We start from the raw sequence: 230,686 nt of genomic DNA, 5'->3' as shown, positions 1-230,686 counted from the left end.
CTTCCATGGTCGTTACGAATTCGTAGCGGTTGAAAGTATGGAAAAAGCTACGGATGTCATCGTTGCTATTGCTCAATTGAACGCTGCTAAAGGAGCATAGAACATGCTTTTAGTGTTTTATTTTCTTTTGGTGAATGTATGGTTATTCATTCTAATGGGCATCGATAAAAAAAGAGCCAAGCGGAATCAATGGCGGATCGCCGAAAAAAGTTTGTTGCTGCTGGGTTTAGTTGGCGGCGGTTTAGGCGGTCTAGTCGGTATGGAACTGTATCGACACAAAACTAAGCAAGTAAAATTCAAAATCATTTATGGGATAGGCTTACTGATTATGGTAGGGAGTTTAGCTTACGCTCAATTAAGATAAAATTAGAGAACGAAAAAAGCGGACAAGTGTTCTGTTTTTTTCGTTCTCTTTAGTTATTAGACAGTTGGATATATGGTAAAATAGAGAAAGAATAGTCAAAAAATAGGCGGTGAAATTCGTGGGATTACAATTTAAATTAGGAAGAGCCAATACAGATAAACGAGATGGCATGTTGAATGAAATTTCGGAGCTATTGAATGAAAATAGAGAAACAAAAGTGTTTTATCTTGTGCCGGAACACATCAAATTTGATGCTGAAATGACGGTCTTAAAAGAATTAGGGGAAAGAGAACCTTTTAATCGCCAAGAATTGCTGGGAATGATGGATGTCCAAGTCCTCAGTTTCAGTCGTTTAGCTTGGTTTTTATTGCAAGATTCAGATCTGTATGCTCGACCTCAATTAACGCAAACCGGTTTATCAATGCTGTTGAGAAAATTATTGCTACAATATGAAGAAGATTTAACTATTTATAGAGGCGAAGTACGGAAAAACGGATTTATCCAAAAACTGAGTGATTTGTTTTTCGAATTGCGCAGCGGACGTATCTCAACAGAAGATTTAGCCCAAATGGTGCATTTATTAGGCGAAACACCTCAAGAAGCTGACTTTAAGTTGAAACTGCAAGATATTTCGTTGATTTACCAAGCATATGGAGAAGCAGTCAAAGGCAAATACATCGAGTCAGAAGATGTGATCACTGCACTTATTGACAAAGTCCGTAATATGGACATGTCAGATACCTATGTTTATATCGAAGGATTTTATCAGTTTACGGCCCAAGAACAAGAGCTTATTTTGGCTCTGATGCAGCAAGCCAAGAAAGTGACGATAGCATTGACGTTAGACAAGCCCTATCCGACTGAAAAACCGGATTTATTAAGTCTGTTCCGAGTAACAGGAACGACGTATTACAAAATCTATCAAGCTGCCCGTAATAATGGGATCAAAGTTTACTTAGACAACATCATCTCTTCAAAAAACAATCACTATTGCGGAGAACTTAATCAGTTAGAAGAATATTGGATCGAAAGCAACGAATTGTCTCCCGTTCAATCGAAACAAATAGCAGACCATTCTACGATGGGCGAGTGTATCGAAGTATGGGGAGCTGAAAACAAACAAGCAGAAGTCAATCATGTGGCTACTGAAATCATCAAATTGGTCGCCAGCGGGAAATACCGATACAAAGACATTCTAGTTTTGGCGCGTAACCCAGAGGAATACCGTACGCTTCTGGAACCAACATTTGACAAGCATCATATCGAAACGTTTTTCGATAGTGCAGAAGTCATGTCTCACCATCCATTAAGTGAATTATTAGACGCTTTATTTGCGATTAAGAAGAACAATTGGCGTTATTCAGATGTGATGCGTTTTTTAAGAACGGAATTGTTCTTGCCGGCTTTTACAGCGCCATTGAATACTGATCGTCTGGTACGCACAAAACAATTCATAAAACATGCGCAACAATATAGAGATGCAGTAGATATTACAGAAAATGTCGTTCTGGCTTATGGATACGAAGGTTACCATTGGACGAAAAAAGACCCATGGAAATATACGCGGTTCCATTATGACGAAACGGATTTCCAATCAGATGCAGATGTCATTTTTGAACAGACAGCCAATCAAATCAAAGATTTTCTAAATCACACATTGGTTCCGTTTTTTAAACGTCTGGATAAAGCTGAGACAAGTATGGATGCTGCCCGTATTCTTTATCAATTTTTAGAGTCTAATGGTGTTCCGGAACAACTGTTGTTCTGGCGTGATCAATTGATCGAACAAGAGGATTTGGAAGGGGCACGAAGACACGAACAAGTGTGGCAAGTGTTTACCGAGATGTTAGATGAATATGTGGAAGTATTAGGGGAGCAAGAATTTGACGAAGAAAGCTTCCGTATGATCTTGATTACTGGGTTTGAGAATGCTTCTTACAGTATTGTCCCTCCAACGATTGATCAAGTAATCTTTTCAGGGTTAGCCGGAACTAGGATCGGTACGGCTAAAGTGACATTTATTCTCGGAATGACTAATGTCAATTTGCCGATCAAAGCAGAAAACAAGACGATGCTGACAGAAGAAGACCGTTCGTTGATCGAAGGCTATCTCGCAACGGAAGAGAAATACTTGAAACCTTCTGTTGAATCTCAAATGGCTGCTGAACCTTTTATTGCGTACCAAGCCTTTCTTGATTCTTCAGATAAATTGTATTTGACTTACCCAACCAGCAGCGAAGCAAAAGAAAGTCCAAAACTGTCTCCATATGTTCAGCGAATCGCAGATCATTTTTCATTGAAGATCCAATCTAAACAAGCGGACATTACTTCACTGACAGAATTGACCAAAGAAACGGTGCTGTCTTTTATCGGTTCTCGAGAAGCAACTATGGGACAACTTTTAATGGTATTGAGAAAAGCGCAAGACAGCCAAGATGATTTACATCCGTTTTGGAAAATGCTGTACTTGTATTTTAAAAACAACGACCGCACAGCTAAGCGATTCAAGCGTCTTGTGGAGAGCTTGCGTCAAAAAAATATCCCGATTCCATTGACAGAAGATCTGGCAGAAAAATTATATGGAAAAGACCTGTATTTATCCGTTTCTCAGCTTGAATCGTATTACGCTGATCCGTTTTCTCACTTTTTGACGTACGGATTGAAGCTAAGGGAACGTAATGTCTTCGAATTATCACCGGCTGGAACGGGAGAATACTTCCATGAAGCCTTGGATCTGCTGTTCAAAACGCTGATCGACCGAGATGTGACATTTGATCAACTGGATAATCAAGCTCTGGAGCGATTAACAGAAGAAGTATTGGAATCACTGGTCTCTAAAAACAAGTACCAAATTTTATCAGCGTCCAATCGCATGCATTACATTCGCGAGCAGCTAGCCAATACCATCAAGCGAGTAGCATGGGCGATTCAACATCAAAGCAGACGGACCAATATGGAAAACGCGAAAACAGAAGTGCTGTTTGGACGAATCGCTGCTCAAAAGGGGATCGAAGGACATGTTTTCCCATTGGATAATGGCGGAGAACTGCATTTGAGAGGGAAAATTGACCGAGTGGATGCAATGGAGATCAACAACAAACATTACTTATCTGTAGTCGATTACAAATCCAGTAAACACTCGTTTAGTTTTATTGATGCTTACTACGGGTTAGCTATGCAGATGCTGACGTATTTAGATATTGCCGTAGAACATTCCGATGAATTGATCGGCAAAAAAGCTGTTCCGGCTGGTGCTTTTTACCTGCAAGTACAAAATCCTTTCCTTAAAGAAGGAACGTTCAGCGATGAAGATTCGTACCGAGAATCTTTATTGAAGCTGTACAAAATGGACGGATTTTTACTCGATGATGAAGACATGCTGGATGCGTTGGATCTGACGGTTGAACCGAAGAAAAAATCGCTGATCTATCCATTTGAACAGTTGGCTAAAGGGACAATGAAGTCCAACAAATTTGTGACCCTAGATGATATTGAGACGTTACTGAACTTCAATAAACAAAAAATCATTGAAGCCGGAAACAATATTATCAAAGGAGATACGCGATTGAGTCCAATCAAAGAGAAAAGTTCATTTATCTCTTCTGTCAACGGCCCTTTGAAAGCTGTTTCGTTCTTTGATGCCGCTTTGTATACAGAAAATAAATACCGCCGAATGGAAAAATTAAGTATGGAAGAGATACTGGAACGCATGAAACGAGAAGGAGGACTGCTGTAAAATGAGAGAATTACCCTTAAAACCTGAAAATAGTCGTTTTACAGATGACCAATGGCAAGCCGTCTACGATGCCGGGACTAATTTATTGGTCTCTGCTTCTGCCGGTTCCGGAAAAACGACTGTTTTAGTTGAACGAGTGATCGAAAAAGTCAAAGCAGGAACAAATGTGGACGAACTGCTGATTGTAACTTATACAGATGCAGCAGCTCGAGAAATGAAAGAGCGTATCCAATCTGCTTTACAAAAAGCGATCACTGGCGAAAGTTTGATTAGTCAAAAAAGACATCTCGTCAAACAAATCCCGATGTTGTCTCAAGCTTCGATCAGTACGATTCACTCGTTTTGTTTACAAGTCATCCGCCGGTATTACTACTTGATCGATTTAGATCCTGTGTTTCGTTTGCTGACGGACTCGACCGAGATCGTCTTATTGCAAGAAGATGTATGGAACGATGTCAGAGAAGAACTATACGGCGAAGAAGACAGTTTATTCAAGACATTGACGAGTACGTATTCAAATGACCGTACCGACAGCGGACTACAAGATCTAGTCTTTTCATTGTTTGAATTTTCTCGTGCCAATCCCAATCCGGAATTATGGCTGGAACATTTAGGAGACTTATATGAAGTCGATGAAGCTTCTTTTACAACCAGTACGTTATTTACTGAATTACTCAAACCTCAAATTAGAGAAATCTTAGTTGGGCTTGAAGAACAATACAACTACGCAATCAGTATGGGCGAGAACAGTGATGACCTTAGCGCCAATAAAGAACTGTTGGAAGCAGAAGGCAATCATATTACTGAATTGCTGCACTTGCTGAATGAGGGGAATGTCGAAGCAATCTATCAGTCGATGCGTTCATTTGAATTTGCTCGATGGAAGAGTCCTAAAAAGAATGCCGATGAAGAAATCAAAGAAGTCGCACAAGATATGAAGTCAATTCGCGATCAGAATAAAAAACGGTATCAAACAATGAAAGATGAATATTTCGCAGCACCTCTGGCAGATCAAATCGAGTTGATGCACAAAACCGTGCCTTTGATCAAAGAGATGAGCCGAGTGACGCAACTCTTTTCTACAGCTTATACAGCTAGAAAAAGAGAACGGAATTTGCTTGATTTTAATGACTTGGAACATTTGACGTTAAATATCTTAGCGCAATTTGATGAGGGGACATGGACTCCGACTGAAGCGAGTATGCATTATAGAGATAAGTTTAAAGAAGTGATGGTAGATGAGTACCAAGACGTCAACCAACTGCAAGAGAATATATTGTACTGGCTGACTCAGCAAGAAACAGATTTCGGAAATTTCTTTATGGTGGGGGATGTTAAACAGTCCATTTATTCGTTCCGTCTAGCTGATCCTGGATTGTTTTTGAAAAAATACGAATCTTATGGAAAAAACCAAGACGGTGAGCGAATCATCTTAGCGGATAATTTCCGTTCCCGAGGAGAAGTCCTTCAATTCATCAACTTATTGTTCATACAATTGATGGATAAATCGGTTGGACAAATGGAGTACGATGAAGCGGCCAAATTGGTCCAAGGATTTACTGATTTTCCTGCTTCCCAAACTCATCAGCCAGAGATTCTTATATTTGAAAAAGAAACCGAAGACGAAACGGAACTGGAAGAAGAGATGGACGAGTTCGGAATCGAAACAAAAACAGAAGGCGAATTGATGATGGTCGGACAAAAAATCAAATCGCTGGTGGATGATGGATTCCCGATTTACGATAAAAAGAATAAAACTCACCGTCCAATCCAGTATTCAGATATCGTGCTATTGACACCGACTAAGAAAAATAACGCGACGGTTCAAGCTTTGTTTAAACAATTAGGCATTCCTTTATTGGTAAATGATACACAAAATTATTTCCAGACGACTGAAGTGACGATTATGATGTCGTTGTTGAAAGTCATTGATAATCCGTATCAAGATATACCATTGGCTAGTGTGCTGCGTTCACCTCTAGTAGGACTGAACGAAAGGGAAATGGCATATATTCGGATCACGAAGAAAACAGGCGACTACTATGATGCCGTTTTAACGTTTTACCGTGAATACCCTGGAACGACGAAAGAAACCTCTTTTACAGATCGCTTGTATGAAAAAATTGGTTTATTTTTAGAGCGAATGAATACGTGGAGAGAAATTGCTCGTCGGGGATCTATCGTGACGCTGATCTGGAGTATTTATCAAGAAACTGACTTCTTGGATTATGTCGGCGGAATGGCTTCCGGAAGACAGCGAAAAGCCAATTTGCATGCGTTATACGAACGAGCAGCTAGTTACGAACAGACAAGCTTTAAAGGATTGTTTCAGTTTGTCCGCTTTATCGAAAAAATGCAGCAAAAAGATAAAGACTTAGCTGAACCAACCGCTCTTTCTGAAGATGAGAACGCCGTGCGGATTATGACAATCCATGCGAGTAAAGGATTGGAATTTCCAGTCGTTTTTGTTTTAGATTTGACGAAGAGGTTCAACTTGCAAGACACGATGAACAGTTATGTGTTCAATGAACATTTGGGAGTAGGAACAGAGTACAAAGACTTACAAAAGAGAGTCCGTTTTACTACTCTTCCAGAAACAGTATTAAAAGTAGAGAAAAAGAAAAAATTATTGGCGGAAGAAATGCGTAAATTATATGTAGCCTTGACTCGAGCAGAAGAAAAACTGTATTTAGTCGGTTCCTATAAAAATGAAGAAGCCGCTTGGAAAGATTGGGGCGTCGTCAGCTCTCATCAACAAACCGTATTGCCGAGCGACTTGCGCTTAACAGCCAATAGTCTGATGAAATGGATTGGGTTGGCGATCGTCCGTCATCCAAACACCCAGAATGACTTCTTGCACATTACGGCTAAAAATGGAGAAGTACAAAAACACCCTGCATCATTCAGTGTTCATTTTACGAATGAAAAAGAACTGCTTCAGCAAAATGAAGCATTAGAAGTAGATTTTGATGCTGTAAAATGGTTGGAGCAATTAGAAGCCGCTCCAGTTGTAGAACTGAGTGATCCTTTGCATCAAGAGTTTAAGGAAGTCAAACGACTATTGGAGCATAAGTACGCTCATCAAGCTGCAACTCATACAACGAGTTATCAATCTGTATCTGAAATTAAGCGTATGTTTGAAGAGCCTCATGAAGGACAACTGGCGAAAATTGATATCAGTCAACCCATAAATCAAAATCGATATACAGAAGACAAATTGAGAAGGCCCACATTCTTAACGGAAACGACAGCTCCAACAAGTGTGGAGATTGGGACAGCGACTCATTTGGTACTGCAATCGATCGATTTACACCAAACACCGACGCTTGAATCTGTTCGTACGTTGATTGCTGAACTAATCGAGAGAGGTTTGCTGCAAGAAGAGACCGCTAAACGAATTGAAGCCGAAAAAATCGTCGCCTTTTTCACTACACCAGTCGGGGAATTGATTGTGAAAGATGCCGAATACGTTAAGAGAGAAAAAGTCTTTTCTTTATTGATGAGCGCATCATCTATTTTTTCCGATATGGATGACAGTGTGAAAGATAAGGTTCTGATACATGGGATCATTGATGGATACATCGAATATTCTGACCATGTAATCTTGTTCGATTACAAAACTGACCGTTTAGAGCGGTTTAAAGAACGAGCAGAAGAAGAGATGCTCAACAAATACAAAGGGCAATTGCTTTTGTATAAGTCTGCCTTGGAATCCATCCTAGACAAACCCGTCACAGCCGTTTATTTATGCTTGTTGGACAACGCAAGCGTAGTAGAAGTGAAATGATTTCAAAAGTAACGAGAGGTTAAGGTAAAAGCAGTTTTCTAAAAATCTATAAACTCACATAAGACAACGAACAGCAACTTAATTATCAAGTTGCTGATCGTTGTCTATTTTGTCATATAGGACTCGATTTTAAGATGATTAGATGTTTTGTGTTATTTTTAGGTTAGGTGAAAACAGGAGGAGGATGCATATGAAAAAGTTTTTTAAAGAAAATTGGCGGATTATGATAGGAGGGCTTATCTCTGGATTCATTATTGCAGAATTAATGAGAACTTTTGTCTTTTGATACAGAAGCAGAAAATAACATTATCCATCCTAAACACGTAGTAAAATAGCTATGGAATGCGAAAGAGAAATGAATATAAATAAAAAGAGGCTGAGAAAATTTATTTTCCCAGTCTCTTTTTTTATGGTTATTCTAAATCGTAATTAACGCCTCTAGTGTAAGTGTTGCCTGCGTCCCATAATAAGAACTCATTGACACCGGCTTCTTTCAAGGCTTTGATTTGAGCTTCGATTTCTGCTGGTCCATATTCTCTGTAGTTTCCAGCTCCTAAATAAGAAGCCGTGAAATCTTGCAGCCATGGACGAGATTGAGGTGGAGTATCTAATTTGCCTAATACGTCATTTTCGACTTTCATGTATTCAGAGACTAATTTGTACGGTTCCAAATCGGGTTTAGCTATTCCAAAATATGAACCCCAGTGACTTGGGTAAATCATAGAAGAAATCACATCTACGTTTTCTGAGATCTTAGAGAAGTTTTGCCCAATACCAGGTGCTTCAGGAACAGTAGCAGAGTATCCGAAAATATCTACAGAAACTTCTACACCATAAGGTTCCAATTCTTTTTTAGCATATTTCACAAAGTCCGTTACGGCTTCTACACGTTGTTGAATATCATCCAGCCCTTTTTCTTGATAGTCACCGTAAGTATACTTCAATTCATCAGAACGAGTCTCGAATCCTTCAGGGAAACGGACATAGTCAAATTGAATTTCTTTGAAGCCCATTTTAGCGGCTTGTTTAGCGATCTCTACGTTGTATTCCCAAACTTCTTGAGAGAATGGGTTAACAAAACTTTCTCCACGTCCGTTTTTCCATACTGAACCGTCATCATGCGTGAAACTCAATTCTGGACGAGCTTCTGCTAAACGAGTATCTTTAAACACTACTACACGAGCAATAGGGTAGATTTGGTGTTCTTCCATATGTTTCATCATTTGAGCAGGGTCAGAAACGTAATTTTGAGTATTTTCTTTGATCAATGGGTTATCAGATTTCAAATCGAATGTCATATCGCCGAAATCGTCTTTTACATCAATAACCATTGCGTTCAACTCGGTGTCGTTCAATAGCTGAGTCAAGTTTGCTAAGCGGGCACCGCCTGCCGAATGACCCGTCAAATAAATCCCTTTAACGCCATCTTCGGGATAAGCAATATTAATCCCGCTGTCGTAAGCGAATTGGCTAGGAAACTTCTCAGGAATCGTCAATAAAGATTCATTGTGAATCGTTAATAATTGTGTTTCAGTTTTTTCTTCTGCAGTTGCTTCAGTCGAAAAAGCAGCCATCAATAACGCAGCCGAAACTGGAATAAACCATTTTAAACGGTGTTTTTTCATCTTACTCTTCCTCGCTTTCTGGTGAAGCAATCAATGTAGGGTCTACAAAACTGTAGCCTTGTTCTTCTAAGCCTTCAATGATCGGAAGGATTGCTTCATTTGTCCATTCTCTATCATGCATTAAAATATTGGCTCCGTTGTACAATAATTCGGTATTCAACGTAATATCGATCAATGATTCTGCATCTTGATAACCGGGTTGGAAATCATATCCAAACGTCCAATTCATCAACGTCATGTTTTCTGCTTCAACGATTTCTCTGGAAACATCTGTGTTCGCACCATGAGGGGCACGGAAGAAGCGCGGTTTTTGACCAGTGACTTCTTCGATCAATTGACTGGTCTCTAAGATTTCAGCTTCTTGTTCCTCAGGAGAAATGTTTTGCAAATTTTGATGAGTTTGAGTATGGTTGCCAATCTCAAATCCTAATTCATAAATTTCTTTTAATGCTTCTTTTCCTTCGTCAGATTCTATGTACATCCCATTTACGAAGAATATAGCAGGTGCATCGATTTCTTTCAATTTACGGGCAATCTCCACGCTGTATTTGTCTGGTGCATCATCAAAAGTCAGCAGAGCGACTTTTTCTTCTCCAGCTGATTCAGCAATCGGTTCAATAGCATAATTGGTTTGATTCACTTGGTAACGATATTCTACATCTTCTTCAACAGGCTCTTCTGATTCTGATTCAGCTGTTGACTCCGATGAGCTTTCTTGTTCCGCTATTTCACTTGAAGCAATAGAAGAAGATTCGTCAGTTTCTTCAGCCGTTTCTTGGTTGCACCCTGCCAGTAGGACGGTGCTGAATAATGCAAAAGCTACTAATTTGTGTTTCATCTTTCAGCCTCCTCATCGGTTTATTTTTGTGATTCTTCTAAAGCAGCGGTCGCTTCAGTACGAGAAGTTTGTAATTGGACCAATTGATCATCTAATTGGATCAATAGTTCATTCGTTCCCGCATGATTGTCATTGATTTGCTCAATACCTGATTCTAAAGTTTGATATGTAGCATCTTCAGCAGTGAGCGATTGGAAATATTTTTCTTGATTTTCCAAAGAACCACTGTATTGCTCAATAAACTGATCCAATGTACTTTTAACTGTTTTTAGATTATCTTCCACAGCTGTCAGTTCTTCATCAGGTAACTCTTTGCTATCGATTGCAGTCAATTCGTCTAAATGACTTTTTAAGTTGTCACTGGATTCTTTCAAACTATCCAAATCAGTTTGACGTGTTTCAATATTATCAAAAATGGAAGCTGATCCATCTTTTAATGTGCTAAGTTTCTCATCTTCCGTTAATGTTTTTTCAAATTCGGTTTGTACAGAAGATTCTTTGGAAGTAATAGCATTCAGTTTTTCTACGATCGTACTCTCATCTGTCTCAATTTGAGCAGTAATGTCTTCTGCTTGTGCAAAACCAGTCTCGCAACCAGCTAAAGCAGTGCTTATTCCAAGCAAACCTACAGCGCTAAGTAATTTTTTCATTGTCTAACTCCCTTTATGACTTGACGTATGTTTCATTCGCTAAATACGAACTTGGATTAATTATAGCAAACGCTTTTCTCATCACCAAAGGAAAAGCTGCTTTTTCGAGAAGTTCTCATATTTATGCCATAAATTGAAAGGCTATTCATATGTGCTTTTAAAAATAAACCTGTCTCTTACCTCCAGAATCATGTAAAATAGGAATGTGTTATGATTAGAGAGTGAAGTGAGGGTTTGAAATGTATATATATTATATCTTAGCTGTTTTGATGGTGGGCTTAGATCAATGGACAAAAATACTTACCGTCGACAATATTGCGTTGTATGAAACAATTGAATTCATCCCAGGAGTATTGTCATGGACATATATTCAAAATGATGGGGCTGCTTGGAGTATATTAGAAGGACAAATGTGGTTCTTTTATATCGTAACAACAGTCGTTCTTGTAGTGCTGGTTTATAACATGCAGAAGTATGGAAAAGGAGACCGCTTATTCTCATGGGCGTTAACTTTTATCCTAGCTGGAACGATCGGGAACTTTATAGATCGCTTGAGATTGCAGTATGTCGTTGATATGATCAAATTGGAGTTCATTAATTTTCCAATATTCAATCTTGCAGACAGTTTATTATCCGTGGGAGTCGTGTTATTGGTAGTTTATGTCTTTGCAGATGAAAGAAATGAGAAAAAGAAAAAACAAACGGGTTAACTAAAAAAGGAGTTTACAAGCATGACAAATGAATATGAAATTACAATAAAGCAGCAAAAGGGAAGAATCGACAAAGTATTAGCTGAGATCATCCCCGACAAAACGCGTTCAGCGATCCAATTGTGGATCAAAGACGGATATGTGCTGGTAAATGATGAAGCTGTAAAAACGAATTACAAAGTTCAAGTCGGCGACGAGGTCAAGATTACTGAACCTGAATTGCAAGAATTAGATGTAGCAGCAGAAAACATTCCTTTGGAAATCGTGTACCAAGATGAAGACGTGGTCGTGATCAATAAACCTCAAGGAATGGTTGTTCACCCTTCCGCAGGTCATCCTAATGGAACATTAGTAAATGCATTGCTATACCATATCCATGATTTGTCAGGAATCAATGGGAAAATCCGTCCAGGAATCGTCCATAGAATTGACAAAGACACATCCGGATTGCTGATGGTCGCAAAAAATGACTTGGCTCATGAAAAATTGGCGGCACAATTAAAAGATAAAACCAGTATTCGTGAATATGTAGCTCTAGTACATGGCGTCATTCCTCATGAAAAAGGAACAATTGATGCGCCTTTAGGCCGTTCAAAATTAGACCGTAAAAAACAAGATATTGTTGACGGAGGAAGAGAAGCCGTGACACATTTTAAAGTCCTAGAACGCTTCAAAGATTTTACCTTAGTTTCTCTAACACTGGAAACTGGGCGTACACATCAGATTCGTGTACACATGAAATACATTGGTTACCCAGTTGCAGGAGATCCAGTGTACGGACCTCGTAAAACATTGCCTGGAAAAGGTCAATTTTTACATGCTAAAAAATTAGGCTTCAAACATCCTAAAAACAATGAAATGATGATATTTGAAAAAGACATTCCTGAGATATTTGAAGAAACTCTCAATAAATTGCGCAATATTACAGAGTAACAATTATCATAACAAGCAAAAGAATGGAGGAATACGATGGCTTATCAGTCTGAAGTAGAAGTAGTAGATGCAGCTGCAATGGGTCGAGCTTTAACGCGTATCTCTTATGAGATCATCGAGCGCAACAAAGGGGTAGATAATATCGTTTTGGTCGGTATCAAAACGAGAGGGATTTTTATCGCTCAACGCATCGCAGAAAAGCTACAACAATTAGAAGGCGTAGAAGTACCGATGGGAGAATTGGATATCTCGTTATATCGAGACGATGTCCACACGAGTCGAGACACAGATCCTGAAGTGAAGGGGGCAACTATGCCTGTTTCTATTGAAGGTAAACAAGTTGTCTTAGTGGATGACGTTCTTTACACTGGAAGAACAGTCCGCGCAGCTTTAGATGCTTTGATGGATATCGGGCGTCCTGAAAAAATCTTGTTAGCTGTTTTGATCGATAGAGGACATAGAGAATTGCCTATACGTGCTGATTTTGTTGGTAAAAATATTCCTACATCATTGGATGAACAAGTGAAAGTGGCCGTAGAAGAAGTGGACGGAGAAAACCATGTCCTGATTCAAAAACTAGCCAACTAAAACTTTATTACCAAAAAAGAATACTTTGAAAGTCCCTGATCTCATCAATGTTAGAAATGATGAGATCAGGGACCTTTTATTTGAATACTGATTATAGTTTTTAAACTGAGTTTGAAAGTAGAGCAAGATGGAATTTTGGCAATTCAAGCATACAAAGTCACAAAAAAAGTACTCAATGAACAAAATTCATTGAGTGCTTTTTTGGTATATCCGTTTAAGACGATGCTTTTAAGCGTTCAACCAGTTCTTCGTCTGGAGTAACATAAAGAGTTTGTTGTCCTTCATAAATCACGAAACCGGGTTTAGCTCCATTTGGCTTGCGGATTTTTTTAACGTCCACATAGTCTACTGGAACAGAAGAGGATAATCTAGATTTGGAGAAGTAGGCCGCAATGTTGGCTGCTTCTAAGAGCGTTTCTTCGCTTGGATCACTGTCTTGAATGATGACATGTGAACCAGGAATATCTTTCGTATGCAGCCAAATATCTGTTTTGCGAGCTGTTCTTAGCGTCAATTGGTCATTTTGGAGATTGTTTTTTCCAACTAAAATCGTTGTTCCGTCAGTTGATTTGTACTGATCCGGTTTGCTGGATTTTTGGTTTTTCTGTTTCTTTTTCGTTTTTTTCTTCAAGTAGCCTTCTTGGATCAGTTCTTCACGGATTTCAGCAACATCTTTAGGAGTAGCTAATTCCAATTGAGTTGTAATAGAATCTAAATAGTCGATTTCATCTCTTGTTTGTGCCATTTGTTCTGTTACATAAATAACGGCATTTTTCAATTTTTGGTATTTTGAAAAGTATTTTTGTGCATTTTGTGAAGGGGTTTTTCTTGGATCCAGTGTAATCATTATGGGTTCGTTATCGTCGTAGAAGTTTTGCAATTCTACCGATTCTTGACCCTTCGTCAATTCATGCAAATAAGCAGTCAGGATCTCGCCTCTGATGCGGTAATCATCCGCTTGTTCCGTCTCATCTAATGTACGCTGCAACTTCGCCAATTTTTTCTTGTTTCGTGAAGATTCAGTCTGCAAAATGTGGAATAAGTTAGCTGCTTGTTGTTTTACTCTGTCTTTTTCCGCTTTATTGCGGTAAATATCATCCAACAATTCGCTAAGAGAAGAAAAGTGGGTTTCAGCACCAGCCAAAGAAGCATACGGTACTGGTGTGAACCATTCTTTATTGTCTACATTTGTTTTTGTCGGTTGAAGCTGGTATTCCTTGATCGTACTGAAGAAACGATGAAAAACTTCCGGCAACTGAGTTTGGTCTTTTTGAGCCAAGAAAGCTAATTCCTTAGCTGTATCCGTTCCGATTCCTTGAAAATGACTTTGGATACTTTTTTCAAATGACATCTCATCAGTCATTACTAAGTCAGCTGGAAAATCTTCATCAGCCATAGTAAATGGATTCAATTTATCTTGATGAGGCGGTTCGACATAAGTGGTTCCCGGCATGATCAAGCGGTAAGAATTCTGGCTGCTGGGAATGTGTTTGATCGCATCTAAAATGCGCATCGTATCTTGTTCGATAATGAAAATATTGCTGTGTCTTCCCATCAATTCAACGACCATCATCACATTTTGGATGTCTCCGACCTCGTCGCGACTTTTGAAAAGGAATTTGATGATCCGATCATTTTCAACTTGCTCGATATTTTCTAGTACAGCTCCTTCCAGATGTTTACGCGCCATCATACAAAACTGAGGAGGCGTATCCGGATTCTCGTAAGGAATGTTCGTCAACTGAATACGGGCATAGCTGGGATGCGCAGATAAAAGCACTTTTTGATTCTTTCCATTAGCTCGTATAGCGAGGATCAATTCATTTTGGTAAGGTTGATGAATTTTTGAAACTCTTCCATTCACCAAAGCCTCTTTTAATTCAGCGACCATTGCATGGGTAAAAACGCCATCAAATGACATGTGTATCCCTTCTTTCTAACTATTCATTCTTATCTGCCCTTACTGCGGGAGATAATTTGTCTATTAAAGAGTATATCATTTTTAATGTCTCAAAAATAGCGAAGCCGCTTTGTTTTTTAACCGAAAAGTAAAATCACTTGAAATCAATAAGGCTTATTGGGTACAATATACCTTGTTTTAACAAAAAAGAGGTGTAAAAAATGGAATGGAGTTACCAAGGACAAAACGGTCCAGAGTATTGGAGCCGATTATGTACAGACTTTAAAAGGGCAGAAGAGGAAGCCTCATGGCAATCTCCTATCCCTTTAAACACAGCAGCAACTCGTCAAGAACCTAAAAAAGACGATACGATTTTATTTAAAAAAGAAAAAATCAAAATAAAAACTGATTTTTACAATCATACAGTCCATTTATCGCCAGCAGAGGGTAACGAAGCTTCTGTAGTATTCCAGGATACATTGTATGCATTGCAAGATATCCATGCGCATTTACCGAGTGAACATACGATAGATGACCATTCTTTCGAATTGGAGATCCATTTTGTGTATCGTTCTGCCGATGATCAAATATTGGTGTGCGGTGTCATGGGCGAATCGGATTATGGTGCTGTATCACCTTTATCAGGAGACCTGTACGATCGATTTTTGAAAGAAGACTCACTAAAAAAACACTACACGCTTAATCTGGATTTAAATGTACTGATCCCTGAAGATTCATCTTTTTATCATTACAGCGGATCTTTGACGACACCGCCTACAATGGGACCTGTCACGTGGATTGTTATGAAACAGCCTATTTCTCTACCGACTGACTTTGTTAAAGCATTTGAGAAAGTAATTGGTCAGACTAATCGCCCATTACAACCGGTTAAAGAGAGAACGGTCTATTTCTATCATTGATCAAAAGAAAGTCTGATTTTGGGCTTGACAGTTATTAACTGGAAGCGTACTATTGATTTACTATCATTTTAACGAAGAGGAGATTCAACATGAACCAACACTATCGCACTGTCCAACAATTACATATGGATTGGCAAAGCCAAAATAGATAGGTTGATTTATGAAAAATCATGGATACAACCTTCAGTGAACTGAACTTGTATCTATGTTGGTTTATTTGAGTCTACGATCAAAGCATACCCGCATAGAGTAACTTTTATTCTATGCGGGTTTTTGTTTGTCAAGAAACAGTCCCGCTCCTAGGCGAAGACTGTTTCTTTTTTTATTTATTTGAAGGGGGATAACACATGCTCAGGCTGACTAAACGATGGCGAAGCCAAGTTGATGTACCAGCATATTAAATTCAAGGAGGAAATGACATGAAAAAAATGATTGGCTTCATCGCTATTTTAACGATTTTATTAACTTATGCTTTTATTTCCGGTTTGCGTACGACAACGGAAACAGCTCAAAAAGACTTGCCAGTAGTTGGGCTTTTGCAGCTTACAAGTCATCCCGCTTTAGACTTGATTACCCAAGGAATCATCGATTCATTGAGTGAAGAAGGATTTGTAGACGGAGAAACGATGGTCTTGGATTTCCAAAATGCTCAAGGAGATCAAAGTAACTTAAACTCAATGAGCACTAGATTTGTGAGTCGAAACGCAGATATCATGATCGGAATCGCCACACCGGCTGCTCAGGCTTTGGCAAATGCCTCGTCTGACATACCAATCGTTCTAGGTGCTATTACAGATCCTGAAGCTTCTAATTTAGTGGCCAGCAATGAACAACCTGGTGGAAACATTACTGGTGTCAGTGATGCGACTCCTATAAAAGAGCAATTGAATTTATTGAAAGACTTGCTGCCAGATGCCAAAAACATTGGTATCTTGTATTCCTCCAGTGAAGACAACTCCATCGTACAAGGAAAACAAGCTGAAGAATTGGCAAAAGAATTAGGTTTTGAAACGACGACAATGACGGTATCCTCAACAAATGATGTTGCTCAGATTGGTGCTGCTTTAGCTTCTCAAGTAGATGCTGTATGGGTTCCAACAGACAACACGATCGCAAGCGCAATGAATACACTCGTAGAAGCGACAGATGCTGAGGGAATTCCGATCATTCCAGCTGTAGATACGATGGTAGAACAAGGTGGACTAGCAACTGTAGGGTTGAACCAATACGAACTAGGCAAATTGACTGGTAAAATGACCGCAGCTATTCTAAAAGGCGAAATCGAACCGGCAACGAGTCCAATCCAGTATTTGGAACAAGGAGATATTTTTATCAACCAAGAAAAAGCCGCAGAGCTAGGCATCACTATTCCGCAAAACATTTTAGAACAAGCAGTCAACATAGACTAGAAAAGCGAAACGAGGGAATCATATATGGACTTAATCGTAACGGCAACCTCGCAAGGTCTCTTGTGGGGAACAATGGCATTAGGCATTTTTATTACTTATCGTATTTTGAATTTACCAGACATGACGGCAGAAGGTTCTTTTCCCTTAGGGGCAGCCATCACCACTCAACTGATCATTAATGGAATGAACCCATTTCTAGCCACTTTTATCAGCTTTTTAGTCGGTATGTTGGCAGGTTCCATTACCGGATTTTTGATCACTAAAGGAAATGTCCCAGGTTTACTAGCCGGAATTTTAACGATGACGGGTTTGTATTCGATTAATTTGCGTATTATGAATCGGGCAAATTTAAGTTTATTGGGACAGGAACGTGTAACAGATATTTTTGAATCTTTAAATTTGCCCAACCAATTCGATGCTATATTTTTAGGGTTGGTTATTGTTGTGATTATGATCGTTCTGTTGGCATTGTTTTTTAAAACAGAATTGGGACAAGCAGTCATCGCAACTGGAGATAATGAGAAAATGGCTCGTGCAATGGGGATCCATACCAATCGCACTAAAATCATGGGACTAATGCTTTCTAACGGAATCATAGCTATGGCTGGGGGTTTGATTGCTCAAGACAACGGCTATGCGGATATCAGTATGGGGATCGGGACCATCGTTATTGGTTTAGCCGCTGTTATCATAGGTGAAGTAGTTTTTGGCAACTTGACCTTTATCAACCGTTTGATCTGTGTCATCCTAGGAGCAATCATTTACCGATTGATCATTTTATTGGTTATTTTGATTGGCTTGAACCCGAATGACTTGAAATTAATTTCCGCAATTCTATTAGCGATTTGTTTAGCATTACCAAGTATTCGTACCGCATTAAAATTGAACTTCTTCATTGGAAAGGAGCGTGTGGAATAATGACTGACCGGCCTGTATTAAATTTAAGAGAAATTTCCAAGACGTTTCAAAAAGGAACGGCAAATGAAAATCACGTTTTAAAAGCTTTGTCTTTAGATGTAAATAAAGGAGATTTCATTACGATCATTGGTGGAAACGGATCAGGTAAATCGACTTTATTGAATAGCATTGCCGGAAATGTTTTAGTCGATTCCGGACAAATCAAAATCAACGATGACGATGTAACGAAGCTGAAAGAAGAGCGTCGAGCTGGTAGAGTCGGCAGAGTGTTCCAAGATCCTTTAATGGGAACAGCGCCTCGTATGACAGTAGGAGAAAATCTCGCTATTGCGTTAAGAAGGGGACAGCGGAGAACCCTTAAGTTTGGTTCTTCCGCTAAAGAACAAGACTATTTCAGATCATTATTAGAGCCGCTTGGATTAGGACTGGAAAATCGTTTGACAGCGGAAATGGGGTTGTTGTCTGGAGGACAAAGACAATCTATCACATTATTGATGGCGACGATGAAACGTCCAGAATTGCTGCTGCTTGACGAACACACAGCCGCTTTGGACCCCAAAACAGCCGAGACGATCTTGGCCTTAACCAATAAAGTGGTCAAACAAGAACAATTGCCTACGTTAATGATCACTCACAATATGCAAGACGCATTGCATTACGGAAATCGGATGATCATGATGAACAGAGGCCAAGTAGTGGTGGATGTTTATGGGAAAGAAAAAGCTCAATTGACTGTTCAAGACGTGATGGAATTGTTCCAAAAAGCTACAGATGGCAATCAATTTTCAAATGAACTATTGTTAGGGTAAGGTAATTGTTCCAATTGATTGAAACATGCAACAACTAAATAATGCAGAAACCTCAAGGAATTCGGCTCTATGAAGTCGAGTTCCTTGAGTGCTGTTGTTAATCAAATAAAATAGTTGATGTTGCTCTGGATAAATATTGCTTTTAACTTTTAATTCCTATATAGTTGCTACATACAAATAGCGTATTCATACTTACTATCGAAAGGATGATCAACCAAATGGACTATGAAGTTTCCAGTCATGACTTATTAATTAAAATGGAAGAATTTCACAATCATTACCGTAAATTGATGCAAACAGTTCTATCTAAACATAGTGTTAATCAATCTGCTTTTCTAATTATGAAAACGATTAAAGATGAAAAAAAGACGTTGAAAGAATTGACTGCTATCACCTCATTAGATAAATCTACTTTAAGTCGTCAGGTCAATGCGCTAGGCAAAAAAGGTTGGTTGTTGAAAGAGGTCGGCAACGATAAACGTTTTTCTTACTTATCTCTTACCAAAGAAGCATTGACACTGACAAACACTTTGCTTTTTGAGATTGAACAGCAATTAGGGTATATTTTAAGGGGTTGGCCAACTGATGAGAAGCAATTGTTTCTAGTGTTACTAGGGCGTGCTAATCGCAGTATGAGTCAGTTTGAGGATCAGCTCAAAGAAGAAACAGCAAGGAGATAAGAATATGGACTTTAACACATTAACTCAGTTATCAAAAGAGGATTTAGCCCAATTGGTCATTGATCAATCTGATGAAATCAAAAAATTGGAACAAGATTTGGATGCTGAAGTGGAGGAAAATCGATTCATCAAGAGTTTAGGTTTTGTAGACGGCTACCAGGATTACCGTACTTACTTTATCCGCTACTTTGAAGATGAAAGTGAAGGAACAGCTAAAAAAGGCAGTATTTTTTTAGGATTGTTTAATGACTTTATTCAAGATTATGGAAGAGAACCTGTCATTGAGCTGCTAGACCAATATATGGATGACAACATTTAAGACAGAATCTTTTTTGATGATTTTCTTCGTGCGTTTTAGGAGATGATTGGTTAAAATAGAGAGAAGATAGTTTTAAAAGAAAGGAAAAATCATGAAAACTACAAAAAATAAAGCTTATCGTACAGCGGTACTAGGCATTTTTACGGCCATTATTTTATTGCAAAGTTTTGTGCCGTTTCTGGGTTACATTCCCATTCCACCTTTAAATCCAACTATTATCCATATTACGGTTATTATAGCCGCAATATCTTTGGGGACTAAAGAAGGAATGATTATTGGAGGAGTTTGGGGAGTCGTACGTCTGATTCGTGCTTTTGCAGCGCCTCAAACGCCATTGGATCCATTGATTTTTACCAATCCTTTGATTTCAGTATTGCCTCGTATCTTAGTAGGATTGGTAGCTGGTCTAGTATTCTATTCGTTTAGAAAAAAAGGCAACCAAACTTTTGGGATGGCTTTGTCCGCTGTTTTGGCTTCCTTAACAAATACCATAGTCGTATTGAGTTTTATCTATTTATTCTATAAAGACGATTATGCAGCAGCAATTAATGTAGACAGTTCTAATTTGATGTATGTATTAGGTGGAGTCGTCCTAACAAATGGTGTAGCAGAAGCTGTGGCTGCAGGGATTTTGGGACCGATTATTGCCAAACCACTATTAAGGATCGCTCCTAAGAAAGTTAAGTAAGGTTTCTGCTGTATTAAAGCTCCCTTATTCGTCAGTCATCTAAAAGTAATCTTTTCGAAATGATTTGTCATCGGCAACAATGGTATACTAATCCTTAGGAAAAGTGCAAAAACTTTTCAGTATTGCTAGAATGAATGGAGAGATAGAAATGAAAGATCCTAAGAAACCGACACGAGCAAATAATAACCGCTCATCAAAAACTAAAGAACAGACAATCACAAGAAATATTACGATCGTTTTAGTCGTTATTCTTATTTTGAGTCTGCTTTTCTTAGCTTACACGTTATTTGGCGGTGGAGGAAATGATGATGAAAACTCATTTTTGGATACTTCTACTGAATCGAGTTCAGTAAGTTCACAGAGTAGTGAAGAAGAAAGCAGTTCTGAATCTGAAAGTTCAGATAGTTCAGAATCCAGCTCTTCAGAAGCTAGAGAAGAATCTTCTGAAACAGAATCAGACGAAACAGACGATGAAAGCGAAGAAGAAGCTGTTGAAGGAGAATGGGAACCAGTAGGCACTGAGCAAACTGGAGAACATGTTACCAACTATTCTGAAGGCTCACAAGACCGCATTGAGATCAAACGTGCTACTTCGATGGCAACTGGTTTAAATGAAGGCGACATGATCGAATGGTGGGTCGGAAATGCCGGCGATCAACAAGTCGAAACAACGGTATCCAATAGAGATCAAACCGATACTTATCGTGTATTGTTAAAATGGGTAGATGGTCAAGGGTGGCAACCACTGCAAGTAGAAAAGTTGTCAGATAATCCATACAATTAAAGTTTCAAAAAAAAGAGTTGAGACACAGTGTCTCAACTCTTTTTTTATTTTCACAAATCATCAATGCTTGATTTCTTTGGTTCGACAAGGCGATATGATAAACTGTAAATAAAGAAGATACTGCAAATATGAGTTGGAGGTCAAAGTAATGAAAAAGACGCCAGATTTCAATATCGTAGAAGACATTCTTCATAAAACAAAAGAAGAGGTCTCGAATATGCACCCCATCAACATTTTACTGGTAGGGAAGACTGGTGTTGGTAAGAGCACGTTGATCAATAACGTCTTTAGAGAACGTTTGGCTGCTACCGGTATTGGCAAACCGGTCACTCAGCATTTGAGAAGAATTTCTAAAGAAGGTCTTCCTATTGTGTTGTACGATACAAAAGGACTAGAATTAAATGATGAAACGCAAAAACGAATCAAAAAAGAACTGTTTCAAACTATCAAGAGCAAAAAAGAAGAAGGACCAAAAGAAGCTATTCATGTCGCATATTATTGTATCAATGCAGCATCTTCTCGGATTGAAGACATGGAATTAGAGATGATCAAAGAGTTAAGCAAAGAGATTCCTGTCATCATCGTTTTGACTCAATCCATAGGCGAGTCTGCAAAAGAATTTAAATCGTATATTGAAAGTTTGAATTTGAATGTCGTCAGTGTATTGAATGTGATGTCAGAAGACTTTTTGATTACTGACGACTATTCAATTCCAGCATACGGATTGAGTGAATTGATCTTGACTACTTTCGAAATCATTCCTGAGGAAACAAAAGAAGCTTTTAACAATGCCCAGCAAGTAGATATTGCTCTCAAAGCTAAGTCTGCTCGTACGTGGGCGACAAAATATATTGTGTCTTCTTTTGGGATTGGATTTTTGCCGATACCTTTTTCAGATGCTTCATTGCTTGTTCCTATGCAAGTAGGTCTATTAGCTCATATCACCGCAATATTTGGAATTTCGATGGATAAAGCAACGATCACCAGTTTAGTAGCTGCCATTGGAGGAACAAGCGGAGCCACTTATGCTGGACGTTATATTGTATCTAACGTGGTCAAATTTATTCCTGGAGCTGGAACGATCGCTGGAGGAATCATCAGCGGGACAACGGCATCCATATTAACGACGGCTTTAGCCATGAGCTATATTGAAGTACTCTCTATTATTGCTCAGGGAGAAAAAGACGGAAAGTATCCTGATCTAGCTAATATCGAAACATTGATGAGAGAAAAATTTGAAGAAAGATTGAAAAAATCTAATAAAAAAGAATCAATAGAAACTGCTGAAGCGGATGACCTTTCTTCAACTAAAGTATCAAGTTCTAAAGAGAAGAAAAAATGGTGGAAGCGAAAGAAATCTTAATATTGCTGATATATTTTCGGGGGTGAAATGGATGCGCGTATTTATCGGAATTGAACTGACTAAACCTACAAAAGAAGCTATTTTTGATGTGCAGCAGCAACTAATCCCTGCTTCAAAAAAAGGCCGTTTCACGGATAAAGACAATTTCCATCTAACCCTTCAATTCATTGGAGAAGCCAATCAAAAAGAAATAGAACAGTTAAAAAATGCAATAGCTGAAACGGCGGCTGAATCAACGACTTTCGAAGTCGCAGTAGAGATGTTGGATAAGTTTCAAAAGAAAAAAGGCTTGATTTTATGGGCTGGTCCAAAAGCAACTGAACCTTTGCTTCGTCTATACGATCAGTTGCATACAATATTGAGGAAACAGGCAATTACTATTGAAAAGCAGTCTTATACACCTCACATCACTTTAGGACGAAATATTGTATGGGAAAAAGGTTCAGAGTCCTCTTTGCTCCAACCATTAGTTGATCCAATCCCAGTACAAATCGACAATTTGACTTTATTTGAGAGCGTAAGAGTGAATGGTTGCTTGATCTATCGTCCCTTTATGAGATATTCTTTAAACAATCCAGACAAATCTGCTGAAAGGAAGGAAGGAAGAAGGATTTGATAGAAAATATAGAAACTTTTTTCGCTCAATATCAGCCTAAACCTTTACACGTAACCAAAGAATACGCTGTACTCATCCCTATCATTAAAGTAGACGGCATCCCGCATCTATTGTATGAGGTGCGCAGTCAACATATCTCACAGCCAGGAGATACATCTTTTCCTGGGGGCAGAGTGGAGCCGAATGAAACTTTCGAAGAAGCGGCAGTCCGCGAAACCGTTGAAGAGCTGCAGATTCCGATCGAATCGATCCATGTCCTGGGAGCAATGGATTACATCGTTCAAAACAACCGTGTCATTCATTCAGTGTTAGCCGAAATCAAAGGGATAGACTTACTGGATATTATTTGGAATGAAGAAGTAGAAGAAATCTATACGGTGCCGATCCAATACTTTATAGACAATGAACCGGATCATTATACGGTCTTAGGAATGATGAAGTACCCGCCAGATTTTCCTTATGACCGCATTCCGAATGGGAAAAAATACAATTTTGGAAGACCTAAAAGCACCATCCCATTTTACAATTTAAGTGATCATTATTTGTGGGGCTTTACCGCTTCACTGACCGAACGTCTTATTCGTTTGATAAAGGAAAATGGACTATTAGAAAGCAAAAAAGAGTGAGGTTCAAAGGCCTCACTCTTTTTAAGTTTATAAAACAGGTTAAAACGGTCCATATTGAATGGCGTTGGCGATCAATAAGAAAATCATTCCCATAACCAACCAAATCAACATCAATTTACCGATAAATTTCAACCACACATCATAAGATACTTTAGCGATCGATAATTGGGCCATCAATACACCAGACGTCGGGATAATCGAATCCATAAAACCGTCACCGAATTGGAACGCTAAAACAGCTGTTTGACGTGTGATGCCTAGAGTATCCGCTAAAGGAATCATAACCGGCATCGTAGCAGCAGCTTGTCCGCTTCCAGATGGAATAAAGAAGTTAATCACGATTTGAGTAATGTACATCCCCACTACTGCTAATGAATCTGGTAACGAACTGATTACCTGAGACAAGTAGTTGATCATGGTGTCAATAATCAAGCCCTCTTCCATCACTACTAAGATTGAACGAGCGATCCCTACGACCAATCCAGCAAAAACCATTTCTTTTGCTCCAGCTACAAATGATTCTGCGATGTCGCTTGGAGACATTCTTGAGATCAATCCGGTTAAAATTCCCATTCCAAGGAAGACGGAGCCAATCTCAACAATGAACCAACCGTATTGGAATACGCCGTAACCAATAATCGCAAATCCGCCAATAAATACAATCAGTGTCGCTAAATGTCTTTTAGTAAAGGCAGGAAGATTCTCAAAATCGATTCCTCCAGTAGTCAAATGAGTACCCGATTGGCGGTCGTACAATAAGCTTCTTTCTGGATCTTTCTTTACTTTTTCCGCATAACGCATTAAGAATATTGAAGTTACTACCCATAGTGAAAGTAATATAATGATTCTAAAGCCGACTCCAGAAAACAATGGCAATTCCGCGATCCCTTGAGCCACTCCTACAGAGAAAGGATTCATGAATCCGGCAAAAAATCCGATGGCTGCACCTAGAGAAATAATGGATACACCGACTAAGGCATCATATCCTAAAGCCAATGCTAAGGCCACGCCGATAGGAATAAACACAATCGTTTCTTCTGAAAGACCCATGGTAGAACCAAGAATACCAAAGACCAAAAGTAGTATAGGAATGACCCATTTTTCTTTTCCTTGCAGTCTTTTGACCAACAAGTTGATTCCAGAGCTGATCATGCCTGAATCTGTGATCAATTGGAATGCTCCTCCTACGATAAATAAGAAGAAAATGATATCAGCTGTCTCAGTCATTCCTTTTGGAACTGATTTTAAAACATCAAAAAATCCTTGTGGGTTCGATTCAACGACAGTGTAAGAATCAGGAATAACCACTGTCCGTCCGTCAACTTCAGCACGTTCAAATTGTCCGGCCGGTAAAATATAGGTCATAATCGCCATAACGATCGTAAAAGAAAGAAGTGTCACGAATGTATGTGGAATTCGTGATTTTTTTTGTTGCAACATGATAATAAGTCCTCCTAGTATTTTATCGAAATCAATACTATCCATTAAGATGCTTTTGATGAGGCAGCAGAAAAAAGTGAAAAAATACGCAAAAAAGCTATGAGCAAAAGGGCCCATAGCTTTTTTGTATTAGACTATACCTTCTGCCCGCAACATGAAGAGCGCTCCTAAAACAAATTTGGGCAATTTGTTTAGGCAGTGCTACGCTTATTCAGCGCAGCCCCAGTACATTAGCACTTCGGCGATAATTCCTTTCAGAACTTCTTACTCTTAATTATCGCAACCTCTACATCATATTGAATAATATTCAGTTCATCAACAGTTACAAACTATACATCATCCTTAAAAAGAATGCAATCATTTGGAAAGGTTTCTAATAAAGCAGTTTATTTTCAGCAATTTTAGTAAAATGATGCATAAAAATACCATTATTTTTAAAGAAAATAGTGTAGACTAAGAGTAGAAACACGTCACTTGAGTGAATGCTAGGAGGATGATTTATGCTGTCATTATTTATCTTGCTGCTTGAAAGAAGCGGTTTGATTATTATACTGGCTTATTTATTGATTAATATCTCTTATTTCAAAACTGCTTTAGCCAACCGTAAAGAGTTTTCCGTCAAAATCAACATGATCATGATTTTTGGTCTATTTGCATTGATTTCTAATTACACAGGTGTAGAAATTAATCAAGATCAACTGATCATGAATCAATTTGTTACTCAATTATCTGCTGAATCTGCTCTTGCGAACACTCGAGTATTGACTATCGGAGTATCCGGTTTGATCGGTGGTTCGCTTGTTGGTACAGTTGTAGGTTTGATATCCGCTGTAGTTCGTTACTTCCAAGGTGGAGGGAATGTGCATATTTACGTTGTTTCATCTTTATTGATCGGGTTGCTTTCAGGTCATTTCGGCGGACGTTTTGTCAAAATGGGGAACTATCCGACTGCTGTGGACGGAATAAAGATAGGTTTTTTAATGGAGCTTATTCAAATGCTTTGCATCTTACTGTTAGGAGATTCATTCGCCGAGTCGTGGAATTTAGTCCGCTTTATCGCCTTACCAATGTTATTGACTAATAGTATTGGTACAGCCGTTTTCCTATCTATCATCGATACAACTTTAAAGCAAGAAGAACAAACCAGAGCTGTACAAACCCACGATGTCTTGCAGTTAGCGAATCAGACACTGCCTTATTTTCGTTCCGGTTTAAATGAGCAATCTTGTGAAAAAGCGGCTAAAACGATCAAAGAATGGATGAAAGTAGACGCCGTTAGTATTACGAATCAAGAACGAATTTTAGCTCATGTGGGAGCAGCCAGTGACCATCACATTCCTTCTACGGAAATCATCACTGATTTGTCTAAGCAAGTATTAAAATCAGGAACATTAAAAGAGGCGCATTCTCGTCAGGAAATCGGCTGCAACCATCCAGATTGCCTTTTAGCAGCCGCTATTGTCATTCCTTTACAGTCAAAGAAGAAAACAGTCGGCACATTGAAAATGTATTTTACCGATCCGTCAAGACTGACTTTTGTAGAACGTCAATTAGCAGCAGGGCTGGGAAATATCTTTTCTCAACAAATCGAATTGGGAGAAATAGAAGAACAGAGCAAACTTTTACAAGATGCCGAAATAAAATCCTTGCAGTCTCAAGTCAATCCGCATTTTTTCTTCAATTCAATCAATACGATCTCAGCCTTGATTCGTATAGACAGTGAAAAAGCTCGAACACTCCTAATTCAATTGAGTATTTTTTTCCGATCAAATTTAACCGGGGCAAGAACCAATATGATTCCTTTGACCAAAGAACTGCAACAAGTAGAAGCTTTTCAAACATTAGAAGAAGCTCGCTTCCCAAGGCGGTATGAGTTAACGATCGACTACGACAAAGAACTGGAACAAACTTTATTACCTCCCTTTTTGATCCAAGTATTGGTCGAGAACGCGTTTAAACATGCGTTTAAACATCGTAAAGCGGGCAATCATGTATGGGTAGATGTTCATAGCGAGGAAGAGACGATCCAAATCAGCGTAAAAGATAACGGACTAGGTATTGACCCCATATTCGTTGATAAGCTAGGCAAAGAGGTCGTTCCTTCTGAAAAAGGTTCTGGATCTGCGTTGGAGAATTTAAACAAACGCTTGATCGGTATTTTTGGAGAATCGGCAAAACTGCATTTTCATTCGACAGCAGAAGGAACCACTGTATCCTGCAGAATCCAGCGAAAAGAATTGGAGGAGGAGTAAGATGCATACATTGATCGTAGATGACGAACCATTAGCTAGAGACGAGTTGACCTATCTATTAAGACAGTGTCCTGAAATCACGTCTATCAAAGAAGCTGAGACTATTGAGGAATCTGTAGGTCATTTGATTGAAGGTCCTATAGATTTGATTTTCTTGGATATTCATTTGACGGAAGAAAGCGGGTTAACGCTGGCAGACAAGTTAAGTCGCTTAGAACATTCACCTATTGTTATCTTTGCTACTGCTTATGACGAATATGCTCTACAAGCCTTTGAATTGAATGCCCGCGATTATGTGTTAAAGCCGTTTTCTTTAGAACGTATCCAGCAAGCGGTCAAGAAAGCCGATCAAAGTTATGCTGCGATCCAACGCTTTAAAAAAGAAAGAACATATGAGCATACGGAACTTGGAACGATTCCTGTCCAAGTAGAAGACCGGATCTTTTTATTAAAAGTCGATTCCATCGTGGCTGCCAGCATCCAACACGGGGAGGTCAGCCTCTATACGGATAACAAAGAATACACATTGAACGGTACCTTGAATACTTGGGAAGAACAACTATCGGTTTATGGATTGTTTCTACGCGTACACCGTTCTTTTCTGATCAATACAACGAAGATAAAAGAGATTCAACCTTGGTTCAACCACACTTATCAGCTGACTATGTCTAATCAATTGAAAGTACCTGTAAGCCGGTCTTATATGAAAGAATTTAAGGAAAAAATTGGTTTATCTTAATAGAGTGAATTTTAGAACTGCAAGTGTGCATCTCAGCTTGCAGTTTTGCTATTTCAGCTGCAAAAAGTCATTTTCCTCTTATTATTGAGTACAATTACCTTATGGAATGAAAGGGTGTACAAAAACAAAGGAGGAAAGAATATGGTTACATTATTAGGCGGTATTGCATTATTGATTATAGGGTATTTTACTTATGGAAAATTTATTGAAAAAAACTTTTCGATCGACCCTAATCGAAAAACTCCTGCAGAGGTCCTAAAAGACGGTTACGATTTTGTACCGATGTCTAAAGGGAAAAACGCTATTATTGAATTATTGAACATTGCAGGGACAGGTCCTATTTTTGGACCCATTATGGGAGCTTTATATGGACCGGTAGCTTATATCTGGATCATTGTCGGATGTATTTTTGCAGGAGCTGTTCATGATTATATGTTAGGCATGATCTCATTGAGAAATAACGGAGCACATTTGCCGGAATTGGCCAGTAAATACTTAGGTAAACCTGTCAAACATGTGGTCAATATTTTTACTATGCTGTTATTGATGCTAGTAGGGACGGTGTTTGTTACTTCACCAGCCAACTTGATCAACAGTATTACACCAAATTGGTTAGGTTTAGGCGCTATTGTGGTATTGATCTTTGTGTACTACATTATTTCTACGATTTTGCCGATCGATAAAGCTTTAGGAAAAGTATACCCATGGTTCGGTGCGATTTTGATCATTAGCACTATTGCCATTGGAATCAGCTTATTATTCAGCGGCAGTCCTATTCCAAATCTAACTATCCATAACATTCAAAACTTCCATCCAGGCGGATTAGCGATTTTTCCAGCACTTTTCTTTACGATTTCTTGCGGAGCGTTATCTGGGTTCCATGCTACTCAAGCGCCAATGGTCTCTAGAACCAGTACCAATGAAAGAGAAGGGCGTTTTACTTTTTACGGTATGATGATCGCAGAAGGGGTCATAGCTATGATCTGGGCAGCAGCTTCAATGAGTTTATTTGATGGCCAAACGTTGAGCCAAATGATTGATGCTGGTACAGCTTCACTAGTCGTTAACGAAGTATCGATTATGTTGTTAGGAAATGTCTTTGGTACAATAGCGATCATTGGAGTTATCGTATTGCCTATTTCTTCAGGGTTGTCCGCATTCAGAAGTTTACGAACAATATTAGCCGATTACTTGAACATCAAACAAGATACGATAAAAAGAATTTTAATGGTCACGATTCCTTTATATTTGATTTCGTTTATTTTAACCAATATGGATTTCAATATTCTATGGAGATACTTCAACTGGGCAAATCAAGTAACCGCTGTAATTTCTTTACTAGTTTCCACACGTTACTTGTATTTAAAAGGGAAAAATTATTTAGTGACCTTATTGCCTGGAACGTTTATGCTATACGCAGTAGTGGTTTATATCTTAAGTGAACCGATTGGCTTAAGAATGGGGTTAACTACTACGACTTTTGCAGCAGCTGCTGTACTTTCAATAGGTATTTTATGGGTATTCTGGACTTCCGGTAAGAAACAAAAAGAACAAGTCGATCCAGATGGCGAGCTGCTCAATGACCAATTGCCTATTGGAACTTTCTCAACAGAGAATGCTTAAACAACTATCCTACACAACTAGGTAAAGAGTTAGAGTGCTAGTTTAATGGATAAAAAATTGATTTACATGACCTTTATTCAATTATTCGGATTGAAAAGGAGCGCAAATTTAATTTGCGCTCCTTTTTCTTGCGCTGATTTTACCTGAGAGGAGAGAAAGCAAATCGATTTTGTATTTCTATTATCTGAATAAATGCGTGCACAAGGGAGCATAAAAAAAGGGAGAACGGATATAGTAACTTACTCATTGTCAAAGGGATGAAGAATAAGGAATAGGAGATCGATTTGAAATAAAATTACATTCTAAGATTGACATAATTATATTATGGTAAACTTGGGTAATAATAAATTCAATGATTTTTACAAATAGTTTTAAAAAGGGTTGATAAAGATTCGTATAGATGCTAAAATCAAATTGTGAAACGGTGAACATATAAATTAAAGGAGTGTTCAATATGCAAAAAGAAATGATGGCTTTACAATTATTTTTCCGAAACGGCGATACATTAATCATCAACCGTGAAGTGATTGGGGACTTATGGATCAAACAAGTTACAACATCTTACGGAAGAATCAATGGCAGCGATTTTCAAGAGATACATCCTTGCCAATCGTTCAAAATCGAATTGTTGCCAGAAGCTGATCGCGTAGACTCTGAAAATATCAATTTAGGCAGCCTTGAAGTAGGTATGTTTGAACGTATCAAAAAATACTCTGATATTGAAACAATGGACATCCTATATAAAAATCCAACTGTTACTGAAGCCGATATGATCCAATCAGAACGGATTTACTTCCCTTATGAGGCACAAGACGTTGATGGATTAGATAACAAGTATCAATCAACACACATGGGTGAGAACGGACACTTATACGTACTGATTGATCCATCTAAAACAGTAACAGAAGTATTTGAATCTATCCGCTAAAATTATCCCTTTATCAAAAAGTCCAAGAACTCAATTGTTCTTGGACTTTTTTCTGCTGTAAAGCCTGTTTGAGTCATTAGTCGATTTATGATTCACTTATAAGGGAATCATATGATACAATAAGGGGAAAGGAGTGAAGCCATGAACCATCAAAATGAATCACTGACTTATTATGCAGCTATTATAGGAGATATTAAAGATTCTCGAACACTTAGTAATCGCAAAGAAGTCCAAGAGCAGTTCCATTCGGTTCTCGAGTCTATTAATGAGACTTACACAGACGACATTGCTGCTGAATTTGTCATTACGCTGGGAGACAGCTTTCAAGGTCTAGTCAAAAATAAAAAAGTAATCTTAACGATTTTATTTGAGATTGAATTGGCAATGTCTCCAGTCGAGTTTCGTTTCGGCATCGGGCTGGGGGAGATTAGTACACCTATTCGCCGAAAAAACTCATTAGAAATGGATGGGACAGCATATCATCGAGCACGTCAAATGATCGATATGATCGCAGAAAATGAAACGAAATATACGACCAGTGAGACCGATACTATGATTTGTTCAGGTACGGGTTACCAACCAAATGATAGTTTACTTAATGCAGTTTTCTCTTTAGCCACAGCTTTAAAATCAAAATGGACTCAACGTCAAAAAGAAATCATGTATACGTATTTTTCTCAAGGTGAAAATCAGTATAAAACAGCAGCCGCTTTAAACATCGGGCAGTCTAGTGTCAATAAAGCGTTAAGTGCGGCTAAATATTATACCTATAAAACAGCTTTATCTGAAGCCAGCTTATTTTTAGCCCAACTAGATAAGGAGGAGCTTGTTTGATTTCCAGTGTACTACTTACATTTTTTATTGGACATGTATTAGGCGACTTCTATTTCCAATCTGCTGCATTAGCTGCACAAAAAGACCATTCTATGCCTCGATTGCTGCAGCATAATTTGATTTACCTTATTACAATGGTTGGGGTAACTTTACCCGTATTCGGCAGCTCTCTTATACTTACAGCTTTTTGGATCTCTGTCGGACATTTGATCATTGATGGAGGTAAATTCTCACTAGTGCAAAAGGGGCTCTTGAAACACGTACAAGAAGCTGTCATTTACCTTATCGATCAGTTGTTGCATGTCCTGGTCATTGTAGGGTTTATTGTATACTTAATGAAAGATTTGCTGACTATTGATTATTTACCAGGTATAAGCAGTTTTCTACGGCCTTTAAACGGAGATATTAAAGTAATCTTGTCTTGGGTATTGATCCTGCTATTGGTAGTCCAGCCATGCAGCATTACAATCAAAAAAGTGTTGAATCATTACCGACCGATAAATGAAGCAGTCGTTGAAGAAGATGGCTTACCAAATGCCGGTGCATTGATAGGAGTCTTTGAACGAATTTTTATTTTATTGATGCTTTCTGCCAACCAATTTACTGCGATTGGCTTTGTCTTGACCGCTAAGTCAATTGCTCGATACAATAAAATCTCTGAAAGTCCTCAATTTGCAGAGTATTACTTATTGGGAACACTATTAAGCACCTTATTGATCATTATCAGCTATTTCATTATTTTTTAAAGATTCCCTAAATAACGAATCATTCATTAAGATTCGCATTTTAGCGAATCTTTTTTTGTAAATAAATACCTTAACCCCTTAGTAAAAAAGAGAACAATGGTATACTACTAGTAAGCAAAAAAATGAAAAAGAAAAGAGGCCTTTTATGACATTCAAACAAATTGAAACTCAAGAGTTGCCGGATATTAAATCTATCGGAAAGCTATATGAACACATAGAGACTGGCGCTCAAGTGTTGTACTTAGAAAATGAAGACACAAATAAAGCTTTTACGATTGGTTTTAAAACACCTCCCTATAATGACAATGGAATTGCTCACATTATTGAGCATTCTGTTTTGAACGGTTCTGAGAAATATCCTTCAAAAGAACCTTTTGTAGAATTGATTAAAGGCTCATTGAATACGTTTGTCAATGCGATGACGTTTTCAGACAAAACGATTTATCCAGTGGCTTCAACGAACCAGAAAGATTTTATGCATTTAGTGAGTGTTTACTTAGATGCTGTATTCAAACCTAACTTTTACACTAACCCTCAAATATTGGCTCAAGAAGGGTGGCATTATCATTTAGAATCAGCAGATGAGGAATTGATTTATAAAGGTGTCGTATATAACGAAATGAAGGGGGCTACTGCTTCTCCAGATCGACAAGTTCAACATCAATTGACACGTCAGTTGTATCCGAACAGTATTTATCGTCATGAATCAGGAGGAGAGCCTTATGCGATTCCTAGTTTGACGCAGGAAGAATTTATTCAATTTCATCAAACGTACTACCACCCAAGCAATTCATTAACAGTGTTATATGGAAAAATCGATGAACAAGAAACATTTGCTGCATTGGAAGCTTACTTCGATGGGGCAGGGAAGGCAGAAGAAGCGGTTGATTTATCCTTTGAAGCGGCTAAGCCGGAAGAAGAGCTGGTAGAGAGTACCTATTCAATCACAGCAGGAGATGATCCGACAGGAAAAGATTATTTAGCTTTAGGTTGGCATGTTGCCGAACCGGATGATGTGTTGGATCAGTTTGGTCTGGAAGTAGTAGAAGAACTGTTATTTGGTCATAATCAATCTCCGCTTAAAAAAGCTTTATTGGATGCAGAGATAGGAGGGGATATCTCTGGTGGAGCAGCAGACTTTGGTTATCCAACAGCTTTTATGATGACAGCGAAATATTCCGATGCGTCTAAAATGCCTCAGTTTAAAGAAATTGTAGAAGATACATTGACTCAGTTGGTAACAGAAGGGATTGATCCTGAGCTGATTGATGCAGCATTGAATAAGATCGCATTTCAAACTAAAGAAGCGGCTATATCAGAAGATAGTCCTAGAGGAGTGATCTATGCCATCAATGCGTATCGTTCTTGGTTGTATGAAGAAACTCCTTATGCGAATCTGCAATTTACAGATTATTTAGAAAAGCTGGGAGAATTAGCAGGAGAAGGATACTTTGAACAATTAATCAAACAAAAGCTGCTGGATAACTCTTTGCATACAGCTGTCGTATTAAAAGCCGAACCTGGTAAAAGTGATCGGATAGAAGCTGAATCTCATGCAAAATTACAAGAATATAAAGCCAGTTTATCTGAAGAAGAGATTCAAGAACTAGTTGATCAAACACAATCATTGATTGAACGCCAAGAAACACCAGATAAACCGGAAGATTTGGCGAAAATTCCTACATTGACGAAAGAAGATTTGAGTACGCGTGTAGAGGATTATCCTTTAACTGAAAGCTCGTTTTACGAGGAAACTAGCTTTTATCAAGCGGAACAATTCACAGCTGGTATCGACTACATTAGTTTGTATGTAGATCTAAAAGACGTGGAAACAGAAGATTATGTATGGTTAAGCCTATTGAGTCGGTTAGTTGGTAAGTTGGGGACTAAAACTTATGATTCAGCTGCTTTACAACGTCAATTGGATCTGTATACTGGTGGGATATATGGAAATATCACCATTCACGAAGATACTTCAGGTGAGTTGAAGCCGTACTTTGTATTGAGAGGAAAAGCATTAGAGTCTTCTTTAAATGAATTGGTCTTATTGATGCAAGAAATCTTATGCCATACGCAATTTGAAGAAGAAGCGGAAATCACTACAGTGGTTCAGCAACTGATTTCTCAATTTGAGCGGATGATTCAGTCGCGTTCACACGTACTAGCTGCTAACCGTGGGCTCAGCCAAGTCAAAGCTTCTGCGAAGTTGAATGAAATGGTCAGTGGAATGGATCAGTTCCAATTCTTGAAAGAAGTTCTTAGCGACTTGCAATCAGGAAAAGCAGATAAAGTGAAAACACAACTTGCAGAAATTTTGCAACGATTGTCAAATAAACGCCGTCTGCATGTCTTGTATGTAGGAGAAGCAGAACGAGCAAAAGAAGTAAAAGAAGTGCTTCAAACAGCTTTTAATGACCTTCCAGAAGCTGCATTAGGGCAGCCGGCGATTATTAAACCCGGAACCAAACAAAATGAAGCTTTCGTAACAGCTCAAGACGTCAATTATGTAGCCATTGCTTCAGATGCTATGGACTCATTTGCTTATACAGGTACTGCCAAAGTATTAGCGACGACTATTCGTTACAGTTATCTGTGGAACGAAATCCGAGTCAAAGGCGGTGCTTACGGATCTATGTACAACCACCAACGAAATGGAAGCTTTGCTTTAAGTTCTTACCGCGACCCTAACATTCGCAAAACATTGGCTGCTTATAAGGGTTTACCAGATTATATCGAGCAAATAGAACTTTCTGATAGTGAATTGCTGAAGTATATTATTGGAACCATCAGTCCTATGGAACAACCTAAATCAGCGTTCAGTAAAGGTTTAACAGCTTTTAATCGTTTGAAAACTGGAATCACAAGAGAAGAGCTGATTCATTTGAAAGAAGAGATCTTAGCAGCTAACTCAACAGCATTAGCAGAGCTTCATAAGGACCTGAAAGAGGTATTAGAAGACAGTACAGTTGTCGTTATCGGCAATAAGACTCAAATCGAAAAAGAATCAGATTTATTTGAGGTAGTGAAAGAATTGTATTGATTTCAAAGCAGAATAGATATATAAATAACCTAAATAATCAGTTGAAGGAGGGAAACGTATGCCAAAAGAAGCTTTATTGATCGTAGACATGAGTGAAGACTTTGTAGCCGACAACGGAACATTGACCGTCGGCAAACCAGGACAAGCTATAGTTCCTTATATCAAGCAATTAGCAACAGGTTTTTTATCAAAAGGGAACATCGTCGTCATTTCAATGGATGCTCACCAACCAGATGATCCTCATTTTGAACTTTGGCCGCCTCATAATGTTGTGAATACCAAGGGTCAACAGTTATATGGAGAATTGGATACATGGTTTCAAGAAAATAAAGACCATGAACAGGTGATTTATTCGCCAAAAACAAACTACAATGCATTCTTTCAAACAGGATTGGCAGATGAATTGAGAGAGTCAGGCGTAGAGAAAGTTCATATCGTAGGCGTAACAACAGATATCTGTGTCTTCTTAACCACAGGAGGAGCAGACGCAGAAGGGTTCAAAACGACCGTTCATAAACAAGGTGTAGCTACTTTTACTGACCTAGGAGAAACGATGTTGAATCATATGGAAAGATGCTTCCATACGGAAATCATCGAATAGAATAACTCAAAAGCTGTTCAAAGAATGTTTTTCATTCTTTGAACAGCTTTTTTATAATAATCCAAACAAGCATAAATACACCCCTGAAAACCCCTACATTACGATTTTTTATAAGAGAAGAGGAGGCTGGGGCATAGCGTGAACAGATGATAAATATAGAAAAAAGGGGCGAAATCCCCATAAAACGAACCTGTCAGAACCCTTGATAAACACGTGCTGCTTAACGATTTATAGTTATTAGTCATGATTAAAACTGCATAGCAAAAGGAATACAATAATTTTCAGCAGCAGAAACAACCTCAAATTATGTGTGAATTGCTATAAGTCAGACACTAAACAGCTACTAGGATAAAATAAATTACAATTCCTGTAAAATTCGTACAAATTCTGTTTACTGAGCGATCTATGAAATCCAGTTAGTGGATAGATGATCTTGTCTACAAATTTATACTAACTGATTAATACTTAGTTCAACTAGTTAGATATAATCCTGTTAATCACTTAAAAAATAAACTAATCTGTTCGAAGCTAACGTGTATAACAACATAGCAACAAAACTTTAGATACAAAAATTAAATCCTGCAGGAAATTTCTAAGCAGATAAAATTATTTACAGGAACCAAATGTAAAATCTGAAAGAATGTAAAAATAACTGGATTTTGCTAACTGAACTATATATCACTAAAATAATTTATTTGAGGATCAAAAAAGAGAGAAGGAAGCTAAATTAGGACTTGCAGATCAAATGTCTAAATTCATCTTTTTTCTAGTTTACATAATATATATTATACAAAGTAGTTTCTAGAGTTGATTTGATAAGAAAACTTTAAAATTATGCTCTATTTTAGTCTTTTAGTTCTTTTCAGCGCTTGCTGTTAGAAAATTATTTTTCTTTTACTTATTTTTGGTATCTACACTAAATTAATTTCTGCCTTGTCGTTGATCTTGTTTTTATTCTGACTGGTTAACTAAAATGGTTTCTTTAATCATTTCAGTTTGTTAAATGATCAACTGTCCGTTATAATTTTTAAACTCATACATTTTTACTGTTTAACGTTTGTTTGACTGATTCGATTAATTTTATTCTAATTATTAATTATATTTTGCTGATGATCTGTTTCATTTTAATTCTATGTTCTGAGGACGTTTTTAAGCTCATTTCAACTTCGTTTGCGTAGACTTGTCTATGAAATGATTCTTGAGTACATAAAAACTGATTGCTATAAATAACAATCAGTTTTTATCTTTTGTATTTATTTTGTTAATGCTTCAGTTAATTGTGGAACCACTTGTTTCTTACGTGATACTACACCTTTTAACAAAGCTTTGTTGTTTTCCAATTTCACGCCAAAAGCATCTTCAACCGCAATGATTGGATTTCCTAATGCTAAGACCATTGAATCGCTGTCTAGGATATTTGTTACTACAAGAATAAATAAATCGTAGTTGTTCTCTAAATTCGCTTCTTGGATAGCTTTTTCCAATTCGCTTTGTTTAGCAAATACATCATCGATATCAACTACATTGATTTGTGCGATGCGTACGTTTTTGTCTCCCATTGGGAAACTTTTAGCATCCATATCAATCATTTCTTCAGCTGTCTTGTTGCCCATATTTGTTCCAGCTTTTAACATATCTAGTCCATAGACATTTAAATCAACTTCAGCGATAGCTGCTAGTTCTTTAGCAGCTGCTTCGTCTTCAACTGTACTAGTTGGTGATTTAAATAACAACGTGTCTGAAACGATTGCAGACAACATAATACCAGCGATGTGTTTAGGTATTTTTACATTATTTTCTTTGAATATTTTTAAGATGATCGTCGCTGTACAGCCAACAGGTTCTGCACGGTAATAAAGCGGGTTCGCTGTATCAATATTCGAAATACGGTGATGGTCTACAACATATGCGATATCTACTTCTTTGATATCTGAAACACTTTGTTGTGCTTCATTATGATCAACTAGGTAAACTGTATTTGTTTCGTTTGCTGCTGTTTCAATTACTCTAGGAGCTTCCGCACCAAAGTAATTCAATGCATAGGCAGTTTCTTCTCCTATTTCCCCTAAGGCTACTGCTTCTGTTTCTTTCCCCAGTTCATTTTGTAAATATGAAAATGAAATAGCAGATGCTATTGCGTCTGTATCCGGGTTTTTATGTCCAAAGACTAAAATTTTGCTCATTCTATCGTAACACTCCTTTATTTTGATTCTCACCTTTTATAGTAGAACAAATTAACTTTTTAGTCTAGAGGCAGACTCTTTTTCTTTAGAAAATTTATCAAAATAAAGGAAAAAATTCTTCATTCGATCCATATGAGCTTTATCTTTTTTAAACACAAATGCTAAATTATATGTAATGGGCGGATTAAACGGCAGCATATACAGGTTTTCCGCTAAGGGATTTGAATCGATATAAGATTTAGGTAAAGCAGTATAATAACCTGATTGCTGGCTGAACAGCTGTAATTGTCTAGGAGAAGAAAAATAACCGGAAACAACCGGGAAATCAAGGTTTTGACAGACAAAATTAGCTTTTAGAGTTCCGTTTAAGTAAAATTTATTCGGATAAAATACCCACTTGTTCTGTAATGTCTCTTTTAAATGTATTGATTGTTTATCAATCCATGAATCATTTTGGTGAATAAAAAACAATTCTTCTTCTGCAATCATTTTAGATGCATACCGGTTCCAATTTTCTATAATTTGATCTGGAAGACATAGAATTGCCAGGTCTAGTTGATTATTCTCTAATTGACTCCAGATTTCTTCTCTGGGTATGATACTAAAAGAAACCTTTCCCCGAGAATTTTTGGGTTGATAATAAGCAAGAAACTCTACAAAAAGTTCATCGCCTATAGAAGGCAACACACCAATTTTCAAATGTCCTAATTCTTCGTTTTCGATTGAATTTATTTCATCTAACGCATGTTTAAAAATGGTTTGTACAGATTGTATGGCACGTGCCATACTCTCTCCGGCCTCAGTTAGACGCATTTCTTTGCCTTTAAAATAGAACAATGGAGCACCTATAGCGTGTTCGAACTTTTTGATCCTTTGGGTTAAAGCGGGTTGCGAGATACCTAATTTTTGTGCTGTTTGTGTATAATTCATCGTTTCCGTCAGCTCAGAAAAATAATCTAATGTTTTGCCGGAAAAAATACTTTTATCTCCTAAGTTCATTAAGTTTTCCTTCACTTCCTTTTGCGTCTGTAACCCCTTCATCATAAACACCTATAGAAAAAAGAGCAATCAAAATGATGCTCTTTTCATCAATAATTTAGGGATTATTGAACAAATTGGTACAATTTGTAATCGTCTACATGCAAGAGCCGGTTGGCATTTTCAATCCTCTCAGCTGTAGGCGGTTCAATCCCGTTTAATTTGTATGGTATATTCAATGCAGCATACTTATACGCACCTAATTTATGGTAAGGAAGAATCTCGACTTTCACTACATTTTTTAATGATTTTATAAAATGGTCTAGTCGAATCAAATCTTCATCGAAATCTGAGCGCTCAGGAACCAACACGTGTCTGATCCATACGGGTTTTTCAATATCTGACAAGTAACGAGCCATATTCAAGATATTAACGTTAGAATGCATCGTTAATTTTTTGTGTTTTTCATCATCAATGTGCTTCACATCAAATAATAATAGATCCGTATACATCATCAACTCTTCAAATCTGCTGAAAAAAGGTTCATCATAAGTAAAAGGCTGCCCGCAAGTATCTAATGTGGTGTGCACCCCTTCTGCCTTAGCCAGCTTGAAGTACTCGATTAAAAAATCAATATGCAGTAACGGCTCTCCACCGCTCACCGTAATGCCGCCTTTTTGACCCCAATAGTCTTGGTACTGCAAAGCTTCTTCCAGCAATTCTTCGGGTGTATAAGGCGTTCCGCCGCCGATATTCCATGTATCCGGGTTATGGCAAAACTCACATCTCATCCGACATCCTTGCATAAACGAGACAAAACGAATTCCTGGTCCATCAACTGAACCAAAGCTTTCATTTGAATGCACATATCCTATGACTGGCTTCTTCTCTTCCATAACAATTACTCCTTTATTAAAGAAGAACCGGGAAACCACTTCCCCAGCTCTTCTCTCTTTTTACTGCTGCTTACATATTTTCGTGCATTGTTCGATTGATAACGTCTAATTGTTGCTCGCGAGTCAATTTGATAAAGTTTACAGCATATCCTGATACACGAATCGTCAATTGAGGGTAATTTTCAGGATGTTCCATCGCATCCATCAATGTTTCTCTGTTAAAGACATTTACATTTAGGTGATGTCCACCTTTAGTTACATATCCATCTAACATGCTTGCTAGATTTTCTTGTTGAATCACATCTTCTTTTCCTAAAGCTTTTGGAATAATTGAAAACGTATTTGAAATTCCATCTAAAGAATATTTGTACGGTATCTTAGCAACAGATGTCAAACTAGCTAAAGCTCCATGTGTATCTCTTCCGTGCATTGGGTTGGCACCAGGAGCAAAAGGTTCTCCTGATCGGCGTCCGTCTGGTGTGTTTCCTGTTTTCTTCCCGTAAACAACGTTTGAAGTAATCGTTAAGATAGATGTCGTATGAGTTGCTCCGCGGTATGCAGGATGTTTCTTCACTTCATTCATAAACGTTTTCAATAACCAAATACCGATATCATCTGCTCGATCGTCATTGTTTCCAAATTTAGGGTAATCCCCTTCAATAATGTAATCGACTGCTAATCCGTTTTCGTCACGGATAGTTTTAACTTTAGCATATTTGATTGCTGAAAGAGAATCGATTGCTACGGAGAAACCGGCAATTCCTGTGGCCATCGTTCTTAAGATTTCACTGTCATGCAAAGCCATTTCGATACGTTCATAAGAATATTTGTCATGCATATAATGAATGACATTCAATGTATTCAAATACAAACCAGCGATCCATTCCATCATTGCTTGATATTTTTCCATGACTTCATCATAATCCAAGTATTCTGAGGTGATTGGTTGGTATTTAGGTCCAACTTGCGTTTTAGATTTTTCATCGACCCCGCCGTTGATCGCATACAACAATGTTTTGGCCAAGTTGGCGCGAGCTCCGAAGAATTGCATTTGTTTACCGATTCTCATAGCAGACACACAACAAGCGATTCCGTAATCGTCTCCCCATTCTACACGCATGATGTCATCATTTTCGTATTGGACAGCACTGGAAGCAATCGATACTTTAGCACAATAACGTTTAAAGTTCTCTGGTAATTGTTTAGACCATAGAATCGTCAAGTTTGGTTCAGGAGCTGGTCCCAAGTTAGATAAGGTGTGCAAGAAACGATAACTGTTTTTTGTGACCATGTGACGTCCATCAATCCCTACGCCGGCAATAGCTTCTGTAACCCAGGTTGGATCACCTGAAAACAGATCATTGTATTCAGGTGTACGGGAGAATTTGACCAAACGTAATTTCATGACAAAGTGATCAACGATTTCTTGAGCTTCTTCTTCCGTCAATACACCTTCTTTTAAGTCACGCTCAATATAAATGTCTAAAAATGTAGAAGTACGTCCTAAAGACATAGCTGCACCGTTTTGTTCTTTGACAGCGGCTAAATAACCAAGGTACAACCATTGGAAAGCTTCTTTTGCATTATGAGCCGGTTGAGAAATGTCAAACCCGTAAATATGGCCTAATTCTTTCAATTCTGCTAAAGCACGAATCTGCTCGTTCAATTCTTCTCTGTCGCGAATGATGTTTTCACTCATTGTACCAAAGCCCGTATTATTTAAATCTTCTTTCTTTTTCTCGATCAAGTAATCCACACCATACAAAGCTACGCGTCTGTAGTCCCCAATGATACGTCCACGACCATAAGCGTCCGGCAAACCAGTAATGACTCCACTGCGGCGAGCTGCACGCATTTCTTCTGTATAGGCATCAAATACACCTTGGTTATGTGTTTTACGGTATTCACGGAAGATATGAGAGACTTCGGGATCTATTTTATATCCGTAAGATTCTGCAGAAAGTTCGCTCATGCGAATTCCGCCAAAAGGCTGCAAGCTTCGTTTGAATGGTTTTTCTGTTTGGAAACCAACGATTTTTTCTAGTTCTTTGTCTAAATACCCTGCTTCATGAGAAGTAATGGTAGAAACGACTTTAGTGTCCATGTCTAAGACACCGCCAGCTTGTTGTTCTTGACGGTTCAAATCAGATACTTGGTCCCACAATGTCAATGTCTCTTGTGTCGGACCTGCTAAAAATTCATCTGTTCCGTTATAAGGAGTATAGTTTTGTTGAATAAAATCCCTTACATTTACTTCTTCTTTCCATACTTTCCCTTTAAATTTCTTCCATTGTTCCATATAGTAGCCTCCATTAATAATTTTTTCTATATTAAATTGTATTTTTACAAGCTCATTATATCACATATATTAAAAATAGAAACTATTATCTGTTGAATTTTTTGAACAAGTTGTTCTATTCCATACGTGGAGGTCTCGCACTTTTTGTTGTGATAACAGCATTTTTAATTTGTGAACACCATCATTATCTGTTTTTTTTAAAAAAAAATTACTATCACATGCAATGAGTTTAAATTGCTACTATTAGGTGATATCAAAAAAGAACTAAACCGGATAAGGTTTAGTTCTTTTGGTCTACAAAGTAGGTTCTTCAGTAATATGAACGATATTAGGCTCTTTAATCGCTTTTGGTTCCCCATCAGCTGCTTGGTCTAGAATAAACGAACCATTGCTGTAACGATCGCTAGAAGCATAATTCTTCGGTATGACGTCGATCACTTTGTCTTTTGTAGTGATGATCGCATACGCTTCATCTTTCTCGTTAGTTACTTTTGCAACTAAGGACACACGATGAGGATTTTTCTTCAATTCTCTAAAGACGATCAATCCTCGTTGAGCTCTAGCTAAAGGTGCAAACTCTCTTAAGTCCATTTTCTTAACGGCTCCTCGTTGAGATACTACTATAGCTTCAACTTTTGGAGCTTCATCGTCGATCAAAATACCATTTACTACATAATCTTCTTCTTTTAAATTGATTGAACGGACCCCGCTCGCTTTAGCACCTACTACAGGAACTTCACTTAAAGAGTAGCGTAATCCAAATCCACGATGAGTAACAAGGAAGACATCTTGCATCAATGCATTTTCAGTCATTTCAACATTCACTAAACGATCTGTAGCCGTTTTTAGTTTCATCGCCGAAGTTGTTTTCGACTTGTAGCTTCTCCACGGTTTAAACGCTTCGACTTCTGTTTGTTTGATGTATCCTTCTTTTGAAATCAATGTAAAGGATTTACCTGCCGCAAACTCTTTAAATCCAAAAGCTTTCAATACTTTTTCTTCCGGCTCCAAACTGATGTATTGAGAAATATGATCACCCATATCTTTCCATTTCACATCAGCCAATTCATGGATTGGACGATAAATGACATTGCCTCTGGTGGTGAAAATAAGCAAATGGTCCAAAGTCGTTAACTTATCGACAAATATCGGATAATCGCTGTCTTTCGTTCCTACTTCTTCTGCTGGAGAAGCGGTGTAAGAGCGAAGACTAGAACGTTTGATATAGCCTTCGTTTGTTACAACGACCACGACTTCTTCTTCGGAAATCAATACTTCTTTATTGATTTTCAGTTCTTCGATCTTGTCTTCAAATTTCGTCAGACGAGGAGTTGCATATTTCTTTTTGATCTCTTTCAATTCGGTTTTTATTACATGGTTCATTTCTTTTGGAGTACTCAATATTTTTTGATAGCTCTCAATCGCTTTTTTCAATTCATCGGCTTCTTTTTCCAATGCTGTAACATCTGTATTCGATAAACGATACAGTTGTAAGGATACGATAGATTCTGCTTGAATCTCTGTAAAACCGAATTCTTTCATGATATTTTCTTTTGCATTCTTTTTATCTTTACTCTTACGGATAGCAGCAATCAATTGATCCATAATAGAAACAGCTTTGATTAGTCCGACAACGATATGCTGTCTGTGTTCTGCTTTACGCAGCAAGTAATTGGTCCGTCGAGTGACGATTTCTTCTTTATGTTCCAGATACGCTTCTAACATTCGTGCAATGCCTACTTGCATCGGACGTTTGTTGTCGATAGCGACCATATTGAAGTTGTAATTGACTTGCAGTTCTGTATTTTTCAACAAATACGTCAAAATACCTTCAGCATTGGCTTCTTTTTTCAATTCTATAACGATTCTTAAGCCTTCTCTATCTGTTTCATCACGAACTTCTGAGATACCTTCAATTTTCTTGTTCAAGCGGATCTCGTCGATTTTGCGTACTAAATTAGCTTTATTTACTTCATATGGAATTTCAGAAACAGCGATTTGCTGTTTTCCGCCACGCAATTCTTCAATCTCTGTTTTTGAGCGGACAATGATTTTACCTTTGCCTGTCTCATAGGCTTTTCGAATCCCATCAATACCTTGAATGATCCCGCCTGTTGGAAAATCAGGGGCTTTAAGGTATTGCATCAATTCTTTAGTGGTTGCTTTAGGATGATCAATATAATATACCGCTGCATCGATTACTTCACTTAAATTGTGAGGAGGAATATCGGTCGCATAACCAGCAGAGATCCCAGTAGCTCCATTTACCAGCAGGTTAGGGTAACGAGCAGGCAATACAGTCGGCTCTTCTGTCGTATCATCAAAGTTTAAAATAAAATCAACGGTTTCTTTATCGATATCTCTCAGTAATTCATCTGAAAAAGTAGATAGACGAGCTTCCGTATACCGCATCGCTGCAGGAGGGTCTCCGTCCATACTTCCGTTATTTCCATGCATCTCGATCAATACTTGGCGCTGCTTCCAATCTTGGCTCAATCGAACCATAGCTTCATAAACACTGGAATCCCCATGAGGATGGTAGTTACCAATTACATTTCCGACAGTTTTAGCTGATTTTCTAAATCCTTTTTCAGAGGTGTTTCCTTCCACATTCATAGAAAAAAGAATTCGTCTTTGTACAGGTTTTAACCCGTCACGTATATCAGGCAGTGCCCGCTCTTGAATAATGTATTTGGAGTACCGTCCAAATCGATCTCCCATAACTTCTTCTAATGTAAGTTCTTGAATCTCGTTCTTATTCTCCATCTATGGCACTTCCTTCATTCTCTAATTCATTATCGTTCATGATTTGCGAGTTCTCTAAAATGCTTCCGCCTTCTTCAAGAGAAAACTCTACATGAGATTCGATCCATTTCCGTCTTGGTTCTACTTTGTTCCCCATCAAGACAGACACACGTTTTTCAGCTTGAGCTACATCATCGATTCGAACACGAATCAAGGTTCTGGTTTCAGGATTCATTGTCGTGTCCCACAATTGATCTGCATTCATCTCACCTAGACCTTTATAACGTTGCAAGACATAATTTTTCCCGAATTTTTTTGTAACGTCCACCAACTCATCATCTGTCCAAGCATAAGCGATCTTTTCGCTCTTACCAAAACCTTTAGAAAGCTTGTATAGAGGTGGTAACGCCAAGTATACTTTTCCTGCTTCGATCAATGGTTTCATGTAACGGTAGAAAAACGTCAGCAGCAGTACTTGGATATGAGCTCCATCTGTATCCGCATCCGTCATGATGATGACTTTGTCGTAGTTGCAGTCTTCAATATTAAATTCAGGTCCAACACCTGCACCGATCGTATAGATCATAGTGTTGATTTCTTCATTTTTTAAGATATCTTGGATGTTGGCTTTTTCCGTGTTGACGACTTTTCCACGTAAAGGTAAGATCGCTTGGAATTTACGGTCTCGACCTTGTTTTGCTGAACCGCCGGCTGAATCTCCCTCAACCAAATACAATTCATTCTTTTTGGCATTTTTTCCTTGCGCAGGTGTCAATTTTCCAGACAGCAACGCATCGTTTTTCTTCCGTTTTTTACCTGTTCTGGATTCATCACGAGCTTTACGTGCTGCATCACGAGCTTCTCTTGCTCGAATGGCTTTACGTACCAATTGCTGACTTAATTCGCCGTTCTCAGTTAAATAATAATTCATTTGATCGCTGATGACTGAATCGATCGCTGAACGTGCTTGAGGAGTCCCTAATTTGCTCTTTGTTTGCCCTTCGAATTGCAATAAGTCTTCTGGCACTCGAATGGAGATAACCGCAGCCAAACCTTCACGGACATCCGTGCCTTCTAAATTCTTATCTTTCTCTTTCAATAAGCCCACTTTACGAGCATATTCGTTAAAGGTTTTGGTTAAAGAGGTTTTCATTCCCGCTTCATGAGTACCACCGTCTTTTGTACGCACATTGTTGACGAAAGACAAAATGTTCTCAGAATAGCCGTCATTGTATTGGAACGAAAATTCTACTTCGATCCCATTACTTTCACCAGCAAAATAGGCTACTGGAGTCAAGATGTCTTTGTCTTCATTCAGATAATCAACAAACTCTTTGATTCCTTCTTTGTAATGGAACACTTCCTCTTGGTCGCTTCGTTCATCGATCAATTCTATTCGAACATCTTTCAATAAGAAAGCCGATTCTCTTAACCGTTCAGACAATACATCATAAGAAAAAGTTGTGGTTGAAAAAATCGTTGCATCCGGTTTAAAGTGGACCATTGTACCATTCTTTTCAGTCGTGTTTTTCTTTTTAGTCAACTTTCCTTTTGGTTTCCCGCCATCAACAAACTCTTGAGTGTATTGAACACCATCTCGGTAGACAATGACCGACAGTTTCTCTGAAAGAGCGTTTACTACACTGGCACCTACACCGTGCAGCCCGCCTGAAGTTTTATAGCCGCCTTGTCCAAACTTTCCGCCGGCATGTAAAACAGTGAAAATGACTTGAATGGTCGGTATTCCTGAAGAATGCATTCCGATCGGCATTCCACGCCCATTATCTCTAACAGAAATACTTTCGTCTTTATGCAGTGTCACGACGATTTTGTCCCCAAATCCGGAAAGGACCTCATCCACAGAGTTGTCTACTATTTCATAAACTAAATGGTGTAATCCTCTTGTATCTGTAGAACCGATATACATCCCTGGTCGTTTACGGACAGCTTCCAAACCTTCTAATACTTGGATGGAAGAATCATTGTATTCATAATTATTTTTTGCCATATCTTTCAAAACTCCCTATACCATGCAATTTCTCATCGTATGTTCATACGATTAATGTTGAGCTTCATTCACTCATAGACCAAATCATTTTAACACACTTATTGCGATTACAACGCAAAAAATAACAATCGATGCTTTAAAACAGCGGTATTTTCTACGATTCAGATAACCTTTTGCACAAAATGGTTCACTGTTTCATTTTTTTGATCCATGTATACAATAACGGATCATGCAGCTTTTTGCTCCTTAGATCTCAGCAAAAAAGAACATTCAAATCATACCTATTTTATGAATAGTAGTCAATATCTGTTCGAAACCGAATGAGTGTTCGTATTATTATACCAAAAAAATCCCTAAAATGGCAGCTTCTCTTCAAATATGTATCTTTTTAACGTGTTATTAATGTGAGTTCTTTATCACTTCTTCAGCACCAGCCTTATTTTCTATGATAGTATTTTAAAATAATAAGTGGTAAAATGGTCGTACGCGAAAAATCAAGTTGGTAAGGAGAGAAATGGATCGATGACAACAATACTAATGTTTGTGCTATCGTACCTTCTAGGATCGATTCCCTCAGGTGTCTGGATCGGGGAAAAAATATACAATATTGACATTCGAAAACATGGTAGCGGAAACATGGGAACCACCAATACATTCCGTGTATTAGGAGCAAAAGCTGGGGTAGCTGTTTTAGCTGCTGATTTGCTCAAAGGAACTTTGGGTGCAAGTTTGCCTTACTTTTTTGATTCAAATTTGAGCCCTATGGTCGTTGGACTGGCTGCTATATTAGGACATACTTATCCAATATTTGCGCAATTTAAAGGTGGAAAAGCTGTTGCTACCAGTGCTGGGGTAGTTCTTGCCTACAACCCGCCGTTTTTTATCTATTGTATATTAGTGTTTGGTATTCTATTATACTTTACACGTATGGTAAGTTTGAGCAGTATGACTGCTTTAGTACTGATTACGATCTCTTCGTTATTCATTCAGGACTGGATCTTGACGAGTATCGCTTTTGTATTGACGATTTTCATTACTTATCGTCATCGGGAAAATATCTCTCGAATCAAAAATGGAACAGAAAGCAAAATTCCTTTTGGATTTCGATATAAAAAAGAACAATAATTTCTTCTTTCATGAGAAGTTATTCGTTTTTTGGATAAAGCAGATGTAAAGCAGCACGACACAAATGCACTGATTGTAAGAAAAAAAACCGCCCCTAAATAAGTGGGGCGGTTTTTTTTCAGTTTCCTAGCCTTTCTTTCCTACATCCATATAAACTAAAAAGACATAAGATCCTTTATACACTAAGCTTTTATGTCTTTATAAATGCCGCTTTTTTAAGTTAACTGGATAGTGTAGCTCGTAGTAAATGTTTCTTTAGCAGGCAATGTCCGAATGCCTAGTTTGTCTTCTAATTTACCTGATGTATCCACGGTGTCTGCAATTCCATGCCAAGGTTCGATACACACAAAAGGAGCTTGTTTGCCAGGCACAGACCAAATTCCGACATACGGATAATTTTCAAATGTCACAGATACAGAATGCGCTGTTTTGTCTGATAGGATACTGAACGTATTCTTCTCTTTTACTTCAAACACTAAAGCATCTTTTTCGAACAGCTCTCTATTTAAACTAAGAGTAGTATTGGTTTGAGCCAAAGTCGTCTGTGAAGTATCCGCAAACGGCCCGCTCAAAGGAATTTGTTTGCGTGATTTTCTTGGCAAGAAACTAAAGTAATAATCTTCAAATACCGTATCTTCTGTCAAAGGGACATTAAATCCTGGATGTCCGCCAATAGAAAAATAAAGTTTTTCTGTTTCATTCGTATTTTGAACTGCATACTCTACAGATACTTTATCTTCTATTACAGTGTAGGTAATAGAAAGAGAGAAATCAAACGGATACGCTTTTTTTGTTTCTTCATTAGATTTAAACTGCAATGTGACACGATCTTCTGTTTCTTCGATTACATTGAACTCTGCATCTCTGGCGAATCCATGTTGATTCATAGTATACGATTTACCTTTGTAGGTGTATTGATTGTCTTTCAATCTGCCTACAATAGGAAATAATACGGGAGCTTTTCGATTCCAATAAGCAGGATCTCCTTGCCAAAGGTATTCTGTACCGGTCTCAGTATTCTGGATACTTTGAAGTTCAGCGCCCTTTTGGGAGACGGCTACTGTTAATTGGTTGCTTTTCAGGATGATGGACATGTTTTTTCACCTCATAAGATAATTGGTTTTCGATAGAACAACTTAAGTATAAGAAAATAGCCTCTACTACAGAGGCTTTTTCTATGGGATAAAAATTCAAAAGTCAGATCAGACGATTTCTTTTTCCAACATTTGGAGCAATTTTTCGTTTTTGATCCGAATATACGTTCCTTTCATACCTAAAGAACGAGATTCGATGATGCCCCCAGATTCTAATTTTCTTAAGGCGTTGACGATCACCGAACGGGTAACACCAACTTCATCTGCGATATTTGCAGCTGTCACTCGCCCTTCCAGTCCATCCAATTGCTTAAATATAGCCTTTATAACCTTGTATTCACTATAAGACAGGGTATTTAAAGCTAATTGAACTGTAGCGTCGTCACGAGCTTCTTTTTCGATTCCTTGCTTTTTGATATTTAAGACTTCGATACCTACGATGATTGCTGCATGTTCTCCAAGAATCAAATCGCTGTGTCCGAATTCAGGTGTTTCTCGAGCCAAAATCAATGTGCCTAATCGCTCACCGCCAACAAAAATCGGAATGATCGTCGTCAATCCCGAAGTCACTATTTCCCGCGACTCAATCGGGAATACGGTATAGTCGCTCTCAATCCCTATGTTCGATGTTGTTTGAGTAATTTCCAACATACTATTTGCATAATCCATCGGGAATTGTTTCTCTATCAGCATTTGTTTTACACGATCATTATTGATAGCATGTTTTTCGAAGAAACCCAACAATTTTCCTTTTTCATCAATCAAATAGGTATTGGCTTCTAATATGTTGCCCAAATTTTTAGTCAAATTTGTAAAAGGCAACTGGTCATTATCTGCACTTTCGGAATCCACAATACCTCCGACCGTTTGAAGGATACGATTCATCTTACGCATTTTTTCTAATAATTCTTCCATCTTTCATTCACCACCAAGTTACAGGATATAACGACTCAAATCTTTATCTGCCACGATATGTTGGAGTTTATCATCAATGTATTTTTCAGTAATCGTAATTTCTCCCATTTGCATATCTGGAGCTTCAAATAACAAGTCTTCCAATACTTTTTCCAAAATCGTATGCAATCTTCGTGCTCCGATATTGTCTGTTTCAGCATTTACTTGGTAAGCGATATCTGCCATTCTTTCGATAGATTCATATGTGAATGTGACCGTAATGTTTTCTGTTTTCAACAACTCGCGATATTGCTTGATCAAAGCATTGTTTGGTTCAGTTAAAATCTTAACGAAATCATCTTTTGTTAAATCATCTAATTCCACGCGAATCGGGAAACGTCCTTGTAATTCTGGAATCAAATCACTTGGTCTGGCAACATGGAAAGCGCCTGACGCAATAAAGAGGACATGATCTGTATTCACAGTTCCGTATTTTGTATTGACGGATGAGCCTTCAACAATCGGCAGGATGTCTCTTTGAACACCTTCTCTGGAAACTTGTCCATCATTTTTTCCTTTAGACGTGATTTTGTCGATTTCATCAATAAAAATGATTCCTGAATTTTCTGCCAGTTTAACTGCTTCTGCATTGATGTCTTCAGCGTTGACTAATTTTTCAGATTCTTCTTGGATAAAAATATCAATGGCTTCTTTGACCGTTACTTTTCTCTCCACTTTTTTCTTAGGAGACAAAGCGCCGAAGGTATCTGATAAATCGATTCCCATTTGTTCCAAACCAGCATTCATTGGTGAATTCATCGGTCTCTTTTGCTCGTCCACTTTGATGGTCACTTCTCGGCTGTCTAATAATCCATCACGAATTTGTTGTTGGATCTTCGTACGATTAGTTGAGATCTCAGGTGTGACTTCTTCTGACTCTTCTTCAGGATTCAAATCATTCGGGTTGATGCCCATATTTTGGAACATAGCTCCAAATGGGTTATTGTTCATGTTATCTTGGCGCTGTTCTTTTTTGATTCCCGGCACTAAAACTTTAGAAACGCGTTCAACAGCTTTTTTCTCTGCTTGAAGATAGACGTTTGAGTATTGTTGTTTTTTGACGATCTGGATAGATGCTTCTACTAGATCGCGTACCATGGATTCAACATCTCGACCAATATACCCGACTTCTGTAAATTTAGTCGCTTCTACTTTTACAAAAGGAGCTTTTACGATGGATGCTAAACGTCTGGCAATTTCAGTTTTACCAACACCAGTAGCTCCAATCATCAAAATGTTTTTGGGAGTGATCTCCTGCTGCATATCTTCGTTTAAATGTAAACGGCGGTAACGATTGCGCAAAGCAACGGCTACCGATTTTTTAGCATTGTGCTGACCGACGATGTATTTGTCCAACTCAGCCACGACTTGTCTAGGTGTAATATTGTCTATTTGATTCATTGATCTTCACGTCCTTGTTTCATTATTATCCGACTCATTGATTTTTTATAGTTCTTCAACGATGATGTTGTGGTTCGTAAATACACAAATATCAGCAGCGGTTTCAAGCGCTTCGCGTGCGATCTCAACAGCAGAAAGCTCTGCTCCGTGTTTCTTCAAAGCTCTTCCTGCAGCCAAAGCAAAATTGCCGCCGGATCCAATTGCCAATATGCCGTCATCAGGCTGAATCACTTCGCCGTTACCTGAAACCAGCAACATTTCGTCTTTATTCATAACGATCAGCAACGCTTCTAATTTTTGCAGCGTTCTGTCAGTGCGCCATTCTTGAGCCAACTCTACAGCTGCGCGAGTCAGATTACCTTTATATTCATTTAATTTACTTTCAAATTTCTCTTCCAACGTAAACGCATCTGCTACACTTCCGGCAAACCCGGTAACAACTTCATCGTTGTATAAACGTCTTACTTTACGAGCGGTACCTTTCATGATTACTTGCTCACCCATAGTCACTTGACCGTCACCAGCCATAGCACTTTTCCCATTATGTTGGATTGCGAATATAGTTGTAGAATGAAACTCTGTCATTTTAAATTCCTCCATTTGCTTTAACCAAGAGGATTTTATGCTCTTGGATGAAATTGACGATAATTTTTTTGCAATTTTTCTTTAGTTACATGAGCATAGATTTGAGTTGACGATAAACTCGAATGTCCCAACAGCTCTTGAACCGTACGCATGTCAGCGCCATTGTTCAATAAATGAGTCGCAAACGTGTGTCGAAGCATATGCGGGTGGATATCTGAAGTAAGGCTGCTCTTTTTGATAACTTGGTTCAGCACATATTCGATTCCTGTAGAAGTGATCCCATCTCCATGATGATTCACAAACAAAAGAGGGTGCGCTTTTTGATATTTTTTCATCAATGGATCGCGTGCTTTTTCCTTGTACTGTTGGATGGCAACTGCGGCATAATGACCAAATGGTACATATCGTTCTTTATTTCCTTTTCCGCGAATCAATAAAACATTCAATTCAAAATCAATGTCTTTCAACTCGATTCCGGCACATTCACTAACTCGAATTCCAGTGCCGTACAACACTTCCAAAATGGCTTCATTTCTGTAGTCTAATGGAGTTTCTCCTTTGACCACTTGGAATAAAATGTCCATTTCTTTCTCGTAAAAAAAGCGGGGCAGTCGTAAATTTTTCTTTTTTAAATGCACGTATGAAAATGGATTGTCTTTTGCTAGATCATTCCGCAATAAAAATTGATAAAAGGCACGCAAACTGGATATCTTTCGCGAAACACTATTGCGGCTTAGTTTATTTTCGTTTAATTCGCCTAAGTAAATCCTGACATCTTGAATCGTTACTTTATTAAAGTCCGAGTCTCCTGTCTGTTGTAAGAAAACACTGAATTGCTCAATATCTTCTTGATAGGCTTTCTTAGTGAGGACGGAATAATCACGCTCTGAAATCAAATAATTTAAGAAAAGCTCAATCAATTTTTGATTGTTCAAAAAAATCCCTCCACTGGTATGACAAAGTAACTTTATCATACCAGAAAAGGGATTACAATCGATTGAGGGATTCTTTAAACGAAACTTAATAGCAGAATCCTGTCCTCTTTTATAAGATTATTTTTGAAGTTCTTCTTTATAATCACAGTTGCTGCAAATGACTTGTTTGCCCTTAGCGACTTTCTTTTCTTCTAAATGATGCTCACATTTAGGACAGTTTCGACCAACTGGTTTGTTCCAAGAAATAAACTCGCAATCCGGATAACGGTCACATCCATAGAAAATACGGTTTTTCTTCGATTTTCTTTCAATGACATTCCCTTTATTACAAGTTGGACAAGTCACTCCGATGTCTTTTACGATAGCTTTCGTGTTTCGACATTCTGGGAAATTGCTGCACGCATAAAACTTCCCATACCGACCCATCTTGATCACCATTGGATGACCACAAACTTCGCAGTCAAAACCAGCCGGTTCATCTTTGATTTGAATTTTTTCCATTTGTTCTTCTGCTACTTGAACTGTTTTTTCAAACGGCTTGTAGAACTGGTCGATGACATTTTTCCATTCTTCTTCTCCTACTTCAACTTGGTCTAGATTTTTTTCCATTTCTGCAGTGAAATGGACATCTACGATTTGAGGGAAGAATTCTGCGATCATGCTGTTGACGATGGTCCCTAATTCGGTCGGTTCAAACCTTTTAGCAACTAACTTAACGTAATATCTTCTTTGGATCGTATCCAATGTGGGTGCATAAGTTGAAGGACGTCCTACGCCGTTTTCTTCAAGCGTTTTGATCAATGTAGCTTCTGAGAAACGAGCAGGTGGTTGAGTAAAATGTTGTTTCGGCTCGATATCCACTGTTGTAGCTGTTTCTCCTTCTTCTAAAGGCGGTAAAATATTATCTTTTTCTGTTTTTCCGCTTTCGGTCGATTCGATATAGACTTTTTGATATCCAGGGAACTTCATTTTTTGACCGTTCGCTCTGAATAAGACACCATTGCGTTCTAAGTCGACTGTCATCGTATCAAAAACAGCCGGTTTCATTTGACTAGCTACAAAGCGAGACCAAATCAGGTTGTATAATTTATACTGATCTTTTGATAGATACTTTTGAATCTCTTCCGGAGTTCTCATGACACTAGAAGGTCGAATAGCCTCATGCGCATCTTGAGAACTTTCAGCTTTTTTCCCTACACGTGCTTTTGAATTCGTATATTCGTCGCCGTAAGTCTTTTGGATGAACTCATACACTTCATTCTTAGCCGTATCTGAGATACGAGTAGAATCTGTACGCATGTAAGTGATCAATCCGACAGCTCCACCACGTCCTAGAGAAATACCCTCATATAACTGTTGAGCGATCATCATCGTTTTACGTGTTTTGAAATTGATTTTACGCGCTGCATCTTGTTGCATGCTGCTGGTAGTAAATGGCAGGGATGGATTACGTTTTCGTTCTTTTTTCACTACTCTAGTGATTTCAAATTCATCGCCATCCATTTGCTGAATGATTTTTTGAGCGTCTTTTGAATTAGACAATTTAGTCTTTTTGCCGTTCACTCCATAAAAGGTCGCTTTAAATTTCTTCGTTCCTTTTTTGAAGTTTCCATCGATCGTCCAATACTCTTCTGGTTCAAATTGATTGATTTCCTCTTCACGATCGCAAATCAGTTTCAAAGCAACAGATTGAACTCTTCCTGCGCTTAATCCTTTTTTGATTTTTTTCCATAAGATAGGACTGATCGTATATCCAACTAAACGGTCTAATACACGTCTTGCTTGTTGAGAATCTACCAAATCCATATTGATGGAGCGCGGTTCTTTAAAAGCCTCTTTTACAGCGTCTTTTGTGATCTCGTTAAAGACAACGCGATTTTTATCTTCTATATCTAAGCCTAATAAATGACACAAGTGCCATGCAATAGCTTCTCCTTCTCTATCCGGATCGGCTGCGAGATAAACTTTATCAGCTTTTTTTGCAAATTTTTTCAATTCTTTGATCAAAGGGCCTTTACCTCTGATAGAAATGTATTCGGGTTCATAGTTGTTTTCGGTATCAATAGCCATCCGGCTTTTAGGCAAATCTCTAATATGACCTAAACTCGCCACCACTTTATAATTTTTTCCTAAATACTTTTCAATTGTTTTTGCTTTAGCAGGCGATTCAACGATCACCAAATATTTATAGGCCAAATAAAAACTCCTCTCATTTGAACAGTTTGTTTACGTTTATCTATCGATTAATAATAGCTAACTGAAATCGTAAATCATCTTATGCTATTCAACAGTCGTTTGTCAACTATTCAAATGGAAGACTTCCATATAAAAGAGAAAATTATCCTATTTTAACTGCAATTTCGAAAAAGTCTTAAATTCAAGCTGCAGCAGTGTTTCATCACCGATTTTCACTCTTATGATCCTTACTATTACAAAAAAATAAAAGTTTTTTATTTTAAGTAGTTTTTGACCAGCATTTCTCCGCTTAACACACACATAGCTCCTTGTACAATCAAGTCGTTTGTTCCTCCGCTGAATGGACTGGTGATGTTTCCGGGAACCGCAAAAACTTCCCGACCTTCTTTCAAAGCTATATTGGCAGTAATGAGACTACCGCTGCGGTATTTGGCTTCTACGACCAAGGTTCCTAGACTGAGTCCTGCAATGATACGATTCCGCATCGGAAAATGATGCCTAAGAGGTTTGGTACCTACAGGGTATTCCGACAACAGCAAGTGCTCTTTTTCAATCGCTTCTTGTAAAAATTTATTTTCATATGGATAACATTGATCCAACCCACAACCAATGACAGCAATCGTCTTTCCTAAATGTTTGATAGTCAATTGATGTGTCAATGTATCAACACCTTTGGCTAACCCGCTGACCAGTACAAAATGATTGTCTATAAGCGTTGGAACAAATGCATTCAACACGTCTGCAGCATAACGGCTGTGTGCTCTCGAACCTACAACAGACAATAAATTTTCTTTTAACAAATCAATATTGCCTTTGTAGAACAATAATGACGGAGGATCGTAAATGTGTCTAAGATAATCTGGGAAAGAAGCATCAAAAAAAGACACCCAACGAACACCCAACTTCTTGTAGTCTTCTATCACCTGATCTAAATCTACAGCAGAATAACTTTCATAAAATAATGTTTTCTGTTTTTCTTTCAACCCAGCTTTGTCAGCAAGTTCAGCTAATGTCACGTAAGATTCTTCCATTAAAACGACACCCATCATAATGCGCTGAGTGGCGTCAAGTCCTTTGCACAAAGAAAAGTGCAGCATAACTTTATTTATTTTGTCTATTTCCAACATGTGTATTCACACTCCTTTGATTAAAAGATACGCATAAAAAGAGAGCGCCTGCGAAAAATAAAACCAGAACCAAAAAACATCCATAATAAGGACCCGAAGCCCTAATTATGGATGTTTATCATCTGTTATTATTCATTACAAAATCGGCTTTAATTCAATAAGGCTTCTCTTACAGGCGCAAAGCTTCTGCGGTGTATCGGAGTAACACCTAAATCTTCTAAAGCAGTCAAATGCTCTTTCGTGCCATAACCAGCATTGTTTGGAAAACCATATCCAGGATACATGACATCGTACTGTTCCATCATCCGGTCACGAGTGACTTTTGCAATGATACTTGCAGCGGCAATCGAAACACTTTTTGCGTCTCCTTTGATGATACTCTCTTGAGAGACTGGTAAAGGCAACGTCATAGCATCCACCAGTAAGTGATCTGGTTGAATAGTTAGCTTCTCTATCGCTTCCAGCATAGCTAATTTTGAAGCTTCATAGATGTTGACTTGATCAATGACTTCAGCGTTTTTGATACCAATTCCGACAGCCAATGCTTTTTCTTGTATAACGTCAAACAGCTCATTCCGTTTAGCCAATGACAGTTGTTTTGAATCATTGATACCTATGATATCAAAATCTTCCGGTAAAATAACGGCTGCAGAAACGACAGGACCGGCCAATGGTCCACGACCTACTTCATCTACTCCGGCAATGTATTTTTTTCCTTGAGTCCACGCTCGTTTTTCGTAAGCCAACATTTCTTGCAGTTTTTCTTGAGCTGCTTTTAATTTTTCAGCCTTTTTATCCCAGCTTTTCACAGCTGCTACGACACCTTTGCGTGAATCCAGGCGAAATTTTTTCAGCCTTTCATCTTTCGGATCAGTGATCGTTTGCAAAATGTTTTTTACTTCAGTTATGCTCATTGGTTTAATCGAATCAGTCATGCTGGGTATCTCCTTCAGAAAGACTGGTCGGAACTATATCTAAGGTGAAAGGACTTATTTTCCCGCTTCGAATCTCATGCAAGACCATTTCAGCAGCGCGCTCGTAATCGTCTCTGAAGTTTCTTTTTTCACTGATCAGCATCAATAATTCAGCATCACTCAGGGTTAAGTCTTCTTTATTTAAATTGTATCTTTTAGCTAATGCATCTGGATGGTTTTCTTTCAAAAAGCCCAGTCCATATAAAACAATGTCGTCTATATTCAGCAAGGTATCTTTGATAGCACCAGTCAAGGCTAATTTTTTTCCTACTGCCGGATCTTCGAATTTTGGCCATAGAATACCTGGTGTATCTAATAACTCGATTTCTTTTCCTAATTTCAACCATTGCTGGGCTTTAGTGACTCCTGGTTTATTTCCTGTTTTAGCAATATTTTTTTTCACAAGTCGGTTAATTAAAGTTGATTTCCCAACGTTAGGGATACCAATACTCATTGCTCGAATCGGACGAGGTTTCATTCCTTTTTCAGCCATTCGGTCAAATTTTGGCTGCATTAGTTCTTGAGCTTTTGCAGTGATTTCTTTCATCCCTTTTCCTTCTTGAGCTACGATGGGAATTGCCGGAATGCCTTGTTTTGCATAATAACTCACCCACTGTTGAGTTGCTCGTCTATCTGCCAAATCGCTTTTATTTAAAATTAAAATACGCGGTTTGTGTTGAATGATTTCATCTAATACCGGATTTCGGCTGGATTCGGGAAGTCTTGCATCTACCAATTCAAAAACGACATCTACCAACTTTAACTTCTCTGCTACTTGTCTCTTTGCTTTTGCCATATGACCTGGATACCACTGTATTGTTGCCATAAGTCTCACGTCCTTTATTTCTTATTTATTCCAAAAATAAAAACTAATCATAACTTGACCTCAAAGCGCTAGGTCAAAGTATCTTGATTAGTCTTATCCTATTGTTTATTCAACTCTTTTACTTAATCGTTTGCTTGATTGACATCTCCGAAATCATCCAACGGCCATATTCTCAAATCGGTCGTTCCTGCAATGTGACTGTCTTTTACGAAACCAAAGTAGCGGCTGTCTTTTGAATTGATCCGATTATCTCCCATTAAGAAATAATGCCCTTCAGGAACAACATCCTGACCAGTCAAAATAGCCAAATTAAAATCTTCAGTGAATTGATCTGCTTCGTCTACTGTAAAGAATTCACTATTTAGATACTCTTCAGGAACTTCTTCTCCATTGACAAACAACTGATCATCTCTCATTTCAATCGTGTCACCAGGGACACCGATGACTCGTTTGATGTATTGTTTTCCAGGCTCGTCAGGAGCATCAAAAACAACTATATCAAAGCGATCGATATCGGCTACTTTGTTTAAAATCAGTCTATCGTTATCGTGCAGCGTTGGAACCATTGAATCACCTTCAACGCTTACCGGAGCAAACAAAAAGTGTCTAACCAGTATAAAAATAACTAACGCCACTAAGACATAAAGAACGGTACTGAGAAATTCTCTCATTTTGCTGCCTGGTTCTTTATCTGGTGATTTCGTACCCTTCTTTTTTTGAGATGGATATTTGTTTTTTCTTGGTTCAAACGATGAATTTTCTTGATTGTTGTTTGACTCATGATTACTTTGCATGTCTATCTCCTACCTTCATCATTTAATGGACCATGGAAATTCTTGAAAACGGATAATATACCATAACAGCTTCCCCTACAATCATTTCCGCAGGGATTGGTCCGTAATATCGGCTGTCATGACTGAGCCGCCGATTATCCCCTAAAACAAAATAATGGCCTTCCGGAATAACAGTTTCTCCAGTCAAACTTTCCAACGTGAAATTAGAAGTCCAAACTCCGCCAGCTTTCTCAACATACTCATTGTGCAAAAAAAACTCATCTACTGCTTTGTCATTTACAAACAGCTGGTCATTTTCGTAACGAATACTCTCACCAGGAAGTCCGATCACCCGTTTGACAAATGTTCTGTTCAAATCATCACGAAAAACGATCACATCGAAGCGCTCGATTTGATGTATCGTTTCAACAATGATTTGATCATTTTGTTGAAACGTTGGAAACATAGATGAACCTTCAATAGCAACAGGAAGAAAAAGAAAGCTTTTAATAATGGCGACTGCAACAGAAGCAAATAAAGCTGCTTTCAGCCAACCTTTCAAATTTTCCTTCCAATATTTTTTCATCTTATTCTCGCTCCAAACTTCATTTATCTTTATCATACTAAAAATCTGCTGAAATAACTATGTTTTTGTTGATTTCCAGAAAAAAAAGAAGACACTGAGTCTTCTTTTTTCATTAATTATTGTTGGAGGTAATCGACTGCTTTCTCGTATTGAGTATCATTTGCATCGATTAGTTCGCGCAGTTCAGTGATTAATGCCAGTGCGGTATCTCCTGTAACAATACCGTTTACTTCTAGATCTTGATCAGCTTGAAACTCTTCAATAGCTTTAGTGGTGTCTTCATCAAAATAACCGTCAGCAGAACCGACTTCATATTCTAATGCCTCGACTACTTTTTCCAAGTTCTCCACTTCTGCTGATGTATCTCCTTGTTGGTAAGTTTCCGATGAATTGATCATCAACAAGTACGCATATTCTGGCAGCTCGACAACAACATCCGGTTCCAATCCTTTATCGTGGACCCAGTTACCTTCAGGTGTCAACCATTTTCCGATCGTTAGTTTCAGTTCGCTTTCGTCAGCAAAAGGAATAACAGACTGTACTGTCCCTTTTCCAAATGTTTTAGAACCGATGATTGGCAGCCCAGCTGACTCTTGCAATGCACCCGCTAAAATTTCAGAGGCACTTGCACTTCCTTCGTCCACCAGTAAAACAGACGGCTCTGTGATTTGGAAATCGCCATAAGAAGCATCATCGGCTACTACAGGTACAGGTTCTTGATCTCGTTCTTCTGTCTGCAAGATAACTTCCCCATCTTCTAAGAACATATTTGAAATATTGATAGCTCCATCTAACAAACCACCTGGATTTTGTCTGACGTCAAATACAAAAGATTTGGCTCCTTGAGATCTCAAGTCTTCAACAGCCGCTACTAGTTCATCATAAGTAGGCGTTGAAAAGCTGGTAATACTTACATATCCTACAGTTGGGTCTTCTTCATCAAGATTATAAATAACTGTCTCTACAGGTATCGTATCCCTTGTAATCGTCACTTCAAAAGTATTGTCTCCTCTTTTGATCGTCAGTACGACTTGAGTGCCTTTTTCTCCACGGATATAAGATACCGCTTCATTTAATGAAAGACCATTCAATTCTTGATCATCTACTTTAAGAATAATATCATTTGGCAATAATCCAGCCTTTTCAGCTGGAGAACCAGCGATAGGAGATACGATCATAATGTTATCGCCTTGTTTCTGGACTTCCGCTCCGATTCCTTCAAATGAAGCATCAATACTTTCATTTAAGTTGGCAGAATCTGACAAATCCAAATACTCTGTATAAGGGTCGCCTACTGCTTCTGTCATACCTGAAAGAGCTCCCTCCATCAAGGCTTCACTATCTACTTCTTGGTAATAAGTAGTCATCAATGTGTTGTAGACCGACTCAAATTTGGTGTAGTCTATTCCACTGCTACTAGTTGGATTGGACTCTGGTTGATTAGAAACAGCTGAACTGGAAGATTCCGTAGCTGGAGTATCTGGTCCTGCTGCATGTGTCGCTAACAGCGTCATACCAACAGAGAGCAACGCCACTACGACTAAAGAAGCGCCGTAAGCTGCAGGATGAACGCGTTTTAACTTTTTCTTTTTTTGATCGTCATTATTCATAAAGTGCTCCTTTCTGAACCACTATAAGTTGGAACATTGTTGTATGATAAAAAGTGTATCACTTTTTATCAAGTAACACTATTTTTTAATTTTCAAAGCTGCCTCTAATGCAATAACGATCATGTCGTTAAAAGTAGTTTGGCGTTCTTGGGCAGATGTTTCTTCCCCTGTTATCAAATGATCGCTGATCGTCAAAATAGCTAAAGCTTTACGATTGTATTTAGCCGCCAATGTATAAAGACCTGCAGCTTCCATCTCGACAGCCATCACCCCATAATCAGCCAATTTTTTCTTATCCAACTCTTCATTGTAAAAGCGATCCGCTGACAATACATTCCCGACACGCATGCTCAATCCTTTTTCGATTCCCGAATCATAGGCTGCTTTCAATAAATCAAAGTCCGCTATTGGAGCAAAATGAACTTGTCCGTTGAAGGTATTAGCTACTGCACTAGAATCGGTCGTAGCTGCTTGAGCAATCACGACATCACGTACTTTGATGTCTTCTTTCATTCCACCGGCAGTTCCCACACGAATCAAATTTTGAACATTGTATTGTGTGATCAATTCTTCTGCATAGATCATGATTGAAGGTAATCCCATACCTGTACCTTGCACAGAGATTCGTTCGCCTTTATAGGTTCCAGTGTAACCAAACATATTTCTGACAGAGTTGTATTGTTCCACATCCTCTAAAAACGTCTCTGCGATGTATTTTGCACGCAATGGATCTCCTGGTAATAAAATCGTTTCTGCAATCTGTCCTTGTTTTGCCTCAATATGTACACTCATGTTTAATTCCCCCAATAAATTTTTTTATTTTTTTGTAGATTGGTATCTTTCCCAAGCGTCATCGAAAATAGTCATTGAATCTAAATAGGCACCATACATTTCTAAATAGTGGCTGATCTCATGATAATCTTTGGATTGCTTTGGAAAATCGGTATCTCGAAAAGCAGCGTTGGCAAAAACCGTTATTGGATCTTTCATATTGCCGTCTCTTTCAGTCATTAAATAATGGTAAAACGATCTAGTCATCAAACTTGCCCCATTTTTTGTTTATTTGTGTACTCTTTTCGTTCTTCTTTTTCTTGCTGGTAACGCTCAGGATTTTTACGGTAAAATTCTTGATGTTCTTCTTCGGCTTCATAGAAGGGACAACTATCTTCTATAGTAGTGACGATTGGTTTAGAGTATTTTCCGCTTGCTTGCAGTTTTTCTTTAGATGCTGTTGCAATTGCGCGTTGATTCTCATTCTCCACAAAAATAACCGGACGATAACTGCTGCCTCGGTCCATGAATTGTCCCATCGCATCAGTCGGATCAGTTTGGTTCCAATAGATTTCGACCAATTCAGCGTAAGAAATCACATTCGGATCAAAAGTAATTTTCACGGCTTCTGTATGACCGGTCAATTGCGTTTTTACTTCTTCATAAGTAGGATCGACTGTATGGCCTCCTGTATATCCGGAGACCACAGACTTGATTCCTGGTTGTTGATCAAAAGGAGATACCATACACCAAAAGCATCCTCCTGCGAAAACAGCTGTTTCTAACATCATTATTTTCCTCTTTTCTTCATATTATTCGTTTGTAGAAGCGGGGACGTGTACATTGACTAAAATATCGTTCTCTACCAAATCGATTCGCTCAGCAGAGAAAAACATCCCACTTTCCAGGTGAAATTCATTTAAATTAAAAGTGATTGTTTCATTCTCTCCATCAATCACTACCCAATCCGGAATAGATAATTGACTGCCGATTTGATTCATCGCAAATGAGATCGGCAGGTTCAATCTGCCTAATGATAGTTCATTTGCTTTCAATTGAATATTTCCATTTTCAGTCACATAAGGATCCATGAATAAGTTAAAAGGTACTTCAAACCCAAATAGTTGAAAACTGCCAGCTAACTGGAACGTTTCATCTAACAGGACTTCATAATTTACATTGCTTCCTGAAACTTCTTCTTCAATATATTGATTCATTAACTGAGTAACTTCTTCTTTACGTGCAGAAACGCTAAATGTCATCACATCTGACGCATCAACCGCAGCTTCATCGACGATTTCTTGACTAGCCGGTTGGACTTGTAATTGTTGGACTAACCAAATGCCTGCACCTAACAAAATAGCTACTAAGGTTAAAAAAGCCCACTTCCAATAATTAATTGGAGATTTATTTCGTTTCTTTGTTCGTTTTTCTTCCATAAGCTCTCCTTTTTAGCTGCATTGTATCAATTCTCGTTTTATTAATCCAAAAGATCATCATGTTTTTTCATTTCATTGAACAATATACCTGCCATTTTACTATATCCTGCATCGTTCGGATGGAACAAATCGTCTTTGTATAAATACGGATTATCAATCACTTGGGTGTTTTCAGGTGATGATTGAGCAGCTTTGACATCTGTTGAATTGCTATCAATAACAAAGGCTTCATCGATTGGAACATAGTGTGTATTTTCGTATTGCTGAGCGATAGAACTCGTTTTTTTGTTCCATTCATCAAGAATCACTTGCATCTCTTTAATTTCTGAAAAATAAAGTTCATATGGATTATACACTCCAAATAAATATATCTCTGTATTAGGCTTCCATTGTTGAACAATCTCAATCATTTTTTTGACATTTTGTCCATACCTGTCTAAAGGTTCTTTGAAACTCTCTAATTGGACATTCAGCAATTCGTTTTTAAAAATCTTGATGATATCATTTCCTCCAACCGTAAAAATGACCATATCGGCTTTTTTTACAGCCGCTTCGATCTGAGGATCAGTTTCCATACGAGACAAAATCTGATCACTGCGATCTCCGCTGACACCGAAATTATGAGTGCCCACTTGCGAGACGGATTTTGTTGCCTCCATTAATTCTGCTACTCTGGGAACATACCCTCCGCTGCCTAAGCTGTCTCCAACGCCTTCCGTTAAAGAATCTCCTATAGCGACTAACTCAATTTTTTGGTGAACTTCTTTTGCCCCTTCTTTTTTTTCGGGCTGATCCAGTAAAGTATTTAAAATAAAAACCACTAGCACACTCACGAATGATAGGAACAGCAAAGCAGTCAGTAATGAACGTATCTTTCTCATAACGATGTCACTTGCTTCCTTTCTTTTCTTCCAAAATGAATTTCAAAAACAACTTTTTTGCAGTTGGATGAATCTTGTCTATTTTACCATCTTTTCTCACAAAAAATAAGTTCTAGACCCATATATCCTAAAAATTTATAAAAAAATAAACATGCATGAACTTTACTTGTTTAAAGTAGCAAAGTTCAGCATGATTTTATTAATGATTTTTCCGTTTATATAATTCAAAATGGTGAGGATACTTGTTTTTCTCATCTACTATACCTGATTCAGTTCGAACGAGTGTCCAATCGTCCCAGTTTATAGGGATCATATAAGTATCTCCTTCAAACTTTTGGTCAATAACTGTTCGATGAAGTATAGCTACATCATCTACGAAATGTTTGAATACTCCTGACCCGCCGATGATCATTGTGTCCTTTTCGTATCCTTCTGCAAATTTCAGTACTTCTTCACGGCTGTGCATCACATCGACACCTTCAGCCTGATAGTTTTCATCCGTTGTCAAAATAATATTGATTCGGTTCGGTAGAGCTTTTTTGCCCATTCCTTCGAATGTTTTCCGTCCCATGACAACCGCTTGATCAAGAGTAGCTTTCTTAAAATACTTCAGATCATTTGGTAGATACCACGGTAATGTTCCGTCTTTTCCGATCAATCCATTTTGGTCTTCAGCCCATAAAAAGGCAATCATCTTCATTCCTCCTAGTTCATTTATTTCCCTATCTGCTGTTGCAGCTGTTTCGTTACTTATACAGCTATTGGAGCTTTGATTCTTGGATGAGGGTTGTAGTCGTCGATTTCTATATCTTCCATCTCGAAATCAAAGATACTTTTCTTGTCAGTATTTAGTTTAAGTGTCGGAAGTGCTCGCGGTTCTCTAGCTACTTGTTCTTTCATCTGCTCGATATGATTTACATATAAATGAGCATCTCCAAAAGTATGCACAAACTCTCCTACTTCAAGCCTAGTTTCATGAGCAATCAAATGAGTCAGTAAAGCATAGCTGGCAATATTGAAGGGCACACCTAAAAATACATCCGCGCTGCGTTGGTACAGCTGACAATTCAATTTCCCATTTGCAACGTAAAATTGAAATAACGTATGACATGGAGGCAACGCCATATTAGGCACATCTTCCGGATTCCATGCAGAGACAATCAGCCTTCTGGAATCAGGGTTTTTCTGTATCATTTCAATCACATCTTTTAATTGATCGATCGTTTCTCCTTGAGAAGTCTTCCAGTTTCTCCATTGAGAACCGTATACGTTCCCCAACTCACCATATTGAGCAGCAAACGTTTCATCCTTTAGTATCTGTTCTGTAAACTTAGTCATCTCAGCTTGATACACTTGATTGAATTCTTCATCAACTAAGGCCTTTCTACCAAAGTCTGTCATATCCGGACCTTTGTATCCAGCACTCTTTACATAACGTTCAAAAGCCCATTCATCCCAAATGTGGTTGTTTTGTTCTAACAAATAGCGGATATTAGTATCCCCTTTGATAAACCAAAGCAGTTCGCTTTTAATCAGTCTGAAGGGTATTCTCTTTGTCGTTAATAAAGGAAACCCTTTTTGTAAATCAAAGCGCATTTGGTGGCCAAAGATACTTTTGGTTCCAGTACCCGTGCGATCCCCTTTATCGACACCTTCTTCAAGTATTGTTTTCCCTAACGCTAGATAAGCTTCTTCCACTTAATATCCCTCCACATTTTCAGCTTGAAAAAAATGACCCGCTTTACATTTCTGTAAAAGAAGCCAAATATTCCCATCGCTCCATTTTGTTTTCCAATTCTTTTTCTTTAGCTGTCAACTTCTCCTGTAATTCTTGCAACAGCGCAAAGTCGTTTCCAGTTCGATTCATTTCTTCTTGAATAGATTCTATCACTTCTTCTATTCCGGCAATATCATCTTCAATAGTATCCCATTCTTTTTGTTCCATATAAGTCAATTTTGTTTTTTCTTTTGTTTTTTCTTCTGCAGTTTCTTCTTTTGAGTAAGATCTTGCTTTCGTCGACTTAGCTGATTGATCAGCGACTTGCTCTTTTTCTAAATAAGAGGTCGAGCTGCCATAATGGACGGTGATGTTTCCGTCACCTTCAAAAATCAACATCTTGTCACCAATCTTATCTAGGAAATAGCGATCATGCGAAACAGCGATCACAGCACCTGGAAAAGTTTCAATGTAGTCTTCCAAAACGGTTAATGTTGCAATGTCCAAGTCATTAGTTGGCTCATCCAACAATAAGACATTTGGCTGCTGCATCAACAACTTCAATAGGTACAATCGTTTCTTTTCCCCGCCTGAAAGTTTTCCTATCTGGGTTCCGTGAGTGTACCGCTCAAACAGAAATTGTTCTAATAAATTGGTCACACTGATACGTTCTCCAGCACTGGTTGAAACTTCTTCTCCTACTTCCTGCAAATAAGCGATCACCCGTTTAGTCGGATCCATATCTTCGATTTCTTGAGTGAAGTAAGCCATTCTGACAGTTTCACCGACTGTATAAACTCCAGAATCTATTTCTCTTCTTCCTGCCAATATGTTTAATAAGGAAGATTTTCCGGTTCCATTTTTCCCCATGATTCCAATACGGTCATTACTTTGAACCAGCAAGTTGAAGTCTTTTAAGATCGTTTTTTGCCCAATAGTCAAATTAGCGTCTTTTAATTCATAGACCCGTTTTCCTAAACGAGACCCTTCCAGATTGACTTCTACTTGACCATCCAACTTCACTTGATTTAAATTATCTTCCAAATTTTGGAACCGATCAATACGAGCTTGTTGTTTCGTTGTTCTCGCTTTTGCACCTGTACGCATCCATGCTAATTCTTTTTTGTACAACTGATTTCGTTTGTGTTCAGCTTGTACTGCAGCTTCTTGACGAATTGCTCGTTCTTCTACATATTGCATGTAATTTCCCTTATAGAAATGCAGATCTCCATGAGACAACTCGATAATACGGTTGACCACTCGATCTAAGAAATAACGATCATGAGTAACTAACAGCAAAGCTCCTTTATATTGACTAAGGTAGTTTTCCAGCCAGCTGATCGTCTCAAAGTCCAAATGGTTGGTCGGCTCATCAAGAATTAATAAATCTGGTGCTTGAATCAGCACTTGAGCCAGTCCAACACGTTTGCGCTGACCACCGGACAGAGTAGAAACTAGTTGATCTAATTGGGTAACACCTAATTGATTCAAAATAATCTTTGCATTCGTATCGGCGTTCCAGGCATCTTCTTGCGTCATTAGCTGCTCGGCTTTTGAAAATTGTTGCTGGTAAGCCTCATTCATAGAATCTTTATTTAACTGTTCTAAAGCTTTTTCATATTCACGAACGGCTTTCAAAATCGGTGTTTCTCCTTGGAAAACGGCATCAAAAACAGTTTTTTCTCCATCCAACTCAGGATCTTGCATCAAATAACCGATACGGTAGTCTTTTGGTTTTTGAATAGATCCTTTTTCAGCCTTATCTCTGCCTGTCAGTGTATTCAATAAACTGGTTTTTCCAGAGCCGTTCACACCGATCAAACCAATACGATCGCCTTCCATAATGGAAAAGTCTACTTCATTCAGCAGAACTTTTTCTCCATACGTACGGGTCAATTTTTCTACTTTCAATTCTTTCATAATCCGATCTCAACTCTTTCATCTATATATATTTGAAGGTTATTTCAGTTACCTAGTTAAAATGGTCTTTCTTATTTTAACATTCTTGTACCAAATTGAAACCCTATATAACCATTTTAAACATTTTCGCTGAAATAGAACCCGCCTTGACTATTTTTCAATGCCAAGACGGGTTCTATTTTTTTGTTTATTAAAAAAGACCAGTGATTTCGCCATTCTCTTTAATATCCATATTCAGAGCAGCAGGTTCCTTGGGCAGCCCAGGCATAGTCAATACGTCCCCAGTCAAAGCGACAATAAACCCAGCGCCTAATTTCGGAATAAACTCTCTTACAGTAATTGAAAAATCTTCAGGACGTCCTAATTTTTTCGGATCGTCAGAAAGGGAATATTGTGTTTTTGCCATACATACTGGCAAATGATCCCATCCTCTGCGCTCAAATACTTTCATTTGAGTTAAGGCTTTTTTAGTAAAAGATGCTTCTTTTCCACCATAAATATCTGTTACAACTCGTTGAACCTTCTCAGCCAATGTGCTTGAAGCATCATAAAGAGGAACAAAAGCTTCACGTTTCTGGTTGGAGACTTCAATAACCTTTTCTGCCAATTCGACTCCGCCTTTTGAACCATTCGCCCAAACTGAAGCATTTGCATAGGAAATGTTCTTTTGTTTCAACAATTCACCCAAAGCATTGATTTCAGAAAGAGTGTCTTTACTAAATTCATTGATTGCAACCACTACAGGCAATTGATAGCGTTTAATGTTTTCAATGTGTTTCTCTAAATTGCTGAATCCTTTACGAACAGCTTCTACATTCTCTTCCTCTAATTGGTCCTTCAAGACCCCACCATGCATTTTCAAGGCACGAATAGTCGCTACTATAACGACTACATCAGGAGATTTTTCCAGATTTGGAACTTTGATGTCTAAGAATTTCTCAGCCCCCAAGTCTGCACCGAATCCAGCTTCTGTCACCGTATAATCTGCCAGTTTCATAGCTGTACTTGTGGCTAAGACACTATTGCATCCATGAGCAATATTAGCAAACGGTCCACCATGAACCAAAGCAGGAGTATGTTCTAACGTTTGGACGAGATTGGGCTTGATCGCATCTTTTAGTAGTAAAGCCAATGCGCCTTCGACTTTTAAGTCTTTTACTGTAACAGGTTTCTTATCATACGTTTCGGCTACAACGATCCGTTTTAACCGTTCTTTTAAATCATTCAGCCCTGTTGTTAAACATAAAATGGCCATCAATTCGCTGGCAACAGTTATATCGAATCCATCTTCTCTAGGAACACCATTTATTCTCCCACCTAATCCCACAACGACTTGACGTAGAGAACGATCGTTCAAATCTACTGCTCTTTTCCAAGAAACAGTCGTTGGGTTGATGTTGCATTCGTTTCCTTGGTAAATGTGATTGTCAATAAAGGCCGATAAAGCATTGTTAGCAGATGTTAAAGCATGGAGATCCCCAGTAAAATGAAGGTTGATATCCTCCATAGGAACTACTTGCGCATATCCGCCTCCAGCTGCTCCTCCTTTGATTCCCATCGTTGGACCCAATGATGGTTCTCTAAGAGCTAGGATGGTGGATTCCCCAACTCTGGACAAAGCATCTGCTAAACCAACAGAAATGGTCGATTTCCCTTCACCTGCAGGAGTTGGATTGATAGAAGTCACTAAAACCAACTTCCCATTTGATTTATCCTTCAAACGTTGGATCGTCTCTAATTTTATTTTAGCTTTATCATCTCCGTACAATTCTAAATCTTCTTCTGTTAATTGAATCGTTTGAGCGATTTCTTTGATTTTCTTTTTCTTAGCTTGTTGGGCAATTTGGATATCTGATAACATAAGAGGTTTCATCCTTCCTGTTTTTAAGTCACTTTATTTCTTCTTTTCTAGTATACCGTATTATTCAAACGAACAAAACGTCTCTTAGTTATTTTAATCACAAAACGATTAATAAATCGAATAAGTTTTCGTTGACGGATTATTTGTTTATCCATATAATGATTGAAAGCCTTGTTTTTTGGCTTGTAATAAAGTTGCATTTAAAAATATCCCCTACTTAGGAGGAACCCTATCATGGAAAATGGCGTTGTGAAATGGTTCAATAATGACAAAGGTTATGGCTTCATAGAATATAATGATTCAGAAGACATATTCGTACATTTTACAGGTATTGAAGCAGAGGGGTATAAATCTCTTTCGGACGGACAAAAAGTAACTTTTTTGATTGCTGAAGGAAGTCGTGGTTCCCAAGCCACTAATGTTAAAGTAGTTGAATAAAATCTTCAGTTTGCTGGAAGACAGCAGACATAGTTTATAATAAACGCGATAAAACGATTTTTTGCAAACAAAAAAGAGTGGGTCTAATTCCCACTCTTTTTTACTTATTTCTACTTTTCAACCTGTCTATTATTATATCAGAGATCAATATTCTGAAAAAATTTCTTGCTGCTCGTCCAGATCTATTTCAGGATAATGAGCTTTTACATAGGATAAAAAGTGCTGCTTATTTCTTTGATTTAAATAAAAGCGATATTGTTCGACCTCTTTATGATTGAATAAAATCAAGCCTCTTGTACTTGAAAAAATGATTTTAGTGATCAAATCCGCAGGTATGATTTTTTTCTTTCTGAAACAAGTAAAAACAAACTGCTGATTCTCGATAGTTAATTGAAGAGTTCTGGCAAACCAGATCATTCCAGCTGTAAAAAATCCAAATAATACACTGACCCAATTAAAACTAGTGTATTCCAATACTGCTATAATAGCTATAAAAAAAGTTAACCAACACACAGACCAGTAAATAATCTGATAAGCAGGTTCAAACGAAAGGATCACTTTAAACATTTTATTGCGTTTCACACAATTCCCTCACATTCATCCTATGTAAAACAATACATAAAGATTTCTATCTATGTCATCATTTTTAAAAAAGAAATTAAATTATTCATTAAAAGGAGTTTACATGCCATGTTGAAAATTTATATTGATGCAGCTACAAAAGGAAATCCAGGTCCTAGCGGCATAGGATTCGTTATCGTTGGCGAAAACCAGCACGAACAAGTAGCAATACCCCTTCAAGGTATTTACAGCAATCATGAAGCTGAGTTTATTGCCTTGATCAAAGGATTGTCTTATGTCATTGAACATAACATGGAAAACCAATTATTACAAATATTCTCTGATAGTAAAATAGTGGTGTCGGCAGTTGAAAAAAAATATGTTAGGAACGAGAGCTTCAAGCCTTATTTAAAAGAATTGATTCAACTATTAAACTGTTTTGATGTCTATTTGATTCATTGGATACCGGATGCTCAAAATAAAGGAGCCGATAATTTAGCTCGCCAGGCTTTGAGGAAAATAAACCTTTTCGACTCTTAAAAGATGATGAATCATTTTCTTATTGTACCATTGTCTTGATGAATGGTACATGTAAATTTACCTGTAATTATCGTTTATGCAAATTCTTTAGAATTTCATAAACTTTTGAGATGAACTTTCAGAACCCTAGTTGTATATAGAAACAATCCATCTGAGAACTCTTGAACACCTTTTTATATCTAGTTGTATAAAGAAACTAAACGAACAACTACCGACAAATAGGGGTTCTTCAAAAATTTGATTAAAAAGGTGCTTGATTGTGCAAAAAAATCCGCAGGTCAGAAAAACCCACGGATTTTTATTTTTAACGATTAGTCTTCTCTTTTCATACGAGGTGGGCGTTTGCCCCAATATTGGAATAAATCTGTACGTAAAGCTCCGTTATACAACTTGCGTTTTTTAGTAGCTCTTTCTCCGTACTCTTTTTCAAAAGTTAAATCACTTGTTAAAATGTATTTGCTCCAAGTATCCAGTGGACGGAAAACTCTGCCCATTTCACGATATAATTGGCGTACTTCTTCTTCTTCTCCTAAACGTTGTCCGTATGGAGGGTTGGCAACCATGACTCCATATTCTTTCTCTGTCGTAAAGTCTGCCACTTGCATTTGTTTGAATGTAATACTATCCAACACTCCTGCTTCTGCTGCATTACGTTTAGCGATTTCAATCAGCTTTCCATCAATATCGGTAGCTTGGATGTCCAATTTCACATCATAGTCTGCTTCTTTTTCAGCTTGCTCACGTGCGTTGTCCCAAACTTCTTTGTCAAACCAATCCCATTCTTCACATACGAAAGAACGGTTGAAACCAGGAGCCATATTATGACCAATCAACGCAGCTTCGATTGCGATCGTACCAGAACCGCACATAGGATCTAGAAATGGCTTGTCTTTTCTCCAAGTCGTCAACATCACTAAAGCAGCAGCCATATTTTCTTTTAATGGTGCTCCACCTTTTTCTGTACGGTACCCACGTTTGAATAAACTTGAACCTGTTGTATCCAAAGTAATTGTCACTTTATCTTTTAATAAAGCTACTTCCAAAGGAAATAATGCTCCACTTTCAGGTAAACGAGTAGTTCGATGATACACATCGCTCAAACGATTTACGATTGCTTTTTTTACGATTGCTTGGCAGTCTGATACACTATACAATTTAGATTTGATTGATTTTCCGGCTACAGGGAATTCTCCGTCCATTGGGATAAGATCTTCCCAGGCTACAGCTTTTGTTTTTTCGAATAATTCATCAAATGTGAAAGCCTCAAACTCTGCTACCACGATTTTGATACGATCTGCCGTACGCAACCAAAGATTCGTTCGCGCAATATCTTCTAAGCCGCCTTCAAAATAAACTTTGCCATTTTCAACTTCGCACTCATAACCAAGTTGACGTAATTCTTTTCCTACTAAAGCTTCAATACCGCTGGCTGCAGTAGCAACTAATTTAAATTTCTTTGAATTTATCATAGAATACTCCATTCTTTTTTCTACTATACTAATGCCTATTTATAAAAAAGCAAAAAATATGTACAAAACCCTCCTTAAAAAAGGAGGGTTTCCCTGATTTGTAAATTTCTGTAAGCCATGTTCTGTCTCGGATAATTTTCAGGATCAAATTATCCGGAGGCAATCATCTGTCTGCAAAGAATTGCCTCTCTCATCTGTTCATTTCCATAGAAAGAGTGCCCCTACCAAAGTTTGGGTTGCTCGCTCGAGGGGTTTACCCGTTCCACCAATATTGTTTCCAATATTGCTTCGTCACTGTGGCACTTTCAAGAATACTCAGGCATAGCGTTGCCGCCTTAGCCCTTTTTTCTGCCGTCACTCCAGAATATACTGGAGGCCTTAGCTTATGATTTCGCTAAGCACGAACACTACAAACATCTCAGTTTGTGCGAGCATGGACTTTCCTCAGCCTAGTCAAGCTAGACCGCGATTGCCCGAAATTTACAAATATTAATATAACACATAATTTAAAGATTATTCAAAATCATTTGGGTGATCTGCATCTAATTTAGAGCCGAACACATGTCTTTCCAAATTAGAAAGGCGTTTTAAAATGTCGAAATTAGTAACAGTATTAGCTGATTGACCAGATTGACCTGGTTTTTGCAATGATACTTGTTTTGTTAATTCATCTACCTTGCTATGTAGACGTTCATTTTCAGCTTTCAACTGACTGATTTCTTTATTGTAGGATTCATAATCACGAATGACTTCATCCAAATACTCGTCTACTTCTGCTGGATTGTATCCGCGCATCCCTGTTTTAAATTCTTTTTGAAGGATGTCTTTAGTCGTTAAAGTTCTATCTGCCATAATTACACCTCATTCGTATCAACTTTTATATCTTAAATAAAAAATCTCTTATACATTCCTATTATAACAAAGATAACGCCAAAAAAAAACAGCAAACTGAACTTTTAATATTTTCTCGATTTTTTTCATTTTTATCGATTTATTCCATTCCAAATTCAATTGTATTTTGCAACTGATCGAAATCAATTAAACGGCACTCATATGGTGTTTTTTCTTGTTTTTTTTGAATGGCCTTGTAGACAAATAAGGTCTTTCCTTCATGCTCTGTATCATAAACCAATAGAGCAGCATCTGTATGCTCTAACATAAATTGTTGGTGATTCTTCAACTGGGAAGGATCTTTATACGGTTGATGAGAAGTTGATTCTGTATAATCAGCCATTTGTTGGAGTTCCATCAGTTTTATTTTGCCTTCTTCTTTCCAATTTGAACCGAATTCTAGAAAAGGAAAAACAATGGCTTGTTTGACTTCAGGATAGTCTCCTTTTAATTCATGGACTACTTCGACAGCCCATTGTTCTACCCCTAATTGACCGCTTGTCAAAATCCAGTCTACTCCACTTTCGATAAATTGACGAATTTCATCTTTTAAGGCCTTTTTGATCACATTGATTTTAGGGTCTTTTGCTGAAAATACTCCTAATTCATATGTTCGATAGCCGCTGATGTATAAGTTTGTCATAAAGTCACTGAATCTCCTTTTCTTTCAAGTATTATATTTGGTATAATGCTGATTAGGAAGTGATGAAAATGGTAGTTAATTACCCCAATGGTAAGCAATATACAAAACCTGCTGTTACTAAAGCACCACAAAATAGACAGCGTAAAAAAACTATTTTCAGCAATCGTGGGATGTCTTTAGAGGATGATATCAATGATAGCAATATAACGTATTTAATACAAGAACGGGCTGTGATCCATAAAAAACCTACGCCCATTCAAATTGTTAATGTCGATTACCCTAAACGAAGTGCGGCAGTTATTAAAGAAGCTTATTTTAAGCAAGCTTCTACTACTGACTACAATGGTGTCTATAAAGGATTTTATTTGGACTTTGAAGCTAAAGAAACTAAAAACAAACAATCTTTTCCTTTAAAGAATTTTCATCAGCACCAAATCACACATATGCGTCAATGTCTGCAGCACGAAGGTATTTGTTTTGTCATTTTGAAGTTTTCTTCATTAAATCGTTTATTTTTATTAGAAGCTCGTCACTTGCTGGATTACTGGGACAAACAAGCTCACGGAAGAAAGTCTATTCCGCTATCTGAACTTGAAAAAAAAGCCCATGAGATGTATTATAGTTTTTCGCCACGTATTCCTTACTTAGATGTGGTAGACCAAATCATAGAAAACTTTAGTCTGTAATAAATTTATAGGAAATTCTATTTAAATGTCAAAGCACATAGTTTATATGGAAATTAGTTAAGGAGAATTAAGATATGCCAGAAAATAATGAAATGTCTCGTGTTTCTCAGAAAAAGAATCAAAAGAAAAAAAATGGTACTCGAAAGAAGGTTCCAAAGAAAAAGAAATCCAATAGATCGTTGTTCAAAAAGATATTGCTTGGCTTAGCAGCTCTTATCATTTTAGCTGTATTGAGTGGTGTAGGTTTGTTCGCTTATTACGCTTCTAGTGCTCCTAAAATTTCAATGGATGATCTTATGGATGGTCAATCCACTGTACTGTACGATCAAGACGGAAAAGAATTTTATAGTTTGGGTGGAGAAGAAAGAGATTACGTTGAAGCCGAAGAGATTCCCCAGGTTTTAGTAGATGCGGTACTCTCTATAGAAGACCAACGTTTTTATAAACATTTAGGTGTCGATCCTATCCGTATTGCAGGGGCTGTATTAGCCAATGTAACCGATGGCTTCGGTGCTGAAGGTGGTAGTACGATCACACAGCAATTGATCAAACTATCGGTTTTTTCTACTAAGAAAGAAGACCAAACAATCAAAAGGAAAGCTCAAGAAGCTTGGTTAGCACTAAAATTGGAACAAGAATTTTCTAAAGAACAAATTTTAACTTTATATATCAATAAAGTGTATATGTCAGATAATCAATATGGAATGGGAACAGCCAGTGAATATTATTTTGGCAAACCTATTTCTGAGCTTGAATTGCATGAAGCAGCTTTACTAGCTGGTATGTCACAAGCGCCAAATGCGTATAATCCTCACAATGACCCAGAAAGAGCCAAAAAAAGACGCGATACAGTTCTTTACATGATGTTCGAAAATGAAAAAATTTCTGAAGAAGAAATGAAATCTGCTCGTGAGGTCCCTATTACCGAAGGTTTAGTGGAAAATAGTGATAATTCAGCTGATTCTATGGTGATTGATAGTTACTTAAAAACCGTAATAGACGAAGTTAAAGAAAAAACCGGTTTAGATCCTCATACAGCTGGACTTAAAATTTACACAAACATTGATATGGATGCGCAAAAACAAGTCTATGAGGTTTTAAATTCAGATGAATATTCTATATTCCCTAACGATGAAATGCAGACAGCTGTAACGGTTGTGGATCCTAACACTGGACAGTTGAAAGCTATCGGCGGTTCTCGTAAGGCAGAAGGTCAATTGCTGTTTAATCATGCCAGTGATCCTAAACAGATTGGTTCTACTATCAAACCATTGACTACGTATGGTCCAGCAATAGAGTATCTAAAATACTCAACTTATCATCAAGTAGTCGATGAACCGACAAATTACAGTACTGGTCAAAAAATCAACAACTGGGATAGAGAGTATGAAGGTCAAATCAGTATGCGCAGAGCTTTAGTGGATTCTCGTAATGTTCCAACGTATAAAATTTTTAAAGATGTTGGCAAACAAAATGCGCAACAATTCATGGAAAATATCGGTCTTGGAAACTATCGCGGAAAAGCTAACGGTGAAGGAATCAACGAATCTGATTCGATCAGTGGTGAATTAACTCCAATCGAACTTGCAGGATCTTACGCTGCATTTGCTAATGGTGGAGAGTACACTGAACCATACACTGTTTCTAAAATCGTTACAGCTGATGGAGAAGAAATCGATTTGACACCTTCTACTAATAAAGCTATGAGCGATTATACAGCTTATATGGTCACAGACATGTTAAAAGACGTTGTCAATGTAGAGTTTACATCTCAAACAGTTAATATCCCTGGACTGATCCAAGCTGGTAAAACCGGAACATCCAATTATACTGCTGATGAAATAGCACAAAACAATATTCCAGATGGAGCTGTTCCTGATTCTACTTTCGTTGGTTATACGACGAATTACTCCGTAGCTGTTTGGACTGGTTACGTTAATCGTACTCAAGAAGGTCATTGGTTATCTTTTGATGATGGTACTCGTGAGATTCCTAGATTGGTTTACCGCGAAGTGATGGCTTATCTTGCTGAATCTGTTGAAAATAGAGACTGGTCTAAACCTAATTCTGTAGTAGAAGTAGCTGTAGAAAAAGGGTCAAATCCAGCTGCTTTACCAGGTCCTAGCACCCCAAGCTCTGAAAAAGTAACAGAACTGTTTGTTCGAGGCACCGAACCGAAAAAAGTTTCAAACACTTTTGATAAAGATTTGACTGCTCCAACTGGATTGGCAGCCTCATATGACGCACAATCGAATGAAGTGATTATTAATTGGAACGCCTACACCCTTGAAGGAGACGGCGATGTAACTTACCAATTAAAAATTGGTGATCAAACTGCTACGACAAGCGACCTAGGTTATGTTGTCCAAGATCCGTCTGAAGGAACAATGAACATTACGCTGACAGTTAAAGCACGTGGTAAAACAAGTCCAGGAGCTTCTACCAGCGTAACTGTTCCTCCTTCAGGGGAGGAAGAAGAAAGTAGTGAAGAAGAATCTGAGAGCGAAGAAAGTGAAAGCTCATCAGAAGAATCAAGTTCTTCTGAATCAGAAAGTTCGCAAAGTTCCTCAAGTCAGTCACAAGAAAGCAGCTCGAGCTCTTCTGAATCATCAAAATCAGAAGAACAATCAAGCAGCAGTTCTTCTTCAGATACTGAAGAAGATGAAGAAGAATAAGAGCACAAAAAAAGAATGGGATGGAAAATTCCCATTCTTTTTTTGTGCTCTTTTATTTTTCGACCATATGACTTGCTAATAAAGCCAGACATAGTTCATGATCATGTTTTCTGGCAGAACATTGATATCTGCCGAAAAAAATCAAACGATGATGAGCTTTCCCCCATAATTCAGGAGGTAATTTCTTCATCAATACTTCTTCTACTTCTCTCACACTGGCTTTTTGAGGGACGATCCCTAATCGTTTGGTTACACGTTCTACATGAGTATCTACGGCTATTGCCGGAACTCCAAAAGCTACACTGAGAACGACATTAGCCGATTTTCTTCCGACTCCAGGTAAAGACTGAAGTTCTTTTAACGTTTCGGGAACTTGTCCATTGAATTCCGTTACCAACTTATGACAGCACCCTTTTATATATTTCGCTTTATTCCGGTACAAGCCTATTGATTTGATATGCTCTTGGATTTCTTCTACCGTCGCGTCTTCAAAAGCCTCAGGAGTAGGATATGAAGCAAATAACTGAGGCGTGATTCGATTGACAGATACATCTGTTGTTTGAGCACTTAACATGACTGCGATCAATAATTCAAAAGCGTTTTGATGAATCAATTCGCATTGTGCTTCAGGGAATATCGCTCCCATTGCTTCAATGACTTGAACAGTTTTCTTTTTAGATAACAAGAAACCAATCCTCCAGTCTAATCTTGATTTTCCAACCAATTGTATAAGGGAACTTTTGGTTTAGAGTTTGTTTCATTCTGAATTGGATTAGCTGGTGCAACTGACTGCTGCTGACGTCTTCTTTTTGACTCTTGCACTACCTGTGCTTTAGTCTTGATGTTTTTCTTTTCCCAATTCAACAATATTCGGTCTACATATTTTAGATTATACACTTGGCTCAATACAGCTTCTCTCAAAGCCATCTCGATCAACTCAATAGCATACTTATCATCGTCCAGCCACATCCCGATCGTTTGCATTTCCATCGGAGACAACGGTCGGCCGAATTCAGATTCAAATCGATTAAATAAGTCTTTTTCAGATAATTGCTCTGCCTTTATTTTTAAAGAACGGTCTTCTTGATCTAATAAAGTGGCAAGTCGCTCCCATAACAAGTCTAACTGATAAGTATCTTTTGTTTTTCCATCTTTATCCGTACTTGTTTGGATGCTTAAATATTTTTTCTGGATCAAATCATGCATCTCATTGAACACTTTCGCAGTTGGTAATTGCATTCGTCCGGCAATAATTTCAATATCTGGAAAATCACTTCCACTATCCAATAATGATTTCAATTGAATGATCAATATCAGCTGTTCGTTATTCAAACCCAACTGACGATAATGCGCTAATAACAAATTAGAAATGGTTGTATCACCAAATTTGAGCCATTTTTGCAGCGGCGAAAGATTCATTCATACCATTCCCTTCTTAATCTTCTATACCTATACAAATATTTCAAGTTTACTTTTTCAACAGTAATGGAAAAAGGAGCCAGGATAGATGTCCCAGCTCCCGTTCGGGTTCGTTCTTTTCAAAAATTTCTTATGGGTAAATACGGTTCAACAAGCGTGGGAACGGAATCGTTTCACGTACATGTTCAGTGCCTGAGATCCATGCTACAGTTCTTTCAAGACCTAATCCAAATCCAGAATGAGGAACACTTCCGTATTTACGAACATCTAAATACCAGTGGTAGTCAGATTCTGTTAAATTGAATTCTTTGATGCGTAGGCGTAATAAATCCAAGTCTTCTTCACGTTCACTCCCACCAATGATTTCTCCATATCCTTCAGGAGCAATCATATCTGCACATAAAACAACATCTTCTCTTTCTGGGTGTTGTTTCATGTAGAAAGCTTTAATGGCTTTTGGATAGTTGACAATGAAAACAGGCGTTTCATATTGGCTGGCAATAAACGTTTCTTCTGGTGAACCAAAATCAACGCCCCACTCAACGTCTTCAAACCCATTTTCTTGAAGCAACTTAACTGCATCATCATAGCTGATACGTGGGTAAGGCAATGTTGTATATTTTCTCAGCGTTTCCACGTCACGTCCTAATGTATGCAGAGCTTGTTCACAATTGTCGATGACTTGTTGTACAATATAAGCTACATATTTTTCTTGCACAACTAAACTTTCTTCGTGAGAAGTAAAGGCCATTTCTGGTTCAATCATCCAAAATTCGATTAAATGTCTACGTGTTTTTGATTTTTCTGCTCTAAATGTTGGACCAAATGAGAAAACTTTTCCAAATGCCATCGCAGCAGCTTCTAAATATAATTGCCCTGTTTGAGATAAGTAAGCATCTTGACCAAAGTAATCTGTATGGAATAGTTCCGTTGTATCCTCAGCAGCCGTTCCCGTTAAAATTGGCGGATCGATTTTAATGAATCCTTCTTTATTATAAAACTCGTAAGTAGCACGGATAATTTCGTTACGCACTATCATTACGGCATGTTGTTTAGAAGAACGTAACCATAAATGACGGTGGTCCATTAAGAATTCAACTCCGTGTTCTTTAGGAGTGATCGGATAATCATGACTTTCACCGATTAATTGAATATCTTTTACAAGAATTTCATAACCGAATTTTGAACGGCTGTCTTCTTGAATGATTCCTGTAATCATAACAGATGATTCTTGATTAATACTTTTCGCTAATTGGAAAACTTCTTCTTCTACATCACTTTTCACAATAACGCCTTGGAAGAAAGCTGATCCATCTCTTAATTCTAAGAATGCGATTTTTCCGCTTGAACGTTTGTTAGCGATCCATGCACCAATTTGCACTTCTTCGCCAACGTGATTTTTAGAGTCAATAATTCTAATACGATTCAACTTAGTAATCCCCTTTTGCCTATAAAATTTTCTTTTATCTCTTTCTTTCACTTACTTCATTGTACTACAGGAATCTCTTTTGAAAAAGGACTTTTAAATATTCTCGATTCCCTTGATCCATTCACCGGTCTCTAATGACAAGACATAATAGCCCAATCGTCCATTTTCTTGTTTATAAGCTATCTCCCAAACGGCTATGCCCTCTTCGATTCCGATTCTGGCTTCGAGGATTTCTTTTGCATTAGTTTCTTTTTTAGCTAATTGAACCGCTTGTTTTTCAGTGACCAGATCTTTTTTGTCCAATACAGTCGTTGCACCGCCATCTTGAGCAACAATAGCCACGATTTCTTCATTTTCTTCATTCAATCCGGTAACGGTAAAATAAGTTTGAGTTCCATTATACCAATAAAAGTCTGTCACCTCAGTTAAACCAGCTGCATCTTTAGCAACTGCGAAAGCTTCCTTTTCGGCTCTTCTTAGAGGCGCATTGGCTGTTCGATACACTGAAATAGAAAAAACAATTACTACAATCATTAAAATAATCGAAACGATAAAAACTTTTTTTTTCATTTTTGACAATCCCGTCTGTCTCTTATTAAAATAAATCTTGCTTTAATTAACTCAGTATAGCAGATATAAAAGTCATTTTCTATATCTCATCTGTTAAGAATTTTGTTAATTCTTCTTCCATCTTGCTCACAGCAATTTCTTCGATTTTTACATTATTTGGTAAAGATTTTTGCATTTGTTTTCCAAAGTTGGAATGGATCAACCGTTCATCCAACACGATAAACACGCCTTTGTCTGTTTCAGAGCGAACCAAACGACCTAAGCCTTGTTTCAATCTTAATGTCGCTTTAGGCAACGTATCTACATAAAAAGGATTCATATGATTCTTTTTCATCCAATAATGCTTAGCTTTAACGAAAGGACGCTCAGGTGATTCAAACGGCAGTCTGGTAACAACGATGACGCTAAGTGATTTCCCGGGCAAATCCACACCTTCCCAGAAACTATCCGCTCCCAGCAAGATCCCTCCTTGAGATCTGAAAAATCGTTTTAAGATACGTTCTCGGCTTCCAGAAAGTCCTTGAGCCAAAATTTCTCTTCCGAAAAATTCCGGTTTTTTTTGTAATTCGGCATATACTTCATACAACGGTTCATAAGAAGTAAACAGCACCATCATGTTTTCTTGAGAATTTCTGCAAATACTGCTTAAATAACGGACGATCATTTGAGCATACCGGTTTTTATTCATCGATTTTATCGGTGTAACTTCTTTCGGCACCCAGAACCTGACTTGACTTTCGTAATCATAAGGAGACTCCAGTTTTAATGTTTTTAATGACGTTTCCCCAATCTGTTTTTGAAAATAGTCAAAACTGCCGTCGACCTCTAAAGTAGCTCCGGTGTAGATGATCGTTGGAACTTTAGTGATCAATTGTTCTTTTAAAAACTGATCGTTGGTCACATAAGATTGTTGCGCAGCGAAGCTGTTTTTCGGACTCTTTTCAGTATAAGAAAACCAAGTGACTTCTTGCTCATTCGGGTTTTGGAATACGGTTATAAAAATATCTTTTTGACTTTCCAAGTCAGTTAAACAATCGTAAAAATCAGTAATTAAATGTAATTCAGCTTGAGTGAACCGCTCTCTCTCTTTCAGTAGCACATGAACGACTTCGAATCCTTGGAAACAAACTTCGTTCATCAATTGAACGACTTTTTTCGTCGTTTTTTTAAATAAAACCCCGTCTTTTTCTCTGTCGTAAGGAATGTCATAGCGGTCTTTTCTATATTCATCAACCTGCTCTGTTTCTACACAGAATTGCAGCAGCTCATCGACTAGTTGAGACAATGCATCCATCAAAAAATATACACTCAATTCGATATTTTCTACTTGCTGATTAATCGATTGGGTCGGCTTATCAAGCAAGTTCGTCAATTGCCCGATCAAACTGCCTTTGTCATCTTTCTTTCCCAGTCGTTTGCTCATTTTTTGCAAATAATAATATCGGAAAATATGGCTGGTAGAACTTTGAGCGACTTCACTTAAGTGGTGCGCTTCATCAACTATCAAACAAGTAAAATCAGTCAGTGTCTTGTCTTCTTTTTGAAGATCGTGACACAAATACGCATGATTCGTCACAATAATCCCGGCATGCTTAACTAGATTTTGTGCATGGAGATAGAAGTCTTCTTCATACCAATCATCATCTGTTTCATTACCCAACCAGCCGCGATGACGAATCTTATTCCAAAACGGTTGATCGTAACTCGTCAAGTTTAATTCATCTAAATCACCAGTCTCTGTTTGAGTCAGCCATACCAGTACTTTCATTTGATAAATAGCTTCAAGCTTTTGGGTAACAGGTTTCTTTAATAAACCGTCAAATTTGGACAAATGAATATAATGGCTTTTGCCTTTCAGCATAGCTGCTTGAATAGGAAACGGAATGATTTTTTGTAATTGTACAAGATCTTTATAAAAAAGCTGTTGCTGCAGCAACGTCGTATACGTACTGATAATGATGGGTCTCTCACTGGATGCACTAAAAACAGCTGGAAATAAATAACCAAATGTTTTTCCGATCCCAGTTGGAGCTTCTATTGCGATATGTTCCGGTTTTTCTGCCGTAAGTGTTTCTTGTATCACGTCCATCATTTGAATCTGAGTATCCCGAAGATCGAAATGAGGCTTGAAGAATACAGCTTTTTCATCGTACGAATAAGGATAGTCAAATCTTTCACGATGATTTTTCAGTTCAAAAGACACCTTTTTTTTACGTAAGGCCAGCCCTTTTTTGATTATCAAATCATCTGATAATTCTGCAATATCGTCTTTCATTTCTGCTAAATTCGTTTGAAAGAAGAGTTGTGTGTCCATTGTACAATGAGTAGCAATAGACGTGATTTTTTCTACCGTTACCAAAGGCAAGCTCTGAAGTTTTTGCTTCATCAATAAGAACAGTTCTGCTGTTGCATAAGCATCGCTGTCAGCTTGATGAGGATTGGTATGTATAATACCTTGCGCATTCATTAAGTCATTCAATGTAAAGCTGGGTTCTGTAGGAAATAAAATTTGGGCTAATTCAACAGTATCTATTCCCGTCAAGGTCAAAGAAGGCAATCCGCAACGCACCAGCTCTTCAGATAGAAAAGAGTAGTCGAATTGAATATTGTGCGCCACAAAGACACACCCATCCAGCAAATTATAGATAGTTGCCGCTACATCTTCAAAATAAGGCGCTGTAGCTACTGTTTTATTAGATATTCCGGTCAGATGCTCTATTTCTTTAGGAATATTTCTTAAAGGATTCACATCAGTCGCAAATTGATGCACGATTTGATCATTTTCGATCAGCACACATCCAAATTGAATGATTCGGTCTCCACTTTGAACATTCCCACCTGTTGTCTCTATATCAACAACAGCATATGTGGTTTTTCCATTCATTATTGTCACCTAATTCTTTTATCGATTTCATCTCTCACATCATACCACAATTTCTGATTCGTAGAAGTTTCTTCTCCCAACAAATAGCAAAAAGGACAGCTCATGTCAGCACCTAAAACTAAAAGGTTCACTTGATGACTGTTTTTTGCTGCCTATCTCAATTTGCCTAAAAATTTATCCGTCACAACAATCGCTCGTTTATGAGTTCCAGCAGCGATTACTTGGTCTTGAACTGTAGCATCAAATTCAAAAAACAAAACCGGTTTTTCTTGTTTGACCAATGTTGTTTTACAGACTACTTGATGTCCTACTGCCGTAGCAGCCACATGATTCAACTGCATTTCAATACCGACAGTCGTTTGATGCTCATCCAGCAAATCCAATATACTATCTTTAGCTGTATTTTCGATCATTGCTACTAAAGCTGGAGTGGCTAACACGGTTAGATCACCTGACCCCATCGCATAAGCTGTATCTTTTTCTTCAACATCAAATACTTTGACGGCATAATCTTTTGACATGTATTGGTCTCCTTATTTATGGTTATTTTTTATCCAAGCTAGAATAGTCTCGTTCTTATTTTCCAACTCTCCATCGACGACCAACCGTTCAATCTCATCCAATAATTCGCCAAGCCATTTTCCAGGTTTAGCCGCTAAACCTGTTAAAATATCATTTCCGGTAATTTCTATGTCTTTCTTACTTTTGATTGCTAACTGCTCATAACGAGATTTAACAGATTCTCTGTCAGCAGGCAGCTGCAGCTTAGCCATCATATCTTCTACTTCCAGCGCAATGTCTAGACCGGAACGGTATAGTTCTAAAGCAGTAAAAGAATGGTCTATTCTAGCCCTAAGTGTTTCAACGGCTAGCAGAACCGTCTGCATTTCCTTATTCGAACATTTCCAGCTTTTCAAAAAGGAAGTGACTTCCGTCGTTGGGATGCCCAAGTGATAGATCAGCATCGTCCATGCAGACAAACGAGTCGTTAATTCTCCTTCGAATTGAGCAAATTGCAGCAATTCAGATCGATAAGCAGCTAACCCAGGACAATACTGATACAATCCTGTTTCCATAAATAACAAGAGCCCCTTGCTGTGTCCTTTTCCTTGCAGCAATTTCATGAACTCTATAGCGATTCGTTCTACCGAAATCTTTTCTAATAACGCCTGGTGCTGCGTGATGGCTTTTTGAGTATTGATCTCCATCGTGAATCCTAATTGGCTTACAAAACGAACGGCTCTCATCATGCGTAAAGCATCCTCATGGAATCGTTCTTGAGGAGAACCGACAGCTTTTATCAATCCATTTTTCAAATCCTCTTGTCCATTGAAGTAATCCATGATGCGCCCTGTTTTATCCATAGCTAGAGCATTAACGGTAAAGTCTCTTCTCTTTAAATCTTCTTCTAGAGAGCGTACAAATTCGACCTTATCAGGACGTCTAAAATCCTGATAAGCAGACTCTGTTCTAAAGGTCGTGATTTCGTAGGATTCACCTTCCCATAACACCATGACAGTCCCATGTTCTATTCCCACATCAATCGTTTTAGGGAAAATTTGTTTGATTTCGGCAGGAAAAGCGCTAGTCGCGATATCTACATCATTGATTTCTTTTCCCAGCAAAGCATCCCTGACACTGCCTCCAACAAAATAGGCTTCAAATCCTGCCGCTTCGATCTGCTGAATCAAAGGTAAAGCTTGTAAAAAAGTGTTATTCAATAATTTCATAGCAGGTTTTCCAATCCATAAATTAATTCTTCGTTGTCCATTACTTTATTACACGCTAATGCTACACCTGTCATGAATGAAGAGCGATCATAAGAATCGTGACGGATCGTCAAGCCTTCACCTTTACTTCCGAATTGGACTTGTTGATGTGCCACTAACCCGGGAAGTCGGACACTGTGGATTTTTATTCCTTGATAATCCGCTCCGCGTGCTCCTTCAAGACTTTCCTTTTCTTGGGGGTGGCCTTGTCGACGAGCTCCTCTTTCTTCCACGATCATTTCAGCCGTTTTGATTGCTGTACCACTTGGAGCATCCAATTTGTTATCGTGATGCAACTCAATGATTTCAACATCCGGCAAGTATTTCGCCGCTTGTGCTGCAAATTGCATCATCAAGATAGCGCCAATAGCGAAATTAGGCGCAATCAACCCGCCTGTACGCTGCTCAGCTGCTAGTTCTTGCAGCTTCTTGATCTTATCTTCATCTAAACCAGTAGTACCCACCACAGGTCGTATTTTGTTTTCTAAAGCAAACTGAGTATTTTCAAATGCCACCTCAGGAATCGTAAAATCGATCCACACATCTGCTGAAGTATGTTCTGTCACTTCTTCTTTATGATGGAACACAGGAACATCTGCTGCCCCATACTCGCTTAATTCATTTAAATTGCTTTCTTCAGCATGAGGATCCAATACGCCAACCAATTCAAAATCTGCCGTATCTAAGACCATTTTGGTCGCCGTGCTTCCCATTTTCCCTTTAAAACCAGCAACGATTATTTTTATCATGTTATTCTTTCCTTTCAAAACGATTTGCGTCTCGCTCATTAAATTTTTTCATGATCGTATCAAATGATTTCGTTAAATCGATATCCAAAGAGTTGGCTAACGAGATTAATACAAACAACGTATCACCGATTTCTTCTTTTACTTCTTTAGTTTCTTCAGAAGGTTTCTTTTGCTTTTCACCGTAGTAGTGATTGATTTCTCTAGCCAATTCTCCCACTTCTTCTGTAAGTCTTGCCAACTGGCCTAATGGAGAAAAATACCCTGTCTTAAATTGTTGGATGTAATCATCTACTTCTTTTTGCATAGCTGAGAGACTTTTTTCCATTTCTTTTTCCTCGATTCTGTCAGTATTTAAACTAATTTTTTCACTAATTATACTATGTTTTTTATTAACAGCTTCGCTTTATTTAAAATAACAAACCTCTACATTTTCATACTAGTCTATTTTCTCTTTTATTAACAGAAAAATCAAGAAGTTAACGGATTTCTCTTGTGTCTTTAGTAAAAGTACTCAGTAGCTTCTAAACTCGTTTCATTATATAATAAATAAACATTTTTATTTATTGAGGAGGAACAGTATGGAAGAAGAAGTAGTAGTGTCGGCATTATCAGATAAAGGTTTCCAAGCAGCTATCGGACAAACCGTCATGGGGACCCTGCAACCCAAAGGAAGTTTGTTGTCTCCAATGGCAAGAGCCACTAAAGTGAAAGTCCAATATTTGACTTTTAATAATGAAAAAGAAATAATCGTACTGCCGTTATCATTTTGGGGAAAGTTGGTTCCGGAAGATATTTATGTTATCCCCTCGTCAGATATTGCCAGTATTACATTCAAAAATAGATTTATTTATTATAAGATGGTGATCAAGTATCACGATCATGCTCAAAGAAAAAAAGATGTTTATCAAGTCAACAAATGGATCGCAAAACATCCTTGGCAAAAGACTAATGTAGCTTTACTTATACAAAGGTTGCAAAAACAGCTGGCTACCTATTGATTTCTTACATAAAGCGAACTCAAACTCTCATTTTGAGCTCGCTTTTTTATGTTTTGTTTTTCATCCGCAAAGACACTTTTCAAGACTTATTGCTTCTTGTAAAAAAAGAAGGTATTATTTTAGAAGTGTCAAAAAAATAAACTGAAAATTTGATTTATTTTTAATACAGAATAGATTAGACAGGATTTCAGAAATAAGGAATGATGAAATGCAGACAAGCAAATTACATATAGTAAAAAATATTCTTCTGATCACTTTCGGTTGTGCTTTGTTTGGTTTTAGTTTAGTCAATATCAACATCGCAAATGATTTGGCAGAAGGCGGTTTTACAGGAATCACATTGATTCTGAATAGTTTATTCGGAATCAACCCGGCTTATTCTACCTTGATTTTAAATATTCCTATGATTTTGATAGGATGGAAATTGTTAGGCAACCAATCGTTAGTTTATACTCTTTACGGGACAATTATGTTGTCGTTTTTCTTAGACGTCTGGCAACGGGTTCCAGTAACGATTCCAATTGGTGATGACCTCCTGATCGCAGCTTTACTTGCCGGATTAGGCGGCGGTATCGGCAGCGGATTGATTTACCGTGCAGGTGGAACTACTGGAGGTTCTGATATCATTGCCCGTATTGCAGAAAAAAAATATGGTATTGCAATGGGAAAAACCTTATTGGCTTTTGATGTTTTTGTTTTAGTGTTGTCTTTAACATACATTGATTTGCCGCATATGATGTACACCCTATTGAATTCATTCGTTTTCACTCGAATGGTAGATTTCATCCAAGATGGGTCTTATTCCGGTCGAGGTATATTGGTCATATCCGATAAGAGCGACGCTATTGCAGGTAATCTCTTGGCTGAATTAAATCGCGGCGTAACTTACATCAAAGCAGAAGGCGCATATTCAAAAGAGGAAAAAAATATTTTGTATTGCGTGATGGGAGCCCATGAAATCGTATTGGCCAAAAACATCATCAATCAAACCGACCCAAATGCTTTTATCTCCATTCTGTCAGTTCATGAAGTACTGGGAGAAGGGTTCTCTTATGACCCTAAACCAAAGAATCGATTACTGAAAGCAAAAAAATAATGACCAAAAAGGTGCCGACTCTTTATTCGAGAATCGGCACCTTTTTTGACTTGTTATAAACTGGTTTTCTTTTGATGGTTCAATAATTCTTTATCGATTTCTTTCAGCTTAGTAGAAAATTCAATAAATTCTTGACGGTTTCCAGACTCTAATGCTTCATCGATCAATTTCAACATCACTTGTTTCTTTTCGCTTAAAGTTAGACTGATAATGGCATGTTCAACTTCCGTTTTTACATCTTTGGGAATCGTATCGTTCCATCTGTGATAAGGGTTGTCTTCTAATATAGCTAAATATTCTTCTGTTTTCCAGGGTTCTCTAAACACCAATTCGAGATACATATCTTCATGCCAATTGAGTCTGACTTCATGAAAAGCTTGCTCAGGGTCACTAAAAGACTTTCCGTCTTTGTAAAACAAAAAAGGTTCATTGTCCATTCCGACAGTCGACATCATAATCCCTCTAGGAGTAGTTTCCACATCCTCAACAAAATGAACCTTGTTCAACACAATATCGTGATTCAACAAGTAATTCAAAATCCACATAGATTCTCTTCTTTTTAGTTGATGCCGATCTAAAAACCAGCCAATGAAGGATTTTTTTTCTTCTAAAGAAACTTGGATGTTCATAGGAAAACCCCCTTATACTCCCTTTAGCTTATTATACCCCAGTATATTAATAGTTGCCATTTATTGCTTCATAGAAACTCAACATTTCTTCATCACTTGGTTCAACACGCAAATAATCGCTTAATACTTCTTTAATAAACACGCGATTGCCTTCTTCTCTCAAATAAGAAATATAATTCTTTAAGAAAGAAGCATTGTCTCTGAAGGAAGGGTAAGCTTTAGAAAAAGCATTGCCCGCTGCTTCAAATTCTTCTAAACCTTCATTGGCAATCGCCAAGTTCCAGTAAAATTGCGGATCCACTTCATCGTCAGTTAATGCGTGCTGAATGAGTTCAACAGTCTCAGAAAAACGTTCTTGTTTGTTCAGCAAATTAGTATACGCCAATAAATAAGTTGCGTTGTCCGGGTCTAGTTCAATCGCTTTTTGGTAGTAACCTTCTGCCGCTTCTTCATTTTCTAATTTAAGATAAATATTCGCTCCTTGAACATACAGTTCAGGATTGAATTCATCATATTGCAAACCTTCTTGGATTACTTCTTGAGCTTTATCCAAACGTAACTCTTCTTCCAGTCCTTTAGCCAAATAAGGATACACAGAAGTGTAGCTAGGATCTAATTCTTTTAATTTGAAGAAAGATTCATTTGCTCTTTGGTATTCTTTTTGCTGCATGTACGTAAATCCTAATTGGAATAACGTGTCTACATGTTCGCTTTCTTCCAAACTTTGCTTCAAGTAATTGATAGCTTCTTCAAAATCGCCTAGAGCACTGTAAGCTCCACCGCATCTTGCTGACAAATTGATGCCGGATAATTCATCATACCCTTGGACCATCAAATCTTCATAGCCTTTGATTGCTTGAGCGTATTTACCCATCGAAAAGTGCAATTCCGCCAAAGCGAAAATAACAGCCGGTTCGTCACCGACTACTTCTTTAGCTTGAAGCAATTTTTGTTCGCTGACTTCATACAATCCTTGCACATAATACAGATCAGCCGACACCAGCAACGCTTGAGGATAGGCATCGCTTATCTCTTCAACTTTCGCTAACCAATCCATCGCCGACTCCATATCGCCTGATTCAATAGCAATCTCCGCCAAACCGACTTTCAGTTCATCATTTTCCGGATAGGATTCTAATAACTGCAAATTGATTGCTTTGGTCTCTTCAATAAAACCTAATTCATATAAACTATCGCTCAAGAGATACAATTCTTCATCCGAATCGTTTTTCAAAGCTTGAGCAAATAATTGATTAGATTCTTCTAAATTTCCATTTTTTAAAGCTTGTATCATTTTTTCTCCATATGACATCACAAAAACCTCTTTCACAATACTGCACAATTTTATTAGTTCCCAGTTTAACACAGTTTGAAACGGAAAAACAGCTATCGAACTATATAGATCTATTTAATAAAAGTGATTTTACAGGCACATGTAAAAACGCCCTTTTTGATTGTACTATCTCATGTAAGCAAGTTAAGCTCTATGATTTCTCTTGCTGATTTACTTTTGCACATAATTTTCGTTATTTTTTCGAATAAAAAAACGAAAATCCATTTGTTTGCGTATATACGAACCTCGCAAAATGAAGTATACTCAGAGGGAAATAATATCATTTTGGTATATATCATAGTATTGGAGGTTGAAAAGTATGAAGAAACTTAAAGTTTTCTCTCTTGTTTTGTTGTTTGCTCTATTTTTTATAGGCGTTAGAGATGTTGATGCAGCAAGCTCTGTTAAAGTTCATTTTTTAAACGTTGGTCAAGGAGATGCTGTATTGGTCCAAACACCAAATGAGAACATTTTGATTGATGGCGGAGGGAAAGGTAAGGGTCCGGATGTTATTAACTATTTGAAAAAAAATAAAGTTACTTCTCTGACTGCTGTCGTGTCAACTCATCCCGATGCAGATCATGTTGGCGGTTTAGCTCATGTCATTAAAAATATGAAAGTTGGTAAAGTGTATGCTCCGAATGTCAGCCATACTACCCAAGCGTATAAAGACTTTCTAACAGCTGTCAAAAACAAAAAATTAAAAATAACTACTGTTAAACAAGGTCTGGAGATACCAACAAAAGCAAAAGACATCACTTTGAAGTTCCTAGGTCCGGTTAAGACGTATGCCAAAAGTGATCTAAACAACTGGAGTGCTGTTTTGCATTTGAAACACAATAAAAAATCATTCTTATTTACAGGAGATGCTGAAACAAAATCTGAAAATGATCTGTTAGCTAAAAAATTAATTTCTAAAGTAGATGTTTTAAAGGTTGCTCATCATGGTTCTAAATACTCTACTTCTGCTAAATTTTTAGATAAAGCAAAACCTACATACTCCGTCATATCTGTAGGTAAAAATGGATACAATCACCCTACTTCTGATGTTTTAAATCGTTTAAAAAAAGTGAAATCTACCGTTTATCGTACGGATAAATCTGGTAATGTCATTTTCACTTCTAATGGTTCAAACATAACAGTAAAGACGGTGAAATAAATGGAAAAAGGAATCATTGATCGTTTTGAAGATAACTTGGCTGTTGTAGAGTTCGACGATGAAATGCGCGATATTCCTAGAAATGAGTTGCCGGTAGACGCTGAAGTTGGCGATATGCTGATTTTTGACGGAGAGTCAGTTACCATTGACAAAGCTGGAACCGAGAAGCTACGAGCTGAGATCGAAGCTTTGATGGATGAATTATTTGAAGATGAGTAACGACAAGAGCCTCTAACAATTACGTTAGAGGCTTTTGTTTGTTTTAACTATGATATTTTCTTACAGTTTTTGGTATTCTTTTTTCGTATGCACTTGATTTGCGATAGGTTTGTATTAATCAATCAAAATGTTGATACTACTCATATATATAATTACTTACATTCGCTGTTTTCTAAACTATAACGAAGGTGTATTTCTATATGTGCATGCAAGAACAGAACACCTATGTAGAACAACTCCTTTAATATAGCGCTAAAAAGAGCCGGTGAGCGCGTTGTTCTAGAAGATAAGGATTTCCATACTCATATATCTTAAGACACTCTCACATCTCATTTTTAGCCGAAAAGAACGTACCCTTGAAAGCTATCATGGATAGAGTCGGTCATGAGGCCGGAGAAATCACTAATAGAATTTACACTCGCCTAACCAGTTCGATGAAATCTAACATCATTGAACAGCTAGAATCGAATGGTTTATAAATTCTGCCCTTTTTTGCCCCTTTTCAAAATTAGATCACCTTATACATGACAAAAACCCCTGACGTATCAGGGGTTTTTAAGTACAGATTATTTAACTGCATCTTTATAGTATGACTAAACCTAACTAAACTACACTTGCTTAAAACCCTATTAAATAAAGATTCTAATAGATTTCAATTTTAAAAATTTACTCAGCTGAATTAAGCATACATACAAAAATTGCCCCTTTTTTGCCCCCTTTTTTTTAAAATAAAAAAATGAAATACATTTCTTTGCGTACATTAAAAATAAAAGGAGTGATTAGATGAAGAAAACACATTATAAATTTAGAGATAACACTGTTCAAATTGAACTGGTTGAAAACTTTTTTGGTTACCACGTCATCATCAAAAATAAATATATAAAGAAACCAACTTCATTTCGGTTCGACAATTTAGACGATGCTTTAGGTTTTTATGATTTATCTCTGATTTGGCGACAAAAACTTTCTAATGAATACCCTCCGATAAATATTTAGCTGCACACTTCTCCTTTACTCTCACTTTAGTGGGAGTTTATTTTATATTCTTTTATCTTTACTTTACGAACAAGCGTTCGTATAATGAAATAGAAAAGGAGGAGTTATTATGTCATTCGATTATTCAAAAGAAAAAAGTGAGGACATCTTTTGTATTGACGTCAAATCCTTTTATGCTTCAGTAGAGTGCGTGGAACGTGGACTGCATCCGCTCAAAGCTATGCTGGTCGTTATGAGTAATGCGGATAAACCAGGTGGAATTGTTCTTGCGGCCTCCCCTATGGCTAAACAAGTGCTGGGTATTCGAAACGTAACTCGTAAATGGGAAATACCCTATCATCCTGATTTGATCATCGTTCCTCCTCGGATGAATTACTACATCGAAAAGAATACTGAAATCAATGACATCTTCCGGAAGTATGTTTCTGACGAAGATTTACATATATACAGCATCGATGAATCATTTATTTCTGTGCGTGCGAGCTTGAAACTGTTCAAACGGAAAAGCGCCTACGAAATGGCCAGAATGATTCAATACCATATCTATAAACAAACGGGTCTCTATGTCACCATTGGCATTGGAGACAATATGCTTCTCGCTAAACTTGCTTTAGATAACGAAGCAAAACATAATAAAGACTTTATTGCAGAATGGCGTTATGAAACTGTTCCGGAGAAAGTTTGGAAAATAGAAAATCTAACTGACTTATGGGGTATTGGCAAGCGGACTGAGATTCGATTGAACAATTTAGGTATCAAAACTGTTCAAGATTTGGCGCACGCTAACTTTTACAAGTTGAGAGAATCAATGGGGCTTATCGGAGAACAACTCTATGCGAATGCTTGGGGAATTGACCGCAGCGACATCAGTGACTCCTATCGTCCTTTAGAAAAGAGTTACGGAAATTCACAGATTCTTAAACGTGATTATTATAAACGTCAGGAAATTAAAATTGTCATACGTGAAATGGCAGAGCAAGTAGCGACTCGTATCCGAAAACATCATTGCAAAACAGGCTGTGTTAGTCTTTCTATCTCTTATTCCAAGCATGAAGAAAGCGCGGGCTTTTCTCGTCAGCTGAAGATACCGAGTACTTCAAATACAAAAAAATTAGTAGCCTATTGCTTTGAACTGTTTGATAAATACTATGAGGATGATACAGCTGTAAGGAGCATCGGAATTGGCTATTCTAAACTAACTTACACCAGTGACATCCAATTAGATTTGTTCGAGGATCCAGAGAAACAAGTTACCAATGAAAAGTTAGATCTGTTGGTCGACAAAATAAGAGAAAAATACGGCTTTCAATCGCTAGTACATGCCAGCAGTTTGATGGAAGGTGCTACTGCTTTGGATCGTAGTTCTCTTATCGGTGGACATGCAGGCGGAATGGAGGGAATCAAATGAGTGATTTAAATGATGAATTTCGTGATCGAGGAATCAAGAAATGGGCAGGTTTTTACTTGTCTGAACATACAGCTGTGCAAGAATCGTTGACTGCTAACCGCAAAAAAGTGAATCATCAAAAAACGCAGATGGATATGGATGAGATCACATCGATTATTAATGAAGCGGTGTTAAAGAATAAACAAGTAGCGATTCAGGTTGAAGAAGTCAATGCGAATGGACATTACAATGATGATGTTATAGGTATGGTATCAGGCGGTGATGAAATGGGCATCTATGTTGGACAAACTAAAGTTAATTTTGATGAGGTTAGAAATATTCAATTTGTTAGTTTTAAAAAATGGAATCAATTGGATTGAAATCTATTAAAAATTTATTTTAAAGCACATAAAAAAACTCCTCAGCTAGTAAACTTAGGAGTTTTTTTATTAACAATTGAATTATTTAGACCGTATAATCAATTAATTTGTTGTAAAGACTATAGTACTCTTCTCGAATATTAAACACTTTGTATTCTAAAGCTGATAACATAACTTCACTATTTATGTATCCTCTACGAAGATCCGCATCAGCTTCATTAAGTTTATTGCGATTATCTCGTGCTTTATTTAACAAATTATTAAGTTCAATTGATGTGATACCCGAAACTTCTTTTGGATTTATAGAACGGATACTTCTTAATAGTCTTGAATATTTTCGTTTTAAATTATCTATATCAGAGATTAAATTTATTTTTTTATTTTTTAACATCAAATATTCATTTTCAAAATTGTTTTTGAGACTTTCTGAGCTTCCATAGTCTGCACCATTAACATTGTAGACATCATTATTAAGCTTATAAAAAGTATCATCAGTTTTTGATCTGAAGAAATTAGATTCATTAAGTTGTTTTTTATAAATATCATCCGTCGCTTTTATTCTCGACTCAAAAGGCATCTCCAAGTCTATTATATCTACTGAGTTATCATTTACCAATTTCAGAAAACTATTTGTGTTAAATAAAAACAAGTCAGCATTCGCTTCGTCTAAAAGTTCTTTTTTCAACTCTGCTCTTGGGCCTTTTTTCTCTCCTTCAAAAATGTATTGCCAATCCTCTTTTTCATCATCAGTAACAAAAACTACTTTTTTTATTTTTTCATCCTTGGCTCTGTCAATAATTTGCTTCCAAATTATTAAATCACTATATTTTTCATGGTATGTAACATTTCCGTATTTTCTTAGTTCTTTCTTATTATTGTTTCCATCCTTATAGCCGGGGGGGAAATTGAGAGCGTATCTCTTTTCACCATCTCTCTCAATCTCATCTATTTCATCTTGAGTAAATTGTTTGCCTACTTTGCCACGGAATATATCGCCCATTTTGTCACTTTCATCAACTACATTTCCTATTAGCGCAAACTCTTTACTAAGATCAGCCCTTTTCCATTCAGTCATTAACTCATTTGTTTTTTTATCAAAATTGTCTTTTATAGCTTTACGAATAACTTTTTCATCAATACTTTTTATTCCAATGTTATCTAAGATACGAAATACACTATTTTTTAATACTTCTACTTCTTGATCTATTTCTTGTTGTATATTTTCCTTAGATTTTCTCATTTTATTTACTAAGGCTACTTTATGTAAATTATATTCTAAACCGACATGATACGGAAGCCACAAATTATTTTCCACTTTTTTTACTGACTTCATCAGTTTTCTTCTGCTTTCAATAGAAAATCTAAAAATATGTAAAAGAACATTCGTGTCTAATACAACTAAAATAGAATCATCTAATTTCGTAAAATCAATTTCTTCTTTGTAGTAAAATTCTCTAAATTCCTCTTTCAAATCATCTCTCCTTAAATTAAATTGTGAAAAACACTATGTAAACCCTTCATTAACTATACCATTTTTTATTTTCTTTTTATATAGATTGTTTTGTATCTTTCTAAAAATATAAAAACCCCTATACATAACTGTAGAGGTTTTTACATTTTTATTCGCCGACCATACCATCATTATCACGATCATCCATATATGGATATAACCAATGATCACTATATAGAGGCATCGAAAATCCAGCATCTTTAGCTTCTTGAATGGTTACTTTACCATTTCCATTAGCGTCAACAGAACTAACATCTCCGCCTGATGGAGCAGGAGCTGGAGTTTCTTCTACTACTGATTCTTTAGGAGCCTCTTTTTTAACAGGTTCTTTCTTAACTGGTTCCTCTACGACGGGTTCATCAAACTTACTTTCACCAGTAGCGTAATTAATTTCTACTTCAGGTTGAATATTCGGCACATAGATATGGAATGATAAGCCTTCACCGTTATCTTCTATCGAGAATCCTTCCATATAAATACCTGAAGCTAATAAGTTGTTTCCTTCAAAATGAGGAGTTATACGATAACGAACATGGTTTTCTGTTTCTTCTATGTAATTCGCTACGAAGTTTTCGAATGGTAACATGCCTTCAGTATTGAAATAGCGAGTACCTGTCATAAGGTTTTCTGCATTATCATCTTCACCTGTCAGTTGATGTCCAATCAAGTGACTACGATTGTATAACCAACCACCAGAAACAACACTATATTCTGCTTGGTTCCAACCAGTAGGTTCTACACCTGAAATATCTCCACGTTCTTCAGCTGGCATCAATTCAACACCTAATACTGCATTAGCAGCTGTTACGCGTCCAAGATTATCTAATTGACCATAATCTTCCCATGCTTCCGTAGAACTAATGTCTTCATTGGTAAATAACGGAACGTTACCATTCACTTCAACGTAAGCTTCACCTGCTGGAACCGATGGAACTGATGCTTGTGTCTCTTCGACTTTTTGCTGCATTTCAGCTTTTTCTTCAGCTAACTGTTTCTCTTCTTCCTCTTCTTTTGCTATCGATTCAGATTCGGCTTTAGCTTCTTCCTCAACTTTTTTACTTTCTGCCTGTTCTTTGCTTTCCTGAAGAGAACTTTCTGCAGCTAACGAGGACTCACCTGACCCTGTGCTTTCGTCAGGCGAACAACCTGCAAGTAAAACCAAACTAAATAGGACCAAAGCTAGTTTCTTTTTATCCAATTCTTCCACTCCTTATGTATTATCGTGTTGCATACTTATTGTAACCCCTTTTTACTTATTAAAGGTGTGAACAATTTACAACACAAAACAATACTTTTTTTGTGTTATTGGTTTTTTAACTTAAAAATCACTTTGATAGGTACGATATAAAAAACAATTAACTTGAAAGGATGATTATTTGAATATATCTAAACAAACTTTAAGAAAACGTAAAAATGAAAAGATAATAAACCAAGAGAATCTTGAGAGGCAAAAAAAACAACAAGAAAGTATAAATGACTTGAAATTTTATACTAAATTTCCTATTGTGCTATTTGCTTCTATCAGCGCTATCCTCTTATTAAGTGAAAAAAGTAGTATATTGGAATACTTTGTAATATTTCTGGCTTCTTTTTCTACTTTAGTTAGTTTGGTTTTTAATATATCACTGGATACACCTCAAAAAATTCAGAATGCCAAAGATAATTTTCAAAAAAAAAGTGTTATTTTTTTATTAGTTATTCTTGTACTCGCTATAATAATTCTTATTTTCCCAATTATGAATGACAGCAAAGCAAATTTTTTTGTAGGTTTAATTTTCATTTGCTTTACTTTATTTTTTTTCACAATTGCTATGTTAATTAAGTTTATTCCTAAATAAATGATCGTTAATTAAAAAACCTTCTAAAGTAGCTTACTTTTTTAGCGTCTACTTTAGAAGGATCATACATATGGTAGTGGCTTTCCCTTCATCTATTAATTATTACACGATTCTAAATTGAATAGCTTCAATGCGTTTGTTCTTACCTTTTACTCCACACCAAGTATTGTTCTTAACCCATCCAGACCAGCCTGTTGTTTGTTGATGAACACGGTATTCAACAGCAGGATTAATATTCAGTTTCACTGCTTCCAATTGTTTAGTCAGACCCATAGTACCGAACAAGTTCGTATTCACTGCTACATCACCGATGTCTTGAATGTGCACCGTTCCTTTTGGAAGAACTTCTTTCCCGTTCACTTTGATTACCAGGTTAAAGGCTTCTAGCCTTAATGATTTGCCAGTAGTTCCAAGGGTCAATTTGTCCATTGGCTGCCATCCTAAATCTTCCACGTGTCCATAACCAGTAATAATAATATTTTTTCCGCTTTCTTTTTTGATCATTTCATTCACCGTCTTTCCTAGATTCATATAGTGTTTCACTTTATCAATAAAATATTTTTGAACTGAAGCATTAGAACGTCCATGTAATTCCCAAGATTTGTGTGGGCATGACGTGCTGGAAAATTGTTTGTGTAAGCGGATAGTCGTTGTATTCGGCTTTAATCCATAGAAATGGAAGTCCTCAGCAACTTGCTTAAAGACCATGTTTTCATTCTCAATAAACTCAGCATCCGTAACTGTTTTGCCAAAGCTTTCCACCACTTCGTACCCTAGATACCAAGCGTTACCTTCTGGGTTACTAGCGTGCCAAGCTTTGTTATAAGTGTTTTCTACTCTCGCAATTTGATCTCTATTGATGTAATAATGAGCGAAACCTTTACTCAATTGTCCAGCTGCTTTTCTCCTAGCCAACCAAGCAATATATTCTTCCGGAGTCATGGCGCCATAATCATTATGGATAATAGCTCCCCTAGGTTTTCCGGAGCGTCTTCCAGCAACTCCTCCAGTAACGGTCTTATTGATTACTTTAACCATGATCATTTTCCTCCTTTTGCTAATGTTAAACCGTCATAAATACCCGAGGCAGAGGCACCACCTAAGAACCCAGCAATGGCATAAACTGCAACAGAAAACTCAAATGCAATAGCAAATACAATGCCGATGACTACACCTAATACAATTGACATTAGTGGTAAGTATTTATTGTTGACTGATTCCAATTGTTTGACTGCTTGTAAAATAATCCCGACAAAAACAGCGATACCGACTGCTGCCGATACCGCTTCACTCATGATATTTTCCATTTTAACTTTCCCCTTTTTTTATAGTTAGTTTTAATTCATTCATTTGATTTCTCAAATCTTGAATAATCTCTTTTAACGTATCGTTCTCTTCATCTTTTTTATCGATTTCTTTTTCAAGTTCTTTGATTTTATTGTCCAACCGCTCAATTTCTTCTCTAGCACGATCCAATAAATTCAATTCATGATTCTGGTTATTGCTTTTATGTGTAAAATAAGCAGAAAGTATTGTCCCTGCTCCTCCACCTCCGATTAATAAACCTACTAGCACTTCCCAACTCATGCACTATAATCCCCCTTAAGTGACACCCTAAAACACCCTATTGCGATCATTCCCATAAAAATATAAGACGGATGAGGATATCCTGTGCCAAATGAGTACGTCAAAGAAACAAAAAACAAACCACTCCACATTCCACTCAAAAGCCATATGCCGATTTTTTTTAATGGTTTGTATTGCAAAACCAAACCAATGAGTTTTAGAACTCCTATCAATACAAGTAAGATTCCAATAGTATTTTCGGGCAACTTGCTTAAATAAGGTTCCGCATTAGCAATCAAAAATCCATCTACTCTAAAAATAAACTCTCCATATAAAATACTGACCATAGCGATCAAAGAACCCAAAAAGTCACTTGGTCTTTTATTGGAAGCTTTTTTTAATTCTTGTTTTAATTTCCTATTTACCATTTCTCACTCTCCTTTTTTGTAAATTAAAAGAGCGACCATTTCTGGTCACTCTTTGGTTTGCTAATAGTTGCTATGTTCTTTTTTCGTTTTAATTTCTTTTGCACGCACTAGTAAAGATTTAAAGAAAACACAAGTAACCACTTTATCTCTAGCGCGTACATAAAAATAACACGTAAAATAAAAAATTATTATAGTTATAACTAAAGGTAGAAAATTTGAAAACTCATTATCTCCAAAAATACTTTTTGCTAATTCTTTATAGTAAGTGACTATAGCGGCGATTAAAGTAAAAATAAATGACAGGCTTTTTATCGAAGAGAAAAGACTCTCGATTGCTTCAATTCTTGCTATACCAGTAGTTAGTGTGTCATCATCTAATTTATTTAATACGTCTAAATTATTTCTATAATCTGAAACATTAACTGTCCTTTTGCTTTCAAAATTAACTCTTATATACTCGATGAATTTTTCATCACTTTCACTTATTATTATTCTTTTCATTTCTTTTACTCTCATATCTTATCCCTCCAATTTTATTATCGGTAAAAATGGAGAGATTTTAAGAAGATAATACTTGTTACTGTATATGAAATTTATTCAACACCTTCTGGTTAAACTTCAGCAGCCATCTCATCTTCAATCTCATAAACTGCTGCAGTAAACTCAGCGATGTCCCGTCTAACTTGCGCTTTATTTGCATCATACAAAGCAGCGTTTTGAATGTATTGATTTATGTTGCCAACACCTGTGTCACTCGGGATAGTTGCGTTTAAATTAACTACCGGTTGGTCATTGATCATTGAATACCCGTTTAATGTGATTTGTCTAGTTGTTTGTAACATATTATTTTTCCTCCTCGTTTAATTCATATTGGTCCATCAATTTGTCATAGATAAAGCTATACTCCGGTTCGATCGGTGACTCCCAGTTTTCTAAAGTTTGAAAGAGAGCCTCATATTTGCTGCTGTGCTCCACAAAAGAGATTTCAGCCTCTTCTCGATTCAGTTCTTCACGATCTTTAGCTAGTTTTTCTTTTTGATCAACAGTTGTATCTTCCTTAAACTCAATAGCGCCATTTTCCAGGACAATCAATTCCCCGCCCTCATCTAATCGACAATACGGCTTTAAGATGTCTTGTTCCTGAGCAGCATACTCTCTGTTTTTCTCGATCAAACGCTCAATAAATTTTTGTTTCCCTCGTGTAGCTTTTCCGTTCACTGAAAGTGATTTTAGAAATAAGATAGCTGGTGTTAAATCTTGGTTCTGTAATTTGATTGATTTCATTAGGCTGTTTTCCTCTCCAGTTCTTTGATTTTGTTTTCTTGCTGTTCGATTTTGTGGTATAAATCTTTGATCAATTCGTGATGGTACATAGAGATACGATCATATGCCAACCCTTCTACTTCACCCTTTGAATCGTACATCACTACTTCAGTAGCTCCTTTTTCATGGAACTCATCTGCTACAAACCCATAATGTCTCTTCAATCTAAAGTTAGGATCTAACTCTTGTTCAGTACCATTACTCATAGTTTTAGCAATACTTTCTACTTCAGCTTTATCATGCCAGCTGCTTGGACTGATGGACAAAGTTTTTAATGCCGTTTCTAATAAATTATTAGATTCAATATTGAGTTTGTATTTTCTAGCAGAAACCGAACGACCGATGGTTCCTGTGTCCCAAACAATTACATTAGACGCTGAAGAGTAGGTTCTGTGATAAACCGAATCACTAGAAATTAGTCTTCCACCGTTTAGAGTGCTGCCATCTACACCAAACCTCATAGACCCTAAATCATTACGACCACCATTTATATACAAATTGTTTGCTGTTTCCGGCGCTTGAACGTAATAAGCTTTCAATGCTTTTAAGTTCCCAATCCACAAATCGCCATTAACTTGCATATTTCCTGCAAAGAAGGTATCTCCATTTGCATTCAAATAGATTTTAGTTTCATCGAATGACGTAGATAAACTAATATATTCCGACCTCATATCAATCCGAGTCAGTAATCTTGTCATTGTTGAGTTATTATACTGTCTCAGTTTGAAATAATCTGGGCCGTAAAAGGTTTCTGAATAGTAACCATAATTACCTCGTCCACCACTAGCACTCACTGTATAAACATCCGCTAAAAATTTCATGTACCGATACCCTAAAGTATAATTTCCAACAAACCATCTAGGATCAAAAGAACCTCCTAACTGATCTCCAAAATCATATGTTGCTCTTATACCTTTATTGTCTGTGCTGAAAGTTAACCAATCCGTTACATTCAAAGCTCCTGTATTTGTTGTTAAAGCGGATAAACTGCTTGCTACAATTTTACTTGCGCTCAAGTTGATGATATTAACGTTTGCCGCATTTAAGGTTCCTGTAGTAATTCTGTCTGCAGCTATATCAATTGCTTTCACCGAATTGATAAACGCTGTCTTGGCCGTCAATCTATTGACGTTTGCGTCGGTAGCAAAGATTTTATCAATCAAGGCCGTATCAGATTTAAGCATAGTTGAAGTAATGACATCGGCTGTTAGTACTTTGGTTTTTAACGTAGCGATATCTGCATAGACAGCTTCTAATGATTTAGCTTTTACATCATTTGCAAAAGTAGTTCCCATGATGTAGGTGTTGGCGTCTAGTAAAAGCTTTTTATTCTGGATTAAGGTAGTGCCATTGTCCATGTTGAATTGAGCGACTACTTGACCTTTTTCAACGATTCGAGCGTTTAAACTATCTGATAATTGAGTTAATTGAGTAGACGTCGCCATGTCTTCTGGAGCTGGAGACCAGTCAGTTGCTTTGTTTCCAAACTCTATCTGATACCCTCTTAAATCTAAATAATACCCTCGCATATTTACAGAAATCGAAGGCATAAAACGGATAATATCTGTACTACTTATATCACTACTAAAGTTTTTAAAGGTGAAAGACACTTCTCGCCAATTACCGTTACCCATGACTTCTCTGTACTCGCCATAAATATTAGTTCCATTTACAACTAACCAAGGTCTAAACATAAAGTTTACAGCATGATTTGTTCTAAATCTAAGCGAAAAGACAATATCTTTACCTTTCCAATTTCTATCAGCAATATCAGTACCTCTAATTGATTCATATAAAGAAATGTAGCCATTGCCGATTGTAGGGTGGGCAGTAATTCTTCTGAATTTTATACTTCCCTCAGATAAAGTTTCCTGGTTGACGGGATAAGAAGAATTGTTGTTTGACAAAACCCCGATAATTTCTGAGTTTAATAGTATGTTACGCCCGCCAATTTCCAAATTGTCAAAATCAGTTACAACACTAGTAATTTGTCCAGATAACTGAGTAATTTGTGACTTATCCGCTTTGCTTGCAACAGTTGTTTGAACACCAGTTACTCTCAATTCTAAAGCTGACAGTTGCCCCTCGCTGTTGCCAACTCTGCTACTTAATGAATTTACTGTTTGATTGATTTCAGTGAACTCTGTTTTTGTTGCTTGATCTTCGGGTGCGGGTGTCCAACCTGTATTTTTTTCTCCTTCAGCAACTTTTACATCAAAGTAAAACTCTTTATTTCCAGAGACGATATTTTGATCGGCACTATAAAATAATATCGTGTCAATCACTTGGTTAGTATTAGTAAATTCACTTGTAACGCTACCACCGATAGGAACCGTGTATGCTGAACCCACAGCATCACCTATACTTGTAGTTGTCCCTCCTCTATCATCCCGAGGAGAAACTAAAACAGAATCATGACTAACAGTTTTCGTAACGTACTCTCTGTAACCAATGGATATGGTGTACTTTTGGTTTGGTAATATGGGCTTGCTTAGTCTTTTAGTTATATATCGAGTGGTGGGTGTTATTTCAATTCTTTTAGAATCAAGTAGTAAATTACGTCCGCTAATCTCCAAGTTATCCAAATTAGTCTGCACACCAGTAATCAAACTAGTAAGACTACCGCTGGTTGCTGTCAATTGATTTGTAGTCGCATACCCTTTTTGACTGACCAGATTATCCACTTGTGCAGAGGTCAACCTGAGTTTAACGGCCTCAGCATTTGCAGATATCTCGTTGGTATGGCGATTGACGATTCCACTTACTACTTCTACCGTTGATTTCTCAGCTTTAGCACTGACCGTTTGAGTCAAAGTGTCATAATTCGATGTTAATGTATTGACGTTAGTGTTTACTTGCTGAGCTAACCCAATTGCTTCCAATGCACTTCCTGAAGCGGCAGATGCTGCTTGTCTAGCAGAAGCAGCATCTGCTTTAGCAAACCCTGCGTCTTCAATAGCTTTATTTGCTTGGGTTACCGCAGTATTTGCTGACTGAGTGACGTTTGCTACTTCTTGATTGACTGCGAGTAGTTTAGTATCAAATTCTTGCGCCTTGGTGTTGGTGTAGGTTACTGCGTCAGTAATAGCGTTGTTATAAGATTCAATTGCTTCCTGTTTGGCTTCTTCTGCTTCAGCTAAAGCTCCCTCAACTTCTTCTTTAGTCGCAAAATTAATAGGCTCCCAAAAACCGTCATTAAAAATCCGTAGTTCCACATCGTTCGGTCGATCAGATTCGTAGTAGTACCACATATCTCCGTTAATCGGATTAGGCACCGGGTTAGGACCATAAGCTGTTCTATTTTTACCATTTGCAGACATCAAGACATACGTGACATTCTTTTTCAGTTGATTAAGCTGTTTATTTGTTGAATCAACAATGTTGCTAGTAACAGTATTCAAAAATGAATCTTTCCAGTCACCCAAAGTAACGCTGTAGTAGGTTTTACGAATAGGATCGTAGTCGTAGCCCACGCAACGAATGACTTCATCAACATCATGCACCAGGTATTTCAACACCAAATCATCACCATAATTAATTTCCGTACCATCAATAATATTCGTAGCGACTGTGATGGAGCGACTTGGTTTATCGATGTTTTCCGTGCTGTACTTCAATTTCACCCAAGCAATCAATTCTGCTTCAGTTCGACATTCGTTATTAACAAACGATTTTTCATAAATCTGCGCATATTCATTGATCAATGGACTATCGACCGTAACAGACAAAGTCACTTCATTTTCTTTTCCTTCAGGAGTAAATTTGCTTGTTGCGTGGATCCTTGTGGCCATTCCACTGACTGAAGAAGAATCTTCAAACTCACTGATGTTTTTCTTTTCATAAAGCAATGCATCAGTTTTCTGTCCTAGTCGTTTGATCATTCGGATGTCAAAGCCGTTCAGCATTAATTCGCTATCCCATCGACTAGTGATTCGATTTAAGACTTCTAATGCATTATGACTTGGAGTGTCATCCTCTACTTCATTTGTGGTGAAGTCATGGACCTCGTTCACTGATGAATCCATTGTAAATTGACCTAAAGCTGATTTGAATGAGCTTCTAAATTTAGTAATTACCTGATTACCAGTTGCGTTTTTAACCGAGAATGGATTGACCTCTTTATTATCGAAATCATACATTAGTTGGACAGCGGTAACTTCTACATGAGTGTTTTTCTTTTTGACATCATAAACCCTAAACTGGTTAGGGCCATCTGGAGTATTTGCTCCGATAATCATTTCTTTTTTTACTTTTTTATACCCTTCTTCTTTATCCAAGAGAAGATTGAACGTTAAATAAAACCCGTCATCCCTAATGACATGTTCATCATATGAATGATGGATTGGATCTCCGTTATTTGTAAAATCAGTTGTGTTTTTTGGATATAAAAATAACAACTATAACCACCCCCATCTTTCAGTGATTCGGATGTTTGTTATTCCGCTGCCTTTAGTTATTGAGTGAGTGCCAGGAGGAATTTCAAAAAATGGACCTCTTACTTTGCTGTTGATTTTGTTGCCTGTCTTATCAAACACATTTTGCAGACCGTGTTTGCATTCGATTGTTACTGAAGTATCGATGCCATTTGGAAAAGTCATTCGCTGACTTCCGATTTGCAAGAAGGTACTTGTAGCGATCATTCCATCAATAACGATTCTTGGATACATAGGAGCGGTAGTATGATTCGTGATGGAACTTCCTAAAGTGCTGACTTTTTCCGGTTCGTATTCAAAAGGCTCACAAGTAAAAGTTACTGTGACTTTGTAACCATTGAATTCATCGAGTGGCTCAGAACTAAAGACAGCATTTACAAATACATACCGAATATCAGGATCATCAAAAGGAGTGAACCAGCCGTCATAGCCGATAAATGCTTTCAGCTTTCTCACATCGGATTTAGTCGCATCATGAAGATAGAATTGATATGTCTTAGGAACAGCTGACCAGGCGTCAATTGTTTGAACAGCAACACCATTGACCATATCTAAATCATGATATTTATTTTTCTTTTCGGCTCTAGTTGGTGAACTGTTTTCTTCAACTCCACAAAAAAACGGAAGGTCACCAGTAGACCGTCCGTTTATAATTAATGCATTATGCTCCGGCATAGGCGCCTCCCCTTCCTTTGTTAAATAAATTTTTGAGTTGAGTATTGAGTGTGATTTTTTCAACTACAGCATTAGAAATTTTATTAATATCTTGTTCCTCACGAACAACCGGATCTTTGATTTCAATATTGATACTTACTGCTGGTTGAGCGTTAGCACTTCTAATAGATCGTTCGTCATACCCAATTCCTTTTTCATATTTAGGAATCAATGGTTTAGTCAACGATGCTTTCAATACCTTAGTACCTTTAGGAGCATTTGGAATGAACACATTTCTCCCTTCAGGTACAAATGACTTCCCGTTCGGATAAGTGATCAACTCTTTATACGTTGGACCTTTTTGGTCATTGACAATCATAGGACCACCTAAATGGTAATTCGTCCCTTTTTCTTTGAATATACCTGTACCAGCTGCCTTTGCAGAACCGATAGTTTTGTATTCTAAGGTAAATGTTCTCGTCTTGTTTCGAATGCTATTGAAAAAGTCATTAGCGTATCTAAGCTTTTCTTGCGTACTAGGAGCATTAGTGTTGATGTTAGCTGATTTAGATTTCCACTTAGTACCTAAGAAATAAGCATTAGCATGTCTCAACTTAGTTTGCGTATCTGGAGAGTTAGTATTGACAAGAGCTTTTTTAGGATTCCAAGTGGTAGCATTGTGGTACTTATTCGCGTACCTCAATTTACTTTCTGTTTCCGGAGCATTGGTACTAACGTTTGCTTTTTTAGGCTGCCATTTCGTACCATTCCATCTTTGTTCAGCTTTTAAACCAGCTTCAGCTTTTTGAGGAGCATCACTTTTCACTACGATATCTTTACGAACCCAATTGGTTCCATTCCAAGTGAAACTAGCATTGACAGCTTCAATAGCCTTATCTGTAGCATTTGAAGACATGACCATCTCTTTTTCTTGAGGTTCCAGCAAATTCCACAAACCTTGAGCTTCCAGAGCAATTCTTGCAGCTTGACCAGCGTTGGTTGTCATCAACATTTCTTGTTCAGATAAATTAAGGTTCTCCCACACGCCTGTATCAATAAGAACTTGTCTCAGTTGTTCAGTTGAATTAGTTGCCAATATAGCTGTTTTAGTTTCGTAGGATAAACCTTCCCATTTTCCATTCGCATCTAAAAAGTAATTAGCAACGGTTCCTGCATTTGTTTCGATATCTGCGAACTGAGCAGGGAAGTCCATCTCCCACCACATACCGTTTGCCATCAAAGCATCTTGAATAGCTTCCTTAGAATTGGTATCTAATTCAGCATGTTTCATGATGTACTGAAGATTATTCCAACCTTCCTCAGTCTGACTAGCTTCTTGAATTTTCTCGATTGCATTAGTTACTAACTTACCTTCTTTGTCGAAGAACTCCATACCGTTCCACGTATCGTTTGCCTTACGAGCTTCAGCTGTAGCTTTCTCAGAAGTCACAATCATATTGTTTGTTGAGTTTTCAATAGCATGTTCTTCCATAGAAAGAATGCCTTTGATTTTCTCGTAGTTTAATCCCATAGCTTCCAACTGTCTGCGTTGTTCTGCTTCTGGAATGTCCCCACGTGCTTCCCAGACCTTCATCATTTCCTTGCCTATTTCGACCATGTCATTGTAGTGCTCTTGATCAAGAACCTTCATCATTTCATTATATTCATGAGTGTTATTCGCTTTGTCTTTAATGAGAGCAGCTTGTTCCTCATAACTGGTTTGTAATAAGTCACGCTCGCTGTCTAACATTTTTTGTCTTTCAGAGAGTTGGTTCAGCGAGAATTGTTCTAAGTCTTTTTGCATGGCTTCATGCACAGCCTCTTGTTCATCTGCGCTCAATTCCAGACTTTCTCGTCTAAGCTCGCCCAACCTATTATGATAATTTTCAACTAAAGTCAGTTCAGCTTCTGTCAGCTCTCTATTTTCTGCCATAGCCGTTTCATAGATAGAAGTAATATCAGCTTGAATAGCCCCAATCTCTTCCACTAAAGCTTGTTGTTCCGCAGTATCAGCATTAAAAGCTTCTTTTAACATTTCTTGAACTTTTGGTGGCAATTCCGAGAATACTTCTTGGGATTCTCGAACCGTTTCTTGAATATCCGAAACAAGACTATCTCTCATTGCTCCATAGGATTCAATGGCTTTTTGAGCACCTTCCTCAACGTTATAAGCCATAGAGTCTGTGGCTTGACTTGCTTCGTTCGATAGATTTTGGAAATCATTCAAAGCATTGGTAGCTGTTTCTCCAATGTCTACTCCCCATTGTTTGGTTCTTTCAGAAGCGTTGTATGCATCTTCACCCCAAACCTTCCAAGCAGTCCATCCAAGAAGAGCAGCTCCAGCTACTCCAAGTACAACTGGCAACCCACCGATCATAGTGGTTAATCCACCAACTTGAGCTGCTGTAGTTGTCGCACCTCCGCCAATTGTAGAAAGTGCAGTGGTCATATCCCCAACAGTTTTCGGAGTTGTGACTTTACCGAACCATTGAACGAGAGTCCCCATGCCACTGCTCAACGTACCAACACCGCTTGTAATGTTTCCGAGGATAGAGAGTACTGGACCAGCCGCCATTGCAAAAGCAGCCCATTTGATAATATTCTGTTGAGTCTCAGCATCTAACTCACTAAATCGTCCTACTAATTCAGAAACGTCTCCAGCTAAATCTCTGATAGTTGGTGCTAAAGCTTGAGTGATTTCAATACCTGCAGTTTCCAAAGCTCCCATCATTTCATCAATTGCTCCGGCTGCATTGTCTTGCATCATTCTAGCCATTTCATCAGCTGCACCTGCAGAGTTCTCAAAACTAGTAGACAATGCATCTACTTTGTCAGGACCCGCTTCAACTAACGTCATCATTCCGGACATGGCTTCTTGTCCAAAGATAATAGCTAGTGTAGAAGCTTTCTGTTCACTAGTCATTCCAGCTAATCCATCTTGTAGTTCTGTAACGATACCAGACATAGGAAGAATATTCCCTTGTGCGTCAAACATCTCAATACCTAGTTTAGACATTGATTCAGCTGCAGCTTTTGTAGGTTTAGCCAATCTTGTAAATGCACCACGCAACGTAGTACCAGCTTGACTTCCTTTGATCCCGGCATCACTCATAATACCAACCGCAGCCGCAGTATCTTCAATACTTAAACCTAAAGTATTCGCCATTGGCGCAGCATATTTCATCGCTTCTGCCATGTCAGCAACTTCCGCATTAGTATCAGCTGCCGCTCGTGCAAATACGTCTGCTACGTGGCCAGCGTCTCCTGCTTCCAAACTGAAGGCTCGAACAGCAGTTGCTGCAGCCTCAGAAGCGAGTGCAACGTCCCCACCAGAAACAGCCGCTAAGTCAAGTACTCCTGGCATAGAAGCCAAAATTTCAACTGTAGAAAAACCAGCTGAAGCCATGTTCTCCATCCCAGCTGCAACTTCACTTGCACTAAAAGCAGTTGTTGCGCCTAATTCTTTCGCTTGATCAGTCAGCTGTTTCAGTTCCTCAGCAGTGGCACCAGCAATTGCACCTACTCGACTCATTTGTTGTTCAAATGCAACCCCAGCAGTTAAAGCAGCAGCTGTTAAACCAGCCAATGGAAGAGTTACTCCAGTGGTCAATTTCCCGCCTATATTCTGCATCGATCCACCAACGTTTGTCATGGTGTTCCCAAACTTCTGGTAGTTCTCTGCAGTTTCTGCCATTCGTCCGCCGGCATTACGATATTCATCGTGAAGTTTTTGAGCTTCATTCCGGAGTTGTTGAGTGGCTAGTTCTGCTTTGTTTAGACTGAATGGTAAGTCAGATAACTCTTTCTCATTGCTACTGTAAGCTCGCTCCAGGTTTTTAATTTCTTTGCTGAGACCTTTTGTCTCTTCTTTCGAAGCTTGGTATGCAGCTTTCGCCTTTTGAGTTTCCTCATGATTGCTACCTAAAGCCCTACGCATTTGATCATAATTATTTTTTAAGCGATCTGTTTCTCTTGCGGAATCACGATAAGCATCATTCGTATTCTTGATACTGTTGCTGATTTGGTTTTGAATACCAGGTAATTCTTTTTGGCGATTCTTAAACTTTTGCGTTTTATCAGCTGCAGACTGGATTCTTTTGGAATAGTTGTCCATGTTTGTTGAATAGGTCTGCTGACGACTTGCCTGTGTTCCAAGTTGAGCCACCGCCAATTTAGATTGTTCAGATAGTAAACGCTGCTCACGATTGATTTCTGCTAGTCCAGCTTTATAAGCCGCTTGCCCTTCTAACGTCAAACTGATTCCGGCTTTTCTTAATGCCAAATATGTTCACCTCCTTGCGTACAAAAAAAGAGAATTCTATATAAAGAATTCCCTCGGGTTTGATGTTTCTGATTTTTCATTTTTTTCTTTTTCTGCCATACCATGAAATTCCATATGTCTATTTAACAGATCAACAATAGTAGAATAGTCATGATCATACATAAATTCACTTTGAGTCATATGAAAAAATTCTTTAGATAAAAAATAGAGGAAGTCCCAATCGGGCTCCTCTACTTCCCCTCTTCTTCATTTTCGTCTTGTTCATCTTCATCACTTGCACTAGGCATCATTGCAGTTTGGTATGCAAATGTGAAGTTCATTACGTCCATAGCATCCGTATTGTCTAAAATCTCTTTTTCAGTAACATCCAATCCGTTTGCTTTCAACACGCAATAAATGAATTTGACTCCGTACAATACTTCTTCTTGCTGGTAACCCAGCGCCCACTCGGTCTGAGTAAGTTTGTATTTCGATTTCATCAATAACCAGACAGCGTTGTTGATTTTGTACTCCCTTGTTTCGCCAGTAACGTCTGATTCAAATGTTTTAAGACTTTTAACAAAAACGGACATGTGTCATTCTCCTATCTATTATCCTGCAGGGATAGCATCTTTTTCATTTAGTGCCAATGAAGCATCATCGAACCAACCATTGACCAATAGTAAATCACGATCGTATTTTGTTTTGTTTTCCGGATCAGCTAAATCAACTTTGTGGTATACGAACTCTTTTTCTAAGTCTCCTTTATGATCAGGAGCTACAGCTTTAATGGCGAATTGCGGGATTTGTTCCGTAGTGTCTTCTTTTCGAGATTCACCACTAATGTCTACAGGACTCAATGTGCATTTAGGGAAGTTTAGAATAAGTTCATCCCCATTTTCATCAGTAAATGGAACAGCCAAACGGAATGGTTTTTTCTTTGGAGTCGTCGGCATAGACCAACCGCCACCCACTTTAATCATTCCTTGAGCTTCTTCAGCAAACCCGCGTGGGAAATAACCAGCTGCTACTGTGATAGTCGCTAAACGGACGTTTGATAAGTCACTATGCAGCTTGTTTGATAACCAAATTTGTTTTTCGTTTAATTCTAAGGACATACTCAAGTTGTCTAATGATGGAGTCTCATATACCTCATCCCCATAAATCGGTGGTGTAGAAGGTGTCTCCTCCGTCTCCATCATTTGCAAGTAAAGACTACCTGCACCATTCAGTAAAGCTTGCTTTGTATAAGTTGTTGTTGGCATGTAATATTACACTCCTTTTTCTAATGTGTTTTGTATTGTGTTATAAAACTCTGGTTCTAATTGATCAAATGCTGGACGCATGTGTGGCTTAGGAGCGACATAGGTTGCTTTGACAGAACTATAAAGTCTAGAGCGATTCTTGTTATTCCGTCGCACTCTTATTTTCCCTTTACGATTATCCAGCGCGTGAAACCCTAATTCGTGGAAGTACAAGTGAAAGTTAGGACGTTGACCCCAACCAACAATGATTTCATTTACTTTTTCTTCAATATCGATACCGGAAACTCCGGCACCAGTTTTTGCTAGACCTTTTGACTTTGCAATAGAACGAGCTTGGTCACGCATTTTGATAGCGTACTTCTTTACTTCAGGTTGCGCTTGATCAGCGTTCTGTTCAAATCGATTGAAATCATTTACGATATCATCGAATCCAAAAGAATCCATCAGGTCACCTCGCGTATATTTCGATAAACATCTTCAGGGATAGCGAACCAACGGCCGTCATCTCTTTCAATCAATACATCTCCATCTGATACTCTAACTCCAAAAAGACCGAGCACGGGATCGTATTGCTTCAACGGGGTTATTTTGCGATTTTGCACCATAGGATACGCCTCTGGATCTGTAATCCATTTCTGCATATCGAACGTAATTCGCTTCGCCATCAAATCACCTCAATCAAATAATCGAAATAACCAAGCTCAGTATCAGTGTCTACATCTGTGATTTCCATCCAGTCTGTAGTCGTCAATCCTGCGCTTTCTAAGGCGTTTTCGATACTTAATAAGGATTCATCCGTTTCGACATCTAAAGCCCTATCTGAGTAATACATGAGCTGGTATCTGACGTGTTTTGTGTGTTTCCTATTGCTCAATCGAGTAGATCGATTAGACACAAAAGAAAAAACAACTTTTGGTAAATTGGAGGAAGTGGATTGACTATAGCTGATATCAATACCTAAATTTTTAACGGTATCAAAGATTAGTTTCTTTTTGCTCACCCATCCACCTCCACCAGACTAATTTCTGTTTCATCATTCTTGTAATTGTAAAAACAACGAAACAACTCAAATTGCTTTTTACCAATAAACGCTCGCCAACTAGTATCGATTTCTTGATTGCCAGGGATGCCTATTTTCTTAGTTAATTCTTGGTCAACCGTTTTTGCATCGATCACTTCTTGACTAGTGATTCCCAACGTACGCCACCATGATTTTGTTTTGGTTTGATAAGTGTATTTACCAGGTAATGGAGTCCCGTAGTCATCTTTCATCGGAACCTTGCTTTTCAGCTCAACGATTCCGTCGTTATAGACAATTTCAACCAATTCATTCTTCTTCAGATATTTCATCATCTTTCGGCACCTCCATCAAACCAAACCCGAAACTAATAATTTGTGATTTAAAGTTTTGATAAAAGTACTCACTAACGCCGGCTCTCATATATCTTACATAGTCATAGACCAGCTGCTTACCTTCTTCATTTTCTAAATCAAACGACCCACACCAACGAATTAAAGTGGAGTGAGCCGTCTTCAGTAGTCTTTTAAGATTATTATCATCATCTGCAGTGAGCACATGAATGTACTCTTTTAATTCTTCTAAGATGACGGGATCTAACTCATCGGAAACATTCTCCATATCAGTTCACCCCTATTATTTATCTTCAGATTCTTTGTTGTCTCCTGAATCTTCTTTATCAATACGAGTCATGACTTGATCAATGTCATAATCTTTTTTAATGTTCGCTTGAATTTCGTCAGCTCGTTTAACGGTCATTTCAAATTCTTCACTTTTTTCAAAAGTTTTACCTTCTTTGATTCCTCTGAATTTGATGTCTGCTTTAAATTTAGCCATTAGTGTTTCCTCCTAAAGTTTTTTTATCCTGCTGGAACAACTGGTGTTTCTTCTGGAGCTGTTGGTGTACTTCCTTCAACCGGAATTGCAATATCATAGATCTGAGCAGCATCGTTGTTAGTTGGTTCTCCGTCTCCAAATAAATCAATTGCATAAAGTGTTGCACGTTTCATTGCAAAAGTTTCTTTGTAAACGTAAATGCGATCGCTATTAGAAGCAGAAGCCTCGTAATCTCCATCTAAAAATGCAATCAATTTATTTTCAGGTACATAAATTGATTCCACGATGTCAGTTTCTGGAATAAATGGCAAGTTTGAAACAAACACTCCATTTGCGTTTTGAGTGGTAACTCGCGCAATAATGTCGAAATAATTAGCTGGGTTGATTAGTAACTTAACGTTACCACGTACCCGACGAGTTTTAGCTTCTCCTTCATCATCGTCACCAATTTTGTGAGTGTATTGAGACATTTTCTTCATTACTCCTGCGAACTCTTTTACCATAGTTGCAGCATCTTTGAAAGTTAATGTTCCAACACTTTCTTTGTCAGCATAGACTCCACCAGTAACTGGAGCGTCTAAATCTTTCATCATACCAATTGGTTGGTTATTACCTGTACCTAGAACGATTGCTTCTTCCCAAGCTTCCATAGTTGCTTCTTTTAAACATAGACGAACGTAACGGTCAATCCAACGTGGTCCTAAGTCTAAAGTGTCATTTGAAATTAAGAAGAATGCAGTCAAGTTGTGTAGTTCGTTTGTTGTTGCATCGAATTCTGCATCTAATTGACCTTCTAAGTCTCTGTGAAGCGGTCCCCATACGGCTTTCCCTTTGCGGCGACCACGGATAATTTTTTTACTTCCAATCCCTGGTGTAAATGTAATTAGTTTTAGCAAAGGACGTTCTTCTTGCATGTCTTCAAAAACACGTTCAATGATTGTTGGTGGTGTTAATAGTTCTGTGTCTAATCCACCAGTTTTAATTACTTCATTGTAGTAGGCATTTTCTTCAGCAGTAAGAACATGAATTCCTCGTGCTTGAAGAATTTGATTGTCATTAACATTTTTTAACTCTTCATATTCATCACGCACTTGTTTTCCTGCATCTTCTGCAATGGCAGTGATATATTCCTCCATAGCAGCATTGATTTGTTCCGGAGTAGCATCCTCTTTTGAAGAAACATTGTTGAACTTAACTCTCGCTTCTGCGGTTTTGTCTGTAATTTTTAATGGCATTTTATTATTCCCCTTTTCTCAACTTGTTTAATAGTGATTTTTGTCTTGGTGGTTCAGGTGTTTCATTAATAGGTGGTTGTGCTGTTGCTTGCGCAGCGAATTTTTCTAATGCTTGCGCTACAGTGCTATTGATCAACGCAGCAATATCAACTTGATCATTGATAGAATCAGATTTTTCTTTCACTTTATTGGCGAAACCGTACTTTACAGTTTCTTCCGCAGTGAACCATTTTTCCTCTTCCATCCAGGTAGTTAGTTGCTCACTGGATTGACCTGTCTTTTCTACATAAATAGAAATAATGGATTCATCGATTGTTTCTAAAGCATTCAATACTTTTTTCAAATCTGATTTATTACCCCAAGCAAAAGAACTGGCTTCATGGACCATAAATGACGTTCCTGTATTCATAACTGCTTCGTCAGCCCCAGCTACAATAAATGTTGCTGCACTTGCTGCTGTGCCAGTTACTTCAACTGTAATGTGACTTGGATGGTTTTTTAAATAGTTGTAAATTTCAATCCCTTGAAAGACATCTCCACCATTTGAATTTAAATAAATGACAATATCTTCCGTCACGTCATCCAGTGAATCGCTCACTAACTTTGCATCAATTGACTTGTCATCATCCCAGTAACGTTTCCGGATAACCCCACTTAAGGTGAGAATATGTTTTCCATCTTTTGATTCATTTGTAAATTCAAACGGCACGTTTTTAATTTTCGGCATTTTCGTTCTCACCCCCTTTCGTTGATAGTTCTTCCATATTCTTAGTAATGTAGTGTTTCATCATTTCTGGTTCTTCAGTTCTTTTACGTCCTAACATTTCTAAGACGTCATCAGGAGTGAAGACTGTGCTTCCCACTAATTTCTCAATGTCTTTCGCCATCTCAAATTCATTGTTGTAGGTCAATGGCGTTACATTAGCAATCAGATCAGGTGTATACTCACGACCAAAATATTTTTTATTTATTTCAGTTGTGATAATTTCAAACAAAGGACGAATAGCATATTTAATCGCATTTTTTTCATGCTGAGACACATCCGCTAAATCTCCGGTAAATAAAAGAGGCGACAACTGCAATGCATTTGCCACCTTCGCTATATAAATATTTTCCATTTTTTGTAGTTCATCGACGGATCTACCAAGGTAATTGTCCGTTTTTTCTTCCAGGTCATACGACTCATTTCGAGGAGAAACAACAACTGCATTTTTTCTAAGCGCCGTAGACAGACCTTTTAAATAATCTTTATATTTAGATTGCTCTTCTGCTTGTTTAGCCGGATCAGTTACTGAACCTTTAAATTTAGCGTAAATTCTTAGCTGGCTTTGCCTCAACTGAATTTCAATCAATCTACTAAATAGATTTGCATAAGAGTTATCTAGTTCAGCAATAAGCTTTCGCAACTTCTTGTTGTGGTACTTAAAGTGGTAAACTTCACTGGCTTTAAATGTTTTTCTCAGTTCCATTCCGCTAATATAGATATTGCTGTATGTTTTTTCAGCTAAAACCTTATCATCAGCGGTGAAGCTGTCAGCTATATACCATCGATCGTTAATTTGAACGACAAGACACTCTTCATCTAAGATAAGCGTCTTTAATAACTTAGTTCGAAAGTCTTTCGCATTATCGTTTGAGTTAGGAGCGATATTCAGCAAGTAAGAGAGTTCCTCATCACTTGTTCTAAAATCAACTAAACTTGCACTAGCTGTGATACGCCCTAAAACTGTATCAAGTGCAGCTTGCTTCAGATGAACCTTGTCATATTCTTCTTCAATAAAAGTCCAATCGGAAACCTGGTAACCACCAATGATTCCACGTAAATAATTCCATAATCCCAATTAATCACCGCCCTTCAGGCATAAAAAATAGCCACTAAGTATTTAGCGACTAATTTTATATTTGATATATTTTTTCGTATTACTTTTAACATCCTTTAAGAACCATCCATAATATTTGGTTGATAGAGGAAGTGAAAATCTACAAAACAACCCAATCATAAATAAATGTATTTTAAATATTTGTTTAACAGTTATCGAAACTTCAGCATCTATACTCATACATTAATCTCCCTTCATTCATACCAGGACGAGTCACTCACTCGTTGAGAGATATTGGATCACTTCCTTTCTGGTCGGGTACTTCCGAATCTTCGTTTTCTTTTTTATCTGGAGGTTTCTTCTGTATTTCTTTGCCAATATCATATAAATCCAACATGAATTGCTTCAATACATCATCCATAACCAGCACTCCTTTTAGAAAATCCAAGTATCATCGAAATCAAAAGTTGTCGGTGCAGCATCTAAAAGTTCATCTGATTTCCAAACTGCTAACATGAAGGCCATAAATCCATCAATTTTTCTTCTAACACGTTCCTTTTTGTTGAAGGTTAAGTTCTCAAATTTGTCTCTATCTACCCAAACATTATTTGTATACCAGTTCATCAAAGGATTTTCTCCCCATGAAATTAAGCGACGACTAAACATTGATTGTATTCTCAAACCAATACCTGCAGCAATCGCTTTGGATTTGTAAACAACGATGACGTTGAAACCAACAGCTTCTAAAGCTTTTTGCACAATATCTTTTCGATAGTTGTCAATTACAATCGTGTCGAAATCATAGCTTTCTCGCATCTTTAAATACCAATCTACGATCAATTGGACGTCTATATCAACATCATCAACGATAGTCAATAACGGTCCGCGCTTCGTTTCAAAATTTGGATTTGCCCACTCTTCTATAGGAGCTTCCAACGTGTAATTATCTAAAAATTTCTGGCAAACCCAAGAATGAGTTTTCCAATAGTACTGATCGTTGTCTCTAAAAATTAAGCCTGCAGCAACAAAATCTTTATTGCTGGCAAAGTCTAAACTGCCGATAGCTTTTCTTCCTTTTAAATCTGGCAAAGGTTTGTTTGCTGATTTAATATCTTTTCGACTAGCAACATCATTTTGAGAATCAATGTCACTAAAGTTCATTCGCTTAACGATGAATTTGATTTTGTCCCCACCATAAGCTAGATCTTTGTACGCTGATATAACTTCATCAAATAAAATCTCAGCATATTCACTCATTGGTTTATGGAACATTGGATTTGATTTTTCCCACAACTCAGGATTATCGACTTCTTTGATGTCATCCAACTTACAAATGAAAGGGAAGAAACTTAAATCGTCTATTTTACCAGTCAAAATATCCATTGATCTGCGCATCAAATCATCATAAACACCGTCTCGTACAAATCCAGTGGTACCTATATAAAAGGTCCTACTATATGGACGTTTACCAAAACCTGAAGTAAATACTTCGATGATGTCATTGGTTTTGTATTCATGGATTTCATCAAAAAAGATGCAACCCAAACGGGCTCCATCTTTTGTCTTAGCATTGCTTGTATAATACTTGAACCAATTCCGATTTAATCGAGAAGTGATTTTAGTAAATGTGTGTCTAAAGAATTTCTGTAATGGCTTGTTGTCGTCTATAGCATTGAACACTTCTTCAACTGAAGTAGTTGCTTGCTCTTCTGAAGTAGCTACGATTCCGACGTTATAACCTTTCACATTATGTCTTGGACTAATAAAGTATGCGCTCAAACCAGAAGCCAAACCATTTTTCCCAGCCCCACGCGCAAGAGTCCAAAAGTGTTTGTTGAATACAACCTTCTTCTTCCCTTTATAAAACAAGAAGACAAAGGCGATTAGAAATTTTTGGAACGACTCTAATTTAAAAAACCATTTCTCGATGAATGCAATACAATCATCTATCATTTCATCATTGAACCACATATCATCTCGTGGATAGATTTTCTTTTCGACCCACTCGATGAGTAAAATGCGTTCTTCATTTAAAATGATTTTTCCATCTCGATATTCTTTGATGTAGTCATCCACATATTTTTGATGGATCATCTACACCAGCTCCTGATCATTTAAATCGTCATCCCGAGGCATTGGGTTATCTGGCATAACATAGTGAAATGTCTTCTCAATATTCAGCAATTGAGTATTAATTGCCGTCATTTTTTCAATCGCAGGATGCGTTTTGGTAAACTTTTGAGAAGCATTCTCAGTAGTAACTACTACTCCATCTTTATTGGCTTCAGTTCTTAGCTTGCGCATCATAGAAGTCAGCGCACAATAGCGATTTACCTTATCTACTTCGACCAAATCATTCGTATCAATATTAGCCATCAAATATTCTCTCAGCCTTTTTATTGAGACTTCAGCCACATAACCCCCCCTCTCTGTCAATTTTATTTTGTAATTTTTTCCGGAGAGGCCTGGCAACCCGCTGAAGAAGGAAATAAAAATTCCTGAAACTTTTGACGGGGGCACCCCTCCTAAAAATTATTTTTAATTTATTTTTTACCACCATTCATCATCGAACTTGCTATCATTCAACTCATGTATGATGTTGTGCAGATGATGAGAGACTGTAATCAAGTTGCTATCATCCATTGCTAATTCAGGGAAGTACTCTAGCGGTTTGATGTGATGGACAATCAATCTACCTTTGTATACTCCACCTGTTGACTTGGTTATCTGACACTCATTGTTGTCTCTCTTCAGAATATCTTTACGCTTGTTCCTCCAAGCTTGACGTTGGTAGAATGCATCACGTGCTGCCTTGCTTGCGTACTTAGTATTAGTCGTCTTCAGTCTTGCTTGTCTAATGAGATCATCTAATAGCATTTCATTTAATCACTCCCAAATTATGATAAAAGTATAGCAACTTAGAAAAAAGTATGAGATTATAAAAATAAAAAAGGTGGTTATTTTATGAATTATGACGACGGTTTAAAACATCTATTAACAGAGATTGATAATGACTCATTTGAGGAAAACAATATCTTACCTGAACTTGGTCGAGATAAAGTAATGAGAATGCTATACGATTGTGAGAAACAAGGTTTCATATCACATTCATCAAGTAAACAAAAATTGGTAACAGGTTTCATGGATGGTAATTTTATGTTACACCCTACTACATACGTTACTAGACAAGGCAGACACTTCCTTGAAGGTAAAGAAAATTCTTCAACTCCAACTAATCAATACAATATTCACAGTGTTTCTGGTGCAAACTTTGGAGATCACGGCTCAATAACTATTAATTACGGCGCTTCGATTTCTGATATCCAATCTTTTATAGAATCAAACATTGCTCCCGAAGATAAGGCTGAAGCTACTGAACTAGTTAACACCTTAGAGAAAAATCCTATCACTCCAGGTATACTTAAGAGATTCGACAATGTACTTGTTAAATATCCAGGCTTATCACAAGCTACAGGGCAATTTCTTTTGTCTGTGTTCACTGGTCAGTTCCCCAGTTAAAAATATAAGTTCAAACCAAAAAGAGCAGCCGCTTAATCTCGGTTGCTCTTTCGTCGTTTTCTAATATTATATATAACCTGTTTTTACAACCTTTAACATTCCAAAACCACACATACTAGAGGTCAACTTTTTCAGCGACTCTTTAGTAATTCTATATTTAAATGTTTACACGTCATCAGATCATAGTATTCACCGTTGTGTATATACCCATAAGTAACGAAGTTAAGCTAGCAATATTTCCTGCAGCTTCTCCAGATTCATTAATAACTTTTAAAGCTTCTGCAAAAAGAGTATCTGATTCTTCTTTACTATTGGCTTTGGCAACTTCGTAAATGGCACGCATAACATAAGTTAACTCTTCAGTTTTGAGCTGCGTTTCCCTATTTATTTCAACTAGTTCTTTCAATATAGAAGTGTTTTCAACAATTTTATTTAATAACCCGTTTGCTTCTTCTTGTTTCTCAATTAAATCAAATGTTGGATTACGCGGAATCTCAATATCTTTTAAGAAATTATGTTGGTGAACAATACTTTCAAATAAAGGTGAACTATTTAAGGGCTCATTAGGAGGGAATTCTATCCCTTTAAATGCTCCAGCTATGCTCTTTATAGATTTACTAAATTCTGGACTAAACTCTATATCATCACTCATTACTATCACTCCTTTTATTTTTATAATATCAAAAACCACCCCGACAAGCGAGGTGGAAAGTAAAGGAGGATAAAATTTAGTTAATTGATTATGCTATTAATATAAACCATGTAAAGCAAGAAGAACATACAGTGAATCTACGTTAGATAAATAGTAGATTACAAATCTTCAAAGAATTGAATGACTTTTACAATTTGAGCATGTTTGTTCATGATGTGCTGATAACTGTAATTTAGTTCTTCAGCAATATCCTTCAGCGACATTCCATCGATATACTTCATCTTTAATATCTTGTTGTCCAATCCTTTGAACTTACTGATCATATCCATTAAGGATTTCATAGACTTTTCTTTTTGATTAAGTAACTCTATATCGCGTTCAATATTCTTTTCCAAGTTAGAAGCTAAAGAATCTTTCTCAAGTTTGATATTGGACAAGTCGCCTTCGACCCATCTACTTAATTCTAGCTCTGACTTCTTTATCTTCCATTTCAAAAGATATATTTGTTCGTCCAATTCCTGGTACTCCAGCAACCAATGATACTTGATGTTGACCACCACCTTTGCTTAATCAAATATCAGAATGGCAGATCATTATCCGAGATATCAATCGGCTGTCCTTGAGATTCAAAAGGATCTTGACTTGCATTCTGGCTTTGATTCCTTGCGTAGTTTTGATTTGAATTACTACTTTGAGTATTTGTCTGCGAACTTCCTAAATCGTCTTGAGAACCTGTTTTTTTACTTTCTAGGAACTTCACTTCTCTAGCATTCACTTCAGTAACATATACCTTCTGACCTTCTTTGTTCTCATATGAGCACGTTTGAATTTGACCTTCCACTCCAATGAGTGAACCTTTATGAGTGAAGTTGGCCAAAGCTTCAGCAGTCTTTTTCCAGGCAACGCAATTAATGAAGTCTGCTTTCTGGTCCTCATTCTCTTTCTTGAAGGAACGATTTACTGCAACTGTAAAGGATGCAACTGCAGTTCCATTTGATGTGTATCTTAAATCAGCATCTTTAGTCAGTCTTCCAACTAATACAACGTTATTAATCATTTACCAAACCAACCCTTTCACTTTGATTTTTGCTCGTTCCCACTTGCTTGGATTTCCAAATTTAGGAAACCAGACAAGAGGTTCAGTACTTGGAAGTTCGCGGATATCATCAATCAATTTACGTTGGTAAGAAAAATCAGCAGCAGATTTTATTTTTGTAGCATTTTCAATATATACTTTTCTTACCATGCTTTTATGGTACTTTTTATCGAAGCCAGACAACGATTGACCACTGATCAACTTTCTAATGATTCGCTTGTGTATTTTCTTCTTAGCACGCTTTTTCATTCAGTTGCCTCCTCCACCAAAACTTTATTTAAAAAGGTTTGTATTACTTGACCATATTCGGAATCTTCCAAGTCTGGACCTTCATCTCCTTGCATATATTCAAACAGCCCATAATATATTGGATAAGGTTGATTCTCTTTTAACGATTCGTAATGAGTCGTTAATCTTTTTAAATGCCACAATTGACTATCGTTAAGTTCTGGTTCTTCAAATTGGTCGATTAGTTTTAAAACGGAAACCATACTGATACCAACATATTCCTGCTTACCATCTACGTTTGTTAAGGTGCAAGGTAAATCAGAAATTGCTTCTTTCAATTCGCTTTTATTCATCCCACTTCCTCCAATTCAATGGTAATCCGCCTATTCTTGCCGCTACCTCTCTTTTGATAAGTAGAGGATTTATAGTAATAGATGGTGTCTACCTTTACTCCAAGAGCTGCGGCACATTCTTTTGATGTTCCTAATGCTAAAAGTTGATCACCTTTGTAGACGGCTAGTTGTTTCATCCTGCACTGTCCTCTGAATTTTCAACCACAATGTCTTCTGATGTTAAAACTTCTGCACGTTTTGCCCACCCACTGCCAAAGCCGTGTTTCCAAGGCGTTCTATATATGGATTTTTCTAGTGCCTCTTCCAAAGATTCTGCAATAACTGTTTGGATTGTCCGGTATTTCGGGTAATAGTATCCAGAGGGATCATATTCAATTACTTCGATTTTAAATTTAGTCATGATTTTTTGAGTCATTCCGCACCATCCTCCAATAACTTTTTAACTGATTCTGTCTGCTGGTACTCCGTTCCATATTCTCTATCTAACTTTGAAATCAAACCGCCGATTAAATTAGGTACCCTGGTATCTCCTGTTAAGTTCATCCGGTTCAATTCCTTAAAGCTCATTTCTTGTAACTCATTTCTAAAATCCTGAAGAGTTTTATCTGTGCCAATATCTAGATTAGTTTGAACTGAATCCATTATTTTTCACCCTCCTGATACTTAATCCCTTCATTCCTAGCCTCAATCTGATTCAACTTCCACAAATTGATCTGTAAATCTTCTTGAGCATCAGCAAGCTGCGATTCAAGTAACTGATTCTCAAATCTCAACTTCTGGACCTCGTGAGTTCGTTCTAACAAGGTCTCTTCCAAGTTAATAGATAAATTTGCTGTGTATTCATGTATTTCAACATTCAATGCTAATAGCAACAGATTAAGAGCTAAAAAGATGGAGAGAAATATGGTTGATTGTTTTCTAGTCAATTGTCTTTACCCCCAGGTCTGATTCAAATCAGCTTCTTTTATAGCTTCATTGATTTCATAAGTTTCTTTAGCAGCACGTTGAACAAAGAGTCGTCTTTCGTCTCTCCCTTGCTGCACAAGCTCACTCACACGTTTTACGATTTTATCGCTACTTACCGATCTAGATTGATAATTATTAAGAGTGGTTGCAATTCGATTCAGTGTTTGTCTGTCGATACGGCTCAATTCAGTAGATAAATTCACCATGACCATCCCTTTCTACGTATTCAAATGTGTATCTTCCTCGAACTTTTTTAGTTACTCCAGTTAATTGGCGACTGATTGCTTGCCAAGGAATATTCATTTCCTTGGCGCAACCTTTAATTGATCTAAAAGTATTGATATAGTTGCCGTTATCGTAAACTCTAATAGGTTTTACATTTTTTGGTGGTTCCTTTTCCATTGAAATACTATTTCTTAAAGCAATAATCATCGGATGATTATCAGGTAAATCTATCCAAGCTTTTCCATAGCGATCGATGAGTTCGTTTTCGATAGCGAAAAAGTTATCACTAATGGGCATCTTCATCCCTCCTAGTAACGAAAAGAGTAGCAATGCTACTACTCTTTAATCTGGTTCCATGCTGCAGCATAAGGTGCAAAGTACATTCTGGCTTTTTCCAAGCTAGTGACAACAGCGGCTTCTTTGACTTCCATTTCTTCTGCAATTTCTTCATACGTCATTTCGTCTTGCAATAAATCAAGAATTTCTCTTGGATTTAATTCAATATGACCAGGAAGAGTTAATAATGGAGCGTTCATAATATAAAGATCAACTGTATCTCTTTCGATAACAAAATCTTTGAAGTAAGCATTTTGTTCCATGTTTTCAAGTGACAGCTGCTCTTCTCGTTTTTCCACTACTTCGCCTTTTTTCGTATCGTATTCATATTTGATTTGAGGTTCATCTGTTTGGCGATCAAATGGGATACGGTATGAAATCATGCTTGGTTGGATGACTACGTTGACTGCTTCACCAATTAATTGAGATAAACTTTCAAATTTACCGTTTAATGATCCGTTGTCGATTGTAAGGACAACTTCTTGTTTTTCACCTGAGTTCATTTTTACTGCCTTGATGATTGGTCTGAATTCTACTGTTTTTGCCATGTTATTTTTCCTCCTTCGTAAATGTAAGCCAATGTGTTTTACTTCTTTTATTTCCAAATAGTGGTTGATAAGGTATTGCTTTCAAAACATCTTTCAAAGGAACTTGTACTTCATTCCATTTGAAAATTAAAGTTCCTGTTGGTTTTAAAACTCGCATACATTCGTCCATTCCACGTTTTATATCATCTGGCCAGTTATCTTTATCTAACTGTCCGTACTGTGCTCTCATGATGGAATTCTTTCCAGCCCACTTTAAATGAGGTGGATCAAAAACTATTAAGTCGTGGGTATTATCCTCGAAAGGCATGTTTCTAAAATCTGCTACTACGTCCGGTTTTACATTTACTTTTTTGCCGTGGATCTCGAACTTTTCCTCTCGAATGTCCATGTAAGTTACGTAGTCATTTTCTTTATCAAACCAAAGTAATTTTGAGCCACAGCATGCATCAAGAATTTTCATATGGTTTTATTTCCTTTCTATGAGATAATCTTTATAAATTGGAGGTGATAATATGTTAGACAAAATTAAGATTATTAATTTTGGCTTTCCAGACGTTTTAAAAGAATCAAATGTTCAATTTTTCTTTGACGATATATTAGCAGATACTAACCTTCCAAACCCGGGATATCACTGTCGAGAAGACAGTGTAAAATTCTTTATTCGTAATATGTCAAATAATGAAACTATTTTTGATATGGATTTTTATATTCGTGATAGTTATTCGAATGCTTTTAGAAGTAAACTTATCTCAGAACGTCATATACATTTGCAGTACATAAAGACTTGTTTTATCTATAGAAAACAAGGTATTGCATCTTTCTATATAAACCAACTAATTAACTTATGTGCAGATAACGATATTCGTTTAATTACTCTTGACGCTGCTCCAAGTTCTAGCGATACAAGAAAGACACTTAACAAAAGTGAACTGGTCGATTTTTACAATGGTTTTTCTACAGATAGCGTCAAAATAGAAATAATCTAAGCCTCTCTATTCTTTAAATTTAATTTTTCTCCTAAAATAGTTCGAATTGCTTTGATTCCAACGTCCGTACAGTAATCTCAACCCTTGGATCCGCTGAGTAATACTTTCGAGCAATCAAATCAACGACTTGACCATCGTCTTTCCAGATGATTCCCTTCAATGCATCTAGTGGTCCTTTAGCATAGTTATCAGCATCTGGCTTGGTTGTTGGTCTTAACAACCCACTTTCTGCCAGAGCTGCATTATTTTTACTAAATGATTTAAGTGATTCTTTAAATACAAGTATTTCTACTTCCAACTCGCCTTCAAGTAATTCAACTGGCTTTTGCTTCATTGCATGCCTTGCAACCAGTTTCTTGTATGCTTTACTTTTAGGCGGGTCATATACCGTTACAAACTTTCCTCTACTTGTAAATTTAGGTCTTCCTTGAGGAACAGGTTGACCAGGTACTATGATTTTAATTTCCATAAGACTCACCAATCTCAAAACTGATATCGGATGCTATGAAATCACCAGTTAACAAATTTTCTTGGACTGCTTTTGATAAAGTTGAAAGCAGTTCAGCATTTTTTGTTTTTACGAGGAAAAAAATTGCTTTTCCTTTTTCGTCATCCTCAAGAGGACCGTTATTTTCTACTTGATAATGTGGGTGATCCGCTTCAATCACTCTGTAATTGCCCTCATTTTCAAGCATAGTTATTACTTCATCCTCCATCAGTTCCCCTTTATAAGAACAACTTGCTCGAGCGATTAATGTGTTCATTTTGATGTCCTCCTAAAAAGAAATTCGTTTATCTTTTGACTCATTAAACTTAATAACAGTATCTTTATTGACTCCCTTGTATAAACGACTAATAACTTTTTGATCGTACATTGCAGATAATTGTTTACTGTTTAAGTTCGTTGTGATGATGGTGCTTTTGTCTTGCCGACGGTTCATCAATCCATACAACATCTTTTGAGTAAAATCAGAAGCAGTTTTTTTCGTACCGATAAACCCAGTTTCTGCTCCTAAATCATCAAGAATCAACAAGTCATGAGAAGCCGTGTTATTCAAAATGCTCTTTTCATCATCTTTATTAAGATTGTCGTTATCGCTGTACGTGCTTCGAATCCATAACAACCACTCATCGATGGACAGAAAAAGAACACTTCTCCATGGATTGGAATTCTCATTCACTTCTTTTGCTATAGACATAGCTAAATGTGTCTTCCCTGTACCCGCATTTCCAGTTAACAAAGTATTGAATACTTCTCCATTTAAATAGCGATTAGCTATCTGAATAGCAGCTTGCTTATTTTGCTTACTTTCATCATTGTCTGGATGAAAAGTATTGAATTCTGCTTTCTTGATCGTTAAATCACTGACTAAACTATCTTTATACAACCGATCGTATGTGATTCTTTTTTGATGCTTGAACGTCATTCTCTGCTGATATTCTATTTCCCTTTTCTTTAATGCCTCTTCTTCGCAACTAGGACAAGCCTTTCGACCAAGATAGGTTAGAAAAGGAATGTTGTGTATCGGACAATGTTCAGCTGACTGTTTCAAGTCATTAAAAATCAATCCCCCCATATGATTCACCCTCATTCATTTCATTCTGGTTTGTTGTCCCATATCTCTTTTTATTTTGATTCGCATGTGCAATATCATCGGAACGGACTTGGTCCAAAGTCTTGATGTTCTTTGCATCCCACTTCTTCATGATTCCTTCTGCATACTTGAATCCTTTTTGATCAATAACTGCGCGCTTCAGAGCTTCCAATACTAATTCAGCGCTCAAGTCTTCAATCCACATTTCAATACTCTGAGAAATAAATGGATTTTCTACTCCAATATTGTTTTGATAGAAGAAGTGAGGATCCAATTCATTAGAATAATTTTCAGTAGGAGCAGCTTCTTTTTCTTCACTGCTACTATTGTTTCCTTTAGTTTCCTTTGCTTTACTTTCCTTTACTTTACTTTGTCGGTTTTGGCTATCCGAAACTCCCTCGTGTTCATCATTACTACTAGTTTCCGTGACAGAATCATCAACAGTGTTTGGGTTTTCGTCACGGTTATTCTTTAACGCTGGTTTAGAAGGTTTGAGCGCCCGTCTTTTCTTATAAACGTCCTCAACGTTATCAACTAAATTTTGACACCAAATAACTTTCTCTTTCCACAGCGCTGGATCCACCGCATTTAATTCTGCAAGCATATCTAGTATTTCTGACGCTTTTTCTTCAGTTACTAGAGTTTTGGCTACCAGAAACTTCCAGTCAGGTGTGTTATTGGTATCTAAAACATGACCGTCTGTATTTGCTAATAGTTCTAATAACTTAAACCAGAACGCATAACCATCATTTCCAAAAGAATTTTCTAAGATGTAAAGTGTTTTTCCACTAGTAGCAAAGTGAGGGAAATATTCAACTGTTTGCTTTTTAGGTCTTGCCATTATTCAATGTACCTCCCCATAAAGAGGGGATTTCCCTCTTAATCCTCTTTTGGTGTTATTGTTCTGCCTTCGAATAAAGTTTCTTGTTCAGCTGCCGTGATGATTTCCCCATTTTCATTTACTAATCTGGTTTCGTTTTGATCAATTTCATCTTCAATAACTTCTGCTGTTTTAGGTTCACGAGTTTCTTCATCAAATTCTTGCACTGTTCCATCTTTAGATGTTGCTGTTTGCATCTCGATAGAAAGAACTCCCCATTTAGAAAGCATATTTCTTAAAACAGTCTTCTTGGCCATAGCATCAAAATCTGTCTTCCAAATATTTCCCGACTTACTGAAGCGTTGTCTGTGAGCTTCAATTTCTTGTTTGGTCCAGTAAACTGTTTTTTCAAATCCGTTGACGAGTTTGAAATAACCTACATAACCGATCACATTATTTGAAGATCTTCCAGTAGAGTCAAAGACAAATTCTTCTGTTAGGCGATTCCATGACGTTAATTCTCCTTCATAAACTTCGATGACATTTAGTGATAAATACTGTCCGGAACGTTGAGCTAGTTGAATATATCCTTTATAACCAAGTTGAAACGTAGCTTTATTACCGTAAGGAATGATCCATGCGTAGCCCAAGTTACGATCGATAGGTAAATCTAATGTCGCTGCAACCATAGCGCTTGTTGCTACAGACATTGGTTCACATTTAGCGAGATTTCTATCATTTCCAACAAGATTTAAAAGACTTGTAGTGAAACCTGCAGCTTTATCTTGTAGAACATTGTCAAACTTTTGTTTCATAGCTCCTGTATTTAATAACCCTTTTAAACTTAGATTATTGACGTTCACCTTGTTATTCCCTTGTGTTTGCATTTGGTTTTTGATTGAGTTTGTTGTGGCCATATTATTTGTCCTCCGATAATAGTTTTGTTAGTTCTGTTTCAATCTCAAAAATCCTTAGTTCGACTTCTTTTGATAACATCGTTGTAAAGTTGATAGGAAGATTTTCAATTCCTAAATCTTGATGAATTCTAACCCGGTGCCATCTCACTGGCCCAAGCATAATCAGATCGAAAGTAGGTATACCTATTTCGATTTCTTGCTTGAGATTTTCCTTTAATACTTGATTCTTAAGAGAGGATTGTAATTCTTTTAATTCGCACAACTGGCTATTAAGTTTTTCCATTTCCTTGATTCGTTTATCTACTTTTTGTCTAATGTCCATTATCCAATCTCCTTTATAGTCAATTTTCTGTACGTACTTTGCTTAACATATTTACCATGTATTTCGGGGTGTTCTTCTTTCAACTTTTTAGCATCCAATCGATTTGATGTGATGGACTTCCAAGTAATCAAACGTTTAGGACTGATTGCTGTGTGTGCTTCAGCTTTACCTAGTTTGTTTTTCAAATCGTTCTCAATAGCTGCTTTGGCTTCTTTCAATTGCTTAATGTTTTCTTCAAGTTCTTCTAAAGTATCCAATGCATCATCAGCATCTTTTTGAAGCATTAATTCCTCAGGACCTTCATCTTTATACTGCTGTTTGATAAATTCAGTAGTTGCTGCACTTCCATCAATTGGAGGTGCAATGTTTTGAAGTACGTTCACTTCCCAAAATTCTGTCAATTTAGTTTCAACCAAATCAATTAGCTCTTGATCACGTTCCACTTTTTTCCAAATGAATTTATTTCCACCAATCAATGCAGCTATATAACAGTATTCATAATCTAATACGTTCATATAGTGCTGAATTTGAAACATATAAGGAGCTGGAATCTCTTCATCAACCCATTCTCCCCTAAGCCATTCCGATGCTGTTTTGCATTCAAGAAATGAATTTTCACCAACGATTGCTCTATCAATATTTGCTGATAGAAAAGGTTTATCTTTTTTGAAGTGCATTTTATTGTCGTTGCGGGTCTTAATGTTTGTTCGCTTACTGAATTCTTTTGCAACTAAATCTTCTAATTGATTTCCCCAATACGCTGCTTCACTTGGCTCATCTTCTTCTATTTCAATCTGGCCAGTTTTATCTAACCAAATCTGATATGCGCTGCTATACTTATTGAAACCGAGTATGGCACTAACGTCTGAGCCACCGATTGAATTTCTACGTTGCAACAACCAATCACGATGAGACATTTTTTTAGTACTTATCTTTTGTGTCATGCTTGCTCCTCCCCGGCAACTTTTAAAGTTCCGTGAGACTCAAACCAATCTCTAAGTGTCTCAATTTCATCCAGAACCAAATCACCATTTTCTAATTCAAAATATTGTTCATTGCGGTAAATTTCCCCTTCGTTCCATGATTCAAGAACGAAAGAATCAAAAGGTTGTTCAATGGTTTGTTTATCCATTATTTCTAAACCTCCTTGAGTATGCTAAAATACAGTTAATTGATATTTGATTACTGGCTGATGTTGGCGCATCAGTCATTTTTTTGGTTTAAATACAATCCTGCAATCAAAGCCGCTTTGAGCGGATTCTTTTCGGCAATTTCTTTCAAAGCATTTTCGAATACAGTGTTAGTAGCATCCTCAAAAGCAAGTAAGTGATCAGAGTTGATATTGCTAGCTACAGCAGTTTCTGATTTTTCTAGAGGACCAGCAATTTTGATAACTACTAAACTATCTTCCTCTGGATCGTAGCTCTTTATAATTTTGTGAATGTGCTCCAACGCTTCTTCTTTGGTCGATTCAATTTCTATCCGTGTTTGTTTCATGTTTTTAACCTCGCTTTTTTGTATTTTGTTTTAACAACTGATCACCTAAAGCAAACGCTCTGAGTAAACTACTCAAATCTGTTCCCTCAAAATCGTGAGACTCAATTAATTCTTCCGCGTCATCTTTCCATAGAGATAAACGATGCAGTTTAGGCAGTCGTTCAACCGTTACTTCGTGCTTACCTATTTTTTGACTGTAATAACCTTCTCTTTCTATCCACTTGAAGTTTTTCAACATCTGATCACCTCCTTCAAATTTCTTCAACTCTTGCTTGATAACCCAACTTGATCAAATGATTACGAAAAGCGTAGGCTCTCGTCATGTCATTGAATGTTGCTGTAGTACATAGACCAAAAGCAGTTACTCTATAACTCATAAATCTGTGCCCTCCACGTACATATAGATTAAAAATAGGATGATAAGTAAAGGGAGACACAACATCATCCCTTTTTTATTTAAGTCTCCATTCGCATCAGTGAGCCCCGAAAAAGCATTGCTGACTGATAAAAGAAGTTTTTTGGTTGCTTCGCTCATACAGCTTCATCCTCCAGACAACAATTTGGTTTCTCCAGAATCTCTTTTGGAGACAACTTTTTGCTTACATATCGATTGGCTTCTTTCCATCTGAGGAACCAGACAAAAATATGAATATTGATAAACGTTGTAGAATGACCTGGTTTGATTACTCCCTCAGCGAATTCAGGAATACTTTCCATCTCGCTTTGGTAGTTATCAAGCGTTGAACGGGATAAACCGTTGAACCTTTTTAGTAGTTCTTTCTTTCTGTCCCATTCCGTGCTCACTTCTTTCTCTTCAGCAACTTTGATTAATTCTTCAATTGTTGGAGATTTCATGATTCTTCCCTCCTTATTTGATTCCTAAAACTTTGACAATAGTCAGCAACATCTCGTTTGCTTTAGGCCCTGTTTTCTTGCCAATCAAAACATCATTTAGATATTGAGGATTCTCATCAATCAATAAAGCTAAATGTCTTTGAGGTATTTCTTTTTCCTCTAAATGAGCTAAGATTTTATTCCTTAATGCTTGTGTTTCCGGCATGTCTACAACCTCCTCTAAAAAATAAGCTAATTTGTAAGCTAATTGTTTAACTTTTTATTGACGTTTTTAGTCGAATAGTTTAATATTAGGGCATAGCTAAATAAGCGTTATTTAAACACCAAATCCCCGTTCCCCAACGTTTTTTGGTTTTATTTAGATGACCTTTAAGCTGACCAATTAGCTTACAAATAGAATATTAAACTATAGGTATAATTAAGTCAACTATTTTTATACCTTTTGTTTAATTTTATTTTGTGAGCCTTGAGAAAGGTTGATAAAACAATGTTAGACAGAATAAAATTTTTATGCGATAAGAGAGGAATTTCAATAAATGACCTTGAGGAAGCTTTAGGTTATTCGAAAAATACTCTTTACCGACTTAAGAAACAAAAACCTGGTTCCGATAAATTGGAGGCAATTGCGGATTATTTCGGAGTTTCGACAGATTACTTGTTGGGACGAGAAGAAAAAACAACTAAAAAGGAACTTCCTTCCAATTTAGATTTAGATGAAATCTTAGACAATACGATGAGTTTTGATGGCCAGCCTATGACCGATAGCGATAGAGAAGCTATCCGTGCTTATCTCATTGGAAGATTCAGCAACAAGTAAGGAGGTACCTATGTATATATGGACAATTTCTATGGTTTGCTTAAAGAGAATGGAATCGAACTCGTATTATTGAGTTTGAAAAAGAACGGTTATTACAATCATGATTTAAAAACGATGTTTGTTAATGAAAGTTTAGACGAGGAAAAACAAAAAGAAGTTATCCTTCATGAGTTAGGTCATGCTTTGAATCACAATGACCTATCAGCCTTATATGACAAACCTGTATTTAGATCTAAAATGGAAAATGAAGCGAATTATTTTATGATGAATTACTTGATTGATGAGTCGGATGGTCATTTTGATTATTCTAGTGTGCTAGAAAATTTCAAATTGGGTATCGGATGGGAATGCAAGTTAAAATAAAAAGCCTTAAACTGCGGGAACAGTTCAAAGCTTGGTGTACCTCTCTACTTCGAATAAATTATAACATATTTATTGGAGGGGGATTTATAAATTGGATATAGAAAAAGAGAAAATGAAGATACCTTGTCCCAATTGTCAGAAAAACATTATCGTTACTTATCGTACTGAAAGTTGTCCTGCGTGTAACATGCAGTTCAATACAGATTACATCCATTCCATTTTCCATGATTACGAAACCCGACTTATGAATAATAAAGCATATCGTGCTGGAGAAAAAATGAGTGAGTTCGGAAATGCAGCTCAAAATGTTGGAAATGGTTTGAGTAAAATCGGATGCGCTATGACCTTGTTGATAACAATTCCGATTTTAATTATCTTAGCTTTGCTACTTTAAAAACAAAAAACACCCCGCTCCATCTAACTTGGCGGTCTGAGGAGTGAGGCGTTTACTAAAACACACCTAAAATAGGCGTATTTACTGTACCCTATTTTAGCACAAAATAGGAGATGAAAACAATGTGGATGGAAGAACAAGCTGATGGTAAATTTAAGTATATTGAAAGGTACAAGGATCCTTACTCTCAAAAGTTTAAAAGAAAGTCTACCGTTCTAACAAGTCAATCCCAGCAAGCATGGAACAAAGCTCAGAAAATTCTTAATGAAAGAATAGCAAAAGCTTTAGATGAAAAAGAGCAGCAATCAGTCACTTTCCATGAAGTTTATCAAGAGTGGCATCAAAGTCACATGAGATCGCTTCGTCCTTCTTCAATTGTAGTTTACGAATCTATGAAAAAAATTATACTGAATTATGTAAAAGAAGATATATTGATTAGTAAAATTGATACAAAGTATCTTCAAAAATTTTTTAATCAGTTAGATTACTCTGATCAGTACTTATCTTCCTTGAAGTCTACTTTAGGTTTGATTTTTAAATATGCCTACAAAATGGAATACATTGATAAGAATCCCTTGGATAACGTAACGATGATTAAGAAAGCTAAAACTCTCGCAGATATCCAACGAATTGAAAATAAATTCCTAGAGCATGACGAAGCTGAACTTTTATTAAAAGAATTATATAGACGTCCTTCCACTTATCGAATTGCACGACTAGCAGAGTTTATGTACTTAACAGGCGTTCGATTTGGCGAGGGAGTTATTTTAACAGAACAAGATTTTTATTTAGATGAAAAGCTTGTCAAGATTACTGGGACCCTTGATAAAACAAGAGGATATAAAAAAGCCAGGAAAGGGCCTACTAAAACAGTTAAATCTACACGCAATATCAATTTAACTAAAAGAACGATTGATTTAGTGAACAGAACTATTAATGAAAATGTCCTGACCAGACTTGATGCAACAAAATATTTGAAAGCTGATTATGTGTTCGTGACCAAAACTGGGACACCTATGCAAAACAATTCCTTTAATATAGCATTAAAACGAGCCGGTGAGCGCATTGGTTTAGAAGACAAGGAATTGTCCTCGCATATCTTTAGACACTCTCACATCTCGTTTTTAGCTGAAAAGAACGTACCTTTGAAAGCTATCATGGATAGAGTCGGTCATGAGGACGGGGAAATCACTAATAAAATTTATACTCATGTAACGAGTTCGATGAAATCGAACATCATTGAGCAGCTGGAATCGAGTGGTTTATAAATTTCTGCCCCTTTTTTGCCCCTTTCTGAAATCAAACCACCCTATACATGACAAAAACCCCTGACGTATCAGGGGTTTTTAAGTACAGATTATTTAACTGCATCTTTAAGCGCTTTACCTGGTTTGAATGCAGGTACTTTGCTTGCATCGATTTGGATTTCTTCCCCTGTTTGAGGGTTACGTCCTTTACGAGCTGCGCGGTCACGTACTTCAAAGTTACCAAATCCGATGATTTGAACTTTTTCACCATCGCTTAGTAATTCTTGGATAGATCCGAAAACAGCGTCAACTGCTACAGTTGCTTGTTTTTTGTTAAGATCTGTTTTAGATACTACACTCTCGATTAATTGTGCTTTATTAGCCATTTATAATTTCACCTCCTCGAAAAGAAGAATCGATGTTCTATTTTTATAAACATCCTAAGTCATTTTTGAGTGGTCCAAAAACAACAAATAGTGAAATGAAAATTAGTTGATCTAAATGACATTTCATCTAAAAAGATATCACACAAATATTGATACTGCAATGTTTTTTAGTGATATTCAGCAATTTTCCCTAAGGTTTAATCAAAACTTGGGAAAAAGTTGAACTTCCATATCAACTATGGTAAAATACCGAATTTTACTTTCTACGGCGCGTGATCAAGCGTATTGGAGTACCTTCAAAATTGAAAGTATCCCGCAGACGATTTTCCAAATAACGAGCGTAAGAGAAATGCATCATTTCTGGTTCGTTTACGAACACTACAAAGGTTGGCGGTTTGGTAGCTACTTGAGTTGCATAGTAGATCTTCAAGCGTTTTCCTTTGTCTGTAGGTGTCGGGTTCATTGCTACTGCATCCAAGATCACTTCGTTTAAAGTAGATGATTGAATACGCAATCTTTGGTTTTGGCTTACTCTGCTGATCAATTCTGGCAATTGGTGCAAGCGTTGTTTCGTTAAAGCAGAAACATAAATGATTGGAGCATAGCTTAAATACGCAAATTCTTCACGGATATTATCCTCAAAAGTCTTCATCGTCTTCGTATCTTTCTCGATTGCATCCCACTTGTTCACTAAAATAATGATCCCTTTACCAGCTTCGTGTGCATATCCTGCAACTTTCTTATCTTGCTCTCTGATGCCTTCTTCTGCATTCAGCACACAAAGGACGACATCTGATCGTTCAATCGCTCTAAGAGCTCTTAAAACACTATATTTCTCTGTATTTTCGTAAACCTTACCCTTTTTACGAATTCCGGCAGTATCGATCATCACAAACTCTTCTCCGTCTTTAGACGTGAAAGAAGTATCGATCGCATCTCTTGTCGTTCCAGCTACATTAGAAACAATGACTCGTTCTTCTCCGAGAATTGCATTGACTAATGAAGATTTCCCAACATTCGGTCTACCGATCAAGCTGAATTTGATGACTGAGTCATCATATTCTTCTTCACCTTCTTCAGGGAAATGCTTGATAGCTTCATCTAATAAGTCTCCCAATCCGATTCCATGACTTCCTGAAACAGGATACGGTTCGCCTAGTCCTAGTGAGTAGAAATCAAAAATATCTGTTCTCATTTCTGGATTATCTACTTTGTTAACCGCTAGTAACACTGGCTTATTGCTGCGGTATAAAATTTGAGCTACATTTTCATCTGCATCTGTGACACCTTCTCTTGCACTTGTAAGGAAAATGATCACGTCCGCTTCTTCAATAGCGATTTCTGCTTGCTGTCTGATCTGTTCTAAAAAGGGTTCGTCCCCTATATCAATTCCACCTGTATCAATCACATTAAATTCTTTTCCTAACCATTCTGCTGGAGAATATATCCGGTCACGGGTAACTCCTGCAATATCTTCGACAATAGAAACACGTTCTCCGACAATACGGTTAAAAATCGTTGATTTTCCTACATTTGGACGACCAACAATGGCGATTACTGGTTTTGCCATGTTCTAGCCTCCTCTTTTTCTACTTTTGTACTCTTACTAGTTTAGTTTAATTTAGGCAAACTTGCAAACAACATTTGCAATTTAACGCGTTGTTTACGTTTTTATTTTGTTTTTAGCCACAAAAAAAGACATATGGTCTCCGCAGAAACCACATGCCGTTTTCTTTTACTTGTTATTTCTCAGTTGATTCTTCATCTTCTGTCGAGATATCTGCTAGTTGGTCTCCGATTAAGTCTCCTAAAGTAAAACCGGTTTCTTCTTCTATTTCAGGAACTTCATCAGTTCTTGGTTCTTGTTTGGTACGTTCAGGTTTCTCTTCTAAAGCTTTGATACTTAATGATAAGCGTTGTTCTTCAGGACTGACAGACAACACTTTCACTTTGATTTTTTCTCCAACAGTCAATACTTCATGCGGAGTCGCAATATGGTTGTGAGAAATTTGAGAAATGTGAACCAATCCTTCAACACCTGGAAATACTTCAACAAATGCTCCAAAGCTTGTTAGACGTTTAACTTCGCCTTCCAAGATTGCACCTGCTTTAGCGCGTTCTTCAATATCATCCCATGGTCCAGGCAACGTGTCTTTGATGGAAAGTGAGATACGACCTTCTTCTTTATTTACAGAAAGAATTTTCACTTGAACTTCTTCCCCAACATTCAATTCATCACTAGGCTCATTGACGTGACCATATGAAATTTCAGAAATGTGGACCAACCCGTCAACTCCGCCAAGATCGATGAAAGCACCAAAGTTGGTCAAACGAGCTACAGTACCTGTAACTGTTTCTCCTTCAACTAAGTTAGCTAGCACTTCTTCTTTCTTAGCTTCATTTTCTTCTTCTGCAACGGCTTTGTGAGATAAAATCAAACGATTTTCACTTGGTTCAATCTCAATGATTTTAAAGGTCATTGTTTTTCCTTTGTATTCCGAAAAATCATCTACAAAGAATACTTCTACCATAGAAGCTGGTACAAAACCGCGTACCCCAACATCAACTACAAGTCCTCCTTTAACAACGTTTGTTACGGGAGCTTCAATAATATTGCCTTCTTCATAATCTTTTTGAATCTTTTCCCAAACTTTTTTCGCCTCAATACGACGTTTAGACAATACATAGCTGCCGTTTTCTTTATCTTTACTTTCTTTGATCACGACTAGATCCATTTTATCGCCGACTTTAATCACGTCTGAAACATTTTCAAAAGGAGACGCTGACAATTCGTTATGTGGAATAACGCCTTCTAAACCGCCGCCTAATCCCACGATTGCCTGTTTATTTTCATCAATGGCCAAAACTTCACCTTCGACGATATCCCCAATGCTTATTTCCTCAACGTCTTTCATAACATCTGACATAGATTGTTGTTCTTCAACTTCATGTACATTCTCATTTTCTGTCATGTGGCATCCTCCTAATAACGAAATAAATCCTACACATATTATTTTACCTAATCATTAGTAAGAATGCCAATAAAAGAGTTGTAATTATGAAAAAATATTACAATTAGATTAATTTTAAAATGATTTCTTTCATTTTTTCTACCACTTGATCAATCGATAAGCTGGTAGTATCCAATAATACCGCGTCTTCTGCTTGAACAAGAGGTGATACTTCACGATGGGAATCTTTGTAGTCTCTATCTTCAATTTCTTTTTGCAACACTTCTAATGGAGTTTCGATTCCTTTGCTGATATTTTCTTTGTATCTTCTTTCTGCTCTTTCTTTGGCACTGGCTACAAGGAAAATCTTTACTTCAGCATCTGGCAGCACAGCCGTTCCGATATCTCTTCCATCCATAACGATGCCGCCAGCTTCAGCAATCACTTGTTGACGGCGAACCAGCTCTTCACGAACGCCTTTATGAGCTGAAACAGCTGAGACCGCATTTGTCACATCTGGTTGTCTAATATCAGTTGTTACATTTTCTCCATTTAAGAATACTTTTTGTTGATCTCCGTCTGGTTCAAAAGTGATATCTATTTCTTTTAAAAGAGCTGTCAGCTTGTTTTCATTTTCTATATCTACATTATGCTTTAAAGCTTGAAGCGTTAAAACTCGATACATCGCTCCTGTGTCACAATAAATATAGTTTAGATCACTGGCTAATATTTTCGCTACCGTACTTTTACCAGCGGATGCCGGTCCATCAATTGCTATTCTTAATTTTTTATTCATTTGAATTCCTTCTTTCTTCCCAAAAAATATTCCTAGTAAGCAGTATACACTACCAGTCAGGATTCTTTACAGAGCTTTATGTAGGTCACTAGTGTGATCTGCACAAAAATAAAGAGCTGAGATGGTTATCTCAACTCTTTCATACTTAATTATTTTACCACTAGAACGGTACCTACTGCAACTTCATCTGTTGTCAAGCCATTTAAAGCTTTCAGCTCATCTGTTGATATCCCATGATTCAACGCAATTCGATACAGGTTATCTCCGGGTTTTACAGTGTAAGTTTTTGATCCCTCAGCAGGTCTTGATTCCGCTGCTTGAGAAGAGGCTTCGCTAGTTGCACTTTCTTCAATTGGAGCTTTAGACTCGCTCTCAACTGCTTTGGAGGATTCGATTGCTTTAGACGATTCGCTGGAAGCAGCTTGCGAACTTTCGCTTGGTTTTTCAGCAACTTCTGATTCTTCTGATTCAGGTTTACTGATTTCCTTTTCCGGTTCTTTTGCTTCGCTTTTGTCAGCTTCATTTTCTTTTACGATTAAGGTTTCAGTTTCAGATTCGGCTGCCGTAGTGTCTTGATCGTTATAGGTATACCATAAATACACACCTGTTGGTAACATAATAAAAAGGGCTAAAAATATCCATAATGATTTCAATACAGGCGATATTGCTTTGTCAGCTTTTTTTCTTTCAGTTCTAGAATAATTGCCGTTTGTATATCCCTCATCTTCGTCAAATTTGCGAGACCATAACTCATCCGCATCATTTGAATGACCTTTTTTCTTTCTGGTCATGTACATCCCTCTCCTTTCTAATTTCATGATTATTATAGCATAGGATCTCTGCCATTTCCTTATAAATTTTCCAACAAAAATAGGTCATTTAGGGTGTTTTGCCACTCTTTTTTGAATTCTTTATGACTATTTGCTTGATTTTCTTCACTGGTTTGGTATTTTTCTATATCCAATCCGCATGAAGAACAGCATATTTCAGGTTTATGAGTCAAGGTTTCTTCAAAGTAATGCATCAGCAGCTGACGCTTGCATTCAGAAGACTGGATGTAATGGATCATAAAGTACAATTGATTTTGTTTTACTTTTCGCTGCAGCTCCATTTGCATTTTAACTTCGTACAGCGGCCGCTTCATTGCTATAAAAGAACTCAGTAATTGTTTATGATTGTCTTCCTTTGGAAACAAATCTAATTTAGATGGATCTCGATAAACCATTTCAATCACATCTTCACTTGGCAAAGCATCTTCTTGGAAACGCTGGTGGATATAATGGTCGCCTTGCTCATAAAATAATAATGCTACGCTAGGTTGACCATCTCTGCCGGCTCTTCCGATTTCTTGCAAATAAGCTTCTGGACTAGAAGGTAAGTGATAATGAAATACAAATCGAATATTGTTTTTATTGATTCCCATACCAAATGCACTAGTCGCACAAATCACATCTATCGATCCTTGTATAAATTGATGTTGGATTTTGATTTTATCTTCCGTTTCTAAACTTGAATGATAGCTTTCAGCAACTAACGAAGTTTTAGAACGAATCAATGAAGCAATCTCATCTGCCATTTTTTTACTGGAAAAATAGATTATCCCTGGTTTGCTTATTTTTTGAACCCTCTCAATCATCATTTCATTCTTATGAGCATGATTTTCGCATTGGATCGTTCCTAACGAAATGTTTGGTCGATTTACAGAATAAAGGATTTGATGTGTATCGCCAGGCTGTAATCGTAAGCTTGTTAAAATTTCTTCCCTGACTCGCGGAGTAGCCGTAGCGGTCAATGCCATCGTCAAAGGATCGCCCAACATTTCTCTTATCTTGCCCAGACTAGAATATTCTGGTCTAAAATCCATTCCCCATTGAGAAATACAATGCGCCTCATCGATTACAAATAAACTGATTTGGATATTCTTTAAAACTTCTATGACTTGGGGCTGCAGCAACATCTCAGGAGACAAATAAACAAACTTGAATTGATGCAGTTGTTTCAATACTTGCCGTTTATGCCCAGGAGAAAGTAAGCTGTTTAAAGCTACGACTCTTTTTTCTCCATTCATTTTCAATTGTTCTACTTGGTCCTGCATCAATGAAATCAAAGGAGAAACAATGATGGCAGTTCCGGCGGTCGCATATCCAGTCAGTTGATAGCAAATAGATTTCCCTGTACCTGTCGGCAACATAACTAGAGTGTTTTTACCAGATAACGCAGCTTTTATAGTCTCTTCTTGCCCATCTCTAAACGTCTCATAGCCGAACTTGGTTTTTAATAATCCATGAATATCTATTGTTTTATCCACATTTTCTCCTCCCTTCAATCTGCATCAATCGAAACCATAAAAATTCCATTTCAGGAACGAGTACTTGCATTTCTTTAAACGTGTAGTCAGCTTTTTTTTGCATGAGATCTGCTGCTTTTGAATAGATTTCTTTTGGAATGAAAGGCATGAGATCAGCTGTCGGGAATAAGATAGCCCACTCAATAATATGTTCAGAAACAGTGCTTTTTTTAAGATTGCGCAAATGGGTGACTTGCTCCAACGAATACCCTTTGTGAACCAGCTGAATCGTTTCTTTTGCACTTTTAGATAAGCTGTTATCATTCTTTTGCAGAATCTCTTGAATGATCGAATGAAATAAAGGTGCTTCTTTTGGATGTTGTCTTGCCAGCTTCATTAAGCTACTGAAGGTGTCAGCTTCCCTCATGCTTATTTCAAGTGTTTCCAAGGACATACGTTCAGCAAGCTGTTTTTTTGTCAAACCGACAATTTGATGTCCAGACATCGATTGGACGACTATGATCGCATTTTCGCTATCTAAATGAGCCAATAGGAATGACCACTCTTTACCAAATTGTAAAGCAGATATTTGTAACTCAAATGGCAGCTGTTTCAACCACTGTTTGGCCCATTGTTGGATGGTGGTACTTTTTTCTAAGGGAATATAGCGTGAATTTTCATGTCGAATCTCTGAAAATATTTGCGTCAAGAAATAGATTTTTTGCTGAAACTCTTGAACTGCACGCCCATGAGTCATCCATTGCAATTTTGTCGGGTAATAATGATAGGAAAAATAGTGTTCTACCGCTTCTTTTCCTTTAACAGTTTGTTTATATTCTTCTTCTTCAGAAAAAAAAGTTAAATATCCTAAAGCTACCAACAGCTTCAACCGTTGAAAAAAAGCATCCCGTGCAATGTTCGGAAAAAGACCAAAAAAACAGTCCAAACGATAGTCTGTTGCACGATATAAAATAGAAGCTGTTCTTTTCCCTTGCAATATATGAAAGACAGTGGTGCCTTTTTTCTTCAAATCAGCAGAAAAGAGAGCCAGTATAAAATGATCCGTATATGTAAGGTCCATATTTTGTTCCAGCCTTTACGTATTAATAATTTGTATTACATGAATCTATATTGCTCGGTTCTTTACACTACTATACCAAAATTATAGACAAATTAGACTTTTAAACGTAAAAAAAAACTAAAGACTGCTTATAGGCAGTTTTTAGTTTTTGCTATTTTTATAAAATTATTTATTGTTGGCAGCAGTTAGGCTGTATAATCCATTACGCAAAAGCCATGGTTTTAATTTTCCGAAAACGACAATAAATACCACGCTGATCAAAAAGCCTTTAGCTAAGTTGAACGGGAGTACCCCATACAGCACATATTGCATCATTGGTCCCACATCAAAGTTTAACACCATCATATAAAGAGGTGCAACTAAGTAATAGTTTAACACAGACAATACTGCAGTCAAAGCTAGTGTACCAACCACGCTGCCTAAGATCAAACTGTTTAGAGCGGTTCCTTTCTTACGTACGACCCAGTAAAGCGGAAGCAAGTAAGACACTGATGCGACAAAGCTTGTGAAGTCTCCGATTGGAAAACCGGCATCTCCACCTGTTTGTACATAATGTAAGAGACTTCGGATAAAGGCGATAGCGATACCACCAATCGGTCCGTATAAGAACATGCCAACGATACTTGGCATATCACTGAAGTCTACTTTCAAAAAAGAGACTCCTGGTACGATAGGAAAAGAAAAGTTGATCAAAATAAAAGACATAGCGCCTAATATAGCGATTCCTACCATTTTCTTTGTGTTTCTTGTAGATCTTGTTTGCATAAAAATCCTCCTAAAAGGATTCATCAGCATGAGCATCTTGCGGTTAAATAGAATAGAAATAAAAAAATGCTCCGTCTGCTTTTCTTCAGAATAGCAAACAGAGCATTGAACATATCACAATTCAAATAACCCCATCTTCTTTATCCAGACTTTACTGTCGGTACTGGAATTACACCAGTTCAACCAAACAAGATATTTGGCTCGTGGACTTTACCACCGGTCGGGAATTACACCCTGCCCCTGAAGACGAATCAATATTTTATTTTTTAATTCACTTATGATTATACGACAGCAGTCATTAAAAAACAAGCTTTTTACTTACTTTTAATTCATTTAAAATTCTTTGTCCATAATTTGTTCTTTTTCATCGATGTACGGCAGATGAACAATAAAGCTAGAGCCTTCATTCATTTCGCTTTTTACCTCTACATAACCCTCATGAGCTTCAACAATATTCTTAACGAGCGATAAGCCTATTCCCGTTCCAATACGATTGTCTCTTTGAGAAACTCTGGACTTGTCGGCTTTGTAAAAACGCTCGAAGACAAAAGGCACATCTTCTTCTGGGATACCTGTACCGTTATCTTGCACTTCCATCAAAACCTCATCTACGATAGTATCCAAATAAACACTTATTTTTACATGTCCTTCTTCTCTATCCGCCATAATGGTATGACGAATGGCGTTATTGATCAAATTGACAAAGACTTGGTCCATTTTATCTCTATCCATAAAGTAATTTTCCAATGCAGGTTGTATCTCTAAACTCAATGTAACATTTCCATTTGAAGCCATGGTACTGAAACGAGAAAACAACTGATTGAAAAACTTCGATAAATTCACTTTAGATTTTTCAAGAGTAATGTACCCTGATTCTACTCGAGAAAGATCCAGCATTTCATTTACCATACGGTTCATTCGACGTGATTCTTCTCCAATGATTTTAGCCATTTCATGTTTTTCTTCTACCGTTTCCGCTACATCGTCTACAATAGCCTCACTATATCCTTGAATCATTACTAAAGGTGTCCGCAGTTCATGAGACACATTATTGATGAAGTCGACTCTCATGGTGTCTAATCTTCTTTCTTGTGTCACATCCTGTACCGAAACAAGAACTCCACGTACATTTTCAATCGTTTCATCAAACAAAGGAATGATGTAAACTTCATAATAAAAGTCATTGGCAGAATGCTTAAAATGGATCTTTTCTGAATTGGTAATCACTTCTTGGATTTTTTCCTTTAAAAATTGAGGCACATGTACATCTTCTGGAAGATATCCTTGCTCTGAATTTTCTAAAAATTCTTCCCCGCTTGGGTTAGACATCAATAAAGTCTTATCTTGGTTATAATACAAAATTCCTGTAGTGATATTTGTAACGATGTTTTCTAACAGCTCTTTTTCTTGCCGGGTCGCAGCACCGCTGGTTTCAAGAGAACGAGCCATTTTATTCATTGCCAGCCCTAGTTGAGATAACTCATCTTTATGTCGGACTTGAGCTTTACGACTGAAGTCATTTGTTGCATAATCAAAAGCAATATCGCGCAATTCTGTGATTGGTTCGCCTAAACGTTTCTTCAAATAATAAAACGACCAAACACCTAATATCAAATAAAGAATGATAATAATGGTGATCCAATCCCTAAAGTTGCTTTGCAGGTCATTCAAAAATAACAAATTACCGAAAGATACTAAGATCATGCTCTCTCCAGCCGCCTCAAATTTATACAACCGCATAATAAAAGGAGTATCTATTCTATCTTCTTGTCGAACCGTTTTCACGATTTGACTGCTTTTTCTAGCTCGTAAACTGGATAAAACATCTGGATCTTCAATCACTTTTGCTTGAAAAGGCGTTAAGTCTTCCTCCAAGTTTATTTGACTTCCTAAATTTTCATCTAAAAATACTCTATATTCTACATGACCTGAGGCATTATTTATAGTATCAATCTGCTCTAAAAATAATTCAGGGTCTGTTTCTGCAAAATGCTCGACTCGATGAATCGTTTTTTCAAATGCACTAATATAATTTTGCTCTAAGTTTTGATTATATAAAGAGCGGAAAGACAAAATACAAGTGAAGAAAAACAATCCAATGATCCCCATAATAATCATCCATATTTTTGCAGATATGTTAGTGACTTTCATTTACTGATCGACCTACTTTTCTGATTCCTCAGGATAAGCATTGAATTTATACCCTAATCCCCAAACGGTTACGATGTTTTTAGAGGCTTCTTTAGATTGTTTAGCCAATTTTTCTCTTAAACGCTTGATATGGGTATCAACTGTTCTTAAATCCCCAAAGAACTCGTATTTCCAAACTTCACGTAATAACTGTTCTCTACCAAAAATTTGATTTGGAGACTTCATTAAGAATAGCAAGAGGTCATATTCTTTTGGTGTAAGATTGATGACTGCCTTATCTACAAAAACAGTATGGGAACGGTTATCTACTTCAATATGAGGAGTGGATATAACGTCCGCGTCTTCTTCCCCTTTTTTCTCTGTGTGAGTTCGTTTTAGAACTGCACTTACTCTCAGTACCACTTCTCTAGGGCTGAAAGGCTTCACAATATAATCATCTGCTCCGGTCTCGAACCCTTGAATACGATTCGTTTCTTCCCCCTTAGCAGTTATCATCATGATAGGTGTAGTTTTTTCTTCTCTTAATTTTTCTGCTACTTCGATACCGTCCATTTTAGGCATCATCAAATCCAGTAGAATCAAATCATAATCTTGTTCTAAAGCCATTTCCAGTGCTTCCTCACCGTCATTTGCTTCAGAAACAACGTAATCCTCACGTTCAAGGTACATTTTTAACAATCTCCGGATACGGTCTTCATCATCTACAACTAGTATATTTACTGTTTCATTTTTCATTATTCATTACACCCTTTCACATCACAAGTGTATACTTTGCTGATTTTATTATACAAAACACTCTATCTTTTACGCAACTTATCCGCTTTCTTGCCATGTCGTACACACTTTTTGATATTGTCAGATTATTCTGTTTTTATAGCATAAAATTATCATAACATACCTTTGACACAATATGTTCAAAAAAAGCACCCCTTTTTTGAATATACTCAAAAAAAGGATACTATGTTTTTTTTCAATCTTTAGCTAATTGTTTTAATTGTTGAATCTCAAAATGTTTTAATTCTCGCCATTCGCCTGAAGCTAACCCAGCAATAGTCACGTTTCCATAAACCTCACGAGTTAGTTTTTGAACCGGATGTCCAACAGCTTCAAACATTTTTTTAACTTGTCGGTTTCTGCCCTCATGAAGAGTGATTTGAACAATAGACGTTCCCTTTTCAGCATTGACAGACAACAACTTGGTTTTTGCCGGAGCTGTTTTCCGTCCTTCAATCACTACACCTTTTTCTAAAAGACGTAATGTTTTTTTCAACACTACACCTTTCACTTTAGCCACATAAACTTTTTCAATTTCATGCTTGGGGTGCATCAACAATTGTGAAAGCTCACCGTCATTGGTTAAAATAAGTGCTCCAGTTGTATCATAATCTAATCTGCCTACTGGGTAAATCCTTTGCTCAATTCCCATAAATAGATCTGTAACCACAGGTCTGCCTTTATCGTCTGAAACAGCTGTGATCATATTTCTTGGCTTGTTCAATAAGAAATAAACCGGTTCTTCACGATCGATTGGAATATTGTCAACCTCGATACGATCATTTGAGTTTACTTGAACACCTAGCTCTGTTACTACCTTGCCATTTACTTTAACACGACCTTGAGTAATCAATGTTTCACACTTACGTCTCGAATCTACTCCAGCATGAGCCATGACTTTTTGTAATCTTTCCATACTTATCCACTCCTTAATTTATCTGCATCCCGCCTAAGCGAGCTCTTTTATTTCTCAGCTTATTCGTCAACGCCGAAATTGCAGCATCCTTATAAACATTCGAACGGTTTATTTTTATATTTGACTTCCTGCTTCATTGAACTGCTCGCTAAAGCGTTCAAAAAACAAATCCGTCTCTTTTTCTTCATTTTCAACTCCAAGTTCAGAGATATCAGGTAAATCGTCTAATTGTTTCAAGCCGAAATAGTCCATAAAATATTCTGTCGTTCCATAAAGGATCGGTCTTCCAGGTGTTTCCACTCTGCCTTTTTCTTGTACTAATCCTCTTAACACTAATTTTTGGAGAGAACCGCTGGATTGAACTCCGCGGATTTCATCGATTTCCATTCGAGTAATAGGTTGTTTATAAGCTACGATAGCCAAAGTTTCTAACGCTGCTTGTGATAAATTAGTTGCATAAGGAGAAGCAGCATATTTTTTGATAACCGCTGAATAGTTTTTTTTAGTCGCTAATTCAAATCGATTTCCTACTTCAAGCAAGGTCAAGCCGCTGTCTCTGGATTTATACTTTTGCTGCAATCGCATCAAAGCAGCATAGACTTCTTGAGTTGTACTCTCTAATAAAGCAGCTGCTTCTTCTAAAGATAATCCTTCATCGCCGGCGACAAAAAGTAACGCTTCAATAGTTGCTTCATCCATGTATACTCTCTCCTACTTTTTCTTCCATTACAGAAAAAATAACAATTTCATCAAAGGCTTTTTCTTGCCTGATATCGATTTCTTTCTGCTTCATTAATTCTAATAAAGCCAAGAACGTTATGACAACTTCATTTCTATTGATCGATTCAAACAACTCAGAAAACAATAGCGGCGTATGCAGTGATGCAGAATGAATTTTAGATATAATCGTCTGCATCTTGTCTTCTATCGTGATATCATCAGAAACAATCTTAGTCTGGACAGGTTCTTTTAATTTTTTCTTAGATAACATTTCTTGAAAAGCTAAAACCAAATCGATCACACTGACTTTTTCAGGTTCTAATTCAATGTCTTCTTGGTATTCTTCTAAGTTGCTAGGATCTTTCGTAAAATACTGGCTTCTTTCTTCTTCTTTGTTTTTCAATACACTAGCAGCTTGTTTGTATTGTTTGTATTCTAATAATTGATCTACTAAAGCATCTCTTGGATCAATTCCCTCTTCATAAAAATCTTCTACTTCATTCAGCTCCGGTTTAGGCAGCAGCATGTCGCTTTTAATCGCCATTAAGGTAGCTGCCATAACTAGATAGTCTCCGGCAACATCCAATTCAAGTATTTTCATGGTTTGAATATAAGAAAGATATTGAGAAGTGATTTCTGCAATCGGAATATCATAAATATCTACTTCCAAATGCTGAATCAAATGCAATAATAAATCCAGAGGCCCCTCAAAAACGTCAATTTTAATATTGATCTCTGACATTGATGGTGTCCTCCTTATAGTTGTTCTTTATTATTTTTTTCAATTTCCCATTTGGAAACGATTTGGCCGGTCTCCAACGTGCTGATGATTTTTTTATTCGGATACGTTGCTTCTAAAGCATTTAATATTTCAAAACTAATCCCTTCATTACGATAGGAAGGATTGATAGCGATATGACGAAGCAATACCATTTCGTCACCGACTTCTACCCCTATCACCCCAATAAAATCATTCGTCTCTTCACTTGTCCACAAATAAAGATGACGATTTTCTTCTCGTTCATACCATTCCATCTCGTCATTCAATCGCTGAATGTCCTTTAGGTCCGGTACAAATGAAAGAAGACCCATTGTGATTTTTTTATAACTTTTTTTATAAACGACTAGCATAATTATCCTCCTGTAGACTTAAAATCGTCATTTGCGTAAGATTTTGAGTCTAACATTCTTATGATCTTACTCAGCATAGATTGATTGATCTAAACGCAGCATATCTGCATAGGTCTCGCGTTTAATCGCTAAGAAATCTTTTCCGTTTTCCACGAAAACGACTGGCGGACGCGGAATACGATTGTAGTTGCTGGCCATAGCATATCCATACGCTCCTGTACTGAAAATCGCTAAAATATCTTTTGTTTCAGGTTTAGGCAACGGAAGATCCCAAATCAGCATATCGCCAGATTCGCAGGCTTTTCCCGCAATAGAATAAGTTTCTTCAGCTGTATCCTCAGCTCTGTTGGCTAAAATACCCGTATATTTTGCATCGTATAAAGCTGGACGGATGTTGTCAGCCATTCCACCATCTACAGCCAAGTAATGTCTGACATCCGGGATGTTTTTTTGAGAACCGACTTGATACAAAGTGATTCCAGCATCTCCCACTAAGCTTCTGCCTGGTTCGATCCAAATTTCCGGTATAGGCAGTTTAAGTTCTTTTGTACTCGCTTCTACCCCTTCAATGATAGCTGTAGTGTGCTCTTCTATCGCTAGAGGTTCGTCTTCCGGAACATAACGGATGCCAAACCCACCGCCTAAATTCAATACTTTCAGTTCGAATCCAAAAGCTTTTTGCCATTGTTCAGCTTGTTTCAACAACATTTCGATAGCTAATGTAAAACCATCTGTTTCAAAAATCTGCGAACCGATGTGGCTGTGGAGACCTAACAATTCAATGTAAGGCATGTCGACAATTGAGCGTAAAGCCTTTTCTGCTTGCCCGCTGTTCAAGTCAAAACCGAATTTTGAATCTACTTGACCAGTTGAGATATATTCATGAGTATGTGCTTCTACACCTGGAGTCACACGGATCAAAACTTTAATGGTTTGTTTGCGTTCACGAGACAAACGGTCTAACATCTCTAATTCATAAAAGTTATCTACGACAAAACAACCGATTTGATAATCTAAAGCAGCTTTTACTTCATCTTCCGATTTATTGTTTCCATGAAAATGGATTCTTTGACTCGGAAATCCAGCTTGAATGGCTGTATACAATTCGCCGCCTGAAACGACATCTAATGAAACATCTTCTTTAGCTAAAATTTGATATAAAGCTAAACAAGAAAAAGCCTTGCTTGCATAAGCAACTTGAGCTTTTACTTTTTTGCGTTTAAAAGTTTCCTTAAATTTATGTACTTGCTCTTTTATTCGAGCTACATCATAAACATAAACAGGGGTACCGTATTTTTGAACTAGATTTACAGTATCCACTCCACCGATTTCCAAATGACTTTTAGCATTGATTTTCATTGTGCCTGTTAACATGCGTTCATTCATTCTCATTATACTCCCCACTCCATAATATACTTTAGATACTGTATCATAATAAACCATTTTTCACAACGGCATCATCTATGTACCGCATTTCCTTAATTAATTTATCAGAAAAATCAGCAAGGTGCCAGACCATATGGAGTTTGGTCTAACACCTTGCCCTTTGGGTTATTTTGATAAAACTACATTTGAGCTAAAATCATTTTTACAAATGACTTGAATGTTTCTTTTACTCTTGTAGTCGTTTCTACTACTTCTTCATGGTTCAAACTCGCTTGCATACCTGCTGCTAAGTTGGTGATACATGAAACACCAACAACTTTCATACCAGCATGATTCGCTACGATAACTTCTGGAACTGTTGACATACCTACTGCATCAGCCCCTAAAGTACGTGCCATTCTAACTTCAGCCGGAGTTTCATAAGTAGGACCAGAGAATCCCATATATACGCCTTCTTTTAAGTCAAGACCGCTTTCTTTCGCAACTTTACGAACGATTACTTGGTAATTTTCATCGTAAGCATGACTCATGTCTGCAAAACGGGGACCCATATTTTCATCGTTTGGTCCATGCAATGGGTTAACGCCAGTAAAGTTGATTTGATCAGTAATCATCATCAAATCTCCTGGTTCAAATTCAGTGTTCACTCCGCCTGCAGCATTCGTTACAAAAACTGAATGGATACCTAATTCTTTCATCACACGAACAGGGAAAGTCACTTCTTCTAAAGAATAGCCTTCATAATAGTGGAATCTTCCTTGCATTGCCAATACTTTTTGTCCGCCTAATGTACCATACACCAATTGGCCTGCATGTCCTACAACAGTAGAAACAGGGAAATGCGGAATTGTTTCATAAGGAATAGCAATAGGATTTTCTACTTCTTCTCCTAATTCTCCTAATCCTGAACCTAAGATCAACCCAATATCTACTTGTTGAACTCCTTGTTCTTTAATGAAAGCTGCTGCTTGTGTAATGCGTTCTTGTAATAGTTGTGTCATGTTTTCCTCCTGAAATAAGTTTTATTTTAATTGATCTAAAAAACTTTCTCCGAAACCGGTATTTGGAACGTCAAAAATATCTGCGATCGTTGTTCCGATATCTGCAAAATGACCTTGCTTCAATTCACCATTCTGTTTCATAGAAGGAGAATAAGCTAACAGCGGCACATATTCACGTGTGTGATCTGTACCAGGAGCTGTAGGGTCGTTTCCATGGTCTGCAGTAATCAACAGCAGATCATCTTCTTGCAGCTTGCTTAGGATTTCTTCAATTCGTTGATCAAAGTCTTCTATCGCTTCAGCGTATCCTTTTACATCACGACGATGACCGTATAAAGCGTCAAAATCTACTAAATTCAAGAAACTTAATCCATTGAAGTCTTTGTCCATTACTTTTAATAGTTGGTCAACGCCATCCATATTGCTTTTAGTACGGACAGATTCTGTTAATCCTTGTCCATTATAAATATCATTGATCTTCCCAATAGCAATAACGTCTTTTCCAGCTTCTTTTAAAGAATCCAAAACCGTTTTTCCAAATGGATCAAGAGCATAGTCATGTCGATTAGATGTTCGAGTAAAGTTGCCTGGTTCTCCTAAGTAAGGACGAGCAATGATTCTTCCTATCATATAAGGGTCATCTAAAGTGATTTCTCTTACATACTCACAAATGCTGTATAATTCTTCTAAAGGAATAATTTCTTCGTGAGCAGCAATTTGTAGTACCGGATCTGCTGATGTATAAACAATCAAATCTCCTGTTTTCATTTGATGTTCTCCATACTCATCGATAATACCTGTACCGCTCGCAGGTTTGTTTCCTACGATTTTACGTCCAGTATGTTGTTCGATTTTTTGGATCAATTCATCTGGAAATCCATCAGGAAAAACTCTAAAAGGAGATTGGATATTCAACCCCATAATTTCCCAGTGACCTGTCATCGTATCTTTTCCTACAGAAACTTCTTCCAATTTCGTGTAGTACCCTAAATGATCAGATACGTTGTTTACACCTTTTAAAGAACGGATATTTCCCAATCCTAATTTTTCTAAATGAGGAATAGTTAATCCCGCCTCTTCAGCAATATGACCTAGCGTGTCGCTCCCAACATCGTTAAATTTTTCCGCATCTGGAGCCTCGCCAATACCCACTGAATCCATTACTATCAAATGCACTCGTTTATAGCCCAAAATTATTCCTCCTTATCATTTTTACTAACACTATAATTATAGTAGAAAACAACTAAAATATCGAGAGATTTATTGCCTTTACGCTCTTGGATGGTAAGTTTTGTAAACCTTTGCCATTCGCTGTTTGGTAATATGCGTGTATATCTGAGTAGTCGAGATATCTGAATGTCCTAACAACTCCTGTACCACTCGCAGATCGGCTCCATTTTCTAATAAATGAGTAGCAAATGAATGCCGCAAAGTATGTGGAGTTACTTCTTTTTCAATACCAGCTTTTTTGACTAAAGCACCTAAATTTTTCCATATTCCTTGGCGTGTCAGCTTTCTGCCATGGTGATTCAAAAATAGATAAGGGCTTCTTTTACTTGGCTTTTCTAGTTTATTCCGGCTGTATTTCAAATAATTCTCGATCCATTTGATGGCTAAGTCTCCAATTGGAATAATGCGCTCTTTGTCGCCTTTTCCGATGGTTTGGATCAAACCTAATGATAAATGCAGGTCATCCATCTTCAATTCCGTCAACTCAGTTACCCGCAAACCAGTAGCATACATGACTTCTAATATTGCTCTGTCTCTTAATCCGAGTATTTCATTAGTGTTCGGTGTTTCAATCAATTTCTCGACTTCAGTCATCGACAACACCTTTGGCAAATGTTGTGCTTTTTTCGGCGTATCGATATGCAACATAGGATCTACACTTGATCGTTGTTCTTGTTTTAAATATTGATGAAACTTTCTTAGACTAGAGACCATTCGAATAACCGTCGCAGATGATTTCTTTGTTTCTTTCAACTCTTGCATGAACGATAAAATGGTGTAGCGATCGATTTTCACCCAATCCCGCAGCTCATTTTTTTCCAAATAAACCAAGTACTGATTTAAATCTCTTTTGTAACTTTCAATGGTATTATCCGCCAGTCCGCGTTCAATTTGCAAGTAGCGAATATACTCTTCTAAATCTTCTTTCATTCAAAACCCGCTCCTATCTATGTCAAACGGCTCTTTAATGGCTCTTTTTCAATACAGAAGCTTACTTGTTTTCTTGATTTGGTGATTCTACTAAACGTGTTTCCCCATCCACTTGAACCACTTTACGCTGTTTCAGCAAATTCCCTAAAGCCCGTTTGAATTGCCCTTTACTGATTCCAAAATACGTTTTGATTTCCTCAGGAGAACTTTTATCTGTATAAGGAAAGCTGCCGTTTTTAGAACGTTCTAAAATAGCCAGCAACATCGCTGCATCGTCTGGGATTGCTTCATGTGCTCTAGGTCTTAATGAAATATTCACTGTTCCTTCTTGCCCAATACCAATGACACGACCAGATATTTCTTCCCCTAATCTAGGTTCTATATCTCGCTGCGATGGGTGGATGAATCCTAGATGTTGACCATCTGTTAATACATATGTTCCAACAATTTTCAAACGATAAGCAATACCTTTAATGTCTTTATTAACAAGATCTTCAGGCGCTTTTTTGGCGATATCTTCAAAAAATTCTTCGCTAGCTAATTGTCCCCACATACGATCCTTTTCGTCCACTCGAATAGTTACCATCAATTGGTCACCTTTTTTAGGCCACAATGATTTTTCAGTTGGCAATTCATCTAAAGAAACAACAATCTCTTTATCCGGCAATCCAATATCAACAAACACTCCTAAATCTCTTCGGACATCGATTACTTTGCTTAAAGCGTAATCTCCTACTTGGATTCTTGGAATATCTTGTGTCATTTTCAGCGATTTGTCTTGACCTATATAAGCGAACCCTTCTACTGCATCTCCAAGTTTATAATCCATCGTGTCACTCTTAGGCAATTCGTAAGTTACCCCATTTTTTTGAATGAAATACGCTTTTTCATTGATATCTGTTACGATACCTGTAATAACAGTTCCTAGTGATTGATTCATTTTTCTGCACTCCTTTAAATACTTTTTTCGTCATTACTTAGTTTACCATAATTTTATTATGTGAAATAGTCTTTTATACGAAGAAAACTCTCAGAAATAGTCTCTGAGAGTTTTCTTTATTTTAAATTTAAAATTAGATTGCAGCAGTTGCTCCGCGGTAAACAATACCACGACGAGAATCTACTGTGATTAATTCATCATCTGAGATAGTGCTAGTAGCATTTTCTGCTCCAACAATTACAGGAATTCCCATAGCAATTCCGATAACTGCTGCATGACTAGTCATACCGCCTTCTTCAACGATGATAGCCGCAGCTTTTTCGATTGCAGGCAAGTAGTCTTTGTCAGTAGTTTTCGTTACTAAAACACAACCTTCTACACTTTTCACGTTAGCTTCTTGAGCGTTTGTCGCTACTACAGCTTTTCCGATAATTGATTCGCTGCCGATACCTTGGCCGCTGATCAATTTTGAACCGATCATTTGGATTTTCATCAAGTTCGTTGTTCCACGTTCTCCAACTGGAACACCAGCAGTAATGATGATCAAATCGCCTTCTTTAGCATAGCCTTTTTCTTGAGCAATGCCAGTAGCTAGGTTGAACATGTCATCTGTAGATTCTGGTTTTTCAGAAACAGTTGGGTATACACCCCATGATAACGCTAGACCGCGCATAGTTCTTTCAGAGAAAGTAACAGCCACGATAGTCGATTTAGGACGGTATTTAGAGATCATTCTTGCTGTATGTCCAGATTCAGTTGCAGCTACGATCGTATCAATGTTTAAGTTACGAGCAGTATGTCCAACTGATTGTCCAATAGCTTCTGTCATATCACCTTGATCGTAAGCTCTTAATGTGAATGAATCTTGGTTCACTAAAGCTTCTTCAGTACGCATAGCAATACGAGCCATCGTTTGAACAGCTTCTACTGGGTAATCGCCAGCAGCTGTTTCACCTGATAACATGATTGCGTCTGTTCCATCAAAGATAGCATTGGCAACGTCACTTGCTTCTGCACGTGTTGGACGAGGATTACTTTGCATTGAATCCAACATTTGAGTAGCCGTGATAACCGGTTTACCTAATTTGTTACACTTTTTGATCAAGTCTTTTTGAGCGATAGGAACTTCTTCTGTAGGAATTTCTACCCCAAGGTCTCCACGAGCAACCATTAAACCATCTGAAACTTTTAAAATCTCATCAATGTTGTCTACGCCCTCTTGGTTTTCAATCTTAGGAATGATTTGGACATGAGTCATGTTTTCTTCTTCTAAGATTTGTGTGATTTCTAAAACGTCAGATGCACGACGAACAAAACTTGCTGCAATATAGTCAACATCGTTTTGTAGACCAAAACGGATATCAGCAGCATCTTTGTCAGTGATTCCTGGAAGGTTAACAGATACTCCCGGAACGTTTACACCTTTTTTATTTTTTAATGTTCCTGAGTTTTGAACAGTTGTTACGATTTCTTGGTTTTCCATATCTAAATCAGTAACCAATAAATCAATTAAACCATCATCTAATAAAATGTGAGATCCAGGATGTACGTCATTGATCAAGTTAGAATAAGAAACAGAGAATTTTTCTTTTGTTCCTTCAACTTCATTCATCGCTACTCGTACTACATCTCCTGAAGTAAATTGGATTTTACCATCTTTCATGTTGTGAGTACGAATTTCAGGACCTTTAGTATCTAATAAGATAGCGACCATTTTCCCAGTAATTTTTGAAGCTTCACGGATATTTTTGATACGAGCACCATGCTCTTCGAAATCACCATGTGAGAAATTTAAACGAGCAACATTCATTCCTGCGTCGATCATTTTTACTAAAGTTTCCACTGACTCACTTGCTGGCCCAATGGTACATACAATTTTTGTCTTTTTCATTCTTCAAAACTCCTAACATTTTGGTTTAACTTTTATATTTTACACACAATAATACGATCTCCTCCACTATCTTACCGTAGAAAATGAAGGAAATCCATTTTTTTGAAAAATCTTTAGTTAGAAATTTCTTGATTCAATTTGTATAAGGCTACGTTTGGTCTATGTGTTCCTTCTTCTAATGTAGTAATGATATCAGAAGCGATGATTTCATTATTCACTATACCAAGGCACAATCCGCCCTTACCTTCTTTCAAGTAGTCAACTGCTCTTGCACCAAATTGACTAGCTAAAACACGATCTCTAGCAGTTGGTGATCCACCACGTTGCACGTGACCTAAAACAGTAACGCGTGCGTGATAATCTCCGAATTTGTATAATTCTTCTGCAAATTTGTTTCCGTTCATTACACCTTCAGCAAGAATGATAATGGTATGTTTTTTACCTTTTTCACGGCCTTCAGTAATTTTAACCGCTACTTCTGCCATATCAAATTCTTTTTCAGGAATAATGATTTGTTCTGCTCCGCCAGACACACCAGCCCATAAAGCAATGTCTCCTGCATTACGTCCCATAACTTCAACGATAAATGTACGAACGTGACTTGTAGCTGTATCACGTATTTTGTCTAAAGAGTCTAATACAGTATTGATTGCTGTATCAAAACCGATACAAAAATCAGTTCCAGGAATATCGTTGTCAATAGTCCCAGGAAGTCCGATAGTTGGGTAGCCATGTTTTGTTAAAGCTAAAGCTCCTCTGTAAGAGCCGTCTCCTCCGATAACTACTAATCCTTCGATTCCAAATTTCTTCAATTGTTCGATACCTTTCAATTGCCCCTCTTCAGTTGCAAATTCAGGATAACGTGCTGAATAAAGGAAAGTACCCCCTCTTGAAATCATATCTCCTACATCGTTATGGTGTAATTGACGTATATCCCCAGCTACCAATCCAGCGTAACCATAGTTGATACCAAAAACTTCCATTCCTTCATAAAGAGCTTTTCGAACAACAGCTCTAATAGCTGCGTTCATTCCAGGAGCATCTCCCCCGCTTGTTAAAACAGCGATACGTTTCATATTCCATTTTCACCTCATAAAAGTTATAGTTGATAAAATATATACATAAAGATGATTATGAACAAACAATGTGATAATAAGTTACCCATAAATTAGTTCAACAAAGACATTCTACCATTTTTAATATAAATTGTCTTATGAATTCTGCTTTTCTTTCAAGATATTTCATAAATTTTAGAGAACTTTAATTTCAGTCTATGATTATATTCCCTTTTCCTAGCAATTCTTCAACTGATTTCATCAAATCAGACGATTCATTGACCCAAAACGCTTCTTGGAGTCCTAGTTTTTTATTCGTTCTCATATAGTACAAAATCACAGGAATAGAGCCTGAGTGTTCTGTAAAGAGTTGTTTCAGTCGATTTAAAGTTTCGCCATCCTCATATTGTTTTTCAATACGGACAAAACATTTTTTGACTTTCTTCTCTTCCTCTATTTCTGTCGCTTCTTTGAGATGAGATACTAAAACTTGCAGACCTTGACCTGGTCTTACTTCTGTTTTCCCTTCTACATAAAGAACTTTGTTTTGGACAACAGTCTGAATGTATTTGCGGTACACTGTCGGGAACAAGGTCAATGAAATATCTCCAGTAGTGTCGCTGACTGTCATAAACGCCATTGGCTCGCCTTTTTTTGTAGTGATTTTTTTGACGTCTTTCACTTGCCCGATCAGCCGGACTTTTTGATTTTCAACAGCATCTTTAATATAGATGCCTTGTTTTCTTTTTAGGATCTCCTCGTACTTTTCAGCAGGGTGACCTGATAGGTACACACCTAAGTAAGTGTTTTCTGCCTCTAACTTTTCTTGAGGACTCAGATCGGGGGCTTCTTCATATTTTGGCTGCAAAACGTCGAATAAGCCGATGTTATTACCGCTGAATTTCACACTTGTTAAAATACTTTCCAAAGAGTTGATCAACGTTCCTCTGGTGTACCGGAATCCATCGAAAGCACCAACATAGATCAATGGCAAAATATAGTCTTCTTTCACCCATTTTGTATCCATTCGTCTTAAAAAATCAATGAAGTCTTTATAGACCCCTTTTGTTTTTCTGTTTTGGATAATTTCAGCTACATAGTCTCTTCTCAATCCTTTTATTGAACTGAGACCGAATAAGATGCCAGACTCTTTTTTCGTAAACCGACCGTAACTGGCGTTGATATCTGGGTGATAAACATCGATTTTCTTTTTCTTAGCTTCTAATAAGTACTCTTTTATTTTATTGGCATTATGCAAAGCAGAGTTTAACAAAGCAATATAAAAAGCTTGCGGATAATGGACTTTGATGTACGCCATCTGGTACCCGATAAAAGAATAAGCGATTGAATGAGATCGGTTGAATCCGTAATTCGCAAAACGCTCGATATAGTCATAAACTTGTCTTGCATCCTGTTCTTGATACCCTTTGCCTGCAGCACCTGCCGTAAAATGGATTCTTTCCGCATCGATCAGTTCTTTTTTCTTTTTCCCAATGGCTCTTCTGAGTATATCAGCTTGCCCTAATGAGTATCCTGCCATTTTAGACGCCACTTGCATGACTTGTTCTTGATACACCATGACACCATATGTGACCTTTAAGATGCCTTTTAAACTTTCATGAGGGTATTCCATCGCGACTTCGCCTTTTTTACGCTTAATGAACACATCAATCTGTTCCATAGGGCCCGGGCGGTATAAAGCATTCACAGCTGCGATGTCTTCTAAAGATTCAGGGTGCAGCTTGCGCAAAACATTCTTTATCCCATTGGATTCAAATTGGAAAATCCCTACTGTGTCTGCTTTCTGGAAAAGTTCCAGAGTTTCTTTATCATCCATCGGAATATCTTGCAGGCGAATTTGCTTGCCGGTATCGTACTCAATCGTTTTTAAAGCATCTCCTAGAATCGTTAAATTCTTCAACCCTAAAAAATCCATTTTTAACAAACCGATTTCTTCCACGTTTCCCATAGCGTATTGAGTCAGTGCGATTGAACCGCTCCCTGATTGAATAGGAATGATACTGCTCAGTTTTTGGTCGCTGATGACTACTCCGGCTGCATGAGTGGAAGCATGTCTTGGCAAACCTTCAATATTTCTGGCAGTTTTGAAAATCAGTTGGTTTCGTTCCGACTGTTTGACCAGATGCTGTAAGGCGGAAGACTGTTCGTAGGCTGCTTCTAAAGTGATCCCTAATTGGTTAGGGATCGCTTTTGACCATTCATTTGATTCTTCCTGTTTCAATCCAAAAACACGTGCAGTATCTCGTAAAGCCATTTTAGCAGCCAGTGTTCCAAAGGTTATAATCTGTGCAACATGCTCTTTACCGTATTTTTCTTTTACATACTGCAACACTTCTTCTCTTCGATTATCTGGGAAATCCAAGTCGATATCCGGCATAGTGTATCGTTCCTCATTTAAGAAACGTTCAAAAAGCAAATTGTATTCTATCGGATCTACATCTGTTATTTCTAAAACATACGACACCAATGAACCAGCCGCAGATCCTCGGCCAGCACCGGTGACGATTTTAGAGCGATGAGCGTACGCCATAACATCCCAAACGATCAAAAAATAATCTTCAAAACCCATTTTCTGAATCACTGTCAATTCATGGTCTAGTCTTTTTAAATATCTTTCATCAGGGTCGGACACTCTTTTCTTCAAACCATCTAAACACAATTGTTTTAAAAATGCTGAAGTAGTATCGGATGTTTGGATTGGGTATTTGGGCAGCAATCTTTGTTGTAAAGGAATTTCTATACTTATACGATCTGCAATACTTTTTGTCTGGTGAACAGCTTCAATCAACCCTGCATCAATAAACTTTTTTTCCACTCGATCAGGTTCACTTAGATGACGCGTACCAGACAAAACCTTTTGATGCTCTTCTAATTGCTCACCTTTATCAATAGCTTTTAAAACTTCCAAACTGAAGGCGTCTTCCTCGTTTAAGTACTGTACATCGGTTGAAGCTGTTACCTTTACATCCTCCTCTTTTGCTACTTGCAAAAGAGTATCTTTTATCGGCATCAATTCTTCATGCAGCTGAATCCCAAGATAAAAGTGATTTTGAGAGAATATCTTTTTGTAAGCAGCTACTGTTTTTTTAGCTTGTTCTATTTTTCCATTTAATAAAAATTGTTCTACTTCTCCTGTTATCCCTGGCGTAAAGCCAATCAAACCTTGTGAATATGGTGTTAGATCGTTAGGAGAAAATAAGGTTTCCGGCTCCATCATTTTTTTAGTGGATAACTTTACTAGGTGCTGGTAGCCTTGGTTTGTTTCAGCCAGCAAGACTAAAGGAAATGAACTTTCAGTCTCCACGATACCTTTCATTTGCAAAGTCAATCCAATGATGGGTTTTAATTGGTGTTTTAAGCACAATTTGTAGAAATCAACGGCACCATAAAGGACATTGTGATCCGTCAAAGCTAATGCTTGATAGCTTCTTTTTTTTGCTGCTGACACTAATCCTTCTACTGATAAAGTACTTTGAAGTAAGGAATACGCACTTTTAACTTGTAATGGCACAAATGACACTTTTTAGACCTCCTTTTTCATCAATCTGATGAAGTTATTTATTTTTATTTTATCCTATTTTTTATTCTGTTTTAACGAAAATAAGGATACACAGTATAATTTCATACTCCTCTATTATACTCTGAATAGTATCTAAACCGCAAATTCTCACTAATATATCGGCTTTCTCTTTCATTCTGAAAATAAAGTGGTAAAATGAGGTTGATAGAAAGAAGGTGTTGATCCCATGAAGTATATTACAACCTTGTTTTGGGGATTTTGTTTAGGACAAGTCGTTAACTATATCGGTAGTTCGTTAACGGGTGGAAGTTATTCTTTTACGACAGCCACAGTAACTGGTCTACTAAGCGGATTTATAGTCATCTTGTTGGCTAGTACAGTTTCTAAACCTCATCAAGACGAACAACGATCATAAAAAACAGTATAAAAAAAACAAGCCGGAACTGAGTCCGGCTTGTTTTTTATTCTTCTTCTTTAGTCACTACTTCAATGGTCAACTGATCTGCAATAACCGTCAAAACGGCTTTTAATCCAGGGTATAACTTACCTTCAATAATCAATCTGGCAATAGGTGTTTCAACCTCTTTCGTTATATAGCGTTGCAGCGGTCGAGCCCCGTAAGCAGGATCATATGCTTTGTCCGCTATCCAAGCCTGAGCCTTTTCAGTAACCTCCAAACCGATTTCTTGTTGCTCTAATCGTTTTTCTAAATCTTTGGTCATTTTCAAGACGATTTTCTTCACCACTCCAAAGTTTAAAGGAGCAAATAAAATTGTATCATCGATACGGTTTAAAAATTCAGGTTTGAAGTTTGCTCTCAACAGACCGAAAACTTGATCTTTTGTTTGCTGTGAAATTTCACCATCTTCACCGGTTCCATCTAATAATAGATTTGATCCGATATTGCTGGTCATGATTAATACGGTATTCTTAAAGTCTACAACGCGTCCTTTAGAATCTGTCAATCGCCCATCATCCAACACTTGCAGTAATATATTGAAGACATCGGGATGCGCTTTTTCAATTTCATCCAATAAAATGATTGTATAAGGGCTTCTTCTGACAGCTTCTGTCAATTGGCCGCCTTCATCATACCCTACATAGCCAGGAGGCGCTCCTACTAATCTGGATACCGTATGTTTTTCCATATACTCACTCATATCGATACGAACCATATGATCTTGTGAATCAAATAAGTTTTCAGCCAGCGTTTTTGCTAACTCCGTTTTACCTACACCTGTTGGTCCTAAAAACATAAAGGAACCTAAGGGCTTATTCGGATTTTGAATACCAGCACGTGCCCGAATCACAGCATCAGTCACACTGTCGACTGCCTCATCTTGCCCGATTACTCTAGCTTTCATGTTCTCAGCCAGTTGCAGCAGTTTTTCTCTTTCCCCTTTTACCAATCGGCTAACCGGAATCCCAGTTTGTCTTCCAACTACTATAGCAATTTCTTCTTCAGTAACGGATTCTTGCACTAATCGAATCACATCAGCATTGGTTTTTATTTGATCAGCTTCCGCTTCAGCCAACTCTTTTTCTAAAGCAGGTATCTCACCATGACGTAAAATAGCTGCTCTTTCTAAATCGTATTGGTTTTCAGCCTCTTCCAGTTCATGACGCAATCGGTCAAGGTGTTCTCTTTTATCTCTCAACTGAGAAACTTGATTTTTTTCAGTCTCCCATTTCAATTGCAATTGATGCGCTTCTTCTTTTAAATCAGCCAGCTCTTCTTGAATCAAATCTAACCGGCGTCGGCTGCCTTCGTCTTCTTCTTTTTTCAGCGCGGCTTCTTCGATTTCTAACTGCATCAATCGTCTTCTAACTTGATCCAATTCTGTAGGCATGGAATTCATTTCCACTCGGATAGTTGCGCAAGCCTCATCCACTAAATCAATTGCTTTATCTGGTAAGAATCGATCAGTGATGTACCGATTAGACAATGTAGCAGCAGCTACTAAGGCATTATCCTGAATGTTTACACTGTGATAAATTTCAAAACGTTCTTTTAATCCTCTTAAAATACTGATCGTATCTTCTACAGTTGGTTCATTTACCAATACTTTTTGGAATCGGCGTTCTAAAGCTTTATCAGTTTCCATATATTTGCGGTACTCATCTAGAGTGGTAGCACCGATACAATGCAACTCTCCGCGTGCCAGCATGGGTTTCAAAAGGTTTCCTGCATCCATGCTTCCTTCTGTTTTACCTGCTCCTACAATCGTATGAATTTCATCAATGAACAAGATAATTTGTCCATCGCTTTTTTTCACTTCTTTTAATACTGCTTTTAACCGTTCTTCGAATTCACCTCGATATTTTGCTCCGGCAATCAAAGCACCCATGTCCAGCGAAAAAATCGTTTTGTCTTTTAAATTCTCTGGGACATCATTCCGTACAATACGTTGAGCAAGCCCTTCAACAATAGCTGTTTTACCTACACCTGGTTCTCCGATCAACACAGGATTATTTTTGGTCTTTCGAGATAAAATACGGATGACATTTCGTATTTCTTCATCCCTGCCGATAATTGGATCTTGCTTACCGCTTTTTACTGCTTCAACCAAGTCTATTCCATACTTGTTTAGTGCTTCATAATTTTCTTCTTGGTTTTGAGATGTCACTCTCTCTCCTCCTCTTAATTCCATAACCTTCTCGCGCAATTGTTTTTCAGTTAATCCCTGTGCCAGCAAGTTTTTCGTTAAGACATAATTCTTCATCTTCATTAGTGCTAATAGAGTCACTTCAGTTGAAATGTATTCGTCTTGAAGAGAATCGCTGATAGTTCCGGCTTCAGTCAGCAAACGATAAAGATTTTGACTCATAGTTTGACCATATTGAACACTATTCCCTTGTACAACTGGTAACCTGTTTAACTCTTGATCAATTTGAAACTCAAATTGATTTGTATCTACGCCTACTTGTTCATAAATATTTCTAGCAAAATGGTTGGGTGTTAAAAATATTTTCCATAGATGAACGATATCTATCTCTTGGTGTTGTCTTGTTATAGCGATTTGTTGAGCTTCACCTAGAGCTTGTTGCATCGTGCTGGTTAATTTGTCTATTTCCATAAAATCACCGCTCCTTTTACATCACATTTACTATTTTTATTTTACTCCATTCATTAAAAATGGCAAATATTTGCATCAAACAAATTATTTTCAACTTTTCACTTCTCTCTATATACTTGGTACAAGATACAAGATTTTAAGTTAACCATAAATGAAAGGGTGTTGAAATGAAAGCAATAGTCATTAATCAATACGGCGGATCAGAACAGCTGGTAGAAAAAGAACTGCCTGTTCCAGAAATAGGCGATGATCAAGTGTTGATTGAATTGAAAGCTACTTCGATTAATCCAATCGATTGGAAAATGAGAGCAGGTTATTTAAAAGAGATACTGCCTTATGATTTTCCGATTATTTTAGGCTGGGACGCAGCCGGAATCATAAAAAAAGTAGGTAAAAATGTGATTGCCTTTTCTGTAGGCGATAAAGTGATGGCTCGTCCAGCCACTACACCTAGAGGTACGTATGCAGAATATACAGCCGTAGAGGAGCATCTAGTCAGCCAACTGCCTGACAATATTTCTTTCGAAGAAGCCGCCGCTGTTCCGCTTACGGGTCAAACAGCTTGGGTGGCATTAGTTGAGCTCGGCAAAATAAAAGAAGGTGACCGTGTGTTGATCCATGGAGGATCAGGCGGCGTAGGTCATCTGGCAGTTCAAATTGCCAAATACTTCGGAGCTTATGTAGCAGCTACAGCCAGTGGAAAGAACGAAGACCTTGTGAGATCACTTGGTGTTGATGAATTCATCAATTATCAAAAAGAAGATTTTGAACAAGTGTTATCTGACTTTGATTTCGTGCTGGATACCCAAGGCAGAGAAATCCAAGAAAAAAGCTACACTGTCCTTAAAAAAGGCGGCACTTTGGTTTCAATCGTAGCTCCTCCAGATAAAGAAAAAGCAGCTGAGAAAGAAATTCATACAGGCTACTTCTTCTTAGAACCGACTGGAGAACGAATGGAAGACTTAGCAAAACTCATTACAGAAAACAAATTAAAACCTGTTATCGGGAAAACATTCCCTTTTACTCAAGAAGGCTTACGAGAAGCACACGATGTGAGCGAAAACGAGTCCATTCCTGGCAAGGTTGTGATTCAGATAAATTAAATTTTCTATCAAAAAAAGAGGACCGCTTTTTCGGGCCTCTTTTTTTATTTACACTTAATTCATTTATTGATCAAATAAAAATTCAAAGGACTTTGATTCTCTTGATTTTTTTTGTCCTCTTATCTGATGCCTAATGCGATTCTGGCATATCGAGACATTTTAGAAGTATCCCAAGCCGGGTACCAGACTAGTTTCACTTCGCTCGTTTGAACTTCCGGTACACTTTTGAGGGCTCTCATGATTTCTTCTGTGATAACATCTGCTAACGGGCACCCCATTGTTGTCAGCGTCATCTTGACCACACAATGTCCCTGTTCCAACAATTCCACACCGTAGACTAATCCTAAATTAACAATATCAATCCCCAATTCCGGATCAATCACTTGCTCTAACGCAGCCATAATCCGCTGACTGATTTCGATTCTTTCTTCTTCAGTCCATAAAGACACATCTTCAGACATAATTCACATTCCTCTCTATTTCTTAGTGTTGACTAACCATAGATTTTTTACAATTTATCTTTAAAGAACTTGGCCATCTCAACAGATATTGCATAAGGAACTTTATGGATTCCACCGACAGTCGTTTCAAATTGGACATTTTCAGCGTAAGGTTTATCTTGTATCATTTGAATGAATTTTTTTGTCAAAGAATAAGGAACTAACTCATCCTTTGTTCCGTGCCATACATAAATAGGACGTCCATTGATTTTTTCAGGTTGCAGATCCAATGAAATATGCTTTAAAGGTTCCATAGCTTCATTTACTTGCTGCTCCGTCAATTGAATGTCTAACCCCTCTGCCCATGGTGCATTTAGAAGCCATTTCGAAAAAGCGATTGGTGAAGGAGTTCCCATCAAAACACTTGCAGCTTTGATCCAAGGAAATTGTGTCAACATTGCATTAGTTGTAATACCTCCCATAGAAAGTCCAGCTACCCCTATTTTTTCTGGATCTGTTAGTCCTTGTTCTACATAATAATCTTTCAAGACAGTGATTTCATTCAAATTATGTAGAATAACATCCCAAAATTCCATGTTTTCAGGAGATGAAGTACTAGTTTTTCGCTCTCCATGTAAATAAGCTTCAGGCAATAACGCACGAAATCCTTGCTTAGCCAACTCGTAGCCGTTCACCATGGAACTTTCTTTTGAACTCGTCCATCCGTGATAGAAAAATACAGTTGGCAGCGTTTCAGAAAAATGCTCCTGTGAAACTATTTCTAACAAAGGCAAGCCTTTAACGATTACATTTTTAATGGAAATCAAATCGACACCTCTTAATAGTTATTTTTTTCTCAGTGATTTTATGGTAGTGTATGTTTAACTACTTTTTTTATAGTTTAGCATAAAAACGTTGGAGGATACAGATGAATAGAAAGCTAATCGCTCTTGACTTAGATGGAACTACCTTAAACAATCAGTCACAAATTTCTCAAAAAACTCGTGATGTCTTGACTCGTTTAAAAAAAGAAGGACACATCGTCTCAATAGCTACTGGAAGACCTTACCGCAGCAGTCGTCAATACTATGCAGAATTGCAATTGGATACACCGATTGTAAACTTTAACGGCGCATTGTGCCACAAGCCTGCTGAATTAGCTTGGGAGTCTCAATACCATAAAACACTTAATAGAGAAATCGCTATTGATATGCTCTCGTTGCGCAAAGATATGGATATCCAGCTGATTGCAGCTGAATTGCGCGACTCTGTTTATGTAGACGACGATTTTATTCCTTATGAGGACTTTTTTGCTACCGGAAAAAGTATGTCTTTCAAACTTTCAGAAGACTCTTTGAAAGAAGAACCAACAGCTATCAGTATTTTTACAGGCAAAGAAAATCAGCAAGTCATCACAGACAAAATCATCCATCGCTATGGTGATGCAGTTGAAGTGAGAACTTGGGGAGGTCTAACGCCTTGTTTAGAAGTAGTTGCTGCTGGCGTGCAAAAAGCCATGGGTGTGGAACGTATTGCACAAGTTTATGGAGTTCACCAAAAAGATATATTGGCTTTCGGAGATGAAAACAATGACTACGAAATGATCCAGTATGCTGGACATGGTGTCGTGATGCATAATGGAATCGATGAATTAAAGTCGATTGCGGATGACGTGACAGACTTTTCCAATCATGATGATGGTTTGGCACTTTATTTGGAAAAATATTTCCGTTTAGACTAAAATAAAAAAGCATTGGATCAAATTGATCCAATGCTTTTTTATTGATTAAAATACACTGCTTGCTCTGCGCTCTTTCTGCTGTTCGCTATTCAAAAATTCGCCCATTACTTTATTCGTTTGCATAAAGTTGACAAATGCTGCAGCATCAGCTTCCTTAACAGCTTGTTCTAAACTGTAGATTTCATAGCGTGAAACAACGATCATTAAAACAGCACGGTTCGTTTTGCTGTATCCGCCTGTAGCCGGTAAAACTGTAACGCCTCTGACTAATTCTTTATGGATAGCTTCTACTAAGGTATCCGGATCTGTCGTTACGATCATTGCCGTTACTTTTTGGTGACTCGTATGAATAGTATCTACCACTTTGGTAAAAGCATAAATGGATAAAATCGTATAGAAAGAATACTCCCATCCAAAAGTAGCTCCTGCTGTTATTGCAATGATAGCGTTCAGAACCATCATTAAGTTTCCGATAGTTCTACCAGTCGTTTTAGCTAAGACCATTGCAATAATGTCCATACCGCCCGTTGAAAATCCATATTTCAATGCAAAACCTACTCCAGCTCCTCCAATCACTCCACCAAACAAAGCACTCATGATTGGATCAGGAGTTAGTTGAATGACTGGCAAGACAACCATTAAGATAGACACTAGAAATGAAGAAATAAAACTTAACATAGTAAATGTTTTCCCTATTTTAAACCAACCTAAGATAGCGATCGGGATATTCAATAATAGAATGATCAATCCTGTTTCAAGTTGTATATTCAAATATTCTGATGTAATACCCGTAAATAATTGCGCGAAACCATTCAAACCAGATGCATAAACATTCGTTGGGATAAAGAAGAAGTTGAAAGATACCGCTCCTGTTATCGCTGAAAAAACCAATACAATCACAATTTTTAACGATTCCCACCATGCAACGGGAGTTTTAAAATTTTTCACCACAACACCTCCATAAGATAATTCTAGACAAGAATAGCAACAAACTAATATGAAAGAAAGATAAACTTAATGACATTAAGAAAAGTCTCATTGTATCCGCTTTACAATAAGAGTCTGTTAAGTATGTTTTTTCAGTGCATAAAAAAACGAAACAGACAATTGCCTATTTCGTTTTCACTGCTTATTCTACTATTTTGACAGTTACCGTTTTGCTTCCTTGTAGAAGCTTGGCTACCGGACATCGTTTTTCTGCCGATTGGACGATGCGGTCAGCTTTATCAAAAGGCAGACCTTCTATTTTAGCCAACGCTAATACTTCAAAGAAATAACCGCCCTTTTCTTCTGGCACCAAATCGATATGCACTTCTACTTGACTTTTATGTTTTAAGCCTCTGCCCTTCAACAAGGCTTGGATAGTGGCATTTAAACAGGTACTTAAAGACAGCCCTAGTAGTTCTTCAGGATTAGTCCCAGGTTCTGGACTCAATGGATCAGAGATTGCTACTCTTAATCCATCATTTTTCACAAAGGCTTCCCCTTGCAAGGCTTGATCATTCACTACTTCTGCATGAAATAAACTCTTTGGATGAGCCATGTAATCCCTGCCTTTTATGTTTATTTTTCTTCTTCTACAGCTGGTTCCAGTACTTTCTCTATTTCTTTAATAATTACTTTAGCAATCGTAGAACCGAATACCATCATCTCATAAGCTGCTAGAACATCGCTTGTCGTACGACTCAGCTGTTTTAAATAGATTTCTCCATCCCCTGCTAAAACCACACTGTAATAGCCCGCTTTCACTTGATTCAATTCATTCAACAATTCAAGGATCTCGGCTTTTTTAGTAAAATCTTTTACATATGCTAATTTGTGGTATGTAATCTGAAAATCAATTGATTTAGCTTCTTTACTGTCAAACACTATCCCGAATGGCAATACCCTTGTTTTCGTCAATCGAAAGTTTCCATTAAATAAAATTTGACCATTTTTCAATTGGCTTTTCTTTAATGGAATGTTTTTTTCTTTTAAATAAACCTCAAAGTTTTCAATCGTTTCTGACAATGTTATTTCCCCCTACCTCACTTAAATTTCTTGCTCCCTTTATTATAACGTAAATAATCCAGAATATATAGAATAAAAAAAAAAGCCTGATCATCTTGACAGATGATTCAGACTTTCTTCTTTTCGAATTAACGGCGAGCTTCTTTGATACGAGCAGCTTTACCATGTAATTTACGGATGTAGTACAATTTAGCACGACGTACTTTACCTTGACGAATAACTTCAAGTTTAGCAACACGTGGAGAATGTACTGGGAATGTACGCTCAACACCAACACCGTAAGAAATTTTACGAACAGTATAAGTTTCGCTGATTCCTGCACCGCGACGTTTGATAACTACGCCTTCGAATAACTGGATACGTTCTCTTTCCCCTTCAACAATACGTGCGTGTACACGAACTGTATCTCCAGGACGGAAACTAGGAATATCACTACGTAATTGTTCGCTAGTAATTGCTTCAATTAATTGACTCATGAATTTTTTCTCCTTCCAACAAATATTCGTATATCTCCATTCGGATACAGCGGAATATCGTTAATAGCGGTGGTTTGCCCACTCACCAAATAACTTTATCATATTATAGAATACCTGTAAAGTATTTTTTCTTTATTGAGCTGATTTCATAGCAGCTCAGCTTTGTTTGAATTCTTCCAGCCAGCTCTTTTGTTGATTAGTCAATTCCATATGATCCAACAAATCTGGTCTTCTTTCAAAAGTCCGTCTCAATGATTCTTTCTCTCGCCACTCTTCAATAAGCTTATGGTTCCCGCTCAATAGAACTTCCGGTACATCCATGCCTCTATAAGAAGCAGGTCTTGTATAATGAGGATGTTCCAACAGACCTGTTGAGAAAGAATCTGTTACAGCTGATTCCTCATTGCCCAGTACCTCAGGCAACAATCGTACTGTAGCATCTATCACCACCATAGCGCCCAATTCCCCGCCTGTCAGCACATAATCCCCAAGTGAGACCTCATCTGTCACGATTGTCCGGATACGTTCGTCATACCCTTCATAATGCCCGCAAATAAAAACTAAATGCTCCGCTTCAGCTAGTTCTTCAGCTTTCTTTTGATTAAAAGGTTCACCTGCTGGATCAAGCAAAATCACTCTTTTTTTAGTATCAGGGTGTTTCTCTTGAAGATGATCAAATGCATCGAAAATAGGTTGAGCTTTCAAAAGCATTCCAGCTCCGCCGCCATATGGATAATCGTCAACGTGTTGATGTTTGTTTCCTGAGAAGTCGCGGAAATTCAAAACATCTAACGACAGCAGATTTTTTTCTACAGCTTTTCCGATAATGGATTCTGACATCGGACCTTCAAACATACGAGGAAATAATGTAAGAACATCTATTTTCATAAATCTTCTAGCCCTTCCATAAGATGAACCGTCACAACTTTCTCCTCCAAGTCGACGTTCAGTACGCAATCCTCAATATACGGAATCAATAGATCTTTTTGTTTTTTTCTTTGGATGACCCATACATCATTTGCTCCAGGCTGTAAAACTTCTTTGATCTTACCGATTTCGCGACCAGTATCGTCTACTACAATCAAGCCGATGATTTGGTGCAGATAAAATTCATTCTCTGACAAATCAGTTAATTGGTCTTCTGTTATTTTCAAAACACCATCTCTATATTGCTCAACAGATTCGATTGTAGGGTGATTTTCAAACGTCAGCAAATCAAAGTTTTTATGTTTTCGGTGACTAGCTACTACCAACTCAATGGGTTTTGATTTCTCTTTTTCTAAAATCAGCACTGAACCTTTTTTATACCTTTGTTCTGGAAAATCAGTGACTGATATCACTCGAACTTCACCTTTGATACCATGTGTATTCACTATTTTTCCAACATTGAATAATTTTTCCATTCGATTCCCTCATTTAATTCGTTTTTATCGTTCTCTCAGACTTATTTTACTAGGAATTATCAAGATGTCTACATTAGATTACTTTTTATCGTTAAAAAAAAGAAAAAACCATTTCTCTAAAGAAACGGCTTCGTCTTATGATGGATATTAATTGTCGACAATGGTCAATCTTACACGCTTAGGTCCTTGAACCTTTGCGCTGTATACAATCGTTCGAATAGCTTTCGCTACACGACCTTTTTTACCGATCACTCGCCCAATATCTTCTTCATGAACGCTTAAATGGTATTCAATAAATTCATCGGTTTCATCAGTCTCCAAAGTGACTTCCTCCGGATGACTGACAAGCGGATGAACGATTGCAAGAATCAATTCACTAATGTCACTCATATTAAACATCCCTTTTATTTACTGTATTTAGAATCGTGGAATTTTTGCATAATACCTTCACGAGAAAGGATATTACGAACAGTATCTGAAGGTTGAGCACCATTGCTTAACCATTTAAGAACTGATTCTTCGTCGATTTTTACTTGAACAGGTTCAACAACTGGGTTATAGTAACCAATTTCTTCGATGAAGCGGCCATCACGTGGAGAACGTGAATCAGCAACTACTATACGATAAAAAGGTTTTCTTTTAGAACCCATGCGTTTCAAACGGATTTTTACTGCCATACTTTAACACCTCCATTAACAATCTCACAAAAGATAGTTTATCAGTTATTTCCATGCTTGTAAAGTGTTTTTTCTTTACACTTCATTTTTTATGCGTTTTTTTCTATTTTTTCTTTTTACGAACGACTTTTTTCTTTTTCTTTTTGTTTTTTCTGGCCATTTGGTTCATTGCCAGCTTCCCTAATTTGCCTTTTACGCCATTTCCAAATAAATTATCCATCCCTTGGAAATTGCCGTTAGACATTTTATTCATCATTTTTTTCGACTCGTTGAATTGTTTGATCAAGCGATTGACTTCTACTAATGGACGTCCTGACCCTTTAGCAATTCTTTTTCGTCTGCTTTGAGAAATAATATCTGGGTTTTCTCTTTCTTTAGGTGTCATAGAGAGAACGATAGCTTTCATTCGAGCCGTATCTTTTGGATCAATCTGCAATTGATCCAATCCAGGCATATTATTCATTCCTGGGATCATTTTGATAATATCTTCTAAAGGTCCCATATTGCTGACTTGGTCCATTTGATCGATGAAATCATTAAAATCAAATGTATTGTCCCGGAGCTTTCCTGCCATTTCTTCTGCTTTTTTCTCATCAATGTCTTGTTGAGCTTTTTCGATCAGCGTCAACATATCCCCCATACCTAAAATACGATTTGCCATACGATCTGGATGGAATGGTTCTAAAGCGTCAAGCTTTTCTCCTTGACCAACAAATTTGATTGGTTTTCCTGTAACGGAACGGATAGATAATGCCGCCCCACCACGTGTGTCTCCATCTAATTTAGTCAGAACGACCCCTGTTACGTCTAATTGCTCATTAAAGGACTTGGCAACATTGACTGCATCTTGCCCAGTCATAGCGTCCACAACCAAGAAAATCTCAGAAGGTTCAGTAATTTTTTTGATATCGGACAATTCCGTCATCAAGTTTTCATCTACGTGCAAACGTCCAGCCGTATCGATTAAGACTAAATCGCGACCCGTTCTAACAGCTTCTTCGATACCTTTTTGTGCGATCTCAACCGGACTTACTTGGTCGCCTAATGTGAAAACAGGCATGTCCAATTGATTCCCGATAGTTTGCAACTGTTGGATAGCTGCAGGGCGATAGATATCGGCTGCAACCAGCAATGGACGCTTGTTGTCGTTTTTACGGACATAGTTAGCAATCTTACCAGCAGTCGTCGTTTTACCTGCTCCTTGTAAACCAACCATCATTACCACTGTTGGTGGTTTAACAGAATAATTGATCGTAGCAGTTTCCCCACCCATTAATTCTGTCAGCTCATCATTTACGATTTTGATAATTTGTTGACCTGGAGACAAACTTTCTAAAACTTCCGTTCCAATTGCACGTTCACTTACTTTATTTACAAACTCTTTGACAACTTTAAAGTTGACATCGGCCTCTAGTAAAGCTAATCGAACTTCTCGCATCATTTCTCTAACGTCAGCTTCAGATACTTTACCTTTACGACGCAATTTCGTCATCGCATTTTGGAGTCTTTCTGTTAATCCTTCAAATGCCATATTTTTCCACCTATCCTACTCTTCATCATTTGTTTGTCTTAATTTTTCGATTTCAGCTTTCAATGCGATATCTTTTGGATAATGAGCAGTCACATATTCTTCCAACTGATCAATAATAGTATTAGTTTCGCTGAATTTTTTAAACAAGTTCAATTTTTCTTCGTACTCAATAAGAATCTTTTCAGTTCGCTTGATATTGTCATAAATAGCTTGGCGGCTCACATTGAATTCGTCCGCTATTTCACCAAGAGAAAAATCATCTCTATAATACAATTGCATGTACTCTTGTTGTTTATCTGTCAGTAAAGCACCATAAAAATCAAATAAAGAATTCATTTGATTTGTTTTTTCTAATTCCATTATCGACTCTCTCCTAGTACTTACTGTAAAGTGTTTTACTTTTACACACTACTTTAGATTACCTATTTTTCCTCTTTTAGTCAATAGAAGCTGGACTTTTTCTCCAAATCTAGAACCCTTTTCACTCGTATGGACAAACAAAAATAAAAATAAGGAAAAGACTCGAGGTCTTTTCCTTATCGTATTGGATTATTTTTTCAAATATTCATCAATATTAGATTTGATGTTAGAAACTTTTGGTCCATAGATAACTTGAGCATTCGTTCCTTTAAGGACGACTCCTGCAGCTCCCGTTGATTTCAACAAACTTTCATTAACGAGTCCGCCATCTTTCACTGTCACTCGCAAACGAGTTGCACAGTTGTCGACATCCACTAAGTTACTAGCACCGCCTAGTCCTTCAACAATATCTTTCGACAAGCTGTCTTCATTGGAAGAACCTTCTTCTTTTCCGCCTTGCTTTTTAGCTTGGTAATCTGCTTTTGTATATAATTTCGTTTCTACTACGTCATCTTCACGTCCTGGAGTTTTTAAATCAAACTTCAAGATGAAGAAACGGAATACAAAGTAATACACTAAAGCATAGACTATTCCCACAAGAACTACTGGTATCCAGTTTGTGACAGATTGTCCAGGTAAAATTCCGTACAATACGAAGTCGATCAATCCACCAGAGAATGTCAATCCTACTCCAACATTTAAGAAATGCATGAGTGCAAATGAAAATGCAGCCAGGACACAGTGTACTCCAAAGTATAATAATGGAGAAGCAAATAAGAATGAGAACTCAAGCGGTTCTGTGATCCCTGTAAATACTGAAGTTAAAGAAGATGACGTCATTAATCCTTTAACATCTTTTTTGCGCTCTGGTTTAGCTGTATGATACATCGCTAAAGCAGCCGCCGGGAAACCAAAAATCATGAACGGGAACATCCCTGAGAAGAATTTAGCTGCATCCGCACCAACTGGCAGACCATTTGCTAATTGAGCAAAAAGAATATTTTGCGCTCCTTCTACGGTTTGTCCTGCAATCTCTGCAGTACCACCCAAAGCCGTTTGCCAGAATGGCAAGTAGAAAACATGGTGCAATCCTAGCGGGATCAATGCACGATAGATATATCCGTATAAGAATGTACCTACATATCCTAGATCAGCCACCAACGAACCCAGCCATGCGATAAATTGAGCTGCAAAAGGCCATAGGAATGCTAAGGCTACCCCAGCAACGATACCACCTAAAGCCGAAACGATTGGTACAAAACGTGTACCTGCAAAGAAAGATAAAGCATCCGGCAAGTCGATCTTATAGTAGCGATTATGTAAGAAAGCTACTATAGAACCAATAATGATTCCGCCAAAAACTCCTGTATTCATAGTGTTTTCGAACCCAAGGAAGCTGCTCATCAATCCTGGGATAGAAGATAATTCTTCCATGTTACCAAAGTTGGCTACTGTACTGGTTAAAGCAGCATACATCATAAAGTAAGCTACAACTCCAGAAATAGCAGCAACTTCTTTAGCAGCTTTAGCAAATCCAAGAGCAACAGCTACTGCAAATAATAGCGGCAGATTGTCAAAAATGATTTGTCCACAATCTTTTAGGATCGTCAACACTTTGTACAGAACAGTACCTTTTCCTAACAACCAATCTAAATCATATAAATTAATAAATGCGTCTCCGGTAAAAGAAGCTCCTATACCGAGAAGTAACCCAGCAATCGGTAATAATGCAATTGGAAGCATAAATGTTTTACCCATTTTTTGCAAGGTTTCAAAAATCTTGTCTTTCACAATAATTCCTCCTATAAATTTTTAACTGCAGCTTTACTGAAATCATCCACCTTATAGCGCATAGGATTTCAGACCACGAATCGAATAATAGCACATTTTGAAAATAGGAACAATATTCAAGATTATTGGATAAAAATTAAAAAGCACAACAAAAATGACGCCTCCAGCATTGGAAGCGTCTGCAATATCTAGATAAAAAGATTTTTATAATGTATCTTTAATCAATTCGCTGAATAAGCCGAAAACAAACTCATTTGGGTTGAACTCTTCTAAATCGTCCATACTTTCACCAAGTCCTACGTACTTGACCGGTATGCCTAATTCTTTACGAATCGCTAAGACGATCCCACCCTTAGCTGTTCCGTCTAGTTTAGTCAACACGATTCCAGTGACATCTGTTGTTTCTTTGAACTGACGAGCTTGGATCATGGCATTTTGACCTGTAGTTGCATCAAGAACCAGCAACACTTCATGCGGTCCATCTGGAACTTCTCTGGAAATAATTCGTTTCATTTTTTCCAGCTCTTTCATCAAATTCACCTTATTTTGCAAACGACCAGCAGTATCTACAATAAGGATATCAGCATTCTCATCTTTTGCACGTTTAACAGCATCGAACACGACTGAAGCAGGGTCTCCACCGGCTTTCCCAGAAACAACTGTCGCTCCAACACGCTCTCCCCAAACTTCCAATTGTTCGATAGCTCCAGCTCTAAACGTATCTCCCGCGGCTAGAACAACTTTCTTGCCTTCATCAATGTATTGGTGAGCCATTTTAGCGATCGTAGTTGTTTTTCCTACTCCATTTACTCCAACAAACAAAATGATCGTCAGTCCGTCTTTATTCAGTTGGATAGAACGGTCTCCACTTTCGCTTTCTTCATAAATATCTACCATTTTCTCAATGATTACTTGCTGAACATCATTTTTGTTTTTGGCGTTTTTCAGTTTCACTTCTTGGCGTAATGCTTCTGTGATTTCCATCGTTACTTCGAACCCGACATCCGACTCGATCAAAACTTCTTCCAGATCTTCAAAAAAGTCTTCATCGACCGTACGGAAGTTCGCAAACAATTCATTCATACGACTAGAAAAAGTTTTCCGAGTTTTCTCTAGTCCTTTTTCATATTTTTCAGTTGTTTCAGATTGCTCGACGGGTGTCTCTTTCTTTTCACCGGTAAAGGCTTGTTTAATGCGGTCAAATAACCCCATATCTTCATCCCCTTTTTTACTTTGTTTAATGTACTTCATTCAAAATGAATCGTTCTACTGCCCGAGCAATGCCATGGTTATCATTGGAATCTGTAACGTATTGAGCAATTTCCTTCAAAGCAGGTGTTGCATTTCCCATAGCGATTCCCATTCCGGCGTATTCGATCATAGCATGATCATTCGCTTCATCACCAAAAGACATCACTTCGTCCGCAGTAAGTCCAAGCAAATTACACAACACTTCTATTCCGCGGCCTTTATCCACTTCTTTATTCATCATCTCAATCAAAATAGGACGTGATTTTACGATCGTGAACTTTTCATAGAACTCTGTTGGAATATGTTTGATTTCTTGCTCCAAAACATTTTCTTCATAACAAAACAGAATTTTGTTGAACCGGATATCGTCTGGAAGTCCCTCTAATGTCGTATACACAAAAGGCAATGCCGGTTTGGTTTTCTTATACCATGACTCTCTCCCGTTTGGAGCCGGCATTTCGTAAATATTGTCCAAGTCCAACAAGTTGCACGGCAAATTGATTGATTTGCTCAGCTCATACAACTCAATAGCCTGTTCTTTTGACAAAGACTTTTGAGACAAAATTTCTCCTGTATCAGCTTTTTGCACCAGACCGCCGTTATAAGTGATGACATAGTCCCCAGCTTCTCTGAGATTCATTTCATCTAAAATAGCTGCTACACTGAGCAGGGGACGCCCAGTACAAATGACTACTTTGACGCCCTTTTCCTTTACTCTTCTTAACGCTTGTTTGTTTTCTAATGAAATACTGCCATCGCTTTTCAACAATGTACCATCTAAATCAATTGCAATCAATTTGATCATGTATAGAATACTCTCCTTGTCTTCTCGCTTACTTATTAACAGGTACAGCTTCTAATTCTTCCAAACGAACAGAAACGATTTTTGACACTCCTGATTCTTGCATCGTCACCCCATATAAACCGTCAGCTTCTTGCATTGTACCTTTACGGTGAGTGATTACGATGAATTGAGTATCTTTTTCAAATCTGCGTAAATAGCGACCGAACCGAACCACGTTTGCTTCATCTAAAGCCGCTTCTACTTCATCTAAAATACAAAACGGAACAGGTCTCACTAATAAAATAGAAAACAACAAAGCAATCGCTGTTAAAGATCGTTCTCCTCCAGAAAGCAAGCTGAGTTGCTGCAATTTCTTCCCAGGTGGCTGAGCAATAATTTCAATCCCTGTCGTCAACATATTAGACGGGTCTGTCAGCTTCAGTTCAGCAGTCCCTCCGCCGAACAATTGTTGGAAAACGAGAGTGAATTTGCTTTGAATGGCTTCAAACAGTTCAGAAAAACGCTTGATTACTTCCGTATCCATCTCGTCCATCGTTTCAAACAAACTGTTTCTAGCCTCTTCTAAGTCAGCCTTTTGTTCTGCTAAGAAGGTATACCGTTCATTAACTCGCTCGTATTCTTCAATAGCCGCTAGATTGACCGTTCCCAGCTCTTCGATGCCTTTTTTCAATAATTTGACTTTTCGTTTAGCCTCTTCTAAAGAGATTTCAATCACATAATTGGCTGCGGCTGCTTCATAAGTCAATCCATAGTCCTCGCTCAAAATCATCAAACGAGTCTCGATAGCTACATCCAAGCGATTCATCGCTACTTCAACCATTGATTTTTGCTCTCGGATCGCTTGATGCTGATTATGTTTGAGAGAAACTTGTTGATCCAATGAATCGATTTCTTCTTCTGTTTTTCGCAATTCATGTTTATTAAGTTTCAACTCTTCTTCAATCAGCGTTTTATCTGCTCTTAATCTTGCTAAAGATTCTTCCAACTCTTTTTGAGTCAGTTGATGGTCTCCATCATACAAAGTCGTTGCTTCCAGCTGATTCTCTAAAGCAGACAATTGCTGTTTTAGTTCGATGATCGTATCTGATAAGCGTTGTTCTTCTTTTTTTAGACCAATTAAGTTTTCTTGAAGTGTAGCTGATTGAGTAATCAATAACTGATATTGTTCTGTTAGTTGATTTTTTTTCAGCTCTTTTTCTTCATTTTGTGAAGAGACCATTTCCAATTGTTGTGTCAGTTCAGCCATTTTTTCCTTGGCTGCAGCTAATTCAATTTCAATTTCATTTAGTCTTTTCATTGTTTCGTCAGCTTCTTGTTGCGCCGCTGATTCTTCGTATTCCTGTGCTTTCAACTCACGTGTCAATCGGTGTATTTCTTCAGTGATATAACTTGCTTTGCTTTTCAGTTCTTGCTCTTCCAAGCGCTTTTGCTCACCAACAGCACGCAATTCATTCATTGATTGCTCTTCTTTTTTCTCTCTTTGTTTTAGTGCTCGAATTTCTACTTCTTTCTGGTGCATCAACTCATCCATTTTTTGAATTTGCTCTTTTAATGATTGCAATTCATTTTTTCTGGATAATAAACTGCCTCTGTTGCCTTGTTTGTTCGATCCACCTGTCATTGAACCGCCAGCATTCATCACGTCGCCTTCTAGCGAAACTACTCGATATTTGTACTGGAAATGTTTTGCCAAACGGTTAGCAGATTCTAGATTCTCCGCAATCAGCGTTGTCCCTAATAAATTTTGAAGAACGCTTTTGACAGCATCTGGGTATTGAATAACTTCGCTACCAACACCAATATAACCTGGAATCGATTGAGCCTGAGTTTGAATAGCTGCTGGTAAAAATCGTGGTTTAATAGCTGTCAAAGGTAAAAATGTCGCTCTGCCGGAGTGTTTTTGTTTTAAGTATTGAATAGCCCGACGACCGCTCGTATCATCTTCCACAATGATGTGCTGTCCAGCAGCTCCTAATGCGATATCAATAGCCAGCTCCATTTTTTTTGGTACCTCGATCAGCTCTGTGACAGCTCCGATGATACCGCCCAGGCGTTCTTTTTGTGTAAGAACTTCTCGAACACCTTGATAAAAGCCTGTATAGTCATCGCTTAATTCTTTCAAGCTGTCTCGCTTAGCTTTAGCTTGCTGAATGATACGCATAGCTTCGTATAATTGGCTCTCCTTTGATTCGCGTTCTTTTTTGATTGTTTGGAGCAAGGCTTGTTTCTCTTGGAACTGCAGCAGTTTTTCAGCAATTTCTTGTTGTACTTGTTTCAATTGAGCCGTTTGAGCAACAGATGTCTCAGTAAGTTGCTCTAACTCATGGGATAAGCTTTGTTTAGAAGTGAGTGATCTCGCGTTTCTTAACTCATATTGAGAAGTACTTTTCTTTAAAAAAGTTTGTTCATTTTTCAAAGATGTTTCTTGCTGCATCCATTCAATGTATTCGTCACGCAAATGATCTTCCATCTGTTTTTGATTTCCAGATAACAATTCGCGTTCTTTTTTAATCGTTTTTAAAGACTTATCCAACTCTTTTTTTTCTTTCTCTTTTATTTCTTTATTATTGACAGTTTCATCTAGTTGACGAGTGGCGTCTTGTATTTGATTCAGCAACTGCTGCTTGTTTTGAAGGGCTTTTTCTTTGTTTTCTTGAGTATGCTTATTACGTTCTTTCAACACACTCCTTTTCCCTTCTAACTGTTCCATAGATTGGATAGAATGCATCAATTTTTCTTGGTAATCGTCTGCTTTTTCAGAGAAAATGTGTTTCGCTTTACGCAAATTCAGTAAATCAGCTTCCATCTGATCGGTTTGCTGCTTCATTTCAGCTAACTGACGATCAAAACCTGCTTTTTGGTTGGTTTTTTCTGACAATTCTTGTTGATATTGTTGGATTTCTACTGCAGTAAGAGAAATTTCTACATCTTTCAACTGTTCTTTTTGCTGCAAGTAATCCTTCGCCATAGTGCTTTGTATTTTCAGTGGTTCCACATGTGATTCTAATTCATACAAAATATCTTGGACCCTATTTAAATTATCTTTTGTTTCCAATAACTTTTGTTCAGCTTTTTTCTTTTTCGTTTTGTATTTCAGTACTCCAGCGGCTTCTTCAAAAATAGCACGACGGTCCTCTGGTTTACTATTAAATACCGATTCAACTTTTCCTTGAGAAATAATGGAAAAAGACTCTTTTCCCAACCCCGAATCCATAAACAAATCAACGATGTCTTTTAAGCGACACGGTTTTTTATTTATGTAATACTCGCTATCTCCAGAACGGTGCAAACGTCTTGTGATACTGACTTCTGAGAAATCAAGAGGCAAGAAATGATCTTCATTTTCTAATACTAAGGTTACTTCAGCGATATTAACCGGTTTACGTGAATCAGATCCGGCAAATATAATATCATTCATTTTCCCACCGCGTAAACTTTTTGCAGATTGTTCTCCCATGACCCAACGAATCGCTTCAATGATGTTGCTTTTTCCGCTTCCGTTTGGTCCAACAACGGCCGTTACGCCTTCGTTAAATTCGATAGTCGTTTTAGCAGCAAATGACTTAAAACCACTAATATCTATTTTCTTTAATTGCACGAAGACTGGCTCCTTCCTATATTTTCAATTTAATGGAGCCACAAGGACTTACCCATTTGATTCCTGTTATGATGATAAAACCTTCTTTATCATTACACAAACAACGAAGGTTAGCCACAACTCCTAACTTTCGTTGTCTGTGTAATGTATAGAAAGCTATCATTTGTTACTGTTAAACCTGCATGTCTTCTATCTCATCTGCTTCTCGCAAGTTTTCTAAGGCATTCGCTGCAGCGATTTGTTCAGCTGCTTTCTTCGACTTCCCTTTTCCTTGTCCTAGGATATTGCCTTCTGCCAGGACTTCGACTAAAAATTCCTTTTCGTGAGCAGGACCTACTTCTTCGACTAAAACATAATCAATTGAAACTTCACCATTCCGTTGCAGGAATTCTTGTAAATTAGTTTTGTGATCCATCACATGTGAAAAAGCGCCGGACTTGATTCGAGGAAAAACGGTTTGATTCAAAAAACTGTTTACTCCGTCTAATCCTTGATCTAAATATAATGCACCAATGAAGGATTCAAATAAATCGCATAATAAAGAAGGTCTCTTTCTGCCATTCATTCGCTCTTCGCCTTTCCCTAAGAGAATATAACGGTCAAACCCATATTCTTTTGCAAACTGGCTTAAGCTCGCCTCACAAACGATCGCAGCCCGCAACCTTGTTAATTTGCCTTCTGGGAGAGTTGGGTATTCATTAAACAAATACTTCGTGACAGTTAATTCTAAGACGGCATCTCCTAAGAACTCGATACGTTCATTATCCTTCAATTCCAATTCCCGGTGCTCATTCACATATGATGAATGGGTAAATGCTTCATTCAAAAAATCAGTGTTGGTAAACTCAATTTGAAATAATGATTTTAATTTTGTTAGTAACTCCTCATTCATTTCTGATTCCCCTTTTTCATCAAAATACTCTTACTGCCTTATTATACTGGTTTTCAATAGAAAAATAAACTTTAATCAGAGATTCTTCCCTTATCTGATGGTTGCTGAAGTAAAAAAAGAAGTCGGAGTGTAAGCTCCGACTTCTTTAAAGAAAAGGTATATTTATTCTGTAATTGCTTCGTCTTGAGTAACTCCAACTGCGTGCCATCCAAAGCTTGGATCTGCATCGTAACCCCAGTCATAGTTTGCAACACGGTCATTAACTGGTAATACTTCATTACGGAACAATGTAGGAATGATTGGAGCTTCTTCAGCGAAGTATGCTTGCCAGTCATGGTATTGATTAGTAACCCACTCATTATCCCATGCATCACCGTTATCGTCACTTGCTCTTCCTGAAATTTTATCAAGGAATGCATCATTCTCATCGCTACTCCAACGAGTGTAGTTGAATGCAGAATTGCGGCCGTATAACCCTTCAGGATTAGGATCAGTACCAGTTCCCCAAGCAGCTTGATAGATATCGATTCCTTCATCATCTGCTTCAACGCGGTCATAGAAACTGTTAAATTCAAGTAAGCGACCATCTGTTAATTGAACGTTCAATCCAACTTGTTTCCATGATTGCATGTAGTATTCTGCAATTGGTTCAGCAGTATCTCCACCAGCCATTGATGCAAAATTGATCACCAATTGTTCTCCATTTTGATCTTCACGGAATCCATCTCCATCAACATCTTCAAAACCAGCGTCATCTAACAATTGATTTGCTTTATCAGGGTCATATGTGTAACCTGGAACATCTGCATTATGGAAATCTCCAAACACTGGAGGAATAGCAGTATTCGCATTAGAACGAAGACCGTTGTAGAATTGAGTTGCTACAGCATTGTTATCGATAGCATATCCCATAGCTTGACGTAACTCTTTGCTTGACATTTTAGCTTCTGGATTCGTTATAACTTCACTGTTTTCAGCATCCCATTCACCTAGTTTGAATCCAATGTAAGTGTAAGCCAATTCTTCTCTACCTAAGATAGTGTAACCAGGTAGATCAGCATAAGTTGGGTACTCATCTGTCGGCATTGATAACGCCATATCGTATTCTCCATTTTGAAGTGCAGCAACGATACTTTCAGGAGGCACAACTTCTACTACTACTTTATCTAATTTAGGAGCACCTTTATAGTAATATTCATTTGCAACATATTCAACAGACTCACCAGGTACAATATTAGATACTGCAAATGGCCCAAATCCAATTGGATTTTTGCGGATTTCATCCGAACTTTCCAAATCTTTGATAGCAATATTTTCTAATTGATGCTTAGGCATTGCACCACTCCAAATTCCACCACCTGATTGCAACATACCAGGATGAACTTCTAAGTATTGGATTGTAATGCTCTTATCGTCGTTCACAGTAATTCCTGAAATAGTATCTGCTTCACCACTATTGTATTCTTCCATACCTACAATATTTGTCATTGTAGCATCGTAGCGTATACCTGTATAATCCGGGCTTCCGATTACTTCGTATGAATACAGTAAATCTTCCGAAGTCACAGGCTCGCCATCTGACCAGGTAACACCTTCATTAACAGTCAATGTAGCTGTTTTTGCTTCCTGATTAAAGTCTAAACTAACAGCTCCATCATTTGTGATTTGGAAATTTTCATCTGTTGAGAAAATTTCTTCTACGTTAAATTGCATTAATCTAGAATCATAAGCATCTTCATATAGTTCTAAACTGAAAAGTCCTTGGAACGGAGAACTTGTTACTAAAGCAACGTTAAGCGTTCCTCCATCCATAACTTCGCCTTCATTTGTAACTGCAGTTTCAAATTCAACGATTCCACTTTCTTCAGTACCTTCTGAGGCAGCACCTTCGCCACCATTTGCAGATGATTCAGTTCCCTCGTCTGAACCTCCGCCACATGCAGCTAAAATCAATGCCAATGCAGCTGAACCTGTAAACAAACCTAATTTTCTTTTACTCATGTAATTCTCCCCTTTTCTTATCCTAATCGTTGTTTAGAGTCTGCCGCACGTTTCAATGCTTGGCCGACATAGTTTATACACAACATCAGTACTAAGATCAATAATGATGCTGGCAACCAAACCCAAGTTTTATTCTCCAAAATATCTGGAGAAGTTGCATAACTAACCAATGTCCCTAAACTTGGAGTATTAGACGGAAGTCCAAACCCAAGGTAAGAAAGGCCAGTTTCGATTCCAATATTTGCCGCGAAGTTCAACGTTAAATCCACAATAATCAATGAACTTAAGTTCGGCATGATTTCTCGGAACATAATTTTCAAAGAACTGGTGCCCATAGTTTTAGAAGCACTTATATAGTCACGTCTTCCTTCGGATAAAGCTTTACTCCGAACGAGACGTGCTTGTCCAGTCCAGTAAAAAGCGCTCATAATAAAAATGAATGTCCAAACATCGTAAGTTGGTATGATTGTAATGAAAACAATAATCAACATTGTTGTAGGTAATACCATGATGAAGTCTATGATACGCATTAGAATATTATCTACTAATCCACCATAATAACCGGCAATCAACCCCATAGTTATACCAACTACGCTGGTAATAAAAGTAACAGCAATCCCTATTAAAATAGAGTTTCTACCACCAATCAGCAATTGTCCGAAAATATCTCGTCCTCCTGAGTCGGCTCCAAGTAAAAATTTATCACCAGGTGGTGCATATTGATCTAATAAACTGACCCACATAACCTGATCTTGATCAATCACGTAAGAGCCGATCATGATACTTAAAATCAGACCAATCATAAGTATCAAAGCAATTAAAGCACCTTTATCTTTAGCAAATTCTCTAGCAATAACTTTGAATCCCATTGGCGGTACACTTGTGTTCATATCTTGTGTTTGTGCTTCTATATTTGTATTAGCAGCCATTTAGTTTCATTCCTTTCCTGTGATTTTCTGCTATTAATCGATACGGATACGAGGATCTACGATAGTCATAATGATATCTGACAATAACGTCCCAACTAAAGTAGCAACCCCGAACAGCAGAGTCAATGCCACAATGACACTGTAATCACGCGAGTTTAAGGAACTGATAAACAATTGTCCCATACCTGGGAAAGCAAAAATTTGTTCGATAAACACTGAACCACCAATCAAACCAGTAATTTGATATCCCATTGTCGATGCTATAGGTAAGGCAGAGTTTCTAAAAATGTGACGACTGTATACAACTTTTTCAGGCACGCCTTTTGAACGAGCAGTTTTAACGTAATCTTGTGTTTTTGCATCTACTACTTCACTTCTTAAATATTGAATAATCATTGTTGTTCCTAATAAGGCATAAGTTACAGCCGGCAAAATTAAATGATAAGCTTTATCTAAATAGTAATCTAATGTTCCAGCAGGGATAGTAACGTCAACTGACCCACTAGTTGGGAACCAGTTCAGCGTATAACCAAACAACCATAGCATCAATAAAGCTAATACAAAGGTAGGAATAGCATAACTTACATAGTTGTAAACAACAACCATCTTATCTAAAATAGAATTGTTGTAACGACCAGCCAACATACCTAACGGGATTGCAATCGCATAAGTCAAAATAAATGACAACAAGGAAAGCAATACTGTATTCGACGCTCGTTGACCAATGATAGATCCTACAGAAATTTTATACGTATAACTTTGACCAAAATCACCTTGCAGAGCATTTCCCAACCAACGTACATATTGCACGGGTATAGGATCATTTAGCCCAGCTTGTTCTCTTAGATTTTCTATTACAGCTGGATCCGTTTCAGGAGTGATCAATCCAGTAAAAGGATCACCCGGCATAGCTTGCGCTAAAGCGAAAACGATAATACTCAAAATGAATACTTGAGGAAGCATAACTAAGAATCGTCTTAATATTGTTTTCCACATTAGAAATCCCCTCCATTTCCATCTGGTTTTAAGGCTACAAGATGAGTATCGGTTAGAGGTTTCAAGTCAAATACTCGATTATGCTCGTCATAGTATTGACTTTCAGACTGAACGTATTCATTCTCTACTGCTTTTCTAAGTGCCTTATGTTGTTCACGATCTCTAGGATTGATATCTGGAATAGCAGAAAGCAGTCGCTTAGTATAAATATGCTGAGGATTATTGAAAATTTCATTTTTACTTCCCACTTCAACAAATCTACCTCTATGCATAATAGCAATATCATCAGACATGTGCTTCACTACACCTAAATCATGTGAAATAAATAAATAGCTTAATTGATATTGGTCTTGTATGTTTCGCATAAAGTTTAATACTTGAGCTTGTACAGAAAGATCTAGAGCTGATGTTGGTTCATCGGCAATAATCAATTTCGGCTTACAAGCTACAGCACGTGCGACTCCTATACGTTGTCTCTGACCACCAGAAAACTCATGAGGATACTTGTATAATGCATCTTCCGGCATTCCAACGATGTCCAATAGTTCAAGAACACGCTTTTTTTCTTCGGCGGGAGAAACTTTTGAAAAATTCCGAATCGGTTCAGCAATCACGTCAATAATCCGTTTCTTCGGATTTAAAGAAGAGGCTGAATCTTGGAAAATCATTTGTACTTCACGATTGTATTCTTCGTATTTACCAGAACGTTTTCGTGCCTTATTGGTCACATCCACTCCATCGTAAAAGATTTTTCCGCTCGTGATTTTTTCCAAACCAATAATGGATTTTCCAATTGTGGTTTTACCTGACCCTGATTCTCCAACTAATCCATAAGTCTTTCCAGATTCGATTTCGAAAGAAACTCCGTCAACTGCACGTACATGATCTTGGATAGTATTAAAAAAGCCGCCTCGAATCGGATAGTGTACATTTAAGTCTTTGATTTCAATAAATCCCATGCTACTCTTCCTCCCCTTCAAAATGGAAATGTTTGTAGCATGTACATCTTACAAAATGATTTGGTGCTACTTCATGTAATATCGGGTCTTCTTCATGTTCTTCTGCTGGTATCCAAGGAATACGAGGAGCAAATCTGCAGCCTTTTCTTGGAAGTTTAGCAAGTGATGGAACTGTACCTTGAATAACATGCAATTCTTTGTTTTCGTCTTCTAATTCATCACTACTTTGTGGAATGGAGTTTAGTAATGAACGTGTATAAGGATGCATTGGATTTTCAAACAACTCTAAAGCTGTTGCTTGTTCAACAATCTCTCCAGCGTACATAACAGCAACTCTGTCAGCCATTTCAGCAACAACACCTAAATCGTGAGTGATCAAGATGATGCCCGTGCCCATTTCTTCTTGCAGATCTTTCAGCAGATCCAATATTTGAGCTTGGATCGTTACATCAAGAGCAGTAGTAGGCTCATCTGCAATGATGATCGGCGGTTTACAAGATAATGCTATTGCGATCACTACACGTTGTCTCATACCACCAGACAATTCATGAGGATATAATTTCATTACTCGTTTTGGATTTGGGATTCCAACTTGTTCTAACAATTCCAGCACACGATTTGTTCGAGCTTCGCTGTCTAGTTTTGTATGGTAAATCAAAGCTTCTGCAATTTGGTCATGAATCGTCATCAATGGATTTAAAGAACCTAGCGGATCTTGAAATATCATGCCGATGTCATTTCCACGAATACGGTTGTACAGTTGTTCGTTTAAATTTAATAAATTCAAATCTTTATATAATGCCTCACCGGTAATTCTGGTATTCAAAGGGTCATGCAGACCAACAATTGAAGTAGCTAACGTACTTTTTCCACTACCAGATTCTCCAACAATAGCTAAAATTTCGTTTTTTTCTAATGTTAACGAAACATCATCAACTGCATTATAATATTGATCGTTAATTCTAAAAGCTGTTTCTAAATGATTGATTTCCAATAATGATCGTTCTACGGCCAAAATTATACCTCCTAAAGACTTTCGCATCTCATTGAAAATGAGAAAAGTATTAAATTTATGTAACATTTGATTTAATAACTTAACTGAATTATACACACGCAAATCTTACATTGCAATAGTTTTTTTAATCATTCTATAATAAAACGTGTTACTATACTTGACTTTTTCTTTTTTGAAAGGGGTAACAGCTCATTTGAATGAGAACTAAATAAGTAACATAAATAAGTGGAAAGTAAATAAAACCCTTGTGCCTATTGCAACTTTATACATAAAAAGAATGTGAAATCCCTTTTTTAAAATGATTTCAATCTCGATAATAACGTGTGAATAATTTTTGTCTAATTTCTCACCTACCAGCTTAACTGTATATAAAAAAATAGACCAGAAGGTTTCCTTTCTGGTCTATCAGGTTTCAGTTATGTTTTTATCTTAAATTATTGACGATTATTATCGATATAAGTAACTGCATTTCCTACTGTAGTGATTTGCTCTGCGTCTTCATCAGAGATTTCAGTTCCGAAAACATCTTCCATTTCCATTACCAATTCTACAATATCTAATGAGTCAGCACCTAAATCTTCTTTAAAAGTCATTTCTGCTGTTACACGATCCTCATCAATCCCAAAACGCTCTACGATAATTTTTTTAACTGTTTCAAAGGTTTCGTTATTCAACACACAATACACCTCCAACTTTTCTGTTATAGTCAGCTGACTATGTTTTAAATCTATTTTCTATACTATTTTAACTTTATTAACAATTTCTGTCTATCTATTTTTTTGAAAACGTTCTTATGGTGTTTGGAAATCTATTTTGTTTGATCTTTTGTTGAATCTGCTTTCTCTTCAAAGGAGCCGACTAAATCTTCCATTACATTTGAAGAAAGCATCTCACGGATTTGTTTAATGGTAAAGTATACCGCTTCTTTTTCAGTTGAACCATGTGTTTTTACGACAGGAGCTTTCAAACCAAACAAAACACCTCCGCCATATTTTGAGTAATCCAACACATCTTTTAGTCCTGTTAAGCTGTCTTTTAACAGCAAACCGCCGATTTTAGCTTTTGTCCCATTTTCCATTGTGGCTTTTTTAATGAGTTTCATCATGCTTAAAGCTGTTCCTTCTACTGTTTTTAAAACTGCATTCCCAGTAAAGCCATCTGTTACAACAACATCAGCAACACCATTCAACAGTTCACGAGCTTCTACGTTTCCAATAAAGTTGATTTCATGGTTTTCTTTCATCAAGGCATAGGCTTGCTTACTTAGTTCGTTACCTTTGTTTTCTTCTGTACCGTTGTTCAGCAAACCTACTCTTGGTTTTTGGACTCCACGGACAAATTGAGCATAATAACTCCCTAACGTAGCAAATTGGTTTAAGTTTTCTGGTTTGCTGTCTGCATTCGCTCCAACGTCCATCATATTAAACGCATCTATCCCGCCGCCTAGAGCCGGTAAAGTGACCAATAAGCCTGGACGGTCGATTCCTTTCATTCTCCCTACAATCAGCAATCCTGCTGCTAATAGAGCCCCTGTATTTCCTGCAGAGAATAAAGCATCTGCTTCGCCTTCTTTTACCGCTTTGGCAGCAAGGATCATTGAAGCATCTTTTTTTCTGCGTACAGCACGTACAGGATCATCTTCACTAGTGATCTTTTCATCTGTATGAATAATAGTGATATTTGTTTGATCGATCAAATGTTCACGTATGGCACTTTCTTTTCCATACAATTGAAATTCGATATCTTTAAACTCTTGAGCAGCTAACACTACTCCTTCTACTATAGCTTTTGGAGCATTATCCCCACCCATAGCATCTACAGCAATTTTCATTTATCTTCCTCCTTTTGATTTAATACTCTATTTGTTGATCAAAAGTTGTCTTTTACTTTTTGATCAATGAAACACATCAGACTCTTTCGCCATCGGATCAAACGCCACTGCTGTTCTTAAAGCAGCCAAATCCGGATGAGTATTGAAATCTGTTCGTTGGACCAATTCTGCTGCATCTAAACGAGCCGTTTCGAGTGCATTGAAATCGGTCACGATATCTCCTACTTTAAAGTCAGGGATCCCGGATTGTTTGTTTCCAAATACATCACCAGGTCCTCTTAATTCTAAATCTTTTTCGCTCAAGATAAAACCATTATTTGTTTCTGTCATGATTTTCATCCGCTCGATCCCCATGTCGCCTTTAGGATCGGCTACTAAAATACAATACGACTCTTTTGAACCCCTGCCGACTCGTCCCCTCAACTGGTGCAATTGCGCTAATCCAAAACGATCAGCATCGTAAATAACCATCGTAGTAGCATTTGGAACATCGACACCCACTTCGATAACCGTTGTGGAAACCAGCACTTGCAGTTCATTCCGTTTAAAAGCCTTCATCACACTGTCTTTTTCTGCCGACTTCATTTGACCATGGAGCAATCCAACTCGATATTTTCCATGATAAAATTGGGTCAATTTTTGATAAACTTCCGTAGCATTTTTTACATCTAGACTTTCTGATTCCTCAATCAAAGGACAAATCACATAAGCTTGAGAGCCTATGCTCAATTGTTTTTCAATAAATTCCAATGTATGTTCAAATTGTTTCGGCTTTACCCAAGTCGTTTGAATCGGTTTTCTGCCAGCCGGCATTTCATCAATGATAGAAACATCCATTTCACCAAAAGCAGTGATGGCTAAAGTCCTGGGAATAGGTGTCGCTGTCATGAACAAAACATCCGGTTCGATTCCTTTACTCCTCAGTTTCTTACGTTGATTCACACCAAAGCGATGCTGCTCATCCGTAATAACCAGCCCTAGTTTATAAAATTCGATTGTATCTTGGATCAAAGCATGAGTCCCTACTACTACATCGATTTCACCTGAACGCAATTGTTCTTCGATCAGCCGCTTCTCTTTAGCTGTAGTAGAGCCGGTCAAAAGGGCTGTACGGATCTCTAAAGGGTCAAACAAATCGTTTAAACTTTTACTGTGCTGTTCAGCCAATATAGTTGTCGGCACCATTAAAGCAGATTGATAACCCGCAGTAGCAGCAGCATAAATAGCCAATACAGCTACTAATGTTTTCCCGCTCCCTACATCTCCTTGAAGCAGACGATGCATATTGATTGGCTGCTTCATATCTCGGCAAATTTCATTGACCACTCTTTTCTGAGCATTTGTCAGTTCAAATGGCAGAGTAGCTATGAAGCTTTTTAAGCGTTGGATATCATAATGGATAGGAGTACCAAATCCAGCTTTTTTTTGCTTCTTCCGCAACAACTGCATTTTGGTTTGATACAATAAAAACTCCTCGAAAATGACCTCCCTGCGCGCTTGCTTTGTCTGCTCAGGAGAGACAGGAAAATGCATAGCATAAACGGCTTCTTTATGTGAAATCAAGCGGTATTTCATGCGTAATTCACTGGGGATGATTTCAGGAATAACATCTTTATAAGCTTCGTAGGCTTGCTTGATCAAAGCAACCAGCGTTTTTTGGCGAATTTTTTTATTCGTATGATAAACAGATTCAAAATCCGAATCTTGTTCCGCAGATGTAGAACCAAGAATCTTGATTCCGGTCAAATTCTTTCTTTTATCATCCCATTTTCCGTAAACAGTGATTTCACTGCCTCCTACGATTTGTTTTGCCAAATACGGCTGATTAAAAAAAGTGACCACAATAATAGCTTGATCAATTTTCATTCGAAAAGAAAGACGGCTCTTTTTATACCCAAAACGCGAAAGTACCGCATCTGCCAAAACTTCTCCTCTTAAACTGGTTTTTTCCTGGTCTTCCAGCTCGAATAAATTTTTCACTTGAACGTCTTCATAGCGAAAAGGGAAATGATTCAACAAATCAGCGATCGTATAAATGCCCAATTCATTTAAAGCTTCTACCCTTTTCTCTCCTACGTTTTGAAGTACTGAGACAGGGTCATAGATTGTTTTTTCCATTGAGTACGGACAATCTATCTATATAAAGAAAATTATTTCTTTAAGATTGTCTCCAGCCCTCCTTTTACGCATTTAGTATTCGCTATAGAAGCTGGGATATATCCAAGCTCCTTTATATTGCATTCTATTCTTCAAAATAGAAACAGTAAAAAGTAGACAGAAAAATAATCAAGAAAGCTTCTTTATTATTTTTTGCCTACTTTTATATTCTATTCTACAGATAAGAAATAAGGATACACAGGTTGTTTACCTTCGTGAATTTCAACTTCGATATCTGAGTAGTCTGCTTCGATTTCTGAAGCAATTTCTTCAGCTTCTTTTTTAGGAACGCCATCTCCTAAAATAATCGTGACGATTTCGCTGTCATCATTCAGCATTTGTTTAAGCGTTTCGATAGTCGCTTCTTTACGGTCACCTTTTGATAAGACGATATCTCCATCAATAATTCCCATAAAGTCATCTTTAGTGATTTTAACTCCGTTTATTTCAGTATCGCGTACAGCGTTTGTAATTTGTCCACTAATGACATTTTCCAATTCGCTGCTCATTTCAGCTTTGTTGGTTTCTAGATTATTTTGCTCATTGAAAGCCAACATAGAAGTCATCCCTTGAGAAATAGTACGACTTGGCACTACAACTACAGGTGTGTCGCTTTCTTGGGCAGCTTGTTCAGCAGCCATGAAAATATTTTTATTATTTGGCAGCACGATGACGTTTTCCGCATGGACCGCGTCAATTGCTTTCAAGATATCTTCTGTACTAGGGTTCATGGTTTGACCACCATTGATGATGTAGTTGACTCCCAGACTTCTGAACAATTCTTGGATTCCTTCTCCTGCTGCAACAGCAATAATGCCGTAAGGAACTTTTTCAGCCGGTTTAGCTGCTGTGTCAGTTTCTACCAATGCATCATGTTGTTCACGCATATTGTCTACTTTGATCTTGATCAATGAACCAAATTTTTGACCATAGTTCATAACTTCGCCAGGTTTTTCTGTATGCACATGTACTTTAATGATCTCTTCATCATTCACTACTAATAAGGAATCACCGATTTCGTTCAAATGGTTACGGAATGTATCGTAATCAAATTCACTATCTACAGTTTCTCCTTGTCCAATATGAACCATGATTTCAGTACAGTAGCCATATTTGATATCTTCTGAAGCAATATGGTTATGTACTCCTCTATGATGTTCAGCATTGATCATGTCTGTCATTTCGACCTCAGTTGGTTGGTATACTTCTTCTTCGATAACTTTTCCGGATAGAACTTCTAAAAAACCTTCAAAGATGTAAACTAATCCTTGTCCACCACTATCTACAACTCCAACTTCTTTCAATACAGGCAATAAATCAGGCGTTTTAGCTAAAGATTTTTTAGCCGCTGACAAGACTGTCTCCATAACTTCAACAACATCCGTTGTTTGAGCAGCTTTTTTCTCACCAGCTTTTGCAGATTCACGAGCCACTGTTAAAATCGTTCCTTCAACAGGTTTCATAACAGCTTTATAAGCAATCTCAACACCTTTTGTAAATGCTGCAGCTAAATCAGATGCATTGACGGTTTCTTTATCTGTCATCGATTTGCCGAATCCTCTGAATAATTGTGATAAAATAACCCCAGAGTTTCCTCTTGCTCCCATTAAAAGACCTTTAGCTAAAGCACCTGCTAATTCGCCTACATGATCTGCAGAGCTAGTGCTTACTGCTTTTGCTCCACTAGTCATAGATAAATTCATATTTGTTCCTGTATCGCCATCCGGCACAGGGAATACATTTAAAGAATTCACATATTCTGCATTTTTTTCTAAGCGTTTAGCTCCACTTGCTACCATTAATCGGAACTGCTTCGCCTCAATTTTTTCAACTTTCACCGTTAATATCCTCCTCATGTCACTACGCTAAGAAACGGTGACATTAACCTTCTTTATTCTAATCTTGTAATACACGTACACCTTGCACAAAAATGTTTACTGCATTTGCAGAAACACCTAACATTGATTCCAAATTATATTTTACTTTTTCTTGTACATTTCGACAAACTTCAGAGATTTTTGTGCCATAGCTAACAATAATGTAAACATCTACGGCTACCCCATTTTCTTCTTGGCGCACAATAACACCTTTGGAATAATTTTCTTTTTTCAAAATTTCATTAAGATTATCGCGAATTTGATTTTTGCTCGCCATTCCAACGATACCAAAAATTTCAGTCGCTGCTCCGCCAACTACTGTAGCGATCACGTCATTTGAAATATCTACTAATCCATATTGTGTTTTGATTTTAACTGCCATGTTTAAAATCCTCCTCTTGACTTAAAAAGTCATAAATAACTACCTTACATTGTAGCATAGCAACTTGAAGAATAAAAGATAAAACCGAAAACTGGCTATTTTAGCCATCTCATTCTAACCTTACTATAACCTATTTTCTTCATAATCATTTAATTGTGTCAAGTAAAATTACTTGAACGAATTATCTTGCAAATAAAGAAAAGATATGCTAAATTGTTTAGGTATGATTATTGAAGCTTTGCTTCATTTACGGCAAAGGAGGAAAGAAAAAATGGCAAAAGTATGTTATGTAACAGGACGTAAAGCACAAAGTGGTAATAACCGTTCTCACGCAGTAAACAAAACAAAGAGAAGTTTCGGCGCAAACTTGCAAAAAGTCCGTATTTTAGTAGACGGTAAACCTAAAAAAGTATGGGTTTCTGCTCGTGCTCTTAAATCTGGAAAAGTTGAACGTGTTTAATTTTTCTATTTATGAACGAAACAAAAAAACAGCCTAAGCAGTTCTTATTGCTCGGGTTGTTTTTTTGTGCTGTTTTATATATTATTTTCCGTCTTTACTTTGAATAAAAACAATCAATCCTTCTGTAAAAGAAAAAGAAGCGACCGACTTTTTGAATTCATTACTGGCTAAAGAAATCGGATACTCATAATCTTTCTCTTCTAAAGGGTATTTAAATCCTCTTAAAGATAATTTTTGTACTGGAGTCATGCAGACAAACCCGGCATAAGGTTTATCTCTTTCTTGTATCAATTCATACTCTCCTGGAAGATAAAAGGAAACACTGTTGAAGCGATCATACAGAGTAATCACAGATGCATGTGCTTTAAACCTAGGCTGAAATACGAATAAAAAATTACTCATCAAATGATCTAATCTTCCTGCTGTTGCGCCGTAAATAGAAACCTTGTCTGGTTTGTATTCTTCAAGCGCCAACTGCAAAGCTAACTCCGTATCTGTGTCATCTTTTTCAGAAGGCGCAGACCGGACATCTCCGATTTTCTCTTCCAATAAAGTTCGTTCTGCCTCTGTGACAGAATCGAAATCTCCAACAGCTAAATCAGGCAGGATACCTTCCTTCAGCAAACGAATAGCCCCATGATCTACTCCGATCCAAATTACATCTGAAGTATTCGATTGATAGACATCTAAAGGCAGCGCACTTTCAGGCCCGCCGACCATAATTTTGACTTCTGTCATTATTGAACCGCTTCTTTCAATTGATCCATTCGTTTTAATGGAGCATCAGCTGAGTAAATGTAAGAACCAGCTACAAATACAGAGGCGCCTGCTTCATGGCACATTTGAATCGTTTTTTCATTGATCCCGCCATCTACTTCAATCTCATAACGGTAACCGTTTGTTTTTTTCAGCTCATCTAACTGACGAATCTTGTCTAATGATTCGGGAATAAAACTTTGACCGCCGAATCCTGGATTCACCGTCATAACTAATACTAAATCTACATCATTTAAGATAGTTTCAATAGCTGATACAGGAGTTCCAGGATTGATTACTACTCCAGGTTTTACGCCAGCATTGCGGATCATTTGGATCGTTCTATGGATATGACGAGTACTTTCAACATGTACACTAATAATATCAGCTCCCGCTTTGGCAAAATCATTGATATAGTCTTCCGGATTTTCGATCATCAAATGACAATCCAAAGTCAGTTTAGTGATTGGTCTGACTGCATTGACTACATTAGCCCCGAATGTAATATTTGGAACAAAATGCCCATCCATTACATCAATATGAATGTAATCAGCACCGCCTTTTTCTACAAGTTTGATATCTCTTTCTAAATTGGCAAAATCTGCACTTAAAATCGATGGAGCTAATTTCATTTTTCTTTTCCTCATTTCTTTTTAGAATAATCTGGTCTGCGTTGACTGATTTCTTCATAAAATTGCTTGTAATTTGAATAACGGTAATCTGTAATCTCACCTTTTTCAACCAATTCTTTTACTTTACATTTAGGTTCTTTAAGATGAACACATCCTCTGAAACGGCACTGTTCTTGCACCTTCAAAAATTCTGGAAACAACTCTCTCAAGTCTTCCAATTCTATTTCGGCTAGATCAATGGCACTGAATCCTGGAGTATCTGCGACCAATCCCCCATGCAAAGGTATCAGTTCTACGTGTCTTGTAGTGTGTTTTCCTCGACCTAATGAGGTTGAAATTTCAGCAGTCTTGAGCACTAATTCAGGAGAAATCGTATTCAGCAGCGTCGATTTCCCTGCCCCAGACTGTCCCATAAATACAGTCAACTGATTAGCAAAATGTGTACACAATTGTTGAACAGCAGCATCTTGCCCATTTTTTTCCGGTAAGTAAACGGTATATCCTAACGATTCATAATACATTTGATACTCTTTTAAATCTTGATAAGTTTTTTCATTAATCAAATCTGTTTTTGTAATATAGATAATGGCTTTGATGTTCTTATTTTCTAATGTCACTAAAAAACGATCTAATAATTGCGGCGAAAAGTCAGGTTCAACAGCCGATGTCACTACAACTCCTAAATCAATATTAGCAATTGGCGGACGTACTAGTTCATTTCTCCGTTCCAACAATTCTTTTAAAACACCTTCGTCTTTATTTCCACTCTCAAACTCTACAAAATCTCCTACTAAAGGGGTCAAATTACGATTTCTGAAATTCCCTCTTCCCCTTGTTTGATATGTTTCGCCTTGATAATACACATAATAAAAACCACTTAAAGCTTTTCTGATTTGTCCTTCTGGCAAATAGGCGTCCTCCTCAACGTTCTCTTCTCTTTTTACTTTACTGAACTATGAACTAGAATGCAAACCTAAAAGTCATTATTTCTCTCACTTTCGTTATTATCGATGCATAAAAATTTGTCTTGTCTTTTTTTATAGCGCATAAATACCTTTTATTCTCCACTAGGTAAAACAAAAAAGAACTCTTCATTGAGCGTATACATATATATAATGTATACGCTCAATGAAGAGTCTAAATGCTTATTCAGGAGCTTTAACAGAATTGTTTTCTTCTATTGTTTCTCCGTCTCTGATAATTTTGTACCCGCCCGTTGCGCCTTCTTCTAAAATAAACGGTATTTCCATATCTGAATCTTCTGTGATTGTGAATTGTTGGAACAGAGTATCCATTGTATGTTCTGCATCTGAAATATATACTTCGATTGTATTAGGCATCAGTTCTGATTCTTCAGAGCTTTCTTCGTCTGAGTCATCTTGCGATGAAGATTCTTCGCTTGGATTTTTGTAAGGAACAGACACCGGAACCGTAAATTGACGTTCTGGTATATCTTCTTGCCCTAATGAAACCACGATATTCAATGTATCTCCGTTGTAAACAGTTCTACCGGGTTCGATATCTTGTGAAATAATGTAACCAACAGGAGTGTCTTCAGAATATTCTTCTGTTATTTTCAGATTCAGCCCATTTTCTGCTGCGTAATCTTCCACACTTTTTTGAGAATATCCATTCAAGTCTCTCATCTCCATGCCTGCTCTGCCCGAACTTACTGTGAAAGTTACTGTCGTTTCAGAAGGGACAACTTCCTCATCTTCATCGATATCCTGCTCTATAATATCTCCGGACGGAACTGTTTCACTGCTTTCTTCAATACCTTCTACTGTAAAACCTAGCTCTGTTAGTTCTGCTTTTACTTCTTGGTAATTTTCATCAGTATAATCTTTGAATTCTACCGTAGCTTTTCCAGAACTCACATATAAATCAACACTGGTATCTTCTTTTACACTATTTCCCACATCAGGATTCGTTCGAATAACCAATCCCTCTTCAATGTCTTCGTTAGGTTCTTCAATGACTTCATCTACGGCAATGTTGATCGCTAATAGTTCTTCTTCGGCTTCTTCCGGCGTCATCTCAACAACATTTGGTATCACGACATCTTTTGGCGTCATCATTAACACTGCCGCAACACTTCCAGCCGCAATCAAGAAAAAGCTTAAGAGCACTATCCATAACCATTTCTTTTTTTTCTTTTTCTTAGGCACTTCAGGATTTGATTTTCCCGGACTCTCCTTGACCGGTTCAATGACCGTCGTATCTTCCAGTTTGCTGTCTGGAGAAACAGATATCGGCGTAATCACTTTCGTTTCTTGCAGCATACTGACTGGTGTAAATGGCGGTTCATCTACTCTGCTTGAAGACAGTGATGTCTCCAGATCTTTTGCCATTTCCTCCACTGTCTTGTAACGATCCGCTATTTCTTTGGTTGTAGCTTTCAAGACAACATTTTCTAACGCTTGAGGGATCCTTGGATCAAATTTTTTAACAGAAGGAATAGTTTCTTGAAAATGCTTCAGTGCAATTGAAACAGCAGATTCTCCTTCAAATGGCACACTTCCTGTCAGCAATTCATATAAAATGATCCCTAAGGAATAAATGTCTGATTGGTTTGTAGCCATCGCTCCGCGAGCTTGTTCCGGCGATAAGTAGTGTACCGATCCTAACAAGGAATTCGTTTGAGTGATAGAGGATTGCGATACAGCAACAGCAATCCCAAAATCAGTAATTTTCGCCACTCCATTTTCATCCATCAAAATGTTCTGCGGTTTAAGATCTCGGTGGATGATTTGGTTTTGATGCGCATAAGACACAGCGGATAAAATTTGATCCATGATATTCAGCACTTTATGATAGGCGATAGGAAAATGATTGATGATGTATTCTTTTAAATCTGTTCCTTTAACGTATTCCATGACAATAAACTGCGAGCCATCTTCTTCTCCGACATCATAAATACTGACGATATTCGGATGGACCAATTCTGTAGACGATAATGCTTCACGTTTGAAGCGGCGAATCGTGTCTTCGTCTTTTCTAAAGTCATACCTCAATACTTTAACAGCCACATCTCGATTTAAAATTAAATCATGCGCTAAATAAACATTGGCCATACCACCGCTGCCGATGGGTTTTAGTATTTTATAGCGACCACTCAATTTTTTTCCGATTTCCATTGACTAATCCTCCTTTCCTTCATATAAATCGATCATGATAACTGTTATATTATCGATTCCGCCACGCTCGTTGGCTAAATCTACAAGCATAGCAGCACGCGCCTCTAATGGTTCAGAAGCATAAATGATTTTTTCGATTTCTTTATCGTCGACCATATTGGTCAACCCATCTGAACATAATAAAATAAATTCATCCTCTTCATACGGATAAATATCAATATCGATTCCGAGTTGTTCTGAAACACCTAGAGAACGAGTTAAAATATTTTTTTTCGGGTGATTTGAAGCTTCTTCAGCCGTCAACTCGCCGCTTCTAAGCAATTCTCCCACTAAAGAATGATCATCAGTCACTTGAGTCAAGTGTCCATCAATCAAGCGGTAAGCACGGCTGTCGCCTATATTGGCAATAACAAATCCGTCAGCAGCTTCCGCTACTGCCACTAAAGTTGTGCCCATACCTTTTAAATCAGAATACTGGAGAGATCTTTCAACCAAGCGTTTATTTTCCCGGTTGATTCTGTCTTCCAGCCACTTTGCCACATCATTTGCTGATGTGAAAAAAGATTTCTCCCAATGATTGCCCAAGTGCGATACAACCATTTCGCTGGCGATATCGCCCGCACGGTGCCCGCCCATGCCATCACAAAGAATAGCTAATGTTAGATCCTGTTGGTTTTGATATGTATTGGCAAAATCTTGATTTGTTTCTCTCTTTTTTCCTTTATCGGTCTTTACAACCATTTTCATACCGACACCCCATTTTTCCACCTTTTTCAAGCCCCTTTATAGTCATGATTGATTTAACGACTGTTGATAAAGACAGCAAAAAGGAGAATCTCTCAGATTTTGCTTTTTTCTTCGAGATTTCCTTATTTATCTTTTTCTTAAAGCACTAATAAAAAATCCATCAGAATCAAAATGATGCGGATAAATAGTTAATAAGTTGTCTTGTAAACAATCTTTCGCAGGACCTTCCACAAATACTTCTTCTTTTTCAAATTCCGGATGATGCAGCAAAAATTCTGTTACTGTCTGATGATTTTCTTCTTTGATTATTGTACATGTACTATAGACAAGAAGTCCACCAGATTTTAATTTAGGAGCCACTTCATTTAAAATGTCCATTTGAATCTTATGCAGCTGTTTAAAATCCTCTGGTCGTTTTGTGTATTTGATATCCGGTTTTCTGCGCATCAATCCTAATCCAGAGCATGGAGCGTCTACTAATATACGGTCAAACGTTTCATCTTCGAAAACTTCTTTCACTTTTCGAGCATCTTGTTCCAAGCCTTCAACCACATCATCTACCTGTAGTCTGCGTGCATTGTCATTGATCAGTTTTACTTTATGTTTATGCAAGTCCAACGCTGTAACTTTCCCTCCGGCTTCTTTAGAAAGATAAGCAGCGATGTGCGTTGTTTTTCCCCCTGGAGCAGCACAAGCATCCAATACTTGGTGATGAGGCTCTACTTGTAAAGCAGGAGCTACCAACATTGAAGTTTCGTCTTGAATCGTGATTTTCCCATTTTTGAATAATTCCGAAGAAGCAAAATGTCCGCTGTCGCTGACGATGCCATCTGCTGACAGTTCGCTCTTGCGCACATAAAAACCTTCTTCTTCCATATAATCCAAGGCTTCTTGGACCGTAGTCAATTTACGATTCACCCGTGCACTTGAATGGCTGGACATCAATAGCGATTCTCCCAAAGCTTCTGTTTCTTCATAACCAATTTCATGAACGAATTTTTCTACTAGCCATTCAGGCAAGCTGTACGTTACGCTCAATCGTTGGATGGGATCTTCAATATCTTCTACGGAAGGGAATCCTTTTCGCTCTGCATTTCGCAAAATGCCGTTTACAAACTTACTGATACCGACATGACCACGTTTCTTAGCGATCTCAACGGCTTCAAACAAAATGGCGTGACTAGGGATTCTTTCTAAATAAACCATTTGATATACAGACATCCGCAGTAAATTATTCACCCAGGCATCAACTTTTTGGTTTTTTTTCAAAAAGCGGCTTAGATAGTAATCTAAAGTGATTCTATGCTGTAAAACACCGTAAACCAATTCCGTCATCAAACGGGCATCTGCCGGAGTTAAATTGTTTTTTTGAATGGCTTCGTTTAAAAGGATATTAGAATACGAACCGCTTTTTTCTGTTTTTTCTAAAATTTGCAATGCTTGGAAGCGACTCGTTTTCTTTAATGCTCGTTTACCTGTTGGTTGTTCTTCACTCATGTTTTCCCAAAACCTCTCCTGGTGTTAATTGGCTGCCTAATCCACTAATATAAGCCGCTGCTGACATTCTCGTTTTCCCAGCCGGCTGCACTTCGTCTAATTGGACAACAGTTCCATTTCCGCAAGCCACCAAAATAGATTCTTTTTGGATATCTACAATGGTTCCTGGTTTTTTGTCGGTTTGATTAGACAGAGGCGTAACAGCCCAGATCTTGAATCTTTCTCCATTTAAAAAAGTGTAAGCACCAGGAAATGGGCGCATTCCTCTGACTTGAAAGTCAATTTGTTTGGCTTCTTTGTTCCAATCCAAAATTTCTTGTTCTCGAGTAATATTTGGAGAAAACGTCACTTGCGTTTCATCTTGTTTCACTGGATCGATCGTCCCGTCGATGATATGCGGTATAGTCTCCATTAACAGATCTCTTCCCAATAAACTTAATCGATCGAATAATGTTCCAACATCATCTTCTCGAGTAATCGGGATTGCTCGTTGTGAAATAACATCACCAGCATCCATTTTTTTCTCCATATACATAATAGAGACACCCGTTTCAGTCTCTCCATTAATCAAAGCGTAATGGACAGGTGCACCTCCTCGGTACTTAGGCAGTAAAGACGCATGGACATTGATTGATCCAAAACGAGGTACACTCAACAGTTTAGTGGGCAAAAATTGTCCAAAAGCCGCTGTAACGATCAAATCCGGCTCTAAAGCTATGATTCTTTCCATTTCTTCTGACCCTGAGATTTTTTCAGGTTGCAGTACTTCAATATCATGCTCCAACGCAGCTCTTTTTACCGGTGATGGAGTTAGTGTCTTTTTTCGTCCTACTGGGCGATCTGGTTGAGTAACAACTGCGATCACTTTATAAGAAGATTGCACTAGTGCTTCTAAAATTGGTACTGAAAAGGCTGGTGTCCCCATAAAAACTATTTTCATTTGTTTTAACCCCTTTATCTTCTTTTACTCAAGAATAAAAATTTTCGATTTTTATTGTTTCTTTTTACATGAATTGTTGTGGCTCTTTATCTATTGCAATCATTAAACCTTTAGCCATCTCTTTTTGAGATTCATTGATAATTTGATGCAGCAGAGGAATCAATTGCGGTTCAGCTTTATATTTGATCAGCACTTGATAATAAAAGCGATTGTTCACTCTAGCGATTGATTTTGGCGTTGGGCCTAATACAATGGTCTCATTTTGCAAATGAGGCGCTAAAAAATTTACAATTTCATACATTTTTTTAGCTGCTTTTTGCTCTTCTTCATGACTGGCTGTGATCGATACCGTAAAATAATAAGGCGGATAGTTCCCACGGTGCCGAATAATCATCTCTGTTTTATAGAATTGATTGTAATCATGCCTTTGAGCCAACTGAATCGCATAATGCTCTGGGTTATAGGTCTGAATGATGACTTCACCGGTCAGCTCTGCTCTCCCTGCTCTTCCGCTGACTTGCGTCAATAATTGGAACGTTTTCTCACTCGAACGAAAGTCAGGCAGCCCTAACGAAGTATCAGCATTTAGAACACCAACCAAAGTGATATTTGGAAAGTCCAAACCTTTAGCAATCATTTGTGTACCTAATAGAATATCTGCTTCATGATTTCCGAATGCACTCAGTATCTTCTCGTGAGCACCTTTTTTGCGTGTCGTATCCACGTCCATCCGAATCACTCTTGCTTCAGGAATCACTTGTTCCAATTCTTCTTGTATTTTTTGCGTACCTGTACCATAATACCGGATTTTTGAACTTTTGCAAACCGGGCATGTATGAGGAATCCTCTCTTCATGACCGCAGTAATGGCATTTCATACTTTTAGTGTCCATATGAAGTGTCAAGGAAATATCACAATTCGGACAAGGTAAAACAAATCCGCAATCTCGACACATCACGAATGAAGAGTATCCTCTTCGATTCAACATCAATACGATTTGTTCTTTTTTAGCTAATCTGTCACGAATTTTTTCTTGCAGCTGAGTTGAGAAACTGCTGCGATTACCATTTTTTCCTTCATCACGCATATCGATGATCTCTACTTCAGGCAATACTTTTTTGTTCACTCGTTCTGGCAGTTCCACCAAGGTGTACACATTTTTTTGTGCTCTTGCGCGTGATTCCAAAGAAGGCGTCGCACTACCTAAAATCAGCGGACAATTATGGAATGCAGAACGCCACAACGCCACATCACGAGCATGGTAGCGCGGATTTTCACTTTGTTTGTAGCTAGTTTCATGTTCCTCATCCATGATGATTACCCCTAGATTTTTTACGGGTGCAAAAATAGAAGAACGGGCTCCTACAACTACTTTAGCTTCTTCTCGTTCGATTTTCCGCCACTCATCGTATTTTTCTCCGTCTGATAATCCACTGTGCAATACAGCTACTTTTTCTCCAAACCGTCCTTTAAAACTGGTTACCATTTGCGGTGTCAATGCGATTTCTGGAACGAGCATCAGTGCGGTTTGCCCTTTTTCCAATACAGACGCAATAGTCTGAAGATAAATCTCCGTCTTTCCGCTCCCTGTGACACCCCTTAATAGGAAAGTTTCAGCACGCTCTTGTTTCACAGCTGTTTGGATCTTATCAAATACAGCTTGTTGATGAGAAGTCAGTCTATGAGAGTCGGTTTGTTTAAAATCTATTGATTCGAACGGATCGCGGTAAACTTCCTCTTCAAACACCGTCAACCAGTTTTTCTTTTCTCCATCACGAATGTGGGATGAGGTCAATTCATAGTTCTTGCTCAATTCTTGACTGCTGATTGATTGGTCAGCGAGAGAGAGAGTCTGCAGTACTTCTAATAATTCGAGTTTCTTTTTAGCCGTTTTTCGTAAACCCATTTTTTCTTCTTCTAGTTGTTCAAATGACAAAGAGGGTTTGATCATTCTTCTTTTCTTTTTGTTCGCACGATTTTTGACTGAATAAACAACTTCTACACGTTCTTGCTTTTTCAGCTGGGCTAATTGAGGCAGCAAATCACGATTGACCGCCTCTTCCCATGTCAGCTCGTCTTTCCCTTTAAATAATTCAAAAAACAACTCTTCATCAATATCATCAATCAAACGAATTGTTTTTTCATATTTAGCTCTCAGTACGGCTGGCAGCATGGTTTGGTAACAGGTAATTCGAAAACTAAATGTTTTTTCTGCCATATCTGCCCCTAATTGAATCAATTCGTCGTTTAAAACTGGATGCAGATCCATTACCCCTGTGATGCTTTTCAATGCTCCGGTAAATGTAGGTTCTTCAACTATTGATACCACAAATCCTTGAACAACTCTTTTCCCTTGCCCGAAAGGAACTTCGACTCGCATCCCTGGTTGGATTTGATCTTTGAATTGATCTGGGATCTGATAATCATACGGTTGATTTGTTTGCATCGTCGGTACGTCAACAATAACTTTAGCAATTAAGTTCACTAGTGTTCACACCTTTATTTGCTCAATTTCTGAATCACTTCTTGAATGATACTGTCTGCGATGTCTCTTTTTGACCGCACAGATAATTCTATAGGTGGGGCATCTTTGTAAAATAATGTAACTTCATTTGTCTCTTTATTAAATCCTGCATGAGGTTTAGAAACATCATTGGCTACAATCATATCCGCATTTTTCTTTTCTAATTTCCCCATAGCATATTCTGCGACATCGTGCGTTTCAGCCGCAAAGCCTACTAAAAACTGATGGCTTTTTTGCTGTCCCATGGTCGCTAAAATATCTTGCGTTTTAGCTAAAGAAATGACCATTTGATTTTCTTTTTTCTTAATCTTTTGGGTGGCTTGAGTTTCTGGTGTATAATCTGACACTGCGGCTGCCATGATAACAATGTCTGCTGATTCAAACTCTTTGAACACAGCATCTGACATTTGCTTAGCAGATTCTACAGCAACAACTTCCATTCCAAAAGGGTGTTTTAATTGCGTAGAAGCAGAAATCAACACTACTTTCGCCCCTTTGTCTCTAGCGGCCATAGCCAATTGGTACCCCATCTTGCCCGATGAATCATTCGTGATGTAACGGACTGGGTCAATCCGTTCTTTTGTTCCGCCTGCTGTAACAACCACTTTTTTACCAGTCAAAGGTAAATCGGTCTGTTGTTGGATCAAATATTCTTGGATAGCTTCAACAATAGCTTCAGGCTCTGGAAATCGGCCTTTTCCCTCATATCCTTCTGCTAAAAATCCCGTATCTGGTTCCATCACAAAATGACCATCTTTTTCTAATCGTTCCCAATTTCTAACTGTTGCTGGATTTTCTAACATGTGCGTATTCATCGCAGGTACAATAAAGATAGGCGCTGTTGTAGCTAATAAAGTCGTTGTGACAAAATCATCCGCTATTCCATGAGCTATTTTTGCCATAACATTCGCTGTAGCAGGTGCTACCACTGCTAATTCTGACCAGTCTGCTAAGTGGATGTGGCTCACTTCCGCTGGGTCTTTATCTTCAAATACATTTGTAAAGACTTCATTTTTACTCAAAATTTGTAAAGTGTACGGTGTAATAAATTCTGTTGCAGCTTTGGTCATGGCAACTCGCACTTCAGCTCCCTGCTTGATTAAACGTCTCACCAAATCCGCTGCCTTATAAGCCGCTATCCCGCCAGTAATGTATACCGCTATTTTTTTCCCTTTTAACACTTAAAATCCCCCGATCTTTAAAGCACTTTATCTGTGCATTCTTCTCTATTCTACTAAAAATACTCCTGTTTGTCTCCTCGAATAAAAATACTCGAAGGGGATTTTTAGAACGGCTTTTCGTGTGTCTACTCAGGCTTATAGTCAGTAAGCTGAACGCCTCGCTTAGCTCTCTGTTTTTAAACGTGCTGGTCAGAGCAGGTTTCCTATGACTTTGTTTTACTCTTTTTTATTGGGAAAGACCACCCAATTAAAAGAGGGAAAATCGAACTCTACGGAACTCTACACGCTCTGCCCAGCTCTCTAAAAATAAAAGAGTGGAACATTTGTCTGTTCCACTCTTTTGTCTTTTAAATTATACTTCTGGGTCAACGGTTGTTGGGTCGATGACCAAATCTCCGCTTGCTATTTCTTCTAAAGCTTTTCCTACGTTTTTATACGATTTGTATTCTTCCAACATTGGCATAGCTTTATCGTCTAATTCGTAAGCTCTTTTACTTGAAACGATAACTAATGAATATTTTGAATCAATTTTCTCTAATAATGCGTCTATAGAAGGATCTAACATCATATTCTTTACATCTCCTCGACAATTTTTTTATATCTATTAATTACTCTAGGTACTTTTAAGTGTTCACTTTCGATGATATGCTTGATTTTTGTGACAGCATTTTCTACTTTATCATTCACAACAGCATAATCGTAATGATCCATCATTTTTATTTCTTCGACGGCTTTTTCTAAACGTTGTTCGACCAAAGCGATTTCTTCAGTGCCTCGATTAAGAATACGCGTTTTGAGTTCCATTATATCTGGCGGAGTTAAAAAAATAAAAATACCCTCTGGCATTTTTTCACGTACTTGTTTTGCTCCATTTACTTCAATTTCAAGGAATACATCTTTTCCATTGCTTAAAGTTTTTTCAACATACTCAAGCGGCGTGCCATAGTAGTTCCCAACATATTCAGCATATTCCAGTAATCCACCATTTTCAATCAATTGCTCAAATACTTCCTTAGATCTAAAAAAGTAATCTACTCCATCTTCTTCGCCCGCTCGTTTATTTCGAGTCGTCATAGAGATGGAATATTCAAAATCAATTTCTCCACTATCAAAAATTGCTTTTCTGACTGTTCCTTTTCCTACACCGGACGGACCAGAAAGAACAATCAATAAACCACGTTCAGTCATACGTTACCCTTCCTATCTAAACAGTTTCCACTTAAAGATAATCCTCATTACATAAATTCAGACTCTTTTAAAAAATCTGTCAACTTTTTCATTTCTTCATTGCTTAAGGTAATTCCTTTGCCCATTTTTTCATGTTCAGGAGACCAATCACGCAAATCAAATTTGGGGGGATTACCATTCCAGCTCACCAAATTCAATTCCTTTTGCCATCCCTTAGCATTTTGAGAAAGGACTAAGAGCTCTTCTTTGATTTCAAAAGAAAATTTTTGTGCCATATTTATTCACCTCGTTCAAAAAAGATTGAGCAAGTATCAATTTTTTTTGCTTACCTTCTACTTTAACATAAACCAACCATTTACTAAACAACTTTTTTGCCTTTCCCTAATCTTTCTTTCTACTCTCGTAACTAATCCATCATATTTTGTTTCAGAAAATATAAAAATAATGCCGTCAAAAATGGACTAGGGTATATACGAATCAAAAATTGACCTTTCCAATCTTTAAAGGCATCTTTATCATCACTTTCAAGTACAGATAAAAAGTAAAAACATACTTTTAAAGGTGATAGAAAGGGAATACTTTCTTTAAATTCTTCCTGCCATTCTTTTGCCGTCTTTACGAAATCATACGTACGATTTGTTTGCAGTACTCTTAATACATCTTGAAAAGATGTTTCTTTTGTCATTTGTTTGTAACGCTCCAGTATCTCTTGTTCAAATTCCTCAAACGTATATACTTTTGTAGGGCTGATGTGCAGCATCTTTCCTGCCAGTTCATATAAAACGTATGTGAATTCTTTTTTTTCTATTGTTCCCCTCCATTCATTGCTGAGTTGTTCCAGCAAGAATAACTGATTTTCTTCTTGATGCAAATAATCTTTTACATCATTATTCGCTGTCGCCATGAAACTCGAAAGTTGTTTGTAAAATTTCTTATAATGATGATGAAAACTTTCTTTATCGAATGTATACCAAGAGCCTTCATACATTTCAAAACTTTTCATGGTATCCAAATATCCCAATTGAATATTGACTTCTGCTCGAGTTCCGTCAAAAAGCAGCATGTCTCCTAACGGCCATTTGCTTGATATATGATGCGTCTCGATTTCGTCTGGAATAGTATACTCTCTGATTTTCCCATTGGTATTGATATCCGCTATGATCAAAAAATCTGGCTTCTTATTTAATGCTGGATTTACGGGGACATTTTCTCTATATCCCCCATCCGCGTAATGTTTGCCTTCAATTTCAGTAAAGGACATCGCTGGGTAAAGAGAAGCACTTGCTAATAGATACAAATCCAACTGCCCAAAAGGAATGTCTTCTAAATAAAAGGTCTGTTGTTTCCTACTGGAGAGTTCAGTGACTGTTATCCCAAAATCGATCCCACTTTCCCGAATTTTTTTTTCATCTATAATATACTCTTTGATTAAAGTATGAAGCGGTTTGGTACTGATTCCTCTATTTTTTATAGCAGTTAATAAAAATTTACTGAGTACTGCCCCATACTCGTTAAAGCTGGACGGCTTTTCAGGCAGTTCAAATTCAACCACGTTTTTAATTTCCAACTCTTTCCACATCTGCTCAGCAAGTTCATAATCACCTTGTAAAATCGCTGCTCCATTCAACGCTCCAACAGAAGTACCCGTAATGATATCCGGCTGAATACCTAATTCTCTAATAGCTTTCCAAACGCCGATTTGATAGGACCCTCTCGCGCCTCCTCCGCCAAGAACTAATGCCACTCTACAGCTTTCTGTATTCATATACTTCTCTTCACTCATCCGAACGATTCACTCCTATCGATTGCAACTTTATCCTCAGTATACCTAGAATCATGAGACAACCAAAACAAAAAGAAGGGAAAGACCAGATAACCTGGCTTTTCCCTTCTTCTTGAAAACTTCCAAATAAAAATCTATCCAGCAAATACATAAAGGACTTAACCCATGTCTTTAACTTTCATCAAGCGCGTGATTTCAGCACGTTCGCTCTCATCTAATTTCATTTGAATGAAGTAAATCGTTTCTTCTAATTGTGGAATCGTACGGTACTCTAAAGCATTTACTCGCCGTCTTGTACTTTCAATCTCATCTGCCAATAATTGGCAAGTTTTTTCAATTTCAGAGAGTTCCAATAACTCTTTCATAACGGCAGACATTTCTTCTATCGAAACATCCAGCTCGCTGTTAGAATTCAAATATCCGTATGGGACATCGCTTGGGTTAGCCTCTTCTTCTGAATAATCAAAATTCATAACCGGTACATTCACACTCATGATATTTTTTTCATAAACACTTAAACTAACGCTGCGCGGAGGAACAGCCACTAACTCTTCAATGTATTTTTCGTTTAACAGTGATTTTGCCATAACGAAAGATTGCATTGCAGAAATCAATTTGTCCTCTACAACGGTGCGCAATTCATTATTTTTTTTGATCAACTCGATAAATTGACGCATCAATTCATCTTGCTTATCTTTTAATAATTTGTGTCCACGGCTTGCTAAACTGAGTCTGTCTTTCAAGTTTGCCAGTTCCATACGAGTCGGATTAACATTCAACCTAGCCATTTAGACTCACTCCCCTTTCGGTAAGTATTCATCTAACATGTCATCTTTAATCCGTTTCAATTCAGTTCTAGGCAAGATAGACAATAACTCCCAACCTAAGTCTAACGTATCTTCAATCGTACGATTCGTATAGAAACCTTGGTTGACATATTTTTCTTCAAACTCAGTAGCAAATGCAGCGAATTTTTTATCTGTATCTGATAAGGCTGATTCACCTAATACTACTGCTAATTCTTTCGCTTTTTTCCCTTCAGCATACGCTGCGAACAATTGGTTCATGGTTGCAGAATGATCTTTTCTGGTTTTCCCTTCCCCTGTTCCTTTATCTTTTAGACGAGATAAAGAAGGCAATACGTCGATTGGAGGTTGGATATTATTGTTGTACAAATCTCTCGAAAGAATGATTTGCCCTTCAGTAATATATCCAGTTAAATCCGGAATCGGATGAGTGATATCATCTTCAGGCATGGTTAAAATAGGAATTTGCGTTACTGAACCTGATGTCCCTACCAAACGACCAGCACGTTCAAACAACGTTGCTAAGTTGGTATACAAGTAACCAGGATAACCACGACGACCAGGTACTTCACGACGAGCTGCAGAGATTTCACGTAAAGCTTCGCAATAGTTTGTCATGTCAGTCATGATAACCAATACATGCATACCTTTTTCGTAAGCTAAATATTCAGCAGCCGTCAGTGCCATACGAGGTGTAGCGATACGTTCGATCGCTGGGTCATTTGCTAAGTTTAAGAAAACTACTGAACGATCAATAGCACCAGTTTTACGGAAATCTTCCATAAAGAATTCAGCTTCTTCAAAAGTAATCCCAATACCTGCGAACACAACAGCAAATTTCTCATCAGAGTTTAAAACAGTTGCTTGACGAGCAATTTGAGCAGCCAATTCTTTATGCGGCAAACCTGAACCAGAGAATACTGGCAGTTTTTGTCCACGAACTAATGTGTTCAAATGGTCAATACTAGAGATTCCCGTTTGAATAAACTCATCCGGATAATCACGAGCCATTGGGTTGATTGCTTCACCATTGATGTCTAATGTTTTTTCAGGAATGATTTGAGGACCACCATCGTTGACCTCACCCATCCCAGTGAAAACACGTCCAACCATGTCTTCAGAAACACCTAAAGACAATGGTTTTCCTGTGAAACGAACTTTTGTATCTTTTAAGTTGATTCCTGATGGACCTTCGAAGATTTGGACCATAGCTCTGTCGCCATCGATTTCCAACACTTGTCCTCGACGTTTTTCGCCATTTTGCATTTGAATGTCTACTAATTCATCAAATTTTACACCTTCAACGCCTTCAACAGTCATCAAAGGACCTACAACTTCATTTATTGTACGGTATTCTTTAAGCATCTGTATCCATTCCTCCTTTTTCAACAACTTGGTGGATGGTTTCTTTTATAGAGTTACGCATGTCTTCAAACTGAGCAATTTCTGCTTCAGGTAAGAATTTACCACGACCAATACGCTCTCTGATATCTACCGTACCTTTGACGATTTCATCAAAGTAGGCACCTAATTCCATTCCTTTTTTAGACTCTTCTTCAAATGTTAAGATAGTGTGCAACATTTCATATTGTTTTTTAATAGAGGTTGTTGTATCTACATCATCAAAAGCATTTTGCTGCAAGTAGTCTTCACGAATCATTCTTGCGATCACTAGTTTCAAGCGATCTCTCTCAGATAACGATTCAGCTCCAACTAATTGAACGATTTCTTCTAGTTCAGCTTCATCTTGTAATAATGAAGAGCTGTGAGCTACCATGCTGCTCCAATCTACACCTAATGTATTACCGATGTGAGTAGTCATTTCATTCAAATACAATGAATAAGAATCAAGCCAGTTGATTGCCGGGAAATGACGTCTTCTAGATAAATCTGCATCTAATCCCCAGAATACTTTTGCTACACGCAATGTATTTTGAGTAACCGGTTCAGAAGTGTCTCCACCTGGAGGCGAAACAGCACCGATAGCTGTGATGCTTCCTTCACGTCCTTCGCTTCCTAATGTGATAACTTTTCCAGCACGCTCATAGAACTCAGCCAAACGACTACCTAGATAAGCTGGATAACCTTCATCACCAGGCATTTCTTCTAAACGACCAGACATCTCACGCAATGCTTCAGCCCAACGAGAAGTCGAGTCAGCCATGATTGCTACACTGTAGCCCATGTCACGGAAATATTCTGCAATAGTGATACCAGTATAAATAGAAGCTTCACGAGCTGCAACGGGCATGTTAGATGTGTTTGCGATCAAAATAGTACGAGCCATAATAGATTCGCCTGTATTCGGGTCGATCAATTCTGGAAATTCGTTGATAACGTCCGTCATTTCGTTCCCACGTTCACCACATCCAACGTATACTACGATATCTACATCTGCATATTTAGCGATTTGATGTTGTACGACTGTTTTACCAGCTCCAAAAGGACCAGGTACTGCAGCAGATCCACCTTTAGCAACTGGGAACAACGTATCGATTACTCGTTGACCAGTTTTTAGTGGAGTTGTTGGATTCAATTTACGAGCAGCTGGACGTCCACGACGAACAGGCCATTTTTGAGTCATCGTAAATTCTTTAACGCCTTCTTCTGTCTCTACAGAATAAATCGTTTCAGAAATAGTGAAGTCTCCGGCTTTAATATCTGTAACAGTTCCCTCGATTCCGATCGGGATCATAATTTTATGATCTACTACAGGAGTCTCTTTAACGTGCCCAACGATATCGCCAGCAGTTACTTTAGTTCCGACTGTAATAGTCGGCTCAAAAGTCCATTTTTTTGTACGATCAAGTGGTTCAATGGAAACACCACGGTTAAGATAGTTGCTTTGTGTTTGATTTAAAAACGTATCTAATGGTCTTTGGATACCGTCAAACATTTGTGACATGATTCCTGGAGCAAGTTCAACAGACAAGGCTTCCCCTGTTGTTTCAACTGGTTCTCCTGGTCCAACCATTGAAGTTTCTTCATATACCTGAATGGAGGCAATGCTTCCTCGCATTTCAATAATTTCACCAATCAAACCAAGATTTCCGACTTTACAGATATCCTGGATATTGGCATGTTCCATGCCTTCAGCCGTAACAAGCGGTCCAGAGACACTAACAATTTTTCCTTTGTTCAAACTGGTTACCTCCTATAAAATATTTTGTCCCACTGCTTTTTCTACATTATCTTGAATACGTTGTTTCCCAATATTCAATGTTCCCGTATGATTGGGGATCAAAATAACTGCGGGTTGTATTTTGCTATCGTAACGTTTAATGGTATCTGGAATCTTTGCCCCTAATTCTTCCGTAAGGTAAATAATTCCATATTCATTTTTCGCTAGTTGATCAACCATTTTTCTGGCTTCTTTAGCTTCAGATGCGTAAAAAACATCAAAACCCAGCATTTTAAAAGGTAAGATAGAATCTTTGTCTCCAACCACACCTATTTTATGAGCCATAGTTCATACGCATCCTTTCTCTGACGCTTTCGACAGGCAAATTATTCTCTTTACCTGCAAAAATCATCCGTAAGTTTTTAACTTCCGTTTCTTTAGCATGAATAAAGGCTAGCAATGGAAGTGCACCAAAAGGTTGCAATTTAGCTTCTTTCATTTTGTCCATGATCGCATTATCTGTCTCGAGGTCAACTTTGACTGGAGACAATTCATGCGTTTCTGGGTCTAATGAATCCTGAACAATTGAAGCAAATGGACCTTCGGATAATAATTTACCCGCTGTTTCCAAATTTTCTTTACCTAATTCAACTAAAGTTTCTTTTGGGATATTTCCAGAACTAGATAAAATAGTCACTAAGAAATTTCGGTTTTTACGCTGTTTGATCGCTCTTGACAGAGTAGATAAGTTATTTAGATCAATATAATATTTCACAAAATCAATGATTTCGCGATCTCCTATTTTTTCAGCCAGCCATCTTAGATGTGTAAAATAACGGCGGTCTAAAATAATATCTACTGACTGTATAGAATTATATTCTTCCTCAGCAACAAGCACCTCTTGGATACTGTCAATATAAGGTTGATCTAACTCATCTGACTTTCCAATTTCAACGGCTTGTCGATAATCTGACATCGGATTTTTTCCAATCGGGATCAGCATAGAATCAAAATTTTCGCCTGTCATTCTTGCTTTAGAGAGAACCTTTAGATTGTGATACGTATATCGCAAGGAAAAAAGTTCTACCAAAGCAGGATCTGGACTTAAGCTAAACATTTCATCATACACACGTTGTAGTTCTTTAGAGAGTAATTCATCATAATCTCTTGTCTCTAGCAGTTCATCCACGTCATTTCGATAAGGAGTGTCTCTTAAGACTCGAGCCGCTTCTTCAAAACTATTAGCTTGCAACATACGCTCAAATTGATCATTTTGAAGGAGTTGGCTTTCATAAACGCGAATTCGTGCATTCGATCCAGCAAATGCTGTATCTCTCATTTATTCCCCTCCTCCTTTATTGAAACAATTTTTGTGACACAGTTGGTAAAATATCTTCTTTGATGTCGTCGATCAATGCACTAAACGTATAGTTGTAATCAATACCATTATGACGAATAACAAAACCAGCTGTTTTAGCAATAGTTTCTTCTTTTAAATGAATTGTTGTCTTAGTTGATTCACTCAACTCAGTGATAAATCCAGGAGAAACTAATGATTGAGATTTTTCACCTAAAACCAAATCCACTTCTTTGTCTTGGTATTGCTCTAGAACAGCGGTCAAAAACTCTTGAAATTCAGTATTGCTTAGTTGTTCCATACGTTCTTTTGCCGAATCAAATACATTTGTCAAAGCATGTTGTTTTACAGTTAACAATTCATTTCTTCTTTTATTCGATAAAGCATTTTTATCTTGCTCATATTGCGCTTTTTGTTCAGTTTGAATACGCTCTTGTCTCTTTTGTCTTTCATCTTTTAAAGCTTCATCAGATGTGCGCAAAATTTCTTCTGCTGCTTCTTTTGCTTCTTTAATCACAACTTGAGTTTTTGAACGTTCATTTTCCATTAAGCGATCTGTGAGTAATTTTAAGTCAGCCATATTTTCCCTCCATTCTCTTTCACATTACAGGCCATAAATAATTGATTAGCCGTTTAATACTAATAAGAATGAAATAACGAATCCTAAGATCGCATAAGTTTCAACCATGGCTGAGTAGATGATACCTTTTGTTGCATGCTCAGGTTTTTTAGCTAAAATTTGGATACCAGCAGAAGCTACGCGTCCTTGTGAGATCCCTGAGAATAAACCAGTGAATGCGATTGGCAAAGCAGCCATAAACATGTAAAGACCTTGAGCTAAAGTAGTGTCTGCACCTGTGTTTAAGAAAATCAAGAAAGCAATAACGAATCCGTAAAGTCCTTGAGTACCTGGAAGCAATTGGAGAATCAATGCTTGTCCAAATTTTTCAGGTTGTTCTGTAGTTAAAGCAGCAGCTGCTTCCCCTGTCATCCCAACACCTTTAGAAGATCCGATACCCGAGAAGATTGTTGCCATAGCAGCACCTAATGCAGCAAACATAAGTCCACCATTATTTTCAGCAAAAAAAGTTAACCAGTTTTCCATTTGTAATTCCTCCATTTATATATAAATCTATTTTTTATTTATTTTGTATCCTTCTTTAGATAAATGTGTTTCTCAAGCGTTTTTAAAGGAGACAACGGTCTGCCGCCACCTTCATAAAACTTGCCGAAAAACTCTACATATTGTAACCGAGCTGTATGCACATAAGCACTTAGATAAGTTAAGAAAATATTTAATGCATGCAAAGCAATGATTAATATAATCCCTACACTGAAACGAGCTGCTGTTGGCAAGTATTGAACGATCATATTGAATGCTACCGCAATACTACCACCAGATACACCAAGCGCCATTAAACGAGTATAACTTACCAAGTCTCCGACATAACCGGTCACGCCATATAAATTGTATAACCCTAAAGCGAATCCTAGACCCTTATTTTTAGAGGCCATTGTAGACACCAAGATAATACCGATGACGTTTGCGAAAATCAAAATATAAGAAAGAACTCTTATAATAGCATTTGGCATAATCATCATATCGACGATTAGAAGAGCTAAACCGATTAACACTCCTGCCCATGCCAGACCATCAACATAACTCGATGACCGTTGCTGTTGCTTCCACTTCACAACACCATTGATGATCAATCCATATACCATTTGGATAAAACCGAAAACTACTGATAACAATAGTATGGTTATCACATCATCCGTGGTGGATAATAACTGAATCGGTAAGGTTGCTCCAAAGAAACTTCCATATATCAGACCCCAAATAATAACTGAGTAAGAAAGCAGATGGAAGAATTTGATGAATCTTGCCATACCTTTATCCATATTGAAAAACTTCATTGCCGCAAAAGTCCCTAACATCAAAATCAAACCGTACCCTACATCTGCACTCATCATTCCGAAAAAGACTAAATAAAAAGGCATCATAAAAGGCGTAGGGTCTATATCATTGTATTTCGGCAAACTGTACATTTCTGTAACACTTTCAAATGGTTCAACTAACGCATTGTTTTTCAAAACTGTAGGGACGAAATCGAAATGTTTTTTATGGATTTCATCTGTCATGATGGCATAGTTCTCTTGCCCCACATGTGCATCCAATAATACCGTCAAATCATTGACTTCTTCTTCTTCCAGCCATCCATTTAGAATAAATAAGCTGCTTCCATTTAACAGTAAAGATTTAGCATGATCACGCTGAACTAAATTAGCATAATATTCCTCAGACAATTTCAAATTTTCCATGTGAACATCGTAGTTCTGTAACGTTGCTTTCAAGCTCTTTTCTTCTTCTGAAAGTTGGCTCAAAGAATTCAATACAGACTTCAATTCTTTTTTCGGCAACTGTTGATAAGGATAGTTCAAATTTGTGAATTGGAATTGATTCAACACATCATTTATTTCACCAAAGGAATTTGCTGGCGAAATAACTAAATAGGCTGCTTCATCTTTGTAACGAAAAACTTCTTCGACATACACATCGCTGGACTCTTTTAAAGCTGCTTGGAAATTATCTGCGCTGGCAGAAGAAATGGTTCCAATTTTCCCAGTAATCACTTTAAAAGTCTCTAAATCATTTGGGTTGAAATCTAAACCTTCCCATTTTCTTAAAAAAGTCTCGATGTCGGTCAAGTTTTTTCTCTGTTGATGGATATCAATCACTTTTCGTTCAATTTGTCGCACTTCATCTATTACTTGATCTAATGAGAATTCTGAAACTTTTTGTTCCAATTCTTTCAAGGTATAATGATTTCTACCTTTCATCATTTTCTTCAAGGCACTTGGTTGCTTTACGTATTGATTTAAATACGCTAATGTACTTTGAATCAGTTTCATTTTTTCCTCATCACCAGCTCTGTTTTCTGGTTGAGCAGTGGCAGAGTAATAATCAAGCAAATCACTTTCTTCTAAAGCTGACAAATCGAACAATTCAAGCTTTTGCAACTCTTGTACCGCTTTTAAAAGCTGCTCTTTATTGGCTTGTTCGGCTAAAAGTGTTATTTGTTTCATTTTAGCTATTGCCATAACGTTTAAACACCACCTTCAATAATTCATTGACAACTTCATCTTTATTTTTTTCAACCACTTGCTGTATCTTTTTAGATTCTTGCTCAATTTCTTTAGCTAACGCTTCTTTATCAGCCTCTAAAAGAGTGTGATATTTTTCTTTTTCGCTCTTTTCAAAATCACTTAACTCTTGTTCGAGGGTTATTTTGTTTTGTTGAGCTTTTCGTTCAGCTTCTGATACGATTTTTTTCGCTTCGGCTTGACTATTTTGTCTTAATTCTTCAAGCTTCTCCTCAGCCTGCTTAACATATTCGACGGCTTCTAGACCCATTCCATCACCTCCTTAAAAGTACAAAAAAAAGACATCAGCAAAGAGAGTCTTCTCACCCTAGAAGATTATTTCTCTTGAAAGCTAATGCCCAACCGTTTGTTGCTTATTCAACTAATAAAACAATAGCATATTCTAGTGATTGTGTCAATATTGACAAAGCTTACATCCTCAATATCGACCTCTTCACTAAAAAGTTAATTGTTTTATTAAAATGAGTAAAAAAATATTTACTCTTTTTATAATAATTCCACTTTGGACATCTGTTTTACTACAAAAAAGTCATACTTATTATCGTAAAAAGAATAATCATATTATATCATATTGTGGTATTATTCCAACGTTAACACATTTTCATTTTCTTTCTTCACCTAATGAAAAGATAGAGAGCGAACCGAACCCTGTATGCGAAGCAATTGTAGGTCCGTATGGGTATACTTTTATGTCTTTTACACTCAATCGGCTTTCTAATTCTTGTTTTACCATTTCGGCTTCTTCGGGAACTCCGACATGTCCGATAAATATCGTTTGTGATTCAGGAGAAACGATTCCTTCGACTGTTTTATTCACTAAATAATTCAACGATTTCTTACGACCTCTAACTTTGCCAAAAGGGACCAGCCCGCCTTCTGGATTTACTATGATGATGGGTTTCACATTTAGTAAAGTGCCGATCGTTGCAGATAAAGAAGAAACTCTTCCTCCACGTTCTAAGTGCTTGATGTCATCAACAGTTACCCAAGAGTGCACTTTCATTTTATTGTCTTCCAGCCAACGAGTAACTTCTTCTAATGTAGCTCCACTCGCTTTTCTCATGGCCGCTTCATAGACAAGTAACCCTTCTCCTAAACAAGCCGCTTTAGAATCCACAATTGTAATATCTGCCTTGGGATAATTTTCTTTTAATTGTTCGACAGCTGCCACAGCATTATTATAAGAACCACTCAAAGCTGAAGAAAAAGCAATATACAAAACAGGTACCTCTGCTTTAACATACTTTTCAAATGCATCAATATACGTTCCGATATTGATTTGAGAAGTTGTTGCCACAGCCCCGTTTTTCAATTCAAGAAAAAACTGATTGCGATCAAAAGATTTCCCCATATCGTCAACCAATTCTTTTCCATCCATGTGAACAGTTAGATTCACTACATCGATATCTTGTTCTTCAATAAAGGTATAAGGCAAATCGCAACAAGAATCTGTGATCAATTTATAACTCATTCAACTCACTCCAACTTTTTTAATATTTTTTATTCACTATTCTATTATGACAGGTTTTCTGAAAATTAAAAAGGAAAAATAAAAGTTTGCATTATTGAACATTTGTTCGTATAATATAGAAAACGAACAAATGTTTGGAGGATGTATCCATGGGAAAAAATAGTGCAGCAAAGCTATCTGCTTTTTCATTCTTATCTAATTTTCTAACAGACAACTCGCCAACCGCATTACCGCAAATGCCACAAGAACAAATCTTTTATTTCTTGAACCAGGCTTACATAAAGTCTAAATCCATTACTATACAAACGACTGATCGAAATGACTCATCTGTTTGCTATGAGTATACGGGGAAACTAATTAATTCACCAGAGAATCCTACAAAAATCATTTTATCTACACTCGACAAAAAAACGATCTCCATTATTAAGCCTAATGAAATTCGTTATGTTCAACTGACTCATCAGACAGTACGTTAATCTAAGAAGTTGATAAATAAGAGACCAGATCTTACTCGATCTGGTCTCTTTATCATTACTTTTTGGGAACGGCTGTTTTAGTTTCAAAAAACCGCTTAGTTTGAGTGGGATCTAATCGTTTCTCGATCAATCCTAAAATGATATCAGCTATAACTGCCATTAAAGCTGTTGGTATAGCTCCAGCTAAAATAATAGCTCCACCATTAGTAGCATTAACTCCTCTGGCAATAATATCTCCTAATCCCCCAGCGCCAATAAAAGTACCAATCGCTCCAATACCGATTCCTACTACCAAGGCATTACGAATTCCTCCCATAATGACAGATAGTGCTAAAGGCAATTCTATCATTAAAGTCACTTGTCCTTTTGTCATTCCCATTCCTTTACCCGTATCTAATAAACTATCATCTACACTTTGAACACCAGCATAGGTATTTTTTAATATAGGCAATAACGAATAGAAAAAGATTGTAATTACAACAGTTGTAGAACCTAGTCCAAACGCTAACATGACGATGGATAACATTGCTAGTGAAGGAACCGTCTGCAGTACGTTTGCTGCACCCATGATCCAACTCGCTAATTTAAAATGTCTGGAGATCCAAAAACCCATTGGAATAGCAATAACAGCAGCGAACAGTACACCATAAATCGACATCAGAAAATGCCTAAAGAACTGGCTCCATACATAAGAACCGTTTTGAGAATAATAATAGATCAACTGATTCATGACATTCATTTGTGTAGGGTCCATGTTATTCGCCTCCTTCTATATTGGTTGTTCCGTCTTCAAAGTAATTGTTTTCTTCTAAAAAGTCTTCTGCTACGACTTTCGGTTCTTTTAAATTATTATCAGCTTCATAATTCATTTCTTGCATTTGTTCTTCACTTATCATGCCTTCCATTCTTAGTAAAATACCCTCCAAATCGGGATAAGTTTCCAGTATTTCATTTGTAGCTAACGGACTAGCGTCATAAGGAGGGAATAGTTGTAAATCATCCTCTAGGACGACTAGATCGTAACTCGCTATTCGGCCATCTGTAGAATAGCCTAAAATAATATCCATGCTTCCTGCTTGAAGAGCATCATATACTAGACCAATCTGCATAGGGTAGACACGATTAAAATCAAATCCATAAGTATCTAGAAAAGCATCATACCCGTCTCCTGCACGTTTTATCCATGAGTTGTCTACTCCTGCATTCATTTCTAAAGCATAAGGCTCTAGGTCACTGATTTTCTCTAAACCATATTCTTCGGCAGTTTCTTTTGTTACCATGAACGCATATGAGTTGGCAAAACCATAAGAAGGGAACCATTTCAGATCGAATTCTTTATCGAATCCCTCTACAACGACTTCCAAGGCTTTTTCAGGATCGGTGATAGGGTCTTCTCCTAATTCTCCGGTTAACGAAGTTCCCGTGTATTTTACCCCAGCTATATTCGCATCCCCATTTAGTAGAGCTTGATGACTGACGGTTGAAGAACCTAAGTTATTGATGACTTGAACGTCTATATCATCCATATAGTGTTCAATCATTCCTTCAACTACATAACTCATGATCAATCCTTCCGTAGAAGTCACACCCGCTACTGTAATCCCTTCTTCGTCGCCACCACTGCCTAAGCCAGGTAGGGAGCATCCAGTTAATAACCCGGCGCTTACAAATGATAGCAGAAGTCCTTTTTTTATTTTCAATCTATTCATGTTATATCCTCCTATTTCGCAGTCCGCAAATTAACTGGTGTGACTTTATCTTCTACTTTGCCCAAAAGAAAATCTACCAGTAATGCCAACAAGGTAACAGGAATCGTCCCGCCGATGATCAACTCTGGTATATATAAGTTCAATCCATTAAAAATGAAATCCCCTAGACCGCCGCCTCCGATATAAGAAGCCAATGTAGCCCAAGCAATTACGTAAACACCAGACAATCGGATACCAGCCATGATCACAGGAGCTGCTTGAGGCAATTCTACTGAAAAGATCAACTGCTTATTGGTCATGCCCATTCCTTTAGCTGCATCGATCAAATTTTTATCGACACCTTCCATACCGATATAAGTATTTCTCAAGATAGGCATCAATGAATACAAAAACAAAGCAACGACTGCTGGAACTTTCCCCACACCAAACAATGGAATCATTAAAGCCAATAGCGCTAATGAAGGTACCGTTTGCAGTACCGTTATTGCACTAATAAAAGCACTGGCTATTTTTTTGTAACGTGTCAACACGATTCCGATTGGAACAGCTACCAAGATCCCCAAGGCTAAGGCGATACCGGATATATATAAATGCTCCCAAGTCAATAGCAGTAGTTGAGAGCCATTATTTGTTAAAAAATCTATCATATCTCTTCACCCTTTCTATAGCCCTGAATTTATATCTGCTGTTGTTTCCAATGGCAGATCTTTAGCATCTTCAATGTCGCCCCAAATGTTATCGTACACGATTTCTGCTAGAGATCCTCTTGTAACTAAACCGATCAACCGATTATTTTTATCTACTACCGGAATATTTTTAAACCCGATCTTAAGCATACGCTGTACTGTATCTCGCAATAAAGTACCAGAGCGGACAAAACGAACTTCACGTTCCATAACATCTCCCACACTTGTAGCCGTTTTTCGGTAACGGTCAATAGCTTCCAATCCTACTAACCCTTTCAATACACCTGAATCATCTGTTACAAACAAAGAATCGACTTTACGATCTCTCATGATACGAATAGCATCTTGTAAAGATTTTCCAGGAGTGACAGAAGCTGGATTTTTCAGCATGATTTGATCAACTGTTTGGATAGAAGGACGTGCTTGTAATAAACGGTCTTCTCCAAGGAAATCTTCTACGAATTTATTGGCAGGATTAGCCAGAATATTGTCTGGAGTATCAAATTGAACAACTTTTCCTTGCTGCATAATGACAATACGGTCAGCTAATTGCAAAGCTTCATCCATATCATGAGTAACAAAAACTACTGTACGACCCATCTCGGATTGTAGATGTTTCACTAATTCTTGCAAAGCATCTCTTGTAATAGGATCTAAAGCTCCAAACGGCTCATCCATCAATATGATGTCTTGATCCGCAGCCAAAGCTCGAATAACACCGATCCTTTGTTGCTGTCCACCTGAAAGTTCACTAGGATAACGATCCAAAAATTCAAACGGCAAATCGACACGTTTGATTAATTCTTCTGCTTTCGCTCTTTTTTTCTCTTCGGACCATTTTAATAACTTTGGAACTAATGTGATATTGTCATACACTGTCATATGAGGCATCAATCCAATCTGCTGGATGACGTAGCCGATTCCTCTTCTCAATTCAACAGGATCTTTCTTCATGATGTCTTCTCCATCAATCAGAATCTGTCCTTTCGTTGGTTCGTTCATCCGGTTGATCATACGCATGGACGTTGTTTTTCCGCTTCCGCTGGTCCCGATGAAGACAATAAATTCTCCATCATTAAACGTCAAATTGATGTTTTCAACCGCTTTCGTCCCATCTTTATATACCTTGGATACATTTTTAAATTCAATCATTTTCTTCCACCTCATTAGATGATTTTCACACAGACTCTTATTTATTGTTGCACAAGATACGTTGAATAGCAAAAAACATGCTTTCATAAAGTTTTTCATAAAAAATACGATCGAATAAATCAATGACCTAAAAGGTGTTTTTTTATTTCGTAACCTGTTCAATTAGAAATTGAAAAGCAATAACGTTGTTCACCAGCACTTGGGTCCTGTCAGACAGGCAGCGCAAGTCAATATACCAACTCCGGCTATTTTGCGTTCCATATTCTTTGGATTATTTAGATAAAGGGCACGCAAAATCAAAATGCATTCCCGTTTAATTGAGAATACTAAAAAAGGAACACAAATTAAATTTGCGTTCCTTTTAGGAGTTAAAATTTGACTAAAAGACATATAAGCAACTTTCGCTGTGTAGCAGCAATCGTATTAAAAAAACAATGTAACGTTCGAATAAATAGGAATAACACTATAAGTTTTGTTACAAGATTGGCGAGAGCAAGCGAGAAAAACTTTGTTTGAATTTGACCCATCTGGATTGATTCTCGATCTCTTCTTTAGTCAATAATCGGCTTTTTTCCATGTCTTTAAAGAAATAAGCTTCTTGCTGTTTTGCTACTTTTGGATCATACATAAAAGCATTGACTTCAAAGTTTAATTTAAAGCTTCTGATATCAAAATTAGCCGTTCCTACTGAGCAGATTTCTCCATCAATGACGATCGTTTTACTATGCAAGAAACCATTATCATAAATATAAACTTCTGCACCTACATCTACCATTTGAGCTGCATAAGATAAAGTAGCTTGATAAATAAATGGATGGTCAGGTTTATTAGGTATCATGATTTTGACATCGATTCCTGACATCACAGCTATCTGCAGCGTTTCAATCAGTGCTTCATCGGGAACAAAATAAGGGGTTTGGATATAGACCGATTCATCAGCCGTACTGATCATTTTGATGTAGCCTTTTTTGATTTGCTGTATCTCTGTATCTGGTCCGCTGGAAACTATTTGAAGATTGGTTTCGCCTTTACGAGGAATATAAGGGAAATACTTTTCCTCGTATTCTAGCGGCGTCGTAGGAACGGCTGCATTCCAATCCATAATGAATCGACTTTGCAAAGCCAAAACTCCATTTCCTTCAATTTTTAAATGAGTATCTCTCCAGTAGCCGAATTTCTTGTCCATCCCAAGATACTCATTTCCAACATTAAATCCGCCGATATAGCCGATTTTCCCATCAATGACAACAATTTTCCTGTGATTTCGGAAGTTGATTCTGAAGTTAATCAATCCCAATTTAGAACCGAAAAAGGTTTCCACTCGCCCGCCTAATGCTATCAACCGTTTGAAAGACGCTAATTTCAAAGCCCGGGAGCCTAATGCGTCATAAATGACCAAGACTTCTACTCCTGCAGCCGCTCTGTCTTCCAAAGCTTTTAAAACCATATTGCCGATATAATCATTGTGAAAAATGTAATAGATCATATGTACATGATTTTCAGCTTGGTAAATATCTCGAATAAGAGATTTAAATTTTTCTTTTCCGTCTACAAAAAACTCGACTTGATTCCCTTTTGTCAAAATAGACTCGCCGCTTTCCAAAAACAAATTCGTGATTTCTTTAGAATCCTCTGTATCTTGTTTTTTTGAAAGCAATCTTTCCTCTTCTAAAAGCATTTGTTTTTGAGCTTCTACCAACTCGGGCATACCGATACTTTCTTGAGCTTGGATATCAAAAATCTTTTCTTTGGAGATTTTTTTTCCAATAAAAAAATAGATGATGAAGCCTATACCAGGTAAAAAGTTTAAGACCAACAGCCATGCCCATGTTGCGGCGATATCACGCTTTTCACGAAACACTGTTATAGCAGCAAAAACACTATTGATGGTTAAAAACAATATAATAAAATAAAAAATGTACCTCAATAAACTCACCTCTTTTCAAATACTTACATACTAAAAAATCAAATGAATCATTTGATTTTTTATCTCTTCAGCTGTATCATACTATATTTCCCCCGATTTGATCATCATTTCTTCTTATTTCAGTGAACCATTTATGTTTTATCTTTCTGCATTGAGGTTTTCAACCAGTTTCCCAACATGATTTCCATTTGTGCTTCTCCTCTGACAGGATACGTTTCAGCCGTTTTCAGAAGTTTTTCGAAGCATTGCTGCATAACTTCTTCGTTTTTATAGTAATGAACCTCTAAAGCCATCAGCATACGTTGTTTATTGGGTAAAAAAGACATTTTTTTAATATACTTTTTCAACTCGTCATCATACAGCTCTTCTATCATTTCCGCCTCTTGATAAAAAACTAGCGCTAAAAATAATTGCTCGCACATTAATTCTTGCCTGTAAAATAAAGGGTAGTTATCCAAATAAGGCAACAATTCATTTAATTTATGTTGAGCTTTTTTCAAATCTAAATGATCTAGGTACCAATTATATTGCAAAATGTGAATAGCGACTTCAAGCATGCCGGTGTTGGAGTTCAATTCACTAAGAGCCAACTCTTCAAAAGGAACTTCTTTGATGCGCATTCCTTGAGTCATCAAGGCATTTATTTTTAATTGAATAAAAAAGGCCTTTTTATTCTCTTCTTTTGTCATAATAGAATAGATGTTATACCCATCATTCGGAAGGCCGCCTATTTTCAGTGGAATGCCATTTGTCACAGCCGTAAATAATCCAGCACATAAAAACAACTGCAATCCCACTGTAGTAACAGTAGATAAATTTTCCAATCCGATAATAAGCCCTAATGCTACAGCTGAAACAATCAGATTCAGCAATACGCCTCCTAAATTATATATGATATAGGGAAACGACTTCTCTGAATAGTGTGGCGGAGCCATCAAACATTGCCCACCAGTTCCTGGCAAGTGGAACTTTTTACGCTTGTATCTTCCATCTTCCTTAATGATCGTGAAACTTCCTACTCGAAAAGATACGAATGAATAGCCTGTTAATAAACCAAAAAGCAAATGCCCTGATTCATGAATCAAAATATGTAAAAAATAAGCCATACAAAAAAAGAGAATACCGATGAAAACATATAAAAAACTCCATTCTCCAATAGAGTTGGGTAAAAATACAGCAGAGAGTATTCCTAAAACCAATCCAATTCCTATACTCAATGCAAAAAACAGAATATTTTTATGTAACTGACTTTTCTTCTTTTTAGTGTCCATATGTTCCATCTATCGTTCTCCTTTTAAGTCTTCTACTTTTTCGATAACGCTTTTTATTCATCATGAAGTATTCTCAAATAAAAGTCAATTACCATCCTAAATAAAGGTACTGCAGCAAAAAAATGTTTGCGTTACAAAAACGAATATCCGCTGCCAGAACACAGAACAAATCACTACCTTAGACTCTCCTATAAGCAAACTACCGAACGAGAAAAATGATTTCTCGTTCGGTAGTTTGCTTATAGAAACAGGGCTATGTGCATTTTCCCCGCTTCTTTTAGATTTATGCAATTTTCTTTGTGATAAACAGTCTTGGCGTTGTTTTTTGAATCACTATTAAGATCATACTAGCAACCACAGCGGTAATAACGCCGCTTAGAATTTGTGTGATGAAGGAGTAGGCAAAAGCACCCATTCCCTCTGGAGCATAACTTCCCCAGAAATAATACCCGGCTAAAAAATGCCAGAAAAATCGAGCCATAGTACCAGCAAAAGTCCCAAAAACAATAAATAAATTTAACTGACGTACTCGGTTTCCTTCGCTAAGCAGTTGTATTCTTTTGGCAAACAAGCCTCCGAATCCAGCAAATGCAAATGCAATAAAGTATTCAATAAATCCTTGCAGAGGGCTTAAAATATAAGCATTTCCTATTACGAAATGTAAGATCCCCCATAAAAAACCGGCATAAACAGCAGGTACAAATCCTCTTCTAAAAGCATAGAGCGTCAATGGTATCATTCCTAATGAAACTGTAAATGACGGTCCTATATTGGTTGGGATCAAAGATAACACGATTGCTAATGCAGCTACGATCGTTCCTTCCATCCACACACTAAAATTTTTGTTGCGCATAAAAAACTCCTCCCTTATGATTTGAACAATGCCAAACAACAAAGGAGGAGATTACTTAAGTATATATAATAGAATACTTTTCGCTCTCCGTCACAATTCCTACGCTCGTACTAACGAACAGGTTCGAAGGGTCAGAATCTAATCGATTCAATCTCAGCTTTTCAGCTCCCCTTTGTGATGGATGTTCATTCAATTTTAATTACTCATTTAGTTTAACGAAAAGGCTAAGAATTGTCAATAGAAACCTGGTCTCCAATAGAAGTCCTCAACTTTTTTTCACTTTTTTAGCTAATACATACTCTACGTTGTCATTTATATTTATTCTTTTTTGGCTGTTTAAAAACCCAGATCTCACGTATAACATCTGGCTGCTGATATTGTCTGCAGCTACAGATAGAACGATCTCATCCACCTCTGGATAATGCTCACGGACATAGTCCGGTAACAACTCCAATGATTTTTTTGCGTAACCTTGACTTTGGTACTTCAAATCAATCGAATGAGCTTTAAATAAGACGGCGTTAGGGTTGTCCGTGTAGCGAGAAACACCTATGCCAAATTGAAGAATAAAAAATCCGACTAAATCTTTTTCTTTCAATATCAACATAGGATGTTTGCCGGTTTCGTGCAAACTTTCTGTCAAAGCATCCATTGGTTTGATCATGTAAGTATTCGACTCGATCGCATAGTTTTCTAACTTTGGTATATCTTCAATCATAGCCTCTCTCAACTGTACATTTTCCATCCCAACACATCCTGTTCTCTATAAGTTATTATTTGATTTAAGAATAACAGATGACAAGTTCTAAAGTCTTTTGATACGCTTTTTTTATTTTCATTGTCCCATTATCTTAATCCGTCCCACTCTAAGTAAAATTCTTCTAGGAAAGATTCCATATACTCATTCCTTCTTTGTGCAAAGGCTTTCCCCGTTTGGGTATTCATGGTATTTTTCAATTTCAACAATTTTTCATAAAAATGCATAATCGCTGTATCATCTCCAGAACGGTATTCTTCATAACTCATTGATTCTCTCGGTTTTTTAGACGGATCATGAATCAACCTTCCACGCGAACCAGAAAAAGCCATGGTTCTAGCAATTCCTATTGCCCCAATAGCATCTAAGCGATCCGCATCTTGCACCAGCATACCTTCAATAGAATCCAGCTGCACTTTATTGGTTCCACCTTTATAAGATAGATTCAACACAATAAACAAAATATGCTCTTGGATATCTTTCGACAAAGAAAATTGATTCAGCCAATCGATGACTTTTTTTTCACCTTCTGCAGCATTTTGGATTAGCTTATCATCTGGAACATCATGAAGCAAAGCTGCCATCTCGCAAACAAACGTATTCACCGGTCCTGTTTCTTCCTCTGCCATTTGTTTAGCTAAGTTCCTGACTCGATGGATATGCCACCAATCATGTCCTGAAGCATCGTTTTGAAATAAGTCCGCAACAAATTGTTCCGTTAATACAATAATTTCTTCTTGTTGTTTTTTCATATATACACCCGCTTTGCTATGTATTATTTTAAAATAAGGCTAGGACATTTGATGTCCTAGCCTAGATTACTCTTATTTTTGTTTTTTGTGTTTATTAGCGCTGGCTTCCATAATGATTGGAAGGATCACAGGTCTTCTGCGTGTTTTGTCGAATAAGAATTTACTTAAAGAGTCTCTAATATCTTGTTTTAGAGCGCCCCATTCAAATTCATTTTGCTGCAGATTTTCTTCGACAACTTTTCTCACTAGATCACTGCTTTGTTCGATCAATTGAGTATTTTCTTTTACATATACAAACCCGCGTGTCATAACTTCTGGACCAGAAGTTATTTCTTTCGTTCTACGGTTGATCGTTACAACAGCAATCAAAATACCGTCTTGAGACAATAATTTACGGTCACGCAATACGATGTTTCCGATATCGCCGATCCCGATTCCGTCTACCATTGTGTTTCCAGATTCAACTTGACCGGACATCGTGAAACGGTTGTGCGAATACTCGATGATATCTCCTTTACCAGGAATAATGATATTTTTGTAAGACATTCCTACTTCATGCGCTAAATCGGCATGAGCTGCCAACATTCTATATTCTCCCGTAACAGGTATAAAATACTCTGGGTGAATCAAATTGATCATCAATTTCAAATCATTTGGTGTTGCATGACCGGAGGCTTTTAAGTTGTCTGTAATTTGTTTTACAGACCCGCCGGCACGATAAACCATATTCTCTGTAGTCGCGACCGTTACTTCCATTTCAGGAGAAGGACTGGTAACGATATACACCAAATCGCCTTCTTGGATGTTTACTTGCGGATGTTTGCCTTTAGCCATAAGTTGCAATGTTTTGATTGGTTCTCCAGTACTGCCGGTTTCAAGCACAACGATTTCTTGATTTTCATATTTTTCGATTTCTTTGACTGGAACAATCAAATCGTCACTTGGCAATTGTAATTTATTCATTTTCAACGCTTTATCTACAATCTCTTCCAAGTTTTTACCCGTGATAAAGATTTTACGTTTCGAGCGGTAAGCCGCATCAAAGACTTGTTGAATTCTTAAAATATTGCTGGCAACAGCAGCTACAATGATTCTGCCTGATGTATTCTGGAAAGTATCTAACACCTCTTCAGCAACTTTCAAGTCGCTCACATTTTCAACTGGGCTTTCTGCTTCACTTGAGTCGCTTAATAAAGCCAATACTTTTTCTCTTCCGATATCACTAATACGGTTTAAATCGGTCTTGTACATTGGTTGCGCACTTTGATCAAACTTGAAGTTTCCTGTATATACAATACTTCCTTCTTCAGTTTTTACAACGATCCCTACTGAATCTGGAATCGAATGAGTTGTTCTAAAGAAACTGATTACGGCATTACCAAATTCGATCTCTGTTTGTTCGTCTACGATATGGTAATCGTCAAATTTAACAGATTGTCCTTTTTCTTCTACACTCATTTTCGCCAATTCAATTGTCAATTCTGTTCCGAAAACCGGAACATTGAATTTTTGTAAGAAGTAAGGTAGAGCTCCAATAGCATCCTCATGACCATGAGTCAAGAATACCCCAGTTACTCTTTCTTTATTTTCCTCTAAATAATCAAAATTTGGAATCACTACATCGATCCCGAATAATTCCGTTTCTGGATACATCAAACCACAATCTAATACAAAAATTTCTTCATCTACTTCCACTACGTACATATTCTTCCCATTTTCACGTACGCCACCAAGTGGAATCACTTTAATTTTGCTCATTACTTCACCTCTTCAATCATTTTTCCAATATTTTTTATTTCTTACAAGTTAATAAAATTTCTTTTTCTTCTTCTGATGTACACTCTACTAAAGGCAATCTTACTCCTCCAACATCTACTCCTTGGTGATTCAATAAAAATTTTATTGGAGCA

General features: G+C 37.5%; 235 protein-coding genes, 1 other RNA gene, 1 pseudogene, 3 riboswitches and 1 other annotated feature (2 of these 241 running past the window's edge). Of the genes and pseudogenes, 52 read left to right on the top strand and 185 right to left on the bottom strand.

Annotated elements, in window-relative coordinates; all coding sequences use genetic code 11:
* From pepT to addA, 4 genes are all read left to right on the top strand, one after another.
* A protein-coding gene (gene pepT / locus ACE025_RS10950; protein WP_485939745.1) for a peptidase T crosses the window boundary here: on the top strand, positions 1 to 100 show its end. Its footprint begins 1,136 nt before the window's first position; only the last 100 of its 1,236 coding nucleotides appear in the window; the start codon falls outside the window, past its left edge; its stop codon occupies positions 98 to 100.
* 3 nt (positions 101 to 103) lie between these two features.
* Positions 104 to 364 (top strand): DUF1294 domain-containing protein, encoded by a 261-nt coding sequence (locus ACE025_RS10945; protein ID WP_485939743.1) that lies wholly within the window; start codon positions 104 to 106, stop codon positions 362 to 364.
* Positions 365 to 482: 118 nt separating this feature from the next.
* Positions 483 to 4,100: a PD-(D/E)XK nuclease family protein gene (locus tag ACE025_RS10940; RefSeq protein ID WP_485939741.1), complete on the top strand. Its 3,618-nt coding sequence runs from the start codon at positions 483 to 485 to the stop codon at positions 4,098 to 4,100.
* Position 4,101: 1 nt separating this feature from the next.
* The gene (gene addA, locus ACE025_RS10935) at positions 4,102 to 7,887 is read left to right on the top strand and encodes a helicase-exonuclease AddAB subunit AddA (protein WP_485939739.1); all 3,786 of its coding nucleotides are present in this window, start codon (positions 4,102 to 4,104) and stop codon (positions 7,885 to 7,887) included.
* Between the two features lie 413 nt (positions 7,888 to 8,300).
* On the opposite strand, the gene ACE025_RS10930 is transcribed toward addA, so the two are convergent.
* Genes ACE025_RS10930 through ACE025_RS10920 form a run of 3 tightly spaced genes read right to left on the bottom strand, consistent with a single transcriptional unit; the run spans position 8,301 to position 11,000 of the window.
* Entirely contained in the window at positions 8,301 to 9,512 is a 1,212-nt protein-coding gene (locus tag ACE025_RS10930) for a putative glycoside hydrolase (RefSeq protein WP_485939737.1), read from the bottom strand.
* Position 9,513: 1 nt separating this feature from the next.
* Entirely contained in the window at positions 9,514 to 10,350 is an 837-nt protein-coding gene (locus ACE025_RS10925) for a polysaccharide deacetylase family protein (RefSeq protein WP_485939736.1), read from the bottom strand.
* Between the two features lie 20 nt (positions 10,351 to 10,370).
* Complete coding sequence (locus ACE025_RS10920) at positions 10,371 to 11,000, bottom strand: YkyA family protein (protein WP_485939734.1); 630 nt, start codon at positions 10,998 to 11,000, stop codon at positions 10,371 to 10,373.
* Positions 11,001 to 11,239: 239 nt separating this feature from the next.
* On the opposite strand from ACE025_RS10920, the gene lspA reads away from it, so the two are divergent.
* From lspA to pyrR, 3 genes are read left to right on the top strand one after another with little or no spacing between them, the layout of a single operon-like run.
* Positions 11,240 to 11,710, top strand: a complete 471-nt coding sequence (lspA, locus tag ACE025_RS10915) for a signal peptidase II (RefSeq protein ID WP_485939732.1) — start codon at positions 11,240 to 11,242, stop codon at positions 11,708 to 11,710.
* A gap of 21 nt (positions 11,711 to 11,731) precedes the next feature.
* The gene (locus ACE025_RS10910; protein WP_485939730.1) at positions 11,732 to 12,643 is read left to right on the top strand and encodes an RluA family pseudouridine synthase; all 912 of its coding nucleotides are present in this window, start codon (positions 11,732 to 11,734) and stop codon (positions 12,641 to 12,643) included.
* Positions 12,644 to 12,679: 36 nt separating this feature from the next.
* Positions 12,680 to 13,231, top strand: coding sequence for a bifunctional pyr operon transcriptional regulator/uracil phosphoribosyltransferase PyrR (gene pyrR / locus ACE025_RS10905; RefSeq protein ID WP_485939728.1), 552 nt, complete (start codon positions 12,680 to 12,682; stop codon positions 13,229 to 13,231).
* 214 nt (positions 13,232 to 13,445) lie between these two features.
* On the opposite strand, the gene ACE025_RS10900 is transcribed toward pyrR, so the two are convergent.
* Entirely contained in the window at positions 13,446 to 15,152 is a 1,707-nt protein-coding gene (locus ACE025_RS10900; RefSeq protein ID WP_485939727.1) for an NFACT RNA binding domain-containing protein, read from the bottom strand.
* 200 nt (positions 15,153 to 15,352) lie between these two features.
* Between ACE025_RS10900 and ACE025_RS10895 the strand changes: the two genes are divergently transcribed.
* The 11 genes from ACE025_RS10895 to ACE025_RS10845 all read left to right on the top strand — a co-directional run bounded on the left by ACE025_RS10895 (position 15,353) and on the right by ACE025_RS10845 (position 24,263).
* Positions 15,353 to 16,051, top strand: a complete 699-nt coding sequence (locus ACE025_RS10895; protein WP_485939725.1) for a carbonic anhydrase family protein — start codon at positions 15,353 to 15,355, stop codon at positions 16,049 to 16,051.
* Positions 16,052 to 16,470: 419 nt separating this feature from the next.
* Positions 16,471 to 17,460 (top strand): tryptophan ABC transporter substrate-binding protein, encoded by a 990-nt coding sequence (gene trpX / locus ACE025_RS10890; protein WP_485939723.1) that lies wholly within the window; start codon positions 16,471 to 16,473, stop codon positions 17,458 to 17,460.
* 24 nt (positions 17,461 to 17,484) lie between these two features.
* Positions 17,485 to 18,378 carry an ABC transporter permease gene (locus ACE025_RS10885; RefSeq protein ID WP_485939722.1) on the top strand — a complete coding sequence of 298 codons (894 nt, stop codon included), beginning with the start codon at positions 17,485 to 17,487 and terminating at the stop codon, positions 18,376 to 18,378.
* The gene (locus ACE025_RS10880; RefSeq protein ID WP_485939720.1) at positions 18,378 to 19,187 is read left to right on the top strand and encodes an ABC transporter ATP-binding protein; all 810 of its coding nucleotides are present in this window, start codon (positions 18,378 to 18,380) and stop codon (positions 19,185 to 19,187) included. The genes ACE025_RS10885 and ACE025_RS10880 overlap by 1 nt, the downstream gene beginning before the upstream one ends.
* 218 nt (positions 19,188 to 19,405) lie before the next feature.
* Positions 19,406 to 19,867 (top strand): MarR family winged helix-turn-helix transcriptional regulator, encoded by a 462-nt coding sequence (locus tag ACE025_RS10875; RefSeq protein ID WP_485939719.1) that lies wholly within the window; start codon positions 19,406 to 19,408, stop codon positions 19,865 to 19,867.
* Positions 19,868 to 19,871: 4 nt separating this feature from the next.
* Complete coding sequence (locus tag ACE025_RS10870; protein ID WP_188204660.1) at positions 19,872 to 20,186, top strand: hypothetical protein; 315 nt, start codon at positions 19,872 to 19,874, stop codon at positions 20,184 to 20,186.
* 91 nt (positions 20,187 to 20,277) lie between these two features.
* Positions 20,278 to 20,874: an ECF transporter S component gene (locus ACE025_RS10865; protein WP_485939716.1), complete on the top strand. Its 597-nt coding sequence runs from the start codon at positions 20,278 to 20,280 to the stop codon at positions 20,872 to 20,874.
* Positions 20,875 to 21,022: 148 nt separating this feature from the next.
* Complete coding sequence (locus tag ACE025_RS10860) at positions 21,023 to 21,658, top strand: YrrS family protein (RefSeq protein ID WP_485939714.1); 636 nt, start codon at positions 21,023 to 21,025, stop codon at positions 21,656 to 21,658.
* A 148-nt stretch (positions 21,659 to 21,806) separates the two neighbouring features.
* Complete coding sequence (locus tag ACE025_RS10855) at positions 21,807 to 23,021, top strand: YcjF family protein (RefSeq protein WP_485939712.1); 1,215 nt, start codon at positions 21,807 to 21,809, stop codon at positions 23,019 to 23,021.
* 31 nt (positions 23,022 to 23,052) lie between these two features.
* Positions 23,053 to 23,637, top strand: coding sequence for an RNA 2',3'-cyclic phosphodiesterase (gene thpR / locus ACE025_RS10850; protein ID WP_485939710.1), 585 nt, complete (start codon positions 23,053 to 23,055; stop codon positions 23,635 to 23,637).
* A complete protein-coding gene (locus ACE025_RS10845) occupies positions 23,634 to 24,263 on the top strand; it encodes an NUDIX hydrolase (RefSeq protein ID WP_485939708.1) in 630 nt (209 codons plus the stop codon). Before thpR ends, ACE025_RS10845 begins: the two co-directional genes overlap by 4 nt.
* A gap of 39 nt (positions 24,264 to 24,302) precedes the next feature.
* Here the strand turns inward: ACE025_RS10845 and ACE025_RS10840 are convergent, their stop codons facing one another.
* Positions 24,303 to 25,703, bottom strand: coding sequence for a YfcC family protein (locus ACE025_RS10840; protein ID WP_485939706.1), 1,401 nt, complete (start codon positions 25,701 to 25,703; stop codon positions 24,303 to 24,305).
* A gap of 151 nt (positions 25,704 to 25,854) precedes the next feature.
* A riboswitch (Lysine riboswitch) is annotated at positions 25,855 to 26,000 on the bottom strand.
* A gap of 203 nt (positions 26,001 to 26,203) precedes the next feature.
* On the opposite strand from ACE025_RS10840, the gene ACE025_RS10835 reads away from it, so the two are divergent.
* The 9 genes and pseudogenes from ACE025_RS10835 to ACE025_RS10795 all read left to right on the top strand — a co-directional run bounded on the left by ACE025_RS10835 (position 26,204) and on the right by ACE025_RS10795 (position 36,466).
* Positions 26,204 to 27,955: a LytS/YhcK type 5TM receptor domain-containing protein gene (locus ACE025_RS10835; protein WP_485939704.1), complete on the top strand. Its 1,752-nt coding sequence runs from the start codon at positions 26,204 to 26,206 to the stop codon at positions 27,953 to 27,955.
* Between the two features lies 1 nt (position 27,956).
* The gene (locus ACE025_RS10830; protein ID WP_485939702.1) at positions 27,957 to 28,694 is read left to right on the top strand and encodes a LytTR family transcriptional regulator DNA-binding domain-containing protein; all 738 of its coding nucleotides are present in this window, start codon (positions 27,957 to 27,959) and stop codon (positions 28,692 to 28,694) included.
* A 141-nt stretch (positions 28,695 to 28,835) separates the two neighbouring features.
* Complete coding sequence (locus ACE025_RS10825) at positions 28,836 to 30,317, top strand: carbon starvation CstA family protein (RefSeq protein ID WP_485939700.1); 1,482 nt, start codon at positions 28,836 to 28,838, stop codon at positions 30,315 to 30,317.
* 454 nt (positions 30,318 to 30,771) lie between these two features.
* Positions 30,772 to 31,245, top strand: a complete 474-nt coding sequence (locus ACE025_RS10820) for a hypothetical protein (RefSeq protein ID WP_485939698.1) — start codon at positions 30,772 to 30,774, stop codon at positions 31,243 to 31,245.
* A 141-nt stretch (positions 31,246 to 31,386) separates the two neighbouring features.
* Positions 31,387 to 32,079, top strand: coding sequence for a SatD family protein (locus tag ACE025_RS10815; RefSeq protein WP_485939696.1), 693 nt, complete (start codon positions 31,387 to 31,389; stop codon positions 32,077 to 32,079).
* Positions 32,076 to 32,396: pseudogene (locus ACE025_RS10810) on the top strand (DUF3307 domain-containing protein); the annotation flags it as partial. The gene ACE025_RS10815 and the pseudogene ACE025_RS10810, both read left to right, overlap by 4 nt.
* 353 nt (positions 32,397 to 32,749) lie before the next feature.
* Entirely contained in the window at positions 32,750 to 32,836 is an 87-nt protein-coding gene (locus ACE025_RS10805; protein WP_485940099.1) for a hypothetical protein, read from the top strand.
* A gap of 134 nt (positions 32,837 to 32,970) precedes the next feature.
* Entirely contained in the window at positions 32,971 to 35,865 is a 2,895-nt protein-coding gene (locus ACE025_RS10800) for an insulinase family protein (RefSeq protein WP_485939694.1), read from the top strand.
* A 58-nt stretch (positions 35,866 to 35,923) separates the two neighbouring features.
* Positions 35,924 to 36,466, top strand: coding sequence for a cysteine hydrolase family protein (locus ACE025_RS10795; protein ID WP_485939693.1), 543 nt, complete (start codon positions 35,924 to 35,926; stop codon positions 36,464 to 36,466).
* Positions 36,467 to 37,719: 1,253 nt separating this feature from the next.
* On the opposite strand, the gene ACE025_RS10790 is transcribed toward ACE025_RS10795, so the two are convergent.
* The 6 genes from ACE025_RS10790 to parE all read right to left on the bottom strand — a co-directional run bounded on the left by ACE025_RS10790 (position 37,720) and on the right by parE (position 47,575).
* Positions 37,720 to 38,649, bottom strand: coding sequence for a manganese-dependent inorganic pyrophosphatase (locus ACE025_RS10790; protein ID WP_485939691.1), 930 nt, complete (start codon positions 38,647 to 38,649; stop codon positions 37,720 to 37,722).
* A 51-nt stretch (positions 38,650 to 38,700) separates the two neighbouring features.
* On the bottom strand, positions 38,701 to 39,648 hold the full coding sequence (locus ACE025_RS10785; RefSeq protein WP_485939689.1) for a LysR family transcriptional regulator: 948 nt from the start codon (positions 39,646 to 39,648) through the stop codon (positions 38,701 to 38,703).
* Positions 39,649 to 39,752: 104 nt separating this feature from the next.
* Positions 39,753 to 40,523: a pyruvate formate-lyase-activating protein gene (gene pflA / locus ACE025_RS10780; RefSeq protein WP_485939687.1), complete on the bottom strand. Its 771-nt coding sequence runs from the start codon at positions 40,521 to 40,523 to the stop codon at positions 39,753 to 39,755.
* Positions 40,524 to 40,593: 70 nt separating this feature from the next.
* Positions 40,594 to 42,822 carry a formate C-acetyltransferase gene (gene pflB, locus ACE025_RS10775; RefSeq protein ID WP_485939685.1) on the bottom strand — a complete coding sequence of 743 codons (2,229 nt, stop codon included), beginning with the start codon at positions 42,820 to 42,822 and terminating at the stop codon, positions 40,594 to 40,596.
* A 294-nt stretch (positions 42,823 to 43,116) separates the two neighbouring features.
* Complete coding sequence (parC, locus tag ACE025_RS10770) at positions 43,117 to 45,588, bottom strand: DNA topoisomerase IV subunit A (protein ID WP_485939683.1); 2,472 nt, start codon at positions 45,586 to 45,588, stop codon at positions 43,117 to 43,119.
* Entirely contained in the window at positions 45,578 to 47,575 is a 1,998-nt protein-coding gene (parE, locus tag ACE025_RS10765) for a DNA topoisomerase IV subunit B (protein WP_485939681.1), read from the bottom strand. Before parE ends, parC begins: the two co-directional genes overlap by 11 nt.
* A gap of 522 nt (positions 47,576 to 48,097) precedes the next feature.
* Between parE and plsY the strand changes: the two genes are divergently transcribed.
* Positions 48,098 to 48,700, top strand: coding sequence for a glycerol-3-phosphate 1-O-acyltransferase PlsY (gene plsY, locus ACE025_RS10760; protein ID WP_485939679.1), 603 nt, complete (start codon positions 48,098 to 48,100; stop codon positions 48,698 to 48,700).
* A gap of 215 nt (positions 48,701 to 48,915) precedes the next feature.
* On the opposite strand, the gene ACE025_RS10755 is transcribed toward plsY, so the two are convergent.
* The 21 genes from ACE025_RS10755 to ACE025_RS10655 form a co-directional block, all read right to left on the bottom strand.
* Entirely contained in the window at positions 48,916 to 49,794 is an 879-nt protein-coding gene (locus tag ACE025_RS10755; RefSeq protein WP_485939678.1) for an aldose 1-epimerase family protein, read from the bottom strand.
* Positions 49,795 to 49,902: 108 nt separating this feature from the next.
* Positions 49,903 to 50,709, bottom strand: a complete 807-nt coding sequence (gene codY / locus ACE025_RS10750; protein WP_485939676.1) for a GTP-sensing pleiotropic transcriptional regulator CodY — start codon at positions 50,707 to 50,709, stop codon at positions 49,903 to 49,905.
* Positions 50,710 to 50,727: 18 nt separating this feature from the next.
* Entirely contained in the window at positions 50,728 to 52,149 is a 1,422-nt protein-coding gene (hslU, locus tag ACE025_RS10745; RefSeq protein WP_485939674.1) for an ATP-dependent protease ATPase subunit HslU, read from the bottom strand.
* 45 nt (positions 52,150 to 52,194) lie between these two features.
* Positions 52,195 to 52,734 carry an ATP-dependent protease subunit HslV gene (gene hslV, locus ACE025_RS10740; protein ID WP_485939672.1) on the bottom strand — a complete coding sequence of 180 codons (540 nt, stop codon included), beginning with the start codon at positions 52,732 to 52,734 and terminating at the stop codon, positions 52,195 to 52,197.
* 35 nt (positions 52,735 to 52,769) lie between these two features.
* Positions 52,770 to 53,669 carry a tyrosine recombinase XerC gene (xerC, locus tag ACE025_RS10735; protein ID WP_485939670.1) on the bottom strand — a complete coding sequence of 300 codons (900 nt, stop codon included), beginning with the start codon at positions 53,667 to 53,669 and terminating at the stop codon, positions 52,770 to 52,772.
* A 117-nt stretch (positions 53,670 to 53,786) separates the two neighbouring features.
* Entirely contained in the window at positions 53,787 to 55,865 is a 2,079-nt protein-coding gene (gene topA / locus ACE025_RS10730; protein ID WP_485939669.1) for a type I DNA topoisomerase, read from the bottom strand.
* 254 nt (positions 55,866 to 56,119) lie between these two features.
* The gene (gene dprA, locus ACE025_RS10725) at positions 56,120 to 56,992 is read right to left on the bottom strand and encodes a DNA-processing protein DprA (protein ID WP_485939668.1); all 873 of its coding nucleotides are present in this window, start codon (positions 56,990 to 56,992) and stop codon (positions 56,120 to 56,122) included.
* A gap of 149 nt (positions 56,993 to 57,141) precedes the next feature.
* Positions 57,142 to 57,927: a ribonuclease HII gene (locus ACE025_RS10720; RefSeq protein ID WP_485939667.1), complete on the bottom strand. Its 786-nt coding sequence runs from the start codon at positions 57,925 to 57,927 to the stop codon at positions 57,142 to 57,144.
* Positions 57,920 to 58,792 (bottom strand): ribosome biogenesis GTPase YlqF, encoded by an 873-nt coding sequence (gene ylqF / locus ACE025_RS10715; RefSeq protein WP_485939666.1) that lies wholly within the window; start codon positions 58,790 to 58,792, stop codon positions 57,920 to 57,922. The genes ACE025_RS10720 and ylqF overlap by 8 nt, the downstream gene beginning before the upstream one ends.
* A gap of 122 nt (positions 58,793 to 58,914) precedes the next feature.
* Positions 58,915 to 59,586: a signal peptidase I gene (gene lepB / locus ACE025_RS10710; RefSeq protein WP_485939665.1), complete on the bottom strand. Its 672-nt coding sequence runs from the start codon at positions 59,584 to 59,586 to the stop codon at positions 58,915 to 58,917.
* Between the two features lie 22 nt (positions 59,587 to 59,608).
* The gene (gene lepB, locus ACE025_RS10705) at positions 59,609 to 60,151 is read right to left on the bottom strand and encodes a signal peptidase I (RefSeq protein WP_485939664.1); all 543 of its coding nucleotides are present in this window, start codon (positions 60,149 to 60,151) and stop codon (positions 59,609 to 59,611) included.
* A 116-nt stretch (positions 60,152 to 60,267) separates the two neighbouring features.
* Positions 60,268 to 61,761 (bottom strand): S41 family peptidase, encoded by a 1,494-nt coding sequence (locus tag ACE025_RS10700; protein ID WP_485939663.1) that lies wholly within the window; start codon positions 61,759 to 61,761, stop codon positions 60,268 to 60,270.
* Between the two features lie 78 nt (positions 61,762 to 61,839).
* Positions 61,840 to 62,553 (bottom strand): purine-nucleoside phosphorylase, encoded by a 714-nt coding sequence (gene deoD / locus ACE025_RS10695; RefSeq protein WP_485939662.1) that lies wholly within the window; start codon positions 62,551 to 62,553, stop codon positions 61,840 to 61,842.
* A gap of 24 nt (positions 62,554 to 62,577) precedes the next feature.
* The gene (locus ACE025_RS10690) at positions 62,578 to 62,799 is read right to left on the bottom strand and encodes a YozE family protein (protein ID WP_485939661.1); all 222 of its coding nucleotides are present in this window, start codon (positions 62,797 to 62,799) and stop codon (positions 62,578 to 62,580) included.
* Positions 62,799 to 63,320 (bottom strand): peptide-methionine (S)-S-oxide reductase MsrA, encoded by a 522-nt coding sequence (msrA, locus tag ACE025_RS10685; RefSeq protein ID WP_485940097.1) that lies wholly within the window; start codon positions 63,318 to 63,320, stop codon positions 62,799 to 62,801. The genes ACE025_RS10690 and msrA overlap by 1 nt, the downstream gene beginning before the upstream one ends.
* A 24-nt stretch (positions 63,321 to 63,344) precedes the next feature.
* A complete protein-coding gene (locus tag ACE025_RS10680; protein ID WP_485939660.1) occupies positions 63,345 to 63,971 on the bottom strand; it encodes a YpmS family protein in 627 nt (208 codons plus the stop codon).
* A gap of 41 nt (positions 63,972 to 64,012) precedes the next feature.
* Positions 64,013 to 64,852, bottom strand: a complete 840-nt coding sequence (locus ACE025_RS10675) for a GDSL-type esterase/lipase family protein (RefSeq protein WP_485939659.1) — start codon at positions 64,850 to 64,852, stop codon at positions 64,013 to 64,015.
* A 199-nt stretch (positions 64,853 to 65,051) separates the two neighbouring features.
* Positions 65,052 to 65,546 carry a dihydrofolate reductase gene (locus ACE025_RS10670; RefSeq protein WP_485939658.1) on the bottom strand — a complete coding sequence of 165 codons (495 nt, stop codon included), beginning with the start codon at positions 65,544 to 65,546 and terminating at the stop codon, positions 65,052 to 65,054.
* A gap of 56 nt (positions 65,547 to 65,602) precedes the next feature.
* A complete protein-coding gene (locus ACE025_RS10665; protein WP_485939657.1) occupies positions 65,603 to 66,550 on the bottom strand; it encodes a thymidylate synthase in 948 nt (315 codons plus the stop codon).
* A 43-nt stretch (positions 66,551 to 66,593) separates the two neighbouring features.
* Complete coding sequence (locus tag ACE025_RS10660) at positions 66,594 to 68,489, bottom strand: ABC-F family ATP-binding cassette domain-containing protein (protein ID WP_485939656.1); 1,896 nt, start codon at positions 68,487 to 68,489, stop codon at positions 66,594 to 66,596.
* 190 nt (positions 68,490 to 68,679) lie between these two features.
* The gene (locus ACE025_RS10655) at positions 68,680 to 70,350 is read right to left on the bottom strand and encodes a formate--tetrahydrofolate ligase (RefSeq protein ID WP_485939655.1); all 1,671 of its coding nucleotides are present in this window, start codon (positions 70,348 to 70,350) and stop codon (positions 68,680 to 68,682) included.
* Positions 70,351 to 70,584: 234 nt separating this feature from the next.
* Here ACE025_RS10655 and ACE025_RS10650 point away from each other — a divergent pair, with 234 nt between their 5' ends.
* On the top strand, positions 70,585 to 70,788 hold the full coding sequence (locus tag ACE025_RS10650) for a cold-shock protein (protein ID WP_485939654.1): 204 nt from the start codon (positions 70,585 to 70,587) through the stop codon (positions 70,786 to 70,788).
* A gap of 144 nt (positions 70,789 to 70,932) precedes the next feature.
* Here the strand turns inward: ACE025_RS10650 and ACE025_RS10645 are convergent, their stop codons facing one another.
* Positions 70,933 to 71,370, bottom strand: coding sequence for an EbsA family protein (locus ACE025_RS10645; RefSeq protein WP_485939653.1), 438 nt, complete (start codon positions 71,368 to 71,370; stop codon positions 70,933 to 70,935).
* A gap of 108 nt (positions 71,371 to 71,478) precedes the next feature.
* Here ACE025_RS10645 and ACE025_RS10640 point away from each other — a divergent pair, with 108 nt between their 5' ends.
* A complete protein-coding gene (locus ACE025_RS10640) occupies positions 71,479 to 71,889 on the top strand; it encodes a ribonuclease HI family protein (protein WP_485939652.1) in 411 nt (136 codons plus the stop codon).
* Between the two features lie 311 nt (positions 71,890 to 72,200).
* On the opposite strand, the gene ACE025_RS10635 is transcribed toward ACE025_RS10640, so the two are convergent.
* The 4 genes from ACE025_RS10635 to ACE025_RS10620 all read right to left on the bottom strand — a co-directional run bounded on the left by ACE025_RS10635 (position 72,201) and on the right by ACE025_RS10620 (position 74,892).
* The gene (locus tag ACE025_RS10635) at positions 72,201 to 73,358 is read right to left on the bottom strand and encodes a THUMP domain-containing class I SAM-dependent RNA methyltransferase (RefSeq protein ID WP_485939651.1); all 1,158 of its coding nucleotides are present in this window, start codon (positions 73,356 to 73,358) and stop codon (positions 72,201 to 72,203) included.
* A 106-nt stretch (positions 73,359 to 73,464) separates the two neighbouring features.
* Positions 73,465 to 73,839, bottom strand: an RNA gene (rnpB, locus tag ACE025_RS10630) — RNase P RNA component class B.
* A 32-nt stretch (positions 73,840 to 73,871) separates the two neighbouring features.
* Positions 73,872 to 74,210 (bottom strand): cell division regulator GpsB, encoded by a 339-nt coding sequence (gpsB, locus tag ACE025_RS10625; RefSeq protein ID WP_485939650.1) that lies wholly within the window; start codon positions 74,208 to 74,210, stop codon positions 73,872 to 73,874.
* A 139-nt stretch (positions 74,211 to 74,349) separates the two neighbouring features.
* Positions 74,350 to 74,892, bottom strand: coding sequence for an SLOG family protein (locus ACE025_RS10620; RefSeq protein ID WP_485939649.1), 543 nt, complete (start codon positions 74,890 to 74,892; stop codon positions 74,350 to 74,352).
* Between the two features lie 68 nt (positions 74,893 to 74,960).
* Between ACE025_RS10620 and recU the strand changes: the two genes are divergently transcribed.
* Complete coding sequence (recU, locus tag ACE025_RS10615; protein WP_485939648.1) at positions 74,961 to 75,578, top strand: Holliday junction resolvase RecU; 618 nt, start codon at positions 74,961 to 74,963, stop codon at positions 75,576 to 75,578.
* 74 nt (positions 75,579 to 75,652) lie between these two features.
* The gene (locus ACE025_RS10610) at positions 75,653 to 78,253 is read left to right on the top strand and encodes a PBP1A family penicillin-binding protein (protein WP_485939647.1); all 2,601 of its coding nucleotides are present in this window, start codon (positions 75,653 to 75,655) and stop codon (positions 78,251 to 78,253) included.
* 52 nt (positions 78,254 to 78,305) lie between these two features.
* Here ACE025_RS10610 and nth read toward each other — a convergent pair whose 3' ends face one another.
* The 9 genes from nth to ACE025_RS10565 all read right to left on the bottom strand — a co-directional run bounded on the left by nth (position 78,306) and on the right by ACE025_RS10565 (position 87,398).
* Positions 78,306 to 78,938, bottom strand: coding sequence for an endonuclease III (nth, locus tag ACE025_RS10605; RefSeq protein ID WP_485939646.1), 633 nt, complete (start codon positions 78,936 to 78,938; stop codon positions 78,306 to 78,308).
* A gap of 17 nt (positions 78,939 to 78,955) precedes the next feature.
* On the bottom strand, positions 78,956 to 79,672 hold the full coding sequence (locus ACE025_RS10600) for a DnaD domain-containing protein (RefSeq protein ID WP_485939645.1): 717 nt from the start codon (positions 79,670 to 79,672) through the stop codon (positions 78,956 to 78,958).
* A 130-nt stretch (positions 79,673 to 79,802) separates the two neighbouring features.
* A complete protein-coding gene (gene asnS / locus ACE025_RS10595) occupies positions 79,803 to 81,101 on the bottom strand; it encodes an asparagine--tRNA ligase (protein ID WP_485939644.1) in 1,299 nt (432 codons plus the stop codon).
* A 93-nt stretch (positions 81,102 to 81,194) separates the two neighbouring features.
* Entirely contained in the window at positions 81,195 to 81,671 is a 477-nt protein-coding gene (locus ACE025_RS10590) for a cell wall elongation regulator TseB-like domain-containing protein (protein WP_485939643.1), read from the bottom strand.
* Positions 81,672 to 81,750: 79 nt separating this feature from the next.
* Complete coding sequence (dinG, locus tag ACE025_RS10585; RefSeq protein WP_485939642.1) at positions 81,751 to 84,555, bottom strand: ATP-dependent DNA helicase DinG; 2,805 nt, start codon at positions 84,553 to 84,555, stop codon at positions 81,751 to 81,753.
* A 152-nt stretch (positions 84,556 to 84,707) separates the two neighbouring features.
* Positions 84,708 to 85,076 carry a thioesterase family protein gene (locus tag ACE025_RS10580; protein ID WP_485939641.1) on the bottom strand — a complete coding sequence of 123 codons (369 nt, stop codon included), beginning with the start codon at positions 85,074 to 85,076 and terminating at the stop codon, positions 84,708 to 84,710.
* A gap of 12 nt (positions 85,077 to 85,088) precedes the next feature.
* Positions 85,089 to 86,285, bottom strand: a complete 1,197-nt coding sequence (locus ACE025_RS10575) for a CCA tRNA nucleotidyltransferase (RefSeq protein WP_485939640.1) — start codon at positions 86,283 to 86,285, stop codon at positions 85,089 to 85,091.
* Entirely contained in the window at positions 86,282 to 87,073 is a 792-nt protein-coding gene (dapB, locus tag ACE025_RS10570; RefSeq protein WP_485939639.1) for a 4-hydroxy-tetrahydrodipicolinate reductase, read from the bottom strand. Before dapB ends, ACE025_RS10575 begins: the two co-directional genes overlap by 4 nt.
* Position 87,074: 1 nt before the next feature.
* Positions 87,075 to 87,398, bottom strand: a complete 324-nt coding sequence (locus ACE025_RS10565; protein WP_485939638.1) for a nucleotide pyrophosphohydrolase — start codon at positions 87,396 to 87,398, stop codon at positions 87,075 to 87,077.
* A 253-nt stretch (positions 87,399 to 87,651) separates the two neighbouring features.
* Between ACE025_RS10565 and ACE025_RS10560 the strand changes: the two genes are divergently transcribed.
* Both ACE025_RS10560 and ACE025_RS10555 read left to right on the top strand, forming a co-directional pair.
* Positions 87,652 to 88,071, top strand: coding sequence for a hypothetical protein (locus ACE025_RS10560; protein ID WP_485939637.1), 420 nt, complete (start codon positions 87,652 to 87,654; stop codon positions 88,069 to 88,071).
* Positions 88,072 to 88,279: 208 nt separating this feature from the next.
* The gene (locus ACE025_RS10555; RefSeq protein WP_485939636.1) at positions 88,280 to 89,167 is read left to right on the top strand and encodes a YitT family protein; all 888 of its coding nucleotides are present in this window, start codon (positions 88,280 to 88,282) and stop codon (positions 89,165 to 89,167) included.
* A gap of 53 nt (positions 89,168 to 89,220) precedes the next feature.
* Here ACE025_RS10555 and ACE025_RS10550 read toward each other — a convergent pair whose 3' ends face one another.
* Entirely contained in the window at positions 89,221 to 89,796 is a 576-nt protein-coding gene (locus ACE025_RS10550; RefSeq protein WP_485939635.1) for a ReoY family proteolytic degradation factor, read from the bottom strand.
* 46 nt (positions 89,797 to 89,842) lie between these two features.
* Positions 89,843 to 91,108 carry a tetratricopeptide repeat protein gene (locus ACE025_RS10545; RefSeq protein WP_485939634.1) on the bottom strand — a complete coding sequence of 422 codons (1,266 nt, stop codon included), beginning with the start codon at positions 91,106 to 91,108 and terminating at the stop codon, positions 89,843 to 89,845.
* A gap of 340 nt (positions 91,109 to 91,448) precedes the next feature.
* Here ACE025_RS10545 and ACE025_RS10540 point away from each other — a divergent pair, with 340 nt between their 5' ends.
* From ACE025_RS10540 to ACE025_RS10515, 6 genes are all read left to right on the top strand, one after another.
* Positions 91,449 to 92,288, top strand: coding sequence for a ComEC/Rec2 family competence protein (locus ACE025_RS10540; RefSeq protein ID WP_485939633.1), 840 nt, complete (start codon positions 91,449 to 91,451; stop codon positions 92,286 to 92,288).
* Positions 92,289 to 92,507, top strand: coding sequence for a DUF3006 domain-containing protein (locus ACE025_RS10535; protein WP_485939632.1), 219 nt, complete (start codon positions 92,289 to 92,291; stop codon positions 92,505 to 92,507).
* Positions 92,508 to 92,863: 356 nt separating this feature from the next.
* The gene (locus tag ACE025_RS10530; protein ID WP_485939631.1) at positions 92,864 to 92,986 is read left to right on the top strand and encodes a hypothetical protein; all 123 of its coding nucleotides are present in this window, start codon (positions 92,864 to 92,866) and stop codon (positions 92,984 to 92,986) included.
* 304 nt (positions 92,987 to 93,290) lie between these two features.
* A complete protein-coding gene (locus tag ACE025_RS10525; protein ID WP_485939630.1) occupies positions 93,291 to 93,503 on the top strand; it encodes a hypothetical protein in 213 nt (70 codons plus the stop codon).
* Between the two features lie 109 nt (positions 93,504 to 93,612).
* Positions 93,613 to 94,911, top strand: a complete 1,299-nt coding sequence (locus ACE025_RS10520; RefSeq protein WP_485939629.1) for a Y-family DNA polymerase — start codon at positions 93,613 to 93,615, stop codon at positions 94,909 to 94,911.
* Entirely contained in the window at positions 94,908 to 95,270 is a 363-nt protein-coding gene (locus ACE025_RS10515) for a hypothetical protein (protein ID WP_485939628.1), read from the top strand. The genes ACE025_RS10520 and ACE025_RS10515 overlap by 4 nt, the downstream gene beginning before the upstream one ends.
* Before the next feature lie 85 nt (positions 95,271 to 95,355).
* On the opposite strand, the gene ACE025_RS10510 is transcribed toward ACE025_RS10515, so the two are convergent.
* Positions 95,356 to 96,741 carry a PIN-like domain-containing protein gene (locus tag ACE025_RS10510; protein ID WP_485939627.1) on the bottom strand — a complete coding sequence of 462 codons (1,386 nt, stop codon included), beginning with the start codon at positions 96,739 to 96,741 and terminating at the stop codon, positions 95,356 to 95,358.
* Between the two features lie 148 nt (positions 96,742 to 96,889).
* The gene (locus tag ACE025_RS10505) at positions 96,890 to 97,978 is read right to left on the bottom strand and encodes a DNA/RNA non-specific endonuclease (protein WP_485939626.1); all 1,089 of its coding nucleotides are present in this window, start codon (positions 97,976 to 97,978) and stop codon (positions 96,890 to 96,892) included.
* Positions 97,979 to 98,156: 178 nt separating this feature from the next.
* Here ACE025_RS10505 and ACE025_RS10500 point away from each other — a divergent pair, with 178 nt between their 5' ends.
* Complete coding sequence (locus ACE025_RS10500) at positions 98,157 to 98,618, top strand: hypothetical protein (protein WP_485939625.1); 462 nt, start codon at positions 98,157 to 98,159, stop codon at positions 98,616 to 98,618.
* 102 nt (positions 98,619 to 98,720) lie between these two features.
* Here ACE025_RS10500 and ACE025_RS10495 read toward each other — a convergent pair whose 3' ends face one another.
* The 25 genes from ACE025_RS10495 to ACE025_RS10375 all read right to left on the bottom strand — a co-directional run bounded on the left by ACE025_RS10495 (position 98,721) and on the right by ACE025_RS10375 (position 120,335).
* Entirely contained in the window at positions 98,721 to 99,656 is a 936-nt protein-coding gene (locus ACE025_RS10495) for an N-acetylmuramoyl-L-alanine amidase (RefSeq protein WP_485939624.1), read from the bottom strand.
* 2 nt (positions 99,657 to 99,658) lie between these two features.
* Positions 99,659 to 99,925, bottom strand: a complete 267-nt coding sequence (locus ACE025_RS10490) for a holin (RefSeq protein WP_485939623.1) — start codon at positions 99,923 to 99,925, stop codon at positions 99,659 to 99,661.
* Position 99,926: 1 nt separating this feature from the next.
* Positions 99,927 to 100,205, bottom strand: a complete 279-nt coding sequence (locus tag ACE025_RS10485; RefSeq protein ID WP_485939622.1) for a hypothetical protein — start codon at positions 100,203 to 100,205, stop codon at positions 99,927 to 99,929.
* Positions 100,202 to 100,612: a hypothetical protein gene (locus ACE025_RS10480; protein WP_485939621.1), complete on the bottom strand. Its 411-nt coding sequence runs from the start codon at positions 100,610 to 100,612 to the stop codon at positions 100,202 to 100,204. Before ACE025_RS10480 ends, ACE025_RS10485 begins: the two co-directional genes overlap by 4 nt.
* A 60-nt stretch (positions 100,613 to 100,672) precedes the next feature.
* A complete protein-coding gene (locus tag ACE025_RS10475; protein WP_485939620.1) occupies positions 100,673 to 101,128 on the bottom strand; it encodes a hypothetical protein in 456 nt (151 codons plus the stop codon).
* Positions 101,129 to 101,223: 95 nt separating this feature from the next.
* Entirely contained in the window at positions 101,224 to 101,454 is a 231-nt protein-coding gene (locus tag ACE025_RS10470; RefSeq protein WP_485939619.1) for a hypothetical protein, read from the bottom strand.
* 1 nt (position 101,455) lies between these two features.
* Complete coding sequence (locus ACE025_RS10465) at positions 101,456 to 101,896, bottom strand: DUF1617 family protein (protein WP_485939618.1); 441 nt, start codon at positions 101,894 to 101,896, stop codon at positions 101,456 to 101,458.
* Positions 101,896 to 106,332 carry a hypothetical protein gene (locus ACE025_RS10460; RefSeq protein WP_485939617.1) on the bottom strand — a complete coding sequence of 1,479 codons (4,437 nt, stop codon included), beginning with the start codon at positions 106,330 to 106,332 and terminating at the stop codon, positions 101,896 to 101,898. The genes ACE025_RS10465 and ACE025_RS10460 overlap by 1 nt, the downstream gene beginning before the upstream one ends.
* Positions 106,333 to 107,043 (bottom strand): hypothetical protein, encoded by a 711-nt coding sequence (locus ACE025_RS10455; RefSeq protein WP_485939616.1) that lies wholly within the window; start codon positions 107,041 to 107,043, stop codon positions 106,333 to 106,335.
* Positions 107,030 to 111,304 (bottom strand): phage tail tape measure protein, encoded by a 4,275-nt coding sequence (locus ACE025_RS10450; protein ID WP_485939615.1) that lies wholly within the window; start codon positions 111,302 to 111,304, stop codon positions 107,030 to 107,032. The genes ACE025_RS10455 and ACE025_RS10450 overlap by 14 nt, the downstream gene beginning before the upstream one ends.
* A gap of 230 nt (positions 111,305 to 111,534) precedes the next feature.
* Positions 111,535 to 111,876 carry a hypothetical protein gene (locus tag ACE025_RS10445; RefSeq protein WP_485939614.1) on the bottom strand — a complete coding sequence of 114 codons (342 nt, stop codon included), beginning with the start codon at positions 111,874 to 111,876 and terminating at the stop codon, positions 111,535 to 111,537.
* 18 nt (positions 111,877 to 111,894) lie between these two features.
* Positions 111,895 to 112,548, bottom strand: coding sequence for a hypothetical protein (locus ACE025_RS10440; RefSeq protein ID WP_485939613.1), 654 nt, complete (start codon positions 112,546 to 112,548; stop codon positions 111,895 to 111,897).
* 6 nt (positions 112,549 to 112,554) lie between these two features.
* On the bottom strand, positions 112,555 to 112,992 hold the full coding sequence (locus ACE025_RS10435) for a hypothetical protein (protein ID WP_485939612.1): 438 nt from the start codon (positions 112,990 to 112,992) through the stop codon (positions 112,555 to 112,557).
* Positions 112,992 to 113,213, bottom strand: coding sequence for a hypothetical protein (locus tag ACE025_RS10430; protein ID WP_485939611.1), 222 nt, complete (start codon positions 113,211 to 113,213; stop codon positions 112,992 to 112,994). The genes ACE025_RS10435 and ACE025_RS10430 overlap by 1 nt, the downstream gene beginning before the upstream one ends.
* Entirely contained in the window at positions 113,213 to 113,548 is a 336-nt protein-coding gene (locus ACE025_RS10425) for a hypothetical protein (RefSeq protein WP_485939610.1), read from the bottom strand. Before ACE025_RS10425 ends, ACE025_RS10430 begins: the two co-directional genes overlap by 1 nt.
* Complete coding sequence (locus tag ACE025_RS10420; RefSeq protein WP_485939609.1) at positions 113,545 to 113,901, bottom strand: hypothetical protein; 357 nt, start codon at positions 113,899 to 113,901, stop codon at positions 113,545 to 113,547. The genes ACE025_RS10425 and ACE025_RS10420 overlap by 4 nt, the downstream gene beginning before the upstream one ends.
* On the bottom strand, positions 113,876 to 114,187 hold the full coding sequence (locus tag ACE025_RS10415) for a head-tail connector protein (protein ID WP_485939608.1): 312 nt from the start codon (positions 114,185 to 114,187) through the stop codon (positions 113,876 to 113,878). The genes ACE025_RS10420 and ACE025_RS10415 overlap by 26 nt, the downstream gene beginning before the upstream one ends.
* Before the next feature lie 15 nt (positions 114,188 to 114,202).
* Complete coding sequence (locus tag ACE025_RS10410) at positions 114,203 to 114,403, bottom strand: hypothetical protein (protein ID WP_485939607.1); 201 nt, start codon at positions 114,401 to 114,403, stop codon at positions 114,203 to 114,205.
* A gap of 23 nt (positions 114,404 to 114,426) precedes the next feature.
* Positions 114,427 to 115,638 (bottom strand): phage major capsid protein, encoded by a 1,212-nt coding sequence (locus ACE025_RS10405; RefSeq protein ID WP_485939606.1) that lies wholly within the window; start codon positions 115,636 to 115,638, stop codon positions 114,427 to 114,429.
* A gap of 4 nt (positions 115,639 to 115,642) precedes the next feature.
* Complete coding sequence (locus ACE025_RS10400; protein WP_485939605.1) at positions 115,643 to 116,365, bottom strand: head maturation protease, ClpP-related; 723 nt, start codon at positions 116,363 to 116,365, stop codon at positions 115,643 to 115,645.
* Positions 116,352 to 117,479, bottom strand: a complete 1,128-nt coding sequence (locus tag ACE025_RS10395) for a phage portal protein (protein ID WP_485939604.1) — start codon at positions 117,477 to 117,479, stop codon at positions 116,352 to 116,354. The genes ACE025_RS10400 and ACE025_RS10395 overlap by 14 nt, the downstream gene beginning before the upstream one ends.
* 256 nt (positions 117,480 to 117,735) lie before the next feature.
* Complete coding sequence (locus ACE025_RS10390) at positions 117,736 to 117,879, bottom strand: hypothetical protein (RefSeq protein ID WP_485939603.1); 144 nt, start codon at positions 117,877 to 117,879, stop codon at positions 117,736 to 117,738.
* Between the two features lie 14 nt (positions 117,880 to 117,893).
* Entirely contained in the window at positions 117,894 to 119,552 is a 1,659-nt protein-coding gene (locus tag ACE025_RS10385) for a terminase TerL endonuclease subunit (protein WP_485939602.1), read from the bottom strand.
* Positions 119,553 to 119,873 carry a P27 family phage terminase small subunit gene (locus tag ACE025_RS10380; protein ID WP_485939601.1) on the bottom strand — a complete coding sequence of 107 codons (321 nt, stop codon included), beginning with the start codon at positions 119,871 to 119,873 and terminating at the stop codon, positions 119,553 to 119,555. It lies immediately after the preceding gene.
* Positions 119,874 to 120,008: 135 nt separating this feature from the next.
* Positions 120,009 to 120,335: an HNH endonuclease gene (locus tag ACE025_RS10375; protein ID WP_485939600.1), complete on the bottom strand. Its 327-nt coding sequence runs from the start codon at positions 120,333 to 120,335 to the stop codon at positions 120,009 to 120,011.
* Positions 120,336 to 120,422: 87 nt separating this feature from the next.
* Between ACE025_RS10375 and ACE025_RS10370 the strand changes: the two genes are divergently transcribed.
* Positions 120,423 to 120,977 carry a hypothetical protein gene (locus ACE025_RS10370; protein WP_485939599.1) on the top strand — a complete coding sequence of 185 codons (555 nt, stop codon included), beginning with the start codon at positions 120,423 to 120,425 and terminating at the stop codon, positions 120,975 to 120,977.
* A 175-nt stretch (positions 120,978 to 121,152) separates the two neighbouring features.
* Here ACE025_RS10370 and ACE025_RS10365 read toward each other — a convergent pair whose 3' ends face one another.
* The 13 genes from ACE025_RS10365 to ACE025_RS10305 form a co-directional block, all read right to left on the bottom strand.
* Positions 121,153 to 121,629, bottom strand: coding sequence for a hypothetical protein (locus ACE025_RS10365; protein ID WP_485939598.1), 477 nt, complete (start codon positions 121,627 to 121,629; stop codon positions 121,153 to 121,155).
* A gap of 158 nt (positions 121,630 to 121,787) precedes the next feature.
* Positions 121,788 to 122,123, bottom strand: coding sequence for a hypothetical protein (locus ACE025_RS10360; protein ID WP_485939597.1), 336 nt, complete (start codon positions 122,121 to 122,123; stop codon positions 121,788 to 121,790).
* 83 nt (positions 122,124 to 122,206) lie between these two features.
* A complete protein-coding gene (gene ssb / locus ACE025_RS10355; protein WP_485939596.1) occupies positions 122,207 to 122,686 on the bottom strand; it encodes a single-stranded DNA-binding protein in 480 nt (159 codons plus the stop codon).
* Positions 122,687 to 122,974 carry a hypothetical protein gene (locus ACE025_RS10350; protein WP_485939595.1) on the bottom strand — a complete coding sequence of 96 codons (288 nt, stop codon included), beginning with the start codon at positions 122,972 to 122,974 and terminating at the stop codon, positions 122,687 to 122,689.
* Complete coding sequence (locus tag ACE025_RS10345) at positions 122,971 to 123,306, bottom strand: hypothetical protein (RefSeq protein WP_485939594.1); 336 nt, start codon at positions 123,304 to 123,306, stop codon at positions 122,971 to 122,973. Before ACE025_RS10345 ends, ACE025_RS10350 begins: the two co-directional genes overlap by 4 nt.
* Complete coding sequence (locus ACE025_RS10340) at positions 123,303 to 123,482, bottom strand: hypothetical protein (protein ID WP_485939593.1); 180 nt, start codon at positions 123,480 to 123,482, stop codon at positions 123,303 to 123,305. The genes ACE025_RS10345 and ACE025_RS10340 overlap by 4 nt, the downstream gene beginning before the upstream one ends.
* Positions 123,479 to 123,721, bottom strand: a complete 243-nt coding sequence (locus ACE025_RS10335) for a hypothetical protein (protein ID WP_485939592.1) — start codon at positions 123,719 to 123,721, stop codon at positions 123,479 to 123,481. The genes ACE025_RS10340 and ACE025_RS10335 overlap by 4 nt, the downstream gene beginning before the upstream one ends.
* Complete coding sequence (locus ACE025_RS10330; protein WP_485939591.1) at positions 123,718 to 123,948, bottom strand: hypothetical protein; 231 nt, start codon at positions 123,946 to 123,948, stop codon at positions 123,718 to 123,720. The genes ACE025_RS10335 and ACE025_RS10330 overlap by 4 nt, the downstream gene beginning before the upstream one ends.
* The gene (locus tag ACE025_RS10325) at positions 123,948 to 124,232 is read right to left on the bottom strand and encodes a hypothetical protein (RefSeq protein WP_485939590.1); all 285 of its coding nucleotides are present in this window, start codon (positions 124,230 to 124,232) and stop codon (positions 123,948 to 123,950) included. Before ACE025_RS10325 ends, ACE025_RS10330 begins: the two co-directional genes overlap by 1 nt.
* A 6-nt stretch (positions 124,233 to 124,238) precedes the next feature.
* Complete coding sequence (locus ACE025_RS10320) at positions 124,239 to 124,484, bottom strand: hypothetical protein (protein WP_485939589.1); 246 nt, start codon at positions 124,482 to 124,484, stop codon at positions 124,239 to 124,241.
* On the bottom strand, positions 124,459 to 124,794 hold the full coding sequence (locus ACE025_RS10315; protein ID WP_485939588.1) for a hypothetical protein: 336 nt from the start codon (positions 124,792 to 124,794) through the stop codon (positions 124,459 to 124,461). The genes ACE025_RS10320 and ACE025_RS10315 overlap by 26 nt, the downstream gene beginning before the upstream one ends.
* Before the next feature lie 38 nt (positions 124,795 to 124,832).
* Positions 124,833 to 125,381 carry an RNA polymerase sigma factor sigma-70 region 4 domain-containing protein gene (locus ACE025_RS10310; RefSeq protein ID WP_485939587.1) on the bottom strand — a complete coding sequence of 183 codons (549 nt, stop codon included), beginning with the start codon at positions 125,379 to 125,381 and terminating at the stop codon, positions 124,833 to 124,835.
* A gap of 1 nt (position 125,382) precedes the next feature.
* Positions 125,383 to 125,841 (bottom strand): class I SAM-dependent methyltransferase, encoded by a 459-nt coding sequence (locus ACE025_RS10305; RefSeq protein WP_485939586.1) that lies wholly within the window; start codon positions 125,839 to 125,841, stop codon positions 125,383 to 125,385.
* A 52-nt stretch (positions 125,842 to 125,893) separates the two neighbouring features.
* Here ACE025_RS10305 and ACE025_RS10300 point away from each other — a divergent pair, with 52 nt between their 5' ends.
* Positions 125,894 to 126,367: a GNAT family N-acetyltransferase gene (locus ACE025_RS10300; protein WP_485939585.1), complete on the top strand. Its 474-nt coding sequence runs from the start codon at positions 125,894 to 125,896 to the stop codon at positions 126,365 to 126,367.
* Positions 126,368 to 126,398: 31 nt separating this feature from the next.
* Here ACE025_RS10300 and ACE025_RS10295 read toward each other — a convergent pair whose 3' ends face one another.
* The 13 genes from ACE025_RS10295 to ACE025_RS10235 form a co-directional block, all read right to left on the bottom strand.
* Positions 126,399 to 126,836, bottom strand: a complete 438-nt coding sequence (locus ACE025_RS10295; RefSeq protein WP_485939584.1) for a RusA family crossover junction endodeoxyribonuclease — start codon at positions 126,834 to 126,836, stop codon at positions 126,399 to 126,401.
* On the bottom strand, positions 126,826 to 127,131 hold the full coding sequence (locus tag ACE025_RS10290) for a hypothetical protein (RefSeq protein ID WP_485939583.1): 306 nt from the start codon (positions 127,129 to 127,131) through the stop codon (positions 126,826 to 126,828). The genes ACE025_RS10295 and ACE025_RS10290 overlap by 11 nt, the downstream gene beginning before the upstream one ends.
* Before the next feature lie 12 nt (positions 127,132 to 127,143).
* Positions 127,144 to 127,944, bottom strand: coding sequence for a DnaA ATPase domain-containing protein (locus ACE025_RS10285; RefSeq protein ID WP_485939582.1), 801 nt, complete (start codon positions 127,942 to 127,944; stop codon positions 127,144 to 127,146).
* Positions 127,925 to 128,803 carry a DnaD domain protein gene (locus ACE025_RS10280; RefSeq protein WP_485939581.1) on the bottom strand — a complete coding sequence of 293 codons (879 nt, stop codon included), beginning with the start codon at positions 128,801 to 128,803 and terminating at the stop codon, positions 127,925 to 127,927. Before ACE025_RS10280 ends, ACE025_RS10285 begins: the two co-directional genes overlap by 20 nt.
* Before the next feature lie 38 nt (positions 128,804 to 128,841).
* A complete protein-coding gene (locus tag ACE025_RS10275; RefSeq protein ID WP_485939580.1) occupies positions 128,842 to 129,699 on the bottom strand; it encodes a recombinase RecT in 858 nt (285 codons plus the stop codon).
* Position 129,700: 1 nt separating this feature from the next.
* On the bottom strand, positions 129,701 to 130,021 hold the full coding sequence (locus ACE025_RS10270; protein ID WP_485939579.1) for a hypothetical protein: 321 nt from the start codon (positions 130,019 to 130,021) through the stop codon (positions 129,701 to 129,703).
* A complete protein-coding gene (locus ACE025_RS10265; RefSeq protein WP_485939578.1) occupies positions 130,021 to 130,965 on the bottom strand; it encodes a YqaJ viral recombinase family nuclease in 945 nt (314 codons plus the stop codon). Before ACE025_RS10265 ends, ACE025_RS10270 begins: the two co-directional genes overlap by 1 nt.
* The gene (locus ACE025_RS10260; RefSeq protein WP_485939577.1) at positions 130,962 to 131,153 is read right to left on the bottom strand and encodes a hypothetical protein; all 192 of its coding nucleotides are present in this window, start codon (positions 131,151 to 131,153) and stop codon (positions 130,962 to 130,964) included. The genes ACE025_RS10265 and ACE025_RS10260 overlap by 4 nt, the downstream gene beginning before the upstream one ends.
* A gap of 71 nt (positions 131,154 to 131,224) precedes the next feature.
* Complete coding sequence (locus tag ACE025_RS10255) at positions 131,225 to 131,518, bottom strand: hypothetical protein (RefSeq protein WP_485939576.1); 294 nt, start codon at positions 131,516 to 131,518, stop codon at positions 131,225 to 131,227.
* A gap of 4 nt (positions 131,519 to 131,522) precedes the next feature.
* Entirely contained in the window at positions 131,523 to 131,756 is a 234-nt protein-coding gene (locus ACE025_RS10250; RefSeq protein WP_485939575.1) for a hypothetical protein, read from the bottom strand.
* Positions 131,757 to 131,769: 13 nt separating this feature from the next.
* Positions 131,770 to 131,895 carry a hypothetical protein gene (locus tag ACE025_RS10245; RefSeq protein WP_485939574.1) on the bottom strand — a complete coding sequence of 42 codons (126 nt, stop codon included), beginning with the start codon at positions 131,893 to 131,895 and terminating at the stop codon, positions 131,770 to 131,772.
* Between the two features lie 154 nt (positions 131,896 to 132,049).
* A complete protein-coding gene (locus ACE025_RS10240; RefSeq protein WP_485939573.1) occupies positions 132,050 to 132,373 on the bottom strand; it encodes a hypothetical protein in 324 nt (107 codons plus the stop codon).
* 13 nt (positions 132,374 to 132,386) lie between these two features.
* Positions 132,387 to 132,578 (bottom strand): hypothetical protein, encoded by a 192-nt coding sequence (locus ACE025_RS10235; RefSeq protein ID WP_485939572.1) that lies wholly within the window; start codon positions 132,576 to 132,578, stop codon positions 132,387 to 132,389.
* Positions 132,579 to 132,860: 282 nt separating this feature from the next.
* Here ACE025_RS10235 and ACE025_RS10230 point away from each other — a divergent pair, with 282 nt between their 5' ends.
* The 4 genes from ACE025_RS10230 (at position 132,861) to ACE025_RS10215 (ending at position 135,215) form a co-directional block, all read left to right on the top strand.
* Positions 132,861 to 133,190 (top strand): helix-turn-helix domain-containing protein, encoded by a 330-nt coding sequence (locus tag ACE025_RS10230; RefSeq protein ID WP_485939571.1) that lies wholly within the window; start codon positions 132,861 to 132,863, stop codon positions 133,188 to 133,190.
* An 18-nt stretch (positions 133,191 to 133,208) separates the two neighbouring features.
* Positions 133,209 to 133,553, top strand: a complete 345-nt coding sequence (locus tag ACE025_RS10225) for an ImmA/IrrE family metallo-endopeptidase (RefSeq protein WP_485939570.1) — start codon at positions 133,209 to 133,211, stop codon at positions 133,551 to 133,553.
* Between the two features lie 91 nt (positions 133,554 to 133,644).
* Complete coding sequence (locus ACE025_RS10220; protein ID WP_485939569.1) at positions 133,645 to 133,947, top strand: hypothetical protein; 303 nt, start codon at positions 133,645 to 133,647, stop codon at positions 133,945 to 133,947.
* 122 nt (positions 133,948 to 134,069) lie between these two features.
* The gene (locus ACE025_RS10215) at positions 134,070 to 135,215 is read left to right on the top strand and encodes a tyrosine-type recombinase/integrase (RefSeq protein ID WP_485939568.1); all 1,146 of its coding nucleotides are present in this window, start codon (positions 134,070 to 134,072) and stop codon (positions 135,213 to 135,215) included.
* Positions 135,216 to 135,304: 89 nt separating this feature from the next.
* Here the strand turns inward: ACE025_RS10215 and ACE025_RS10210 are convergent, their stop codons facing one another.
* The 22 genes from ACE025_RS10210 to dnaE all read right to left on the bottom strand — a co-directional run bounded on the left by ACE025_RS10210 (position 135,305) and on the right by dnaE (position 161,126).
* Positions 135,305 to 135,580: an HU family DNA-binding protein gene (locus ACE025_RS10210; RefSeq protein ID WP_092480109.1), complete on the bottom strand. Its 276-nt coding sequence runs from the start codon at positions 135,578 to 135,580 to the stop codon at positions 135,305 to 135,307.
* A 256-nt stretch (positions 135,581 to 135,836) separates the two neighbouring features.
* A complete protein-coding gene (gene der, locus ACE025_RS10205) occupies positions 135,837 to 137,150 on the bottom strand; it encodes a ribosome biogenesis GTPase Der (protein ID WP_485939567.1) in 1,314 nt (437 codons plus the stop codon).
* A gap of 172 nt (positions 137,151 to 137,322) precedes the next feature.
* Positions 137,323 to 138,552 carry a 30S ribosomal protein S1 gene (gene rpsA / locus ACE025_RS10200; RefSeq protein ID WP_485939566.1) on the bottom strand — a complete coding sequence of 410 codons (1,230 nt, stop codon included), beginning with the start codon at positions 138,550 to 138,552 and terminating at the stop codon, positions 137,323 to 137,325.
* Positions 138,553 to 138,655: 103 nt separating this feature from the next.
* Positions 138,656 to 139,327, bottom strand: a complete 672-nt coding sequence (cmk, locus tag ACE025_RS10195) for a (d)CMP kinase (protein WP_485939565.1) — start codon at positions 139,325 to 139,327, stop codon at positions 138,656 to 138,658.
* Positions 139,328 to 139,476: 149 nt separating this feature from the next.
* A complete protein-coding gene (locus ACE025_RS10190; protein WP_485939564.1) occupies positions 139,477 to 140,118 on the bottom strand; it encodes a LysM peptidoglycan-binding domain-containing protein in 642 nt (213 codons plus the stop codon).
* Between the two features lie 59 nt (positions 140,119 to 140,177).
* The gene (locus ACE025_RS10185; RefSeq protein WP_485939563.1) at positions 140,178 to 141,635 is read right to left on the bottom strand and encodes a RecQ family ATP-dependent DNA helicase; all 1,458 of its coding nucleotides are present in this window, start codon (positions 141,633 to 141,635) and stop codon (positions 140,178 to 140,180) included.
* Positions 141,628 to 142,695, bottom strand: a complete 1,068-nt coding sequence (locus ACE025_RS10180) for a YpbB family protein (RefSeq protein ID WP_485939562.1) — start codon at positions 142,693 to 142,695, stop codon at positions 141,628 to 141,630. Before ACE025_RS10180 ends, ACE025_RS10185 begins: the two co-directional genes overlap by 8 nt.
* Positions 142,696 to 142,860: 165 nt before the next feature.
* Entirely contained in the window at positions 142,861 to 143,460 is a 600-nt protein-coding gene (locus tag ACE025_RS10175; protein ID WP_485939561.1) for an ECF transporter S component, read from the bottom strand.
* A 129-nt stretch (positions 143,461 to 143,589) separates the two neighbouring features.
* Positions 143,590 to 143,712, bottom strand: a riboswitch (FMN riboswitch).
* An 81-nt stretch (positions 143,713 to 143,793) separates the two neighbouring features.
* Entirely contained in the window at positions 143,794 to 145,611 is a 1,818-nt protein-coding gene (locus tag ACE025_RS10170) for a HAMP domain-containing sensor histidine kinase (protein WP_485939560.1), read from the bottom strand.
* 12 nt (positions 145,612 to 145,623) lie between these two features.
* Entirely contained in the window at positions 145,624 to 146,346 is a 723-nt protein-coding gene (locus tag ACE025_RS10165; protein ID WP_485939559.1) for a response regulator transcription factor, read from the bottom strand.
* A gap of 235 nt (positions 146,347 to 146,581) precedes the next feature.
* Positions 146,582 to 147,301, bottom strand: a complete 720-nt coding sequence (locus ACE025_RS10160) for a pseudouridine synthase (RefSeq protein WP_485939558.1) — start codon at positions 147,299 to 147,301, stop codon at positions 146,582 to 146,584.
* A gap of 114 nt (positions 147,302 to 147,415) precedes the next feature.
* Positions 147,416 to 148,000, bottom strand: a complete 585-nt coding sequence (gene scpB, locus ACE025_RS10155) for an SMC-Scp complex subunit ScpB (RefSeq protein WP_485939557.1) — start codon at positions 147,998 to 148,000, stop codon at positions 147,416 to 147,418.
* The gene (locus tag ACE025_RS10150; protein WP_485939556.1) at positions 147,993 to 148,763 is read right to left on the bottom strand and encodes a segregation/condensation protein A; all 771 of its coding nucleotides are present in this window, start codon (positions 148,761 to 148,763) and stop codon (positions 147,993 to 147,995) included. Before ACE025_RS10150 ends, scpB begins: the two co-directional genes overlap by 8 nt.
* Before the next feature lie 14 nt (positions 148,764 to 148,777).
* Positions 148,778 to 149,152, bottom strand: coding sequence for a GNAT family N-acetyltransferase (locus ACE025_RS10145; protein ID WP_485939555.1), 375 nt, complete (start codon positions 149,150 to 149,152; stop codon positions 148,778 to 148,780).
* 66 nt (positions 149,153 to 149,218) lie between these two features.
* On the bottom strand, positions 149,219 to 150,544 hold the full coding sequence (lysA, locus tag ACE025_RS10140) for a diaminopimelate decarboxylase (RefSeq protein WP_485939554.1): 1,326 nt from the start codon (positions 150,542 to 150,544) through the stop codon (positions 149,219 to 149,221).
* A gap of 173 nt (positions 150,545 to 150,717) precedes the next feature.
* On the bottom strand, positions 150,718 to 151,539 hold the full coding sequence (locus ACE025_RS10135) for a purine-nucleoside phosphorylase (RefSeq protein ID WP_485939553.1): 822 nt from the start codon (positions 151,537 to 151,539) through the stop codon (positions 150,718 to 150,720).
* Positions 151,540 to 151,560: 21 nt separating this feature from the next.
* The gene (gene deoB, locus ACE025_RS10130; RefSeq protein WP_485939552.1) at positions 151,561 to 152,730 is read right to left on the bottom strand and encodes a phosphopentomutase; all 1,170 of its coding nucleotides are present in this window, start codon (positions 152,728 to 152,730) and stop codon (positions 151,561 to 151,563) included.
* A 78-nt stretch (positions 152,731 to 152,808) separates the two neighbouring features.
* Positions 152,809 to 153,699 carry a site-specific tyrosine recombinase XerD gene (gene xerD, locus ACE025_RS10125; protein WP_485939551.1) on the bottom strand — a complete coding sequence of 297 codons (891 nt, stop codon included), beginning with the start codon at positions 153,697 to 153,699 and terminating at the stop codon, positions 152,809 to 152,811.
* Between the two features lie 61 nt (positions 153,700 to 153,760).
* Positions 153,761 to 154,639: a CvfB family protein gene (locus ACE025_RS10120; RefSeq protein WP_485939550.1), complete on the bottom strand. Its 879-nt coding sequence runs from the start codon at positions 154,637 to 154,639 to the stop codon at positions 153,761 to 153,763.
* Between the two features lie 133 nt (positions 154,640 to 154,772).
* Complete coding sequence (pyk, locus tag ACE025_RS10115) at positions 154,773 to 156,530, bottom strand: pyruvate kinase (RefSeq protein ID WP_485939549.1); 1,758 nt, start codon at positions 156,528 to 156,530, stop codon at positions 154,773 to 154,775.
* Positions 156,531 to 156,643: 113 nt separating this feature from the next.
* Positions 156,644 to 157,606, bottom strand: a complete 963-nt coding sequence (gene pfkA / locus ACE025_RS10110) for a 6-phosphofructokinase (protein ID WP_485939548.1) — start codon at positions 157,604 to 157,606, stop codon at positions 156,644 to 156,646.
* A gap of 190 nt (positions 157,607 to 157,796) precedes the next feature.
* Entirely contained in the window at positions 157,797 to 161,126 is a 3,330-nt protein-coding gene (gene dnaE, locus ACE025_RS10105) for a DNA polymerase III subunit alpha (RefSeq protein ID WP_485939547.1), read from the bottom strand.
* Positions 161,127 to 161,352: 226 nt separating this feature from the next.
* Between dnaE and ACE025_RS10100 the strand changes: the two genes are divergently transcribed.
* On the top strand, positions 161,353 to 161,541 hold the full coding sequence (locus ACE025_RS10100) for a YjzD family protein (RefSeq protein ID WP_485939546.1): 189 nt from the start codon (positions 161,353 to 161,355) through the stop codon (positions 161,539 to 161,541).
* A gap of 46 nt (positions 161,542 to 161,587) precedes the next feature.
* Here ACE025_RS10100 and clpB read toward each other — a convergent pair whose 3' ends face one another.
* Positions 161,588 to 164,203, bottom strand: a complete 2,616-nt coding sequence (gene clpB, locus ACE025_RS10095; RefSeq protein ID WP_485939545.1) for an ATP-dependent chaperone ClpB — start codon at positions 164,201 to 164,203, stop codon at positions 161,588 to 161,590.
* A gap of 167 nt (positions 164,204 to 164,370) precedes the next feature.
* On the opposite strand from clpB, the gene ACE025_RS10090 reads away from it, so the two are divergent.
* Entirely contained in the window at positions 164,371 to 165,306 is a 936-nt protein-coding gene (locus ACE025_RS10090) for an NADP-dependent oxidoreductase (RefSeq protein ID WP_485939544.1), read from the top strand.
* Between the two features lie 119 nt (positions 165,307 to 165,425).
* On the opposite strand, the gene ACE025_RS10085 is transcribed toward ACE025_RS10090, so the two are convergent.
* Both ACE025_RS10085 and ACE025_RS10080 read right to left on the bottom strand, forming a co-directional pair.
* Positions 165,426 to 165,767: a metal-sulfur cluster assembly factor gene (locus ACE025_RS10085; protein ID WP_485939543.1), complete on the bottom strand. Its 342-nt coding sequence runs from the start codon at positions 165,765 to 165,767 to the stop codon at positions 165,426 to 165,428.
* Between the two features lie 47 nt (positions 165,768 to 165,814).
* The gene (locus ACE025_RS10080; protein WP_485939542.1) at positions 165,815 to 166,573 is read right to left on the bottom strand and encodes a prolyl oligopeptidase family serine peptidase; all 759 of its coding nucleotides are present in this window, start codon (positions 166,571 to 166,573) and stop codon (positions 165,815 to 165,817) included.
* A 101-nt stretch (positions 166,574 to 166,674) separates the two neighbouring features.
* Between ACE025_RS10080 and ACE025_RS10075 the strand changes: the two genes are divergently transcribed.
* A complete protein-coding gene (locus ACE025_RS10075; RefSeq protein WP_485939541.1) occupies positions 166,675 to 167,487 on the top strand; it encodes a Cof-type HAD-IIB family hydrolase in 813 nt (270 codons plus the stop codon).
* Between the two features lie 45 nt (positions 167,488 to 167,532).
* Here the strand turns inward: ACE025_RS10075 and ACE025_RS10070 are convergent, their stop codons facing one another.
* The 25 genes from ACE025_RS10070 to ACE025_RS09950 all read right to left on the bottom strand — a co-directional run bounded on the left by ACE025_RS10070 (position 167,533) and on the right by ACE025_RS09950 (position 194,428).
* Complete coding sequence (locus ACE025_RS10070) at positions 167,533 to 168,435, bottom strand: YitT family protein (protein WP_485939540.1); 903 nt, start codon at positions 168,433 to 168,435, stop codon at positions 167,533 to 167,535.
* A 181-nt stretch (positions 168,436 to 168,616) separates the two neighbouring features.
* A complete protein-coding gene (locus ACE025_RS10065) occupies positions 168,617 to 169,030 on the bottom strand; it encodes an OsmC family protein (protein WP_485939539.1) in 414 nt (137 codons plus the stop codon).
* 20 nt (positions 169,031 to 169,050) lie between these two features.
* Entirely contained in the window at positions 169,051 to 169,497 is a 447-nt protein-coding gene (locus tag ACE025_RS10060; protein WP_485939538.1) for a hypothetical protein, read from the bottom strand.
* A 128-nt stretch (positions 169,498 to 169,625) separates the two neighbouring features.
* Positions 169,626 to 169,973, bottom strand: a complete 348-nt coding sequence (gene rplS, locus ACE025_RS10055; protein WP_092480138.1) for a 50S ribosomal protein L19 — start codon at positions 169,971 to 169,973, stop codon at positions 169,626 to 169,628.
* A gap of 156 nt (positions 169,974 to 170,129) precedes the next feature.
* Positions 170,130 to 170,861 (bottom strand): tRNA (guanosine(37)-N1)-methyltransferase TrmD, encoded by a 732-nt coding sequence (gene trmD, locus ACE025_RS10050; RefSeq protein WP_485939537.1) that lies wholly within the window; start codon positions 170,859 to 170,861, stop codon positions 170,130 to 170,132.
* The gene (rimM, locus tag ACE025_RS10045; protein WP_485939536.1) at positions 170,858 to 171,376 is read right to left on the bottom strand and encodes a ribosome maturation factor RimM; all 519 of its coding nucleotides are present in this window, start codon (positions 171,374 to 171,376) and stop codon (positions 170,858 to 170,860) included. Before rimM ends, trmD begins: the two co-directional genes overlap by 4 nt.
* A gap of 147 nt (positions 171,377 to 171,523) precedes the next feature.
* Positions 171,524 to 171,766: a KH domain-containing protein gene (locus ACE025_RS10040; protein ID WP_485939535.1), complete on the bottom strand. Its 243-nt coding sequence runs from the start codon at positions 171,764 to 171,766 to the stop codon at positions 171,524 to 171,526.
* A 14-nt stretch (positions 171,767 to 171,780) separates the two neighbouring features.
* The gene (gene rpsP / locus ACE025_RS10035; protein ID WP_485939534.1) at positions 171,781 to 172,053 is read right to left on the bottom strand and encodes a 30S ribosomal protein S16; all 273 of its coding nucleotides are present in this window, start codon (positions 172,051 to 172,053) and stop codon (positions 171,781 to 171,783) included.
* Between the two features lie 103 nt (positions 172,054 to 172,156).
* Positions 172,157 to 173,584 carry a signal recognition particle protein gene (gene ffh / locus ACE025_RS10030; RefSeq protein ID WP_485939533.1) on the bottom strand — a complete coding sequence of 476 codons (1,428 nt, stop codon included), beginning with the start codon at positions 173,582 to 173,584 and terminating at the stop codon, positions 172,157 to 172,159.
* A 15-nt stretch (positions 173,585 to 173,599) separates the two neighbouring features.
* Positions 173,600 to 173,944 carry a putative DNA-binding protein gene (locus ACE025_RS10025; RefSeq protein ID WP_485939532.1) on the bottom strand — a complete coding sequence of 115 codons (345 nt, stop codon included), beginning with the start codon at positions 173,942 to 173,944 and terminating at the stop codon, positions 173,600 to 173,602.
* 189 nt (positions 173,945 to 174,133) lie between these two features.
* A complete protein-coding gene (locus ACE025_RS10020) occupies positions 174,134 to 175,735 on the bottom strand; it encodes a PTS transporter subunit EIIC (protein WP_485939531.1) in 1,602 nt (533 codons plus the stop codon).
* Between the two features lie 204 nt (positions 175,736 to 175,939).
* Positions 175,940 to 176,947 (bottom strand): signal recognition particle-docking protein FtsY, encoded by a 1,008-nt coding sequence (gene ftsY, locus ACE025_RS10015; protein ID WP_485940095.1) that lies wholly within the window; start codon positions 176,945 to 176,947, stop codon positions 175,940 to 175,942.
* Between the two features lie 25 nt (positions 176,948 to 176,972).
* Positions 176,973 to 177,791, bottom strand: a complete 819-nt coding sequence (locus ACE025_RS10010) for a Cof-type HAD-IIB family hydrolase (protein WP_485939530.1) — start codon at positions 177,789 to 177,791, stop codon at positions 176,973 to 176,975.
* 28 nt (positions 177,792 to 177,819) lie between these two features.
* The gene (smc, locus tag ACE025_RS10005) at positions 177,820 to 181,389 is read right to left on the bottom strand and encodes a chromosome segregation protein SMC (protein WP_485939529.1); all 3,570 of its coding nucleotides are present in this window, start codon (positions 181,387 to 181,389) and stop codon (positions 177,820 to 177,822) included.
* A 172-nt stretch (positions 181,390 to 181,561) separates the two neighbouring features.
* Positions 181,562 to 182,281: a ribonuclease III gene (rnc, locus tag ACE025_RS10000; RefSeq protein WP_485939528.1), complete on the bottom strand. Its 720-nt coding sequence runs from the start codon at positions 182,279 to 182,281 to the stop codon at positions 181,562 to 181,564.
* Positions 182,282 to 182,443: 162 nt separating this feature from the next.
* Complete coding sequence (locus tag ACE025_RS09995; RefSeq protein WP_427355613.1) at positions 182,444 to 184,282, bottom strand: oligopeptide ABC transporter substrate-binding protein; 1,839 nt, start codon at positions 184,280 to 184,282, stop codon at positions 182,444 to 182,446.
* Between the two features lie 17 nt (positions 184,283 to 184,299).
* On the bottom strand, positions 184,300 to 185,211 hold the full coding sequence (locus tag ACE025_RS09990) for an ABC transporter permease (RefSeq protein ID WP_485939527.1): 912 nt from the start codon (positions 185,209 to 185,211) through the stop codon (positions 184,300 to 184,302).
* Positions 185,212 to 185,244: 33 nt separating this feature from the next.
* Complete coding sequence (gene opp4B, locus ACE025_RS09985; protein ID WP_485939526.1) at positions 185,245 to 186,207, bottom strand: oligopeptide ABC transporter permease; 963 nt, start codon at positions 186,205 to 186,207, stop codon at positions 185,245 to 185,247.
* Positions 186,207 to 187,166 (bottom strand): ATP-binding cassette domain-containing protein, encoded by a 960-nt coding sequence (locus ACE025_RS09980; protein ID WP_427355619.1) that lies wholly within the window; start codon positions 187,164 to 187,166, stop codon positions 186,207 to 186,209. Before ACE025_RS09980 ends, opp4B begins: the two co-directional genes overlap by 1 nt.
* A gap of 1 nt (position 187,167) precedes the next feature.
* Positions 187,168 to 188,208, bottom strand: coding sequence for an ABC transporter ATP-binding protein (locus ACE025_RS09975; protein ID WP_485940093.1), 1,041 nt, complete (start codon positions 188,206 to 188,208; stop codon positions 187,168 to 187,170).
* A 407-nt stretch (positions 188,209 to 188,615) separates the two neighbouring features.
* Entirely contained in the window at positions 188,616 to 188,858 is a 243-nt protein-coding gene (acpP, locus tag ACE025_RS09970; protein ID WP_092480155.1) for an acyl carrier protein, read from the bottom strand.
* A 131-nt stretch (positions 188,859 to 188,989) separates the two neighbouring features.
* The gene (gene plsX / locus ACE025_RS09965; RefSeq protein WP_485939525.1) at positions 188,990 to 190,012 is read right to left on the bottom strand and encodes a phosphate acyltransferase PlsX; all 1,023 of its coding nucleotides are present in this window, start codon (positions 190,010 to 190,012) and stop codon (positions 188,990 to 188,992) included.
* A 63-nt stretch (positions 190,013 to 190,075) separates the two neighbouring features.
* Complete coding sequence (gene recG / locus ACE025_RS09960) at positions 190,076 to 192,130, bottom strand: ATP-dependent DNA helicase RecG (protein ID WP_485939524.1); 2,055 nt, start codon at positions 192,128 to 192,130, stop codon at positions 190,076 to 190,078.
* Between the two features lie 209 nt (positions 192,131 to 192,339).
* Positions 192,340 to 194,007 carry a DAK2 domain-containing protein gene (locus tag ACE025_RS09955; RefSeq protein ID WP_485939523.1) on the bottom strand — a complete coding sequence of 556 codons (1,668 nt, stop codon included), beginning with the start codon at positions 194,005 to 194,007 and terminating at the stop codon, positions 192,340 to 192,342.
* A gap of 58 nt (positions 194,008 to 194,065) precedes the next feature.
* Positions 194,066 to 194,428 carry an Asp23/Gls24 family envelope stress response protein gene (locus ACE025_RS09950; protein WP_350457675.1) on the bottom strand — a complete coding sequence of 121 codons (363 nt, stop codon included), beginning with the start codon at positions 194,426 to 194,428 and terminating at the stop codon, positions 194,066 to 194,068.
* A 271-nt stretch (positions 194,429 to 194,699) separates the two neighbouring features.
* On the opposite strand from ACE025_RS09950, the gene rpmB reads away from it, so the two are divergent.
* Positions 194,700 to 194,888, top strand: a complete 189-nt coding sequence (gene rpmB, locus ACE025_RS09945) for a 50S ribosomal protein L28 (protein ID WP_092480160.1) — start codon at positions 194,700 to 194,702, stop codon at positions 194,886 to 194,888.
* Between the two features lie 81 nt (positions 194,889 to 194,969).
* Here rpmB and ACE025_RS09940 read toward each other — a convergent pair whose 3' ends face one another.
* The 23 genes from ACE025_RS09940 to ACE025_RS09830 all read right to left on the bottom strand — a co-directional run bounded on the left by ACE025_RS09940 (position 194,970) and on the right by ACE025_RS09830 (position 219,193).
* Positions 194,970 to 195,626, bottom strand: a complete 657-nt coding sequence (locus tag ACE025_RS09940) for a thiamine diphosphokinase (protein WP_485939522.1) — start codon at positions 195,624 to 195,626, stop codon at positions 194,970 to 194,972.
* On the bottom strand, positions 195,626 to 196,276 hold the full coding sequence (gene rpe / locus ACE025_RS09935; protein WP_485939521.1) for a ribulose-phosphate 3-epimerase: 651 nt from the start codon (positions 196,274 to 196,276) through the stop codon (positions 195,626 to 195,628). The genes ACE025_RS09940 and rpe overlap by 1 nt, the downstream gene beginning before the upstream one ends.
* Positions 196,277 to 196,287: 11 nt before the next feature.
* Positions 196,288 to 197,184, bottom strand: a complete 897-nt coding sequence (gene rsgA, locus ACE025_RS09930; RefSeq protein ID WP_485939520.1) for a ribosome small subunit-dependent GTPase A — start codon at positions 197,182 to 197,184, stop codon at positions 196,288 to 196,290.
* A 237-nt stretch (positions 197,185 to 197,421) separates the two neighbouring features.
* Positions 197,422 to 199,413 (bottom strand): Stk1 family PASTA domain-containing Ser/Thr kinase, encoded by a 1,992-nt coding sequence (gene pknB, locus ACE025_RS09925; protein WP_485939519.1) that lies wholly within the window; start codon positions 199,411 to 199,413, stop codon positions 197,422 to 197,424.
* A gap of 3 nt (positions 199,414 to 199,416) precedes the next feature.
* Complete coding sequence (locus ACE025_RS09920; RefSeq protein ID WP_485939518.1) at positions 199,417 to 200,181, bottom strand: Stp1/IreP family PP2C-type Ser/Thr phosphatase; 765 nt, start codon at positions 200,179 to 200,181, stop codon at positions 199,417 to 199,419.
* A 105-nt stretch (positions 200,182 to 200,286) separates the two neighbouring features.
* Positions 200,287 to 201,657 carry a 16S rRNA (cytosine(967)-C(5))-methyltransferase RsmB gene (gene rsmB / locus ACE025_RS09915; protein WP_485939517.1) on the bottom strand — a complete coding sequence of 457 codons (1,371 nt, stop codon included), beginning with the start codon at positions 201,655 to 201,657 and terminating at the stop codon, positions 200,287 to 200,289.
* Positions 201,650 to 202,597 carry a methionyl-tRNA formyltransferase gene (fmt, locus tag ACE025_RS09910; RefSeq protein WP_485939516.1) on the bottom strand — a complete coding sequence of 316 codons (948 nt, stop codon included), beginning with the start codon at positions 202,595 to 202,597 and terminating at the stop codon, positions 201,650 to 201,652. Before fmt ends, rsmB begins: the two co-directional genes overlap by 8 nt.
* A gap of 64 nt (positions 202,598 to 202,661) precedes the next feature.
* Positions 202,662 to 205,082 carry a primosomal protein N' gene (gene priA, locus ACE025_RS09905; RefSeq protein WP_485939515.1) on the bottom strand — a complete coding sequence of 807 codons (2,421 nt, stop codon included), beginning with the start codon at positions 205,080 to 205,082 and terminating at the stop codon, positions 202,662 to 202,664.
* 14 nt (positions 205,083 to 205,096) lie between these two features.
* Positions 205,097 to 206,302 (bottom strand): bifunctional phosphopantothenoylcysteine decarboxylase/phosphopantothenate--cysteine ligase CoaBC, encoded by a 1,206-nt coding sequence (coaBC, locus tag ACE025_RS09900; RefSeq protein ID WP_485939514.1) that lies wholly within the window; start codon positions 206,300 to 206,302, stop codon positions 205,097 to 205,099.
* A gap of 352 nt (positions 206,303 to 206,654) precedes the next feature.
* The gene (gene rpoZ / locus ACE025_RS09895; RefSeq protein WP_092480170.1) at positions 206,655 to 206,870 is read right to left on the bottom strand and encodes a DNA-directed RNA polymerase subunit omega; all 216 of its coding nucleotides are present in this window, start codon (positions 206,868 to 206,870) and stop codon (positions 206,655 to 206,657) included.
* A 5-nt stretch (positions 206,871 to 206,875) separates the two neighbouring features.
* Positions 206,876 to 207,490 (bottom strand): guanylate kinase, encoded by a 615-nt coding sequence (gene gmk / locus ACE025_RS09890; RefSeq protein ID WP_485939513.1) that lies wholly within the window; start codon positions 207,488 to 207,490, stop codon positions 206,876 to 206,878.
* Positions 207,491 to 207,537: 47 nt separating this feature from the next.
* Positions 207,538 to 207,765 carry a YdbC family protein gene (locus ACE025_RS09885; RefSeq protein ID WP_092480172.1) on the bottom strand — a complete coding sequence of 76 codons (228 nt, stop codon included), beginning with the start codon at positions 207,763 to 207,765 and terminating at the stop codon, positions 207,538 to 207,540.
* 131 nt (positions 207,766 to 207,896) lie between these two features.
* A complete protein-coding gene (locus ACE025_RS09880; protein ID WP_485939512.1) occupies positions 207,897 to 209,273 on the bottom strand; it encodes a patatin-like phospholipase family protein in 1,377 nt (458 codons plus the stop codon).
* Positions 209,274 to 209,431: 158 nt separating this feature from the next.
* On the bottom strand, positions 209,432 to 210,061 hold the full coding sequence (locus tag ACE025_RS09875) for a V-type ATP synthase subunit D (RefSeq protein ID WP_485939511.1): 630 nt from the start codon (positions 210,059 to 210,061) through the stop codon (positions 209,432 to 209,434).
* 6 nt (positions 210,062 to 210,067) lie between these two features.
* Complete coding sequence (locus tag ACE025_RS09870) at positions 210,068 to 211,444, bottom strand: V-type ATP synthase subunit B (RefSeq protein WP_485939510.1); 1,377 nt, start codon at positions 211,442 to 211,444, stop codon at positions 210,068 to 210,070.
* Positions 211,437 to 213,221 (bottom strand): V-type ATP synthase subunit A, encoded by a 1,785-nt coding sequence (locus tag ACE025_RS09865; RefSeq protein ID WP_485939509.1) that lies wholly within the window; start codon positions 213,219 to 213,221, stop codon positions 211,437 to 211,439. The genes ACE025_RS09870 and ACE025_RS09865 overlap by 8 nt, the downstream gene beginning before the upstream one ends.
* A gap of 12 nt (positions 213,222 to 213,233) precedes the next feature.
* Positions 213,234 to 213,545 carry a V-type ATP synthase subunit F gene (locus ACE025_RS09860; protein ID WP_092480177.1) on the bottom strand — a complete coding sequence of 104 codons (312 nt, stop codon included), beginning with the start codon at positions 213,543 to 213,545 and terminating at the stop codon, positions 213,234 to 213,236.
* Positions 213,535 to 214,539: a V-type ATPase subunit gene (locus ACE025_RS09855; RefSeq protein WP_485939508.1), complete on the bottom strand. Its 1,005-nt coding sequence runs from the start codon at positions 214,537 to 214,539 to the stop codon at positions 213,535 to 213,537. Before ACE025_RS09855 ends, ACE025_RS09860 begins: the two co-directional genes overlap by 11 nt.
* Positions 214,540 to 214,555: 16 nt before the next feature.
* Positions 214,556 to 215,137 (bottom strand): V-type ATP synthase subunit E, encoded by a 582-nt coding sequence (locus ACE025_RS09850; RefSeq protein WP_485939507.1) that lies wholly within the window; start codon positions 215,135 to 215,137, stop codon positions 214,556 to 214,558.
* 45 nt (positions 215,138 to 215,182) lie between these two features.
* Positions 215,183 to 215,662 (bottom strand): V-type ATP synthase subunit K, encoded by a 480-nt coding sequence (locus tag ACE025_RS09845; RefSeq protein WP_485939506.1) that lies wholly within the window; start codon positions 215,660 to 215,662, stop codon positions 215,183 to 215,185.
* Between the two features lie 38 nt (positions 215,663 to 215,700).
* Positions 215,701 to 217,644 carry a V-type ATP synthase subunit I gene (locus ACE025_RS09840; RefSeq protein WP_485939505.1) on the bottom strand — a complete coding sequence of 648 codons (1,944 nt, stop codon included), beginning with the start codon at positions 217,642 to 217,644 and terminating at the stop codon, positions 215,701 to 215,703.
* A gap of 1 nt (position 217,645) precedes the next feature.
* The gene (locus tag ACE025_RS09835; protein WP_485939504.1) at positions 217,646 to 217,972 is read right to left on the bottom strand and encodes a hypothetical protein; all 327 of its coding nucleotides are present in this window, start codon (positions 217,970 to 217,972) and stop codon (positions 217,646 to 217,648) included.
* A gap of 46 nt (positions 217,973 to 218,018) precedes the next feature.
* Positions 218,019 to 218,066 (bottom strand) — a sequence feature (sodium ion sensor (DUF1646 type); this cis-regulatory element may regulate processes involved in with the transportation of sodium ions).
* A gap of 257 nt (positions 218,067 to 218,323) precedes the next feature.
* Entirely contained in the window at positions 218,324 to 219,193 is an 870-nt protein-coding gene (locus ACE025_RS09830; RefSeq protein WP_485939503.1) for a DegV family protein, read from the bottom strand.
* 149 nt (positions 219,194 to 219,342) lie between these two features.
* On the opposite strand from ACE025_RS09830, the gene ACE025_RS09825 reads away from it, so the two are divergent.
* Complete coding sequence (locus tag ACE025_RS09825; protein ID WP_485939502.1) at positions 219,343 to 219,669, top strand: hypothetical protein; 327 nt, start codon at positions 219,343 to 219,345, stop codon at positions 219,667 to 219,669.
* Between the two features lie 55 nt (positions 219,670 to 219,724).
* On the opposite strand, the gene ACE025_RS09820 is transcribed toward ACE025_RS09825, so the two are convergent.
* The 11 genes from ACE025_RS09820 to dapA form a co-directional block, all read right to left on the bottom strand.
* Positions 219,725 to 220,423, bottom strand: coding sequence for an ABC transporter permease (locus tag ACE025_RS09820; protein ID WP_485939501.1), 699 nt, complete (start codon positions 220,421 to 220,423; stop codon positions 219,725 to 219,727).
* Position 220,424: 1 nt separating this feature from the next.
* Positions 220,425 to 221,378 (bottom strand): osmoprotectant ABC transporter substrate-binding protein, encoded by a 954-nt coding sequence (locus tag ACE025_RS09815; RefSeq protein WP_485939500.1) that lies wholly within the window; start codon positions 221,376 to 221,378, stop codon positions 220,425 to 220,427.
* An 11-nt stretch (positions 221,379 to 221,389) separates the two neighbouring features.
* The gene (locus tag ACE025_RS09810) at positions 221,390 to 222,025 is read right to left on the bottom strand and encodes an ABC transporter permease (RefSeq protein WP_485939499.1); all 636 of its coding nucleotides are present in this window, start codon (positions 222,023 to 222,025) and stop codon (positions 221,390 to 221,392) included.
* A gap of 15 nt (positions 222,026 to 222,040) precedes the next feature.
* Positions 222,041 to 223,216 carry a betaine/proline/choline family ABC transporter ATP-binding protein gene (locus tag ACE025_RS09805; protein ID WP_485939498.1) on the bottom strand — a complete coding sequence of 392 codons (1,176 nt, stop codon included), beginning with the start codon at positions 223,214 to 223,216 and terminating at the stop codon, positions 222,041 to 222,043.
* A gap of 475 nt (positions 223,217 to 223,691) precedes the next feature.
* Positions 223,692 to 225,143: a cardiolipin synthase gene (cls, locus tag ACE025_RS09800; protein WP_485939497.1), complete on the bottom strand. Its 1,452-nt coding sequence runs from the start codon at positions 225,141 to 225,143 to the stop codon at positions 223,692 to 223,694.
* Positions 225,144 to 225,274: 131 nt separating this feature from the next.
* Complete coding sequence (locus tag ACE025_RS09795; protein ID WP_485939496.1) at positions 225,275 to 226,423, bottom strand: site-2 protease family protein; 1,149 nt, start codon at positions 226,421 to 226,423, stop codon at positions 225,275 to 225,277.
* 274 nt (positions 226,424 to 226,697) lie between these two features.
* Positions 226,698 to 227,267: an energy-coupled thiamine transporter ThiT gene (thiT, locus tag ACE025_RS09790; protein ID WP_485939495.1), complete on the bottom strand. Its 570-nt coding sequence runs from the start codon at positions 227,265 to 227,267 to the stop codon at positions 226,698 to 226,700.
* Positions 227,268 to 227,346: 79 nt separating this feature from the next.
* Positions 227,347 to 227,449, bottom strand: a riboswitch (TPP riboswitch).
* 83 nt (positions 227,450 to 227,532) lie between these two features.
* Entirely contained in the window at positions 227,533 to 228,012 is a 480-nt protein-coding gene (locus ACE025_RS09785) for a GNAT family N-acetyltransferase (protein WP_485939494.1), read from the bottom strand.
* Between the two features lie 101 nt (positions 228,013 to 228,113).
* Complete coding sequence (locus ACE025_RS09780) at positions 228,114 to 228,776, bottom strand: HD domain-containing protein (RefSeq protein ID WP_485939493.1); 663 nt, start codon at positions 228,774 to 228,776, stop codon at positions 228,114 to 228,116.
* Positions 228,777 to 228,848: 72 nt separating this feature from the next.
* Entirely contained in the window at positions 228,849 to 230,534 is a 1,686-nt protein-coding gene (locus tag ACE025_RS09775; protein WP_485939492.1) for a ribonuclease J, read from the bottom strand.
* 34 nt (positions 230,535 to 230,568) lie between these two features.
* Positions 230,569 to 230,686: the 3' end of a 4-hydroxy-tetrahydrodipicolinate synthase gene (gene dapA, locus ACE025_RS09770; protein ID WP_485939491.1), read on the bottom strand. The gene runs 755 nt beyond the window's last position; 118 of the gene's 873 nt are visible here — the last part of the coding sequence; its start codon lies off the right edge, out of view — the gene reads right to left on this strand; the stop codon is at positions 230,569 to 230,571.

This window comes from Desemzia sp. AGC72, assembly GCF_057334175.1.
Note: the sequence above shows the minus strand (reverse complement) of the source record. Positions and strands in the feature narration are given on the sequence as shown.

Coding starts and splice junctions, on each gene's coding strand:
- ACE025_RS10945 (WP_485939743.1), top strand. CDS start 104: ATGCTTTTAGTGTTTTATTTTCTTTTGGTGAATGTATGGTTATTCATT.
- addA (WP_485939739.1), top strand. CDS start 4,102: ATGAGAGAATTACCCTTAAAACCTGAAAATAGTCGTTTTACAGATGAC.
- ACE025_RS10930 (WP_485939737.1), bottom strand. CDS start 9,512: ATGAAAAAACACCGTTTAAAATGGTTTATTCCAGTTTCGGCTGCGTTA.
- ACE025_RS10925 (WP_485939736.1), bottom strand. CDS start 10,350: ATGAAACACAAATTAGTAGCTTTTGCATTATTCAGCACCGTCCTACTG.
- ACE025_RS10920 (WP_485939734.1), bottom strand. CDS start 11,000: ATGAAAAAATTACTTAGCGCTGTAGGTTTGCTTGGAATAAGCACTGCT.
- lspA (WP_485939732.1), top strand. CDS start 11,240: ATGTATATATATTATATCTTAGCTGTTTTGATGGTGGGCTTAGATCAA.
- ACE025_RS10910 (WP_485939730.1), top strand. CDS start 11,732: ATGACAAATGAATATGAAATTACAATAAAGCAGCAAAAGGGAAGAATC.
- pyrR (WP_485939728.1), top strand. CDS start 12,680: ATGGCTTATCAGTCTGAAGTAGAAGTAGTAGATGCAGCTGCAATGGGT.
- ACE025_RS10900 (WP_485939727.1), bottom strand. CDS start 15,152: ATGTCATTTGATGGCGTTTTTACCCATGCAATGGTCGCTGAATTAAAA.
- ACE025_RS10895 (WP_485939725.1), top strand. CDS start 15,353: ATGGAATGGAGTTACCAAGGACAAAACGGTCCAGAGTATTGGAGCCGA.
- trpX (WP_485939723.1), top strand. CDS start 16,471: ATGAAAAAAATGATTGGCTTCATCGCTATTTTAACGATTTTATTAACT.
- ACE025_RS10885 (WP_485939722.1), top strand. CDS start 17,485: ATGGACTTAATCGTAACGGCAACCTCGCAAGGTCTCTTGTGGGGAACA.
- ACE025_RS10880 (WP_485939720.1), top strand. CDS start 18,378: ATGACTGACCGGCCTGTATTAAATTTAAGAGAAATTTCCAAGACGTTT.
- ACE025_RS10875 (WP_485939719.1), top strand. CDS start 19,406: ATGGACTATGAAGTTTCCAGTCATGACTTATTAATTAAAATGGAAGAA.
- ACE025_RS10870 (WP_188204660.1), top strand. CDS start 19,872: ATGGACTTTAACACATTAACTCAGTTATCAAAAGAGGATTTAGCCCAA.
- ACE025_RS10865 (WP_485939716.1), top strand. CDS start 20,278: ATGAAAACTACAAAAAATAAAGCTTATCGTACAGCGGTACTAGGCATT.
- ACE025_RS10860 (WP_485939714.1), top strand. CDS start 21,023: ATGAAAGATCCTAAGAAACCGACACGAGCAAATAATAACCGCTCATCA.
- ACE025_RS10855 (WP_485939712.1), top strand. CDS start 21,807: ATGAAAAAGACGCCAGATTTCAATATCGTAGAAGACATTCTTCATAAA.
- thpR (WP_485939710.1), top strand. CDS start 23,053: ATGCGCGTATTTATCGGAATTGAACTGACTAAACCTACAAAAGAAGCT.
- ACE025_RS10840 (WP_485939706.1), bottom strand. CDS start 25,703: ATGTTGCAACAAAAAAAATCACGAATTCCACATACATTCGTGACACTT.
- ACE025_RS10835 (WP_485939704.1), top strand. CDS start 26,204: ATGCTGTCATTATTTATCTTGCTGCTTGAAAGAAGCGGTTTGATTATT.
- ACE025_RS10830 (WP_485939702.1), top strand. CDS start 27,957: ATGCATACATTGATCGTAGATGACGAACCATTAGCTAGAGACGAGTTG.
- ACE025_RS10825 (WP_485939700.1), top strand. CDS start 28,836: ATGGTTACATTATTAGGCGGTATTGCATTATTGATTATAGGGTATTTT.
- ACE025_RS10820 (WP_485939698.1), top strand. CDS start 30,772: ATGCAAAAAGAAATGATGGCTTTACAATTATTTTTCCGAAACGGCGAT.
- ACE025_RS10815 (WP_485939696.1), top strand. CDS start 31,387: ATGAACCATCAAAATGAATCACTGACTTATTATGCAGCTATTATAGGA.
- ACE025_RS10800 (WP_485939694.1), top strand. CDS start 32,971: ATGACATTCAAACAAATTGAAACTCAAGAGTTGCCGGATATTAAATCT.
- ACE025_RS10795 (WP_485939693.1), top strand. CDS start 35,924: ATGCCAAAAGAAGCTTTATTGATCGTAGACATGAGTGAAGACTTTGTA.
- ACE025_RS10790 (WP_485939691.1), bottom strand. CDS start 38,649: ATGAGCAAAATTTTAGTCTTTGGACATAAAAACCCGGATACAGACGCA.
- ACE025_RS10785 (WP_485939689.1), bottom strand. CDS start 39,648: ATGAACTTAGGAGATAAAAGTATTTTTTCCGGCAAAACATTAGATTAT.
- pflA (WP_485939687.1), bottom strand. CDS start 40,523: ATGGAAGAGAAGAAGCCAGTCATAGGATATGTGCATTCAAATGAAAGC.
- pflB (WP_485939685.1), bottom strand. CDS start 42,822: ATGGAACAATGGAAGAAATTTAAAGGGAAAGTATGGAAAGAAGAAGTA.
- parC (WP_485939683.1), bottom strand. CDS start 45,588: ATGGAGAATAAGAACGAGATTCAAGAACTTACATTAGAAGAAGTTATG.
- parE (WP_485939681.1), bottom strand. CDS start 47,575: ATGGCAAAAAATAATTATGAATACAATGATTCTTCCATCCAAGTATTA.
- plsY (WP_485939679.1), top strand. CDS start 48,098: ATGACAACAATACTAATGTTTGTGCTATCGTACCTTCTAGGATCGATT.
- ACE025_RS10755 (WP_485939678.1), bottom strand. CDS start 49,794: ATGTCCATCATCCTGAAAAGCAACCAATTAACAGTAGCCGTCTCCCAA.
- codY (WP_485939676.1), bottom strand. CDS start 50,709: ATGGAAGAATTATTAGAAAAAATGCGTAAGATGAATCGTATCCTTCAA.
- hslU (WP_485939674.1), bottom strand. CDS start 52,149: ATGAATCAAATAGACAATATTACACCTAGACAAGTCGTGGCTGAGTTG.
- hslV (WP_485939672.1), bottom strand. CDS start 52,734: ATGACAGAGTTTCATTCTACAACTATATTCGCAATCCAACATAATGGG.
- dprA (WP_485939668.1), bottom strand. CDS start 56,992: ATGTTGGAAATAGACAAAATAAATAAAGTTATGCTGCACTTTTCTTTG.
- ACE025_RS10720 (WP_485939667.1), bottom strand. CDS start 57,927: ATGACTGATTCGATTAAACCAATGAGCATAACTGAAGTAAAAAACATT.
- ylqF (WP_485939666.1), bottom strand. CDS start 58,792: ATGGCAACAATACAGTGGTATCCAGGTCATATGGCAAAAGCAAAGAGA.
- lepB (WP_485939665.1), bottom strand. CDS start 59,586: ATGCAAAGTAATCATGAGTCAAACAACAATCAAGAAAATTCATCGTTT.
- lepB (WP_485939664.1), bottom strand. CDS start 60,151: ATGAAAAAATATTGGAAGGAAAATTTGAAAGGTTGGCTGAAAGCAGCT.
- ACE025_RS10700 (WP_485939663.1), bottom strand. CDS start 61,761: ATGAATAATGACGATCAAAAAAAGAAAAAGTTAAAACGCGTTCATCCT.
- deoD (WP_485939662.1), bottom strand. CDS start 62,553: ATGAGTGTACATATTGAGGCAAAACAAGGACAGATTGCAGAAACGATT.
- ACE025_RS10690 (WP_485939661.1), bottom strand. CDS start 62,799: ATGACTAGATCGTTTTACCATTATTTAATGACTGAAAGAGACGGCAAT.
- msrA (WP_485940097.1), bottom strand. CDS start 63,320: ATGTTAGAAACAGCTGTTTTCGCAGGAGGATGCTTTTGGTGTATGGTA.
- ACE025_RS10680 (WP_485939660.1), bottom strand. CDS start 63,971: ATGGAAGAAAAACGAACAAAGAAACGAAATAAATCTCCAATTAATTAT.
- ACE025_RS10675 (WP_485939659.1), bottom strand. CDS start 64,852: ATGAGAAAGATACGTTCATTACTGACTGCTTTGCTGTTCCTATCATTC.
- ACE025_RS10670 (WP_485939658.1), bottom strand. CDS start 65,546: ATGATTGCCTTTTTATGGGCTGAAGACCAAAATGGATTGATCGGAAAA.
- ACE025_RS10660 (WP_485939656.1), bottom strand. CDS start 68,489: ATGAAAGAATTGAAAGTAGAAAAATTGACCCGTACGTATGGAGAAAAA.
- ACE025_RS10655 (WP_485939655.1), bottom strand. CDS start 70,350: ATGTTATCAGATATCCAAATTGCCCAACAAGCTAAGAAAAAGAAAATC.
- ACE025_RS10650 (WP_485939654.1), top strand. CDS start 70,585: ATGGAAAATGGCGTTGTGAAATGGTTCAATAATGACAAAGGTTATGGC.
- ACE025_RS10640 (WP_485939652.1), top strand. CDS start 71,479: ATGTTGAAAATTTATATTGATGCAGCTACAAAAGGAAATCCAGGTCCT.
- ACE025_RS10635 (WP_485939651.1), bottom strand. CDS start 73,358: ATGATAAATTCAAAGAAATTTAAATTAGTTGCTACTGCAGCCAGCGGT.
- gpsB (WP_485939650.1), bottom strand. CDS start 74,210: ATGGCAGATAGAACTTTAACGACTAAAGACATCCTTCAAAAAGAATTT.
- ACE025_RS10620 (WP_485939649.1), bottom strand. CDS start 74,892: ATGACAAACTTATACATCAGCGGCTATCGAACATATGAATTAGGAGTA.
- recU (WP_485939648.1), top strand. CDS start 74,961: ATGGTAGTTAATTACCCCAATGGTAAGCAATATACAAAACCTGCTGTT.
- ACE025_RS10610 (WP_485939647.1), top strand. CDS start 75,653: ATGCCAGAAAATAATGAAATGTCTCGTGTTTCTCAGAAAAAGAATCAA.
- ACE025_RS10600 (WP_485939645.1), bottom strand. CDS start 79,672: ATGAATCTTTCGCCGCTGCAAAAATGGCTCAAATTTGGTGATACAACC.
- ACE025_RS10590 (WP_485939643.1), bottom strand. CDS start 81,671: ATGAAAAAAAAAGTTTTTATCGTTTCGATTATTTTAATGATTGTAGTA.
- dinG (WP_485939642.1), bottom strand. CDS start 84,555: ATGAATGGAAAAACCACATATGCTGTTGTTGATATAGAGACAACAGGT.
- ACE025_RS10580 (WP_485939641.1), bottom strand. CDS start 85,076: ATGTCAAAAGATTATGCCGTCAAAGTATTTGATGTTGAAGAAAAAGAT.
- ACE025_RS10575 (WP_485939640.1), bottom strand. CDS start 86,285: ATGAAATTATTGAATAACACTTTTTTACAAGCTTTACCTTTGATTCAG.
- dapB (WP_485939639.1), bottom strand. CDS start 87,073: ATGATAAAAATAATCGTTGCTGGTTTTAAAGGGAAAATGGGAAGCACG.
- ACE025_RS10565 (WP_485939638.1), bottom strand. CDS start 87,398: ATGGAAAAAAGTCTCTCAGCTATGCAAAAAGAAGTAGATGATTACATC.
- ACE025_RS10560 (WP_485939637.1), top strand. CDS start 87,652: ATGGAAGAAGAAGTAGTAGTGTCGGCATTATCAGATAAAGGTTTCCAA.
- ACE025_RS10555 (WP_485939636.1), top strand. CDS start 88,280: ATGCAGACAAGCAAATTACATATAGTAAAAAATATTCTTCTGATCACT.
- ACE025_RS10550 (WP_485939635.1), bottom strand. CDS start 89,796: ATGAACATCCAAGTTTCTTTAGAAGAAAAAAAATCCTTCATTGGCTGG.
- ACE025_RS10545 (WP_485939634.1), bottom strand. CDS start 91,108: ATGTCATATGGAGAAAAAATGATACAAGCTTTAAAAAATGGAAATTTA.
- ACE025_RS10540 (WP_485939633.1), top strand. CDS start 91,449: ATGAAGAAACTTAAAGTTTTCTCTCTTGTTTTGTTGTTTGCTCTATTT.
- ACE025_RS10535 (WP_485939632.1), top strand. CDS start 92,289: ATGGAAAAAGGAATCATTGATCGTTTTGAAGATAACTTGGCTGTTGTA.
- ACE025_RS10525 (WP_485939630.1), top strand. CDS start 93,291: ATGAAGAAAACACATTATAAATTTAGAGATAACACTGTTCAAATTGAA.
- ACE025_RS10520 (WP_485939629.1), top strand. CDS start 93,613: ATGTCATTCGATTATTCAAAAGAAAAAAGTGAGGACATCTTTTGTATT.
- ACE025_RS10515 (WP_485939628.1), top strand. CDS start 94,908: ATGAGTGATTTAAATGATGAATTTCGTGATCGAGGAATCAAGAAATGG.
- ACE025_RS10495 (WP_485939624.1), bottom strand. CDS start 99,656: ATGGTTAAAGTAATCAATAAGACCGTTACTGGAGGAGTTGCTGGAAGA.
- ACE025_RS10490 (WP_485939623.1), bottom strand. CDS start 99,925: ATGGAAAATATCATGAGTGAAGCGGTATCGGCAGCAGTCGGTATCGCT.
- ACE025_RS10485 (WP_485939622.1), bottom strand. CDS start 100,205: ATGAGTTGGGAAGTGCTAGTAGGTTTATTAATCGGAGGTGGAGGAGCA.
- ACE025_RS10480 (WP_485939621.1), bottom strand. CDS start 100,612: ATGGTAAATAGGAAATTAAAACAAGAATTAAAAAAAGCTTCCAATAAA.
- ACE025_RS10475 (WP_485939620.1), bottom strand. CDS start 101,128: ATGAGAGTAAAAGAAATGAAAAGAATAATAATAAGTGAAAGTGATGAA.
- ACE025_RS10470 (WP_485939619.1), bottom strand. CDS start 101,454: ATGTTACAAACAACTAGACAAATCACATTAAACGGGTATTCAATGATC.
- ACE025_RS10465 (WP_485939618.1), bottom strand. CDS start 101,896: ATGAAATCAATCAAATTACAGAACCAAGATTTAACACCAGCTATCTTA.
- ACE025_RS10455 (WP_485939616.1), bottom strand. CDS start 107,043: ATGCCGGAGCATAATGCATTAATTATAAACGGACGGTCTACTGGTGAC.
- ACE025_RS10445 (WP_485939614.1), bottom strand. CDS start 111,876: ATGTCCGTTTTTGTTAAAAGTCTTAAAACATTTGAATCAGACGTTACT.
- ACE025_RS10440 (WP_485939613.1), bottom strand. CDS start 112,548: ATGCCAACAACAACTTATACAAAGCAAGCTTTACTGAATGGTGCAGGT.
- ACE025_RS10435 (WP_485939612.1), bottom strand. CDS start 112,992: ATGGATTCTTTTGGATTCGATGATATCGTAAATGATTTCAATCGATTT.
- ACE025_RS10430 (WP_485939611.1), bottom strand. CDS start 113,213: ATGGCGAAGCGAATTACGTTCGATATGCAGAAATGGATTACAGATCCA.
- ACE025_RS10420 (WP_485939609.1), bottom strand. CDS start 113,901: ATGATGAAATATCTGAAGAAGAATGAATTGGTTGAAATTGTCTATAAC.
- ACE025_RS10415 (WP_485939608.1), bottom strand. CDS start 114,187: ATGGAGAATGTTTCCGATGAGTTAGATCCCGTCATCTTAGAAGAATTA.
- ACE025_RS10410 (WP_485939607.1), bottom strand. CDS start 114,403: ATGGCTAAATTTAAAGCAGACATCAAATTCAGAGGAATCAAAGAAGGT.
- ACE025_RS10405 (WP_485939606.1), bottom strand. CDS start 115,638: ATGCCATTAAAAATTACAGACAAAACCGCAGAAGCGAGAGTTAAGTTC.
- ACE025_RS10400 (WP_485939605.1), bottom strand. CDS start 116,365: ATGCCGAAAATTAAAAACGTGCCGTTTGAATTTACAAATGAATCAAAA.
- ACE025_RS10390 (WP_485939603.1), bottom strand. CDS start 117,879: ATGGATGATGTATTGAAGCAATTCATGTTGGATTTATATGATATTGGC.
- ACE025_RS10385 (WP_485939602.1), bottom strand. CDS start 119,552: ATGATCCATCAAAAATATGTGGATGACTACATCAAAGAATATCGAGAT.
- ACE025_RS10375 (WP_485939600.1), bottom strand. CDS start 120,335: ATGCTATTAGATGATCTCATTAGACAAGCAAGACTGAAGACGACTAAT.
- ACE025_RS10370 (WP_485939599.1), top strand. CDS start 120,423: ATGAATTATGACGACGGTTTAAAACATCTATTAACAGAGATTGATAAT.
- ACE025_RS10365 (WP_485939598.1), bottom strand. CDS start 121,629: ATGAGTGATGATATAGAGTTTAGTCCAGAATTTAGTAAATCTATAAAG.
- ssb (WP_485939596.1), bottom strand. CDS start 122,686: ATGATTAATAACGTTGTATTAGTTGGAAGACTGACTAAAGATGCTGAT.
- ACE025_RS10350 (WP_485939595.1), bottom strand. CDS start 122,974: ATGAAAAAGCGTGCTAAGAAGAAAATACACAAGCGAATCATTAGAAAG.
- ACE025_RS10345 (WP_485939594.1), bottom strand. CDS start 123,306: ATGAATAAAAGCGAATTGAAAGAAGCAATTTCTGATTTACCTTGCACC.
- ACE025_RS10340 (WP_485939593.1), bottom strand. CDS start 123,482: ATGAAACAACTAGCCGTCTACAAAGGTGATCAACTTTTAGCATTAGGA.
- ACE025_RS10335 (WP_485939592.1), bottom strand. CDS start 123,721: ATGACTCAAAAAATCATGACTAAATTTAAAATCGAAGTAATTGAATAT.
- ACE025_RS10330 (WP_485939591.1), bottom strand. CDS start 123,948: ATGGATTCAGTTCAAACTAATCTAGATATTGGCACAGATAAAACTCTT.
- ACE025_RS10320 (WP_485939589.1), bottom strand. CDS start 124,484: ATGGTCATGGTGAATTTATCTACTGAATTGAGCCGTATCGACAGACAA.
- ACE025_RS10315 (WP_485939588.1), bottom strand. CDS start 124,794: ATGCCCATTAGTGATAACTTTTTCGCTATCGAAAACGAACTCATCGAT.
- ACE025_RS10310 (WP_485939587.1), bottom strand. CDS start 125,381: ATGGCAAAAACAGTAGAATTCAGACCAATCATCAAGGCAGTAAAAATG.
- ACE025_RS10305 (WP_485939586.1), bottom strand. CDS start 125,841: ATGAAAATTCTTGATGCATGCTGTGGCTCAAAATTACTTTGGTTTGAT.
- ACE025_RS10300 (WP_485939585.1), top strand. CDS start 125,894: ATGTTAGACAAAATTAAGATTATTAATTTTGGCTTTCCAGACGTTTTA.
- ACE025_RS10295 (WP_485939584.1), bottom strand. CDS start 126,836: ATGGAAATTAAAATCATAGTACCTGGTCAACCTGTTCCTCAAGGAAGA.
- ACE025_RS10290 (WP_485939583.1), bottom strand. CDS start 127,131: ATGAACACATTAATCGCTCGAGCAAGTTGTTCTTATAAAGGGGAACTG.
- ACE025_RS10285 (WP_485939582.1), bottom strand. CDS start 127,944: ATGGGGGGATTGATTTTTAATGACTTGAAACAGTCAGCTGAACATTGT.
- ACE025_RS10280 (WP_485939581.1), bottom strand. CDS start 128,803: ATGGCAAGACCTAAAAAGCAAACAGTTGAATATTTCCCTCACTTTGCT.
- ACE025_RS10275 (WP_485939580.1), bottom strand. CDS start 129,699: ATGGCCACAACAAACTCAATCAAAAACCAAATGCAAACACAAGGGAAT.
- ACE025_RS10270 (WP_485939579.1), bottom strand. CDS start 130,021: ATGGACATTAGACAAAAAGTAGATAAACGAATCAAGGAAATGGAAAAA.
- ACE025_RS10265 (WP_485939578.1), bottom strand. CDS start 130,965: ATGACACAAAAGATAAGTACTAAAAAAATGTCTCATCGTGATTGGTTG.
- ACE025_RS10260 (WP_485939577.1), bottom strand. CDS start 131,153: ATGGATAAACAAACCATTGAACAACCTTTTGATTCTTTCGTTCTTGAA.
- ACE025_RS10255 (WP_485939576.1), bottom strand. CDS start 131,518: ATGAAACAAACACGGATAGAAATTGAATCGACCAAAGAAGAAGCGTTG.
- ACE025_RS10250 (WP_485939575.1), bottom strand. CDS start 131,756: ATGTTGAAAAACTTCAAGTGGATAGAAAGAGAAGGTTATTACAGTCAA.
- ACE025_RS10245 (WP_485939574.1), bottom strand. CDS start 131,895: ATGAGTTATAGAGTAACTGCTTTTGGTCTATGTACTACAGCAACATTC.
- ACE025_RS10240 (WP_485939573.1), bottom strand. CDS start 132,373: ATGAAATCTCCAACAATTGAAGAATTAATCAAAGTTGCTGAAGAGAAA.
- ACE025_RS10235 (WP_485939572.1), bottom strand. CDS start 132,578: ATGCCGGAAACACAAGCATTAAGGAATAAAATCTTAGCTCATTTAGAG.
- ACE025_RS10230 (WP_485939571.1), top strand. CDS start 132,861: ATGTTAGACAGAATAAAATTTTTATGCGATAAGAGAGGAATTTCAATA.
- ACE025_RS10225 (WP_485939570.1), top strand. CDS start 133,209: ATGGACAATTTCTATGGTTTGCTTAAAGAGAATGGAATCGAACTCGTA.
- ACE025_RS10215 (WP_485939568.1), top strand. CDS start 134,070: ATGTGGATGGAAGAACAAGCTGATGGTAAATTTAAGTATATTGAAAGG.
- ACE025_RS10210 (WP_092480109.1), bottom strand. CDS start 135,580: ATGGCTAATAAAGCACAATTAATCGAGAGTGTAGTATCTAAAACAGAT.
- der (WP_485939567.1), bottom strand. CDS start 137,150: ATGGCAAAACCAGTAATCGCCATTGTTGGTCGTCCAAATGTAGGAAAA.
- rpsA (WP_485939566.1), bottom strand. CDS start 138,552: ATGACAGAAAATGAGAATGTACATGAAGTTGAAGAACAACAATCTATG.
- cmk (WP_485939565.1), bottom strand. CDS start 139,327: ATGAATAAAAAATTAAGAATAGCAATTGATGGACCGGCATCCGCTGGT.
- ACE025_RS10190 (WP_485939564.1), bottom strand. CDS start 140,118: ATGACCAGAAAGAAAAAAGGTCATTCAAATGATGCGGATGAGTTATGG.
- ACE025_RS10180 (WP_485939562.1), bottom strand. CDS start 142,695: ATGGACCTTACATATACGGATCATTTTATACTGGCTCTCTTTTCTGCT.
- ACE025_RS10175 (WP_485939561.1), bottom strand. CDS start 143,460: ATGCAAACAAGATCTACAAGAAACACAAAGAAAATGGTAGGAATCGCT.
- ACE025_RS10170 (WP_485939560.1), bottom strand. CDS start 145,611: ATGAAAGTCACTAACATATCTGCAAAAATATGGATGATTATTATGGGG.
- ACE025_RS10165 (WP_485939559.1), bottom strand. CDS start 146,346: ATGAAAAATGAAACAGTAAATATACTAGTTGTAGATGATGAAGACCGT.
- ACE025_RS10160 (WP_485939558.1), bottom strand. CDS start 147,301: ATGGAAAGATTACAAAAAGTCATGGCTCATGCTGGAGTAGATTCGAGA.
- scpB (WP_485939557.1), bottom strand. CDS start 148,000: ATGGATGAAGCAACTATTGAAGCGTTACTTTTTGTCGCCGGCGATGAA.
- ACE025_RS10150 (WP_485939556.1), bottom strand. CDS start 148,763: ATGTCAGAGATCAATATTAAAATTGACGTTTTTGAGGGGCCTCTGGAT.
- ACE025_RS10145 (WP_485939555.1), bottom strand. CDS start 149,152: ATGCTAGTCGTTTATAAAAAAAGTTATAAAAAAATCACAATGGGTCTT.
- lysA (WP_485939554.1), bottom strand. CDS start 150,544: ATGAGAATGAATGAACGCATGTTAACAGGCACAATGAAAATCAATGCT.
- ACE025_RS10135 (WP_485939553.1), bottom strand. CDS start 151,539: ATGACACAACTATTACAAGAACGCATTACACAAGCAGCAGCTTTCATT.
- xerD (WP_485939551.1), bottom strand. CDS start 153,699: ATGAAAGAAGATTTAGAAGAGTATATTCGCTACTTGCAAATTGAACGC.
- ACE025_RS10120 (WP_485939550.1), bottom strand. CDS start 154,639: ATGAATCAATCACTAGGAACTGTTATTACAGGTATCGTAACAGATATC.
- pyk (WP_485939549.1), bottom strand. CDS start 156,530: ATGAAAAAGACAAAAATTGTATGTACCATTGGGCCAGCAAGTGAGTCA.
- pfkA (WP_485939548.1), bottom strand. CDS start 157,606: ATGAAACGTATCGCTGTTTTAACAAGCGGGGGAGATGCTCCTGGAATG.
- ACE025_RS10100 (WP_485939546.1), top strand. CDS start 161,353: ATGAAGTATATTACAACCTTGTTTTGGGGATTTTGTTTAGGACAAGTC.
- clpB (WP_485939545.1), bottom strand. CDS start 164,203: ATGGAAATAGACAAATTAACCAGCACGATGCAACAAGCTCTAGGTGAA.
- ACE025_RS10090 (WP_485939544.1), top strand. CDS start 164,371: ATGAAAGCAATAGTCATTAATCAATACGGCGGATCAGAACAGCTGGTA.
- ACE025_RS10085 (WP_485939543.1), bottom strand. CDS start 165,767: ATGTCTGAAGATGTGTCTTTATGGACTGAAGAAGAAAGAATCGAAATC.
- ACE025_RS10075 (WP_485939541.1), top strand. CDS start 166,675: ATGAATAGAAAGCTAATCGCTCTTGACTTAGATGGAACTACCTTAAAC.
- ACE025_RS10065 (WP_485939539.1), bottom strand. CDS start 169,030: ATGGCTCATCCAAAGAGTTTATTTCATGCAGAAGTAGTGAATGATCAA.
- rplS (WP_092480138.1), bottom strand. CDS start 169,973: ATGAGTCAATTAATTGAAGCAATTACTAGCGAACAATTACGTAGTGAT.
- trmD (WP_485939537.1), bottom strand. CDS start 170,861: ATGAAAATAGATGTTCTTACATTATTTCCTCGTATGTTTGAAGGTCCG.
- rimM (WP_485939536.1), bottom strand. CDS start 171,376: ATGGAAAAATTATTCAATGTTGGAAAAATAGTGAATACACATGGTATC.
- ACE025_RS10040 (WP_485939535.1), bottom strand. CDS start 171,766: ATGAGTGACATTAGTGAATTGATTCTTGCAATCGTTCATCCGCTTGTC.
- rpsP (WP_485939534.1), bottom strand. CDS start 172,053: ATGGCAGTAAAAATCCGTTTGAAACGCATGGGTTCTAAAAGAAAACCT.
- ffh (WP_485939533.1), bottom strand. CDS start 173,584: ATGGCATTTGAAGGATTAACAGAAAGACTCCAAAATGCGATGACGAAA.
- ACE025_RS10025 (WP_485939532.1), bottom strand. CDS start 173,944: ATGGAATTAGAAAAAACAAATCAAATGAATTCTTTATTTGATTTTTAT.
- ftsY (WP_485940095.1), bottom strand. CDS start 176,947: ATGGGGTTATTTGACCGCATTAAACAAGCCTTTACCGGTGAAAAGAAA.
- ACE025_RS10010 (WP_485939530.1), bottom strand. CDS start 177,791: ATGATCAAATTGATTGCAATTGATTTAGATGGTACATTGTTGAAAAGC.
- rnc (WP_485939528.1), bottom strand. CDS start 182,281: ATGAATGAGGAGTTACTAACAAAATTAAAATCATTATTTCAAATTGAG.
- ACE025_RS09995 (WP_427355613.1), bottom strand. CDS start 184,282: ATGAGTAAAAGAAAATTAGGTTTGTTTACAGGTTCAGCTGCATTGGCA.
- ACE025_RS09990 (WP_485939527.1), bottom strand. CDS start 185,211: ATGGCTGCTAATACAAATATAGAAGCACAAACACAAGATATGAACACA.
- opp4B (WP_485939526.1), bottom strand. CDS start 186,207: ATGTGGAAAACAATATTAAGACGATTCTTAGTTATGCTTCCTCAAGTA.
- ACE025_RS09980 (WP_427355619.1), bottom strand. CDS start 187,166: ATGGGATTTATTGAAATCAAAGACTTAAATGTACACTATCCGATTCGA.
- ACE025_RS09975 (WP_485940093.1), bottom strand. CDS start 188,208: ATGCGAAAGTCTTTAGGAGGTATAATTTTGGCCGTAGAACGATCATTA.
- plsX (WP_485939525.1), bottom strand. CDS start 190,012: ATGAAAATTGCTGTAGATGCTATGGGTGGGGATAATGCTCCAAAAGCT.
- recG (WP_485939524.1), bottom strand. CDS start 192,130: ATGGAAAAAACAATCTATGACCCTGTCTCAGTACTTCAAAACGTAGGA.
- ACE025_RS09950 (WP_350457675.1), bottom strand. CDS start 194,428: ATGGCAGTTAAAATCAAAACACAATATGGATTAGTAGATATTTCAAAT.
- rpmB (WP_092480160.1), top strand. CDS start 194,700: ATGGCAAAAGTATGTTATGTAACAGGACGTAAAGCACAAAGTGGTAAT.
- ACE025_RS09940 (WP_485939522.1), bottom strand. CDS start 195,626: ATGACAGAAGTCAAAATTATGGTCGGCGGGCCTGAAAGTGCGCTGCCT.
- rpe (WP_485939521.1), bottom strand. CDS start 196,276: ATGAAATTAGCTCCATCGATTTTAAGTGCAGATTTTGCCAATTTAGAA.
- pknB (WP_485939519.1), bottom strand. CDS start 199,413: ATGGAAATCGGAAAAAAATTGAGTGGTCGCTATAAAATACTAAAACCC.
- rsmB (WP_485939517.1), bottom strand. CDS start 201,657: ATGAGTGAAGAACAACCAACAGGTAAACGAGCATTAAAGAAAACGAGT.
- fmt (WP_485939516.1), bottom strand. CDS start 202,597: ATGAAAATAGTTTTTATGGGGACACCAGCCTTTTCAGTACCAATTTTA.
- rpoZ (WP_092480170.1), bottom strand. CDS start 206,870: ATGATGTTAGATCCTTCTATAGACGCATTATTAGAGAAAATTGATTCA.
- gmk (WP_485939513.1), bottom strand. CDS start 207,490: ATGACTGAACGTGGTTTATTGATTGTTCTTTCTGGTCCGTCCGGTGTA.
- ACE025_RS09885 (WP_092480172.1), bottom strand. CDS start 207,765: ATGGCACAAAAATTTTCTTTTGAAATCAAAGAAGAGCTCTTAGTCCTT.
- ACE025_RS09880 (WP_485939512.1), bottom strand. CDS start 209,273: ATGAGTGAAGAGAAGTATATGAATACAGAAAGCTGTAGAGTGGCATTA.
- ACE025_RS09875 (WP_485939511.1), bottom strand. CDS start 210,061: ATGGCTAGGTTGAATGTTAATCCGACTCGTATGGAACTGGCAAACTTG.
- ACE025_RS09870 (WP_485939510.1), bottom strand. CDS start 211,444: ATGCTTAAAGAATACCGTACAATAAATGAAGTTGTAGGTCCTTTGATG.
- ACE025_RS09860 (WP_092480177.1), bottom strand. CDS start 213,545: ATGGCTCATAAAATAGGTGTGGTTGGAGACAAAGATTCTATCTTACCT.
- ACE025_RS09855 (WP_485939508.1), bottom strand. CDS start 214,539: ATGAGAGATACAGCATTTGCTGGATCGAATGCACGAATTCGCGTTTAT.
- ACE025_RS09850 (WP_485939507.1), bottom strand. CDS start 215,137: ATGGCTGACTTAAAATTACTCACAGATCGCTTAATGGAAAATGAACGT.
- ACE025_RS09845 (WP_485939506.1), bottom strand. CDS start 215,662: ATGGAAAACTGGTTAACTTTTTTTGCTGAAAATAATGGTGGACTTATG.
- ACE025_RS09840 (WP_485939505.1), bottom strand. CDS start 217,644: ATGAAACAAATAACACTTTTAGCCGAACAAGCCAATAAAGAGCAGCTT.
- ACE025_RS09835 (WP_485939504.1), bottom strand. CDS start 217,972: ATGGGTCTAGAAGCCGTCGAATATGTTAAGCAGGCTGAGGAGAAGCTT.
- ACE025_RS09830 (WP_485939503.1), bottom strand. CDS start 219,193: ATGAGTTATAAATTGATCACAGATTCTTGTTGCGATTTGCCTTATACC.
- ACE025_RS09825 (WP_485939502.1), top strand. CDS start 219,343: ATGGGAAAAAATAGTGCAGCAAAGCTATCTGCTTTTTCATTCTTATCT.
- ACE025_RS09820 (WP_485939501.1), bottom strand. CDS start 220,423: ATGGACCCTACACAAATGAATGTCATGAATCAGTTGATCTATTATTAT.
- ACE025_RS09815 (WP_485939500.1), bottom strand. CDS start 221,378: ATGAATAGATTGAAAATAAAAAAAGGACTTCTGCTATCATTTGTAAGC.
- ACE025_RS09810 (WP_485939499.1), bottom strand. CDS start 222,025: ATGATAGATTTTTTAACAAATAATGGCTCTCAACTACTGCTATTGACT.
- ACE025_RS09805 (WP_485939498.1), bottom strand. CDS start 223,216: ATGATTGAATTTAAAAATGTATCCAAGGTATATAAAGATGGGACGAAA.
- ACE025_RS09795 (WP_485939496.1), bottom strand. CDS start 226,423: ATGGAACATATGGACACTAAAAAGAAGAAAAGTCAGTTACATAAAAAT.
- thiT (WP_485939495.1), bottom strand. CDS start 227,267: ATGCGCAACAAAAATTTTAGTGTGTGGATGGAAGGAACGATCGTAGCT.
- ACE025_RS09785 (WP_485939494.1), bottom strand. CDS start 228,012: ATGGAAAATGTACAGTTGAGAGAGGCTATGATTGAAGATATACCAAAG.
- ACE025_RS09780 (WP_485939493.1), bottom strand. CDS start 228,776: ATGAAAAAACAACAAGAAGAAATTATTGTATTAACGGAACAATTTGTT.
- ACE025_RS09775 (WP_485939492.1), bottom strand. CDS start 230,534: ATGAGCAAAATTAAAGTGATTCCACTTGGTGGCGTACGTGAAAATGGG.